At 64.5% G+C, this 221673-nt stretch carries 217 protein-coding genes, 3 tRNA genes, 2 rRNA genes, 7 pseudogenes, 1 riboswitch and 2 other annotated features (2 of these 232 running past the window's edge); of the genes and pseudogenes, 101 read left to right on the top strand and 128 right to left on the bottom strand.

Annotation, left to right across the window (positions count from 1 at the left end; genetic code table 11):
* The 4 genes in view from glgX to AC23D4_RS05510 are tightly spaced (each overlapping or abutting the next) and all read left to right on the top strand, a layout consistent with a single transcriptional unit that may run on beyond the window.
* Positions 1-38, top strand: partial view of a glycogen debranching protein GlgX gene (glgX, locus tag AC23D4_RS05525; RefSeq protein WP_472889046.1) — the final stretch only. The gene continues 2104 nt to the left of window position 1, outside the view; 38 of the gene's 2142 nt are visible here — the last part of the coding sequence; its start codon lies beyond the left edge, outside the window; it ends in the stop codon at positions 36-38.
* Positions 35-1870, top strand: coding sequence for a malto-oligosyltrehalose trehalohydrolase (treZ, locus tag AC23D4_RS05520; protein WP_472889045.1), 1836 nt, complete (start codon positions 35-37; stop codon positions 1868-1870). The genes glgX and treZ overlap by 4 nt, the downstream gene beginning before the upstream one ends.
* Positions 1867-4824 carry a malto-oligosyltrehalose synthase gene (treY, locus tag AC23D4_RS05515; RefSeq protein WP_472889044.1) on the top strand — a complete coding sequence of 986 codons (2958 nt, stop codon included), beginning with the start codon at positions 1867-1869 and terminating at the stop codon, positions 4822-4824. The genes treZ and treY overlap by 4 nt, the downstream gene beginning before the upstream one ends.
* Positions 4808-5986 carry an amylo-alpha-1,6-glucosidase gene (locus tag AC23D4_RS05510; RefSeq protein ID WP_472889043.1) on the top strand — a complete coding sequence of 393 codons (1179 nt, stop codon included), beginning with the start codon at positions 4808-4810 and terminating at the stop codon, positions 5984-5986. The genes treY and AC23D4_RS05510 overlap by 17 nt, the downstream gene beginning before the upstream one ends.
* A 95-nt stretch (positions 5987-6081) precedes the next feature.
* Here the strand turns inward: AC23D4_RS05510 and AC23D4_RS05505 are convergent, their stop codons facing one another.
* Positions 6082-6330: a hypothetical protein gene (locus AC23D4_RS05505; RefSeq protein WP_472889042.1), complete on the bottom strand. Its 249-nt coding sequence runs from the start codon at positions 6328-6330 to the stop codon at positions 6082-6084.
* A gap of 313 nt (positions 6331-6643) precedes the next feature.
* Here AC23D4_RS05505 and AC23D4_RS05500 point away from each other — a divergent pair, with 313 nt between their 5' ends.
* Positions 6644-7960, top strand: a complete 1317-nt coding sequence (locus tag AC23D4_RS05500) for a tyrosine-type recombinase/integrase (protein WP_472889041.1) — start codon at positions 6644-6646, stop codon at positions 7958-7960.
* Positions 7961-8236: 276 nt separating this feature from the next.
* Entirely contained in the window at positions 8237-9037 is an 801-nt protein-coding gene (locus tag AC23D4_RS05495; RefSeq protein ID WP_472889040.1) for a DUF3800 domain-containing protein, read from the top strand.
* A gap of 208 nt (positions 9038-9245) precedes the next feature.
* On the opposite strand, the gene AC23D4_RS05490 is transcribed toward AC23D4_RS05495, so the two are convergent.
* Positions 9246-10475, bottom strand: coding sequence for a hypothetical protein (locus AC23D4_RS05490; RefSeq protein ID WP_487623708.1), 1230 nt, complete (start codon positions 10473-10475; stop codon positions 9246-9248).
* A gap of 395 nt (positions 10476-10870) precedes the next feature.
* On the opposite strand from AC23D4_RS05490, the gene AC23D4_RS05485 reads away from it, so the two are divergent.
* Complete coding sequence (locus tag AC23D4_RS05485; RefSeq protein ID WP_472889038.1) at positions 10871-11407, top strand: JAB domain-containing protein; 537 nt, start codon at positions 10871-10873, stop codon at positions 11405-11407.
* A gap of 36 nt (positions 11408-11443) precedes the next feature.
* Here AC23D4_RS05485 and AC23D4_RS05480 read toward each other — a convergent pair whose 3' ends face one another.
* From AC23D4_RS05480 to AC23D4_RS05425, 12 genes and pseudogenes are all read right to left on the bottom strand, one after another.
* The gene (locus AC23D4_RS05480; RefSeq protein ID WP_472889037.1) at positions 11444-12169 is read right to left on the bottom strand and encodes a DUF1173 family protein; all 726 of its coding nucleotides are present in this window, start codon (positions 12167-12169) and stop codon (positions 11444-11446) included.
* Positions 12170-12179: 10 nt separating this feature from the next.
* Positions 12180-12344 carry a hypothetical protein gene (locus tag AC23D4_RS05475; RefSeq protein ID WP_472889036.1) on the bottom strand — a complete coding sequence of 55 codons (165 nt, stop codon included), beginning with the start codon at positions 12342-12344 and terminating at the stop codon, positions 12180-12182.
* Between the two features lie 345 nt (positions 12345-12689).
* Positions 12690-13286: a TrbG/VirB9 family P-type conjugative transfer protein gene (locus AC23D4_RS05470; protein ID WP_472889035.1), complete on the bottom strand. Its 597-nt coding sequence runs from the start codon at positions 13284-13286 to the stop codon at positions 12690-12692.
* Positions 13205-13636, bottom strand: coding sequence for a VirB8/TrbF family protein (locus AC23D4_RS05465; protein ID WP_472889034.1), 432 nt, complete (start codon positions 13634-13636; stop codon positions 13205-13207). Before AC23D4_RS05465 ends, AC23D4_RS05470 begins: the two co-directional genes overlap by 82 nt.
* A gap of 44 nt (positions 13637-13680) precedes the next feature.
* On the bottom strand, positions 13681-14376 hold the full coding sequence (locus tag AC23D4_RS05460) for a TrbJ/VirB5 family protein (protein WP_472889033.1): 696 nt from the start codon (positions 14374-14376) through the stop codon (positions 13681-13683).
* Between the two features lie 26 nt (positions 14377-14402).
* Positions 14403-15437, bottom strand: a complete 1035-nt coding sequence (locus AC23D4_RS05455) for a TrbL/VirB6 family protein (protein ID WP_472889032.1) — start codon at positions 15435-15437, stop codon at positions 14403-14405.
* 15 nt (positions 15438-15452) lie between these two features.
* The gene (locus tag AC23D4_RS05450) at positions 15453-15860 is read right to left on the bottom strand and encodes a hypothetical protein (protein WP_472889031.1); all 408 of its coding nucleotides are present in this window, start codon (positions 15858-15860) and stop codon (positions 15453-15455) included.
* On the bottom strand, positions 15857-17578 hold the full coding sequence (locus AC23D4_RS05445) for a VirB4 family type IV secretion/conjugal transfer ATPase (protein ID WP_487623707.1): 1722 nt from the start codon (positions 17576-17578) through the stop codon (positions 15857-15859). The genes AC23D4_RS05450 and AC23D4_RS05445 overlap by 4 nt, the downstream gene beginning before the upstream one ends.
* Positions 17514-17705: a transposase gene (locus AC23D4_RS05440; RefSeq protein ID WP_472889029.1), complete on the bottom strand. Its 192-nt coding sequence runs from the start codon at positions 17703-17705 to the stop codon at positions 17514-17516. Before AC23D4_RS05440 ends, AC23D4_RS05445 begins: the two co-directional genes overlap by 65 nt.
* A 906-nt stretch (positions 17706-18611) precedes the next feature.
* Positions 18612-19142, bottom strand: coding sequence for a hypothetical protein (locus tag AC23D4_RS05435; protein WP_300651523.1), 531 nt, complete (start codon positions 19140-19142; stop codon positions 18612-18614).
* 119 nt (positions 19143-19261) lie between these two features.
* Positions 19262-19698 (bottom strand): annotated as a pseudogene (locus tag AC23D4_RS05430) (transposase); the annotation flags it as partial.
* Positions 19301-19417 (bottom strand) — a sequence feature (AL1L pseudoknot). (Overlaps the previous pseudogene by 117 nt.)
* A 104-nt stretch (positions 19699-19802) precedes the next feature.
* Positions 19803-20024, bottom strand: a pseudogene (locus AC23D4_RS05425) (IS21 family transposase); the annotation flags it as partial.
* Positions 20025-20101: 77 nt separating this feature from the next.
* Between AC23D4_RS05425 and AC23D4_RS05420 the strand changes: the two are divergent.
* The 18 genes from AC23D4_RS05420 to bluB (AC23D4_RS05335) all read left to right on the top strand — a co-directional run bounded on the left by AC23D4_RS05420 (position 20102) and on the right by bluB (AC23D4_RS05335) (position 35924).
* Positions 20102-21100, top strand: coding sequence for a hypothetical protein (locus AC23D4_RS05420; RefSeq protein WP_472890443.1), 999 nt, complete (start codon positions 20102-20104; stop codon positions 21098-21100).
* 265 nt (positions 21101-21365) lie between these two features.
* A riboswitch (cobalamin riboswitch) is annotated at positions 21366-21613 on the top strand.
* A 532-nt stretch (positions 21614-22145) separates the two neighbouring features.
* Positions 22146-23480, top strand: a complete 1335-nt coding sequence (locus tag AC23D4_RS05415) for a cobyrinic acid a,c-diamide synthase CobB (protein WP_472890441.1) — start codon at positions 22146-22148, stop codon at positions 23478-23480.
* Positions 23481-23766: 286 nt separating this feature from the next.
* Complete coding sequence (gene cobM / locus AC23D4_RS05410; protein ID WP_300651031.1) at positions 23767-24579, top strand: precorrin-4 C(11)-methyltransferase; 813 nt, start codon at positions 23767-23769, stop codon at positions 24577-24579.
* Positions 24576-25463, top strand: coding sequence for a sirohydrochlorin chelatase (locus AC23D4_RS05405; protein ID WP_370654588.1), 888 nt, complete (start codon positions 24576-24578; stop codon positions 25461-25463). Before cobM ends, AC23D4_RS05405 begins: the two co-directional genes overlap by 4 nt.
* Positions 25464-25501: 38 nt before the next feature.
* Positions 25502-26215 carry a precorrin-8X methylmutase gene (locus tag AC23D4_RS05400; protein WP_487623706.1) on the top strand — a complete coding sequence of 238 codons (714 nt, stop codon included), beginning with the start codon at positions 25502-25504 and terminating at the stop codon, positions 26213-26215.
* On the top strand, positions 26212-27324 hold the full coding sequence (locus AC23D4_RS05395) for a cobalt-precorrin-5B (C(1))-methyltransferase (RefSeq protein ID WP_300651034.1): 1113 nt from the start codon (positions 26212-26214) through the stop codon (positions 27322-27324). Before AC23D4_RS05400 ends, AC23D4_RS05395 begins: the two co-directional genes overlap by 4 nt.
* Before the next feature lies 1 nt (position 27325).
* Positions 27326-28627: a precorrin-6y C5,15-methyltransferase (decarboxylating) subunit CbiE gene (cbiE, locus tag AC23D4_RS05390; protein ID WP_300651037.1), complete on the top strand. Its 1302-nt coding sequence runs from the start codon at positions 27326-27328 to the stop codon at positions 28625-28627.
* Positions 28624-29418, top strand: a complete 795-nt coding sequence (gene cobI / locus AC23D4_RS05385) for a precorrin-2 C(20)-methyltransferase (protein ID WP_300651038.1) — start codon at positions 28624-28626, stop codon at positions 29416-29418. Before cbiE (AC23D4_RS05390) ends, cobI (AC23D4_RS05385) begins: the two co-directional genes overlap by 4 nt.
* Positions 29415-30167, top strand: a complete 753-nt coding sequence (locus AC23D4_RS05380; protein WP_300651041.1) for a cobalamin biosynthesis central domain-containing protein — start codon at positions 29415-29417, stop codon at positions 30165-30167. Before cobI (AC23D4_RS05385) ends, AC23D4_RS05380 begins: the two co-directional genes overlap by 4 nt.
* Complete coding sequence (locus tag AC23D4_RS05375; protein WP_300651043.1) at positions 30164-30616, top strand: cobalamin biosynthesis protein; 453 nt, start codon at positions 30164-30166, stop codon at positions 30614-30616. The genes AC23D4_RS05380 and AC23D4_RS05375 overlap by 4 nt, the downstream gene beginning before the upstream one ends.
* A complete protein-coding gene (locus AC23D4_RS05370; protein ID WP_300651045.1) occupies positions 30613-30804 on the top strand; it encodes a CbtB domain-containing protein in 192 nt (63 codons plus the stop codon). The genes AC23D4_RS05375 and AC23D4_RS05370 overlap by 4 nt, the downstream gene beginning before the upstream one ends.
* A 155-nt stretch (positions 30805-30959) precedes the next feature.
* A complete protein-coding gene (locus tag AC23D4_RS05365; protein WP_472890438.1) occupies positions 30960-31772 on the top strand; it encodes a CbtA family protein in 813 nt (270 codons plus the stop codon).
* The gene (cobJ, locus tag AC23D4_RS05360; RefSeq protein ID WP_300651050.1) at positions 31769-32758 is read left to right on the top strand and encodes a precorrin-3B C(17)-methyltransferase; all 990 of its coding nucleotides are present in this window, start codon (positions 31769-31771) and stop codon (positions 32756-32758) included. The genes AC23D4_RS05365 and cobJ (AC23D4_RS05360) overlap by 4 nt, the downstream gene beginning before the upstream one ends.
* Positions 32759-32835: 77 nt before the next feature.
* On the top strand, positions 32836-33471 hold the full coding sequence (queE, locus tag AC23D4_RS05355; protein ID WP_304784281.1) for a 7-carboxy-7-deazaguanine synthase: 636 nt from the start codon (positions 32836-32838) through the stop codon (positions 33469-33471).
* On the top strand, positions 33468-33854 hold the full coding sequence (locus AC23D4_RS05350) for a 6-carboxytetrahydropterin synthase (protein ID WP_300651055.1): 387 nt from the start codon (positions 33468-33470) through the stop codon (positions 33852-33854). The genes queE (AC23D4_RS05355) and AC23D4_RS05350 overlap by 4 nt, the downstream gene beginning before the upstream one ends.
* Position 33855: 1 nt before the next feature.
* Positions 33856-34206, top strand: a complete 351-nt coding sequence (locus tag AC23D4_RS05345; RefSeq protein WP_300651058.1) for a (2Fe-2S) ferredoxin domain-containing protein — start codon at positions 33856-33858, stop codon at positions 34204-34206.
* The gene (gene cobA, locus AC23D4_RS05340) at positions 34196-34945 is read left to right on the top strand and encodes a uroporphyrinogen-III C-methyltransferase (protein WP_300651059.1); all 750 of its coding nucleotides are present in this window, start codon (positions 34196-34198) and stop codon (positions 34943-34945) included. Before AC23D4_RS05345 ends, cobA (AC23D4_RS05340) begins: the two co-directional genes overlap by 11 nt.
* A gap of 295 nt (positions 34946-35240) precedes the next feature.
* Positions 35241-35924 (top strand): 5,6-dimethylbenzimidazole synthase, encoded by a 684-nt coding sequence (bluB, locus tag AC23D4_RS05335; protein WP_300651061.1) that lies wholly within the window; start codon positions 35241-35243, stop codon positions 35922-35924.
* Positions 35925-36038: 114 nt separating this feature from the next.
* On the opposite strand, the pseudogene AC23D4_RS05330 reads toward bluB (AC23D4_RS05335), so the two are convergent.
* The 5 genes and pseudogenes from AC23D4_RS05330 to AC23D4_RS05310 form a co-directional block, all read right to left on the bottom strand.
* Positions 36039-36230, bottom strand: a pseudogene (locus AC23D4_RS05330) (anti-sigma factor); the annotation flags it as partial.
* Positions 36231-36510: 280 nt separating this feature from the next.
* Positions 36511-37842, bottom strand: a complete 1332-nt coding sequence (locus tag AC23D4_RS05325; protein ID WP_300651063.1) for an ATP-binding protein — start codon at positions 37840-37842, stop codon at positions 36511-36513.
* Positions 37839-38135 (bottom strand): winged helix-turn-helix domain-containing protein, encoded by a 297-nt coding sequence (locus tag AC23D4_RS05320; protein ID WP_472890439.1) that lies wholly within the window; start codon positions 38133-38135, stop codon positions 37839-37841. Before AC23D4_RS05320 ends, AC23D4_RS05325 begins: the two co-directional genes overlap by 4 nt.
* A complete protein-coding gene (locus tag AC23D4_RS05315) occupies positions 38129-38509 on the bottom strand; it encodes a response regulator (RefSeq protein WP_487623705.1) in 381 nt (126 codons plus the stop codon). The genes AC23D4_RS05320 and AC23D4_RS05315 overlap by 7 nt, the downstream gene beginning before the upstream one ends.
* Positions 38510-38535: 26 nt before the next feature.
* Positions 38536-38772: a PepSY domain-containing protein gene (locus tag AC23D4_RS05310; RefSeq protein WP_300651067.1), complete on the bottom strand. Its 237-nt coding sequence runs from the start codon at positions 38770-38772 to the stop codon at positions 38536-38538.
* A gap of 985 nt (positions 38773-39757) precedes the next feature.
* On the opposite strand from AC23D4_RS05310, the gene AC23D4_RS05305 reads away from it, so the two are divergent.
* A complete protein-coding gene (locus AC23D4_RS05305) occupies positions 39758-40021 on the top strand; it encodes a hypothetical protein (protein WP_472890589.1) in 264 nt (87 codons plus the stop codon).
* Here AC23D4_RS05305 and AC23D4_RS05300 read toward each other — a convergent pair.
* The 4 genes and pseudogenes from AC23D4_RS05300 to AC23D4_RS05285 all read right to left on the bottom strand — a co-directional run bounded on the left by AC23D4_RS05300 (position 40018) and on the right by AC23D4_RS05285 (position 43710).
* Positions 40018-40938, bottom strand: a complete 921-nt coding sequence (locus AC23D4_RS05300; protein WP_472890588.1) for an SCO family protein — start codon at positions 40936-40938, stop codon at positions 40018-40020. The genes AC23D4_RS05305 and AC23D4_RS05300 overlap by 4 nt on opposite strands.
* A gap of 266 nt (positions 40939-41204) precedes the next feature.
* Positions 41205-42121: pseudogene (locus AC23D4_RS05295) on the bottom strand (indolepyruvate ferredoxin oxidoreductase); the annotation flags it as partial.
* 199 nt (positions 42122-42320) lie between these two features.
* Positions 42321-42962, bottom strand: a complete 642-nt coding sequence (locus AC23D4_RS05290) for a Crp/Fnr family transcriptional regulator (protein ID WP_472890587.1) — start codon at positions 42960-42962, stop codon at positions 42321-42323.
* A 10-nt stretch (positions 42963-42972) separates the two neighbouring features.
* Complete coding sequence (locus AC23D4_RS05285) at positions 42973-43710, bottom strand: 4Fe-4S dicluster domain-containing protein (protein WP_487623704.1); 738 nt, start codon at positions 43708-43710, stop codon at positions 42973-42975.
* Here AC23D4_RS05285 and AC23D4_RS05280 point away from each other — a divergent pair.
* On the top strand, positions 43612-44061 hold the full coding sequence (locus AC23D4_RS05280; protein ID WP_487623703.1) for a three component ABC system middle component: 450 nt from the start codon (positions 43612-43614) through the stop codon (positions 44059-44061). The genes AC23D4_RS05285 and AC23D4_RS05280 overlap by 99 nt on opposite strands.
* Positions 44058-44405 carry a hypothetical protein gene (locus AC23D4_RS05275; RefSeq protein WP_472890584.1) on the top strand — a complete coding sequence of 116 codons (348 nt, stop codon included), beginning with the start codon at positions 44058-44060 and terminating at the stop codon, positions 44403-44405. The genes AC23D4_RS05280 and AC23D4_RS05275 overlap by 4 nt, the downstream gene beginning before the upstream one ends.
* 1 nt (position 44406) lies before the next feature.
* Here the strand turns inward: AC23D4_RS05275 and AC23D4_RS05270 are convergent.
* A protein-coding gene (locus tag AC23D4_RS05270) for an IS3 family transposase (protein WP_290729592.1) occupies positions 44407-45638 on the bottom strand; the annotation gives its coding sequence in 2 pieces (ribosomal slippage) (positions 44407-45353 and positions 45353-45638; 1233 coding nt in all).
* Positions 45241-45357 (bottom strand) — a sequence feature (AL1L pseudoknot). Its footprint overlaps the gene before it by 117 nt.
* On the opposite strand from AC23D4_RS05270, the gene AC23D4_RS05265 reads away from it, so the two are divergent.
* The 4 genes from AC23D4_RS05265 to AC23D4_RS05250 all read left to right on the top strand — a co-directional run bounded on the left by AC23D4_RS05265 (position 45637) and on the right by AC23D4_RS05250 (position 49864).
* Positions 45637-47358, top strand: a complete 1722-nt coding sequence (locus AC23D4_RS05265; protein ID WP_472890294.1) for a DUF3732 domain-containing protein — start codon at positions 45637-45639, stop codon at positions 47356-47358. The two genes, AC23D4_RS05270 and AC23D4_RS05265, sit on opposite strands and share 2 nt — an antisense overlap.
* A 24-nt stretch (positions 47359-47382) precedes the next feature.
* Positions 47383-48057, top strand: a complete 675-nt coding sequence (locus tag AC23D4_RS05260; protein ID WP_472890293.1) for a TauD/TfdA dioxygenase family protein — start codon at positions 47383-47385, stop codon at positions 48055-48057.
* On the top strand, positions 48054-49046 hold the full coding sequence (locus tag AC23D4_RS05255; RefSeq protein WP_472890292.1) for a hypothetical protein: 993 nt from the start codon (positions 48054-48056) through the stop codon (positions 49044-49046). Before AC23D4_RS05260 ends, AC23D4_RS05255 begins: the two co-directional genes overlap by 4 nt.
* Positions 49047-49097: 51 nt before the next feature.
* A protein-coding gene (locus AC23D4_RS05250) for an IS5 family transposase (RefSeq protein ID WP_472890291.1) occupies positions 49098-49864 on the top strand; the annotation gives its coding sequence in 2 pieces (ribosomal slippage) (positions 49098-49413 and positions 49413-49864; 768 coding nt in all).
* Between the two features lie 211 nt (positions 49865-50075).
* On the opposite strand, the gene AC23D4_RS05245 is transcribed toward AC23D4_RS05250, so the two are convergent.
* The 10 genes from AC23D4_RS05245 to AC23D4_RS05200 all read right to left on the bottom strand — a co-directional run bounded on the left by AC23D4_RS05245 (position 50076) and on the right by AC23D4_RS05200 (position 58498).
* Positions 50076-50222, bottom strand: a complete 147-nt coding sequence (locus tag AC23D4_RS05245; RefSeq protein WP_487623738.1) for a helix-turn-helix transcriptional regulator — start codon at positions 50220-50222, stop codon at positions 50076-50078.
* 390 nt (positions 50223-50612) lie between these two features.
* Positions 50613-50688, bottom strand: a tRNA-Asn gene (locus AC23D4_RS05240).
* Between the two features lie 90 nt (positions 50689-50778).
* Positions 50779-51879, bottom strand: coding sequence for an NAD(P)/FAD-dependent oxidoreductase (locus tag AC23D4_RS05235; protein WP_472890290.1), 1101 nt, complete (start codon positions 51877-51879; stop codon positions 50779-50781).
* 13 nt (positions 51880-51892) lie between these two features.
* Entirely contained in the window at positions 51893-52222 is a 330-nt protein-coding gene (fdxA, locus tag AC23D4_RS05230; RefSeq protein ID WP_472890289.1) for a ferredoxin FdxA, read from the bottom strand.
* Positions 52223-52343: 121 nt separating this feature from the next.
* Positions 52344-53654, bottom strand: a complete 1311-nt coding sequence (locus AC23D4_RS05225) for a sulfate adenylyltransferase subunit 1 (RefSeq protein ID WP_472890288.1) — start codon at positions 53652-53654, stop codon at positions 52344-52346.
* A gap of 114 nt (positions 53655-53768) precedes the next feature.
* On the bottom strand, positions 53769-54728 hold the full coding sequence (gene cysD / locus AC23D4_RS05220; RefSeq protein ID WP_472890287.1) for a sulfate adenylyltransferase subunit CysD: 960 nt from the start codon (positions 54726-54728) through the stop codon (positions 53769-53771).
* A gap of 13 nt (positions 54729-54741) precedes the next feature.
* Complete coding sequence (locus tag AC23D4_RS05215) at positions 54742-55482, bottom strand: phosphoadenylyl-sulfate reductase (protein WP_472890286.1); 741 nt, start codon at positions 55480-55482, stop codon at positions 54742-54744.
* Positions 55483-55495: 13 nt separating this feature from the next.
* On the bottom strand, positions 55496-55882 hold the full coding sequence (locus AC23D4_RS05210) for a DUF934 domain-containing protein (protein WP_472890285.1): 387 nt from the start codon (positions 55880-55882) through the stop codon (positions 55496-55498).
* Positions 55883-55903: 21 nt separating this feature from the next.
* Positions 55904-57685: a nitrite/sulfite reductase gene (locus tag AC23D4_RS05205; protein WP_472890284.1), complete on the bottom strand. Its 1782-nt coding sequence runs from the start codon at positions 57683-57685 to the stop codon at positions 55904-55906.
* 21 nt (positions 57686-57706) lie between these two features.
* Positions 57707-58498: a sulfite exporter TauE/SafE family protein gene (locus tag AC23D4_RS05200; protein ID WP_472890283.1), complete on the bottom strand. Its 792-nt coding sequence runs from the start codon at positions 58496-58498 to the stop codon at positions 57707-57709.
* A gap of 85 nt (positions 58499-58583) precedes the next feature.
* On the opposite strand from AC23D4_RS05200, the gene AC23D4_RS05195 reads away from it, so the two are divergent.
* On the top strand, positions 58584-59483 hold the full coding sequence (locus tag AC23D4_RS05195; protein WP_472890282.1) for a hypothetical protein: 900 nt from the start codon (positions 58584-58586) through the stop codon (positions 59481-59483).
* Positions 59484-59485: 2 nt separating this feature from the next.
* Here AC23D4_RS05195 and AC23D4_RS05190 read toward each other — a convergent pair whose 3' ends face one another.
* On the bottom strand, positions 59486-60646 hold the full coding sequence (locus AC23D4_RS05190; protein WP_472890281.1) for an FAD-dependent oxidoreductase: 1161 nt from the start codon (positions 60644-60646) through the stop codon (positions 59486-59488).
* Between the two features lie 9 nt (positions 60647-60655).
* The gene (locus AC23D4_RS05185; RefSeq protein WP_177134440.1) at positions 60656-60934 is read right to left on the bottom strand and encodes an oxidative damage protection protein; all 279 of its coding nucleotides are present in this window, start codon (positions 60932-60934) and stop codon (positions 60656-60658) included.
* Between the two features lie 337 nt (positions 60935-61271).
* Here AC23D4_RS05185 and AC23D4_RS05180 point away from each other — a divergent pair, with 337 nt between their 5' ends.
* A complete protein-coding gene (locus AC23D4_RS05180) occupies positions 61272-62045 on the top strand; it encodes a ferredoxin--NADP reductase (protein ID WP_290968742.1) in 774 nt (257 codons plus the stop codon).
* A gap of 79 nt (positions 62046-62124) precedes the next feature.
* Positions 62125-62643, top strand: a complete 519-nt coding sequence (locus AC23D4_RS05175) for a disulfide bond formation protein B (protein ID WP_472890280.1) — start codon at positions 62125-62127, stop codon at positions 62641-62643.
* Between the two features lie 71 nt (positions 62644-62714).
* Here the strand turns inward: AC23D4_RS05175 and ppk2 are convergent, their stop codons facing one another.
* Both ppk2 and argA read right to left on the bottom strand, forming a co-directional pair.
* Entirely contained in the window at positions 62715-63983 is a 1269-nt protein-coding gene (ppk2, locus tag AC23D4_RS05170; RefSeq protein ID WP_472890279.1) for a polyphosphate kinase 2, read from the bottom strand.
* Between the two features lie 91 nt (positions 63984-64074).
* Complete coding sequence (gene argA, locus AC23D4_RS05165) at positions 64075-65415, bottom strand: amino-acid N-acetyltransferase (protein WP_472890278.1); 1341 nt, start codon at positions 65413-65415, stop codon at positions 64075-64077.
* A gap of 74 nt (positions 65416-65489) precedes the next feature.
* Here argA and hrpA point away from each other — a divergent pair, with 74 nt between their 5' ends.
* Both hrpA and AC23D4_RS05155 read left to right on the top strand, forming a co-directional pair.
* On the top strand, positions 65490-69383 hold the full coding sequence (gene hrpA / locus AC23D4_RS05160) for an ATP-dependent RNA helicase HrpA (protein WP_472890277.1): 3894 nt from the start codon (positions 65490-65492) through the stop codon (positions 69381-69383).
* A 156-nt stretch (positions 69384-69539) separates the two neighbouring features.
* Complete coding sequence (locus AC23D4_RS05155) at positions 69540-70256, top strand: Rieske (2Fe-2S) protein (RefSeq protein WP_472890276.1); 717 nt, start codon at positions 69540-69542, stop codon at positions 70254-70256.
* A 32-nt stretch (positions 70257-70288) separates the two neighbouring features.
* Here AC23D4_RS05155 and AC23D4_RS05150 read toward each other — a convergent pair whose 3' ends face one another.
* The 5 genes from AC23D4_RS05150 to lptF all read right to left on the bottom strand — a co-directional run bounded on the left by AC23D4_RS05150 (position 70289) and on the right by lptF (position 75162).
* The gene (locus AC23D4_RS05150; protein ID WP_472890275.1) at positions 70289-71470 is read right to left on the bottom strand and encodes a pyridoxal phosphate-dependent aminotransferase; all 1182 of its coding nucleotides are present in this window, start codon (positions 71468-71470) and stop codon (positions 70289-70291) included.
* 141 nt (positions 71471-71611) lie between these two features.
* Positions 71612-72556 carry a CysB family HTH-type transcriptional regulator gene (locus AC23D4_RS05145; RefSeq protein WP_472890274.1) on the bottom strand — a complete coding sequence of 315 codons (945 nt, stop codon included), beginning with the start codon at positions 72554-72556 and terminating at the stop codon, positions 71612-71614.
* Entirely contained in the window at positions 72553-72876 is a 324-nt protein-coding gene (locus AC23D4_RS05140; RefSeq protein ID WP_487623702.1) for a sirohydrochlorin chelatase, read from the bottom strand. The genes AC23D4_RS05145 and AC23D4_RS05140 overlap by 4 nt, the downstream gene beginning before the upstream one ends.
* Before the next feature lie 46 nt (positions 72877-72922).
* Positions 72923-74041 carry an LPS export ABC transporter permease LptG gene (gene lptG, locus AC23D4_RS05135; RefSeq protein WP_472890272.1) on the bottom strand — a complete coding sequence of 373 codons (1119 nt, stop codon included), beginning with the start codon at positions 74039-74041 and terminating at the stop codon, positions 72923-72925.
* Positions 74038-75162, bottom strand: a complete 1125-nt coding sequence (gene lptF / locus AC23D4_RS05130; RefSeq protein WP_472890271.1) for an LPS export ABC transporter permease LptF — start codon at positions 75160-75162, stop codon at positions 74038-74040. Before lptF ends, lptG begins: the two co-directional genes overlap by 4 nt.
* 27 nt (positions 75163-75189) lie before the next feature.
* Here lptF and AC23D4_RS05125 point away from each other — a divergent pair, with 27 nt between their 5' ends.
* From AC23D4_RS05125 to AC23D4_RS05110, 4 genes are all read left to right on the top strand, one after another.
* Entirely contained in the window at positions 75190-76680 is a 1491-nt protein-coding gene (locus AC23D4_RS05125; protein ID WP_472890270.1) for a leucyl aminopeptidase, read from the top strand.
* Between the two features lie 53 nt (positions 76681-76733).
* A complete protein-coding gene (locus AC23D4_RS05120; protein WP_472890269.1) occupies positions 76734-77177 on the top strand; it encodes a DNA polymerase III subunit chi in 444 nt (147 codons plus the stop codon).
* Positions 77178-77365: 188 nt separating this feature from the next.
* The gene (locus tag AC23D4_RS05115) at positions 77366-78553 is read left to right on the top strand and encodes a branched-chain amino acid ABC transporter substrate-binding protein (protein ID WP_472890268.1); all 1188 of its coding nucleotides are present in this window, start codon (positions 77366-77368) and stop codon (positions 78551-78553) included.
* 813 nt (positions 78554-79366) lie between these two features.
* Positions 79367-80593, top strand: a complete 1227-nt coding sequence (locus AC23D4_RS05110) for an IS256 family transposase (RefSeq protein ID WP_472890267.1) — start codon at positions 79367-79369, stop codon at positions 80591-80593.
* A gap of 52 nt (positions 80594-80645) precedes the next feature.
* Here AC23D4_RS05110 and AC23D4_RS05105 read toward each other — a convergent pair whose 3' ends face one another.
* Positions 80646-80834 carry a helix-turn-helix domain-containing protein gene (locus tag AC23D4_RS05105; protein WP_487623701.1) on the bottom strand — a complete coding sequence of 63 codons (189 nt, stop codon included), beginning with the start codon at positions 80832-80834 and terminating at the stop codon, positions 80646-80648.
* Between the two features lie 230 nt (positions 80835-81064).
* On the opposite strand from AC23D4_RS05105, the gene AC23D4_RS05100 reads away from it, so the two are divergent.
* A complete protein-coding gene (locus AC23D4_RS05100) occupies positions 81065-81334 on the top strand; it encodes a hypothetical protein (RefSeq protein WP_472890265.1) in 270 nt (89 codons plus the stop codon).
* 36 nt (positions 81335-81370) lie between these two features.
* On the opposite strand, the gene AC23D4_RS05095 is transcribed toward AC23D4_RS05100, so the two are convergent.
* From AC23D4_RS05095 to istA (AC23D4_RS04970), 26 genes are all read right to left on the bottom strand, one after another.
* Positions 81371-82458, bottom strand: a protein-coding gene (locus AC23D4_RS05095; protein WP_472887725.1) for an IS3 family transposase whose coding sequence is annotated in 2 segments (ribosomal slippage) — positions 81371-82206 and positions 82206-82458 — 1089 coding nt in all. Because the reading frame shifts where the segments join, the coding sequence is not laid out codon by codon here.
* A 932-nt stretch (positions 82459-83390) separates the two neighbouring features.
* Positions 83391-84179, bottom strand: coding sequence for a hypothetical protein (locus tag AC23D4_RS05090; protein WP_472890490.1), 789 nt, complete (start codon positions 84177-84179; stop codon positions 83391-83393).
* Between the two features lie 102 nt (positions 84180-84281).
* Entirely contained in the window at positions 84282-85433 is a 1152-nt protein-coding gene (locus AC23D4_RS05085) for a hypothetical protein (protein ID WP_472890491.1), read from the bottom strand.
* Positions 85434-85450: 17 nt separating this feature from the next.
* Positions 85451-86122 (bottom strand): hypothetical protein, encoded by a 672-nt coding sequence (locus AC23D4_RS05080; protein ID WP_472890492.1) that lies wholly within the window; start codon positions 86120-86122, stop codon positions 85451-85453.
* Positions 86119-86430, bottom strand: a complete 312-nt coding sequence (locus AC23D4_RS05075; RefSeq protein WP_472890493.1) for a hypothetical protein — start codon at positions 86428-86430, stop codon at positions 86119-86121. Before AC23D4_RS05075 ends, AC23D4_RS05080 begins: the two co-directional genes overlap by 4 nt.
* Positions 86427-86987: an RNA polymerase sigma factor gene (locus AC23D4_RS05070; RefSeq protein ID WP_472890494.1), complete on the bottom strand. Its 561-nt coding sequence runs from the start codon at positions 86985-86987 to the stop codon at positions 86427-86429. The genes AC23D4_RS05075 and AC23D4_RS05070 overlap by 4 nt, the downstream gene beginning before the upstream one ends.
* A 76-nt stretch (positions 86988-87063) precedes the next feature.
* Positions 87064-87426, bottom strand: coding sequence for a glycogen-binding domain-containing protein (locus AC23D4_RS05065; protein ID WP_472890495.1), 363 nt, complete (start codon positions 87424-87426; stop codon positions 87064-87066).
* A 112-nt stretch (positions 87427-87538) separates the two neighbouring features.
* On the bottom strand, positions 87539-88429 hold the full coding sequence (locus AC23D4_RS05060) for a hypothetical protein (protein ID WP_472890496.1): 891 nt from the start codon (positions 88427-88429) through the stop codon (positions 87539-87541).
* A gap of 200 nt (positions 88430-88629) precedes the next feature.
* On the bottom strand, positions 88630-89343 hold the full coding sequence (gene bluB, locus AC23D4_RS05055; protein WP_472890497.1) for a 5,6-dimethylbenzimidazole synthase: 714 nt from the start codon (positions 89341-89343) through the stop codon (positions 88630-88632).
* 265 nt (positions 89344-89608) lie between these two features.
* A complete protein-coding gene (gene cobA, locus AC23D4_RS05050; RefSeq protein WP_472890498.1) occupies positions 89609-90373 on the bottom strand; it encodes a uroporphyrinogen-III C-methyltransferase in 765 nt (254 codons plus the stop codon).
* Entirely contained in the window at positions 90363-90716 is a 354-nt protein-coding gene (locus AC23D4_RS05045; protein ID WP_472890499.1) for a (2Fe-2S) ferredoxin domain-containing protein, read from the bottom strand. The genes cobA (AC23D4_RS05050) and AC23D4_RS05045 overlap by 11 nt, the downstream gene beginning before the upstream one ends.
* Positions 90717-90729: 13 nt before the next feature.
* On the bottom strand, positions 90730-91095 hold the full coding sequence (locus tag AC23D4_RS05040; RefSeq protein ID WP_472890500.1) for a 6-carboxytetrahydropterin synthase: 366 nt from the start codon (positions 91093-91095) through the stop codon (positions 90730-90732).
* Entirely contained in the window at positions 91092-91727 is a 636-nt protein-coding gene (queE, locus tag AC23D4_RS05035; protein ID WP_472890501.1) for a 7-carboxy-7-deazaguanine synthase, read from the bottom strand. The genes AC23D4_RS05040 and queE (AC23D4_RS05035) overlap by 4 nt, the downstream gene beginning before the upstream one ends.
* A gap of 78 nt (positions 91728-91805) precedes the next feature.
* Complete coding sequence (gene cobJ / locus AC23D4_RS05030; protein ID WP_472890502.1) at positions 91806-92795, bottom strand: precorrin-3B C(17)-methyltransferase; 990 nt, start codon at positions 92793-92795, stop codon at positions 91806-91808.
* A complete protein-coding gene (locus AC23D4_RS05025) occupies positions 92792-93601 on the bottom strand; it encodes a CbtA family protein (protein ID WP_472890503.1) in 810 nt (269 codons plus the stop codon). Before AC23D4_RS05025 ends, cobJ (AC23D4_RS05030) begins: the two co-directional genes overlap by 4 nt.
* A gap of 155 nt (positions 93602-93756) precedes the next feature.
* Positions 93757-93948 carry a CbtB domain-containing protein gene (locus AC23D4_RS05020; RefSeq protein WP_472890504.1) on the bottom strand — a complete coding sequence of 64 codons (192 nt, stop codon included), beginning with the start codon at positions 93946-93948 and terminating at the stop codon, positions 93757-93759.
* Positions 93945-94397 (bottom strand): cobalamin biosynthesis protein, encoded by a 453-nt coding sequence (locus AC23D4_RS05015; protein ID WP_472890505.1) that lies wholly within the window; start codon positions 94395-94397, stop codon positions 93945-93947. The genes AC23D4_RS05020 and AC23D4_RS05015 overlap by 4 nt, the downstream gene beginning before the upstream one ends.
* Complete coding sequence (locus tag AC23D4_RS05010; protein WP_472890506.1) at positions 94394-95146, bottom strand: cobalamin biosynthesis central domain-containing protein; 753 nt, start codon at positions 95144-95146, stop codon at positions 94394-94396. The genes AC23D4_RS05015 and AC23D4_RS05010 overlap by 4 nt, the downstream gene beginning before the upstream one ends.
* Complete coding sequence (cobI, locus tag AC23D4_RS05005) at positions 95143-95937, bottom strand: precorrin-2 C(20)-methyltransferase (RefSeq protein ID WP_472890507.1); 795 nt, start codon at positions 95935-95937, stop codon at positions 95143-95145. Before cobI (AC23D4_RS05005) ends, AC23D4_RS05010 begins: the two co-directional genes overlap by 4 nt.
* On the bottom strand, positions 95934-97235 hold the full coding sequence (gene cbiE, locus AC23D4_RS05000; protein WP_472890508.1) for a precorrin-6y C5,15-methyltransferase (decarboxylating) subunit CbiE: 1302 nt from the start codon (positions 97233-97235) through the stop codon (positions 95934-95936). The genes cobI (AC23D4_RS05005) and cbiE (AC23D4_RS05000) overlap by 4 nt, the downstream gene beginning before the upstream one ends.
* Positions 97232-98341: a cobalt-precorrin-5B (C(1))-methyltransferase gene (locus tag AC23D4_RS04995; protein ID WP_472890509.1), complete on the bottom strand. Its 1110-nt coding sequence runs from the start codon at positions 98339-98341 to the stop codon at positions 97232-97234. The genes cbiE (AC23D4_RS05000) and AC23D4_RS04995 overlap by 4 nt, the downstream gene beginning before the upstream one ends.
* Positions 98338-99045 carry a precorrin-8X methylmutase gene (locus AC23D4_RS04990; RefSeq protein ID WP_487623700.1) on the bottom strand — a complete coding sequence of 236 codons (708 nt, stop codon included), beginning with the start codon at positions 99043-99045 and terminating at the stop codon, positions 98338-98340. The genes AC23D4_RS04995 and AC23D4_RS04990 overlap by 4 nt, the downstream gene beginning before the upstream one ends.
* On the bottom strand, positions 99008-99943 hold the full coding sequence (locus AC23D4_RS04985; protein WP_472890510.1) for a sirohydrochlorin chelatase: 936 nt from the start codon (positions 99941-99943) through the stop codon (positions 99008-99010). The genes AC23D4_RS04990 and AC23D4_RS04985 overlap by 38 nt, the downstream gene beginning before the upstream one ends.
* Positions 99940-100737, bottom strand: coding sequence for a cobalt-precorrin-4/precorrin-4 C(11)-methyltransferase (locus AC23D4_RS04980; protein ID WP_487623699.1), 798 nt, complete (start codon positions 100735-100737; stop codon positions 99940-99942). Before AC23D4_RS04980 ends, AC23D4_RS04985 begins: the two co-directional genes overlap by 4 nt.
* Positions 100738-100751: 14 nt before the next feature.
* On the bottom strand, positions 100752-101573 hold the full coding sequence (gene istB / locus AC23D4_RS04975) for an IS21-like element ISThsp19 family helper ATPase IstB (RefSeq protein WP_487623626.1): 822 nt from the start codon (positions 101571-101573) through the stop codon (positions 100752-100754).
* Positions 101563-103107, bottom strand: a complete 1545-nt coding sequence (istA, locus tag AC23D4_RS04970) for an IS21 family transposase (protein WP_487623627.1) — start codon at positions 103105-103107, stop codon at positions 101563-101565. The genes istB (AC23D4_RS04975) and istA (AC23D4_RS04970) overlap by 11 nt, the downstream gene beginning before the upstream one ends.
* A 118-nt stretch (positions 103108-103225) precedes the next feature.
* Here istA (AC23D4_RS04970) and AC23D4_RS04965 point away from each other — a divergent pair.
* Positions 103226-103513, top strand: a pseudogene (locus tag AC23D4_RS04965) (ATP-binding protein); the annotation flags it as partial.
* Positions 103514-103869: 356 nt separating this feature from the next.
* Here the strand turns inward: AC23D4_RS04965 and AC23D4_RS04960 are convergent.
* The 8 genes from AC23D4_RS04960 to AC23D4_RS04925 form a co-directional block, all read right to left on the bottom strand.
* Positions 103870-103943 (bottom strand) — tRNA-Arg (locus tag AC23D4_RS04960).
* A 172-nt stretch (positions 103944-104115) separates the two neighbouring features.
* A tRNA-Pro gene (locus AC23D4_RS04955) sits at positions 104116-104192 on the bottom strand.
* Between the two features lie 57 nt (positions 104193-104249).
* Positions 104250-104954, bottom strand: coding sequence for a glutathione binding-like protein (locus AC23D4_RS04950; RefSeq protein ID WP_472890537.1), 705 nt, complete (start codon positions 104952-104954; stop codon positions 104250-104252).
* 367 nt (positions 104955-105321) lie between these two features.
* Positions 105322-106581 carry an acyl-CoA dehydrogenase family protein gene (locus tag AC23D4_RS04945; RefSeq protein ID WP_472890536.1) on the bottom strand — a complete coding sequence of 420 codons (1260 nt, stop codon included), beginning with the start codon at positions 106579-106581 and terminating at the stop codon, positions 105322-105324.
* A gap of 64 nt (positions 106582-106645) precedes the next feature.
* The gene (locus AC23D4_RS04940) at positions 106646-107731 is read right to left on the bottom strand and encodes a phosphotransferase family protein (RefSeq protein ID WP_472890535.1); all 1086 of its coding nucleotides are present in this window, start codon (positions 107729-107731) and stop codon (positions 106646-106648) included.
* 79 nt (positions 107732-107810) lie between these two features.
* A complete protein-coding gene (locus AC23D4_RS04935; RefSeq protein ID WP_472890534.1) occupies positions 107811-108530 on the bottom strand; it encodes a Crp/Fnr family transcriptional regulator in 720 nt (239 codons plus the stop codon).
* Positions 108531-108671: 141 nt separating this feature from the next.
* A complete protein-coding gene (locus AC23D4_RS04930; RefSeq protein WP_472890533.1) occupies positions 108672-109451 on the bottom strand; it encodes an oxepin-CoA hydrolase, alternative type in 780 nt (259 codons plus the stop codon).
* Between the two features lie 34 nt (positions 109452-109485).
* The gene (locus AC23D4_RS04925; RefSeq protein ID WP_472890532.1) at positions 109486-111006 is read right to left on the bottom strand and encodes a 3-hydroxyacyl-CoA dehydrogenase; all 1521 of its coding nucleotides are present in this window, start codon (positions 111004-111006) and stop codon (positions 109486-109488) included.
* Positions 111007-111082: 76 nt separating this feature from the next.
* Here AC23D4_RS04925 and AC23D4_RS04920 point away from each other — a divergent pair, with 76 nt between their 5' ends.
* The 6 genes from AC23D4_RS04920 (at position 111083) to AC23D4_RS04895 (ending at position 117856) form a co-directional block, all read left to right on the top strand.
* Positions 111083-112501, top strand: a complete 1419-nt coding sequence (locus AC23D4_RS04920; RefSeq protein ID WP_472890531.1) for a hypothetical protein — start codon at positions 111083-111085, stop codon at positions 112499-112501.
* Positions 112502-112561: 60 nt separating this feature from the next.
* The gene (gene istA, locus AC23D4_RS04915) at positions 112562-114106 is read left to right on the top strand and encodes an IS21 family transposase (protein ID WP_487623627.1); all 1545 of its coding nucleotides are present in this window, start codon (positions 112562-112564) and stop codon (positions 114104-114106) included.
* Entirely contained in the window at positions 114096-114917 is an 822-nt protein-coding gene (gene istB / locus AC23D4_RS04910) for an IS21-like element ISThsp19 family helper ATPase IstB (RefSeq protein ID WP_487623626.1), read from the top strand. The genes istA (AC23D4_RS04915) and istB (AC23D4_RS04910) overlap by 11 nt, the downstream gene beginning before the upstream one ends.
* A gap of 274 nt (positions 114918-115191) precedes the next feature.
* Complete coding sequence (locus AC23D4_RS04905; protein ID WP_472889325.1) at positions 115192-115956, top strand: hypothetical protein; 765 nt, start codon at positions 115192-115194, stop codon at positions 115954-115956.
* A 59-nt stretch (positions 115957-116015) separates the two neighbouring features.
* Positions 116016-117359: a phosphoglucosamine mutase gene (gene glmM / locus AC23D4_RS04900; protein ID WP_472889324.1), complete on the top strand. Its 1344-nt coding sequence runs from the start codon at positions 116016-116018 to the stop codon at positions 117357-117359.
* Positions 117356-117856, top strand: coding sequence for a GNAT family N-acetyltransferase (locus AC23D4_RS04895; protein ID WP_472889323.1), 501 nt, complete (start codon positions 117356-117358; stop codon positions 117854-117856). The genes glmM and AC23D4_RS04895 overlap by 4 nt, the downstream gene beginning before the upstream one ends.
* Before the next feature lie 43 nt (positions 117857-117899).
* Here AC23D4_RS04895 and AC23D4_RS04890 read toward each other — a convergent pair whose 3' ends face one another.
* The 11 genes and pseudogenes from AC23D4_RS04890 to AC23D4_RS04840 all read right to left on the bottom strand — a co-directional run bounded on the left by AC23D4_RS04890 (position 117900) and on the right by AC23D4_RS04840 (position 127045).
* Positions 117900-119102 carry an exo-beta-N-acetylmuramidase NamZ family protein gene (locus tag AC23D4_RS04890; RefSeq protein WP_472889322.1) on the bottom strand — a complete coding sequence of 401 codons (1203 nt, stop codon included), beginning with the start codon at positions 119100-119102 and terminating at the stop codon, positions 117900-117902.
* An 8-nt stretch (positions 119103-119110) separates the two neighbouring features.
* Positions 119111-119734, bottom strand: a complete 624-nt coding sequence (locus tag AC23D4_RS04885; protein ID WP_472889321.1) for a DOMON-like domain-containing protein — start codon at positions 119732-119734, stop codon at positions 119111-119113.
* 54 nt (positions 119735-119788) lie between these two features.
* Positions 119789-120205, bottom strand: a complete 417-nt coding sequence (locus tag AC23D4_RS04880) for a hypothetical protein (RefSeq protein ID WP_472889320.1) — start codon at positions 120203-120205, stop codon at positions 119789-119791.
* A gap of 135 nt (positions 120206-120340) precedes the next feature.
* The gene (gene arsB / locus AC23D4_RS04875; protein WP_472889319.1) at positions 120341-121369 is read right to left on the bottom strand and encodes an ACR3 family arsenite efflux transporter; all 1029 of its coding nucleotides are present in this window, start codon (positions 121367-121369) and stop codon (positions 120341-120343) included.
* Between the two features lie 17 nt (positions 121370-121386).
* Positions 121387-121890, bottom strand: coding sequence for an arsenate reductase ArsC (locus tag AC23D4_RS04870; protein WP_472889318.1), 504 nt, complete (start codon positions 121888-121890; stop codon positions 121387-121389).
* A gap of 4 nt (positions 121891-121894) precedes the next feature.
* Positions 121895-122422, bottom strand: coding sequence for an arsenate reductase ArsC (locus AC23D4_RS04865; RefSeq protein ID WP_472889317.1), 528 nt, complete (start codon positions 122420-122422; stop codon positions 121895-121897).
* A 32-nt stretch (positions 122423-122454) separates the two neighbouring features.
* Positions 122455-123726 (bottom strand): organoarsenical effux MFS transporter ArsJ, encoded by a 1272-nt coding sequence (arsJ, locus tag AC23D4_RS04860; RefSeq protein WP_472889316.1) that lies wholly within the window; start codon positions 123724-123726, stop codon positions 122455-122457.
* A 57-nt stretch (positions 123727-123783) separates the two neighbouring features.
* Positions 123784-124827, bottom strand: coding sequence for an ArsJ-associated glyceraldehyde-3-phosphate dehydrogenase (locus AC23D4_RS04855; protein ID WP_472889315.1), 1044 nt, complete (start codon positions 124825-124827; stop codon positions 123784-123786).
* Between the two features lie 136 nt (positions 124828-124963).
* Positions 124964-125372 (bottom strand): annotated as a pseudogene (locus tag AC23D4_RS04850) (VOC family protein).
* 12 nt (positions 125373-125384) lie between these two features.
* Positions 125385-126695, bottom strand: a complete 1311-nt coding sequence (locus AC23D4_RS04845; protein ID WP_472889314.1) for a hypothetical protein — start codon at positions 126693-126695, stop codon at positions 125385-125387.
* Complete coding sequence (locus AC23D4_RS04840) at positions 126692-127045, bottom strand: ArsR/SmtB family transcription factor (protein ID WP_226466933.1); 354 nt, start codon at positions 127043-127045, stop codon at positions 126692-126694. Before AC23D4_RS04840 ends, AC23D4_RS04845 begins: the two co-directional genes overlap by 4 nt.
* Before the next feature lie 187 nt (positions 127046-127232).
* Here AC23D4_RS04840 and AC23D4_RS04835 point away from each other — a divergent pair, with 187 nt between their 5' ends.
* The 5 genes from AC23D4_RS04835 to AC23D4_RS04815 all read left to right on the top strand — a co-directional run bounded on the left by AC23D4_RS04835 (position 127233) and on the right by AC23D4_RS04815 (position 132786).
* Positions 127233-128099 (top strand): GNAT family N-acetyltransferase, encoded by an 867-nt coding sequence (locus AC23D4_RS04835; protein ID WP_472889313.1) that lies wholly within the window; start codon positions 127233-127235, stop codon positions 128097-128099.
* 1 nt (position 128100) lies between these two features.
* Complete coding sequence (locus AC23D4_RS04830) at positions 128101-128976, top strand: UDP-2,3-diacylglucosamine diphosphatase (RefSeq protein ID WP_472889312.1); 876 nt, start codon at positions 128101-128103, stop codon at positions 128974-128976.
* Positions 128977-128999: 23 nt separating this feature from the next.
* Complete coding sequence (locus AC23D4_RS04825; protein ID WP_472889311.1) at positions 129000-130124, top strand: glycosyltransferase family 4 protein; 1125 nt, start codon at positions 129000-129002, stop codon at positions 130122-130124.
* A gap of 76 nt (positions 130125-130200) precedes the next feature.
* A complete protein-coding gene (gene ppk1, locus AC23D4_RS04820) occupies positions 130201-132282 on the top strand; it encodes a polyphosphate kinase 1 (protein WP_472889310.1) in 2082 nt (693 codons plus the stop codon).
* Between the two features lie 21 nt (positions 132283-132303).
* Positions 132304-132786: a SixA phosphatase family protein gene (locus tag AC23D4_RS04815; RefSeq protein WP_472889309.1), complete on the top strand. Its 483-nt coding sequence runs from the start codon at positions 132304-132306 to the stop codon at positions 132784-132786.
* 30 nt (positions 132787-132816) lie between these two features.
* Here AC23D4_RS04815 and AC23D4_RS04810 read toward each other — a convergent pair whose 3' ends face one another.
* Positions 132817-133491: a hypothetical protein gene (locus AC23D4_RS04810; protein WP_487623698.1), complete on the bottom strand. Its 675-nt coding sequence runs from the start codon at positions 133489-133491 to the stop codon at positions 132817-132819.
* 90 nt (positions 133492-133581) lie between these two features.
* Positions 133582-135066: a Ppx/GppA phosphatase family protein gene (locus AC23D4_RS04805; RefSeq protein WP_472889307.1), complete on the bottom strand. Its 1485-nt coding sequence runs from the start codon at positions 135064-135066 to the stop codon at positions 133582-133584.
* A gap of 165 nt (positions 135067-135231) precedes the next feature.
* Between AC23D4_RS04805 and AC23D4_RS04800 the strand changes: the two genes are divergently transcribed.
* The 7 genes from AC23D4_RS04800 to AC23D4_RS04770 all read left to right on the top strand — a co-directional run bounded on the left by AC23D4_RS04800 (position 135232) and on the right by AC23D4_RS04770 (position 140384).
* Positions 135232-135834, top strand: coding sequence for a sigma-70 family RNA polymerase sigma factor (locus AC23D4_RS04800; protein ID WP_472889306.1), 603 nt, complete (start codon positions 135232-135234; stop codon positions 135832-135834).
* Positions 135831-136418: a TlpA family protein disulfide reductase gene (locus AC23D4_RS04795; protein WP_472889305.1), complete on the top strand. Its 588-nt coding sequence runs from the start codon at positions 135831-135833 to the stop codon at positions 136416-136418. The genes AC23D4_RS04800 and AC23D4_RS04795 overlap by 4 nt, the downstream gene beginning before the upstream one ends.
* Before the next feature lie 66 nt (positions 136419-136484).
* A complete protein-coding gene (locus tag AC23D4_RS04790) occupies positions 136485-137534 on the top strand; it encodes a permease (RefSeq protein WP_472889304.1) in 1050 nt (349 codons plus the stop codon).
* A 35-nt stretch (positions 137535-137569) separates the two neighbouring features.
* Positions 137570-138511: an MBL fold metallo-hydrolase gene (locus AC23D4_RS04785; protein WP_472889303.1), complete on the top strand. Its 942-nt coding sequence runs from the start codon at positions 137570-137572 to the stop codon at positions 138509-138511.
* A 3-nt stretch (positions 138512-138514) separates the two neighbouring features.
* Entirely contained in the window at positions 138515-138748 is a 234-nt protein-coding gene (locus AC23D4_RS04780) for a thioredoxin family protein (RefSeq protein ID WP_472889302.1), read from the top strand.
* 245 nt (positions 138749-138993) lie between these two features.
* On the top strand, positions 138994-139392 hold the full coding sequence (locus tag AC23D4_RS04775; protein ID WP_472889331.1) for an OsmC family protein: 399 nt from the start codon (positions 138994-138996) through the stop codon (positions 139390-139392).
* Positions 139393-139421: 29 nt separating this feature from the next.
* On the top strand, positions 139422-140384 hold the full coding sequence (locus tag AC23D4_RS04770; protein ID WP_472889301.1) for a cation diffusion facilitator family transporter: 963 nt from the start codon (positions 139422-139424) through the stop codon (positions 140382-140384).
* 21 nt (positions 140385-140405) lie between these two features.
* On the opposite strand, the gene AC23D4_RS04765 is transcribed toward AC23D4_RS04770, so the two are convergent.
* Both AC23D4_RS04765 and AC23D4_RS04760 read right to left on the bottom strand, forming a co-directional pair.
* Positions 140406-140642 (bottom strand): thioredoxin family protein, encoded by a 237-nt coding sequence (locus AC23D4_RS04765; RefSeq protein ID WP_210827456.1) that lies wholly within the window; start codon positions 140640-140642, stop codon positions 140406-140408.
* Between the two features lie 30 nt (positions 140643-140672).
* Positions 140673-142109 carry a permease gene (locus tag AC23D4_RS04760; protein WP_472889330.1) on the bottom strand — a complete coding sequence of 479 codons (1437 nt, stop codon included), beginning with the start codon at positions 142107-142109 and terminating at the stop codon, positions 140673-140675.
* 281 nt (positions 142110-142390) lie between these two features.
* On the opposite strand from AC23D4_RS04760, the gene pstS reads away from it, so the two are divergent.
* The 7 genes from pstS to phoR all read left to right on the top strand — a co-directional run bounded on the left by pstS (position 142391) and on the right by phoR (position 149064).
* Positions 142391-143422, top strand: coding sequence for a phosphate ABC transporter substrate-binding protein PstS (gene pstS, locus AC23D4_RS04755; protein ID WP_472889300.1), 1032 nt, complete (start codon positions 142391-142393; stop codon positions 143420-143422).
* 110 nt (positions 143423-143532) lie between these two features.
* Positions 143533-144513 (top strand): phosphate ABC transporter permease subunit PstC, encoded by a 981-nt coding sequence (gene pstC / locus AC23D4_RS04750; RefSeq protein WP_305723218.1) that lies wholly within the window; start codon positions 143533-143535, stop codon positions 144511-144513.
* A 23-nt stretch (positions 144514-144536) separates the two neighbouring features.
* On the top strand, positions 144537-145391 hold the full coding sequence (pstA, locus tag AC23D4_RS04745) for a phosphate ABC transporter permease PstA (protein WP_472889299.1): 855 nt from the start codon (positions 144537-144539) through the stop codon (positions 145389-145391).
* A gap of 48 nt (positions 145392-145439) precedes the next feature.
* Positions 145440-146216, top strand: a complete 777-nt coding sequence (gene pstB, locus AC23D4_RS04740) for a phosphate ABC transporter ATP-binding protein PstB (RefSeq protein ID WP_472889298.1) — start codon at positions 145440-145442, stop codon at positions 146214-146216.
* 82 nt (positions 146217-146298) lie between these two features.
* On the top strand, positions 146299-147000 hold the full coding sequence (gene phoU, locus AC23D4_RS04735) for a phosphate signaling complex protein PhoU (RefSeq protein ID WP_472889297.1): 702 nt from the start codon (positions 146299-146301) through the stop codon (positions 146998-147000).
* A 16-nt stretch (positions 147001-147016) separates the two neighbouring features.
* A complete protein-coding gene (phoB, locus tag AC23D4_RS04730) occupies positions 147017-147748 on the top strand; it encodes a phosphate regulon transcriptional regulator PhoB (RefSeq protein ID WP_472889296.1) in 732 nt (243 codons plus the stop codon).
* Positions 147745-149064, top strand: a complete 1320-nt coding sequence (phoR, locus tag AC23D4_RS04725; RefSeq protein ID WP_472889295.1) for a phosphate regulon sensor histidine kinase PhoR — start codon at positions 147745-147747, stop codon at positions 149062-149064. The genes phoB and phoR overlap by 4 nt, the downstream gene beginning before the upstream one ends.
* 10 nt (positions 149065-149074) lie before the next feature.
* Here phoR and AC23D4_RS04720 read toward each other — a convergent pair whose 3' ends face one another.
* From AC23D4_RS04720 to trxA, 4 genes are all read right to left on the bottom strand, one after another.
* Entirely contained in the window at positions 149075-150775 is a 1701-nt protein-coding gene (locus AC23D4_RS04720; protein ID WP_472889294.1) for a hypothetical protein, read from the bottom strand.
* Between the two features lie 159 nt (positions 150776-150934).
* A complete protein-coding gene (locus AC23D4_RS04715; protein ID WP_226466904.1) occupies positions 150935-151192 on the bottom strand; it encodes a type B 50S ribosomal protein L31 in 258 nt (85 codons plus the stop codon).
* Between the two features lie 206 nt (positions 151193-151398).
* Entirely contained in the window at positions 151399-152661 is a 1263-nt protein-coding gene (rho, locus tag AC23D4_RS04710; protein WP_177134018.1) for a transcription termination factor Rho, read from the bottom strand.
* A gap of 191 nt (positions 152662-152852) precedes the next feature.
* Complete coding sequence (trxA, locus tag AC23D4_RS04705; RefSeq protein ID WP_177134020.1) at positions 152853-153185, bottom strand: thioredoxin TrxA; 333 nt, start codon at positions 153183-153185, stop codon at positions 152853-152855.
* Positions 153186-153288: 103 nt separating this feature from the next.
* Here trxA and AC23D4_RS04700 point away from each other — a divergent pair, with 103 nt between their 5' ends.
* Genes AC23D4_RS04700 through AC23D4_RS04690 form a run of 3 tightly spaced genes read left to right on the top strand, consistent with a single transcriptional unit; the run spans position 153289 to position 160753 of the window.
* The gene (locus AC23D4_RS04700; RefSeq protein ID WP_472889293.1) at positions 153289-156003 is read left to right on the top strand and encodes a PD-(D/E)XK nuclease family protein; all 2715 of its coding nucleotides are present in this window, start codon (positions 153289-153291) and stop codon (positions 156001-156003) included.
* A complete protein-coding gene (locus tag AC23D4_RS04695) occupies positions 156000-159407 on the top strand; it encodes a UvrD-helicase domain-containing protein (RefSeq protein ID WP_472889292.1) in 3408 nt (1135 codons plus the stop codon). The genes AC23D4_RS04700 and AC23D4_RS04695 overlap by 4 nt, the downstream gene beginning before the upstream one ends.
* On the top strand, positions 159404-160753 hold the full coding sequence (locus tag AC23D4_RS04690; protein ID WP_472889291.1) for a TIGR03862 family flavoprotein: 1350 nt from the start codon (positions 159404-159406) through the stop codon (positions 160751-160753). Before AC23D4_RS04695 ends, AC23D4_RS04690 begins: the two co-directional genes overlap by 4 nt.
* A gap of 45 nt (positions 160754-160798) precedes the next feature.
* On the opposite strand, the gene AC23D4_RS04685 is transcribed toward AC23D4_RS04690, so the two are convergent.
* Both AC23D4_RS04685 and AC23D4_RS04680 read right to left on the bottom strand, forming a co-directional pair.
* The gene (locus tag AC23D4_RS04685) at positions 160799-161143 is read right to left on the bottom strand and encodes a DUF1294 domain-containing protein (RefSeq protein WP_487623737.1); all 345 of its coding nucleotides are present in this window, start codon (positions 161141-161143) and stop codon (positions 160799-160801) included.
* Between the two features lie 213 nt (positions 161144-161356).
* A pseudogene (locus AC23D4_RS04680) lies at positions 161357-161491 on the bottom strand (cold-shock protein); the annotation flags it as partial.
* Between the two features lie 89 nt (positions 161492-161580).
* On the opposite strand from AC23D4_RS04680, the gene AC23D4_RS04675 reads away from it, so the two are divergent.
* Positions 161581-161928 carry a TA system antitoxin ParD family protein gene (locus AC23D4_RS04675; RefSeq protein ID WP_472889290.1) on the top strand — a complete coding sequence of 116 codons (348 nt, stop codon included), beginning with the start codon at positions 161581-161583 and terminating at the stop codon, positions 161926-161928.
* A gap of 22 nt (positions 161929-161950) precedes the next feature.
* Positions 161951-162568, top strand: a complete 618-nt coding sequence (locus tag AC23D4_RS04670; protein WP_472889289.1) for an ATPase — start codon at positions 161951-161953, stop codon at positions 162566-162568.
* Positions 162569-162572: 4 nt separating this feature from the next.
* Here the strand turns inward: AC23D4_RS04670 and AC23D4_RS04665 are convergent, their stop codons facing one another.
* Complete coding sequence (locus AC23D4_RS04665; protein ID WP_472889328.1) at positions 162573-163034, bottom strand: Lrp/AsnC family transcriptional regulator; 462 nt, start codon at positions 163032-163034, stop codon at positions 162573-162575.
* A 127-nt stretch (positions 163035-163161) separates the two neighbouring features.
* Here AC23D4_RS04665 and AC23D4_RS04660 point away from each other — a divergent pair, with 127 nt between their 5' ends.
* Positions 163162-163854 carry an aspartate/glutamate racemase family protein gene (locus AC23D4_RS04660; protein WP_472889288.1) on the top strand — a complete coding sequence of 231 codons (693 nt, stop codon included), beginning with the start codon at positions 163162-163164 and terminating at the stop codon, positions 163852-163854.
* A 6-nt stretch (positions 163855-163860) separates the two neighbouring features.
* On the opposite strand, the gene AC23D4_RS04655 is transcribed toward AC23D4_RS04660, so the two are convergent.
* Positions 163861-164799 carry a CoA transferase gene (locus tag AC23D4_RS04655; protein WP_472889287.1) on the bottom strand — a complete coding sequence of 313 codons (939 nt, stop codon included), beginning with the start codon at positions 164797-164799 and terminating at the stop codon, positions 163861-163863.
* Between the two features lie 113 nt (positions 164800-164912).
* Positions 164913-166085: a 4-hydroxybenzoate 3-monooxygenase gene (gene pobA, locus AC23D4_RS04650; RefSeq protein ID WP_472889286.1), complete on the bottom strand. Its 1173-nt coding sequence runs from the start codon at positions 166083-166085 to the stop codon at positions 164913-164915.
* Between the two features lie 141 nt (positions 166086-166226).
* Here pobA and AC23D4_RS04645 point away from each other — a divergent pair, with 141 nt between their 5' ends.
* Positions 166227-166994 carry an IclR family transcriptional regulator domain-containing protein gene (locus tag AC23D4_RS04645; RefSeq protein ID WP_472889285.1) on the top strand — a complete coding sequence of 256 codons (768 nt, stop codon included), beginning with the start codon at positions 166227-166229 and terminating at the stop codon, positions 166992-166994.
* 3 nt (positions 166995-166997) lie between these two features.
* Here AC23D4_RS04645 and AC23D4_RS04640 read toward each other — a convergent pair whose 3' ends face one another.
* From AC23D4_RS04640 to AC23D4_RS04615, 6 genes are all read right to left on the bottom strand, one after another.
* The gene (locus AC23D4_RS04640) at positions 166998-167711 is read right to left on the bottom strand and encodes an ABC transporter ATP-binding protein (protein WP_472889284.1); all 714 of its coding nucleotides are present in this window, start codon (positions 167709-167711) and stop codon (positions 166998-167000) included.
* A 2-nt stretch (positions 167712-167713) separates the two neighbouring features.
* Positions 167714-168475, bottom strand: coding sequence for an ABC transporter ATP-binding protein (locus AC23D4_RS04635; RefSeq protein WP_472889283.1), 762 nt, complete (start codon positions 168473-168475; stop codon positions 167714-167716).
* Positions 168472-169464, bottom strand: a complete 993-nt coding sequence (locus tag AC23D4_RS04630) for a branched-chain amino acid ABC transporter permease (protein ID WP_472889282.1) — start codon at positions 169462-169464, stop codon at positions 168472-168474. Before AC23D4_RS04630 ends, AC23D4_RS04635 begins: the two co-directional genes overlap by 4 nt.
* 16 nt (positions 169465-169480) lie before the next feature.
* Entirely contained in the window at positions 169481-170344 is an 864-nt protein-coding gene (locus AC23D4_RS04625) for a branched-chain amino acid ABC transporter permease (RefSeq protein ID WP_472889281.1), read from the bottom strand.
* Between the two features lie 75 nt (positions 170345-170419).
* A complete protein-coding gene (locus AC23D4_RS04620) occupies positions 170420-171607 on the bottom strand; it encodes an ABC transporter substrate-binding protein (protein WP_472889280.1) in 1188 nt (395 codons plus the stop codon).
* Positions 171608-171952: 345 nt separating this feature from the next.
* The gene (locus AC23D4_RS04615; protein ID WP_472889279.1) at positions 171953-173926 is read right to left on the bottom strand and encodes a peptidase U32 family protein; all 1974 of its coding nucleotides are present in this window, start codon (positions 173924-173926) and stop codon (positions 171953-171955) included.
* A 69-nt stretch (positions 173927-173995) separates the two neighbouring features.
* On the opposite strand from AC23D4_RS04615, the gene AC23D4_RS04610 reads away from it, so the two are divergent.
* Both AC23D4_RS04610 and AC23D4_RS04605 read left to right on the top strand, forming a co-directional pair.
* Positions 173996-174748, top strand: a complete 753-nt coding sequence (locus AC23D4_RS04610) for an alpha/beta fold hydrolase (protein WP_472889278.1) — start codon at positions 173996-173998, stop codon at positions 174746-174748.
* Between the two features lie 11 nt (positions 174749-174759).
* Positions 174760-175521 (top strand): heparan-alpha-glucosaminide N-acetyltransferase, encoded by a 762-nt coding sequence (locus tag AC23D4_RS04605; protein WP_472889277.1) that lies wholly within the window; start codon positions 174760-174762, stop codon positions 175519-175521.
* Here AC23D4_RS04605 and AC23D4_RS04600 read toward each other — a convergent pair whose 3' ends face one another.
* The 6 genes from AC23D4_RS04600 to AC23D4_RS04575 form a co-directional block, all read right to left on the bottom strand.
* Positions 175522-176169 carry a GntR family transcriptional regulator gene (locus AC23D4_RS04600; protein WP_472889276.1) on the bottom strand — a complete coding sequence of 216 codons (648 nt, stop codon included), beginning with the start codon at positions 176167-176169 and terminating at the stop codon, positions 175522-175524.
* On the bottom strand, positions 176166-177551 hold the full coding sequence (locus AC23D4_RS04595) for an aspartate aminotransferase family protein (protein WP_472889275.1): 1386 nt from the start codon (positions 177549-177551) through the stop codon (positions 176166-176168). The genes AC23D4_RS04600 and AC23D4_RS04595 overlap by 4 nt, the downstream gene beginning before the upstream one ends.
* A 10-nt stretch (positions 177552-177561) precedes the next feature.
* Positions 177562-178908 (bottom strand): glutamine synthetase family protein, encoded by a 1347-nt coding sequence (locus AC23D4_RS04590; RefSeq protein WP_472889274.1) that lies wholly within the window; start codon positions 178906-178908, stop codon positions 177562-177564.
* A 137-nt stretch (positions 178909-179045) separates the two neighbouring features.
* A complete protein-coding gene (locus tag AC23D4_RS04585) occupies positions 179046-179825 on the bottom strand; it encodes a peptidylprolyl isomerase (protein ID WP_472889273.1) in 780 nt (259 codons plus the stop codon).
* A gap of 70 nt (positions 179826-179895) precedes the next feature.
* Positions 179896-180180 (bottom strand): BolA family protein, encoded by a 285-nt coding sequence (locus tag AC23D4_RS04580; RefSeq protein WP_472889272.1) that lies wholly within the window; start codon positions 180178-180180, stop codon positions 179896-179898.
* Positions 180177-180734 carry a septation protein A gene (locus AC23D4_RS04575; RefSeq protein ID WP_472889271.1) on the bottom strand — a complete coding sequence of 186 codons (558 nt, stop codon included), beginning with the start codon at positions 180732-180734 and terminating at the stop codon, positions 180177-180179. Before AC23D4_RS04575 ends, AC23D4_RS04580 begins: the two co-directional genes overlap by 4 nt.
* 133 nt (positions 180735-180867) lie before the next feature.
* On the opposite strand from AC23D4_RS04575, the gene AC23D4_RS04570 reads away from it, so the two are divergent.
* Positions 180868-181851 carry a YcjF family protein gene (locus AC23D4_RS04570; RefSeq protein ID WP_472889270.1) on the top strand — a complete coding sequence of 328 codons (984 nt, stop codon included), beginning with the start codon at positions 180868-180870 and terminating at the stop codon, positions 181849-181851.
* 162 nt (positions 181852-182013) lie between these two features.
* The gene (locus AC23D4_RS04565; RefSeq protein ID WP_472889269.1) at positions 182014-182511 is read left to right on the top strand and encodes a hypothetical protein; all 498 of its coding nucleotides are present in this window, start codon (positions 182014-182016) and stop codon (positions 182509-182511) included.
* Between the two features lie 62 nt (positions 182512-182573).
* On the opposite strand, the gene AC23D4_RS04560 is transcribed toward AC23D4_RS04565, so the two are convergent.
* Positions 182574-182882: a DUF3817 domain-containing protein gene (locus AC23D4_RS04560; protein WP_472889268.1), complete on the bottom strand. Its 309-nt coding sequence runs from the start codon at positions 182880-182882 to the stop codon at positions 182574-182576.
* Between the two features lie 111 nt (positions 182883-182993).
* Positions 182994-184130 carry an iron-containing alcohol dehydrogenase gene (locus AC23D4_RS04555; protein ID WP_472889267.1) on the bottom strand — a complete coding sequence of 379 codons (1137 nt, stop codon included), beginning with the start codon at positions 184128-184130 and terminating at the stop codon, positions 182994-182996.
* Between the two features lie 129 nt (positions 184131-184259).
* On the opposite strand from AC23D4_RS04555, the gene AC23D4_RS04550 reads away from it, so the two are divergent.
* Together AC23D4_RS04550 and AC23D4_RS04545 are read left to right on the top strand one after the other, a co-directional pair.
* Positions 184260-185240 (top strand): alpha/beta hydrolase, encoded by a 981-nt coding sequence (locus tag AC23D4_RS04550; RefSeq protein WP_472889266.1) that lies wholly within the window; start codon positions 184260-184262, stop codon positions 185238-185240.
* A 34-nt stretch (positions 185241-185274) separates the two neighbouring features.
* A complete protein-coding gene (locus tag AC23D4_RS04545) occupies positions 185275-186135 on the top strand; it encodes a YbgC/FadM family acyl-CoA thioesterase (protein WP_472889327.1) in 861 nt (286 codons plus the stop codon).
* Between the two features lies 1 nt (position 186136).
* Here the strand turns inward: AC23D4_RS04545 and AC23D4_RS04540 are convergent, their stop codons facing one another.
* Both AC23D4_RS04540 and ygfZ read right to left on the bottom strand, forming a co-directional pair.
* Complete coding sequence (locus tag AC23D4_RS04540; protein ID WP_472889265.1) at positions 186137-186991, bottom strand: NRDE family protein; 855 nt, start codon at positions 186989-186991, stop codon at positions 186137-186139.
* Between the two features lie 31 nt (positions 186992-187022).
* A complete protein-coding gene (gene ygfZ / locus AC23D4_RS04535; protein ID WP_472889264.1) occupies positions 187023-187958 on the bottom strand; it encodes a CAF17-like 4Fe-4S cluster assembly/insertion protein YgfZ in 936 nt (311 codons plus the stop codon).
* A gap of 109 nt (positions 187959-188067) precedes the next feature.
* Between ygfZ and mltG the strand changes: the two genes are divergently transcribed.
* The 13 genes from mltG to AC23D4_RS04470 all read left to right on the top strand — a co-directional run bounded on the left by mltG (position 188068) and on the right by AC23D4_RS04470 (position 199654).
* Positions 188068-189075 (top strand): endolytic transglycosylase MltG, encoded by a 1008-nt coding sequence (mltG, locus tag AC23D4_RS04530; protein WP_472889263.1) that lies wholly within the window; start codon positions 188068-188070, stop codon positions 189073-189075.
* A gap of 5 nt (positions 189076-189080) precedes the next feature.
* Complete coding sequence (gene tmk, locus AC23D4_RS04525; RefSeq protein ID WP_472889262.1) at positions 189081-189764, top strand: dTMP kinase; 684 nt, start codon at positions 189081-189083, stop codon at positions 189762-189764.
* Between the two features lie 10 nt (positions 189765-189774).
* Complete coding sequence (locus AC23D4_RS04520; protein WP_472889261.1) at positions 189775-190824, top strand: DNA polymerase III subunit delta'; 1050 nt, start codon at positions 189775-189777, stop codon at positions 190822-190824.
* A gap of 11 nt (positions 190825-190835) precedes the next feature.
* Positions 190836-191207 (top strand): PilZ domain-containing protein, encoded by a 372-nt coding sequence (locus tag AC23D4_RS04515; RefSeq protein WP_472889260.1) that lies wholly within the window; start codon positions 190836-190838, stop codon positions 191205-191207.
* A 61-nt stretch (positions 191208-191268) separates the two neighbouring features.
* Positions 191269-192078, top strand: a complete 810-nt coding sequence (locus AC23D4_RS04510) for a TatD family hydrolase (RefSeq protein WP_472889259.1) — start codon at positions 191269-191271, stop codon at positions 192076-192078.
* An 8-nt stretch (positions 192079-192086) separates the two neighbouring features.
* Positions 192087-192764, top strand: coding sequence for an ankyrin repeat domain-containing protein (locus AC23D4_RS04505; protein ID WP_472889258.1), 678 nt, complete (start codon positions 192087-192089; stop codon positions 192762-192764).
* Positions 192765-192918: 154 nt separating this feature from the next.
* Entirely contained in the window at positions 192919-193407 is a 489-nt protein-coding gene (locus AC23D4_RS04500) for a tripartite tricarboxylate transporter TctB family protein (protein WP_472889257.1), read from the top strand.
* A 15-nt stretch (positions 193408-193422) separates the two neighbouring features.
* Positions 193423-194934 carry a tripartite tricarboxylate transporter permease gene (locus AC23D4_RS04495; protein ID WP_472889256.1) on the top strand — a complete coding sequence of 504 codons (1512 nt, stop codon included), beginning with the start codon at positions 193423-193425 and terminating at the stop codon, positions 194932-194934.
* Between the two features lie 426 nt (positions 194935-195360).
* On the top strand, positions 195361-196215 hold the full coding sequence (locus tag AC23D4_RS04490; protein WP_472889254.1) for a transporter substrate-binding domain-containing protein: 855 nt from the start codon (positions 195361-195363) through the stop codon (positions 196213-196215).
* A gap of 27 nt (positions 196216-196242) precedes the next feature.
* Positions 196243-196944, top strand: coding sequence for an ABC transporter permease (locus tag AC23D4_RS04485; protein WP_472889253.1), 702 nt, complete (start codon positions 196243-196245; stop codon positions 196942-196944).
* Entirely contained in the window at positions 196944-197660 is a 717-nt protein-coding gene (locus AC23D4_RS04480) for an ABC transporter permease (RefSeq protein ID WP_472889252.1), read from the top strand. The genes AC23D4_RS04485 and AC23D4_RS04480 overlap by 1 nt, the downstream gene beginning before the upstream one ends.
* Positions 197661-197747: 87 nt before the next feature.
* The gene (locus AC23D4_RS04475; protein WP_472889251.1) at positions 197748-198869 is read left to right on the top strand and encodes a succinylglutamate desuccinylase/aspartoacylase family protein; all 1122 of its coding nucleotides are present in this window, start codon (positions 197748-197750) and stop codon (positions 198867-198869) included.
* A 17-nt stretch (positions 198870-198886) separates the two neighbouring features.
* Positions 198887-199654, top strand: a complete 768-nt coding sequence (locus AC23D4_RS04470) for an ABC transporter ATP-binding protein (RefSeq protein WP_472889250.1) — start codon at positions 198887-198889, stop codon at positions 199652-199654.
* A gap of 108 nt (positions 199655-199762) precedes the next feature.
* Here AC23D4_RS04470 and AC23D4_RS04465 read toward each other — a convergent pair whose 3' ends face one another.
* The 3 genes from AC23D4_RS04465 to AC23D4_RS04455 form a co-directional block, all read right to left on the bottom strand.
* A complete protein-coding gene (locus AC23D4_RS04465) occupies positions 199763-202246 on the bottom strand; it encodes a penicillin acylase family protein (RefSeq protein WP_472889249.1) in 2484 nt (827 codons plus the stop codon).
* Between the two features lie 79 nt (positions 202247-202325).
* A complete protein-coding gene (locus AC23D4_RS04460; RefSeq protein ID WP_472889248.1) occupies positions 202326-203270 on the bottom strand; it encodes an FHA domain-containing protein in 945 nt (314 codons plus the stop codon).
* Positions 203271-203362: 92 nt separating this feature from the next.
* Positions 203363-203596: a hypothetical protein gene (locus AC23D4_RS04455; RefSeq protein WP_472889247.1), complete on the bottom strand. Its 234-nt coding sequence runs from the start codon at positions 203594-203596 to the stop codon at positions 203363-203365.
* Positions 203597-203658: 62 nt separating this feature from the next.
* Between AC23D4_RS04455 and AC23D4_RS04450 the strand changes: the two genes are divergently transcribed.
* Positions 203659-203991, top strand: coding sequence for a hypothetical protein (locus AC23D4_RS04450; RefSeq protein ID WP_472889246.1), 333 nt, complete (start codon positions 203659-203661; stop codon positions 203989-203991).
* 27 nt (positions 203992-204018) lie between these two features.
* Here AC23D4_RS04450 and AC23D4_RS04445 read toward each other — a convergent pair whose 3' ends face one another.
* Positions 204019-204960, bottom strand: coding sequence for an LD-carboxypeptidase (locus AC23D4_RS04445; RefSeq protein WP_472889245.1), 942 nt, complete (start codon positions 204958-204960; stop codon positions 204019-204021).
* A 31-nt stretch (positions 204961-204991) separates the two neighbouring features.
* A complete protein-coding gene (gene tadA, locus AC23D4_RS04440; RefSeq protein ID WP_472889244.1) occupies positions 204992-206383 on the bottom strand; it encodes a tRNA adenosine(34) deaminase TadA in 1392 nt (463 codons plus the stop codon).
* 64 nt (positions 206384-206447) lie between these two features.
* Here tadA and opgC point away from each other — a divergent pair, with 64 nt between their 5' ends.
* Positions 206448-207593 carry an OpgC domain-containing protein gene (opgC, locus tag AC23D4_RS04435; RefSeq protein WP_472889243.1) on the top strand — a complete coding sequence of 382 codons (1146 nt, stop codon included), beginning with the start codon at positions 206448-206450 and terminating at the stop codon, positions 207591-207593.
* On the opposite strand, the gene AC23D4_RS04430 is transcribed toward opgC, so the two are convergent.
* Positions 207573-208244 carry an SGNH/GDSL hydrolase family protein gene (locus tag AC23D4_RS04430; RefSeq protein ID WP_487623697.1) on the bottom strand — a complete coding sequence of 224 codons (672 nt, stop codon included), beginning with the start codon at positions 208242-208244 and terminating at the stop codon, positions 207573-207575. The two genes, opgC and AC23D4_RS04430, sit on opposite strands and share 21 nt — an antisense overlap.
* Before the next feature lie 8 nt (positions 208245-208252).
* Complete coding sequence (locus tag AC23D4_RS04425) at positions 208253-208858, bottom strand: 2'-5' RNA ligase family protein (RefSeq protein ID WP_472889241.1); 606 nt, start codon at positions 208856-208858, stop codon at positions 208253-208255.
* 813 nt (positions 208859-209671) lie between these two features.
* Between AC23D4_RS04425 and AC23D4_RS04420 the strand changes: the two genes are divergently transcribed.
* Together AC23D4_RS04420 and AC23D4_RS04415 are read left to right on the top strand one after the other, a co-directional pair.
* The gene (locus tag AC23D4_RS04420) at positions 209672-209929 is read left to right on the top strand and encodes an AlpA family phage regulatory protein (RefSeq protein WP_472889326.1); all 258 of its coding nucleotides are present in this window, start codon (positions 209672-209674) and stop codon (positions 209927-209929) included.
* 397 nt (positions 209930-210326) lie between these two features.
* Positions 210327-211040 (top strand): response regulator, encoded by a 714-nt coding sequence (locus tag AC23D4_RS04415; protein ID WP_472889240.1) that lies wholly within the window; start codon positions 210327-210329, stop codon positions 211038-211040.
* On the opposite strand, the gene AC23D4_RS04410 is transcribed toward AC23D4_RS04415, so the two are convergent.
* Positions 211010-214003: an ATP-binding protein gene (locus AC23D4_RS04410; RefSeq protein WP_472889239.1), complete on the bottom strand. Its 2994-nt coding sequence runs from the start codon at positions 214001-214003 to the stop codon at positions 211010-211012. The two genes, AC23D4_RS04415 and AC23D4_RS04410, sit on opposite strands and share 31 nt — an antisense overlap.
* An 80-nt stretch (positions 214004-214083) precedes the next feature.
* Here AC23D4_RS04410 and torT point away from each other — a divergent pair, with 80 nt between their 5' ends.
* The 3 genes from torT (at position 214084) to mobB (ending at position 218614) form a co-directional block, all read left to right on the top strand.
* Complete coding sequence (gene torT, locus AC23D4_RS04405) at positions 214084-215178, top strand: TMAO reductase system periplasmic protein TorT (RefSeq protein ID WP_472889238.1); 1095 nt, start codon at positions 214084-214086, stop codon at positions 215176-215178.
* 128 nt (positions 215179-215306) lie between these two features.
* A complete protein-coding gene (locus AC23D4_RS04400) occupies positions 215307-217967 on the top strand; it encodes a molybdopterin-dependent oxidoreductase (protein WP_472889237.1) in 2661 nt (886 codons plus the stop codon).
* Between the two features lie 107 nt (positions 217968-218074).
* The gene (gene mobB, locus AC23D4_RS04395; protein ID WP_487623696.1) at positions 218075-218614 is read left to right on the top strand and encodes a molybdopterin-guanine dinucleotide biosynthesis protein B; all 540 of its coding nucleotides are present in this window, start codon (positions 218075-218077) and stop codon (positions 218612-218614) included.
* Positions 218615-218680: 66 nt separating this feature from the next.
* Here mobB and rrf read toward each other — a convergent pair.
* Together rrf and AC23D4_RS04385 are read right to left on the bottom strand one after the other, a co-directional pair.
* Positions 218681-218793: ribosomal RNA gene (rrf, locus tag AC23D4_RS04390) — 5S ribosomal RNA — on the bottom strand.
* Positions 218794-218953: 160 nt separating this feature from the next.
* A 23S ribosomal RNA gene (locus AC23D4_RS04385) occupies positions 218954-221673 on the bottom strand; it runs 159 nt beyond the window's last position.

Here is a 221673-nt window from a genome sequence, read left to right as displayed (position 1 = left end):
TCGCGCTCGTGCGCTTCAAGAGGAACCCTGCGCCATGAAGCGTCAGCACGAAATGCCTTTTGGGGCGCAGCCGACCGAACGGGGCGGCGCGCGGGTTCGCCTGTGGGCGCCGGCCGCAACGGATGTCGTGCTGGTGCGCAGCGGCGATGGACCGGACCAGGGCAGCTTCCCCATGGCTGCGTTGCAGGGCGGCTGGTTCGAGCTCGAATTGCCGCGAGCCCAGGCCCGCACCGACTACGCGTTCCGCATCGACGACGGCCTGGTGGTGCCCGATCCCGCCTCCCGCAGCAACAGCGACGACGTGCATGGACCCAGCACCTTCGTCGACCCGCGCAACTTCGAGTGGACCGACGGCGCGTGGCGCGGCCGGCCCTGGCACGAAGCGGTGATCTACGAACTTCACGTGGGCTGCTTCACCGCCGAGGGGACGTTCGAGTCTGCGATTGCCCGGCTGGACGCGCTCGTCGCCCTCGGCATCACCGCGATCGAACTGATGCCGGTGGCGGCATTCGCGGGCCGACACGGCTGGGGTTATGACGGCGTGCTGCCGTTTGCACCCAAGGCCGCCTACGGTTCGCCCGATCACTTCAAGCGGCTGGTCTGTGCGGCCCACCAGCGGGGGCTGATGGTGCTGCTGGATGTCGTCTACAACCACTTCGGCCCCGACGGCAACTACCTGAACGCCTACGCACCCGGCTTCTTCAATCCAGACGTTTCCACGCCCTGGGGCGCCGCCATCAACCTCGACGGTGAGGGCAGCCGCGTGGTGCGCGATTTTTTCATTCACAACGCGCTCTACTGGATCGAAGAGTTCCATCTCGACGGCCTGCGCATCGACGCGGTGCACGCGATGCACGACACCGGAACGCCGCACTTCATTGACGAGCTGATCGCGGCTGTGCGCGCAGGCCCCGGCCGCGAGCGGCATGTGCACCTGGTGCTGGAAAACGACCTCAACGACGCGGCGCGCCTGAGCCGCGACGAGACCGGTGGCCCGCTGCTGGCCGACGCGCAATGGAACGACGACGTGCACCACGCCGTGCACGTCATGACCACCGGCGAGACGGACGGCTACTACATCGACTACGCCGCCGAACCGGTGCGACTTTTCGGCCGCGCCCTGGCCGAGGGTTTCGCATTCCAGGGCGATCCGTCGTCCTACCGCGACGGCGAGCTGCGCGGCACGCCCTCGACGCATCTGCCGCCGCTGGCCTTCGTCAACGCGCTGCAGACGCACGACCAGGTGGGCAACCGCGCGTTCGGCGAGCGCATCGCCACGCTCGCCGCAGCGGCGGAACGCAGCGATGCGCTGCGCGCGCTGCTGGCGTGTGTGCTGCTGGCGCCGTCACCGCCGATGCTGTTCATGGGCGAGGAATGGGCGGCCGGCACGCCGTTCCTGTACTTCTGCGACCACCAGGGTGAGCTCGCGCAGGCCGTGACCCGCGGGCGGCGTTCAGAGTTCGGCCGTTTCGCCGGCTTCAACGATCCGAGCGCACGCGACGCCATCCCCGATCCGAACGCACAAAGCACGTTTGCCAGGAGCCAACTCGACTGGCAGGAACGCGAGCGGGCGCCCCACGCCGAATGGCTCGCGCTGTACAGCGACCTGCTGCGACGGCGGCACGCGCACCTCATACCCTGGCTCCAGGGCGCACGCAGCGGCGTCATGACGCTGCCGGCACCCTGCACGCTTCGCATCACCTGGCCGCTGGGTTCAGGGCATCGCTGGCACCTGCTGGCTCAGCTGGCATCGCACGAAAGCCCCGCAGGCCTGGCGACCGAGCTGCCGGGTGCCCTGGTGTATCGCAGCCATCCGGTCACTGCGCGGCTGCCCCCCTGGTCGGTGCAGATCGCGATCGAGGCGCCATGACAACCCATTCACCCCGGCGGCAGGCCATCGTGCCGCATGCCACCTACCGCGTTCAGTTGCACAACGGCTTTCGCTTCGCCGATGCCTTGGCGCTCGTGCCCTACCTGGCAGATCTGGGCATCAGTCACCTCTACATCTCGCCGCCGCTGCGGGCGCGGGCTGGCAGCCAGCACGGCTACGACGTGGTCGACCACGGCATGCTCAATCCCGAGCTGGGCACGCGCGCCGATTTTGATCAGCTTGTCGCGAGCCTGCACGCACGCAGCATGGGGCTGCTGGTCGACATCGTGCCCAACCACATGGGGGTGCTCGGCGGCGACAACGCCTGGTGGCTCGACGTGCTGGAGAACGGCCCGGCGTCGGCGTACGCCGACCACTTCGACATCGCGTGGCGCAACGCCGATCCGGAGCTGTCGGACAAAGTGCTGCTGCCGGTTCTGGGTGACCAATACGGTGCAGAGCTCGAACGGGGTGACATTCGCCTGGCTTTTGATGCGGCTGGCGGGTGCTTCACATTGGCTTATCACGAACACCGTTTGCCGATCGACCCGAGCGGATACGGTGCGTTGCTCCGGCTGGCGCAGCGCGCCTTGTTGCCGGGGGCGATGTCGGGCGTGCGCGTCAACCGGCTTTCAAGCCTCGCCACCCTGTTCGACCGTTTGCCGGCGCGCAACGAAACCGAGGCCGCAGCCCGCGAACGCCGCCAGCTGGACACGACCCGCTTGAAGGCGGCGCTGGCCCAGCATGTGCGTGAGTTTCCCGCACTGGTGTCGGCCATCGATCAAACGGTCACCGTGATGAACGGCCGACCGGGGGACCGCAGCAGCTTCGACGCACTCGACGCACTCATCGACGCGCAGGCTTACCGGCTCGCGCATTGGCGCATCGCGGCCGACGAGATCAACTACCGCCGCTTCTTCGACATCAACGAACTCGCCGCGCTGCGCATGGAGCGACCCGAGGTGTTCGAGGCGACGCACCGCCTGCTGCTCGAGCTGGCGACCAGCGGCGCCATCGATGGCCTGCGGGTGGACCACCCCGACGGCATGGCCGATCCGGCGGGCTATTTCGAACGCCTGCAACGGCGCTATGCACAGATGGCGGGACTGCCAGCACCCACCGGGCGGCGGGGTGACGGGGCGCCCGATCTGCCGCTGTACGTCGTGGTCGAGAAGATCGTCGCTCCGCACGAGGCGGTGCCGAACGACTGGGCGGTCCACGGCACCACCGGCTACCGGTTTGCCAACGTGATCAACGGGCTGATGATCGACGGCGCCGCGAAGACCCGGCTGGACCGGGTGTGGCGCTCGTTCGTGGGCGAGGAGGCCGTGGACTTCGACACCCTGGCCTGGCATTGCCGCCACGTCGTGATGGATGGAACGCTGGCCGGCGAGCTCACCGTGCTCAGCGCCTCGCTGTTGCGCCTGGCCCGCGAGGATCGCCGCACGCGCGACTTCACGCTGAACTCGCTGCGGCTGGCGTTGGCCGAAGTCGTGGCGTCGTTCCCGGTCTACCGCACCTACATGCTGGACAAGCCGAGTGCGCAGGATCGCAAGTTCATCGACTGGGCCATTGGCCGCGCCCGCCGCCGCAGTCTCGTGGCTTCCCCCGGTGTGTTCGACTTCCTGCGGCGCGTCCTGATTGGTCGCCCTTTGAGCGGTGCACCGGTCGGCCTGGGCGTGCGCTACCGGGCGTTTGCGCGCCGGCTGCAGCAATACACCGCGCCGGTGGCGGCCAAGGGCATCGAGGACACGGCGCTGTACCGCCATCACCGGCTGGTTTCGGTGAACGACGTGGGCGGCGACCCCGATGCGTTCGGCATGTCTGTCGATGCCTTCCACGCCGCCAGTCTTGACCGCTCGATCCGATGGCCAGACACCATGCTGGCGACCTCCACCCACGATGCCAAGCGCTCGGAAGATGTGCGCCTGCGCATCGACGTCATCAGCGAGATGCCTGCGGCCTGGCGCTTGACCGTGCGGCGCTGGAGCCGGTTGAACCGCAGCCACAAACGCACCGTGGACGGTGAACGCGCCCCGACGCGCAACGACGAGTACCTGCTCTATCAGCTGCTGTTGGGCAGTCTGCCCGACAGTGAGCTCGATGATGCCGGGCTTGCCGACTACGCGGGGCGGATCGAGCAGGTGATGCTCAAGTCGGCCCGCGAGTCCAAGGCGGTGACCAGCTGGATGAACCCCAGCGTGGCGTATGAAGGCGCGCTGAGCGCGTTCGTGCATGCGGTGCTGGGGCGTCGCGAGCGCAACCTGTTTCTTGAGGACCTGCAGAGCAATGCGGCGGTGGTCGGGTGGCACGGCGCCCTCAATGGCCTGACGATGGCGGTGGTCAAGACCCTGTCTCCGGGCGTGTCGGACTTCTACCAGGGGCACGAAGCGATCCAGCTGTCGCTGGTCGACCCCGACAACCGGCGCCCCGTCGATTTCGACCTGCGCCGGGACATGCTCGCCGAGGCGCGGGCCATCGCAGCCTTGCCCGACCGGTCTGCTGCACTGAGCGAGCTGCTGGCCCATGCGGGCGACGGTCGGGCCAAGTTCTGGGTCACCTGGCAGGCGCTGCAACTTCGGCAGGCCCATGCCGACATGCTGCGGCACGCGGACTACCTGCCGCTGGCGGTGCGCGGCGAGCGCAGCGCCAACGTGATCGCGTTCGCGCGGCGCCGGGGGCGGTCCTGGGTGGTGGTGGTCGGCACGCGCCTGAGCGCCGCATTCGGCCTGCCTGTGGGCATTGCGCCGGTCGGCGAACGCTGGGGCGACACAGAGATCGTCTGGCCTGTAGTCGGGCCGCCGGACCCCTCAGACCCCTGGCTCACCGATGTGGTGAGTGGCGAGCGCCACGGGCCACTGGGGGCGACGCTGCCGCTGGCCGAAGTGCTGCGAGAATTTCCGGTGGCGGCGCTCTTCAGCGCCGACGCCGGAACCCATGACCCAACAGCCTGACGCCACCACCATCCCGCTCATCGAAGCCTGCACCCAGGCCGCACTGAAGCTGCTGCAGGCCAACCTGACACCGCACGGCATCCTGGCCGCCAGCCGGACCGAAGCGGCCGAGGCGCGCCGCTATACCCGCATCTTCGGGCGCGACGCGGCGATCTGCGTCATGGCCATGTGTGGCAGTGGCGTTGACGCTCTGGAGGCGGGGGCGGTGGCCAGCCTGGACGCGCTGGTCGCGCAGCAGGCGCCGAATGGCCAGATTCCCAAGTACGTCGATCCGGAAGGGCAGGATGCCGACTTCTGGTACCTCGGTTGCATCGACGCGACCCTGTGGTGGCTGATCGCGGTGGACCACGTGCGCCGTGCCGGGCCGGTGAACCCTGATCGCTGGCAGGCCGGGGTCGATCGCGCGATCGCCTGGCTGCTGGCGCAGGAGCACCAGCGTTTCAGGCTGCTGCAGCAGAACGAGGCCAGCGACTGGGCCGACATCATGCCGCGATCGGGCTACGTGCTGTACACCAACGCGCTGTGGTACGACGTCAAGCGGCGCTTTGGGCTGGCAGACGCCGAGGCCACGCACCACCACTTCAACCACCTGTTTGACCCCTTTCAGCGCGATCTGCCCGAGTACCACAGGGCGCGGCTGTTGCGCCACTACGCGCGTCGCGGTCGGCGCGATCCGGGCCTGTACCTCAGCTTTGTCAACCTGGCGGTGTCCGGCCACGAAGGTGACGTGTTCGGCAACCTCATGGCCGTCCTGAACGGACTGGCCGACACCGCCAAGTGCCAACAGATCGTTCAGACCATCGACCGGGCGCACGCGGACGATCCCTACCCGGTGCGCGTCGTTCTGCATCCGCTGTCTCGCCAGCACGAGCTCTGGCGGCCTTACATGGGGCGGCATCAGCAGAACAGCGTCCACCAGTACCACAACGGTGGCATCTGGCCGTTCGTGGGGGGCTACTGGGTCATGGCGCTGGCGCGGCTCGGGATGCAGGAGCAGGCGCGGTCTGCACTGACACGACTCGCCCAGGCGAATGCGCTGGATGACTGGCGTTTCACCGAATGGTTTCATGGCCGCACGCTCAAGCCCATGGGCATGGCCGGGCAAAGCTGGAACGCAGCCACCTTCCTGCTCGCCCGTCGCGCGGTCGAGGGTGAGGCCTGATCAGCGCGCTCGGGGTGAGCGCGCCAGCAGCTTCATGCCAAAACCCGCTCAGGCGGTCATTGCATTGATAACCCGGCCTTGGGAATGGGCGCCACTCACGCCGGCGCTGTCGGCGTGGGCGAAAGATCAGCCGGTGGGGCATCGCCTTGCCGGACCAGATCGTGCAAGCTCATGCACGCCAGCGAGGTGGCTGCCGCCTGCTGCAACTGCATGACCAGCCCGTCCACCGCGGTCGACGTCGGCACCGCCGGTGGTGGCAGGAAGCCGTCTTCGTCGGCTGCACGCACAGCCTCCAGCACGTAGGCCCGAAGGGGTTGGCGGGCTTTTTTGCGTTTGATCGCCATCAGCACCAGGTGGTGGAGTACTGGATATTGGAAGCTTTCCAATAAACCATCCAACAAGCAAGAAAAAACCGCCTAGGCCTTGCGACCTAAGCGGTTGATTCTGTTCGATATTTCTGGCTCCCCGACCTGGACTCGAACCAGGGACCTGCGGATTAACAGTCCTTCGGGATGGGATTCTACGGGACTTTCTGATACAACTTGCCATTCCTAAAGCCTTTACAAATCAACAACTTGCGTCCAAAGTGGTTTCAGGCCGTCCCAGGCCATCCCAACCCAAACTGGCACCAGACTGGCACCAGACCAACCGCGGACTATGGCAAAAGATCAACTTTCGGCAGCGGCGGCGGCCATCCAATCGCTCGATGGTAGCGCCTTCGTGACCTTGCACAGCCGCCTGGATCGCGGCGGTGCGCTGCAGGCGCGCAAGCTGGCCAACGGCGCTGTACAGCTTTATTGGCGGTATTCGTATGCAGGCAAAACCAGCCGCGAACCCATCGGGGTCTACGACCCGACGGCACCGCCCAAGAAGCTGCAGCCAACTGTGCGCGGCTACGGCATCGTTGCCGCGCTGGAGAAGTGCAGGGCACTGGCCGAGGTGCATGTTGAACGTGCCGACACGGGTGGGCTGCAGGAGGCGAAGGCCGAGACACGAAAAGCCTTTCTCGCCAAGAAATCGGAAGAGGCCGAGAAATCCACGCGCACCCTTCAGAAGCTGCTCGATACCTATGTGGAGTACCTGAAAGCCCAGGGTCGTCGCAGCCATGTGGATGCACAGGGGATTTTTACGAAGCACATCAAGGACGCGTGGCCTGCGGTGGCCAAGGCGCCTGCGGTGGACCTCACGCCCGACCAGGTGCTCGACATGCTGCGACGGCTCATTGAAAGTGGCAAGGGGCGCACTGCGAACAAATTGCGGTCCTACTTGCGAGCTTCCTATCAATGTGCGCTGGATGTGCGGACACTGGCCGCCATTCCGGTGGCCTTCAAGACATTCGCGGTAACGTTCAATCCCGCAGCGCAGACACGTCGTTCCCCGCAGTTCGACCGTGCCGACAAGCGCCCTTTGTCTCTGGCAGAAATGCAGGCGTACTGGAAGCTGATCATTGACCGTCCAGGCATCGAGTCGGCAGCGCTGAGATTGCACCTGCTGACCGGAGGGCAGCGCATTGAGCAGTTCATCCGACTGAAATGGGCGGATGTTGGCGATGACGCTATCACACTCTTCGACGGAAAAGGTCGGCCCAGTCAGGGCGCGCGCCCGCATCAGGTGCCCTTGGTACCCCTCGCCGCTACCGAACTGAAGCGATTGGAGCGTGAAGGGGAATACGTTTTCTCGACCACAAAGGGGAAAAAGCCCATCAGTGCGCGCACGCTGACGGGGTGGGCGCACGCAATTGTCGGCGCGGAGATCACAGGTTTTCAGCTCAAGCGCATCCGCTCGGGTGTAGAGACCTTACTGGCCAGGGAAGGCATCAGTCGTGAGGTGCGCGGGCATCTGCAATCGCATGGCCTGACAGGGGTTCAGGCGAGACACTACGACGGGCACGACTACATTCCTGAAAAGCGGCAGGCACTTGTGTTGTTGCTTGCATTGCTGGGTGACAGCGCTTCTGTGGCGACTCCAGAATGATCGAAGTACTTTCGGTTGTCCTCGGCCCAGGTGCCGATCATGGGCTCAACCTTGCCATCACGAAGATCGTTGAGGGGAAACCACCGACCCATGTGAACCGGTCATTGTTGTCTTGCCCGAGCGAACGGTCTGAGGTTGCGCCGCTCGGGTGTGGGCAGTACAATCTGCTTGAGCCGGGAGCGCTGTCGATAACGGTGCGTTGGACGATTGTTCCACCTGGCTTTCCTATTCCGACGGGTCGCACATTGCGACCCGTTTTCATTTCCGAGGCAGCTGGTGCATCTCTTGTACCTTGACGAGTCGGGCCATCCGCAAGATCCCGGCACCCAGTTCTTTGTCCTGGCTGGTTTTGCTGTGTTCGAACGTTCGACACACTGGCTGGAATCGAGGATCAATCCCATCGCTGAGCGGTTCAGGCCGCAGGACCCATCGTCGATTGAGTTTCATGGATCGCCGATGTACACCGCCAAGGACGACTGGGCCGGTGTAGCACCGGTGGAACGTGTACAGGCCCTGGTGGACGTGCTGTCCTTGCTGAGCAACCCACAACTGCAACTTCGGGTTTTCGCTTCCGTCATCGAGAAATCCATGGTGCCGCATGATCAGATCCTCGAACGTTCGTTCGAGGCTGTTGCGCATCAGTTCGATCAGTACCTGGCGGACATGTGGACCCGGCGACGCGACGCACAGCGAGGCCTCGTGGTTTGCGACAAGGCTTCGTACGAGCAGAAGCTGCAGGCGCTTTCGTCATTGTTCAAGCATCAAGGCCATGCGCTGGGCCGACTGCGGAATTTTGCAGAGGTTCCGCTCTTCCTGGATTCGAAGGCCTCGCGCCTCATCCAGATGGCCGATCTGATTGCGTACTGGATCTTCCGCTACTACCAGTCAAAGGACGACCGAGGCTTCCGATTGATCGAGCCATCCATACTGCGTCGGGCGCGTCAGCGGATCGGCTTGGTGGCTTCGGTGACGCCCGCCACCGAAGCGGCGCTTGCCGCCATCGCGCCTCACAAGTATCCGTTTCCGGTTCCGACGGTTCTGCCAGCCGTCGTACCGGCTGGCGACGGTCTTTCCTGATCGTTTCGCTGGCTTTGCGCAGAGGTGTACGACCTCGGTGCACAGGCCGAGACCCTGCGGGTTCAGTCCCCGTACACCATCCAGACTTCGGCCGCTCACTAGCAGCCACTGCACCTGGAAAACCTGGTGTCCGCCCGTGTCGAGCCTGTGCTTCTAATCGCCACCGTTCATGTCTGGACAGACGGAACAGCCATGCTGGAGCCGCAGGCTACGGCACCAACCCCAAGGAGCGCTTCATCCAGACGGACATCGGCCTGTCCGGCGTGAAAACTTGCCCGATGGTGGCGTGGGCTTGTTCGTTCTGCTGGGTTATGGAGGCCGCCTCGATGGCCATTCGATGCGCATCCTGCACATCCATGCCGGTTAGCTCGTAGCCGTGGCCCATCGACATCCAGTGCAGGGATGCCAGGGCGCACTGCATGGCGAAGTCTGGTTGCGTCTTCAGGTGGTCGCGTGCGGCGCGGTTCAGGGTCTTGGGGTCGCACGGGGAGGCCCAAGCCAGGCGGGTCGCCTGGTCGAAGAGTTTCAGCGTCTTGGCGGTGGCAAACCACTTGCCGGGTTCACCGGGTGTGGATGCGATCAGGTGGTCCAAGAGCCTTTCCTTGGCCAGCTCGGGGTACTTTTTGGCGAGGCCCCGAAAGGTGGCGATATGGGTGTTGGCCTGATTGGCGAGCAGCGCGTACTGGTTGAACGCTTCGGCGCGGCGACCGGCCTTGAGCAGTTCTACTTCGGCGAAGCGGGCGATGGATGTTTCGCTGGTGGTGCTGCCTGCGCGCTCGCGCAGGTAGGCGATGGCTTCATCGATCTGGCCTCGGGTCGCCAACACTTTGGCGCCCCAGACCAGGTAGGGCCAGATCGGGTGCGAGTCCATGTTCAGCAGCTCCAGGATCTGATCGTGGCGGTCGGCCTTGAACAGGGCGCTGTAGCAGAGGGTGGTGCCAGAGAAGAAAGCGTGGGTGCCGCGCTTTCGTTCTCGCAAGACATTCTTCAGGGTTGGCAGGAGCTGGTCGGCCCAGGCAGAGGCCAGTTCCCTTGTGGCGCACAGATCGCCCCAGTGATCACCGAGGGATTCGATGTAGGGGGGATCATCTTCCTGGATGGCCTCGAACAGGCGATCGAGCCATTGCTGGCGCACCTTGGTGCTGACAGGTGCTTGGCTGATCAGGGGCGCCAGCTCCTGGACCGTGGCGAAGGTGGCGTTGCCCAGGGCGCCCGACGAACTGTCGATCTGGCACAGGGCAGGGGAGAGCTTTTCCAGCAGCAGCACGGCACCTTCGGCCGCACGGGCGGGGTCGTGTCGAGCGACGGTACGGATCTCGGCCAGGGCTTCGTTGAGGCGGCCGATGGCCAGCTGAGTGCCTTTCCAGCCGAACGCGCCCCGGCGGAACCGGGCACGGAAGGCCCAAGATGTTGTGTCGGCTCTGGCGGCGGTGGTCATGGGGTATGCAAATGGGTCTGGGTGACTTGTCTTCGGTGCTGTTGGTGCAGCAGTTGAAGAGTGCCGATTTTGATATAGCGTCCCGGCGTGCCGCCGTCGGGCTCTGCGGGCTGCGCCCCGCGCCCCTGTGGGTCGCGGCCATTCGGCTCCGATCCCTGACGTCTCCGGCCGTCTATAGGCTCCCGGCCTGCGCGCTGCGCTTGCCATCCTCATGCCTGCTTGTGTGGTGGGGCTGGCTTGCTGATCCCTTCATCCTTGCACACCGTTCTCGCTGTCAAGGTCTGCGCGCCCTGTGGGCGCTGGCGGCCGTTCGGCCGTCTTCGAACCTGTGACCGCTGCGCTGCGGCGTGCCGGTTCCGGTCTCGGGCAATCCCGCCCGATCACTGGAGTTGGTCATGCAGCACGATCTGTTTTCTTCCCTCGATTCTTTCCTGTCGGTGCCCGTTGGTTCTGGCGGTTTGCTCATCCGCGACGTGGCTGGTCAGTACCGGCCGGCCGAGGCCGACGAGGTGCTGCTGGCGGCGCAGCGGCTGCTGGCCGCCCAGGTGCGCGGCAGCGACTTGATGGACTCACCCGCTGTGGTCAAGGAATTCCTGCGCTCTCGCCTGGGCCATCTGCCGCACGAGGTGTTTGCGGTGATGCACCTGGACTCACAGAACCGTGTGCTGGACTACGTCGAGATGTTCCGGGGCACGGTGAGCCAGACATCGGTGTACCCGCGTGAGGTGGTGCGCGATGCACTGCTTCGGAACAGCTGCTCTGTGGTCCTGGTGCACAACCATCCCAGTGGTGCTGCCCGTCCATCGCGGGCCGACGAGGCCCTGACGCAGACGATCAAGGCTGCAGCGGCGCTGGTCGATGTGCGGGTGCTCGACCACTTCATCGTGGCGGGCGATTCGGTCAGCTCGATGGCTGAACTGGGCCTCGTGTAGCCCCTGGGGCCTTCGGCCCCAATTTTTTGTTGTTCATCAGCGCGCTGTGCGCGGGCACAGGGGAGGGCGGAACATGCCGACGATGGGATGCCTGCATTTGACCTCTCGGCCGTGGTGGCTAAGACCACTGAGATCGTCGTCCAGCAAACCATCGACATTCCCCGAATCGCGGTGGTGCCGACCGGCGAGGTCACCACGGGCTTCCACCCGTTCAAGCTCGGCACACTGCCGAACTTTCAGCCCGGTCAACGCGAGATCGTCGGCCAGGAACTGCGGACGAATGAACAGTTCACCATGAACCGCGAGGCGGGCATAGTGGAGTAGTGCGCGCAAGCTGAGTTTCAGGCCTTGTGACGTCACGCTACTGTTGGCGCTTGCTACCGCTTGTGGCGAGGAGCGCCCTGGCAGCTTGGCCAAAGGGAAATCGAGCTTTAAGGTTGTTTTGCCAGTTCCCGTGTTTTCGACTATTGCGGTACCGATCAATGCACCTAGTCCCGAGAATTCTGCCGGCTGCTCGTAGGATGGGCAATTGGTAGAGTGGTGGTTCCCTGTGTTGGGCATCCGCTTGACGATGTAGCAGTCCATGAGGCGGGCCACATACATCTCGATGCCTTGGCCGTCTGGATTCCGCCGACAAAGGCAGCGCGGGCGTAAACGTTGCTCGAAGGCCTGTGCGATGGCTTCGGCGAAGCCAGGCGCGTCTTTCACCCAGCGCTGCCCGCCGATGTCGTATGCCGTCGGCGGCACTGTGTCGCTGTGCATGGTTTGATGCTCAGCGCGCGGGCGCCGCCCGCTCGCGGGTGCGCTGTTGCTCTTGCTTGGGCACCACGGCCGGGCGCTGGGACGGGGCATTCTTGTCGTAGACCTTGACCTTGAGCGTGTGGCCATCGCGAATGCGTTGGGCCAGCTTTTCGGTGGCAGCCGCCATGATGGCCATGCGCTGCTTTTCCGGCACCAGTGGGCAGCGTGGCCGACACCCCAGCGGTTGGGGCCGTCATGTCCAGTGCGCGTGTCCCTGCGCTGGCGGCCGAGGGTTTGTCGCGCACCAGCTTGGCGTCTTGGTCTGTTGCTGGGCCGCTGGTGAAATAGCGGTTGATGGCAAAGCCCGCGAACAACACCAGGGTCAGCACCATCATGCAGAGCCCCAGCGCACCCTTGCGCGACCAGTTGGTACTGCGTGCGGCCGTCACCTGGGGGATGCCGGGTTCACCCGGCAGAGGTGTGATGGTGTTGCCGTCCGCAGGATCTGCGGTCGACGGGTTGTGGGCGTTGGTTTGGTCGTTCATGGCCTGACTCCGGTGGGGCGGTTGTCGAGAGACGCGTTGACACCCTTGAGAACTCGCTGCACACCCGGGACGGTGGTCGCTCCTGCCGCCGGTGCGCCATCCAGATCAAAGGCCTCGTTCCAGATGCCCACGACCGCGTTGCCCGCCCGCAGCAACAGTTGTCGGCTGACGCGGTCCACCACCAGAAGGTCGTCTTCCATACGGGCGTTGACCAGGGTTTCACTGCCATCGCCGAGCACATGGAAGACCGCTGGGACTTCGCGGTTACCCGGGAAGCGCAGGTAGGTGAATCGCCCGTCGTCGTAGATCAGCGTAGGCACGATGTCTTGCGAGCCCGCGCCCTCGGCCAGCGAATACTGGGTGTTCATCACCGAGGGACTGGCCTGCAGTCGTTCAGCCACCACCTGTTGGGGAGTCGGCTGGGATGGCAAAGGGGGCAGGGTGGCGAGAGCCGCGAGGTATTTCGCTGACAGACCCGAGGCGGGCTTGGGTTGAGCAGGCGCTTTGACGGTCAAGCGGTAGACCGGCTGCTGTCGGTCACCGTCGGGCAGGACCACGAAACGCAGCGCATGCGTGCGACGGTCCGTGACCACAGCCAGGTTGTTGGGTGCATCCGCGCCAGACTTGGCTTTGACGAACAGGTTTCTTCGCTCAGCCGCTGCTGGATGGTGGTTTCGCCGGTCACTCGGTCCACCACGATGGGAATTTCCACCACGCGGCGCAGCGGTCCCTGCACGAACACGGCAGCGATACCGATCAGTCCCAGAATCAAACCGGCCACCGCCACCCGCCAGGCCCTGCGCTCCGAGCGTTCGAGCATCAGGGCGCGGTCAATTTCCCAGTCGCGATTCGCATTGAATGGTGCCGATGCGCCCTCGTTCGACGGTTCAGGGGGGCGTTTTGGCCATGCGGCGGCTTTACCTGACAACAGGATGGCACTCATGGGGTTCTCCGGTGGGTCTGGGTGGCGGAGGGACTCAGGCGGGGTTACGGCAGAAAGTCCGCCACCTTGCCGGTGCGCCCGAGCATTTCGTACTGCCGTTCGCGCTCACGAGATCGGGCGATGCGCTCTTCGCTGTCGGCCATGCCTTGCAGCATCTGAACCTGCGACACCTCGTGGGCGAGCAGGGCGTTTTCAGCGCCGATGCGGGCCTGGATTTCCTGCACCGACTTCTGATCGGTGGTTGCGTTGATCTGGGTCATCAACGACTGGATTTGCGTGAGGCGGCCCGCCGCGGTCTGCATGGCGTCTTGCAGCAGCCCTTTTTGTTGATAGGGCTGAGCCAGAGCGGCCTGGCACTGGGTGCGTGCGTCGCCGGTGAGGTCCATGCAGTTGTAGATCATGCTCACGTCGCGCAGCACCTTGGCCGTGGCGTTCAGCCCGCTGTAACCCGAGGTGTTGACCGCGTTGAGGTAGGTGAAGGCCTCGGCCGGGATGTAGTTCTTCAGCAGCGGGTTGTTGAACACATCGCCCAGGTTCCGGATGCCGTTGATGCTCTCGATCTGCGTCTGAAGTTGTCGAATCTGCTGAATCTGGTTGTTGATCTTGGTGATGTCATTGATGACCTGCTGGACAGTCTGGACCAGGTTGGCCACATCGATCACGGGGATGCCGGTGGCTCGTGCGTGGGTGGCGCCCAGAGCAATGAGGACGGCAGCGGCAACTTTGAGGCGGGTGTGCATGGTGAACTCCTTGGTGGGTGGGGTGGTCAGGACCGGCCGCGTTGGGCGGCGAGTGTGTAAGCGGCGGAGCGGGCAGCGCCGACGCCTCGGCGGGCTATGGACGCAGCGGTGTGTGGAAGACCGGCGCCTGCGCGGATGACGCCGCCAGCGCTTGCGGTGGCGCTGGCGCTCCGAGCGGACGATGCGGAACGCAGGCCCGAAACCATCATGGCGTTCTGGATCATCTGGATGCCTTGCTGGATGGCGGCACCGCCAGTAAGGGCCGACGCCAAGCTGGGCGCCTGAAAGCAGATGATGGCCATGAGCACCATGACGACGCAGTACTTCAGACTTTCCCCAACGACGTTGAACGTCGAGCCCTGGAAGCCGCCGTTGACCTGGACGGTCTGCACAATCGCATCGCCCATGAACGCGCTGATGCCCAGGGCAAAAAATGCGAACCAGGTCAGTACGACGGCGTTCAGCACCATCGACAACCAGCTGTCGAAAAAGCGTGCGGTGGGGCGCCAGGCCAGGCACAAGACGAAGAGCGGGCCAACCGCGATCACGAACGTCAGGAAGAGCTTGGCCAGTGTGACGACAAAGAGGGCGATGCAGAGAAAGACGACATTGCCGATGGAGCAGACCACGGCAGCGAAGAGCAGGTCCAGACGCATGATTCCCGCGTCCTTCAGCAGATCGAGCACCAATTGGCTGGCGCCGTCGTTGAACCTGTCCAGAAGGGCGTAGGGTGAAGAAATCGTGGTGGGGTCTGCGGCTGCCGGTAGAAACGTGGCGGCTACCCCTGTTGCCAGCGCATTGGCGGTGTCGGCTACGTTCGCGATGTAGAACGCCGATTGCAGGGCAAACGCCAGCACCAGGCCGATCTTGAACACCTTCCAGAGAAAGGTGGGCACCGTCTCTGGAACCTCATTGCGCAGAACGGCCCACCCATACAGCGCCACCCAGATCGTCATCGCCGTCAGTGCGATCGGTGCGATCCCGGTCATGAGCGAACTCACGACGCCGAGCACGTAAGTGCTCAGGACCGCATCGAACTGTGAGCCGACCCAGGCAAACATGTGATTTCTCCTCGGCTATTGAACAGCGCTGACAGGAAGGCTTTTCAGGCTGACGCACTTCCCCGAAATGTCGGGTTGCGCGCATTGCAGCCACTGGCCTTTGACTTTCACGATCCAAGCGCGTGATCGCTTTTCAACGCCGTAGGTCGAGGGCCTGCAGGTCGTGGGTCGCGCAAAGACTTCGGTGCACTCGACCAGACCCGAATCGCTCTCCAGCATCTTCCAGCCACCTCCAGCGCAGCCAGGCTTGGCAGCTGGGCATGGCGAGCCCAAGGCCACCGATGGGAGTGGCGGCACCTGCACCGTTTTTGTGCCATTGGCCAAGACACGGACCGCCTCATTGCCTTTGACGAACTGGGCCGAGGCGGCGCTGGTGGCCAGCGCCAAAGTGATCAGCGCAAACCGTGGAGCGTGGGATTTCATGGGGTTCTCCTGGAAGTACGGGACTTGCGATCCTGAACCTCGCGCAGAAGCTCGGGAAGCCACAGAAACGGATCGTTACCGTGCCGTTCACGAACGGTGTCGAGCAGGGCAACGTTGTCGGTGGTGGCCGAGAGCACAGTGATGAAGTCGTCCATGCCGCTGAGGTCCAACTCGCAGATGGCGCTGCTGTGGCCTTGTTTGACGAGGAAGCGGCGCCCACCTTGCGCGCCGAGGCTGCGCACGATGCCGAATTCGGCCTCGCTGAGGCCAAAACCTTCGACGTATTCCTCGCGCACCGCTTCCGGGTTGGCCAGGAAGATCTTGGTCACGCTTTGTTCGACCATGGTCCGCCCGATGGGGTGGCGCAGCACATCCGACGGGCTCTGTGTGTCGAAGATGCCCAGGCCGTTTTGCTTGCGGATGGTCTTCTGCTTCTGTTTGGCGAAGTCGCTGAAGATCTCGTGGTCCAGCGCCTTCCAGAACTCCGAGATCACATAGATCAGGCGTTCGCCGTTGACCAACTCTTCCATCACCTGAAGCAGGTAGAGCATGACCGGTGTGCGCACCTCGGGCAGGTCCAGAAACTCGGTGGTGTCGAAGGCGATCAACGATGCCGCGTCCAGGTCCGCCAACTGGTCGTTGGCTTGGTCGAACACCCAGCCCAGCGCACCACCTTCACACCAGCGCCCGAGTCGCTCATACAAGCTGTTTTCACCCGATTTCGGCAGGTTCTGTCGAACCGTCGAGAAGCGGCGCAGGGCAGTAGGCATCGTGGCCACCGTCTTGACGGCGTCGGCAATCGCCCGCTCATCGGCCGGCAGCAAAGGCAGAGCAGGCGTGGCGATGCAGATGCGGATCAGCTGTTCCCAGAACTGGATGCGTGCTGGCGTGGGGTCGCGTTGCAGCGGGTTCAGGTGGGTGGGCTTGCCCGCTTCGAGGGTGAAATAGCGGCCGTTCAAGGCCCGAATCGCAATCTCGCAACCCCGGTCCAGGTCGAACAGCACCAGCCTTGGAGCCGGGTTCCACTTGCGGGTGAGCGTGAGCAGGAACATCTCCAGCGTGGTCTTACCGACGCCGGTGGAGCCGATGATGATGGTGTTGCCTGGCAGCTTCTTGTCGGCAGAGTCTTCACCTTCTGGGCTGCTGTGCAGGTTCAAGTAGAAGGGCTGGCCTGATGGGGTGCGCAACAAGGCCAGCGCTTCTCCCCAAGGGTTGCCGTCGCGCTTGCCCCGGGCAAAGTTGTGGCCACTGGCCAGGGCCGCGAAAGCGCGGGACGACAACTTGGCATCGCGTGGGCGCCACTGCCAGTTGCCGGGCATCTGGGCAAACCAGGCGGCATCGGCCACCAGATCGACCGGAGACATCTGCAGGCTGGACGCCTCGCCCACGGCCCCAATCGCCTGCGAAGCCCGTCGCCCGGCATCGGCGAGGCTGTCTTCGCCGGGTTGACCGAACACCACCAGGCTGTAGTGGTACTCGCCCATGCAGAACTGACCGTCGCCCAGCTCGTTGAGCGCTTCGTCCATGTCGGCGATCTGGCTGGCCACCACGTCGTCGCTGGCGATCAGCTGGTCGCGCTGCAGCTCCAGCGCACGCATGGCTTCGCGCCGGGGCAGTATCGAAAAGCTCTGTGTTTCGATGAATTCGCTGTCTTCATACAGCAGCCTGCGGGGCAGGCAGCGCACCACCACTTTGGCTGCGCCACTTGTGAACAACATTGGCGTTGATGCCGTGGGACAGGGCAATGCGGGCCACCGAGGCACCCGGCTCGGCGCACTGAGCGAGGATCTGCTGTTTGAGCTCGGCGCCGTACCGCCGGCGGGTCTTCTTCTTGGCTTCATTCATGGTGTCCACCTATTTCGTTTGGTGGACACCATCGTTGCCGCTTAAGCCAAGATCTTCAAGGGTGGGATGACCGCGCGCTTACGACCAGCACGCTCTCGCTGCTGCTGGTCGAGGGGGGCAGCAGCAGTGCACAGGCGGTCAGTACGGGGATGAGGGGGCGCGTGCAAGCAACCATGACCCACTATAGGCCTCAGATCAAGAAACATGACCCCCATAGGAGGTCAAGCCGGCATACGGCCAGTTTTAGCTCATAAGCGTCAAAGTCACTAAGGATGGCTTACTTTATGCGGGCATTCAGTCGGCCACGCGGAGTCGGCCCCCTCCCGATAGCTCACACGACCGGCTCTCTATGCCTTGGAAAACTTGGGGCAGCTCCTATCCATTGCGACAGCGCGCCCTTGCCGCGCTTTCGCTAATGGCCTGGTCATATGTCATCGTGCCCTCAACCACCGCCGCGGCGTCCGCCAGAAATCGTGGCGTGGGTTCATGGCCCGCAATCCACGTGTTGTAAGAGACTGGGCCATCGCATCGCGGCGCTCCTCCTTCGTGGTCATGGCGACTCCTCAACCCCAAGAGGACGCCAAGCCATCAACTCTGCGCTGTGCAGCTTTGGATCGAACCGATTTAGCAGGTTCTCCAGCGCGTGCCCGGGATGAAACGCCGCGATCCCGCAGCCGCGAAGCGGGGCGAGGCACCTCCTGCCGACTTGCTTTTTGGGTCATGCTAACGATTTTCCTCCTGGAGCGCCCCGCGACGTCAATCAATCTGTCGCATCGACGCTTGCCCACACCCTGGTAGCCCGCATCGGACTGCCCAAGTGCGCGGAACCGCAAGTGGGAACGTGCATGCACAAGCCGTCAACGACCGAGAATCTCTCTCTGCGAATGTAGAGGGGGATGTGAATTTCTAGTCTTGGCTTGAGGGGCTGTTAGACGTTTCTCCCCCCTTCGCAGCGGGCTCACCAAGGAAATGAATCTGGGGCAACCGCTTGGAGTCTTCTCGTGACTGCAGAAAGATCAGTTCAAACTCACGGCTGCTGATCTGGCGCAGCTGAAAAGCATGAATTTCGCACATCTCGACGATCGCGGCGATCTCCTCAGTCTTGGGTTGGCAGTAGCGCCAAGCGCCAGTGACCGTGCAGCGCACACGAATCGACTCCAACGCCTCGAAGGCTGCATCCAATATGGACGTGAGCCCTTTCACCACGCCCATGCGCTCTACCCGTCGAGAGACCACCACCGCCAAGCGTAGATCCTGCCACGACATCGCTGACTTCTCGGGGACAGTCAGGTCGCCACATGACCGCTTCAGCGACTCTGCCAAGCCGGTGAGGGTCGCTGGATCAATCTTGGCCGCTCTTGTCGCGGCGAGTTCGAAAGTGTTGGTGGCGGGTTTCCACCGTGGCACAAATGGCTTGTTTCGCTTCTTACTGACCATGGATCAATGTGTACAACGTGACAAGATGGCTGGCGCCGGCGTCGATGTCAATGTCGCTTCGGCCAGATAAGACCTCATGCGATAGATGTGGGGCAGAGCCATGCGCAGGAGGTTTGGTGGGGATTTCGCTGATGAGCAGCATGGCGCCAATAGCCTGACGGGGCGATCTGCAGCACTTTGCAGATCGACTCGACCCCGTAGGCCTGTCGATGCTGATCGACGAAGTTGTTCAGGACTTCAGACGGCGGTCGAGCTCCGCCTGGGCGAAAAACGCGCTGGCCAGCTTCAGGATCTCGTTGGCTTTGCGCAGCTCTTTGACCTCGCGCTCCAGCGCCTTCATCTGTTCACGTTCGGATGTCGTGATGCCGTCGCGCACGCCGGAATCGATCTGGTCTCGCTTGACCCATTCGTTGAGGGTCTGGGGCACGCAGCCGATCTTGGGGGCGATGGACTCGATGGTGGCCCACAGCGAGGGGTACTCGCCTCTGTGCTCACGCACCATGCGAACAGCACGCTCGCGGACCTCAGGTGAAAACTGGTTCGACTTCTTGCTCATGGCTCAATCCTCTCAGAGAAAAGAGCCTCCTCAAAACCCGGGGCGATTCAATGCCATGCATCTTGAGGCTTTTAAGAAGTGCGACGATGGAGGTCGTTGCCAAATCATGTGCCATGGCGGACCTCCTCATTGACTCGTGCGGTGCGCAAAGTGTCATATCGCAGGACGTTTGCCTGCGGCTCCGTCGATAGCTTCAATGCCTGGGGCGCCTTGACTTCCGCCACAGCCGTCTTTCCGTCTATGAGTCGATGCAAAACATTCAATATGTGGGTTTTGGTGGCCACACTGGCTTCCAGAGCAGTCTCGACTGCTGCCAGAACTGCTTGCCGACCGCGAAGGCCAGGCCTTCCTGCGCCGCTTCTGGCGCAAGACCGACAACCGCACCCCGGCCGAACTGCGCGACATGCTGCTCGACGGGCTGCGCCCTGGCGCCGACCGGCTGACCGCAGTGTTCCGTTACTTGGAGCCCGCCGCATCGCCCGACGCCCTGGGTGTTTATCTATCGGCGCAGCTGGGCGACCAGGCCCCCACTGCGCCCCGTGTGGCCGTGCTGTACAAGCGTTTCGCGCCCGACACCATGGACCTACCGGATCGCGGTTATGTGGCCCGGGTGCACCCGCTGGAACTCTGGCTGGTGGCCTTCCGCCTGCAACACCCCGACGCTACCCTAAGCGAGGCGATCGCCGCCAGTGCCGCCGAGCGCCAAGCGGTCTACCGCTGGCTGTTTCGCACGCGTGCCAAGGACGCCCAGGACGCACGCATTTACACCATGATGGAGGTGGAGGCTTTCCTAGATATCCACCGGCGGTGGGCTCGCCTTGGCTACCCCTTCGGCCATCTGGTGCCTTCGCTGGCCACGGCCCTGGGCAGCTCCGGGGACCGACCCGCCGCGCTGGCCGAGTTGATGGGCATCGTCGTCAACGGTGGTATCCGCCGTCCCACGCACCGCATTTCAGACTTGCATTTTGCGCAGGGCACGCCGTGGGAGACCGCACTGCGGCCCACACCAGTGGTGGGTGAGCGGGTCATGGCGCCCGAGGTGGCTCTGGCGTTGAAAAAAGCTTTGTCGGAAGTGGTGGAGGCGGGCACGGCCCGGCGGCTCGCCGGCAGCTTCCAGTCTGCCTCGGGAGCAGACCTGTCGCCCGGTGGCAAGACCGGCACCGGCGACAACCGCGTGGTGGTGAAAGGGCGCGGCGGCCTGGCCCTGAACCGCACGGCCACCTTCGTTTTTTACCTGGGACCAAGGCACTTCGGCAGCGTGACCGCCTACGTGGTGGGACCGAACGCGGCTGACCACCGCTTCACCTCCGGCCTGCCGGTGCAGATCTTGCGCTCCATGGCGCCTGTGTTGATGCACCACCTCGATGCAGGGTCCGGGAGCGGTTGTCCACGCGAGCCTTGATGCGCCAAGGCACCCTCAAGTCAGCAATCCGTCCCAGCCCGCATGCGCTCCACCGAGCCGTGTAACGCAGCGCAAGTGAATTCCTTCTTGCCAAAACACAAGGGCACGTCAAGAAATCCCGTCTTGAGCGCCGAATTGATCAAGGGCAGTGGACTGCCAGTGGCGGTACCGACAAAGTGCAGTTGCCGCCGAGCAAACGCCGAAACTGGCCCCCGAGCGATTCACGTTGTGGCGGTAGATTGGCCCGCAGGTATTTCGGCAGCCTGCTATACTCTGTTTCGTTGGTGCTCGCGGCGTGGTTCACATGCCGCAGTTCAACGGGAAGCAGGAGGGCGAGTCCACAAGGACGAACCTAACCTGCGCTGCCCCCGCAACGGTAAGCAGACGAGAAGCCTGAATTGTTCAGGCGACTCAGCTTTCATCACGCAGCCACTGGACGACAACCGAGTCGTCTGGGAAGGCGATGGAGGTCGTTCTGTCAGCCCGGATACCGGCCAACAGGGTGGTGGTGCGTCTGGCAACAGGTGTGCTGCCGTGACGCTCAAGCACCGTCGGGGAAGGCGGTGAGAGCCCGTGATCCGGTCTGCTTCCTTCGCATGAAATTTCGCAACCTGCGCGTTCCCCGATGGGACGCCACTGGCTTGATGGCTTGTCTTTCGCACGCCCGGCCTCCGCAATTTTTCTCACTGGCGGGTACTGCGGCGACCGCCACGATGGCGAACCCCTGGTCGAATGCCCTGTCCAGTGGCGTTGTGGCATCCGTATCCAATGCCGCTGACGTTGCGGGGCGTTCGATGGGACAAGTGCTCCGGGGCGCCTTCATGCGTCTTGAGACCGTTGCCTTAGACAACTCAGTTAACGAGCATCCACCGCCGTGTCTTTGGAGTCGGCGGTTATACGTCCGGCGCGCCGTAGAAGGAGATACGCCGAGGGGCCTGTGCCTGAACAGTGTGGGTGGAAAGCTCGACGAAACCACTACCGGCCATAACCTGCCGGGACGAGTGGCTTGCGTGACGCTCAACGCAGAGTCTCAACAGTGATCACCATGTGCCCCGCCATTCTCGTGGCTGCCCCGGCGTCCGGTCAGGGCAAGACCACGGTCACCACCGCGTTGGCGCGTCTTCACGCGCGCGCTGGGCGAAAGGTACGGGCGTTCAAATGCGGACCTGACTTCTTGGATCCGATGTGGCTCGCGCTGGCAACGGGCCACCCGGTGCACAACTTGGATCTGTGGATGACAGGTGAGCTCGACATCCGCGCGCGCCTACACGTCGCTGCGCAAGAGGCCGACTTGATCATCGTTGAGGGGGGCATGGGCCTGTTTGATGGCGAACCGAGTGCGGCGGATCTGGCGCGGCGCTTCGGCCTGCATGTGCTGGCTGTGATCGATGCATCGGCCATGGCGGGCACCTTCGGAGCGCTGGCCTTTGGTCTGCAGCACTTCCGCCCGGGCCTGCCTTGGGCCGGAGTTCTGGCTAACCGCGTGGCCAGCGGACGGCACGCACAGATGTTGCAAGATGCTCTGCCTTCGCAAGACGGAGAGGCGGCTTCGCGTTGGTTGGGTGCGTTGATGCGCAACCCTGCGTTCGCCTTGCCCGAACGCCACCTGGGGCTGACAGTGGCGAGCGAGTTGCTCGATGCAATGGCCCGGCTCGATGCCGCTGCCGACGCCTTGCTTAGCACGCCGCTGGGCAAGCTGGACTCGGCCGATCTTGCGCGTTGGTCGGTCAGCTTTGACGCCCCTACCGAGCGCCCTTCGATAGCGCCCCTGTTGGCCGGAAAGACGGTGGCGGTGGCGCGTGATGCTGCGTTCTGCTTCATCTACGCTGCCAACCTGGACACCTTGCGCGCGTTGGGTGCGCAGGTGGTGTTTTTCTCGCCACTGGCCAACGATCCCGTGCCCACATGCGATGCAATCTGGTTGCCCGGTGGCTACCCCGAGCTGCACGCAGAAACTTTGTCGATCAGCGACACAACCCGCGACAGTCTGGTGGTCCATGTCAACACGGGACGCCCGGTCTGGGCCGAGTGCGGCGGAATGATGGTGCTGTTCGACGCAATAGTGGACTTGGAGGGGCGCAGCCATGTGTCGTGGGGTCTGTTCCCGGGTGTGGTGCGAATGCAGCCACGACTTGCCGCGCTGGGACCACAGAAGCTGGAACTGGCGACAGGCGAACTGCGAGGACACACCTTCCACTATTCAGTCTGCGAAACAGCTCTGGAGCCGGTGCTACATACGGCCTCCGCGCGTGGTGGTGCAAAGTGCGCTGGCGAGGCGGTGTACCAACGAGGTGCCTTGCGAGCCAGTTATTTCCACGCCTGGATGGCGTCCAGTCCAACGGCCGCAGCGGCGCTTTTTCTGCCGGAGGTGTTGGCATGAACCAGGACCAGTTGAGCACCCGCTGTCTGCCGCAAGAGGCCATAGAGTATCCGTGCGCATTGGGCATCAAAGTGGTGGCCCCGGAGCTTAGGTCGCCTGTCCGCGTGCGGAGCACGTTCCGAGAGCTCGGTCACATACCTGTGATGCACGACGCGCAGAACATAAGGAGGTTCTTCGTGGACGGGGCTGGCTCACGCACAGGTTGTCAAAGCGTTCGCAAAGTGCGTACGCAGCACGTATTTGTGATCCTGACAGAGTCGTCGAGGATTCAAACAGGAGATGAAGCATGACGTCGGGCACGGTCTGGTTCGTTGGCGCTGGTCCTGGCGATCCGGAGTTGATCACGGTCAAGGGTCGTGGCTTGATTGAGCGAGCCGGCGCGATCTTGTTTGCGGGTTCGCTCGTCAGCGAAGCCGCCCTGCGCTGGGCCTCAGCAGGCTGCGCGATTGCCGACAGCAAGAACATGACCCTGGAGCAGATGTCTGCTTGGCTCATCGAGCATGCCGCCCGCTGCGATACGGTGGTGCGGCTACAGACCGGCGATCCTGGCCTTTACGGCGCGCTGATTGAGCTGGTGCAGCCGCTGGACGCGGCGGACGTCGCCATCCAGGTGGTACCGGGTGTTTCGTCGGCAATGGCCAGCGCGGCAGCAGCAGTGGAGAGCCTGACCCTGCCCGAAGTCACGCAGACCGTGATCTTCACCCGCGTCGAGGGACGAACCCCCATGCCCGAGGGCGAGTCGCTGCGTGAGCTGGCTGCGCACCACAGCACGCTGTGCATCTTCCTGAGCATCACCTTGCTGGGCAAGGTGTCGGCCGAGTTGCTGGCGGCGGGCTGGTCGCCCGACGCGCCGGTGGTGGTGGTGCACAAGGCCAGCTGGCCGGGCGAGGAAAAGATCGTGCGCGGCACGGTCGCCACTATTCAGGCCCTGTGCCGCGACGCCAGAATCGCCAGCCAGTCCATGGTGATCGCCAGCCCCACGCTGGGCGCGCGCCAATGGACCACCCTGGCGAAATCCAAGCTGTACGACGCCAGTTTCACCCACCGTTTCCGGCGCGCCAGCGTGCCCGCTTCAACCCTCACATCGGACGCTCCATGAACACCGAATCCATTCTGCTGGTGGGCCACGGCTCGCGCGAAGCCTCGGGCAACGACGAGATCTTTTCCTTCGCCGAACAGTGGCGCCAGCGCCAGCCGGGCTGGCGCATCGAGGTCTGCTTCATCGAGTTTTCCGAGATCACCATGAGCGAGGGCCTGAAGCGCGCCGCCACCGGCGCCAGCCGCGTGATGGTGGTGCCACTGATCTTGAACGCGGCGGGCCACGTGAAGATGGACATTCCGCAGGCCATCGATGGCGCCCGCCTCCAGTTCCCGTTGGTGCAGTTCCTGTATGCGCCGCACTTGAGTGCCTGCGACCCGATCCTGGCCATCCTGCGCCGCCGCCTCAAGGGCGCGATGCAGGCGCTCGACATGCCCGACCCCAGCACCACCGGCGTGGTGCTGCTGGGGCGCGGTTCGTCGGACCGGCAGGCCAACGGCGACATGGCCAAGATGGCGCGCTGGTTGCTGGAGGAAACCGACCACGATCTGGTGGACCTCGCCTTCACCGGCATCACTCACCCGCGCTTGGAAAAGACGGTTCAGCGCCAGAGCATGCTCGGCATGAAGCAGGTGGTGGTGCTGCCGTACTACCTGTTCAACGGCACGCTGGTGGAGCGCATCACCCGTCAGGTCGAGCACTTGAAGGCTCAGTACCCGACGCTGCGTTTCGCCTCCACCAAATACTTTGGGTTCGAGAAGGAAATTGTCGAGTTGTTGGAGCAGCGCGTAAACGACATGCGGCGCAACGCGCCGGTTGCGCTGATGCCTTGCGACGGCTGCAAATACCGCAGCTTTGCCGAGGAACACGGCATGGGAGGTCACCACCACGACGACGCGTTGCCGCACAGTCACGACCACACGCACGACCATGCTGACGCATGAACACCCCCACGCACCTGTACACGCGCATGAGTACGACCATGCCCATGGCCACAAGCGCCCCCATGACCATGCCAACGCCTGAGACGGCCAACGTCATCACCGAGCAGCTCACTGCAGCGGGTCGCGCCATCGAGCACGACTCGTTTGCCGTGATCGACCGCGAGGTGCTTTCTCACCCCTACATGCCCGAACAGTGGCCCATCGTGCGCCGCATGATCCACGCCAATGCCGATTTCGACTTCAACGGCCTGACCGATTTCCATCCCCAGGCGGTGGAGCGGGGGGTGACCTCGATCTTGTCTCGCGCAACCCGTGTGGTGGCGGATGTGGAGATGATCTGTGTCGGCCTGTCGGCGCCGCGCCTGGGGCACTTCGGCATGAGCACGCACCAGTTCATCTCCGACCCGGACGTGATCGAGCAGGCCAAGGCCGAAGGCACCACCCGCGCGGTGCAAGCCATGCGCAAGGCACACCGACTGGGCCTGATCGACGGTGCCATCGTCGGCATCGGCAACGCGCCCACGGCGCTGATCGAGATCGTGCGCCTGATCCATGAAGAGGGTGCGCGCCCTGCTCTGGTGGTGGGCATGCCGGTGGGTTTCGTGTCGGCGGCAGAGTCCAAGGATCTGATGGCGCTGGAGACCGATGTGCCATGGATCGTGATCCGTGGCCGCAAGGGCGGCTCCACCCTGGTGGTTGCCGCGATCCACGCGCTGCTGGGCCTGGCCGAAGCCAGGGAACTGGCCACATGATGAAAAAAGACGCGCCCCGCGGCACGCGCACCGGTTTCACGACCGGTGCGTGTTCCGCTGCGGCGGCGCGCGCGGCCGCCATCGGCCTGATCACGGGAGAGGTGCCCGGCGAGGTCGAGTGCCTGCTGCCCAACGGCGACGTGGTGCGCTTCGCCGTGCAGGACGGCCGGGTGGACGGCAGCGGCACCCAATGCACCGCCCACGCCATGGTGATCAAGGACGCGGGCGACGACCCGGACTGCACCGACAAGGCCCACCTCACCGCCGACCTGCACCTGCTGCCCGGGCAGCCGGGTCAGGTCGTGCTGGCGGGCGGTGTCGGCGTCGGCACGGTCACCATGCCCGGCCTCGGCTTGGCGGTGGGCGGCCCGGCCATCAACCCGGTGCCGCGCCGCAACATCGAGGCCAATGTTCGCCTGGTGGGGCAGGGCCTGCTGGACGAGATGGGCCTGGAGGTGCGTATCTCGGTGCCGCAGGGCGAAGAGATGGCCAAGAAGACGCTGAACGCGCGCCTGGGCATCCTGGGCGGCATCTCCATCCTGGGCACCACCGGCATCGTCAAGCCGTATTCCACCGCCGCCTACCGCGCCAGCGTGGTGCAGGGCGTGCAGGTGGCGGGCACGCTGGGCCACGGCGTGGTGGTGCTGACCACCGGCGGGCGCACCGAAAAATTTGTGATGGAAGAAATGCCCGAACTGCCCGAGCCGGCGTTCGTGCAGATGGGCGATTTCTTGCGTTACGCCATGGGCGCGGCGGTGAAGGCCGGGCTAAAGAAGGTAATCATAGGTGGCATGGTCGGCAAGCTGACCAAGATCGCCCAGGGTGAAACCATCACCCACGCGGGCCGCGCCGAGGTGGACACCGGCCTGCTGGCCGATCTGGCCGCTCGCGTGGGAGCGCCTCCCGAGGTGTGCGAGGCCATTCGCGGTAACGAGACGGCGCGCTACGCTGGCGAGCGCATGGACGCGCTGGGCCTTGGCAGCGCGTTCCACACCGCGCTGGCGCAGAAGGTCATCCAGACCCTGCGCACGCGCTACCCCGATCAATTTGAATTGCAGGTGCTGGTCTGCGACTTTGACGGTCGCAAGATTGCGCAGGCGGAAGGCTGACATGGAAGTGGCTCCCGTGATCGACAAATGCCGCATCGTTGGAGTGCTGGACGATGGCGTTGCCAGCCTCGGTACCACGGCGCTGCAGCACCTGCGGGCGGCCCAACTTGTGATCGGCGGCACGCGCACGCTGCAGCTCCTGGCTGCGCACATCTCGCCCGACGCGGTGCAGCACGACCTGAGCGGCGCGCTGTCGCAGGTGCCCGAGTGGATCCGCGCCGCGCAGGCCGAGGGCCGGCGTGTGGTGGTGCTGGCCACCGGCGATCCGCTGTGCCACGGCATCGCAGCCTACCTCGCGTCACGCCTGTGCATCGAGGCCATCGAGGTGATGCCGAACGTGTCCACGCTACAGCTCGCCTGCGCCCGGCTGGGCCTGCCCTGGCAGGACATGAAGTTCTCCTCCGTGCACAGCAAGGACGCGGGCGACTGGGTGCCGGGCTCACCTCCCAATCACGGGCTGTACGCGCTGCTGCGCGATATCCGCCAGCACGACCGCCTGGCTGTGCTGACCAGCCCGGACAACACCCCCGACCGGATCGCTCGCATGCTGATCGCCGAGGGTCTGGCGGACGAGGTCGAGATGGCCGTGGCCGAACGCTTGTGCCAGCCCGAAGAACGCATCGTCAGCGGCATGTCCCTCAGCGCCGCCGCGCAGATGCCCTTTGCCGACCCCAACGTCGTGCTGCTCTGGCGCACCCGCCTGCGCGCGCCGCAGGTGCTGCTGGGTCTGCCGGACGCGAGCTTCGAGCAGCGCCACCCCGAGAAGGGGCTGATCACCAAGCACGAGGTGCGCGCGGTGTCGCTGGCGCGTCTGCAGTTGCGCGCCGACAGCGTGGTCTGGGACATCGGCGCGGGTTCGGGCGCGGTGGGCCTGGAGGCGGCGCGCCTGTGCCGCAACGGCCATGTGTACGCGATCGAAAAGAACGCGGACGACGCGGCCATAGTGCAGCGCAACCGCCTGGCCATGGGCATCAGCAACCACACCCTGCTGCACGGCAAGGCGCCCGAGGGCCTGCAAGCCTGGGCCGACCCGGACGCGGTGTTCGTGGGTGGCTCGGGCGGAGAGTTGGCCGAGCTGATCGCGCTGATCTTGAAACGACTTCAACCGCAGGGCTGGCTGGTGATGAACTTCGTGACGATTGAAAACCTGGGGGTGGCCGTGGCCACGTTGAAGGAGCAGCGTGCGAGCTGGGACGTGCTGCAGTTACAGGGCTCGCGCAGCAAGCCCATCCTGCACATGCACCGCATGGCGGCGGAGAACCCGGTGTGGATCGTCTGCGCGCAGACCGGAGGTGTGGCATGACGCAAACTGGCACGCTGTTTGGCGTCTCCCTCGGTCCCGGCGACCCGGGCCTGATCACCCGCCGCGCCTGGGCACTGCTGGAGCGGCGCGACGCCATCTGGACCTACCCGGTGCGCAGCCTGCGCAAGGACAGCTACGCGCTGGACATCGCGCTGCGCGCCGGGCTGGCGCTGCCCGGGCAGCACCAGTCGCTGCTGTTCCCGATGACACACGACGCCGAGAAGTTGGCGCGCCACTGGTTGAAGGCGGCGGAGACGGTGCGCGAGATGCTGGCCAGCGGGCAGGACGTGCTGTTCCTGGTCGAGGGTGACGCCTCCACCTACGCCAGCTTCTGTTACCTGGCCCGCGTGCTGCGCGAGCTGGACCCGGGGGCCCGCATCGAGATCGTGCCCGGCGTGACCTCGTTCAACGCTGCCTGCGCGCAGCTGCAGGTGCCGCTCTCGGAGCAGGACGACACCATCGCCATCGTGCCCGCCGCCTACGGCATCGCGGCGGTGGAGAAGATGCTCGACGACTTCGACACCCTGGTGCTGATGAAGGTCAAGCCGCTGCTGGACGATCTGATCACCCTGCTGGAGCGGCGCGGCCTGCTGGCGCACAGCCGCTTCATCGAAAAAGCCGGCTCACCGGTTGAGCGCATCGTCACCGACGTGGCCGAACTCAAGGGCACGAAGGTCAACTACCTGTCGCTGCTGCTGGTTAAGAACCCCGGGCGCGAGCGCGGCGACATGCAACGCGGCTGCCGCAAGAAGACCAGTACCGAAATTGAAGAAGAGGAAACCCAGGAATGACCACCCAAGAAACTGCTGTGCGCGTCGTCCTCGTGGCGATCACCAAACACGGCGCCGAGCAGACTGCCGATCTCGCGCGCCAGATGCCCGGAGCCCACGTGTGCGTTGCGACCAAGTTCGCGCCGCTGATGGCGGGTCTGCCCAACTCGGTGCGCTCATACAGCGGAGCCTTTCGCGACGAGATCGCCACGCTGTTCGCCGACTTCGATCAGGTGGTGTTTTTTGTGTCACTGGGCGCCGTGGTTCGCCTGATCGCGCCGCACCTCAAGAGCAAAGACGAAGACCCCGGCGTGCTGGTGGTGGACGACGCGGCCCAGTTCGTGATCCCGGTGCTGTCCGGTCACGTCGGCGGCGCCAACGCCATGGCCGAAACCGTGGCCACCCTGCTCGGCGCCACGCCGGTGCTGACCACGGCGTCGGACGTGGGCAAGACCATTCCGGTGGACATCCTGGGTCGCGAGTTGGGGTGGAAGGTTGAGGCACCCAAGATCAACATCACGCGTGTGTCGGCCCACGTGGTCAACGGCGAGCCGGTGGCCGTGGTGCAGGAAGCGGGCAGCCCGCACTGGTGGACCCGGCCCACGCCGCTTCCGCCCAGTATCCACCGCTTCGAGCGCCTGGCCGACGTGGACCTGGCGCGTTTCAAGGCCGTGCTGTGGATCACCCACGCGCCAGTGACCGCCGCGCACTGGGCCGAACTGCACGAGCGCCTGGTCGTTTACCGCCCGCCGGTGGAGACGCAGGCGTGAACGTGGCTGTGGGCCTGGGTTGCGACCGCGGCACGCCTCTGGCCACGCTGCAGGACGCGTTGCGGGCGGCGCTCGCGCAGGCCGGGGCGTTGGCCCCAGATGTGGTGGCAGCGGCCAGCATCACGCTCAAGGCTGACGAAGCAGGCCTCCTCGCCCTGGCCGCCAAACAAGGCTGGGCCATGACCTTCTTTACCCCTGCCCAGCTCGCCGGGGTGCCGGTGCCCAACCCGTCGGAGACCGTGCGCCGGTACACCGGCACCCCATCGGTCAGCGAGGCCGCGGCCCTGCTGGCAGGCGCCCGAGTCTTCGGCCACGAACAGGCTTTGCCCATGACCGCCTTGCTGGTCGAAAAATTCAAACACCGTGGCGCCGATGGGCGCAACGCCACGGTTTCCATTGCCCGCTGTGACAGTTTTCTTTTTCTCACCCCTGAACGGAGCACGCCATGACTTCATCCACCACCACCCCCATCCCCGACGACCAGCGCGTGAGCGCCACGCGTAGCCTGCTGCTGCAACTGTGCGCTGGTGCCGTGCTGGGCCTGGTCGTACTGTACGGCGTGGCTTTTGCTGAAAGCCCCATCGCGCACAACGCCGCGCACGATGTGCGCCACGTCACGGTCAAGCCTTGTCATTAAGAGAGTCACCCCCGACGCGCTTCGCGCGACCCCCTCAAGGGGGCAACGCGTGTGGCCCGGCAAAGCCGGCTCCACCGCGTTCCCGGTTGGGGCACTTAGGGCGTTTCGGATCGCGCGGCCGACGGGTTGCCACCTATCTGTGTATGGAGAGTTTCATGATTTTTCGACGATTGATCTGGGCGGCGCTGGCCGTGGCCATGCTGGTGGGGGGCTTGCAATCGGGCCTGCAGCAATGGCAAACCATGCCGATCATCCTGGCGGCTGAAGGGCTCGAAAGCCAGAAGGTGGAGACTGCGTTGGCGGTTGCCGACACGCACGCACACGGGGACGGTGCGGCGCACGATCATGGTGACGACGCAGAAACATGGACGCCCGCCGATGGGGTGGAGCGCCAGATCTGGACTTGGGTGGCCAATGTGCTGCACGCGTTCAGCATGGCGCTGCTCGTGCTGGCCGTGATGGCGGTGTGCCAGTGGCGCGGCAGCGCCTTGCGCGCTTTGCCCTTGGCCGCCTGGGTGGCCGCCGCCGGCTGGTTGAGCTTTCACTTCTGGCCTTCGCTGGGCCTGCACGCCGAGATCCCCGGCATGGACGCAGCCCGACTGGGTTCGCGCCAGGGCTGGTGGGTGCTCGCGGCGGGTGGTGCGGCGCTGGCCTGTGCGGCGGTGGCGCTGGTGCGCAGCCCCCTGCGCTGGGCCGTCGCAGCCGGCTGGCTGGCGTTGCCCTTCGTGGTCGGAGCGCCGCACATCATGGCCGACCCGCTGGCCGGTTTCACGCGTGAGGCCCAGGTGGCGCTGCGCCAGCTGGGCAGCCAGTTCATCTGGACCACCGCTTGGCTGTCGCTGTCGTTCTGGCTGAGCATCGGCGTGTTGGCCGGCCTGGCCTTCCAGCGCTGGCTGCGCCCCGCCGTGGCGGCCGTGCTGGAGCGCTCGGATGCGGGCTGTGCCCCAGCCATGAAAGCCCCGCAATGAGCGACGTCAAAGGCAAGATCATGCTGGTGGGCATCGGCCCCGGCAGCCACGATCACATGACCCAGCGCGCGCGAGACGCGATCGCCGAGGCCGATGTGGTGGTGGGCTACGTCACCTACATCAAGCTCGTGGCCGATCTGCTGGAAGGCAAGGAGGTCATCCGCAAGGGCATGACCGAGGAGTTGGACCGCGCAGTCCATGCCCTGGCCAGCGCCCGCGAGGGCAAGAAGGTGGCCCTCATCTCCAGCGGAGACGCCGGGGTGTATGGCATGGCCGGGCCGACCTATGAGGTGCTGTTCCAGGCCGGCTGGACGCCCGAGTCGGGCGTCCAGGTTGAGGTGGTGCCGGGTGCATCGGCCATCAACGCCTGCGCGGCGCTGGTGGGTGCGCCCCTCACGCACGACTTCTGCTCCATCTCGCTGAGCGACCTGCTCACACCCTGGCCCGTAATCGCGCGGCGGCTGGACGCGGTGGCGGCGTCGGACTTCGTGGTGGCGCTCTACAACCCCAAGAGCGGCCGCCGCACCCAGCAGATCGTGCAGGCACAGGCGCTGTTGCTGCGCCATCGCCGGCCCGACACCCCGGTGGCGGTGGTCAAGTCGGCCTACCGGCGGCGCGAGCGCATCGAGTTCACCACGCTGGACAAGATGAGCGAGTGCGACATCGGCATGCTGACCACGGTACTGATCGGCAACAGCCACACCTTCGTGCAGCACGGCCTGATGGTCACGCCGCGCGGCTACGCCAACAAGTACGACCTGGACGACGGTGGCAGCACCCGCACGGGCGAGAAAGCAGGACGCTCGCTTTCCACCGGCTTGCTGGGTTGGATGGAGAACCTGCGTGCCGACCATGCCGATGGCGCGAGCCTGGCCGCACTGGCGCAGCAGCACCGGCTGCCGGTGGACTACGTTGAAGCCGTGCTCAACACACCCGTCGAGGAAGGGGTGGCCCCTTCGGCGGATGCAGAGGATCAGGCCGAATAAGGCGCTCCTGCGCGCGCACTTCGCCCCTGAGCGGACTATGCCAACCACCACCTGATGCCACCCACGAGATCCGTTCCATGAGCTACATGGTCAAAGAAGTTTTTTATACCCTGCAGGGTGAAGGCGGCAACGTCGGCCGTGCGGCAGTGTTCTGCCGGTTCGCCGGTTGCAATCTCTGGTCCGGGCGGGAAGCCGATCGCGCGAGCGCTCAATGCCAGTTCTGTGACACCGATTTTGTCGGCGTGGACGGCACTGGTGGGGGGAAGTTCGATTCGGCCCAGGCACTGGCGGACCAGGTTTCAGTCCAATGGCCAGCATCGGTGGCGGGGCGCAAGCTGGTCGTGCTGACGGGCGGTGAACCGTTGCTGCAGGTCGATTCCGCGTTGATCGACGCATTGCACCGCGGCGGGTTTGAGATTGCGGTGGAGACCAATGGCACGATCGCTGCGCCTGCAGGGGTGGACTGGCTGTGCGTCAGTCCCAAGGTACGCACATTCCTGAAGATACGTGCGGGCCACGAGCTCAAAGTTGTTGTTCCCCAGCCCGGCATCGACCTGGACGCGTTGATCGAACTGAACTTCGAGCGCCATCTGCTGCAGCCCATGGACGGCCCTGCGTTGAAAGAAAACACCCTCTGGGCCATTGATTACTGTCTGCGTGACCCCCGCTGGCGCCTGACCCTGCAAACCCACAAGATGGTCGGAATCCGATGACATACGAAATTTCGCAAAGTTTCTTCTTTGACGCTGCGCACACCCTTCAGCGCGAGATCGAGACCGAAGCCAGCACGCGTATACATGGGCACACCTACCGAGGCGAGGTCGCGGTGATGGGTGTGGTTGACCCCCACACGGGCATGGTGGTCGATTTGGGGCAGCTGCGTTTGCTGGTGACGCAGGTGCGTGCGCAGTTGGACCACCGGCTGCTGGACGAGGTACCCGGCCTGGGCATTCCGACCCTCGAAAACCTCTGCGCTTTCATCGCCCAGTTTGCGGGGTTGACGGAGTTCCGCTTGAGCCGTGTTTCGGTGTGGCGCGACGGTATCGGGGACCGTTGTGATTTGCGCTTCGCGCGCACTCTTCCTTTCCAAGTCTGATATGCACGAACCCATCAAGCCTCACATCGGCGGCTACAAGCGCCACCTGTTGGTCTGCACCGGTCCACGTTGTACGCAGGATGGCGCCTCGCAGGCCCTGTTCGATAGCCTTGGCAACAAGTTCAAGGCCGCTGGTTTGCACGAGGGCGAGTTGCGTGTGAAGCGCAGCCGCGTGAGTTGCTTTGCCGCCTGCAAGGGCGGGCCGGTGATGTGCGTGCAGCCCGACGGCACCTGGTACTACAACGTCACTGAAGCCAACATGGACCGCATCATCGACCAGCACTTGGTCGGCGGACAAGTGGTGCAAGAGCTGGTGTTTCATCAGGGCCCCGGAGGCGTTGATGCCGAATGAGTCGGACATTAGGGGCTTTGTCTCCATCGTCGGCGCCGGTCCCGGACCGGCCGACCTGATGACTCAACGCGCGCTTGATCGCTTGCAAAGGGCCGACGTGGTTGTGTACGACCGTCTGATCTCACCCGAGGTGCTGGCGCTGATTCCGCAAGGAGCGCAGCGCGTGTTCGCGGGCAAGGCCCTGGGAAATCACGCCATTCCACAAGAGGCAATCCACGCCCTGCTGGTGCAGCACGCCAAGGCGGGCCGGCGAGTGGTGCGGCTCAAGGGTGGAGATCCTTATGTGTTCGGACGTGGCGGTGAGGAAGTGCAAGCCATGCAAGCGCAACGTGTACCGTTCGAGGTCGTACCGGGCATTACAGCCGCGAGCGGTTGCTCGGCAGGAGCGGGCATCCCCCTCACTCACCGCGACCTCGCGGCCAGCTGCGTGTTCCTGCCCGGACATCTGGCCGACGACAAAGCCACGCACGATTGGCGGGCGCTGGCGCGCCCCGGACAAACGCGGGTATTTTACATGGGAATACAACGTCTAGCCCACATCGCGGAACGGCTGATCGCCCACGGCCTGAGCCCCAACACCCCAGCGGCCGTCGTACGCGACGGCACGCGCTCCACACAAACCGTGGTGGCCTGCAGCCTGCGCCGCCTGGTTGAACAGGCCCCGGCCTACGGCCCCCATCCCGGTTTGCTGATCATTGGCGAGACAGTGCAACTGAGCCCAGACTTCCATGCGGAGTGAAACGCCAACGGCCGAGAAGTCCTACGACAAGGCCGAGAGAGGGAGTGCCAAGGTATCACCTACGCCCTTGACGGTAGGCGCGAAATTATATGCATCATCGTTCCTGAGCGAGAAAGGCAATGAAGACTGCACGACATCGCGGTGCCTGATAGCTTCTCGTGCGGCGCTTCAGCGAGCATCGCACGATCGAACTGATCAGCAGCTATCAACGAGGGGCTGACCGAATTGACCAACAATAAGCACGCATCCAACGCGAACATCCTGTCGCCGTGCGGCATCGAATACTGAGCCCGCCATGCCCGACAAACCTGCCCTTGATCGGACCTTCTCCCCGGCCGAGCGAGACGCTGTTTACCGCGCCATTTTTGAACGGCGCGATATGCGTCACTTCGCAGGGGGAACGGTTGCGCCGGAGCTGATGCGCCGGCTGCTCACCGCCGCTCACCATGCGCCCAGCGTGGGTTTCATGCAGCCCTGGCGTTTTTTGCGGGTGGCGTCGCCGTTGCTGCGGTGCAAGTTGCAGGCATTGGTGGAGCAAGAACGCGTGCAGACTGCGAGAGCGTTGGGTGAGCGGGAAGAGGCTTTCATGCGCCTCAAGGTCGAGGGTGTCAATGACGCGGCCGAGGTCTGGGTGGTCGCGCTCGCAGATGGACGTGAGCAGCATGTGTTTGGTCGCAGGACACTTCCACAGATGGACCTCGCCTCGACCGCCTGCGCGATCCAGAACCTCTGGCTGGCCGCCCGGGCCGAGGGGCTTGGAATGGGTTGGGTTTCGCTGTTTGACCCAATCGCTGTGGCGTGCCTGCTTGGAATGCCCGACGGGGCCGAGCCGATCGCTTTGTTGTGCATCGGTCCCGTGCATGATTTTTACGAGGAACCGATGCTTCAACGGCAGCGGTGGGCCTCGCGTTGCGCGTTGGACGATGTGCTGTTTGAAGACACTTGGGCGCAGCCTCTTGGATCGAAGTCACCAAGCTAGCTAGCGCCCTAGATGTGGATGTTGGCGCTGTTTTTGAATGCCGAGCCCTCGCACGAAATCTTAGACGGCCGCTTCGCCTGCCACGGGCTGCAAACAACATAGCTTTGCCGACTACAGCGAGCGCGGACCGCTTGAAGGCGGCAGAGCCCTGAGCTGCAGCGACTTCTCGCTCGCTTCCTGGAAGCTACCCACGCGCTGCAGCGTGAGCTTGCCGTTCTTCGGGTCGAAGGTCACCAGCATGGAGGCGCTGGCCTGGTCGTCGTTGAGAACGGCCACGTATTCGATCTGCGGTGTGGCCGAGAGCTTGGCCTGCAGTTCGTTGATCTGCTCTCAAGGGAGTGGGTGCCCTGAGTACGGATTGACCGTGTTGCCAGCTGCCACTGTTCTGCAAAGCCCATTGAACAGGTTGGGGAGACCAGCGCGTCCGCCTTCGAGAAGATTCCAAGCATTGGGACAGCAGGCTTTCTGACTTAGCCTGTAATGGAATGCGGCCCAGATTTGACGCAGGGCAGTGGTCAGCCTGACCGGCCGACGCTCCGCTATCTATAGCAGCCCGCATTGACCTTTTTCTGAGGAGCAGGCCACTTCAAGGCACCGGCAACACGATGTCAACCCGCCCGCCGCCCAATGAGCCACCTGAAAGCTTCAGCTCCCCATGGTGGCTGGCCACCAGGTCGCTCACCACTGCCAGCCCAACGCCGTGCCCGGGCATTCGCTCGTCCCCCCGCACGTGCAGCTGCAGGATGGACTCGGTGTCGCTGAATCCAGGGCCGTCGTCCTCGATGCGAATGCACAAGGATCCCGGCTCACGCCATATCCGCACCAGGACCTGGGTGCGCGCCCACTTGGCCCCGTTGTCCAGCAGGTTCCCAAGCATCTCGAACAAGTCGCCCTCGTCGATGCGCCAGGTCAGGTCGGCTGGGCACTCGACGCTGAAGTCCAATGCCCTTTCGGCATACACCTTGGCCAGCGCGTCGCGAATGCGCTCCAGGATTGGCGCCACCAGAAGTGGCGGCGCAAAACGCGCGGCGCCCCCGGCGATGGCGCGCCCCAGCTGGTGCTGCACGATGTCATCCATGCGGCTCACCTGCTGGGCTACGGTGGCTGGCAGTTGCGCCGGCTCGGCCATGGCGCTGCGCAGAACAGCAAGCGGAGTCTTCAGGCTGTGAGCGAGAAAGCTCAGCGCGTCGCGATGTCGGGCCTGACGCTTGCGCTCCTGCTCAATCAGGTTGTTCAGGTTGTCCGTGAGGCTGGAGATTTCGGTAGGGTAGCGGCCCTCGATGCGCGATTGCCCGCCATCTTCGATACGCCGGATCTCGCTGGCCACGTGCCGCAGCGGCGCCAGGCCCCACCGCAACAGCCACAGCTGCGCCAGCAACAGCAGCACGGCAGCACCCCCCAGCCAGAGCCAAAGGGTGCGGGTGAAGGCACCGACTTCGCGGTCGAAGGCCGCGCGGTCCTCCAGCACCGTGAGCACCAGCGGTGCCTCACGCTCGGAGGCCTTCCAGGTGACGGCATAGCTGACCGACAGGAAGGACTTGCCGGCCCCATCCACCGTCTCGTTGCGCCATTGACCGGGTTGCTGGCTGCGCCGGAACGGTGGCTGCAGGCCCAGGGTCGAGGCCGACTGCCACTGATCCCTGCGCAGCACGTTGTATATGCCCGCGTACAGGCCGGAACCCGGAAGCGACAGGCGCGGCTCCGCAAACTCTGGCGGCATCACCAGCGCTCCGCCAGCATCGAGTTCGGCAGCGGCCAGCAGCAGGTAGATGGTGCTCTGCAGCCGGCCGAAATAGGCCGCCTGCACGCTTTCGGTATTCGCACGCTGCACCGCCAGCCCCGCGCCGGCCATAAATGCCAGCAGTACCACCGCAGCACCCAGAAGCAGGCGGGTACGAATGGAGTAGCCGGCCTTCATTCGAGGGTGAACCGGTAGCCCCGCCCCCGCACGGTCTCGATCGGGCCGACGCTGCCGTCGGGGTCGAGCTTGCGCCGCAGGCGGCCCACCAGCACCTCCAGAACGTTGCTGTCGCGGTCTTCCCCGTGCGGGTACAGGTAGTCCGACAGCGCCTGCCTGGTGACGATGGCCGGGCGCTGGCGCACCAGGTGCTCGAGCAGGCGGTACTCGAACGCTGTGAGCTCCAGCACCGCGCCGCTGAGCCGCACCGCCTGCGCCGACGGGTCGATGCTGAGGGGGCCAAGCGTCAGCATGTCAGTGGGGGCCCCCAGCGAGCGCCGCAGCAAGGCCTTGAGCCGCGCCGCCAGCTCCGGGTATTCGAAAGGCTTGACCAGGTAGTCGTCGGCCCGGCTTCCAGGCCCACCACTTTGTCTTGCCAGCTGCCGCGCGCGGTGAGGATCAGAATGGGCAGGGCGCTTCCGGCTTGCCGCAGGCGCTGCACGATGCTCAGCCCGTTCAGCTTGGGCAACCCCAGGTCAACGATGACAAGATCGACCGGGTACTCGCGCGCCAGAAACAGACCCTCTTCGCCGTCCTTGGCCTGGTCGACCCGGTAGTCATCGGCCTCCAGCTGGCGGGCCAAGGTGAGCCGTAGCGCGGCATCGTCCTCGATCAGTAACAAGCGCATTGGTCTGAAGCTGCAGCAGGTTGGCCTTAGCGGGTCTGGCCAGTGACGACGTCAATCTGGATCACGCGGACCTCACCAGCCGGCGTAACCACCTTGATGCGCCATACCGGCTGGCCCGAAGACTCGAGCTTCTCAACGGACAGCACGCGGCCGCCACTGGCCCGCTGGGCCACTGCAGCCGCGTCGTCGCGGCTCAGATCGGCCCAGGCCAGGTTGGATGCCAGCAGCAGGGTGGCGCAGAGTAGTTTGGCAAATGTGTTCATCGGTTGTAAGTATCAAGGTATTCGCGTCCGCCACGTTCATCACGCCTGCCCTGGTATTGGCGTCCACCCTGGTACTCGCTCTCAATCGGAGTGAATGAAACGCGAATCGGCAAGGTGCGGCCTGGGTTCTCGCGGGTCACCGTGCTGTTGTGAACGGCTGTCAGTTTCCGCGTAAATCTGGTGTCGGGAGCAAGCCAGACGCGTTCACCCGCTTCAGTCAGCTGAATGCCTTGAACTTCCTTTGAGTTGAATGGGGGGTGCCCGTTCTGCAGGGCACTGAGGTGTGCCGGGGGGGGGGCGTGCCTGCTTTGGCCGTGGCATGGCGGGCATGAGTCAGCGCAGGGGTATGGCGCAGCGCTGGTGTTTTGCGTTACATATCGCCTACCCGTGTAAGAAGCAGGCGCGACAGTGACAGTCACTTTCCGGTAAACCCACTGTCGCGCCCCGAGACCCACCGCTTTGGAGGGCGCCGTTGCCGCTGTCAGTATTTCACGAAGCGGGCGTGGCTGTCCATAGCATGGGCTCACGCATGGGAATGGAGCGCCCATGCCCACTGCCCAGCCCGCGCCGTCACCACCGCCCAGACGCTTTGTGTGCGCCCTGTGCCGCTGCCCTGTGCTCATCTGCAGCCACTGCGACCGCGGCCAGCGCTACTGCAGCGCGGCCTGCTCGCACCAGGCCAGAAGTGGCGCCCAGCGCGCAGCCGGCAAACGCTACCAGGACAGCCGCAAGGGCCGTCACGCTCACGCCAGACGCCAGGGGCAATGGAGGGCGCGCCAGCAAACAGTGACGCATCAGGGTAGCCCACCACCGCCCTGCACTGATGTACTCCCACCCGGCGAAACAACCGCTCTGATCCCAGACGCAAGTCAACGCTGCAAGTGCCAGTTTTGCGGCCGTTCGGTCTCGAATTTTGTACGCCTGGACTATTTGCGTTGCCGCTTTCGTCGCCCATCGAAACCATCCGTATGGAGTACCGACTCACATGGCCATTTCACCTGAACTCACGGCGCAGATCCTGCGCTACCACCACGCCGAGCACTGGCCGGTGGGAACGATCTCGTCCCAGCTGGGCGTGCACCGCGAGACCGTCATGCGCGTGCTCACCCAGGCCGGCGCCGCCCCCATAGTGCCCGCACAACGCACCTCGGGCGTGAGCCCCTACCTGCCCTTTATTGAAGAGACCCTGAAGCAGTTCCCCAACCTCACGGCCAGCCGGTTGCACACCATGGTCGCCGAGCGCGGTTAGCCACCACCCCAGTTGTTCTGGTTGGCAAAGTGCTCGGCTGCCAGCGCGCCGACCACGGCACCGAGCGCGGTGGCGGCGTCTCGGCCGCGGCCCTTGCCAACCTGGTTGCCGAGCAAGGCGCCGGCCACACCGCCAACCGCCAGCCCCCCGTAATTGCGCGAAGCCGCCACGGGTTGCTGCTCGGTCACCCACTGGCTGGTGCACTCGTTGCGCGGCACGGAGATGTTCTCGTACCGCGGTTCGACGTTGCGCACGCGGGCAGTGTCGTTGAAGGTCACCTCGGGTTGCAGGAAGGCTGCGCTGTAGATCTCCCGAACTTGGCCCACTTCGTCGATCAGGAAGACTTTGAGCATGTGGGTGCGGGTTCGGGTGGGACGGCCTCGTTCGTCCAGTTCAACTTCCACGTCCTGGCCGAACCCATCGAGTATTGGCTTGAGAAAATCCACCGAGTAGGTCGTCAGGAAGGACCAGGGCAACTCGGTCGACTTGGCGTATCGGCCACCATACACCTGCATGGCCTTGGGAGTGTCGTTGGAGGGGTCGAACGAGAGCGATACAAAGCGGACCCGCTCACGAAGCACGCGGTCCTTGAGCACGCGAGCGCGCACATCAACAAACGTCTCGTACGCCAGCGGGCAACCGATAGGGTCAGTGCAATAGGTGTAGATGAACGAAAGCAGGGTAATGCGTCCGTTCGTGTAGTTGGAGAGGCGCCGTGGTAACCAGTTGCCATCAAACACCCAGCCATTGCTCGCCTTTTGGATGACTGGCAAGCGATAGCTTCCTGCAGCAGGGGCATCAAAACTCTGCTGCGGGCGAGTCACTAGGGTCTTGCCGGGTTCCAGTTGCGCCGCTGCCGCTGGCAGCGCCAGCAGCAGCGCCAGGCAAGCAGAGCCTAAGGCTATGACGGGTGTCATCGACTCAGAAGCGACGCGAGATTGAAAGAGCTCTTCTCGGGTGTTGCAGCAGCGGTCTGGTTGGCGCGGGCTGAGAACTTCATGTGGTGCGCACGCCCGAGCTTCAGCTTGTAGAAGTCAAGGTCGAACACCGGCTTCAGATCCTTGCCATCCCAGTCGTAGGCACGCAGGAACTGGTCGTCGTCAGCGCCTTTTTTATCCCAGTTGCCTAGCAAAGATGAGGTGAGGTACAGTCGGCCTTGCCTGGGGCTTTTAGGTATCCTCTGCTCATCGGGGACCAGCGGGTACACCACATTGAGCACCTGCAGCGGAATGCGGCTGTTGCCGAAGGTTTCCGCCAGACCCAGCTGCTGCAGTGCGCGGATCGTGCCGTTGTATAGACCGCCTGGAATGACCAGTCCCACGTCGGTGCAGTCGCCGCCAAAGCGCTCGTTGAGCTGGTGGTCCTTGATGAAGTTGACCGCAGCAGGCCAACGCGACTCGATCTTCAGTCGCTCGTGGGCGTAGATGGACGGCGGCAGGTTGATGTTCGAGAAGTCGAACTTGGGTTGGTTGATGGTCTCGCGGGTCGATATCTCGGGCGCACGGTTGTCTTTACAGACAAAGGAGCCGTGCACGTGGCAGGCGCGGATGTGCAACTGCAGCATGACCGGCGTGTGGCTGGCTTCGGAGAGCTCAAAGCTCTTCTCAACCGCCTCGACGATGGAGGTCAGGTTGGGCCGGGGGTCCATCAGCCACATCTGCGACTTCATGGCGAACGCGTGGGTGCGCTCCTGGATGATGCTGGAGCCCTCGCCGTAGTCCTCATCCAGGATCACCAGCGCCCCACCTTGAACACCGGCGGAGGCTAGGTTGGACAGGGCGTCCGAGGCGACGTTGGTGCCCACAGTGGACTTCCAGGTGACCGCACCGCGAACCGGGTAGTTGATGGAAGCGCCCAGCATGGCGGCGGCACCGGCTTCGGACGCGCTGTTCTCAAAATAGATGCCCAGCGTGTCCAACAACTCGCGTGCATCGCCGAGCACATCGATCAGGTGCGAAACCGGCACCCCTGGTATCTGCCGATGTAGCTCACACCGGACTGCAGCAGGGCTTTGGTGACGGCGAGGATGCCTTCACCATGAAATTTTTCTCCAGCGCCCAGCGACAGGCGTGAGAACTCTTCAGCGAACGAACGCTCCATGTTTGTCTCCTGTCGGAGGTGTCTAGACACCTCGACTTGTTGTGTTTTCCAGCCGTTCGGTGGCTGGGTTTTGACTGTTAGCGCGAGCTTAGGTGTCTTGTGAAAGTTGTCCTATCAATGCAAACGTTGTTGCATATCGATGGATTAAATTTTTTCTCGAAACCGCGCCGAGCCGACACCACAGGTGTGGGCATGAAGCTCAGGGTTCCGCTTGCAGCAGGCGGTGCACCCGGTGCCAGTCAATGCCCACCTCGTCGTTGCGGGCGGCCCGGAGCAGCACCTTCTCGCGGTACAGGCGGGCGACCACTCGGCTGGCGGTCACGTGGTTGATGTCCAGCGTGTCGGCTATGTCTTGGCGGCTCGGTAGCCAGAGGGGCGTGGCTTCTCTGGGGTGGGCTTTTCTGAGCTGCTCCAGCAGCAACAGCACTCGGCGCCTGGCGCTTGAGCGGTGCAGCTCCACCCGAAAGTTTGTAATGTCCCGTAGCAGGTGTGATACGGCCATACCGGACCCTGACTGGATGCCCGCGTGGCGACCCGGGTCCGACCTGGCCTGGCTGCCGAATGGCTCCAACACGATATCTGTGCAGGCACGGGCATCGAAATACCGTGGCTCGCCCAGACAGGCTTCGTGGCCAATGAGCGCCCCCGGGCCAAGGAAATGAACGATGCAGCGCTCGCCCCTGTGATTGACGCTCTCCAGGCAGGCAATGCCCGATCGGATCACGAACGCGGTCGAGGAAGGTTCGCCCTGCTGATAGATGTAGCTTTTAGCCGGGAATCTGGCCAGCTTCGGGACCAGCTGGATGAGGGGGCGCGGTGTGTTGGATGCGCGCAGGCCCACGCTTCGAAACCTATCGCGGTACGATGAAGGTCGAAGGCTCGCGCACCGGCTCGCGCGACGGGTGGGCCGGATCGCTCACCTCGAAGTGGATGTCGATAATCTCTCCTGCCTTTGAGGCTGCGACCTGGTAGGACATGCGCGCCGTCACCGTGAAGGTGTGGGCCTGCGCGGGTTGTAAGACCACGGTGGAATGGTTGAGCAGGCGCAGCTCGGTGGCCGGTTGCACCGCGATGCTCAACGACTGCACACGGTCAGATGCGTTCATCAGTTGCAGGGTGTACACGTTTTCCACCGCGCCCTGGTCCACTGTGCGCGCCATCACGCTGCGGTCGCGCACGACGTTGAGCCGCACCTCCGAACGCGTCAGGAACGCGTTGGTCATGGCCGCCATGGCTATCAGGAGCAGCGTTCCGTAGACCACGACACGGGGTCGCCAGAACCGCTGCAGGGTCACCCCTGGCGCCGACGTTCTACCACCCAGCTCCCGCAGCGAGGCCATGCGGATCAGGCCCCGAGGTGCCTCGATCTTGTCCATCACCTGGTTGCATGCGTCGATGCACAGCCCACACCCGATGCAGGCCGCCTGCAGCCCCTGGCGGATGTCGATGCCCGTCGGGCAGACCTGAACGCAGAGCGTGCAGTCGATGCAGTGCCCGGCGGATTTGGCGCGGGTGTCGCTGTCGGCACCCGCCCGGCGCGGCTCGCCCCGGCGGTGGTCGTACGCGACATTCAGCGTGCGCTGATCCATCAGCGACCCCTGAAAGCGGCCGTAAGGGCACATGTGCAGGCACACGCTCTCGCGCAGGTATCCGTCCTGCGTGTGTTCGCGCTTCGCCCGGACTTGCTGGTCAACTTCGCTGAGCGGGCACGGTCGCTGGTCCAGTACGCCACAGAGGCCTTCGCACTGCTCGCAAGCAAGGACTGCATCAAGGTAGGTGATGACGGCTGCATCAGCCTCACTCCCAGACGGGTGTCACCTCAGCCGTTGAACACCGACGACGCCGAGAGGTGCCGCGCCGCCGCAATCGTCCTCGGTCGCGATTTCGCCCAGATTAACGACCGCGTGACGGTCTACGCCAGTTTGTCCATCCGCCCATGAAAATTGCTTCGATTCATATCTACAGCCACGACGGTCGTAGGCGCGACCTCACCCTCAATCCCGATGGGCTGAACATCATCACCGGCCTTGCCTCGACGGGTAAGTCGTCCCTCTCGGACATCGTCGAGTACTGCATGGGCGAGGACGTATGCAAGATTGCGGAGGGCTTCATCCGCGAAAAGGTGTCCTGGTTCGCGGTCACCTTCCAGTTTCCACACGAGCAGGTGTTCGTCGCCAAGCCCAACCCCAAGCCGGGTCAGGTTCAGTGCTCGCTTGCAATGGTCATGCGTGGCAGGCAGATCCAGATGAATCGCCCCGGGTTTCGTGGAGGCCGGTTGGTTTAAGTCAGGCCGCCACCATGGAGGACTGACTGGCGAGTTGCCGGTAGTAGTTTGCCTCAGCCTCTGCAGGAGGGATGTATCCGATGGGTCCGAGCAGCCGGTGATGGTTGAACCAGGACACCCATTCCAGCGTTGCCAGCTCCACCGATTCACGGGTTGGCCATGACCGGCGATGAATCACCTCGGCCTTGTACAGACCGTTGATGGTCTCGGCTAAAGCGTTGTCGTAGCTGTCGCCCTTGCTGCCCACCGAGGGCTCGATGCCTGCCTCTGACAGCCGTTCGCTGTAGCGAATGCTGACGTATTGCGACCCCCTGTCGGAATGGTGAATCAATGCGCCATCACGCTCGGGCTGCCGGGCATACAGCGCCTGCTCCAGGGCATCCAGAACGAAGTCCGTGTGCATGGAGGTACTGACCCGCCAGCCCACGATGCGCCGGGCATACACATCGATCACGAAGGCCACGTACAGCCAGCCTTGCCAGGTTGAAACGTAGGTGAAGTCCGAGACCCACAGCTGGTTCGGCCGCTCGGCCTTGAACTGCCGATTGACCCGATCCAGCGGGCAAGGGGCCTTCATGTCGCTGAGGGTGGTGCGCACCACCTTGCCCCGGCGCACGCCCTGCAAGCCCAGTCGCTTCATCAACCGCTCAACCGTGCAGCGGGCAATGACAACTCCCTCCCGGTTCATCTGTTTCCAGACCTTGTCGGCGCCGTAGACCCGCATGTTGGCTTGCCAGACGCGCTCAACGTGCGGCACCAGGGTGTCGTCACGCTGGGCGCGCGGGCAGCGCAGCTGGGGATTTCGCTGATGAGCAGCATGGCGCCAATAGCCTGACGGGGCGATCTGCAGCACTTTGCAGATCGACTCGACCCCGTAGGCCTGTCGATGCTGATCGACGAAGTTGTTCAGGACTTCAGACGGCGGTCGAGCTCCGCCTGGGCGAAAAACGCGCTGGCCAGCTTCAGGATCTCGTTGGCTTTGCGCAGCTCTTTGACCTCGCGCTCCAGCGCCTTCATCTGTTCACGTTCGGATGTCGTGATGCCGTCGCGCACGCCGGAATCGATCTGGTCTCGCTTGACCCATTCGTTGAGGGTCTGGGGCACGCAGCCGATCTTGGGGGCGATGGACTCGATGGTGGCCCACAGCGAGGGGTACTCGCCTCTGTGCTCACGCACCATGCGAACAGCACGCTCGCGGACCTCAGGTGAAAACTGGTTCGACTTCTTGCTCATGGCTCAATCCTCTCAGAGAAAAGAGCCTCCTCAAAACCCGGGGCGATTCAAGACGCCGGATTTCAACGCCCTAAAGCACAACGGTGGCGATGAGCTTGTCCACGAACTGCTTTCATCTTTGCTGGGCATCCCGGAGACCAAGACACCTGTTCCTGAACGCAGCAGTCGCACAGGCTACTCGGTGAACGTCAAGCACACGGCGTTCTATCTCTTCCAGAAGCAAGGCTTGGTGGCCAGCAAGGAGCTACTGTTCTACCGACAGGCAGAGGAACACCTTCCCCAGACCATCCGTGACACCTTTGCTGTCCTCTTCGGCATCTCCAACGTCGGCGACATGGAGACTGAGGCGAACCGACGTGCGACGCAGCGCGAGCTGAAGATTGCTCAGAGAGAACTGAAGCTGGCACAGGAGACTGAGGATGCGCTGGACACGCGCGGCTTGGGCCTACTGGCGGAGGCGCGGGCTGTGGGTATCCCCTTCAGCAACACGCCAGGCCGTGCCGGGCCGAGCACGGACGGAGCCGAGAGCGACCTGGTCGCGTCCCTTCGTGAAGTCCTTAGTTGGCGGCCCGGGCAGGTAGCACTCATGGCCGAGAATGAAATGGCGAAGCTCCAGGCACGCCGTTCAAATTTGCGGACAGAGCGCCGCCAGGTCCTGGACCAGATTGCATCGGCGCAGAGGTACGTCAAAGGCGCGTCCGACTTCCAGACTGAGGCCCAGGAGCAGCGTTCCCGCCTTGAGTCCATCAATGCGCTGCCGCGTTCGTCAACCGGCGTGTGGCAATGGCCGTTCCTGAAAGAGGAAGACGCCCGCATGGATGGCTTCGCCCAATCGCTGATGGCCGAGCTATCGAGCCTGGAAGGCGAGCTTGAGCACGTTGGCGGCGCGCGCCCTCGCCTGGATGAGCACCTGGCGGCGCTCACCGACCGTTCCAGCCAACTGAAGGACGCCATCCGTAAGGTCGAAGTCGACCTCAACGCTGCGGTCCTGACCGATGAGAAGGCAGCAGCGCAAGAGGACGCCAACGCGCGCGCTCTTAAGGTTCAAGGCCGAGTCAGCTTCTACCTCGACAGCTTGAATCCAAGCAATGCCATTAGCGTGCTGAAGCTCAAAGTCGAGCGGCTGCAGGCGAAGCTCGACCAGATTAACCAGAGCGCGGGCGCCGACGACGATGCAGACGCGCGTATGGAATCGGTCATTACCCACATCTCTAGCACCATGACCTCGTTGGTGAAGGAGTTCAAGGCGTTCTTCTCTGAGTTTCCGTTCCGGCTGGATATGCGCAACCTGACCGTGGTGGTGCAGCGTCCCGGCAATCCAGTTCCGATGATTCGCACCGGCGGTGGCGCGAACTGGCTGGCGTATCACATCTCGGCTCTGCTGGCCCTGCACCACTACGCATCGGAAAACCACATCCCTATTCCTCGCTTCCTGATGCTGGACCAGCCGACGCAGGTCTATTTCCCCTCGCAGACCATTTATGAATCGGTGGCGGGGGATACGGAGAAGGTCAAGCGCGTAGACGCCGACCTGGAGGCCGCCAAGAAACTGTTTGAGACGCTGCTGAACTACACGAAAGAGTTGGTCCCGGGCTTCCAGCTCATCGTCACCGAACATGCCAACTTCGCGGAAGATTGGTTCCAGGACGCCCTGGTCGAAAAGCCCTGGATGAATCCGCCGGCGCTGGTGCCGCAAGACTGGCCAAGTTGGAACAAATAAGGCGACGACGTGAGAACTGGTCCGATGGAACAAGTTCTTCCACCCGCCAAGCTGGCAGCTCTGCAAAGCCACGGATGGACCAGCGTAAACAGCGCCGCTGCCGACGCCGAAAGCTTCAAGCGCCACTTACTGACGTTGGCAGCGACGCTCGGCACAGCCACGCGGACACGAAGGCGTAGTGTTGTCGACGAGCTCGTGCCAGTTTCTCAGCGCGAGGCACAACCGCGCTCGCTCAGCCGAACCACTGGAACCGGAGCTCAGCCGTGGCACATGGACATGGCGCACCGTCCGGTCCCTGCCCGGTACCTAGTGCTCGGGATGCTGGAATGTTCCAGCGGCACCGCTGCAACCGAGCTGCTAGGCGCTGACCTGCTTCTGCCCGATGGGCTCAACGAGGCGGCCAGCACGGAGCCGTTTCTCGTGCGGACTGGCGCGAAATCGTTCTACGCAACAATTAAAGGCAAGGGCCAGCCATTCCTTCGCCTTGACCCTGGCTGCATGGAAGGCGCCACGGAGCGAGCAAGGAGATTGATGACCCTGCTTGCTGACCTGTGCGTGCCGCCGACATACGTTCATCGCTGGACGCCTGGCAGCATCCTGGTGCTGGATAACTGGAAGGTCTTTCACCGCCGTGCGGATGCCCGCGACGACCCCACGCGCTCGTTGTTCAGGATTACCATTTTGGGAGATAGCTCATGACGATGGCCAATATGGACCTCTTTAAGGTTGGCAAAGCACAACGCGGTCGCACTGTGCCAACCGCGATTTCGCATCAAGCGCTGCTGGACAAGTCCAAGCTTTTTGCGAAGCGCAGCATTGACGCGAAGGAGACCAGCCTCGAGAGCGAGTGCCAGCTTTGGGCCGCCGGCGCGCTGGAACTTCTGGCCAAAGCGCAGTTGGCAAGCATCCACCCTTGTCTTGTGGTCGAGCCACACAACCCCAACAGCATGCTCGAAGCGTGCGGAGTTTCAACCACGACGAAGGTCCGCACCATCGATGCATCGGTTGCCTATGTTCGTTTGATTCACACGGTTGACAACTTCACGACGCCTGTCATGGAAGGTTGTAGGCAGTTGGCAAGCCGAAGGAATGCAGAACTGCATTCAGGCGATGCTGCATGTGCCGCGATGCCATACGACGGCTGGGAAGGAGATTTCTGGAACGCGGCTGACCTGATTCTCCAAAGCATGGACATGGACCTCCAGGAGTGGCTGGGCGCGGATGCCAAGGCGCCGAAGGCTCTCCTGAAAGCTCATCGCCATGCCGAAGTCCGCGCCGCGAAACAGCGGGTGAAGCACCATGCATCCCAGTTCAAGGAGTCAGAGCACGGGAAACTTGGGCGTGACAAGCTCAAGGCCTTCCTGGCCGCGACACACAACCTACCGATTAACACCGACCTCTTCCGCTACGTGTACTCGGAATACTGGAGGGCCGACTGCCCCGCGTGCAAGAGTTGCGGATTCGTCGCTGGCGACCTGAGCTGGGAGGATAGGGCGGAGGATCAAGACGATGCCGACTACGGCGACGAAATCATCGAGCGTGGATACACAGCAACGGAGTTTCACTGCCCGACCTGCGGCTTGGCATTAATTGGAGACATTGCCATCCATGCTGCCGGCATCGACGAGGAACACGTCAAAGTCAGCGTCGAGGAAATCAGCTACGAGCCAGAGTACGGAAACGACTAGGGCGTGTTAACACTAATTGCAATGAAGGTCATCGGATGTGAAACTGCAGGCATGGAGATCACACCCGAGCAATTCAAACGCATCGAACACTGCTTGCCCGTGCAGCGCGGCAACGTCAGCCTGAGCAACCTGCAAGTGGTCAACGCCATGTTGTATGTTGCCGAACACGGCTGCAAATGGCGCGGTCTACCCAAGCGATTCGGCAATTGGCACACGATCTACACGCGCATGCGTCGCTGGACCAAGGCGGGTGTGCTGGACAAGATGTTCGAGGAGCTGCAGCGCGAGCAGCTGGTGCGCGTGAAGATCGAGGCGGTGTCGCTGGACTCCACGAGCATCAAGGTGCACCCCGATGGAACCGGCGCTCTAAAAAAAACGGTCCTCAGGCCATCGGCAAGTCCCGAGGCGGATGGAACACCAAGATTCATATGGTTGCCGCGGATGCTCGAACGGCCGTGACGTTCTGCCTGTCGCCTGGACAGGCCCACGATGCACCCGAGGGCAGACGCCTGCTGCAAAGCCTGGGGCCTGCGAGCCGCCCAATTCACTTGCTCATGGACCGCGCCTACGAAGGCAGCGAGACGCGCCAGCTGGCCCTTGATCTGGGATTTATCCCGGTCGTGCCCCCGCTGAGGACCCGGATCGAGCCTTGGGAATACGACCGGGCGATGTACAAGCGCCGCAACGAAGTCGAGAGGCTGTTTCGGCGGTTGAAGGGCTACCGTCGAATCTTCTCGCGGTTCGAGAAGCTCGATGCGATGTTCCTTGGCTTTCTCAGCTTCGTGCTGGTGGCTGATGGTCTTCGCGGTTTGTGTTAACAGGCCCTAGCGCGCTCGCCCGAGACTCCGACGCCGGTCAACTAAGGCTTTGAACGACCGCTCGAGGGCTTCGAGTCCTGCAAAGCGAAGGACCGTAACCGCTGCCTAGACGCCACTCAGAATACGGCTTCTCCTGCCGCGGTATGCCATCTTTGGCCTGTCCCTTGGATGGCTGTAAACCCGATGGATTTCAAGGCTGAGCTTGTTCGCATCAGTGCGATGTTGCTGGGCGTGTCTGGCTCCACACATCCAGTTCGCTGCGGCGCCAGGCCACTGCGCGCACACCGAGGCGAACCGGGCAGGGGAACTGTTGTCGGGCCATGAGCCTATAGATCGTGGATCGACCCAAGCCCGTCATTTGCATGACGGATGGCATGCGCAGGAACACGGTCGGTACCTGATCGTGTGTGTCGGATGGTGGGGCGGAGGTCTGTTGCACGGCCATTCTCCCGGTGGAGGCATGTTGGCAACTGTAGGGCACCGCAGGCAGCTTGGTCATGCTGGATTCGCCGTTAAATCTTGTGCACAAGGCTCTCACTGTCAGAACCGTGCGTTTGCCGACGAAGTTTCGACGGTTGGGGCTCTGCGATGGTGTGGGCCGAAGGCTTGATGCAGCTCGCACGCAACACATCGGGCGCGACTCCCTGGTCTACGTTCATCAACCCTGAAACTGGCACCAGACTGGCACCAGCCAAACCCAGAAAGCAAAAAAGTCAGCAGGCGCTAGCCTGCTGACTCTCGTGTTTGTTGGCTCCCCGACCTGGACTCGAACCAGGGACCTGCGGATTAACAGTCCGTCGCTCTACCAACTGAGCTATCAGGGAACAGCCTCGAATTATAGTGTGATTTTCGCCGTTTTTGGAGGGCAGCGCATTTTTGTCAAAAAATGTCGCCGCATCCAGCGATGGTGGTCCTCAGTCGAACACCGGTGACTCCACACCCAGCACCTTGTGCAGCTTGGGGCTGGTGGTGGTGTACTGAAGGAACACTTTCTTCTCGGGAAAGATGATGGGCATGGCGCCAAAGGCGGCCAGGGCGCATTCATGGAAGCCCGAGAGGATGAGCTTTTTCTTGCCCGGGTAGGTGTTGATGTCACCCACCGCGAAGATGCCGGGGATGCTGGTGGAGAATTTTTCGGTGTCCACCACGAGCTGCTTGCGTTCGATCTCCAGCCCCCAATCGGCGATCGGACCGAGTTTGGGAGACAGGCCGAAGAACACCAGCAGGACGTCCAGCGGGACCACGCGCGTGACGGCATCGGAACCGGTCACCTTGATGCCGGTGAGCCGGCCGTTCTTTTCTTCGCAGCCCGTCACCTGGCCGACGATGAATTGCATCTCCAGCTGCTCGCACAGTTCGCGCATCTTCGCCACGTTGGCGGGCGCGGCCTTGAAACCGTCGCGGCGGTGGATCAGGATCACGCTCTCGGCCTTGTTCGGGCCCTCGGCGACGAAGTTCAGCGCCCAGTCGAGTGCGGAGTCGCCGCCGCCCACGATCACCAGATTCTTGCCGGCGAAATCGGCCGGGTTTTTCACCCGGTAAAACAGTTGTGAGCCTTCGAACGGATCCAGGCCTTCGACCTTGAGCGTGCGCGGCTGGAAGGCCCCCACGCCAGCGGCGATGAAGATGGTCTTGGTGAGGAAGCGCGTGCCCTTGGACGTTTCCACGAAGAAGCGGCCGTCGTCCTGTTTCTGGACCGTGGTGACTTCCTGCCCGAGGTGGAAGGTGGCGCCAAAGGGCTCGATCTGCTTGAGCAGGGCGTCGGTGAGCTCCTGACCGGTGCAGACCGGAACCGCCGGGATGTCGTAGATGGGCTTGTCGGGGTACAGCTCCACCGGCTGGCCGCCCGGGTAGGCGAGCGAGTCGATCACGTGGGCCTTGATTTCGAGCAGCCCGAGCTCGAACACCTGGAACAAGCCAACCGGTCCGGCGCCGACGATGACGGCATCGGTTTCAATCGGCCCGTCGTGGGCCACCGCGGTGTCTACCACTTGCCGGTTCAGTTGGGGTTCCATGACGGGCGTTGTTTCACCGGATCAGCTGGGGCAATTTGCCCGTGCGGTCTTTCCACTCTTCGGCGTCGGGCAGCGCGTCCTTGCGCTTGGTGATGCTCTTCCAGCCCGGCAACAGCGCCAGTTCGGCGTTGAGGGCCGTCATGTGCAGCTGGTCTTTGGGCAGGTCTTCTTCGGCGTAGATCGCGCTCACCGGGCATTCCGGAATACACACCGCGCAGTCGATGCACTCGTCGGGGTCGATGGTCAGGAAATTGGGACCTTCGCGGAAGCAGTCCACGGGGCAGACATCAACACAATCGGTGTATTTGCAGCGGATGCAGGATTCGGTGACGACGTGGGTCATGGTAATGGTGAGAAATCGGTAAGACCCCGGATTTTAGGGTTTCCGGAGCGTAAGGCAGGGCCTAGGCCCTTGCCTTGACATAAGTTAACCGGTTGGGCCGGCTGCGAGAGCCGGCCTGGCGTCAGTTCACGAGCAGTGCACCCGAGGTCCGATGGCTGGCCGTGTCGACCAGCACCAGCGAGCCGAGTGCACGCGATTGCGCGAATGGCAACGTGACCAGCGGCTCCTGCAAGGCCAGCTCGATATGGCCGATGGCGTTGGGCTCCAGCTGGGTCGCATCTTCCTCTGCCAGGGTGTTGATGTCCAGCTTGTGCACGATGCGCTTGACCTTGGCCTTGACCCAGCGGTGGCCGTGCAGCGCCCAGTACACGCGGCCGGCGACCAGGGTTTCGTCGTCCATCCAGGCCACGGTGGCGCGGATCTCGCGGCTGGCTTCGAGTACAGCACCATCTCCGTCGGCGGCGAGCAGCCAGTCACCACGCGACACATCGACCTCGCGGTCCAGCACGATACCGGCGCTGTGGCCGGCCTGCACGGCCTTTGGATTGCGTGCATGGTCGAGCACCTGGGCCACGGTCGCGGTCTGACCGCTGGGCATGACCTTGACGGGCTGGCCGGGCTGCACGCCGCCAGTGGCCACGCGGCCCCAGAAAACGCGGCGGCCCTGGCTGGTGTCGGACGATGACGAGAACTTCTCCACCCACTGCACCGGGAACGCGAACGGCAGCGCGGTGTCGGCCGCGGTCACCGGCAGGTGCTCCAGGATGTCCAGCAGCGTGGGGCCGCTGTAGCCGCACCAGGCAGCGTCGGCCGCAGCATCCACCACGTTCCAGCCCTTGAGCGCCGAAACCGGCACGGTGGCGGTGACGGTGATGCCGGCTTCGGCCGCGAAGGCGGCCAGCGCGGCGCTGATGTGGGCAAACGCGAGTGCGCTGTCGGCCACGGCGTCGAGCTTGTTGACCGCGAAGACGATGGACGGTACGCGCAGCAGCTTGAGCAGCAGCGAGTGGCGGCGGGTCTGCACCAGCAGCTTGAGGCCTGCGTCTTGCCAGTCCAGCTTGGTGGCATCGACCAGCACCACGGCTGCGTCGGCGGCGGAGGCAGCGGTCACCATGTTGCGCGTGTACTGCTCATGGCCCGGCGCGTCGCCGATGATGAACTTGCGGGTTTCGGTGTTGAAGTAGCGGTAGGCCACATCGATGGTGATGCCCTGCTCGCGCTCGGCCGACAGGCCGTCGGTCAGCAAGGCGAGGTCGGTTTCACCCTGGCGCTGCACACCGGCCAGGTGGTCCTGCAGCACCGCCTTGCTGTCCACCAGCAGGCGGCCGATCAGCGTGCTCTTGCCGTCATCCACCGAACCGCAGGTGATGAATTTCAGGGCGGGGCGGGTGTCGGAACCCACAGCAGAGGGAGCGGAAATGGTCGTGTTCATAAAAACTCTCGAATCGAAGTGTCTTAACCAAGAACACCGTGGAACCGGCTTTGCCGGGCCGCAGGTGTTGCCCCCCAGTGGGGGTGACGCGCCGCAGGCGCGGCGCGGGGGGCGTCAGAAGTACCCGTCTTTCTTCCGTTTTTCCATGGAGGCATCCGATGTCTTGTCGTCCATGCGCGTCGCACCGCGCTCGCTCACGTCGGCGGCCAGCGTCTCGATGACGATGTCGCCGGCCGTGGCGGCCAGGCTCTCCACCGGGCAGGTGCAGGTGATGTCGCCCACGGTGCGGAAGCGCACGTCGCGCACCTGCACCGTCTCGCCGTCTTTCGGCGGAGTCAGCTCGGTCACGGGCACCAGCAGGCCGCGGCGGTCCACCACCTCGCGCTGGTGCGTGTAGTAGATCGAGGGCAGGGCGATGTTCTCGCGCTCGATGTACTGCCACACGTCCAGCTCGGTCCAGTTGCTGATGGGGAACACGCGGAAGTGTTCGCCCGGTGCCAGGCGCGTGTTGAACAGGGTCCACAGCTCGGGGCGCTGGGCCTTGGGTTGCCACTGGCCGAAGCTGTCGCGGTGCGAAAAGATGCGCTCCTTCGCGCGGGCCTTTTCCTCGTCGCGGCGGGCGCCGCCGATCAGCGCGTCGAAGCGGAATTCTTCGATCGCTTCGAGCAGCGTGACCGACTGGTGCACATTGCGGCTTTCGCCCGGGTGGGCCAGGCGCACGGTGCCGCGCTTCATCGAGTCTTCGACGTTGCGCACGATCAGCTCGGCCTGCAGTTCGGCGGCGCGGCGGTCGCGGAAATCGGTCACTTCGGGGAAGTTGTGACCGGTGTCGATCATCAGCAGCGGGTAGGGGATGCGGCCAGCACCAAAGGCCTTTTCGGCGCAGCGCAGCATGACCAGCGAGTCCTTGCCGCCCGAGAACAGCAGGGTGGGGCGCTCGAAGGCGGCCGCGACCTCGCGCAGGATGAAGATGGTTTCTTCTTCGAGCGCGTCGAGGTGGGCGTTGCTCAGGTGGTGGCCGGCGGCGGCGTGCAGGGCGGTCTGGATCACTTCGGTTTCGATGCGTGCGTTCATGGTGTGTTCTTCTTCAGGCGGGCTGTTTCAGCGGGCTCGATTCGCCAACGGGCTGCACATGCAAGCCGCACTCCTTGGCGCTCTCCTGTTCCCACCACCAGCGACCGGCGCGGAAATCTTCGCCAACGCTGATGGCTCGTGTGCAGGGTTCGCAGCCGATGCTGGGGAAAAACTGGTCGTGCAGGGCGTTGTAGTCGAGCTGGTGCCGGGCAATGAAGTGCCACACGTCGCCCCAGGTCCATTCGACGATGGGACTGATCTTCACGCGGGCCGGCTCCTGCACGATGTCGGCCACTTCGGCGCGGGCGTTCGATTGCTCGCGGCGCAGCCCGGTGATCCAGCCGTCCTTGCCGGCCAGCGCGCGCGCGAGCGGTTCCATCTTGCGGATGTCGCAGCACTGCTTGCGCAGGTCGATGCTCTCGTACATGGCCTTTTCGCCGTGGTGGCGCACGAACTTGATCACCGATTCGTTCTTCGGGCGGTAGATCTCGACGCTGCGGTTGTAGCGCTTCTCGATCAGGCCGATCAGCGCCAGCGTCTCGGCGTGCAGCTTGCCGGTGTCGAGCACGAAGACGCCTGACTGGATGCCGGCGAGTTGGATCAGGTGGGTGATCACGATGTCTTCCGCGCCCAGGCTGGAGGCCTGGGTCAGCTTCGGGTATTCGGCGGCGGCGCGCTGCAGCAGCGCGATGCTGCTAGCCACCTTGGCATCAAAGTCGGCCGAGGGCTTGTTGTAGAGGTCGATGGCGCTCATGTCTTGCTTTCGTTCAGGCCGTGACGGCAAAGTGCGGTTGCGTGTGCACCGCATCGCCCTGGTAGAAGTCGGGGTAGTGGGCCAGCAGCTTGCGGCCGTGGTCCAGGTCCTGATCGGCGCGCAGCACGGCCTGGCTGAAGCCGCTGCGCTGCATCTGCGCCAACTGGTCGATCAGCACGTCGCCCGTGGCGCGAATCTCGCCGGTGAAGCCCAGTCGGCGGCGCAGCAGGAAGGCCTGGCTGAAGGCGCGGCCGTCGGTGAACTTGGGGAACTGCAGCACCACGGTGGTGATGCCGTCCAGATCGGCCTCGCGCGGGTCGGCGTCGTTGGCCAGCGTCAGGGTGCCGGCTTCGTCAGCGACGAAGGTCTGTGCCTTGAAGAATTGGAGCGTGGGTTTCATGCGGGTCTCGGCAACAAGGGCTCAGGCGGCAACGGGCGTGCGGGCGGTGGCCACGCGCACGGCGTTGGCGGCGGTCTTGAACGGGTCAACGCCGACGCGCTTGAGCGTGTCGATGAAGGTCTCGCGACCGTTGCGCTGCTCGCGGTAGGTGTTGATCAGGGCTTCGATCACGTCGGTCATTTCGTCGGCCGCGAAGGACGGGCCGATCACCTTGCCCGGCGTGGCTTCGCCAGAGAGGCGGGAGCCATCCGAGCCCCCCAGGGTCACCTGGTACCACTCCTGGCCGTCCTTGTCGACGCCGAGGATGCCGATGTGGCCGCTGTGGTGGTGGCCGCAGCTGTTGATGCAGCCGCTGATGTGCAGGTCGATCTCGCCCAGGTCGTGCAGCTCGTCGAGGTCCTGGTAACGCGCCAGCAGGGCCTGCGCGATCGGCAGCGAGCGGGCGTTGGCCAGGTCGCAGAAATCGCCGCCGGGGCAGGCGATCATGTCGCTCAGCAGGCCGATGTTGGGCTTGGCCAGGCCGAGGCGGCGCGCTTCGCGCCACAGCTCTGGCAGCTGGTCGCAGCGCACCCAGGGCAGCAACAGGTTCTGTTCGTGCGTCACACGGGCTTCGCCGGCGGAGAAGCGGTCGGCCAGGTCGGCGGCGCGCTCCAGCTGCTCGGCGCTGGCGTCGCCGGGGGCCGAGCCCAGGCGCTTGAACGACAGCGTGACGGCGCGCAGGTCGGGGTTCTGATGCGGCTTCACGTTCTGCGTGAGCCAGCGGCTGAACTCCACGTCGTCTTCGGCCGCGGCCTTGAGGATGTGGGCGATCTTGGCGTCGGCGCTCTTGCGGTCGCAGCGCAGCTCGGGCTGCACGAAGAAGGCGCTCACGCGGTCCAGTTCGGCCTGGGTGATGGTGTGCGGCGCGCCGTCTTGTTCGATGATGTCGGTGTATTCGGCTTCCACCTGGTCGGTGAAGGCCTGACCCTCGGCTTTCACCAGGATCTTGATGCGGGCCTTGTAGATGTTGTCGCGGCGGCCGAAGCGGTTGTAGGCGCGCACCACGGCTTCGAGGTAGTTGAGGATCTGGTTCCAGGGCAGGAACTCGCGGACCACGGTGCCGATGATGGGCGTGCGGCCCATGCCACCACCCACGCGCACCTGGAAGCCCAGGTCGCCGTCCACGTTGCGCAGCAGGCGCAGGCCGACGTCGTGCCAGGGGGTTGCAGCGCGGTCTTCGCGGGCGCCGGTGATGGCGATCTTGAACTTGCGCGGCAGGAAGGCGAACTCGGGGTGCAGCGTGCTCCACTGGCGCATGATTTCGGCGAAGGGTCGCGGGTCGGCCACCTCGTCCACGGCGATGCCGGCGAGCGCGTCGGTGGTGATGTTGCGGATGCAGTTGCCGCTGGTCTGGATGCCGTGCAGGTTGACGCTGGCCAGCAGGTCCATCACGTCGGCCGCACGCGCCAGTGGAATCCAGTTGTACTGCACGTTCTGGCGTGTGCTGAAGTGGCCGCAGCGGTCGGGCAGGCTGGGCACGTCGGCCAGGGCCGCGTTGGCTTTGGACACGTCGTGGTCTTCCTTGTGGTCGTAGTCGCGCGCGATCTGGGCCAGCACACGCAGCTGGGCGCTGTTCAGCTCGCCATACGGCACGGCCACGCGCAGCATCGGAGCAAAGCGCTGGATGTACCAGCCGTTCTGCAGGCGCAACGGTTTGAACTCGTCGCCGCCGAGCGTGCCAGCTTCCGAGCGTTCGAGCTGGTCGCGGAATTGGGCAGCGCGCTGCTGGACAAACTGGCGGTCAAAGTCGGAGTACTGGTACATGGGCTTCGTGGGGAAAAAGAATCAGAAAGCGATCAGCTTGGTACCGGCGTAAGCCAGCAGCAGCGAGAGGACGGAGCGCACCAGACGCTCCGGGGTGTGGCGCATCAGCCGCGTGCCGAGCCAGATGCCGGGCAGCGAGCCGGCCAGCAGGTTGGCCAGCAGTGGCCAGTCCACCGAGCCGAGGCTGGCGTGGCCCAGACCAGCCACCAGCGTCAATGGCACGGCGTAGGCGATGTCGGCCGCCACGATGCGCGGCAGCGGCAGCAGCGGGAACAGGATCAGAAGCACCGACACGCCAATGGCGCCAGCACCCACCGAAGTGAGCGTGACCAGGGTGCCGATGACGGCGCCAAACAGCACCGGCAGGCTCCAGTGGCGGGCGCGGGTCGCGTCCTGCAGCTGGCCTTCGGGCAGGGTGCGCGGCAGCTGTTTGCCGCGGGCGGCCTTGTAGAGCATGGCGGCGGCGGTCAGCAGCAGGGCGATGCCCAGGGTGTGCGTCATGACCGACTGCACCTGGGGGTTGGCCGGGCCGACCCGGTGCAAAACCGCCAGGGTGACCAGTGCCGCCGGGATGCTGCCGGCGCACAACTGGCCGACCACACGCCAGGGCACCAGGCGCTGGCGCGCCAGGCTCACCGTGCCGCCGGCTTTGGTGAAGGCCGCGAACAGCAGGTCGGTGCCGACCGCCAGATAGGGCTTGACGCCGAAGAAGAAGATCAGGATCGGCGTCATCAGCGAGCCGCCACCAACCCCCGTCAGTCCGACGATGAGTCCCACAGCGAAGCCGGCAAAGATGATGGCGAATTCAGGCATGAACGCGACTGTAGTTTTGACCTCATATATTCCAAACGATTTTTTTTCATTCACTTATACGTTTATGGAATAAAGAAATGCTTCTGTGTTCTCGATGACCGCTGGCCATGTCAGGGCAGCCAGCGCAGCGGCGGTTCAACCGACCTGCATCTGCGCGGAACGACGGTGGGGCGGTAACATGACCGCCATGCAAAAACAGCGCATCTATGTCGGCGTTGTGGGTTTTTCGGATGTCGAAAGGCACGCGCTCAACACCATGTTCCGTCTTTCTGAGACGCGCGAACTGTCGTATGCGCCCTGGGTGCCGCTCGTCGCCCCCGGCGCCAAGCCACCCGCCATGAACGCTGAAGTGATGCTGGTGGATGGTGAGAGCGCGGAAGCGGTGCTCTCTCATGCCAAGGGCTTGCCCACCGGGCAACGCCTGATCTGGGTCGGCCCTGGCGCACCGGCTCATGCCTGGCGTGTGCTGGAACGACCTATTCAGTGGGCCAGCGTGCTGAGCGACCTCGACGCTGTGTACGCGGCGCGGCAGGCCCATTTGGGTCTTCTGGATCTGGATGTCACCCGGCCGGCTCCGCTGGATCTTGAGTCCAGCCCCGAGCGCGTGCAGCGGGCCTTGCTCGTCGGGCTCAGTGGGCAGGAGCGGTTGGCTTTGCGATCACGGCTGGCGGCGATGGCCGTGCCGGAGATCGACGAAGTCGACAGCACCGAGGCCACGATGAACCTGATGCGGCGCCATCCCTATTGCTGCGGTGTGTTCAACCTGGACAACCCCCATCTGGATGCCTGGTCGCTGGCCCGGTATTTCGGGCAAGGCAATCCACAGGCCCTGACCATGGGCATCAGCGAACACGCAGGGCCCTTGGCCGCCTGGTGGCGCCGTCGGCGGGTTGTGCGTGACGCCCAGCGGACCGGCATCAAGGCGCTGCTGGGGCGGCCGCTGCAGACGAACGATCTGATGCAGGGCCTGGAGCGCCTGCGCTGAATTCAGGCCGGTTGTCGGCGGGCCTGTTTCCAGGCGAAACGCGCCGGGTCGAGCGCACGCAGCAGATCGGCCTCCAGGTTCGGGTCTTCGCCTTCAATCAGGCGGGCCAACAATTCGCCCATGGCGTGGGCCAGGGTCAGGCCACGGGAACCCAGAGCGCTCAGCATGAAGAGACCGGGCCAGCGTGGCGTGCCGGCCATGGGCACCCTGCCTCGTCGCGCGCCGGCTTGTTGCATCAGCACTTGCAGATCCAGCAGATGGGGCACCGCGCCCACCAGGGGCACGCGGTCCAGCGAGGCGCAGCGCACCTGTGCCCAACCCAGCAAGTCCCCCCGGGCGGCGGTTTCGCGCTGGCGCTGCGCGGCCACAGGACTGATGGTTTCCAGACTGTGGGCGTTGCGCTCGTGCGCCGCACCGTTCACGTGGCTGGTGTTGTCGCCCCGTTCGTAGGTGGAACCCATGGCCCAGATGCGTGCCGGCCACTGGGGTGGCAGGCCAGCGTCTTCATAGACCGGGACGAAAACCCCGTTGTTGCGCTGGGGCCGTTCGGCCAGCGGTTCGCCCTGCAGGGCGGCCAGGCTCATCTGGCCTTTCACCGGGCGCAAGGGCAGGGCTTCGGGTGCCATCGGGCCGTTTTCGTGCGTGAGCAGAGCATGGCTGCCAAACGCGGCGGCAATGACCACCACCGGTGCCTCGGCGAGCACCTGACCTTCGGCATCCAGGGCCTGCCACAGCGGCTGGTCCGGGGTGGACCGGTTGACCAGGCGGTCAACAGGGCTTTGCCAGCGCGTCGCGAGGGTCGTTAGCCGCCGGCATTCGTCGAGCCAGGCGTCCACCAAGGCAGCTGGGCGAACCAGCGCCGCAGGCCATCGCCCGGGGTCGTGCCCCAGGTTGTCGACTTCGCAGGGTTGCCAGCCCCGGCCTGGCGGGCCCAGCCGCTCCAGCTGGGCCCACATGTCGGACACGCCCAGCGCGCACAGTCGGGAGAGCGGTGTGGGCGCGCGGGTGACGTGCGGGCTCAGCATGCCCACCGGCAGCGCCGATGCGCCTTGGGACGGCCCTTCAGCCGCGTCCAGCAAGGTCAGTTGCCAGCCGCGTCGGGCCAGCGCCACACAACTGGCGGCTCCAGCGAGTCCGGCCCCGATCACCAGGGCAGAAGGCATAGGCCGGCCTCAGCTGGCGTCAGCCGGCGGAACATAGCCCGCAGCGGCGTCGGCTCCCTCGCCGAAAAAGTGCTTTTCCATCTGGCGGGCCAGGTACTGGCGCGCGCGCGCATCGGCCAGGTTGAGGCGGTTTTCGTTGAGCAGCATGGTCTGGTGCTTGAGCCAGGCGGCCCAGGCTTCCTTGCTCACGTTTTCATACAGGCGTTTGCCCAGCTCGCCCGGGTAGGGCGGAAAGTCCAGGCCTTCGGCTTCTTTGCCGAGCTTGATGCAGTTGACGGTGCGTGCCATGTGGTTTCCTGTTTAAGATTGAATTCTGTATAACCGAAATGAGAATTTGTTCTTTCCGGTTTTATAAGCTTGTGGGCATCATGCGAAAGCCCGAACGTTTGAGACGCGCCGGGGGCGTTGAGTGCCCGAGTCCCCGACTGTATCAACGAATGAAAGCCCTCGGGACGACATCCGGCGTGGCCGATCCTGTTCCTGACATAACGCAAAAGGGACACTTGGCAAGACTTTTACAATTACGAGCTATCCGTGCGGCGATCGATCAGGGTTTTCCCCCTGTCAGTTTGCCCCGTTTTTTCATTGGCCAGCCATGAGGCGGCCGTTCATCTGACCCAAGACCATGAGTGCATTTCTGGAAGAGCGCGTGTTGAGCGTGCACCACTGGACCGATCGCCTGTTCAGTTTCACCACCACCCGCGACCAGGCGCTGCGTTTCTCCAACGGGCACTTCACCATGATCGGCCTGCGCGTGAACGAGAAGCCGCTGCTGCGCGCCTACAGCATCGCCAGCCCCAACTACGCCGAACACCTGGAGTTCCTGAGCATCAAGGTGCAGGACGGTCCGCTGACTTCGCGCCTGCAGCACATCCAGGTGGGTGACAGCATCGTGGTGGGTCGCAAGCCCACGGGCACGCTGCTGATCGACTACCTGCTGCCGGCCAAGCGCCTGTACCTGCTGGCCACCGGCACCGGTCTGGCACCGTTCCTGTCCATCGTGCGCGACCCGGAGACCTACGAAAAATTCGAACAGGTGGTGCTGATCCACGGTGTGCGCGAGGTCAAGGAACTGGCCTACCGCGAGATGCTGGAACACACGCTCAAGCAGGACGAGTTCCTCGGCGAGATGGTGCAGCAGCAGTTCCTGTATTACCCCACCGTAACACGCGAGCCTTTTGTGCACCAGGGTCGCATTCCCGTGATCCTCGACAACGGTCAGGTGGCCAAGGACCTGGGCCTGCCCGAACTGAACCCGGCCGAAGACCGCGTCATGATCTGCGGCAGCCCCGAGATGCTGCGCGACCTCAAGGCCCTGTGCGAAAAGCGCGGTTTTGCCGAGGGCAACACCACGCGTCCGGGCCAGTTCGTGATCGAACGCGCTTTCGCAGACAGCTGATCCAAGCCGCGTCAAGGTTGGAACTCCGAGGCGCTGGCCGGGTCCACCGGAGCGCCTCGTTTCACATTCAGGACATCTCGTGACATTCGCCACCCCCATTTTTGACCTGTTCAGCCGCCATCCGCGCCGGGTGCTGGCCCTTGTGGCTCTCAGCTGTGCGGGGCTGCTGGCCTTTGGCATCTACCTGCAGCACGTGGTGGGGCTGGAGCCCTGTCCCATGTGCATCGTGCAGCGCTATGCCCTGATCCTGGTGGCGTTTGCGGCGGCGCTGGCCGCGGCGATGAGCGGGCGGGGGTCGAGGGCCGTGGGCATCGGTCTCATGGGGGCGCTGGCCGTGGGCGGCGCCTTTGTGGCCGCGCGGCAGACCTGGTTGCAGTGGAATCCGCCCGAGGTCCTGACCTGCGGACGCGACTTTTACGGAATGATCGAGTCGTTTCCGCTCAAGCGGGCCATTCCCATGATCTTCAAAGGCAGTGGCGATTGTTCGGCGATTGACTGGACCTTCCTGGGCCTGTCCATTGCCAACTGGTCGTTTCTTTGCTTCTCGGCCATTGCCTTGCTGGCCCTGGTGTTGCTGGTGCGCCCTCGGTCTGCCTGATCGAAATCCGGTGTGTCGCACACGAAAAAAAGCCGCCTGAGGGCGGTTTTTTTGTCTGCACCTGAGCAGGCTCAGAGAATCGCGTTGCCCGGGCGCTCGCCACGTTCGTACACCACGTGCGCGCGACCCACGATCAACGAATCCAGCGAACCGATGTTGGCCGCGTCCTTGTTGGTGTAAGGCAGCTTCTGCAGCACGTAGCGCATGGCGTTCAGGCGAGCGCGCTTCTTGCAATCGCTCTTGATCACCGTCCAGGGCGCGTCGGCCGTGTCGGTCTCGAAGAACATGGATTCCTTCGCCTTGGTGTAGTCGTTCCACTTGTCGAGCGAGGCCATATCGATCGGGCTGAGCTTCCACTGCTTGAGCGGGTGGGCCTCGCGCTCCTTGAAGCGGCGGCGCTGCTCTTCACGGCTGACCGAGAACCAGAACTTGATCAGGTGCACGCCGCTGCGCACCAGCTGGCGCTCGAACTGGGGCGCCTGTCGCATGAACTCCTCGTATTCGTCGGTCGAGCAGAAACCCATGACGCGCTCGACCCCGGCGCGGTTGTACCAGCTGCGGTCGAACAGCACGATCTCGCCAGCGGTGGGCAGGTGCTGCACATAGCGCTGGAAATACCACTGGCCGCGTTCGACCTCGCTGGGCTTTTCCAGCGCCACCACGCGCGCGCCGCGCGGGTTCAGGTGTTCCATCATGCGTTTGATGGTGCCGCCTTTGCCGGCCGCATCGCGCCCTTCGAACAGGATCACGATGCGCTGCCCGGTTTCCTTGGCCCAGGCCTGCAGCTTGAGCAGCTCGACCTGAAGCAGGTATTTCTGCGACTCGTACACCTTGCGCGACAGCAGGTTCTTGTAAGGGTAGGCGCCACTGCGCCAGTCGGCCGCCAGCACTTCGTCCGGGTTGGCGACGGTCATGGCTTTGCTGCGCACCACATCGGTTTCCTGGCGCAACAGACGGCGGATGGCCTTGGCGTCGTCCGGGGCGGCGCCTTCGAGGATGGCGCGCAGGGACTCGGCCTTGTGCTTCTTGCTGGTATCGGACTTGCCCAGGATGTCGCGCACGGCGGCGAACTTGGCCTGCTGGCGGGCTTCGGTGACCGCTGCCGTGCTGAGCCTGGCGATCCGCTGGGGTTGCTGGCTGCCGGTGACGTCGCCCAGCTTCGCACGGCGCGGCTTTTCGACAGCCGCAACGCGCGTCTTGAACGTTATTCCGGTCATGGTTTTTGCCGGAGGCTCTTTGGTTTTGGCGGTTTTTCGGGCCGCCGGTTTTGCGGTGGTTTTCTGGTTGGAACCGTTTGCGGACACAGGCGCAGTGGCGGTGGGGGTGCTTCGATCGGCCATGTTTTGGGCTCCTGTCATCAAACATTCCAGTCGGTTGAGATGCTGGAGGGGTTGCTTGATCGTTGTCCGTTGGGATCGCGCATACACAGGGTCAGCCGATTTTTTTCACGAGCACCTGGCTTTTTCGGTCCCAGTTGTATTTCCGCTTGCGCGCCTCGGGCAGCCAGTCGGGGTTGACCTGCACGAACCCGCGCTTGAGGAACCAGTGCATGGTGCGCGTGGTGAGCACGAAGATGCTCTGAAGGCCCTGGGCCTTGGCACGGGTCTCGATGCGCTTGAGCAGGCGCTCGCCGTCGCCCTGGCTCTGCGTGTCGGGCAGCACGGTGAGCGCCGCCATTTCGCCGGTGCGGGCCTCGGGGTAGGGGTAGAGCGCAGCGCAGCCGAAGATCACGCCGTCGTGTTCGATGATGGTGTAGTTGCCGGCGTCGCGTTCGATCTCGGTGCGGTCGCGCTTGACCAGCGTGCCGTCTTTCTCGAACGGCTCGATCAGCGCCACGATGCCGCTCACGTCGTCCATGGTGGCCTCGCGCACGCTCTCCAGCTTTTCGTCCACCACCATGGTGCCGATGCCGTCGTGGGTGTAGATCTCCAGCAGCAGCGCGCCGTCCACCGCGAACGGCAGGATGTGGCTGCGTTCCACGCCGCCTTCGCAGGCGCGGATGCAGTGCTGCAGGTAGAAGGCCGTGTCGGTCGGTTGGGCGGCCGAGGGCAGGGCGGTGAGCATCTTTTTCGCGTCGGCCAGTGGCAGCTCGGTGTCGATCTCGCTGGTCGGGTCGGCCGCGTCCAGGCGGATACCCGGCACCTCGGTCAGGAACATCAGCTTGTCGGCCTGCAGCGCCACGGCGATGGAGGTGGCCACGTCTTCCATGGTGAGGTTGAAGGCCTCGCCCGTGGGTGAAAAACCGAAGGGCGAGAGCAGCACCATGGCGCCCATGTCCAGCGTGCGCTGGATGCCTTCGGTGTCCACCTTGCGCACCAGGCCGGAGTGGATGAAGTCCACGCCGTCGATCAGGCCCACCGGGCGCGCGGTGATGAAGTTGCCCGAGATCACGCGCACGGTCGCACCGGCCATGGGCGTGTTGGGCAGGCCCTGGCTGAATGCGGCCTCGATTTCGTAGCGCAGCTGGCCGGCGGCTTCCTGCGCGCAGTCCAGCGCCACCGAGTCGGTGATGCGCATGCCGTGGGAGTATTTTGCTTCGTGGCCTTTGGCCTGGAGCTGTTCGTTCACCTGCGGGCGAAAGCCGTGCACCAGCACGATCTGCACGCCCATGCTCTGGATCAGCGCGAGGTCTTGCGCGATCAGCGGCAACTTGCCGGCCGCGATGGCCTCCCCGGCAACGCCCACCACCACCGTGCTGCCGCGCAGCTTGTGGATGTAAGGCGCGACCGAGCGGAACCAGGGCACGAAGGTGAAGTTGAAGACGTTGGACATGGGCAGCGGAGCGGTCAGACGTTGGGCAGGGCGCGGATAATTGCCGGTTGCCTGATTTTGACTGAAGTTCCCCCTTGTCCTCCACGCCGCTGCACATTGAATTCCCCGAGTCCCTGCCCGTCTCCGCCCGCCGGGACGAGATCGAGGCCGCCATGCGTGAGCACCAGGTGGTCATCGTCTGCGGCGAAACCGGCTCGGGCAAGACCACGCAACTGCCCAAGATCGCGCTGCAGATGGGCCGCGGCAAGCTCAACGCCAAACCGGGCCAGCGCCCGCAATGGATCGGCCACACGCAGCCGCGGCGCATCGCGGCCTCCAGCGTGGCCAAGCGCATTGCCGAGGAGCTGAAGACGCCGCTGGGCGATGTGGTGGGCTTCAAGGTGCGGTTCCAGGACCGGCTCTCCAAGGACGCCTCGGTCAAGCTCATGACCGACGGCATCCTGCTCGCCGAGACGCAGACCGACCCGGATCTGCGCGCCTACGACACCATCATCATCGACGAGGCGCACGAACGCAGCCTGAACATCGACTTCCTGCTCGGCTACCTGCGCCAGCTGCTGCCGCGCCGGCCCGACCTGAAGGTGGTGGTGACATCGGCGACCATCGACGCGGACCGGTTTGCGCAGTACTTCGCCTCCCAACGCGGTCCAGCGCCGGTCATCCAGGTGTCTGGCCGCACCTTTCCGGTGGAGGTGCGCTACCGGCCATTTGAAGAGAGCCGCGACTACGACCTCAACAACGCGATCGCCGATGGCGTGGACGAGTTGTGGCGCACACCACAGGGCGGCGACATTCTGATCTTTCTGCCCGGTGAGCGCGAAATCCGCGAGGCCGCCGACCACCTGCGCAAGCACCTCAGCCACATCCCCACGCTGCGCAACGCCGAGGTGCTGCCGCTGTTTGCGCGCCTCTCGCAGGCCGAGCAGGACCGCATCTTCCAGGACCACAGCGGCCGGCGCATCGTGCTCTCGACCAACGTGGCCGAGACCTCGCTCACCGTGCCGGGCATCCGCTACGTGATCGATGCCGGCACGGCGCGCGTCAAGCGCTACAGCTTCCGGCAAAAGGTCGAGCAGCTGATGGTCGAGCCCATCAGCCGGGCGGCGGCCAACCAGCGCGCCGGCCGCTGCGGCCGCGTGGCCGACGGCATCTGCATCCGGCTGTACGACGAGGCCGGCTTCAACGGCCGACCGGCCTTCACCGACCCCGAGATCCTGCGCAGCTCGCTCGCGGGTGTGATCCTGCGCATGAAGGCGCTGCGCCTGGGCGCGGTGGAGGACTTCGCCTTCATCGAAGCGCCGCAAAAGCGCGCCATCGTCGACGGCTACCAGCTGCTCTCCGAACTGGGCGCGGTGGACGAAGCCAACGAGCTCACACCCATCGGCCAGACGCTCTCGCGCCTGCCGCTCGATCCCCGCGTGGGCCGCATGATCCTGGAGGCGCAGCAGCGTGGCGCGCTCGACGAAGTGATGGTGATCGCCTCGGCGCTCTCGGTGCAGGACGTGCGCGACCGGCCCATGGACAAGCAGACCCAGGCCGACCAGGCGCACGCCAAGTTCGACGACGAGAAGAGCGAGTTCAGCGGCACGCTCAAGCTCTGGAAGTGGCTGGACGACACGAAAGGCGGCCATGGCAAAGACCATAAATTGAGCCACCGCCAGTACGAAAACCTGCTGCGCGAGAACTTCATCAACGTGCGCCGGGTGCGCGAATGGCGCGACATCCACACCCAGCTGCACACGGTGGTGGCCGAACACAAGTGGCAGCTCAACACCCAGCCCGCTTCCTACGAGCAGTTGCACCTGGCCATGCTCTCGGGCCTGCTGGGCAACATCGGCCAGAAGAACGAAGCCGAAGACTGGTACCTGGGCGCGCGTGGCATCAAGTTCTACCGCCACCCGGGCGCGAACCTGAGCAAGAAGCCCGGGCGCTGGATCGTCTGTGCCGAGCTGGTGGAGACCACCCGCCTGTTTGGCCGCGGCATCGCCAACATCGATCCGACCTGGCTGGAACAGGTGGGCACGCACCTGCTGAAAAAGCAGCTGCTGGACCCGCACTGGGAAAAGAAGGCGGCACGCGTGTCGGCGCTGGAGCGCGCCACGCTCTACGGCCTGGTGGTCTATCACAACCGCCGCACCGACTACGGCCGGGTGGACCCGGCGGGCGCGCGCGAGATCTTCATCCGCGAGGCGCTGGTTGCGGGTGACTGGGAAACCCGCCTGCCGTTCCTCGCCGCCAACCAGAAGCTGGTGAAGCAGGTGGCGGAGCTGGAGCACAAGTCGCGCCGGCAGGATGTGCTGGTGGACGACGAGCTGATCTACGCGTTCTACGACCAGCAGCTGCCCGCCGACGTGTGCAACGGCGCCAGCTTCGAGCGCTGGTACAAAGACGCGCAGCGACTCAACCCCAAGCTCCTGCTGCTGACCAAAGAAGAGCTGATGCGCCACGAAGCGGCCGGCATCACCACGCAAGCCTTCCCGAAGACGCTGCGCCTGGGCGGAGTGGACTGCGCCTGCACCTACCTGCACGAGCCGGGCGACCCGCGCGATGGTTTGAGCGTCGCCGTGCCGATCTTTGCGCTCAACCAGGTGAGCGAAGACCGCTGCGACTGGCTGGTGCCCGGCATGCTGAAAGAGAAGCTGCTGGCGCTGCTGAAGACCCTGCACCAGCGCCCACGCTCGCGCCTGGTGCCGCTGCCCGCCACGGCCGAGCGCTTCGCCACCGCGCTCACCGAGCCCGCGGTGTTCGGCGCCGGCAACCTGATGGATGCGTTGCTGAAACTGGTGCGCGAAGCGACCCAGCTCGACATCGCGCGCAACGACATCAAGGTGGACATGCTGAATGCCCACCACTTCATGCACCTGCGCGTGGTGGACGAACACGGGCGCCAGTTGGGCCAGGGCCGCAGCCTGGCTGCGCTCAAGGCCGAGCTGGGCGGGCAGGCGCGTGGGGCGTTCCAGGCGCTGGCGTCCTTGAAGCTTGAGAGCCTGCGCCCGGCGGCACCTGAGCCCAAGGCCACACCTGCGCCTGCCAGCGCGGGTGGCTCCCGCCGAGTACCGGCAGAAGTGCCCGCAGCGCCTGCCGCCAGCGCCACCCAGCGCCACACCAGCTGGGATTTCGGGGAACTGCCCGAGTTGATGGAGATCCGCAAGGGCGGTCAGACGCTGATCGGCTTTCCGGCACTCATGGACCTGGGCGACGCGGTCGGCATCGAAGTGTTCGACGAACCCGAGGTCGCGATGGCGCGGCACCGGGAAGGCCTGCGCCGCCTGTTCGCGCTGCAGATCCGCGACGCGCTGAAGTACCTGGAAAAAAACCTGCCCGGCCTGATGAGCATGGCCACGGCCTACATGCAGGTGGGCAAGGCGGAGAATGGGTCGGGTGGCGGCACGCTGGAAGAGCTGCGCAACCAGATCATCGAACTGGCGCTGGACCGGGCCTTCCTGGCCGACCCGCTGCCCACCGACGAGGCCGCGTTCAAGAAGCGTGTGGACGAGGGCCGGGGCCGGCTGACGTTGATCTCATCCGAGATCGCGCGCAACGCCGGCCTGATCCTCACCGAATACACGGCCGCCGCTCGCAAGCTCAAGGACAGCCGGCCGCCCGCCGACGTCGCGACCGACATCAGCCAGCAGCTGCAGCGCCTGGTGCCCAAACGTTTTTTGCTGACAACGCCGTATGCGCAGCTGCAGCACTTTCCGCGTTACCTGAAGGCTGTGCAGCTGCGGCTGGACAAGCATCGCGCCGACCCGGCGCGCGACGCCGCCAAGCTGGCCGAGCTGCGCCCGCAGGACCAGCGCTTCTGGCGCATGGTGGCCGAGCGCAAGGGCGTGCAGGACGCACGCCTGCAGGAGCTGCGCTGGCTGCTGGAAGAGCTGCGGGTGAGTTTTTTCGCCCAGGAACTGCGCACGCCACAGCCGGTGAGCGTGAAGCGGCTGGACAAAGCCTGGGCTCAACTGAACACCTGAGTCGATGCGCCCGGACCGGGCGCTGATCCGTTCTCGGTGTCGAATTCCTGGCCCATGCCGTGCCAGGGACAAACTTGACAGCACCTTCCCGGATGCGTTTCACTGCAAGGCGTGCTGGCCCCGGGCAGGGGCCGGGCGTTTCATGGGGGTCTGTTCATGGATCGACGCGAATTCGTGGAAAGTTGTGCGCTGGGGACTGCCGCGTTGTCGGCCTCGTTGGCCAGTGGTGCCTGGGCGGCGAGCGCCGAACCCCGCGCTTACGGACGGGTGCTGCTGGTGGACGAGCTGGGCGACCCGCTCAAGGCCTCCGCACTGAAGGCGCAGACCAACTACGTGTTTCACTACCCGTTCGAAGCCACGCCGGTGTTCCTGCTGGACCTGGGCAAGCCGGCCATGCCCACGAACTTGCGCACGCGTGGCCAGAAGACCTACCGGTGGCCGGGCGGCGTCGGCCCGGTGCGCAGTCTGGTGGCGTTTTCCGCCATCTGCGCCCACAAACTGGTTTATCCGACCAGAGACCTGAGCTTCATCAGTTTCCGCAAGGGCGCCGCACTCAACCCGCAGACGCCGAGCAAGGGCAACGATTTGATCCATTGCTGCGCCGACCACAGCCAGTACGACCCGGCGCGGGGCGCGCAGGTGTTGGGGGGGCCGGCGGAGCAGCCGCTGTGCGCGGTGCTGCTGGAGCACGACGCCAAGGCCGACACGCTGACGGCCACCGGCACGCTGGGCGGCGAGCTGTTCGACGATTTCTTCAGGAAGTACGACATGAAGCTCAGCCTGGAGGTGGGCCCCAAGGCGCGTCAGGCCGTCACTGCCCGCAGCACGGTGCGGGAACTGGACCGCTTCTGTCGCAACGCGGTGCGCTGCTGATCGGTGTTGCCTCTGGACCGCCGCTTTCCGGATCAGAGCCGCGCGAGTCGCTTGAGCGCTTCGCGCAAGGTGTCGTCCTTCTTCGCAAAGCAGAAGCGCACCACCTTCTGGTCGAAGCCGTTGCCGTAGAAGGCGGAGAGCGGGATGGCCGCGACGCCGATCTCGCGCGTTAGCCACTGGCAGAAGTCACCCTCGGGCAGCTCGCGCTCGGGCACCGCCAGGTCGCCGATGCCCACACACTGGAAGTAGGTGCCCTGGCCCGGTAACAGCGTGAAGCGGGTGCCGGCCAGGCCCTCGCGGAACAGGTCGCGCTTGCGCTGGTAGAAGGCCGACAGCTCCAGGTACGGCGCCGGGTCGGCCATGTAGGTCGCCAGCGCGTGCTGCATGGGGGTGTTGACGGTGAACACATTGAACTGGTGCACCTTGCGGAACTCGGCCGTCATGGCGGCGGGGGCCACCACCGTGCCGACTTTCCAGCCCGTGACGTGGTAGGTCTTGCCGAAGCTGCTGATGATGAAGGCGCGCGCCGCCAGGCCCGGGAAACGGGCCGCACTCTGGTGCTGTTGACCGTCGAACACCATGTGCTCGTAGACCTCGTCGCTGATCAGCAGCACGTCGGTGGGGGCCAGCAGGTCCTGCAACTGGAGCATGTCGGCCTGGCTCCAGATCTGGCCGCTGGGGTTGTGCGGGCTGTTGACGATGATGGCGCGGGTGCGTGGCGTGATGGCCGCGGCGATGGCGCCGAAGTCGGGGCGGAAGCTGCCCGGTGTGAGCGGCACGCGCACGGCCACGCCACCGGCGAGCTCGATGTTGGGCACGTAGCTGTCGTAGCAGGGTTCGAGCACGATCACCTCGTCGCCCGGGTGCACCACGGCGAGGATGGCGGTCAGGATCGCCTGCGTGGCGCCAGCGGTGACGGTGATCTCGGTGTTCGGATCACAGGCGAGGCCATACAGGGCCAACATCTTGGCCGCCATGGCCTGGCGCAGCGCCGGCACGCCGGGCATGGGCGGGTACTGGTTGTGGCCCGCCTGCATGGCGCGCGTGACGGCGTTGACCAGCTCCGGGTCGCAGTCGAAGTCCGGGAAACCCTGACCCAGGTTGACCGCACCCGTCTCGGCCGCCAGCGCCGACATGACGGTGAAGATGGTCGTGCCGACTTTGGGCAGGCGGGAGGTGAGGGCGGGGGTGTGAGGCTGTGTCATCGGATTCATGGGGAATGGTCAAGGCCCTGCCAAACCCGCCTGCCGGCGCGACATACCAGCAGGCGCTGCGGAACCGGCTTTGCCGGGCCGCCAGCGCCGCCCCCTTGAGGGGGATGCGGCCACACGAAGTGGGCAAGCAACGGGGGGGCGTCAGAGCTCATAGTCGTCCGGCGTGCCGTTCATGGCACGCAGGATCAGGTCGCGCGAGAGCCGGTCGCTGAGCAGTTCGGCGAACCGCAACACGAAGTGGCGCAGGTAGGTGCCGCGCTTGAAAGCCACGCGCGCCAGGTTGTGACCGAACAGTTGTCCGGCGGGCCGGGACGACAGATCGGGCGTCTGGTTTTCACCCTGCACGGCCATTTCGGCCACGATGCCCACGCCCATGCCGAGCTTGACGTAGGTCTTGATCACGTCCGAGTCGATCGCTTCGAGCACGATCTCGGGCTGCAGATGGCGCAGTGCAAACGCCTGGTCAATGCGGGTGCGGCCGGTGAAGCTGGGGTGGTAGGTGATCAGTGGCAGGTGCGCCAGGTCTTCGAGCGTGATGCGCTCCTGCGTCGCCAGAGGGTGGTCGAACGGGAACACCAGCACATGCTGCCATTCATAGCAGGGCAGGGTGACCAGCTCGGGGTAGTTCACGAGCGACTCGGTCGCCACGCCAATCTCGGCCACTTCTTCCAGCAGCATCTTGGCCACCTGGTCGGGCGAGCCCTGGTGCAGGCTGATCCCGACCTTGGGGTAGGCCTTGCGCAGCTTGGCCACCGAATCGGGCAGCACATAGCGCGCCTGTGTATGTGTGGTGGCGATCGACAGAGTGCCGCTGTCCTGGGCCGAATACTGTTCACCGATGCGCTTGAGGTTGTTGACCTCGCGCAGGATGATTTCGATGCTCTTGAGCACCTGCACGCCGGGTTCGGTGACGCGTTTGATGCGCTTGCCGTGGCGGGCAAAAATCTCGATGCCGAGTTCGTCTTCCAGTTCGATGATGGCCTTGGAAACACCGGGTTGCGACGTGTGCAGCGCCTTGGCGGCCTCGGTCAGGTTCAGGTTGCGGCGCACCGCTTCCTGGACAAACCGGAACTGGTGCAGGTTCATGGGTGGTTTTCCAGCGCGATCCGGGCCAGCAGGGCGGTAAGACGAGGGTCTTCCCCAGCCGCCGCCAGTTGTTCGAACCGCACGTCAGGGTGTTGCGTGGCCAGGTCGATCATCAACTGCGGCAGGTCTTCACGGGCGTGTTTTCCCATGCCAAAAAACAGCGGGAGCACGCGGATGTGGGTGGCTCCCGCCGCAACCAGGCGTTCGGCGGCCGTCGGCAGATCGGGCTCCGAAAGTTCAAGATAAGCGCAGGCCACGGGGGCGGACGGATCGGTCAGGGCGATCTGAGCCGCCACCGCTTCCACCGGCAGGCGCCACAAGGGGTCGCGCGAGCCGTGGGCAAAAACAATCACACCACGCATAACGTCAACGCCTTAAAACCAGCCAGCCGAACGCACCGAGCGATACCAGCGAGTAAATGATCGAGGGGGAAGCCGCAGCGAACCAGGGTTGCCACTGGTTGAGGTTGCCGATGTAGCCGAACACGTTGTTGAGCAGGAAGAAGCTGATCCCGATCATGACCCCTCCGAACACATAGCCGGTGATCCCGCCCGAGCGAAAATGCAGGTAGGCAAAGGGCAACGCCAGCACCACCATCACCAGACAGCTCAAGGGGTAGAACACCTTGCGCCAGAACTCGATCTCGTAACGCTGTGCGGTCTGACCGTTGCTCTCCAGGTGCTGGATGTAGGCGTACAGGTCGGTGGTTCGCATGCGCTCCGGCTTGAGCAGCGCGACCGACACCATTTCGGCAGTGATGGTGCTGGGCCAGCGGAAGGTCTCCAGATCGCTGCGCAGGATGCGTGCCGACATCTGGCCCGCGGTGTCGAACTCGCGGCGCGACACCTGGTGCAGCGTCCACGATTCATCGGGTTCGATCTGGCCGCGCCCGGCTTCCAGTGTCGACACGAGCAGCCCCTGGTTGTCGAACTCGAAGATGCGCACCTCGCCCAGTTCACCCTGGGGGGACAACGAGCCCACGTTCACCGAGAAGTTGCTGTAGAGCTGGCGTTCCTTGAGCCAGGCGCCGGTGTGCCCCAGGCTGATGCGGCCCTGGTACCGGGCTTTGAGCAACTGGGCGGTCTTGTCGGCCAGTGGGGCGACATAGTCGCCCACGGCAAAGGTCGCGAAGACGAAGATCAGGCCCAGGCCCAACAGGGTACGCAAGGCCTTCCAGGGTCCCAGGCCGCTGGTGCGCAGGATCGTGTACTCCGAACTTTGCGCCAGTCGGGCCAGCACCGCGATCGTTCCGATGAGCACTGAGATCGGCAGCAGCTCGTACACGCGGCTGGGCATCAGCAGCGCCACATAGAGCAGCGCGTGCCGGACTTCGTAAATCACGTCCGGCTCCAGCCGGGACGGTTTGCCCAGCGACGAGAGCTCTTCGACGAAATCAAAGAAAAAGAACAGCGAGAGAAACGCCAGCAGCACAAAGCCGGTGGCGAGCAGGATCTCCCCATAGATGAGCCGTCTGATCGTTTTCATGCCGCTTTCCCGATCTGTTCAGCAGTCTCGGTTCGCAGGCGCAGTTGCAGCCAGCCTCTCAGGCTGAAGTTGCGCTGGCGTTTGATCAGCCACACCACACACAGCACAAAGACACTGCCGTGCAACAGCAGCAGCGAGGACAGGGACAGTTGGCCCGACCCCACCCAGCGCTGACCAATGTTGAGAAAGTTGAAGTACAGGATGAACGCAAACAGGGTAAACATCAGGTTGCCGCTGCGTCCGGCGCGCGGATTGCTGACCGTGGTGGCCACGGCCAGCAGCACCAGGTTGAGCGCTGTCAGGATGATGCCGATGCGCCACCCCAGTTCGCCCAGGTTGGCGGCACTGGGTTCGCTCATCAGGGACCAGGTGCTGCGCGCCTTGAGGGCCTGGCCGCCGCCGGTCTGGGCAGCCGTGGCGCCAATCAGTGCACCATATTCTTCGAACTCGCTGACCTTGATCCGACCGGACGACACTTCCGCCTCCAGGCGCTGGCCCTTGCGCAGCATCAGGTAGGCGCGCTCGCCGATCTGTTCGATCTTGCCCGAGGCCGCCGTCGTCACGGTTTCGGTCCCGTCGCGCTCGATGCTGGAGATGAACACGTTCCGGCCTTCGGTGCCGTCGGCGGTGTCCTTGTCAATGAAGAACACACGGCGTCCGCTGGACGACTCCTGGAACTGCCCCGGCGCGATGCGCTGCAGATCGCCGCGGCTGGCAAACCGGTCACGCAGATCGGCGGTTTGCTGGTTGGCCCAGGGCCAGATGAAAAAAACCATGAGGCTGATCACCAGCAACACCGGCCAGGAGAAGCGCATCACCGGACCCAGAAACCCGGCGAGGGAGCGACCGCTGGAAAACCAGATGATCATTTCGCTGTCGCGGTACATGCGCGAGAGCGTGGAGACGATCGAAATGAACAAGGCCAGCGTCAGGATGGTCTGTGTGTAGCCCAGCACCGTGTAGCCCAGCACGAGCATGATTTCTTCCGGGTTGACGCTGCCCTTGGAGGCCAGACCCAGCGTGCGGATCAGCAGCATCGTCAGCACGATGGTGAGCAGGACCACCAGCGTGGCCCCGAAACTGCGTGCCAGCTCGGTGCGTAGGGAAGAATGGAATAACATCGAAAAGATACCCAGGAAACCTCAATTATGGACTTTGAACTCAAATCCCTTTCGCATCAGCAAGCAGCCAGGCTGCCCGTGGACGCCCTGCTGGTTCTGGTGCCCGACGGGGCCGATGTGTCCGGCACGGCCGACGCCGCGCTGCTCAGCCTGATCCGCGAAGCCACCCGCCGGGGTGATCTGGAGCCGGGTGCCGGCAAGGCCTTGAGTTGCTACCGCCCGCAGGATATCAAGGCGCCGTGGTTGGTGCTGGTTCGCTCAGGCGACGGATCGGTGTCTGCGGTGCGCAAGGCGGTGCTCGCGGGCATGGCTCTGCTCAAGCAGCCTGGTGTGAAAAAACTGGGTTTGATGTTGAGCCTGCTGGATCGGGATGCGTTGGCCGTGCGGGTGGCCATGATGGCCTGCGCCGACGCCACCTACTGTTTCACCACCACCAAGCCTTCGGCCAAGGCGCGGACGATCAGCCAGGTCTTCCTGGGTGTGAGCGATGCCACAGCAGCGCGCGCCGAATTTGCCGCCGGCAAAGCTCAGGTGACCGGGGTGGAATTGGCCAAGGAATGGGCCAACCGCCCGGCCAACCACGCCACCCCCAGCATGCTGGCGGACGCCGCACGCAAGCTCGGGCGCAAGCCCGGTATGAAGACCGAAGTGCTGGGACCGAAAGAGGTTGCAGCGCTCGGCATGGGGGCTTTTCTGGCCGTGGCCCAGGGATCGGCCGAGCCTTTGCGCTTCATCGTCATGCATTACAGCGGCGCTGCCAAGACCAGCGCGCCGGTGGTGCTGGTGGGCAAGGGCATCACATTCGATACCGGCGGTATTTCCATCAAGCCTGCGGCTGAAATGGATGAAATGAAGTTCGATATGGGTGGGGCCGCCAGCGTGCTGGGCACCTTTGCCGCGTTGGCCGAGCTGCAGCCCGCCATCAACGTGGTGGGCCTGATTCCGAGCTGCGAGAACATGCCGGATGGCCTGGCGGTCAAGCCCGGTGATGTGGTCACCAGCATGAGTGGTCAGACCATTGAAGTGCTCAACACCGATGCCGAAGGACGCCTCATCCTGTGCGATGCGTTGACCTACGCCGCGCGGTTCAAGCCGCGCAGCGTGATCGACATCGCCACGCTCACCGGTGCCTGCGTGATCGCCCTGGGCGCCGTGCGCTCGGGTCTCTTTTCTGCGCGCGAAGAACTCGCGCAAGCACTCGGCCAGGCCGGTGACCAGTCGCTGGATTTGTGCTGGCGCATGCCACTGGACGACGAGTACGCCGAAGGCCTGAAGTCGAACTTTGCCGACATGGGCAACGTGGCTGGTCGGGCAGGCGGAGCCATTACTGCCGCAAAGTTTCTGCAGAAGTTCACGGCCGACCTGCCCTGGGCTCACCTGGACATCGCCGGGACCGCCTGGAAAAGCGGCACGGCCAAGGGCGCAACCGGTCGGCCCGTGCCCCTGTTGCTGCAATACCTGATCAACGAAGCGGGCGTTGCGACCAAGGCGCCGGTCAAGGCTGCGCGCCAGAAATAGCCAGACGGTATGGATGCACCTGCAACCTGGGCCAACCCATCGAGGTGTCCGGCATGACCGAAGTGGCCTTCCACTTCAATGCACCGGACAAACTGGGTTATGCCTGCCGCCTTCTGCGAAAGGCCTACCTCAAGGGTGCGCGTGTGGTGGTGCTCGGTTCGTCCAGGGACTGTGCGTCACTTGACCAGGCGCTCTGGACCATGACGGCGGGTGAATTTGTGCCGCACTGTCGCGAGAGCGGTGCGGCCTTGTTGTTGAAGGCTTCTCCCATACTCATTGCCAGCGGCCATGCGCCGCCCGCTGATTTCCCCGCAGACGTGCTCCTCAACCTGACCGACGCATATCCCGCCGGGTTTGAACGGTTTGAGCGGGTGATTGAGGTGGTCACGCTCGACGAGGCTGATCGCCAGCGCGCACGCGAACGCTGGAAGCAATACAAGACCGCGGGATGTGAGCCCTTGCGGCACGATTTGAAGATGGCCGGCAGCGCCACCTGATCCACGCGCCATCCGGCGACCTCGCTAATGCCCCATTCGTTGACGTGATGCAGGTCGGGGCAAACCCTCGAAGCGGCCCCTGTTCTATTGGTGCGCATGTAACAACCGGGATTTTTGGAGTATCTTTACGGATGTGGAGAAAAAAGTTCCCTCCGCATTCCAACTTTGTTCCTTATCTGAGGATAGCTATGCAACTGAACATGAAACTGGCCGTTATCGCTGCGGCTGTCGCCCTGGCCGCTTGTGGCAAAAAAGAAGAGGCAGCACCTGCAGCCGCTCCTGCCGCTGCACCTGCAACTGCTGAAGCCCAGGTCATCAAGATCGGTCACGTTGGTCCTACCAGCGGCGGCATTGCCCACCTTGGCAAGGACAACGAAAACGGTGCCAAGATGGCCATCGAGGAGTTGAACGCGGCCGGCCTGACCATTGATGGCAAGCCCGCCACATTCGAACTGTTGGCCGAAGATGATGCAGGGGACCCGAAGCAGGGTACCGCCGCCGCCACCAAGCTGGTGGACGCCAAAGTGGCGGGTGTGATCGGTCACCTGAACTCCGGCACCACGATTCCCGCCTCGCAGATCTACAACGACGCTGGCATTCCCCAGATCTCCCCCTCGGCCACCAACCCCAAGTACACCCGTCAGGGCTACGCTGGCGTGTTCCGCATGGTGGCGGATGACGTGCACCTCGGTGGCACGCTCGGCAAGTACGCTGTGGAAACCCTCAAGGCCAAGAACGTGGCCGTGATCGACGACCGCACGGCCTATGGCCAGGGCGTGGCCGACGAGTTCGAAAAGGGCGTGGTCGCTGCAGGCGGTACCGTTGTGGGACGTGAATTCACCAACGACAAGGCGACCGACTTCAATGCCATCCTGACCACGCTGAAGGCCAAGAAGCCCGACGTCGTGTTCTTCGGAGGCATGGACGCCGTGGCCGGCCCGATGCTCAAGCAGATGAAACAGCTGGGCATCAACGCCAAGTTCATGGGTGGCGACGGCATTTGCTCCAGCGAGCTGCCCAAGCTGGCCGGTGACGGCATGGCCGACGACCAGGTCTACTGCGCGGAAGCCGGTGGCGTTGAAGGCGAACAAAAAGAAGGCATGGACAAATTCCGTGCTGACTTCAAGGCCAAGTACGGTGCCGACGTTCAGGTGTACGCCCCTTACGTGTACGACGCTGTGAAGGTCATGGCCAACGCCATGGTCACCGCCAACTCGTCCGATCCGGCCAAGTACCTGCCTGCCCTGAAGGCCACGGATTACAAGGGTGTGACCGGCAACATCGCTTTCGACGAAAAGGGCGACATCAAGAATGGCGCGCTGACGCTGATGACCTACAAGGCCGGTGTCCGCACCACCTTGGCGGTGATTCGCTGATCTGACGAAGCGGCCCTGCAGGGCCTCCAGCCTCTGCGCCGCAGGCGCTGGACATGTCAAAACAAAACCACCTTCGGGTGGTTTTGTTTTTGGTGCACTTCAGGGTGTTTGCCGCGAGGCTTTGTGAGGGATCTGGGCACGCGCCTTGCTCGGCGGGCACACGGCGGATTTGCAGGCGATGTCGGTCAGCATTTTGGGGGAACAACTCGGCGAAGTGGCCAAAAATCGGGTTTTATTCCCCCGATGGTTCCCCCGTTTTGATCGAGCTGCAACGGGTCTATCCGGAATCTGGCGGGACATAAATTTCAATAAACCGTATTGAAATCAATGTATTGCGAGACAATGTGGAACTTCCTGGGACCTCTTGAGACTTTTCAATGGCCTGCCCGGTGGGACTCGAACTCTTATATGAGGTTAAGGGCTAGTGAAGGCAGAGTATAAGTGAGAAAATTACCTATGAAGTAGCTAGTAGATTTAAATATGCGTCTAGTTGCGTATTTACGTGAGGAGCTGTTCTCTTGTGCATTCGTTCAAAGTGAAGCTCGATGCTGCTTGTATGGGCACACAATCACCTGACGGAAAAGGTGTGCATGTGAGGTTGCGGTGGGATGTCCGCGGTCTTCAGGACTTGTTTGCTTTGCTCGTGAGCCTTGCAACTTGCTTGGCAGCCCCATGGTTCAAAGTGCTACTGAAGTAAGCCTGCAGCCACAAGTACCGTAGCGATTTGGAAGCAAGGGCGTTCCCGAGGGTGTACAGAATTTTGTGTAAACGGACAATCCACCGCCGGCGCAAGCCGGCCTGTCCGTAAGCACAATGAACACCAAGAAACACGACGTACCCGAAGAACTGCTGTCTGGCCTGCTGGCCAACTACAAGAAGCCTGAAGACCTCATCGGCGAGAACGGCCTGCTCAAGCAATTGACCAAGCTGCTGGTCGAGCGAGCCTTGGACGCCGAGCTGACTGAGCACCTGGGCCATGAACGCAACGAAGCGGTGGCCAACCCCGCCGGCAACACCCGAAACGGCAAGAGCAAGAAGACCCTCAAGGGGGAGTTTGGCGAGTTGCCCATCGAGGTGCCACGCGACCGCCATGGCAGCTTCGAGCCCCAGCTCATCCCCAAGCACCAGACCCGCTGGGCCGGCTTCGACGACAAAATCATCTCGCTATACGCCCGTGGCCTGACGGTGCGCGAGATACAGGCCCACTTGCAGGAGATGTACGGCACCGAGATCTCGCCCAGCCTGATTTCCTCGGTGACCGATGCTGTGGCCGATGAGGTCAAGGCTTGGCAGACACGACCGCTGGAGCCCATCTATCCCATCGTCTATCTGGACTGCATCCATGTGAAGGTGCGAGAAGGTGCTGTGCGGGTCAAGGCGGTGTACCTGGCCATTGGCATCACCATGACGGGCGACAAGGAGGTGCTGGGCCTGTGGCTGGCGCAAACCGAGGGCGCCAAGTTCTGGCTGCAGGTCGTCACCGAATTGCGCAACCGGGGCGTGCAGGACATCTTCATTGCCTGTGTGGATGGGCTCAGAGGTTTCCCGCAAGCCATCGAGGCGGTGTTCCCCAAGGCGGTGGTGCAGCTGTGCATCGTGCACATGGTGCGCCACAGCCTGAACTACGTGTCCTGGAAGCGAAGAAAGGAGGTGGCCGCCGACCTGCGCCGCATCTACACGGCCGCCACCGCCGAGGAGGCCGAGCTGATGCTCGGGGAATTCGAGGAGCGCTGGGATGCCGAGTACCTGCCCATTGGCCAGTCCTGGCGCAGGAACTGGAGCCGACTCATCCCGTTCTTTGACTACCCGCCGGAAATCCGCAAGGTCATCTACACCACCAACGCCATCGAGTCGGTGAACATGGGCCTGAGGAAGCTGACCAAGAACCGGGGCTCATTCCCCAGCGATGAGGCGCTGAGCAAGCTGTTCTACCTGGCCCTGCGCAACATCAGCCAGAAGTGGACCATGCCCATCCGGGATTGGAAGGCTGCGCTGACCCGCTTTACTATTCAGTTCGGAGACCGCATCTCCGTCAACTGAAGTCCGAACCGTTTACACAAAAATTCGGACACGCCCGCGTTCCCAGGGGAGCTCAAGTCTGCCGAGACTGCAGGCCAAAATGTTCGCGCTCCACTTCTCTGAAGAACTCGAACACGCTCAGTCCTAGCGTGGTTGCAATCACATCGAGTGCGTTCAGCGTCGGATTGGCAAGCCCACGTTCAACCCGACTGACATATGTCTGATAGAAGCCACACCGCTCTCCAAAGACCACCTGCGACATTCCAGCGTCGATTCGCAGCCTCCGAATGCATTCCCCAACAGAGATACGTAGTGTGTGCTTCACATGGTCGAATATCTCGTTTATGCTCTAATTCGCATAAACACTAATTCATATAATCGCTCCATGGGGATACCTGCCCTGATCGCCGCTATGTTGAAAAATCAGCTCTCATCGATCGCAGTCATCGGTATGCAGGAACGAGAGTTTTTCAACATCAGGAGAGGTACCTAATGCAACTTCAGGCATTGCGTCCGAAGCATGGCGTTGATCTGCTTGAAGCACACAGCCTGATTCGCGGTAGCGGATGGCGAGCGGTGCTACCCGATGCTCTCCCTGAGCCAGTGCTACTGGGATTGGCACACGACTTCAAACTTATCGAGTGCGGGTTGGCTGGTGAACTTAAAGAGCAAGAAGACGACGCATCCTCGCTGGCGACGGCGATATACATCATTACGAAGCTCCTGACCCAGCATTCAGGAAGAGGTGAGGATGCAGGGTAATCCCCCCAATTTCCACAGTCCGCAGAAGTAGAACGGTTATGCAGCCATGGCCAGATGCTGCTTTGGGGTGAATCCGCCCAGGGCCATGTTCGGGCGGTCGTGATTGTAGGACCACATCCATTGCGTGGCGAAGTCCTGAACCTCTTCAAGGCTTGACCAGTGATACTGGGATAACCATTCGTATCGCACCGTCCGGTTGAACCGCTCAACGTAGGCGTTTTGCTGCGGCTTACCAGGCTGGATGTATTCGATCTGGATGCCCCATTCACTGGCCCAGTTCTGAATGGTGCCGCTGATGTTCTCCGGCCCGTTGTCGCAACGAATCACCAGCGGCTTGCCTCGCCAGGCAATGATCTGCTTCAGCGCCCGGATCACCCGCTCACTGGGCAGCGAGAAGTCCACCTCAATGCCAAGCGCCTCACGGTTGAAGTCGTCGATCACGTTGAACAAGCGCAGATTCCTGCCGTCCTCCAGCCTGTCGTGCATGAAGTCCATGGACCAGACCTGATTGATAGCCTGCGGCACGGCCAATGGTTGCGGCTTCTCCCGCATCAGCCGCTTGCGTGGCTTGATGCGCAGGTTGAGCTCCAGCTCGCGGTAAATGCGGTAGACCCGTTTGTGGTTCCAGCCAAAATTCTTCACGTTGCGCAGGTACAGGTAGCACAGGCCGAATCCCCAGTTGCGGTGGTTGTCCGTCAGGCGCATCAGCCAGTTGGCAATCTCCTCGTTCTCGGCGTTTTGTTTGCACTCGTAGCGGTAGCAGGATTCACTGATCGAGAACACCGCACAGGCGACTCGTATGGCGACGGCACGCTGCTGCACGACTTCCTTGGCCATCTCGCGCCGACGAGATGGCCGTGTTACTTTTTTGCGAGGTACTCGTTGGCGATTTCAGCCTTGAGCTTCTCCTCCAGATACATCTTCCTGAGGCGCCGGTTCTCGTCTTCAAGCTCCTTCATGCGGGCCATCATGGAGGTGTCCATACCGCCGAACTTGGCACGCCACTTGTAAAAAGTAGCGGTACTGATCCCCACCTCCCGGCAGATCTCTGGCACCGCCAGACCGGCCTCAACTCGCTTCAAGGCAGCCATGATCTGGCTGTCGGTAAATCTCGACTTCTTCACGTAGAACTTCCTTCTTGGAAAATTCTACTTCTGGGAACTTTGGTTTTTCGGGGGGATTACCCACCACGTCATGGATATCCGACTTGCACGCAACTGGCTGTCAACTACGGTATCGATCGGACTATTACCCTCAAAGGCGAGTCCATGAGAAAGGTCGCCAGGGCCGCTTGACGGACCCCGGCCTGCCACCGGTCCACGCTGATGGCGGACACTTCGGCTACGATTTGCCCGTCACTCAGGACACCCGCGCAGCGTGTCGGCCATCGCCTGGAACGCTGTCCGCGATGGGAATGGAATCACTGTCCGCCATCAGTGGAATGTGCAAACTCCACTTTTTAGGGGCAAGATCAAGGCAAGAAGGGGGTTTTGCGGACCTATCGTTAACGTGTAGCCCCTGAACCAGTGGTGGGTGTTGAAGGACCTGTTAGCGTTGGGCCACCAGCACCGCCCCCGGTGACTGCGCCACCTCCAGCACCAGCACCGCCCCCGGTGACTGTGCCACCTCCAACACCAGCACCGCCCCCGGTGACTGTGCCACCTCCAACACCAGCACCGTTGGGCGGGCCAAAAGAGAGCGGGCCGGAGCCGGGAGATTGCTGTTGATTAAAGCCACCTCCAAAAGATTGGCTGCCAGAGCCGCTCCCGCGGACTTGCGTGCTGAAGCTGCCATCAAGACTGCTGGCGCTGCCCGCGCTACCCCCCACCCCCATGCCGGTACCACTGCTGAAACCGATCATGTTTTCCTCGTTGGCGGGTGCCTGTGCAATCGCCATATTGGCGAAAAGGGCAATGCAGGCTGCTGAAGATACTGCGAGTTTCACATTCATTTCATTCTCCATTTGTTGAGACCAAAGCCTCGTTTGCATGAGACATCATTTCCTTCCTCGTTCTGGGGTGAGAAATGAAAGCCAACACCATTGATTTTCTGGCGATCAATAGCTGTAGTTCAGACCAAGTGAAACGATATGATTTTCATAGGCAGTTCCTGGAATATTGGACTTGTTGTCTTGAAAGGCATAGCCACCATTCACGTACCAGTTCTTTGCTATCCGCTGCGTGACCTCAGCGAACAGTGTTTGTGAATTGGTTCGGAAGGGCGTTGTGGTTTTGAAATCGCGCCTTGTATGGCTGAAGCCGAGGTTGATAAACGTGTTCTGGAGCGGGAGGTATCCCAGATTCACACCATAGGTGGATCCCGAGTAGCTGAAGGAATTGAGGTTGGCCTTGCTTTTGTCGTAATCGGCGATCGCTTTAACCCACACTGTCTTGCTCAATTGATTCTTGACCTCAAACGTTGCGCCTGCGCCGTTGGAGTCGCGTTCGTCTTGTTTGGTTTCTCGGTTGAAGCCACGCCCCGTGACTTGACCGGACCAGTTAGAATTAAACTGTTTATAAAGCCCGGCGCTTGCAATTACCGCTGAATTGTCAAGGCTGTTGTACCTGTTGTATGTTGAAGAGGATGCACCAAACTGGCCAATGAAATAGCTGGTTTTCAACGCATCAAGTGGCGTGTAATACACTGCGGAAGCATTCAGGGTGAGGTGGCTGTCACTCAACCGGCTTGCTTGGGTTGGCGAGCCGTTGACGTTGGCTTCATAGGTGGCTTTGGCACCTGCATTAAAGGTCATATCGGCATGAGCTGGCGCACTGTAAGCGACCACTCCTCCAGCCAAAATTGCAAAAACAAACGCAGCGGACAGGATGTTGGATTTGAGTTGCATAAGGTTCTTTCATTGAGTTGTGAAACAATGATGTTTGAAATCTTCCAGTGAGTAGAATTGCAAGTTGGCTTGGCTGCGGTGTAATGGTTTGAATGCGATGTTTCAGCCGCTCCTTCCTTGAGGAAAGCTGCCCCCTGGCGCACGGGTTGGTCCACCGCCGCCAGGAAAGCTGCCCCCTGGCGCACGGGTTGGTCCACCGCCGCCGGGGAAACTGCCGCCGGGCGCACTGGCCGGTCCACCGCCGCCGGGGAAACTGCCGCCGGGCGCACTGGCCGGCCCACCGCCGCCGGGGAAACTGCCACCGGGCGCACTGGCCGGCCCACCGCCGCCGGGGAAGTTGCCGCCGGGCGCACTGGCCGGCCCACCGCCGCCGGGAAAGCTGCCACCGGGCGCACTGGCCGGCCCACCGCCGCCGGGAAAGCTGCCACCGGGCCCAAAAAGCTGACCTGGGGCAGAGAGTGGTGGGCTTGCGGGCTCGACTCCTTCGGTACGGAGCTCGCGGCGCATGCTGGCAACAATGTCGACAACGGCTACCCCCTGGCGCAACTGGCCCAGTGCGTTTCGCTGCAACGCCTGAATCTGCATGGGTGTATATCCCGCACTCAAACTCGCTCTCGGCATCTCGAGGGCCTGGACAATCGTGGCGTCGTGTAAAAGCATCAGTTCAGCAAGATTGCCGGCAGCGATGAAACTCTCAGCGCTAGACGTCATACGTCCGTATTTCGTGGCAGATTCGGCGAGACTGGACAATACTCCCTTCGCGTCGTAGCGCTGCCGTAGACCGGCGCCCAAGTTGAGAAGTGCCTCGCGCTCTGCGGTCCCGGCATATTTAAGGCCGCGCGCTTCCATGGTCAGCAAGCTTGATTCAGCATCTTTCAATGCGCCGTGCCACTGGGACGCCACCATCAAAATGGTCTCGGCTGGCACCTTCTTCGCCATGCCTTCCAATATCTTGTCGCGCATCAATGCAACCGGCAGGCCATCGCGCCGCACCGTCGCGAGTTGCTGCACAAACGCTGCAGCCTGCCCAGCGGTGTATTGCTGCCGCGCGGCCTGACGCAGCATCGACTGCAAATCAGGCTCGCCCACGCCCACCTTTAAAGCACCTTCCAGATCTGTGGCCAGAGCTTGCTGCTGCGCCGGTACTTTTGCAACGTCGGCCGCCGCTTGCCTCAGCGCCGGGGGGAGCTCGGCGTGCGCCGTCGCTGTCAGCAAAAGGCACAGCAACAGTACAGGCATGCGAGTGTTTTTCATGTTCACGCCTTTTTGTCTTAGATCACGATTGCCACCGCGCTTTGCCTGCCGAAATCGTCCTTCACGCGCAGTTCAGCGCGCGGATCGGTCACCCAGCGCCGGCCGTCGATCAGGAATGCATACTGATACCTTCCCGAAGGGAGTGGAACGGTCACGCTCCATGTGCCGTCACCCAATGGCGCCAACTTGACTTCAGCCGCGCTGCCCCAGCCGTTGAAATCGCCGATCAGCACCACGCTATGGGCTTGTGGCGCATACAGGCTGAATTGCAGACCGTTGGCGCCGGCGCCGGGTGCGTGCGAAGCTGGGCTCAGTGGAGAAGGCGCTTGCGCCAACCCTACGCCTGGAGGCGTCACGGACAGGGGGGCGAGTGCGACGAACAGCACAGACGCCGCCAGTGCCGCCCCGCCAAACTCCCAGCCGAGCGTCGGGCGACTCCTCAGCCAATGGCGAAGGCGCGCGACGGCACTTTGCTTTCTGGGCTTGAGCGTTGCCATCACGTTGCGCGCCAGACTGGCTGGCGCGGCCACGCGCGGCAGGCGTTCTAACGTATCCAGTGCCTTGAGCGTGTCGAACAACTCGGACCGTTCGGTTTCACTCAAACGCCCCAGCAAAGCAACCTCTTCAGATCGGCTCATCTCCCGATCAAGGTAATGCTGCATATCCAGCTCTGTTGGCGATGTGCTCATGATAGTTTTCCGTACTCTTGCTCAAACATTTGGCGAGCGCGAAGCATTCTTTGTTTGATGCTCTCTTGTGTTTCGTCCGCCATTGAGACGATGTCCTGGCCACTGCGCGCTTCTGCCACAGCGTTCCAGGAAAAATCGACAGGAGCCGGCATGCGAGGCGCGCGCGCCAGCGCATCCTGCGCCGTGCGGTCAACAGGCAACTCCGATTTCTCGGACCCGCTCAGTTCGGCCAGCAGGTCGACCTCCTCGGAACGGCTCATTTCGTGATCGACATACCACTGCCAAGCGTCTGATCGCAGTGTGCTCATGCCAGTGCTCCATAAAGTTGCTTGAACATCTGGCGTGCACGGAACGTTCTGACCTTTACGTTCTCCTCTGTATCGTCGAGCATCGTGGCCATTTCCTGGATGCTGTGTCCTTCTAGGTGTTTTAGGATCAGAACTTCCCTGTAGTGCGAAGGCATCCTGTTGAGGATCCCCTGAATTTGGTCGTTCAACTGTCCTTGCTGCATCTGATGATCTGGCCGTGTAGCGTCTGTGGCGACCAAAGTACTGACGTGGTCCTCCAGGTCGTCGCAGAGCGTGTCGGCGCCGTTGCTGCGCAATAAATCGCGCGCCTTGTTAAGCGCGATCTGGCACAGCCAAGTGGAAAACGCGCTTCGTCCACCGAACATGTCAAGCTTCTGGTATGCCATCAGGAAAGCTTCCTGGCTGACGTCCTGACTGACCTCGTAATTGCCAAAGAATCGATACAGCACGTTAAACACCTTTTGTTGATGCCTTCGAACCAAGATTTCGTATGCCTCTGGACTTCCAGCCAAGCAGGCATCGATCAGCGCGTTGTCCGGCAGCTCTCGCATGACCATTTGTGGTTGTTGTTCTTGTCTATTGAGACGAGGAACGGGCCGAAAAAGTTACGCGCCCTCAGAGGACTGCTGGGATTCAGGGCAGAAGAAGGACGTTGTTTTCGCCGGAGAAGCCATCTTTCACAACCGGCTGCAGGGGATCAACGACCCTTGAACCGTCCACCCAGAACACGTATTCGATGCGCCGTGAACCGCCCGGCAACATCAACACCACCCGCCACATGCCTTTGTCGTCTGGGCCAGCCAAAGGAGTTGTCCCGCTTTGCCATTGATTGAAATCGCCGGTGATCTCGACTGTTTTCGCGTGTGGCGCGTGGAGGCTCAACGTGACCGCGCTTGAGCCGGGTTCGTCTGCCCAAACCCAGATCGGGGCAAGCGCAAATGCAAAAGCGAACAGCGACCGGCGCACCACATGAGCAAGCGGAATTTTGGTCATCATCAGCCAAGAGCTTACCCCTTCGACCTCTTGCGGACCACGCATATTTACCCCAACAGACCAGCGCTTGGCTGGCCTGCCGAGGCATGTGCACCTAAACCACCTGTGAAAGGCGTTAGCGGCCCATTGAGCCCGCGCCAGGACCCGAGACGACGGGACCCGCCCCCGGCGTTGCACCCGGGGCGCCCGAGCCCGCGCCAGGACCCGAGACGGCGGGGCTCGACCCGAACGTTGCACCCGGGGCGCCCGGACCCGCGCCAGGACCCGAGACGACGGGGCTAGACCCAAACGTTGCACCCGGGGCGCCCGGGCCTGAAACGACAGGACCAGCCCCAAATGTTGCGCCTGCGGCCCCCATGGGAGCTCCGGCGCTCATGGGATTGCCGCTGCCGAATCCGGCCACTGGATTATTTGTGGTCGCATTGCTACCAGCACCCGTGCCGGTGCCATTTCCGCCGGCATTGCTCCCAGTACCCGTACCAGTACCGGCACCCGTTTGGTCGTTATTGCTGGTACCCGTACCGGTCCCACTGCGAGCGGCCTGACTGCCTTCACCTGCTCCGCTGCCGCCGATACCCGAATTGACATTCACAAAAGCCTGCTCGGCGGGAGTGCCTGAGTTCACTGCGCCCTGGAAAGCGTTCAAAACGCCGACCGCCTGCGCTGCGGAGTAGTTGGCGTTGATGGCGTTTTCCGCGGTTCTGACCACCATGCCTGACGGGATTCCCTGCTGCAACTGTTCGCGCATTTCTGCACCAACACTGCGAAGACCAGCCGGGTCGTAGTCGCGTTTGATCGCATTGGTCACCACGGACAATGCATCGTCCACTGGCATGCCCGCCTGAACCAGATTATTGAGAACTTGCTTGGCAGCGCTTCTGTCATCGAGCGCGGGAATGCGATCCAGTTGAGCCTCGGCCTCCTGCTGCGTTGCAGCCACCGCGACACCGTTAAACAAGGTGACCAGAAGGGCGCTCAACAGCAGTGAAATTTGCTTGGTTTTCATGATTGATTTCCTATGATGTTCAGGTTGAGAGATCAAATTCGCAGGAGTCTCGCCAGTCGTCAATTTCTGACGCCGCACCTCTTAGACGCAGAATTTTGATTCTGGTTACGCAGGGCGTATCCCTCGCTTTCACTTCACACAAACATCTGGGAACGAGCACCCGTTTGTGTTCCCCTCGAACACTTGACTTCAGGATCCTGCTAAGGCGCAAGATCGGTGACGTCGATCCCAGACGTCGATCCCGTCGATCCAAGGGGCTGCTCCCAAGCGTCTTCAAACAGTACATCGTCCAGCGCGCAACGCGAAGCCCAGCGTTGCCGCTGGAGCATCGGCTCCTCGTAAAAATCATCTACGGGACCGATGCACAGCAAAGCGATCGGCTCGGCCCCTTCGGGCATTCCAAGCAGGCAAGCCACAGCGATTGGATCAAACAGCGAGACCCAGCCCATGCCAAGCCCCTCGGCACGGGCAGCCAGCCAGAGGTTCTGGATCGCGCAGGCGGTCGAGGCGAGGTCCATCTGTGGGAGTGTCCTGCGACCAAACACATGCCGCTCCCGTCCATTGGCAAGCGCGACCACCCAGACCTCGGCCGCGTCACTGATGCCCTCGACCTTGAGTCGCATGAAAGCCTCTTCGCGTTCACCCAACGCTCTGGCAGTCTGTACGCGTTCCCGCTCCACCAATGCCTGCAGCTGACAACGCAAGGCTGGAGACGCTACACGCAAAAAACGCCAGGGCTGCATGAAACCCACGCTAGGCGCATGGTGTGCGGCGGTGAGCAGCCGACGCATGAGCTCGGGCGCGACCGTTCCACCCGCGAAGTGCCGCATATCGCGCCGCTCAAAGATGGCGCGGTAAACACCGTCTCGCTCAGCGGGGGAGAAGTTCTGATCGGGAGTCGGTGTGTCGGGCATGTTGGGCTCTGTGTTCGATGTCGCACTGCGACGCGATGTTCGCGTGGTCTGCGTGCGCGTTCTGGGTCAACTCGGTCAGGTCTTGGTTGAACGCTGCCAATCTGTTTGATTGTGCTGCGTTCGCTGAAGCAGTACACGGAAGGTGAAAAGCACCAAGCACCGCGAATTCCTGCTGTTCTTCCGCTGCACTGCCTGTGCAGGAAGACAAAGACAGATGTGATTTTTTCTCTTTCTTCGCTGGCGTTGACGATGCTTTGGCATTCGCTCAGCCGATGGCGCTTCCATCGGCATGGAAGCCTGGGCTCAGTTGTACCGTCTCGCCAATGATCAGCAAACCGGGACGGGGGCCGTAGGCCGGCGCGCGTTCAACCAGGCGGCGAAGGCTGGAGGCCATCACGGTCTGGGTGGGGCGGGTGCCGTCGCGCACGATGGCCGCCGGGGTGTCGGGTGCGAGGCCGTGGCTGAAGAGCCGCTCGGCGATGTGGGCCAGGCGCTGGATGCCCATGTAGAACACCCGCGTCTGCCCGGGGCGCGCCAGGGCCCGCCAGTCGTGCGAGGCCTCGTGGTCGGCCAGGTGGCCGGGAAGGAACACGCAGCTGGCTGCGAGGTCGCGGTGGGTGAGCGGGATGCCCGCTGCCGCCGCACAGCCGCTGGCAGCTGTGACACCGGGTACAACCTCGAAGGCAATGCCTTCGGCCTGCAAGGCCTGAACCTCTTCCCCGCCGCGACCGAACACATAGGGGTCGCCACCTTTGAGCCGCACCACCCGCTGGCCGGCCTTGGCATGCTGCACCAGCAGGGCGTGAATGCTTTCCTGCGGCACAGCGTGGTTCCCCAGTGCCTTGCCTACGTACACGCGCTGTGCAGCGGTAGGAATCAGCGCCAGCACCTCGGGCGAGATCAGCCGGTCGTGCACCACGACTTCCGCGCGCTGCAGTCGGTCCAGCGCGCGCAGGGTCATGAGGTCGGCGGGTCCGGGGCCCGCGCCCACGATGGCGACAAAACCCCGGGTGCCCGTTTCATTGGTCATCGATGCCCCCGGGGCCCTGGTGAAACACCAGATCTTGCACCACCATACCGCCGACCAGATGCTGCTCGACGATGCGGTCCATGTTGGCGTCGGTCACGTTGTAGTACCAGGTGCCGTCGGGCTGCACACACATCACTGGACCGCCCTTGCAGGCAGCAAAACAGCTCACGCGGCTGCGCTTCACGCGCAGCTCCCCTTCGTGCAGACCGGCGGCCTTGAACTTGTCGCCCAGGCTGTCGAACAGGGCTTGCGAGGCGCCATCCTGCGTGCAGCGCGGGCCGGTGCAAACCAGCAGGTGGCGTTTGTAGGAACCGATGTGGGGTTTGATCACTTCTTCTGTCATGTTCAGGGTTTTTTTAGGGCAGGCGCAGGTCGCAGCGGTCGCCGATGCCGTCGCGCCATACCGAGACCCGGCTCAGGCGCACCCCCGACGGGGCCGTAAAACGGGCAATGAAAGCACAGAGGTTTTCGAGCGTCGGGATGCCCAGCCCCGCGACTTCGTCCAGCAGGTGGTGGTCCAGCTGCAAGCGCACCTGCTCCAGCAGCGCCCTGAGCTGGCCCAGATCAACCACCATGCCGGTTTCGGGATCTACGGCACCGGTCATCGCGATCTCGCCGCAGTAAGTGTGGCCGTGCACGCGCGCGCTGCCTTCCGTTTCGATCTCGCGCCGCAGCGTGTGCGCAGCGTCAAAAAAGAAACGCTGGGAAATTTCGTATGTCATCGGATGCCAACCATCTTGTGTGTTTGCAAACTCAACCGCCAGCGCGGGTCGCGCAGGCAGTATTCAATGGCCAAGAGGGTGTTATTTTTCAAGTCGGGTCCATCCATAGGCTGCAGCAGGTGATGCTCGAAGTCCAGTTCGACCAGCGCGTCAAGGTCGATGCCGGGCTGCGGGACCACGACCTTGAGTTCGCGACCAACGCGAAGCTTAAGCTGGGTGTTCGCCTTGGGACTGACGCACAGCCAGTCCACCCCCGCCGGCGCGTCGAGCGTGCCGTTGGTCTCCACCGCAATCTCAAACCCGCTTCGGTGCAGCGCGTCGATCAACTCTGCATCGACCTGCAACAACGGCTCACCACCCGTCAGCACCACCAGTTTCTGACCCTCCACCAACGCGGGCCAATGGACCGTCACGTGGTCGGCCAGCGCCTGTGCGGAATCGAACTTGCCCCCGCCGGTGCCGTCCACACCCACGAAGTCGGTGTCGCAGAACTGGCATTGAGCGCTCGCGCGATCGGCTTCCCGCCCGGACCAGAGATTGCAACCGGCGAACCGGCAGAACACTGCAGCACGGCCGACGTTCCCGCCTTCGCCCTGCAAGGTGTAAAAAACTTCTTTGACCATGTAGCTCATGGAAGGGATCTCGAGGTTGGCATCAGGTTGTGGTTGGCATAGTCTGATTAGGGGCGAAGTGCCGCTAGCGGGAGCACGTTATTCGGCCTGATCCTCTGCATCCGCCGATGCGGCAAGCCCTTCCTCGACTGTTGTGTTCAGCACGGCTTCGACGTAGTCCACTGGCAGCTGATGCTTTTGCGCCAGCGCGGCCAAGCTCGCGCCATCGGCATGGTCGGCACGCAGATTCTCCATCCAGCCCAGCAGGCCGGTGGAGAGCGAGCGTCCTGCTTTCTCGCCCGTGCGGGTGCTGCCGCCGTCGTCCAGGTTGTATTTGTTGGCGTAACCGCGCGGCGTGACCATCAGCCCGTGCTGGACGAAGGTGTGGCTGTTGCCGATCAGCACCGTGGTCAGCATGCCGATGTCGCACTCACTCATCTTGTCCAGCGTGGTGAACTCGATGCGCTGGCGCCGCCGATAGGCCGACTTGACCACTGCCACCGGCGTGTCGTGTCGGCGGTGCCGCAAGAACAGCGTCTGCGCCTGCACGATCTGCTGGGTGCGGCGGCCGCTCTTGGGGTTGTAGAGCGCCACCACGAAGTCCGACGCCGCGACCGCGTCCAGCCGCCGCGCGATCACCGGCCAAGGCGTGAGCAGGTCGCTCAGCGAAATGGAGCAAAAGTCGTGCGTAAGCGGCGCCCCAACCAGCGCCGCGCAGGCGTTGATGGCCGACGCGCCTGGCACGACCTCGACCTGCACGTCCGAATCGGGCGTCCAACCGGCCTGGAACAGCACCTCGTAGGTCGGTCCTGCCATGCCGTACACCCCGGCGTCGCCACTGGAGATGAGGGCCACCTTCTTACCCTCTCGGGCGCTGGCGAGGGCATGGACCGCGCGGTCAAGCTCCTCGGTCATGCCCTTGCGGATGATTTCCTTGCCCTCCAGAAGATCGGCCACGAGCTTGATATAGGTGACGTAACCCACCACCACATCGGCCTCTACAATTGCTTCGCGCGCGCGCTGGGTCATGTGATCGTGGCTGCCGGGACCGATGCCCACCAGCATGATCTTGCCTTTGACGTCGCTCATTGCGGGGCTTTCATAGCGGAGGCATGGCCTGCATCCGAGCGCTCCAGCAAGGCCGCTACGGCGGGGCGCAGCCAGCGCTGGAAGGCCAGACCGGCCAACGCGCCCATGCTCACCCAGAACGACAGCGACAACCAGGTGGTGGCCCAGATGAACTGGCTGCCCAGCTGGCGCAGCGCCACCTGGGCCTCACCCGTGAAACCGGCCAGCGGGTCGGCCATGATGTGCGGCGCGCCGACCACGAAGGGCAGCGCCAGCCAGCCGACTGCTGCGGCCCAGCGCAGGGGGGTGCGCAATAGCGCCACCGACGCGCAGGCCAGCGCCGCGGCTCCCGCCGCGAGCACCCACCAGCCCTGGCGCGAACCCAGCCGGGCGGCGTCCATGCCGGGAATCTCGGCGTGCAGACCTATCGAAGGCCAGAAGTGAAAGCTCAGCCAACCAGCGGCGGCCACCCAAGCGGCCAGTGGCAAGGCGCGCAGGGTGGTGCCGCGCCATTGGCACACTGCCATCACCGCCAACACCAGCAGCGCCATGCTGAACGCGTGCAGCACATGGGCCACCCAACTCCAGAGCTGGCGCTCCACCCCTTCAGCGGGCGCCCATGCTTCGGCGTCTCCATGGTCGTGCGCCGCACCGTCCGCGTGTGCGTGCGTGTCGGCAACGGCCAATGCAGTCTCCACCTTCTGGCTTTCGAACCCCTCAGCCGCCAAGATGATCGGCATGGTCTGCCATTGCTGCAGGCCAGTTTGCAGGCCCCCCACCAGCATGGCCACGGCCAGCGCCGCCCAGATCAATCGTCGAAAAATCATGAAACTCTCCATATACAGATAGGTGGCAACCCGTCGGCCGCGCGATCCGAAACGCCCTAGTTGCCCCAACCGGGAACGCGGTGGAGCCGGCTTTGCCGGGCCACACGCGTTGCCCCCTTGAGGGGGTCGCGCGAAGCGCGGCGGGGGTGACTCTCTTAATGACAGGGTTTGACCGTGACGTGGCGCACATCGTGCGCGGCGTTGTGCGCGATGGGGCTTTCAGCAAAAGCCACGCCGTACAGGACGACCAGGCCCAGCGCGGCACCAGCGGACAGTTGCAGCAGCAGGCTACGCGTGGCGCTCACGCGCTGGGCGGCGGCGATGGGGGCGGTGGTGGATGAATTCATGGCGTGCTCCATTCAGGGTTGAGAAAAAGAAAACTGTCACAGCGGGCAATGGAAACCGTGGCGTGGCGCCCATCGGCGCCACGGTATTTGAATTTTTCGACCAGCAAGGCGGTCATAGGCAAAGCCTGTTCATGGCCCAGCGCTCGGGCGCCTGCCAGCAGGGCCGCGGCCTCGCTGACCGAGGGCGTGCCGGTGTACTGGCGCACGGTCTCCGACGGGTTGGGCACCGGCACCTCGGCGAGCTGGGCAGGGGCGTAGAACGCCATGGCCCAGCCTTGTTCGGCGGCCAGGGCGAGCAGGCCCGCTTCGTCAGCCTTGAGCGTGATGCTGGCCGCTGCCACCACATCCGGGGCCAACGCCCCGGCCTGCGCGAGCGCCGCCCGCAGCGCGTCCTGCAGCGTGACCAGCGGCGTGCCGCGGTCGCAACCCAGGCCCACGGCCACGTTCACGCCTGCGTCTCCACCGGCGGGCGGTAAACGACCAGGCGCTCGTGCAGCTCGGCCCAGTGCGCGTCCGTCACAGGCGCGTGGGTGATCCACAGCACAGCCTTGAAGTGCGCCAGGTCCACGTCGGCCAGGCGCTCGAAGCGGTGGATGCTGGATGGCAGCGGCGTAGGGCGGGTCCACCAGTGCGGGCTGCCCGCTTCCTGCACCACGGCAACAGGCTCTCCGTTGACCACGTGGGCCGACACGCGGGTGATATTGATCTTGGGCGCCTCGACCTTCCAACCCAGTTCGCGGCCCAGGATGTCCACGGGGATGGTCTTGCCCACGTCCGAGGCGGTCGTCACCACGGGTGTGGCGCCGAGCAGGGCGGCCACGGTTTCGGACATGGCGTTTGCACCGCCCACATGGCCCGACAGCACCGGGATCACGAACTGCGCCGCGTCGTCCACCACCAGCACGCCGGGGTCCTCGTCTTTGCTCTTGAGATGGGGCGCGATCAGGCGAACCACGGCACCCAGCGACACAAAGAAAACCACCTGGTCGAAGTCTGCGAACAGTGTGGCGATCTCGTCGCGGAAAGCGCCGCTGTAGGATTTCACCGTATTGGGCAGGCCTGCCATCAGCGGCGAGAACTTGTCCGCCACGCACACGCCGGCGCCGGGCATCTGGCGCGCCAGTTCGGCGGCCTGCTGGGCTCCGTGTTTGGTGATCGCCACGAGGACGACGCGCACAGCGGTTTCGGGGGTGATCATTCCTGGGTTTCCTCTTCTTCGATTTCGGTGCTGGTTTTTTTGCGGCAGCCACGCTGCATTTCGCCGCGCTCGCGTCCGGGGTTCTTCACCAGCAGCAGCGACAGGTAGTTGACCTTCGTGCCTTTGAGCTCGATCACGTCGGTGACGATTCGCTCCAATGGCGAGCCGGCCTTTTCGATGAAGCGGCTGTGCGGCAGCAGGTCGCGCCGCTCCAGCAGGTCGATCAGATCGTCCAGCAGCGGCTTGACCTTCATCAGCACCAGGGTGTCGAAGTCGGCCAGCATCTTCTCCACTGCCGCGATGCCGTAGGCAGCGGGCACGATGGCGATGGTGTCGTCCTGCTCGGAGAGCGGCACCTGCAACCGCGCGCAGGCGGCGTTGAACGAGGTCACACCGGGCACGATCTCGATGCGGGCATCGTCGTCCAGTTCGCGCAGCACGCGGGCCAAGTAACAGAAGCTGGCGTAGGTGGAGGCATCGCCTTCGACCAGAAACAGCACGTCCTGCCCGCTGGCCAGCAGCTCGCGCACCGTCTCGGCCGCCTTCAACCAGTGGCGCGCCAGCTTTTCGGCGTCGTGCGTCATCGGGAACAGCAACGATTGGTGCCGCTCGGGCAAGGACAGGCCGGCGCGGAACGCGATGTCCAGCGCGTAGCTCTCTTTGCGCAGGCTGCGCACCGGGTAGGTCCAGATGGTGTCGCACCGTTCCAGCAACGCCCAGGCGCGGCGGGTGATCAGGCCCGGGTCGCCGGGGCCGAGGGAGACGCCAAACAGCGTGCCAGCTTGCGTCATGCCACACCTCCGGCCTGCGCGCAGACGATCCACACCGGGTTCTCCGCCGCCATGCGGTGCATGTGTAGGATCGGCTTGCTGCGCGAGGCCTGCAGCTGCAGCACGTCCCAGGTCGCGCGCTGCTCTTTCAATGCGGCCACGGCCACCCCCAGGTTTTCAATCGTCACGAAGTTCATCACCAGCCAGCCCTGCGGTTTCAGGCGTTGGAGGACCAGCGTGATCAACTCGGCCAGCTCACCGCCCGAACCGCCCACGAACACCGCGTCCGGGTCGGCCCAGTCCTGCAGGCCCTCGGGCGCTTTGCCATGCAGCAGGGTGTGGTTGCTGATGCCCATGGCCAGGCGGTTGCGCTGTACGATGGCTGCGTCGTCCGCGTTCTTCTCGATCGCGTACACATGGCCGTTTCGGCACAGGCGTGCCGCCTCCAGTCCGACCGAGCCCGAACCCGCACCGATGTCCCAGACCACGCTGTCGGCGCGCAGTTGCAGACGTGCCAGCGATACGGCCCGCACCTCGTGCTTGGTGATCAACCCCTTCTCGGGGTGGCGCTGCTCGAAGCTCGCGTCTGGCAGGCCCAGCAGCACCTGCGGCGCGCGCAGGCGGCTGCGCCACAGCAGCACGACGTTGGGGTCGGCAAAGGGCATCTGCGCAGCCGCGCCGATGGCCATGCCGCTGACGATGCGCTCTGTGGACTGGCAAAGGCGTTCGGCCACCGCCATCTCGAAGTCATCGGCCAGACCCTCGGCCACCAGCATGCGGGCGATGCGGTCTGGCGTGTTGTCCGGGCTGGTCAGGATGGCCAGGCGGTCGTGCTGGCGGATGTCGCGCAGCAGCGCGTACAGGCCGTGACCGGGCGGCGAACCTGGCACCCAGTCGCCTGCGTCCTTGCTGTGCACGGACGAGAACTTCATGTCCTGCCAGGGAAGGCCCAGGCGGGCGCAAGCCAGTTGCAGTGTCGAGACATTGGGAATGACCTCAATTGTCTCGATGCACAGCCGCGACGCCAGGAAGGCAGCGATACCGTGGCACAGCGGATCGCCCGTGGCGAGCACCACCACACGCTGGCCCTGGGTCTGTGCGGCGCGGATCCACTCGGGCACCTGTGACAGCGCACCGGTCAGGTCGCGCTGGACCGCAGCGGGCTCTATGTGCGCCGCGAACATCTGCAGCGTGCGGGCGCCACCAATCACCAGTTGGGCCGCTCTCAGATGCTCCAGCGCCTTGGCGCCAAGGCTGACGATCCCATCGTCCAGCACGCCGAGGATTCGGCATTTTTCAATCACAGGGTCAAGGGTCAAGAAGCCTCCGCTATTTTTTTGCCATCGAAATCGCAGACCAGCACCTGCAGTTCAAATTGGTCGGGGTAGCGCGTGCGCAGGGTCTCGATCACCTTGCGTGCCAGCGCGGTGTGAAACGCGGTGCCCAAGCCCAGCGCATCCATGCGTTCACCGGCGTAGCGCGCCGTTTCGTTGCCGCGAATGGCCTCGCAGACGTCGGGCGGCGCGCCAACGCCGGCAGCCAGATCGGCCAGCAGACCGGTGTCAACCTCGGCGCGCCCCGCGTGGGTGATCGTTTCGCCTTGGGCGATCTTGGTCAGCTTGCCGACCATGCCGCCAATGACGACCTTTTTCAACCCGGCCTTCACCGCCGCGCCCATGGCGTAACGCAAAAAGTCGCCCATCTGCACGAACGCCGGCTCGGGCAGCTCGGGCATTTCTTCCATCACGAACTTCTCGGTGCGCCCGCCGGTAGTCAGCACCACCACGCCGTGGCCCAGGGTGCCCGCCACCTGCACACCTTGCACCACGCTGGCGCGGTAGGCGGCGGTGGAATACGGCTTGACGATGCCGGTGGTGCCCAGAATGGAAATGCCACCCAGGATGCCCAGGCGCGCGTTCAGCGTCTTCTTCGCCATCACCTCGCCCTGCGGCACCGAAATGCGCACCTCCAGGCCCGTCTCGTCCAGCAGGCCCTGCCCCACCAAGCGCACATTGGCCTCGATGTTGCGGCGGGGGACCGGATTGATGGCCGGGCCACCCACCGCCAGGCCGAGGCCGGGCATGGTGACAGTGCCGACGCCGACACCGCCCGCCAGCACCACCTGGCCGGGCTGCTCGGGCAGCAAGCGCAAGTCGGCAGTGAGGTGCGCCTTGTCGGTGCAGTCCGGGTCGTCGCCTGCGTCCTTGATCACCATGGCGTGGGCGGTCCGTTGGGTGCCGCTGCCCTCCACCCGGCCGTCCTGAACGGCGAAGGTCACCCGGTCGCCATTGGGCAGCAGGCACTCGACCTCGCCAGGCACCGCACCCGTGACCAAGCCGATGGCGGCCGCGCGCGCCGCCGCAGCGGAACACGCACCGGTCGTGAAACCGGTGCGGGTGCCGCGGGGCGCGTCTTTTTTCATCATGCGGCCAGCTCCCTGGCTTCGGCCAGGCCCAGCAGCGCGTGGATCGCGGCGACCACCAGGGTGGAGCCGCCCTTGCGGCCACGGATCACGATCCAGGGCACCTCGGTCTCCAGCGCCATCAGATCCTTGGACTCTGCCGCCGACACAAAGCCCACAGGCATACCCACTACCAGCGAAGGGCGCACGCCCTCATCCCGGATCAGGCGCACGATCTCGATCAGCGCCGTGGGCGCGTTGCCGATGCCGACGATGGCACCGTCGATCAGGCCCAGTCGGTGTGCCTTGCGCATGGCCTGCACCGCGCGGGTCGTGCCCTCGGCCTTGGCCTGCTCGATCACGTCCGGGTCTGAGATGAACTGGTGCGTGCCCATGCCGAAGTGGCCCAGGCGCGGCGCCGATAGGCCGACACAGATCATCTCCACGTCGGCCACCACGCGGGTCGCCCGCGACAGGATCGCGGCCAGCCCCTGCTCCACCGCCTGGGGGTGGAAGTCGGTCAGGCCGTTGAAGTCGAAATCGGCGTTCGCGTGGATCATGCGACGCACGATGGGCCACTGCCCGGGCGTGTAGCAGTGCGAGAGCACCTCGCGGTCGATCACGGCAAACGAGTCGTGCTCGATGGCACGGCCAGCGGCGGTGAGCTGCTCGGTGACGACGTTGGCCGTATCAGGCGCGGGCATGGTCATGGGGGTGCTCGTGGTCATGGGCATGCGCGTGTTCAGGTGCGTGGGGGTGCTCATGCGGGTGAGCATGGTCGTGCGCGTCGTCGTGGTGGTGCCCGCCCATGCCGTGTTCTTCGGCAAAGCTGCGGTACTTGCAGCCGTCGCAAGGCATCAGCGCGACCGGCGCGTTGCGCCGCATGTCGTTTACGCGCTGCTCCAGCAACTCGAAAATTTCCTTCTCGAACCCGAAATACTTGGTGGAGGCAAAACGCAACATCGGGTACTGACTCTTGAGGTGTTCTACCTGGCGGGTGATGCGTTCCACCAACGTGCCGTTAAACAGGTAATACGGCAACACCACCACCTGCTTCATCCCCAGCAGGCTCTGGCGCTGCACAGTTTTTTCCAGACGGGGGTGGGTGATGCCGGTGAACGCGAGGTCCACCAGCTCGTGGTCGGTTTCCTCCAGCAGCCAGCGCGCCATCTTGGCCATGTCGCCGTTGGCTTGGCGGTCCGACGAACCGCGCCCCAGCACCACCACGCCGGTAGTGGTGGGGTCAGGCATGTCGAGCGCCTGCATCGCGCCCTTGAGGCGGCGGCGCAGGATGGCGAGGATCGGGTCGCAGGCGCTCAGGTGCGGCGCATACAGGAACTGCACCAGCGGGAACTTGAGGCGGGCGCCGTCGATGGCCTGAGGGATGTCCATCTTCACGTGGCCCGCCGCGTTCAGGATCAGCGGCACCACCATCACGCGGCTGGCACCGGTGGCGGCACGCCTCAGGCCTTCGCTCATGGTGATCTCGGAGAACTCGATGAAGCAGACCTCGATGCGCCAGCCCGGCTGGCGCTGGCGCCACTGCTCGGCGAAGGCAAAGATTTCGTCGTTGCCCGAGGCTTCACGTGAGCCGTGGCCCACCAGCAGAATGGTTTCAGTGTTCATCGAACGTCCGATGTGAGGGTTGAAGCGGGCACGCTGGCGCGCCGGAAACGGTGGGTGAAACTGGCGTCGTACAGCTTGGACTTGGCCAGGGTGGTCCATTGCCTGGCCCCCAGCGTCGGGCTGGCGATCACCATGGACTGGCTGGCGATTTTTGCGTCGCGGCACAGGGCCTGGATGGTGACGACCGTGCCGCGCACGATTTTTTCTTCGCCCGGCCAGCTGGCCTTGTGCACCACCACCACGGGTGCGTCGGGCGACCAGCCCGCCGCCAGCAACTCGGCCGACACCTTGCCCAGCAAGGTGATGCTCAGGAAGATGCACAGCGTGCTGTGGTGCGCCGCCAGTTCGCGCAGCGATTCACCCTCGGGCATGGGCGTGCGGCCCTCGACGCGGGTGAAGATCACGGTCTGCGTCACCTCGGGCAGCGTCAAGCTTTCCACCGCCGCGGCCGCGCTGGCCATGGCCGACGACACGCCCGGCACCACCTGGATGGTGACGCCCGCCGCGTCCAGCGGCTGCACCAGCTCGATCAGCGCGCCGTACAGGCCAGGATCGCCGGTCTGTAGCCGCACGACGGTGTCGCAGCGGGTGGCGTGCTCGATCAGCCAAGCCTGTCGGCGCCGATCCAAATTTGAGCCACCGTGCCGACTGAATATTGAGCCAGGGGTGGAAGCCGACTTTTGTGGGGTCGGCTGTGGATAAGTGTAGGTGCTGTCCTGGTTCGGCGATCTCCTTGTTGTTGTGTTGAAGGCGCTGTGCAAGCCGCGCAGGGCGTAGCCTGTAGCGGCTTGCACAGCACGGCACTTGCTCAGAATGGGTCGGGCTCAGCCTGCGTCGAGGTATTCTTTCGCGCCTGCTCGCGGGCCTTGATACGCTTCTTGGCTGCAGCTGTGCTGCGACTGAAACGGATCGACTCGTTGCCTGTCTCCACGATGTGGCAGTGGTGAGTGAGACGGTCCAGCAGCGCGGTGGTCATCTTCGCGTCGCCGAACACGCTGGACCATTCTGCGAAGTCCAGGTTGGTCGTGATCATCACGCTGGTGTGTTCGTACAGCTTGCTCAGCAGGTGGAACAGCAACGCCCCGCCGGCCTGGCTGAACGGCAGATAGCCCAGCTCGTCCAGAATGACCAGGTCCATGCGCAGCAGGCTGGCTGCGATGCGCCCGGCCTTGCCTTGGGCCTTCTCCTGCTCCAGTGCGTTGACCAGATCGACCGTGGAGTAGAAGCGCACCCGCTTGCCGTGCCGGGTGATGCCCGAGACGCCCATGGCCGTGGCCAGATGGGTCTTGCCTGTGCCCGGCCCGCCCACCAGCACCACGTTGTGCGCCTCGTCGGTGAAGGCCGTGGTGGCCAGAGTCTCCACCAGCTTGCGGTCCACCGGCGAGACCTCGAAGTCAAAGCCCGCCATGTCGCGGTGCACCGGGAACTTCGCCGCGTGCATCTGGTGGCTGACCGAGCGCATCGCGCGGTCCGTGCCCTCGGCCTGCAACAGGTGCTCGATCAGCCAGCGCGAGGACTCGATGCCCACACCGCCTCCCTTACCACCCCCTTGCTCGACCAGATCGGCCCACGCCCCGGCCATGCCGTGCAGGCGCAGTGCCTTGAGTTCGACCAGCACATCAGTCTTCATGGCCGGCTCCTTCGGTGGTCACTCCCACAATGTTGCCCACGGTGTCCGAACGCAGGCTGTCGTAGCGAGCCGTGTTCGCCAGCGGCGGCGTGCTCACCTTCAACAGTGTGGCCGCCGTGGGCGGTATCGGCTGCGCGTTGAGCCGGTTCAGCACGTTGACCACATGCTCCACGCTGACCTTGCCCGGTGGACCGCTCTCCAGTGCCAGCTCGATGGCCACCAGCACCGCGTCCAGACCGGCGCTGAGCACAATGGCCAGCACCTGCGCCATCACCCGGTCGCCACCCGGGTTGCGCAGCAGCCCTCGGCGCAGCCGCTGCAGGGCCTCGGGCATGTCGGCAAAGGGCGCGCCGTTCCTCAGGGCACCGGGCTTCCTCTGCAGCAGCGGGATGTAGTGCTGCCAGTCGTACCGGGTCTCGCCCGCGTTGCTCAGCCGCTCGTGGCGCGCCACGATGGTGTCGTCGGCCACGATGGCCACGCTGCCCGGGTACAGCCGTGTGCTGACCAACTGGCCGACCCGTTCGCACGGCACGGAATATCGGTTGCGCGCCACCGACACCAGGCAGGTGCTGGAGACCCGCGCGGGTTTCTCGACGTAGCCGTCGAACGGCACCGGCATGGGCATGAGGTGCGCGCGCTCGTGTTCGAGCATCTCGGCCACGCTGAACTGGGTGTGCTCGGGGTGGCGCACCTCGTCCCACAGCGCGCGGCAGCGCTGGCCCAGCCAGGCGTTGAGTTCGGTGAAGCTGCCGAACTTGATCTTGGCCGCGTCGATCCAGATGCGCCGACGGCTGTCCTGCACGTTCTTCTCCACCACCCCTTTCTCCCAGCCGCTGGCCACGTTGCAGAAGTCCGGGTCGTACAGGTAGTGCGCGCACATGGTGGCAAAGCGCTCGTTGACGATGCGACCCTTGCCCTTCTTGACCTTGTCTACAGCGGTCTTCATGTTGTCGTAGATGCCGCGTCGGGCCACACCGCCGAGTGCCGCGAACGACCGGGTGTGGGCATCGAACAGCATCTCGTGGCCCTGGCTGGGGTAGGCCACCAGCCAGAAGGCCCGTGAAGCACACAGCTTCATGTGTGAGACCTGCACCCGGTAGTAGATGCCACCGATCACCATGCCTTCCTCGCTCCAGTCGAACTGGAAGGCCTCGCCCAGCTCGAAGGTCAGCGGCACGAAGGCGTTGCCCGCAGACCCCTGACCCTCGCTCTGGCGCCATGCCCGGATGAAGTCGGTCACTCGCGTGTACCCGCCCTCGTAGCCCGCGCGCCTGATCTCGGCGTACAGCGCCTTGGCCGTGCGCCGCTCGTGCTTGGGCCGACGTGCATCGGCCTTCAAGGCCTGCCTGAGTGCGTCATGGAACGCCGTGAGTTTGCTGGGCTGTTCGCCGCGCCGGTACTTCGGCGGGCCGTCCACCTCGCCGTGCAACCACTTCGCCACCGTGTTGCGCGAGAGCCCTGTCATGCGCGATATCTCGCGCTCCGATTTGTTCTTCCGGGCATGCAAATGCCGGATCCTGCCAATCATGTCCATGGTGATCACTCCTTGTCCTCTGCTGCACATAAAAACAGCAGAGTAGGTTGTTCACCTGGCTCAGTTTTGGGTCGGCACTACCCTCAAAAGTGGCTCAGTTTTCGGTCGGCGCCAACACCACCTGATCTCCAAGCTCTACGAGCGCACCAGCATACTGATCACGACCAACCTGAGCTTCGGGGAATGGAGCCAGGTGTTCGGCGACGCGAAGATGACGACGGCGCTGCTGGACCGGCTGACCCACCACTGCCACATCGTGGAGACAGGCAATGAAAGCTGGCGGTTCAAACACTCCAGCGCTGCAGCAAAGACAGGCCCGAGAAAGAAGCCCCGGACGGCCCAGAACGGCACGACTGAGAAAGGAGAAGCCGATGCACCAGCGGTAGACTTATCCACAGACGCGTAGCTCGGCTACACCCCAACAGGTGGGGTCAATATTGGATGGAAAGCCGGGGTCAGGATTGCGTGGAATTCAACATTGACGGTGTTCTTTGGATCGTTGCGGAGCGCATGAGCAAACGCATCGAAGGCCGCAACGGGCTTGCCGTCCGGCCCCAGCAAGACCCAAGTTGGACGGCCTTTTACCGTCCTTTCTCGAAGGCTGACGTTCCTGTACATAACAGTCTAAGCATGCAACTGGAACGAAGATAGCCGTCATCGACCAAATATGCAACCATCTTGCACACTACAAAGACCCCCCAACGCTCGTCTGGAAAGAAGCAAGGAAGAGATCGAGAGTAGCGCTCTCATTGGAGAAAAGTGTGCGGCGTAAGGGAATCGAACCCCTGACCTGCGGTTTAGAAGACCGCTGCTCTATCCAACTGAGCTAACGCCACGCAGAGGTTGATCCGGACATATTGTAATACGCAACTACAAAAACCCGAAATAAGAACCCCCGACCTGCTGCTTAGAAGGCAGCTGCTCTATCCGGTTGAGCTACGGGCAGATGATGCCGGTCTGCTGATACAAAAAAGGCCCACAGAGTGGGCCTTTTTGTTTTTCGATGAATGGTCGGAGCGGCGGGATTCGAACTCGCGACCCTCTGCTCCCAAAGCAGATGCGCTACCAGGCTGCGCTACGCTCCGACTAAGCTGTCGAGTATACCCTGCGAAAAGAGGTGCCCCGGCGGATGCGGCCGGGATTCATCGTTTTTTGTACTGATCTTTTCCAAACAGCGCATCGCGCGCACGGTCGTCGGTGAGGGGTTTGCGGGCGTCGGCCAGCACGGCGACGCCGCGCTGGACGGCGGGCCGCGCTGCGATGCGGTCAAACCAGTTCTTGAGCCTGGGGAAATCGGCCCAGTCGATGCCCTGGTTCTGCCAGCTGCGCAGCCAGGGGAAGATGGCGATGTCGGCCACGGTGTACTGGTTGCCGGCGATGAATTTGCGGCTGCTCAGTTGTTTGTCCATCACACCATACAGACGCTTGGCCTCGTTGGTGTAGCGGTCCACGGCATAGCCGATCTTCTCGGGCGCGTAGATGCGGAAATGGTGCGCCTGGCCGAGCATGGGGCCCACACCACCCATCTGGAACATCAACCACTGCAGGACTTCAAACTTTTGTCGGTCCGTTCGCGGCAGCAGCTTGCCGGTCTTGGCTGCCAGGTACAGCAGGATGGCGCCCGATTCGAACAGGCTGATGGGTTTGCCATCAGGGCCAACGGGATCCACCAGGGCGGGGATCTTGTTGTTGGGGCTGATCCTCAGGAACTCGGACTGGAACTGGTCGCCTTGCCCGATATTGACGGGATGGACCTGCCAGTCGCGACCCAGACGCAGCCCGCATTCCTCCAGCATGATGTGGACTTTGTGCCCGTTGGGTGTGGGCCATGAATAGACATCGATCATTTCAGGTGCTTTCTATTTGGGGGAGCCGACAACTTCTGCACTTTACGGGAGTTCGTTGCGCCATGTTTGAACGACTGAAGAATGCCTTGCGTGCCGGTTCGACCAAGTTGGAACTCGACGGGTTGACTCAGTGGGTCACCGAGCACATGCTGGCCTACCGGGCTCCGGGCTCCGGGCTCCGGGCTCCGGGCTCCGGGCTCCGGGCTCCGGGCCAGGGCCGTGGGGGCAGGGGGTGTGCTGGAAGGTCACCTGCTGGATCGACCGGGCGACAGTCCCTCCGTACGCTATGCACGGGATGTTTTTGAACACCTCAGCGCCCGCGCGCTGCACCTGTTTGCGCAGCTGAGGTTTTGACTGGCGCGAGGGATCAGCAACCGCGCGTGACGGGCATCTCTACGTCGCTCTTGACGACCATGTGTTTGGCCAGTTCCAGCTTGGCGATCGACTGGCGGTGCACCTCGTCCGGGCCATCGGCCAGGCGCAGCGTGCGCTGGTTGGCGTAGCTGTAGGCGAGCGGGAAATCGTCGCTCACGCCACCGCCGCCGTGGGCCTGGATCGCCATGTCGATGATGTCGCAGGCCATGTTGGGTGCCACCACCTTGATCATCGCGATCTCGGCCTTGGCCACCTTGTTGCCCACGGTGTCCATCATGTAGGCCGCCTTGAGCGTGAGCAGGCGCGCCATTTCGATGCGGCAACGCGCATCGGCAATGCGCTCGTGCCACACCGACTGCGCCGACACCGGTTTGCCGAAGGCCACGCGGCTGTTGAGCCGTTTGCACATGAGTTCGAGCGCGCGTTCGGCGGCGCCGATGGAGCGCATGCAGTGGTGGATGCGGCCCGGGCCGAGGCGGCCTTGCGCGATCTCGAAACCGCGGCCTTCACCCAGCAAGAGGTTGTCCACGGGCACGCGCACGTCCTTGAGAAGCACTTCCATGTGGCCGTGTGGAGCGTCGTCGTAGCCGAACACGGAGAGCGGGCGCACCACGGTGATGCCCTTGGCGTTGGACGGCACCACGATCATGGATTGCTGCGAATGGCGCGCAGCGTCGGGGTTGGTCTTGCCCATGACGATGTAGACCGCACAGCGCGGATCGCCCGCGCCCGACGACCACCACTTGAGACCATTGATCACGTACTCGTCGCCGTCGCGAACGATGCTGCACTGGATGTTGGTCGCGTCCGATGAGGCCACCATGGGCTCGGTCATCAGGAAGGCGGAGCGGAATTCACCCTTCAGCAGCGGTTCGAGCCACTGGTCTTTCAACGATTCGCTGGCGTAGCGTTCCAGCGTTTCCATGTTGCCGGTGTCCGGCGCGGAGCAGTTGAACACTTCGGCCGCGAACGGTACGCGGCCCATGATTTCACACAAAGGCGCGTATTCCAGATTGGTCAGGCCCTCAGGTGCCCGCGGGCTGCTCGGCAGGAACAGGTTCCACAGACCGGCCGCCCGGGCCTTGGGCTTGAGTTCTTCAATGATCGTGGTCGGAATCCAGGCGTTGCCCTTGGCCCGGTTGGCAGCGATCTCGGCGAAGAAGCGGCCTTCGTTCGGGTAGATGTGCTCGTCCATGAACGCCAGCAGGCGCTCGCGCATGTCTTTGACTTTGTCGGTGTAATCGAAGTTCATCGGGTGGTCCTTGGATGCAGTCGAAGCTGGTGGGTTGGAAGGGGTGGGTGAAAGCCGTTGTTGGTCAAGCCTGCAACGCGAAGCGCCAGGCCAACTCGGCCAGCGGCCGGGCGCCGGCAGCGGATGAAACGGCCTGTGCGCTGGAGGCGGTGCCGGTTTCGACCCGTTTCGCGATCCCTTGCAGGATGGCGGCGAGGCGGAACAGGTTGTAGGCGAGGTAAAAGTTCCAGTCGGCCTTGAGTTGCGCTGGCGTGGCGAAGCCGGTGCGTTCGCAGTAGAGCGCGATGTAGTCGTCTTCGGTGGGGATGCCCAGGGCCTGCACGTCGAGTCCACCGATGCCGCGGAACGCGCCGGGTGGAATGTGCCAGGCCATGCAGTGGTAGCTGAAGTCGGCCAGCGGATGGCCCAGGGTGGAGAGCTCCCAGTCCAGTACCGCGAGCACGCGCGGCTCGCTGGGGTGGAACATCAGGTTGTCGAGCCGGTAGTCGCCGTGCACCACCGACACCATGGATTCGTCGCGTGCCATGGCCGGGATGTTCCGGGGCAGCCATTCCATCAGCTGGTCCATCTCGGGGATCGGCTGCGTGATCGAGGCCACGTACTGTTTGCTCCAGCGACCGATCTGGCGTTCGAAGTAGTTGCCCGGTTTGCCGTAGCCATCAAGGCCGATGGCCATCGGATCCACCCTGTGCAGCGCGGCCATGACGCGGTTCATCTCGTTGTAGATGGCGCCTCGCTGCTCGCGGCTCATGCCGGGCAGGGACTGGTCCCACATCACCCGGCCTTCGACACACTCCATCACATAAAAGGCGCGGCCGATCACCGTTTCGTCTTCACACAGCGCGTGCATCTGCGCGACCGGCACACCGCTGCCGTGCAGCGCGCTCATGACGCGGAACTCGCGCTCGATCGCATGGGCCGAGGGCAGCAGCTTCGCCACCGGGCCGGGTTTGGCGCGCATGACGTACGCGCGCTTCGGCGTGATCAGCTTGTAGGTCGGGTTGGACTGGCCGCCCTTGAACATCTCCACGGTGAGCGGACCGGTGAAGCCGTCGACGTGGGTCGCGAGCCAATCCTGCAGGGCAGGCACGTCGAAAGCGTGCTGTTCGGACACCGGGCGGGTGCCGGTGAAGTTCTGGGTATCGCTCATGCGAGGGGTCTCACTCGTTGGGGTAGGGCGCGACCCTGCGCGGTGGGGCGCGGTGCGCCCTTCGCCTGAACCCGCTGGTTCAGTTCTCGGCTTCGGCTATGCGCATCAGCATGTCGCGGTTGCGCACCACCAGACCACCCTGTTCGATGCGGATCGCTTCCTCGCGCTCCATCGACTTGAGTTCCTGGTTGACGCGCTGGCGCGATGCGCCCAGCAGCTGGGCCAGTTCTTCCTGTGCCAGCTGCAGGCCGATGCGCATTTCGCTGCCGTCGGACAAGCAAGGCACGCCGTAACTGCGCACGAGGTGCAGCAACTGCTTGGCCAGCCGCGCACGCAAGGGCAGGGTGTTGAGGTCTTCCACCAGACCGAACAGGGTGCGGATGCGCCGCGCCTGCAGCCGCATCAGCGCTTCGTAGAGCTCCACATGGGTGCTCAGGATCTTCTGGAAATCGTTGCGGGCCACGCAGAGCAGTGTGGTCGGTCCGTGTGCATAGGCATCGTGCGTGCGCTGGTCGCCGTCGAACATGGCCACATCGCCGAACCACACACCCGGCTCGACGTAGGTCAGCGTGATCTGCTTGCCCGAGAGCGAGGTCGAGCTCACACGCACCGCGCCCTTGGCAACCGCCGTCCATTCGGTGGGTGGGTCGCCGCGGGCGACGATGAGGTCGCTGTCCTTGAATCGCTTGACGTAGGCGCATCGGAGTATGTCGTGACGCAGGGAAGGAGAAAGGCTGCTGAACCAGCGACCACTGTTGATCGCCTCGCGTTCTTCCATTGTCAGAATCGGTTCGTCCATCGGCTGTCTTATGAGTGACTGAATTGACTGGCATTGTCGCCACTGGGACCCTGCGCCCGCATCAGGGTTTGCGTGACACCTGTCCCGCAGGTGTCCTTTTGTGTCATGGCCCATGGCACTGCTGGCCATGGCCCACGGGTGTCAGCGGTAGTTTGCTGGGCGCTTTTCGAGAAAGGCTGCGATGCCTTCGCCGGCGTTGGCGTGGTGCAGGCAACGCACGAAGTGATCGCGCTCGGCACTCAGCTGCGCGTGCAGTGAAACCGTCAGTGCGTCGTTGGCCAGTTCCTTGATGCTGGCGAGCGCGTTGGGGGCCCGGGAGTTGAGCCGTTCTGCCGCGGCCAGCGCACAGGCCAGCGCTTCGCCGGGCGCACTCACTTGGGTGATCACGCCCAAGGCATGCAGACGGGTGGCATCCATGCGCTCGCCGCCCATCAGGAGCTGCAGTGCGGTGGCGCGAGGCAGGGCACGCATGAGGCTCCAGGTGGCACCACCGTCAGGCGACAGACCCACGTTGCTGTAGGCCATGACAAACACGCTGTTGTGCGCGGCAACGATCAGGTCGCAGGCCAGTGCGAGCGAGAAACCCGCGCCCGCACACGATCCCTCCACGGCGGCGAGCACCGGCTTCGGAAACACGCGGATGCTCTCGATCCAGTTGTGCAGACCTTCGATGCTCTGCGCCTGGACTTCGGGGGGTTGTTGCCGGTTGGCCATCAGGCGCTGCAGGTTGCCACCAGCGCAGAAATGGCTGCCTTCACCTGTGATGACCACGCTGCGCACGTCCGTGTTGTTTTCGGCCACGCTCAGCGCCTCCACACCGGCGGCGTAGATGTCCGGGCCCAGCGCGTTGCGGTGTTCGGGATTGCTGATGGTCAGCACCATGGTCTGGCCATGGCTGTGGCTTTTGAGGCTGGCGGTCATGCGTGTGGTGTGTGTTCGTGTCGGCTGGCAGATTTCAGGCTTCTTCGTGCATCAGGCTCAGGCCCAGTGCGCCACGGCGGCGCAGCCAGGGCGAAGGGCGGTAGCGCGGGTCGCCGTAAACGGTCTGCATGTTGAAGAGGATCTCCAGCACATTGGTCGGGCCGATGCGATCCCCCATGGCCAGCGGCCCCATGGGATAGCCCAGGCCCAGTGTGACCGCCACTTCGAGGTCTTTCGGGCTGCAGACGCCCTGCTGGCACATGTCGGCCGCGATGTTGACGATGGTGGCCACGACACGTTGTGTCACGAAGCCGCCGCTGTCGCGCACCACGCTCACGGCCTTGCCATCGCTGGCGAAGAGGGCGTGGGCGGCATCGCGCATGTCGGGCCGGGTGGCCGGGTTGGTGGCGAGCACGCGCCGCTTGGTGGCGGTGTCGTCGAGCATCATGTCGATGCCGACGGTGCGGCTGGGGTCGAGGCGCTCCACGGCGGCGAGCGTGGTGACATCCAGCCCCAGCGGCGCCACCAGAATCAGGGCGGCGGAAGAGGGTGCCGCGGCGGTCTCGATGCTGGCCCCCAGAGTTTTGAGCAACTGGTAGATCTCGGGGCGGCGTGCCGCCTTGGGCGACACCCACACCGGTGGCAACGAGGACGCACCGGGGACGGGTGGTTCGGCCGGTACCTGCGCCACACCGTTGTCATAGGCGTAGAAGCCCTCGCCCACTTTCTTGCCCACCACACCACCGGCCAGTCGCTGAGCGGTGATCACGCTGGGGCGGTAACGCGGTTCATCGTAGTACTGGCGGTAGATCGACTCCATGACCGGATGCGACACATCCAGCGCGGTCAGGTCCATCAGCTCGAACGGTCCGAGCCTGAAGCCCATCTGGTCCTTGAGGATGCGGTCGATGGTGGCAAAGTCGGCCACGCGTTCCCCGACCACGCGCAACGCCTCGGTGCCATATCCCCGTCCGGCGTGGTTCACGATAAAGCCGGGGGTGTCCTGTGCCGATACCGGGGTGTGACCGAACTGGCGCGCGTAGTCCGTCAGTTGCTGGCACACAACGGGACTGGTTTTCAGCCCGGCGATCACTTCGACCACCCGCATCAAAGGCACAGGATTGAAAAAATGAAAACCGGCGAGCTGGGCGGGGCGCTGCAGTGCCGCCCCGATCGCGGTGACCGACAGCGACGATGTGTTGGTGGCCAGCACCGCTTCTGGCGTGACAACCGCCTCCAGTTCAGCGAACAGCCGCTGCTTCACGTCGAGCTTTTCCACGATGGCCTCGACCACCAGCGCACACGGCGCCATATCCGACGCCGCGCTGGCCAGCGATACGCGTGCCACGTACGCCGCTTGCATGTCGGGCGTGAGCTTGTTTTTGAGCACCAGCTTTTGCCAGGTGTCCGCCAGTGCGGCGCGGGCCGCCTCGGCGGCGCCCGGCTGGAGATCGAATAGCAGAACATGGCTGCCGGCCTGAACAGCCATCTGGGCGATGCCGCGCCCCATGGCTCCAGTGCCCACGATACCAACGGTTGGGAAAATAGGTTGCATATGAAAGTATTCTTTCGAGAGGGATGGCGACAAGCTATGACAAAATGTTCCAACCTAGGAAAGAAGGGATTCTGACGTGCGCCAAATACTGGTGGGCTCCATTTTGCTATCAACTGTCCTGATCAGTCAGGCGGTGACCTTGGGCCGCCACAGTGGCCCGGCCGTGATTGGTCGCGGTCTTGACGTTCGGGTGCAGGCGATGGTAGGGCCGGATGAAGACGCGTCGGCCCTGTGTATCCAGGCCGAGGTGTTCTTCGGTGATGCCCTGGTGTCGCCCGCTTCGGTTCGCACAAGCACGCAGCGCAGCGCGCCGGATGCGCAAGTATCGGTGCGCATTGAGACGTCGCAACCGGTGAACGAGCCTGTGGTGACGATCCTTGTTCGCGCAGGCTGTGACATGCCCTTCTCTCGTCGTTATGTGTTGCTGGCCGACCCCCTGAGTGAGCCTGCGGTCAGTGCTGTCCCGGCATCGGCTGAGACGGGCGGCTCCGCAAGAGCCTCGATCTCGTCTTTGCCGGCTGTTCCCCGCAACGAGGACCTCAGCACCTCCGCGAGATCCGGTGCAAGCGCCAGCGGCACGGGCGTCGAAACCTCGCCCGTCGCGACGCCGAGAGCAGCCATTGCCGCACCTTTGCCGAAGGCCGCTGCTTCCCGGCCCCGACCGGCCAGCGTGGTGCGCAAGCCCGCCGTTGCGGCGCCTCAAGCAGCGGTTCCTCGGCTGCAGCTAGATCCCGTCGATCTGGGCCTGAGCATCGAGCGCGATCCGGTGCTCAAGCTCTCGTTGTCATTGCTGAGCGAACCCACCACGTCTGAAGAAACGCGAGCAGCGGCGGGCTTGCTCTGGAAAGCCATCAACGCCTCGCCCGAAGTGATCCTGCGCGATGCGCAAAAGCTCTCGGTGCTGGAGGCAGAGTCCAAGGGGCTGCGAGAGCAGGAGGCGCGCAACAAAGTTGCGCTGCAGGCGATGGAAGCGCAGCTGGTGAAAGCGCGCTACATGACCTGGCTGGCCTACCTGCTGGGTGCGCTGTTGTTGCTGTCCTTGTTCGCTTTCCTGTTCACCCGCCGCCGGCGCGGGCGCCATGAAGAGGCGCCCGCGAACGCGGCTTGGTGGGCGGATGCCGAGAAAGTTGGCAAGGGCACCGCCGTGACGAAATCCGCCGATTCCAACCGGACCGATCCGTCGGGTGTGGACATTGATTTGACCCTTGGGCGGGAGTCATCCTTTGATGGATACCGTTCCCTGCATGACTCCACCATGGGTATCAACAGACTGCCGGCCGGTACAGAGGGCGACCATCGCGAATACCCGGCCAGCCAGGTCGGGGTATCGCGGTCGGTGGCCACCGAGGAACTGTTTGATGTCCAGCAGCAAGCCGACTTTTTCGTTTCGCTCGGCGAAAACGACAAGGCCATTGGCGTGCTCAAGGAACATCTGGCCTGTTGGCGCCGACCGAAAACTGAGCCACTTTTGAGGGTAGTGCCGACCCAAAACTGAGCCAGGTGAACAACCTACTCTGCTGTTTTTATGTGCAGCAGAGGACAAGGAGTGATCACCATGGACATGATTGGCAGGATCCGGCATTTGCATGCCCGGAAGAACAAATCGGAGCGCGAGATATCGCGCATGACAGGGCTCTCGCGCAACACGGTGGCGAAGTGGTTGCACGGCGAGGTGGACGGCCCGCCGAAGTACCGGCGCGGCGAACAGCCCAGCAAACTCACGGCGTTCCATGACGCACTCAGGCAGGCCTTGAAGGCCGATGCACGTCGGCCCAAGCACGAGCGGCGCACGGCCAAGGCGCTGTACGCCGAGATCAGGCGCGCGGGCTACGAGGGCGGGTACACGCGAGTGACCGACTTCATCCGGGCATGGCGCCAGAGCGAGGGTCAGGGGTCTGCGGGCAACGCCTTCGTGCCGCTGACCTTCGAGCTGGGCGAGGCCTTCCAGTTCGACTGGAGCGAGGAAGGCATGGTGATCGGTGGCATCTACTACCGGGTGCAGGTCTCACACATGAAGCTGTGTGCTTCACGGGCCTTCTGGCTGGTGGCCTACCCCAGCCAGGGCCACGAGATGCTGTTCGATGCCCACACCCGGTCGTTCGCGGCACTCGGCGGTGTGGCCCGACGCGGCATCTACGACAACATGAAGACCGCTGTAGACAAGGTCAAGAAGGGCAAGGGTCGCATCGTCAACGAGCGCTTTGCCACCATGTGCGCGCACTACCTGTACGACCCGGACTTCTGCAACGTGGCCAGCGGCTGGGAGAAAGGGGTGGTGGAGAAGAACGTGCAGGACAGCCGTCGGCGCATCTGGATCGACGCGGCCAAGATCAAGTTCGGCAGCTTCACCGAACTCAACGCCTGGCTGGGCCAGCGCTGCCGCGCGCTGTGGGACGAGGTGCGCCACCCCGAGCACACCCAGTTCAGCGTGGCCGAGATGCTCGAACACGAGCGCGCGCACCTCATGCCCATGCCGGTGCCGTTCGACGGCTACGTCGAGAAACCCGCGCGGGTCTCCAGCACCTGCCTGGTGTCGGTGGCGCGCAACCGATATTCCGTGCCGTGCGAACGGGTCGGCCAGTTGGTCAGCACACGGCTGTACCCGGGCAGCGTGGCCATCGTGGCCGACGACACCATCGTGGCGCGCCACGAGCGGCTGAGCAACGCGGGCGAGACCCGGTACGACTGGCAGCACTACATCCCGCTGCTGCAGAGGAAGCCCGGTGCCCTGAGGAACGGCGCGCCCTTTGCCGACATGCCCGAGGCCCTGCAGCGGCTGCGCCGAGGGCTGCTGCGCAACCCGGGTGGCGACCGGGTGATGGCGCAGGTGCTGGCCATTGTGCTCAGCGCCGGTCTGGACGCGGTGCTGGTGGCCATCGAGCTGGCACTGGAGAGCGGTCCACCGGGCAAGGTCAGCGTGGAGCATGTGGTCAACGTGCTGAACCGGCTCAACGCGCAGCCGATACCGCCCACGGCGGCCACACTGTTGAAGGTGAGCACGCCGCCGCTGGCGAACACGGCTCGCTACGACAGCCTGCGTTCGGACACCGTGGGCAACATTGTGGGAGTGACCACCGAAGGAGCCGGCCATGAAGACTGATGTGCTGGTCGAACTCAAGGCACTGCGCCTGCACGGCATGGCCGGGGCGTGGGCCGATCTGGTCGAGCAAGGGGGTGGTAAGGGAGGCGGTGTGGGCATCGAGTCCTCGCGCTGGCTGATCGAGCACCTGTTGCAGGCCGAGGGCACGGACCGCGCGATGCGCTCGGTCAGCCACCAGATGCACGCGGCGAAGTTCCCGGTGCACCGCGACATGGCGGGCTTTGACTTCGAGGTCTCGCCGGTGGACCGCAAGCTGGTGGAGACTCTGGCCACCACGGCCTTCACCGACGAGGCGCACAACGTGGTGCTGGTGGGCGGGCCGGGCACAGGCAAGACCCATCTGGCCACGGCCATGGGCGTCTCGGGCATCACCCGGCACGGCAAGCGGGTGCGCTTCTACTCCACGGTCGATCTGGTCAACGCACTGGAGCAGGAGAAGGCCCAAGGCAAGGCCGGGCGCATCGCAGCCAGCCTGCTGCGCATGGACCTGGTCATTCTGGACGAGCTGGGCTATCTGCCGTTCAGCCAGGCCGGCGGGGCGTTGCTGTTCCACCTGCTGAGCAAGCTGTACGAACACACCAGCGTGATGATCACGACCAACCTGGACTTCGCAGAATGGTCCAGCGTGTTCGGCGACGCGAAGATGACCACCGCGCTGCTGGACCGTCTCACTCACCACTGCCACATCGTGGAGACAGGCAACGAGTCGATCCGTTTCAGTCGCAGCACAGCTGCAGCCAAGAAGCGTATCAAGGCCCGCGAGCAGGCGCGAAAGAATACCTCGACGCAGGCTGAGCCCGACCCATTCTGAGCAAGTGCCGTGCTGTGCAAGCCGCTACAGGCTACGCCCTGCGCGGCTTGCACAGCGCCTTCAACACAACAACAAGGAGATCGCCGAACCAGGACAGCACCTACACTTATCCACAGCCGACCCCACAAAAGTCGGCTTCCACCCCTGGCTCAATATTCAGTCGGCACGGTGGCTCAAATTTGGATCGGCGCCGACACATGGCGCTTCGAGCGGTCCGGGAAAGGGCTATGACACGGATACCGAGGCGTATCAAAGTCCCCACTACTCCCGTACGATGGAGATCACTGCCGAGCAGTACGCCAAGCTCAAGCAGTTTGGTGATGCTGCCATTAAGGAGGACTGGCGCTACTTTCGTGGCGAGTACAACGGCGCGACCAACAGCTGCGTCGATTTCACGTGGGGTGCACTGAAGCACGCGGGCTTCAACATCCATCGCCCTGAGGTGACCACACACGACGGCACGGTGGTTTCGCCTGAGCACAATGGATCGATCGAGAACCATTTCGAAGGCCGGCTCCAGCCGGCCCGGAACAAGCTGGACATCCAGCAACTGGTCGATCCGGTCTTGGGCAGCCCGCTGAACTCCGAGAAATCGAATCCGCCGCCGGATCGCTCGTTTCTGCAGCACCTCATCAGCGACAACGAAACCGGTTCCCCGGCTCAACGCGAGGCGGCCCGGCAGTTCAAGGCGCAGTTGGGGGCGCGACTGGGACAGCTGGGCATGAACGACGCTCAGGTCAACACTTTGGCCGCCGCAGCGGCCAAAGAACACACACGACACGCGGGTCAAGGGGATGTTCAGTCCTGCTACCTGAGCAAGGACGGCAACACCATTGCCATGCGGCAGGCCTACCCGCCCCTGCGGGAGTTTGATGTCAACGTGGCGTTGGGTCGCAGTGAGCAGAGCCACTGGAGCGAAGCGGCGGCGCTGGACCGTGGCCGGGGCGGCGACGCGGTGGCTTCCCGCGAAGACCCGGTTGCCCGGTACCACGCGGCGCTGTCGCAGCCGATGGAAGCGCCTGCTCTGTCGCGCGGCTGATTTCATGGGCGATGCAGCTCATACAGGACCGTCCCGTGCAGCCCCCTAAAATCGAACCCATGACCCGTAAATACTTTGGCACCGACGGCATCCGCGGCACCGTCGGCCAGGCCCCGATCACGCCCGATTTTGTTCTCAAGCTGGCCCACGCCGTGGGGCGCGTGCTCAAGCGCGACGAGGCGCACCCCACGGTGCTCATCGGCAAGGACACGCGCATCTCGGGCTACATGCTGGAAAGCGCGCTGGAGTCCGGCTTCAACTCCGCCGGGGTGGACGTGGTCTTGCTCGGCCCTGTGCCGACACCGGCCGTGGCCTACCTGACCCGTGCACAGCGCGCGAGCCTGGGAGTGGTGATCTCGGCGAGTCACAACCCGTTTGATGACAACGGCATCAAATTCTTCAGCGCTCAGGGCAACAAGCTCCCGGACGACTGGGAGCACGCCGTCGAGGCCGAGCTGGACAAGGATCCGGTCTGGGCCGACTCGCGCAACCTGGGCAAGGCGCGACGCATGGACGACGCGGCGGGCCGCTACATCGAGTTCTGCAAGAGCACCTTCTCCAACGACCTCACGCTCAAGGGCCTGAAGATTGTGGTCGATGCCGCCCACGGCGCGGCCTACCAGATCGCGCCCGCGGTGTTCCACGAGCTGGGCGCCGAGGTGGTGCGCATCGGCTGCGCCCCTGACGGGCTGAACATCAACCACGAAGTGGGTGCGACCCATCCGCAGGCACTGGTTGATGCCGTGCGGGTGAGCGGAGCCCACTATGGCGTGGCCCTCGACGGCGATGCGGACCGGCTGCAACTGGTGGACGCCAGCGGGCGCCTGTACAACGGCGACGAGCTGCTGTACCTGATCGCGGCCGACCGCATCGCGCGCGACGTGGACGTGCCCGGCGTGGTGGGCACGCTGATGACCAACATGGCGGTCGAGGTGGCGTTCCGGAAACGCGGGGTCAGGTTCGTGCGCGCCAAGGTGGGCGACCGTTACGTGCTCGAAGAGCTGGAACGCCACGGCTGGATCCTCGGCGGTGAAGGCTCGGGGCACTTGCTGGTGCTGGACAAACACACCACCGGCGACGGCCTGGTGTCGGCGCTGCAGGTGTTGCAGGCCTGCGCCGGCAGCGGCAAGACCATGGCGCAGCTGCTGGCCGATGTGACGCTGTTTCCGCAGACCTTGATCAATGTGCGACTGCAGCCAGGGCAGGACTGGAAAACCAACACCCTGCTGGCCGACGAGACGAAAGCGGTTGAGGCCGAGCTGGGGGACACGGGGCGCGTGCTGATCCGCGCCAGCGGCACCGAGCCGCTGCTGAGGGTGATGGTCGAGGCGCGCGATCCCCAGCAGGCGCAAGCCTGCGCCGAGCGGCTGGTGAACGCGGTGAAATCGCAGGTGCCGGCATGAACGCGCCCGGTGTATCCAGCATCAGCGTGCTGCGCGCCGACTACGCCCATCCTGTGCATGCGGCTGCGCTGGTGACCCTGCTCGATGCCTACGCCAGCGATCCAGCGGGCGGCGGTGATGGCCTGAGCGACTTTGCCAAAGCCCACCTGGTCGGCGAACTCGCGGCGCGGCCGCAGGCCTACAGCGTGCTGGCATTCGACGGTGATGCGCCGGTGGGGCTGGTCAACTGCATCGAGGGGTTTTCGACGTTCGCATGCAAGCCACTGGTCAATGTGCACGACGTGACGGTGCTGACCAGCCACCGCGGGCGTGGCATTGCCGAGCAGATGCTGACACTGGCCGAAGTCATCGCCCGCGAGCGCGGCGCGGTGAAGATGACGCTGGAGGTGCTCTCGGGCAATGCCAGCGCGAAGAAAGTCTACGAGCGCATCGGCTACGCCGGTTACCAGCTGGACCCGGCCATGGGCACGGCGCAGTTCATGCAGAAGTGGCTGTGAACTGACCCACCCCGCCGCATCCTGGTAGGCAGTTCCTCGTCGCTCAGTAGAGCAGGTGGGGTGTCCGGGTCTCTATCCAGCCCGCTTCGTCCGGTTTGGTGATCGCATCAAGGTCTTCGGGCTTTGACTTCGGATCGTCCACCCATTCGCGCAGCGCCGGCCCGCCGTTGATCAGGTCGATGGCCAGGCGATCGTGTTCGTACTCGTAGGCGAAGTCGCGCCACAGCGGGTAGTCGGGCGCCTGCAGCCGCAGGGCTTTGAAGGCCAGTGCCTGCAGTCGCCAGGGCTGGAAGGTGGCGTGGTCGTAATGCGTCGGGTCTTCCACGTGGATCTGCACGCCGGCGCACAGATGGCCTGCGTGTTTGTGGAAGGTGGGCTCGAAGAAACACTCGCGCAGCACACAGCCTTTGAGCCACTGCGGCGCGATGCGGCGCATGTCGGCAATCAGGCGACGCGCGTCGATGCCGGGGGCGCCGAACAGCTCCAGCGGGCGCGTGGTGCCGCGGCCTTCGCTGAGCGTCGTGCCTTCGAGCATCACGGTGCCGGCGTAGGCGCGGGCCATCCAGAGGTTGGCGGCGTTGGGGCTGGGGTTGACCCAGGTGCGCTCGGTGGGCCAGCCGAAACCGGGCGCTGCGTCGGGCGCCCAGCCTTCCATGGTGATCACGCGGTATTCGACGGTCAGGCCCAGCGTGGCAATGAACCAGTGGCCGAGCTCGCCCATGGTCATGCCGTGGCGCATGGGCATGGGGCCGGCGCCGACGAAGCTTTCCCAGCCGGGGCGCAATGTCAGGCCTTCCACCGGGCGGCCCGCGGGGTTGGGGCGGTCGAGCACCCAGACGGCCTTGCCGTGTTGCGCGGCGGCTTCGAGCACGTAACGCAGCGTGGTGATGAAGGTGTAGATGCGGCAGCCCAGGTCCTGCAGATCGACCAGCAGCACATCGAACGTGTCCATCATGGCGTCGGTCGGGCGGCGCACCTCGCCGTAGAGGCTGAACACCGGGATGCCGAGGCGCGGGTCGAGGTAGTCGGGCGACTCGACCATGTTGTCCTGCTTGTCGCCGCGCAGGCCGTGCTGCGGGCCGAAGGCGGCCGTGAGATTCACGTCGGGCAGGGCGGCGAGCGCGTCGAGCGAATGGGTGAGGCCGCGGGTGACCGAGGCGGGGTGGGCCAGCAGGGCGATCCGTCGGCCGGCCAGCGGGGCACGCAGGGCGGGGTCTTCCAGAAAACGTTCAATGCCGAATTTCATGCGGGGTGTCAGGCGGGGTTGAGAGGGGCTGTGGGAAACGGTGGCAGGTCGAGCACATGCGCGAAACCGGCGCGGTGGTGAAAGTCGGGGCGTGCGGCGGGGTGGTGCAGGGCCCAGTAGCTGAGCTGGCCGTCGCGGGTCTCCAGGACGGCGCTCAGACCCAGGACCAGGGGCGTGCTGGCCGCGGCTGGCGGCCGTGGCAGCCAGATCTGCAGATCGAGGGACTGCGGTTGTTCCACGAACACCAGCTCGGGCGCGAAGGGCGCTGCGGCCGCTTCGGCGGGCAGATCACGCACCCGTTCGGCGCTGAAGCGGTAGGCCGCCCAATGCCCCGACGGCGAAAAATTGAACTCCTGGTAGGCAGGCTCGCCAGTGCGTGCGACGAAGGCCTCAAAGCAGGTGTGCTGCCACAGGCCATCGGCCGGTCCGGGCGTGTCGGGGGGCGGGATGAGCAGACCCGCGGTGTCGCCCGTGATGCGGTAGTGCAGCAGCCAGCCGGCGCCCGTCTCGGAGCCCGCCGCTGCCAGCGACACGCTCAGCTGCAGGTCGAGCGGGCAGGGCGTGGCGGGGTGGCAGGTCAGCGCCAGCGGCCTCGCGGGCAGTGGCTGGATCGGGGTGGGGGAGGAAGTCACAGCGCCGTATTCTGGCAGGCCGGAGCCGCACCGGCCGTGGTCAGCGCGTCGCGCTCACGGCTGGTAACACCGGCCCGAAGGGTCGTTGTCGATGCGGATCAGCTGGTTGTTGCCACCGCCCCAGACGGTGCCCCCGGTGAAGGTCAGGCAGCCTTCGCCTTTGTAGTGGGTGATGATGCGGCGGGCATCGCTGCCGAGGTAAAACGGGATCCAGCGCTTGCCGGTGTCGTGGGAGTACATCGCATCGGCCTCGCCGATGCGCTTTCGGACCGACTGGGCCTCCATGCCGATCCGGAGCTGGGCAAACCGGCTGCCGGGAGCGGCGGTGCCCGTGACCTCGCCTTCAGACTGGCCGTCGATGGACTTTACCTCGCGCACTGGCGGCTCGGTGGGTTCGAGGGAAATGCTGGAGCAACCCCAGAGGGACAGTGACAGCAAGCTGGTCACCAGCAGGGTGCGCGGTGCGTGCATGGGGTTCTCCTGGTTGGACGGTGATCGCAGCGACCGAAGCAGACGGTCATCACCGAAAGGGGCCGCCGGGGCAGGCGGCCACCGGCAGGTCGTTCAAATTGTAGTGAGGATGCTGGTGCAGCGCGATGCTGCTGCTCAGATCGCCTGGGGCTCGAACCAGTGCCGCGTGCGGTTGATCAGCGCCACCAGCGACAGCATCACCGGCACCTCCACCAGCACGCCGACCACCGTGGCCAGCGCGGCGCCCGAGTGCAGGCCGAAGAGCGAGATCGCGACCGCTACCGCCAGCTCGAAGAAATTCGAGGTGCCGATCAGACAGGCCGGGGCCGCGATGTTGTGTGGCAGCTTGAGCCAGCGCGCGCCCACGTAACCGATGGCAAAGATGCCGTAGGTCTGTATCAGCAGGGGGATGGCGATCAGCCCGATCACCAGCGGCTGGGCCACGATGGTCTCGGCCTGGAAGCCGAACAGCAGCACCACGGTGGCGATCAGGCCCACCACGGACCAGGGCTTGAGCAGTTTCACGAACGCGCTCACGGCCGCCTCGCCACCGCGCGAGCGCAGCCATTGCCGCGTGAGCACGCCGGCCACCAGCGGCAGCACGACATAGAGCACGGTGGACAGCAGCAGCGTCTGCCAGGGTACGGCCAGATCGGTCACGCCGAGCAGGAAAGCGGCAATCGGCGCGAAGGCGAAGACCATGATGAGGTCGTTCACCGACACCTGCACCAGCGTGTAGTTGGGGTCGCCTTTGGTGAGCTGGCTCCAGACGAAGACCATGGCGGTGCAGGGCGCCACGCCCAGCAGGATCATGCCGGCGATGTATTCGTTGGCGGACTGCGGGTCCACGAAGGGCGCGAACAGGTATTTGAAGAACAGCACGCCCAGAGCGGCCATGGTGAAGGGCTTGATGAGCCAGTTGATCACCACCGTGAGGATCAGGCCCTGAGGCTTTTTGCCGACGTCGCGCACGGCCGCGAAGTCGATCTGGATCATCATCGGGTAGATCATGATCCAGATCAGCACGGCGACGATCAGGTTGACGTGCGCGAATTCAATCGCCGCGATCGCGGCGAAGCTGGCTGGCGTGAGCAGGCCCAGGCCGACACCCGCGAGGATGCCCAGGCCGACCCAGACGGTGAGGTAGCGTTCGAAGAGTCCCATGCGGCGATTGTGAGGGCTCAGGCCTGGGCCAGGCGCCGGGCTTCGGTCTCCAGCATCAGGCGGTCAAGCTGGGGCAGGGGCAGGTTCATGAGCAGTTCCAGCCGCTGGTGCAGCGCGTGCAAGACCTGCTTGAAGGCATACAGCTGTTCGTCGTGGCTGCCGGTCAGTAGCGTCGGGTCTTCATAGCTCCAGTGCGCGGTGGCGGGGTGGCCTGGCCAGACCGGGCAGACTTCCGCTGCCGCGTCGTCACACAGCGTGATGATCAGGTCCATGTGTGGCGCTTCGGGCAGCGCGAACTGATCCCAGCCTTTGCTGCCCAGACCATCGGTGCGGATGCCGGCCGCTTGCAACACTTCCAGTGTCAGCGGGTGCGCAGTCCCGTCCGGGCTGGGTTGACAACCGGCCGAGTGGGCGCGAAAGGTGGGCCCATCCATGTGGTTGAGCACGGCTTCGGCCATCAGGCTGCGGGCGGTGTTGTGGTTGCAGAGAAAGAGGACGTGAAGGGGATGCTGGAGGCTCATGGGCTCAGGCGCTGGCGATGGTGGGTTCGGTGGCCGTGACCAGGCCAATGTCGGCCACTTCTTTCTGCAGGGCCAGACGGCTGAGCTTTTCAATCGGCAGGCACATCAGGAGCGAGATGCGGCGCGAGAGCACGCTGAACGCATCGTTGAAGGCGCGCTGGCGCTGCTCTTCGGTGCCGGTGGCGGCGGCCGGGTCGGCCACGCCCCAGTGGGCCGAGATCGGTTGTCCGGGCCAGACCGGGCAGACTTCGGCCGCCGCCTTGTCGCAGACGGTGAACACGAAATCCATCACCGGCGCACCCGGTGCGGCGAACTCGTCCCAGTTCTTGCTGCGCAGGCTGTCGGTCTTGTAGTGGTTGCGCTGCAGCAGATCGATGGTCATGGGGTTGACGCTGCCCACGGCCTGGCTGCCCGCGCTGTGGCCGCGGAATCGGCCCGCCGACTGCGCGTTGAGAATGGCTTCGGCCATGATGCTGCGGGCCGAATTGCCGGTGCAGAGGAACAGCACGTTGTAGACCTTGGGGGTGTTCATGGGGGTGTCCTTCGATGGAGGGAATGCAGGAACTAGGGCGTGGGTGAGGGAGATCCGTGGAGCGCCAGGCGTGTGGGCAAACCCAGTGTCAGCAGCCAGCACACCAGCAGCATCAGCGCCGAGCCCACCAGGGCGTAGAGCAGGCCGCCCCACTGGTAGAGCAGGCCCGACATCAGCGTGCCGAAGAAGCGGCCCAGGGCGTTGGCGGCGTAATAGAAGCCCACGTCCTCGGCAGCCTTCTCGCTGCCGGCGTAGGCCAGGATCAGGTAGGAGTGCACCGAAGAGTTGACGGCGAAGGCGAAGCCGAACAGGCCCAGGCCGCCGACCACCCACCACTGCAAATTCGGCGCTTCCAGCAGCACGGCCGCAGCGATGCCCACCGGGATCAGCGCCAGCGCCAGCGACCACCAGCGTGCTGCCGGCACCTCGGCGCTCAGGCCGTCGGCACTGCGCCTGACGATGTTGGGCGCGAGTGCCTGCACCAGGCCGTAGCCGATGGTCCAGAGCGCAAGGAAGCCGCCGACCATGGTGAAGGTCCAGCCCTGCGAGTACAGGAACACCGGCACGCCGACCACGAACCACACGTCGCGCGCGCCGAACAGCGCCACGCGCGCGGCGGCCAGCGCGTTGATGCCGGCATTTTTCGCGAACAGCTCCTTGGCCGATTTGGACGCCTTGCTCTTGCCCATCAGTGGCGGCACGAAGCCCACCACGCCCGCCAGCACCAGCACCAGCAAGCCCGCCATGGCCCAGAGCGCGTGCTGGAAGCCCAGCGCATCGAGCAGCAGGCCGCCGAGGAAGAAGCCGAAGCCCTTCATGGCGTTCTTGCTGCCGGTGAACCACGCCACCCACTTGAACAACTGGCCGGAGCCCTGGTTCTTCGCCTGGTCGGCGGTGATCTTGATGGCCGACTTGCTCGCGGTCTTGGTCAGGTCCTTGGCCACGCCGCAGATGCCTTGCGCCACCACCACCCAGGCCACCGACATGACCGCCGTCCAGGCCGGGTTCAGCAGCGAGAGCAGGGTGAATCCTGTGATCTGCGTGACCAGGCCCACGGTCAGCATGCGCTGGATGCCGTAGCGCGTGGCCAGCCAGCCGCCGATCAGGTTGGCCAGCACGCCGGCCGCTTCGTAGAGCAGGAACAGGAAGGCCAGCGTGAACGGCGAATAGCCCAGGCGGTAGAAATGCAGCAGCACCAGCATGCGCAACGCGCCGTCGGTGAGCGTGAAGCCCCAGTAGGCGGCGGTGACGATGGCGTAGTTGCGGGTGGCGCTGCTGGCGCCAGACGAGACGGAGGTGCTCATGGTGCGGGCTTCGACAGGCTCAGCCCGAACGGTGTTGATGCTTGGGCCTGCATGGCTTCAGATGCCCTGGGCTTCGAGGTAACAAGCCAGGTCCACCATGCGGGTGGCGTAGCCCATCTCGTTGTCGTACCAGGCATAGACCTTGAGCAAGGTGCCGTCGGTCACCATGGTCGAGAGGCCGTCCACGATGGAGCTGCGCGTGTCGCGCGCGTAATCGGCGCTCACCAGCGGACGGCTTTCGTAACCCAGGATGCCGGCCAGTGGACCCTTGGCGGCGGCTTCAAAAAGGGCGTTGACCTCTTCGGCCGTGGTCGCGCGGTTGAGCTCGAACACGCAGTCGGTCAGCGAGGCGTTGAGCGCGGGCACACGCACCGCGTGGCCGTTGAGCTTGCCCTTGAGTTCGGGGTAGATCAGCGCGATGGCGGTGGCGCTGCCGGTGGTCGTGGGCGCGAGGTTGACCATGGCGCTGCGGGCTCGGCGCAGGTCTTTGTGGGGCGCGTCCACCACCAGGTTGGTGTTGGTCGGGTTGTGCAGCGTGGTGATCTGGCCATGCTTGATGCCGATCGCTTCGTGCACCACCTTCACGACCGGCGCCAGGCAGTTGGTGGTGCAGCTGGCGGCGGTCACGATGCGGTCGCGCGCCGGGTTGTAGAGGTGTTCGTTGACGCCGACCACGATGTTGAGCACGTCGCCCACCTTCACCGGTGCCGCCACGATCACGCGCTTGGCGCCCCGGTCCAGGTGGCCCTGGATCGTTTCGGGGGTGAGGAACTTGCCGCTGCATTCGAGCACCAGGTCCACGCCCAGGTCGCCCCAGGGGATTTCTGCGGCGGTGGCGTGTTCGCTGAACGACAGGCGGTGGTCATTGATGCGGATCGCGTCGCTGCCCTCGGCGGCGATGTCCGCGCGCCATTTGCCTTGCACCGTGTCAAAGGCCAGCAGGTGGGCGGTGGCGGCAGACCCGCCCTTGATTTCGTTCAGGTGCACGACGTCCAGGCGGTTGCCGTTGCGCGGGTCGATGGCTTCGCGTTCGATCGCGCCGAAGGCGGCGCGCAGGGCGAGACGGCCCATACGGCCCATGCCGTTGATACCAACTTTCATGTTGACAGGTCCAGTGAAGGGGAAAAATCGGGAATCGGATCGGGCGTGAACGCTTCAAAAAACGTTGAATTGTCCCGCGTCCATATGACGAATGTGTGACATCGGGTCGGATGTCACACAGCGGCCATACAGGCCATCAGCGCCCGCAGCAGCCGGCGGCTGACGCCGAAGCCGCGGCCGGACTGCAGCAGGCGCTGGCCGAAGAGGCTGCGGGCGCTGGCGAGCAGCACGCTGTGGCCGCAGGTGCCGCGGCTTCGTTGAACACGGGGATGTTGCCCAGCGTGTGGAACTGCTCCCAGGCCACGCCTTGCGGGTCGGTGATCCAGTATTTGTCGCTGCGGGCGTAACAGCAGGTGGTTTCGCCTTCGTCGAGCAGGGCCATGTCGGCCGCCAGCGCCTGGGCCTTGAGCGCACCGAGCTCGTCGGCCGACGAAACTGGCGTAATCGCCTTCGGTGCGGGTGGGCGGCTGGTTGAACAGGGCCGAATAAAAGCCAATGTTCTTGTCCAGGTCGTTGACGTGCAGGTGGACGTGAAAACGTTTCATCGGAATCTCCAGTCAGGCTTGAAAGGGAAGGGTTTCGGGGAGCGTGGTAGCGGCCGGCAGCACCACCACCGGTGAGAAGCCGCCGCCTTCGGTGCGGAAGTTTGTGGTCTGGCCCGACCAGGTGCGCGCGGCCAGCAGCTGCACCTGGCCGCGGTAGGTGTAGGCGCGCAGGTCCAGCTTGAGCAGCGTGGTCTCGCCGTCAACAGACACCAGCCGTTCGCTGGGCGGTACGGTGGTCTGGGCGACGTAGTCCCCCGCGAGGATGTCGCCCCACACGCGCCGGGTGAGCTTGTCGCCGCGGTAGGCGGCGCGGGCGCCGAAGCCGGCAGCGGGTTTGAAGAACAGCGTGCGCCGCCGGCTCCAGAGGTCATCTGCGTTATCGGCCGTGACGGGTTGTGTGGCGGGCACCACCTGGCTCAGCACGGCGCGGTCGCTCTCGCTCACGCCCCAGGATTCGAGCAGTGCGGCATCGGACAGCGCGATCAGGTTGCGTTTGTCGGCGTACAACGCGTGGGTGCGGGGATGCGGCGTGACCACGGCCGCGCCCGCGCGGTAGGCCTGCTGCAGCGCGTCGTGGCTGCTGTCCTGCAGGTAGAAGTCGGTCAGGCGGTTGTAGACCAGGTCCACCGGCATGCCGGCCGGCAGGGCCGGGTGCCAGAGCGCGCCATCGCGCCACTGCAGCTCGCGCGCATCGGCCACCACGGCGATCAGGCCCTTCGCGGCCAACAGCGCGCGCACCATTTCGAATTCAGGCGCCAGGTACTGTTCGCCGGGTGCGTCGTCCACGATCAGCACGTTGCGCAGCGGCGCGTCGCCGCGCTGCGATTGCCACTCGGCGCGGAACATGGCGACGAACACGTCGTCGAGCCGTTGCAGCGCATCCTCCGGGTCAAACAATGGCTCGAAGCCGGTGCAGCAGGCGCGGTGCGCCCGCGCCAGCGCAGCGTTGAGCAGGGCGCCGCCGGCGTTGCTGTTGATCTCGATCAGCTTGGGGCCGTCGGCGGCGAGGTGGAAGTCGTAACCCATGAAGACGCCGGCCGGGCCCCAGTCCAGCGCCGCGATCGGGTTCGCGCGCGCCAGGGCCTGGGCGTGCCAGGCGGGCAGGGCGATCACACGTTCCAGCGTCTGCACGGCCATCACGATCTGCTGCTGCACCCTGGGGTCGAGGAGCACCGCGCTGGCCGAGAACAGGTGCGGGTGGCTCTCGGCCAGCCGCGCGCTGAGACCGCCGAGCGCCGGGCTGGTTTCCAGCTGCTCGCGCAATCGGTTGGGCTGCAAGGTCTGGCAGGCACAGCCGAGGTTGATCGCGTCGGCCAGGTTCATGGCGCCGTCCCGCAACCGGTGCACCCGGCATCCACCGGGATTTCGCAGGGTTCACCGGCGCAGCAGTGTTCGGTGAGGTATCCGAGCAGGGCGTTCATGCGGTCGAAGCTGGCGCGGTAGATCAGGTGGCGGCCCTGCGGCTCGGCACTCACCAGATCGGCGTGAGCCAGTTCCTTGAGGTGGAACGAGAGCGCGCTGGGCGACACCCCCAGCTGCTCGGCCAGGACGCCGGGCGTGAGGCCGTCGGGGCCGGCCACGACCAGCGCACGGAAGGCGCGCAGGCGTTGCACCTGGGCGAGCGCGGCCAGCGCGCTCAGGGCCTGGGATTCCAAGGGTGATGTGATTTCCATATTTCAATATTACTTGAAACGTGGAACCGATGCCTGTTTTTTCCATGCCCACACGGGTCAGGGGTTGTCATCAAAACTTCATGCCGCTGCCACGAACGGGACATGCGTGATGCCAAGAATGCAGGTTCATGACCACGAGCACACCGACCACAGCGCCTGCGACGGGCGCATCCACCAGGAGCCTGCCATGAGAGAACTGCCCACCCCCACACTGAACCTCTCGCCGGTGAGCCGGCCCCGGGGGTTGCTTCATCCGGGCTCACCTGCTCAGTCTCGGCCCCTGGTGGCCAACCCGTTGGCGGAAATTCCCGCGGCCGGCGGTATCGAAGTCTCGTGGGCCCGCCACCTGGACGAGGTTCGTGAAGCGCAACGACTGAGGCACGCGGTGTTTGCCGTCGAGATGGGGGCCATCCTGTCCAAGGCCGTGCCCGGTCACGACGTGGACCTGTTCGATGACTTTTGCGAACACCTGCTGGTTCGCGACAGCGCGACGCGCCAGGTGATCGGCACCTACCGCGTGCTCACGCCGGCCCAGGCCCGGCGCGTGGGCAGCACCTACAGCGACACCGAATTCGACCTGACCCGACTGCGCAATGTGCGCGAGCGCATGGTGGAGCTGGGCCGCAGCTGCGTGCACCGCGACCACCGACACGGCGGCGTGATCATGGCGCTGTGGGGTGCGCTGGCCGAATTCATGGTGCGCAACCAGCTCGACACCATGATCGGTTGCGCCAGCATCCCCATGCAGCACCAGGGTGAACATGGCATGGTGGGAGGTGGCCACGCGGCGGCCAGCATCTGGCGCCAGGTGAAGGAGAAGCACCTCGCCTCCATCGAATTCCACGTGCGCCCGCGCCTGCCGCTGCCGATCGAACAGCTCGACGACACGCTCGACGTGGAGCCGCCCGCGCTGATCAAAGGTTATCTGCGCCTCGGCGCCAAGGTGCTGGGCGCGCCCGCCTGGGATCCCGACTTCAACGCCGCCGACCTGCCGATGATGATGCGCATCGCCGATCTGCCAGCGCGCTACCGCAAGCACTTCCTGGGCGCTTGAGATGCGCACGGCCTTCGAAGCACTGGGCGGTTGGGGGCAGGTGGGGAATCTGTCTGCAGGCTTCGAAACCAACGACGAGCATCCCAACGATGGCGGAGAACGGCCCCGTTACCGGGCCGTTTTCATTTCCGACCTGCACCTGGGCACGGCGGGCTGTCAGGCCGGCGCCTTGCTGGAGTTCCTGAAGCACCATCCCAGCCACACCCTGTATCTGGTGGGCGACATCATCGACGGCTGGCAGCTGCGCCGCAAATGGTTCTGGCCGCAGGCGCACAACGATGTGGTGCAGAAGCTGCTGCGGCGTGCCCGCAAGGGCTGCCGGGTGGTGTTCGTGCCAGGCAACCACGACGAGTTCGCGCGCCAGTTCCATGGCCACAACTTCGGCGGCATCGAGGTCAGCAACGAGGCCGTTCACACCATGGCCGACGGGCAGCGCCTGTGGGTCGTGCACGGTGACCACTTTGACGGCGTGATCCAGTGCGCCAAGTGGCTGGCTTACGTGGGCGACAACCTCTATGAGTTCACGCTGCGGCTGAACCGCCACCTGAACTCGCTGCGCGCGCGCCTGGGCCTGCCGTACTGGTCGCTCTCGCAATACCTCAAGCACAAGGTCAAGAGCGCGCTGAACTACGTGACCGATTTTGAGCGCGCCGTGGCCGCCGAAGCGCGTCACAAGGGCTACCAGGGCGTGGTCTGCGGGCACATCCACCGCCCGGAAATGCGCCACATCGACGGCACGCTCTACTGCAACGATGGCGACTGGGTGGAAAGCCTCTCGGCGCTGGTCGAGCACATGGATGGCCGGCTGGAGCTGGTGCACTGGATTCCTTCCATTGCTGAACGGCCATCAGAGCCGCAGCTGCGCCAGACCGCCTGAAAGAGACACCCAGGGAGACAACAATGAAACTGGTTCTTGTGACAGACACCTGGTTGCCCCAGGTCAACGGCGTGGTGAGCACGCTGATGGAGCTGGTGCGCCAGCTCCAGGCGCGTGGCGACGAAGTGGTGGTGATCCAGCCCGGGCAGTTCCGCACCCGACCGTGCCCGGGGTATCCGGGCATAGCGATGGCGCTGTTCCCCGGCCGGCAACTGGCGCGCATGGTGAATGCGGCCAACCCCGACGCCATCCACATCGCCACCGAAGGCCCGCTGGGCTGGGCGGCGCGAAGCCACTGCCTGCGACGCGGACTGCCTTTCACCACCGCCTTCCACACCAAGTTCCCCGAGATATTGCACACGATGCTGCGCGTGCCGCTGTCCTGGAGCTATGCGTTGTTGCGCCGTTTCCACCGGCCCAGCAGCGGCGTCATGGTGCCGACCCGTGGTGTGCTCGACATGCTGGCGCAGCGCGGTTTTCACAACCTTCGTGAATGGACGCACGGGGTCGACACGCGCCTGTTTGCGCTCGCCCCCGAGGCCACCGAATGCCCACCCCTGGGCCATCTGGCGAGGCCGGTGAGCCTGTTCGTGGGGCGCGTGGCCGCGGAAAAGAACATCGAGGCGTTCCTCTCGCTCGACGTGCCGGGCAGCAAGGTGGTGTGTGGCGTGGGGCCGTTGCTGACCGCGCTGCAGGAGCGCTATCCCAATGTGCACTGGCTCGGCGTGTTGCCGCGCCAGGAACTCGCGCAGGTGTACGCCGCGGCCGACGTGTTCGTGTTTCCCTGCCGCAATGAAACCTTCGGGCAGGTGATGCTCGAAGCCATGGCCTGCGGTGTGCCGGTGGCGGCGTATCCGGTGGACGGGCCTCTGCAGGTGTTGGGAGAGGCCGGTGCCGGCGCGATGCGCGACGATCTGCGCGAGGCCTGGTTCGAGGCGCTGAAGGTCAAGCGCCATGCGGCGCGCGCCCGCGCCCAGCAGTTCGGCTGGGGCCGCGCCACGGCCCTGTTTGTCTCTTTTCTGGTGCTGTTCCCGCCGCGGCAGCGCAAACCCCGGCCGTCGCCGCTGAACGCCGCCGCTGCCGCGCGGTCCTTGCCGGGCATCGATGTCGTCCGACTGTCACACAAACGTCATCCAGCTGTTGAATAATCGTCAAGATCATGTGGCATGGACGCCAGCCAAAACCGGCTGGACCTTGCCGCATCCCCTGATACCCACGGTTTTCATGAGCGCCAGCAACCCCCAGACCCGCCTGACTTTTCTGGACCGAGACCACAGCATCCTGGCTTTCAACGAGCGGGTGATGGACTGGGCGCGCCGGACCGATGTCCCCCTGCTGGAACGCCTGCGCTACCTGAGCATCGTTTCCAGCAACCTCGACGAGTTCTTCGAGGTGCGCATGGCGCCCCAGCTCAACGCGCACAAGACCCATGAGCAGCGCGGCCTGTACACCGTCGAAACCTACGAACAGCTGTCCGCCAAGGTACACGCCCTGGTGGCGCAGCAGTACGCCATCTACAACGACGAACTGCTGCCCTTGCTGGAGAAGAAGGGCATCAAGCTGGTGGCCCACGGTGAGCGCAACCCGCGCCAGCGCCGCTGGGTCAAGGAGTTCTTTCAGCGCGAAGTGCAACCCCTGTTGTTGCCTGTGGGCCTGGACCCGGCGCACCCGTTTCCCCAGGTGGCGAACAAGTCGCTCAATTTCATCGTGCGGCTCACCGGCAAGGACGCCTTTGGCCGCGAGAACGAGATCGCCATCGTCAAGGTGCCGCGCATCCTGCCGCGGTTTTTCCGCATGCCGCCGGTCAAGGGCTCAAAGCAGAGCCACTTTGTCTCCATCTCCAGCCTGATCCGCTCGCACCTGGCCGACCTGTTCCCGGGCCGGCAAGTGACCGAGTTCTCGCAGTTCCGCGTCACGCGCCACTCCGACCTCGCGGTGGACGAGGAAGAGGTGAAAAACCTGCGCACCGCGCTGCGCAAAGGCCTGCAGCAACGTCACTATGGTGAAGCGCTGCGCCTGGAAATATCGGCCGGCTGCTCCGAATACCTCGCCAGTTTTCTGCTGGCGCAGTTCGCCTTGCCGCAGGAGGCGCTGTTCCGGGTGCCTGGCCCGGTGAATCTCGTCCGCCTGAACCAGCTGATCGACCAGGTTGACGCGCCTGCGCTGCGCTTTGAACGCTACAACGCCGGCTGGCCGGCGCAACTGGTGCCGGGCCAGTCGTACTTTGAGCAGCTGCAACAGGGCGATGTGCTGATCCACCAGCCCTACGAGAGTTTTGACGCGGTGCTCGCCTTCCTGCGCGAAGCGGTTGAAGATCCGGACGTGCTGGCGATCAAGCAGACCATCTACCGCACGGGCGCCAAGTCCGAGTTGATGAACCTGCTGCGCGAGGCGGTGCGCCGGGGCAAGGAAGTCACCGCGGTGGTGGAGCTCAAGGCACGCTTTGACGAAGAGGCCAACATCAACTACGCCGAACGCCTCGAATCCGTGGGCGCGCAGGTGGTGTACGGCGTGGTGGGCCTGAAGACCCACGCCAAGATGATGCTCATCACGCGGCGGGAAGACGGCCGGCTCAAGCGCTACGCCCACCTCTCCACCGGCAACTACAACCCCGGCACCGCCAGGCTCTACACCGACCTGAGCTACCTCACCGCCGACGACGCGCTCACCGCCGATCTGGAGCAGGTCTTCCTGCACCTGGCCAGCCAGAACCGGTTGCCCAAGCTGAACAAGGTGCTGATCGCCCCGTTCCACCTGCACAAGTCGATGATCGACAAGGTGGAGGCTGTGGGCGCGGCCGCCAAGGCCGGCAAAGAAGCCCGCATCATCCTGAAGATGAACGCGCTGACCGACGAGCCGCTGGCCCGGGCGCTGGTGCAGGCCTCGCAACTGGGCGCCAGGATCGACCTCATCGTGCGCGGCGCCTGCATCCTGCCCGCACAGGTGCCGGGCGTGACCGACAACGTGCGGGTTCGTTCGGTGATCGGCCGGCTGCTGGAGCATTCGCGGGTGTTCTATTTCCGCACCGACGGGGTCGAAGAACTCTGGCTGTCCAGCGCAGACTGGATGAACCGCAACATGCTGAGGCGGGTGGAGCTGGCCTGGCCCGTGACCGACAGCGCACTGCGCCACCGCGTCATGGACGAGTGCCTCTCGGCCTGCCTGCACGACACCAAAGACGCCTGGCTGCTGCAGCCGGATGGTCGTTACATTCCTGCCATTGCACTCACCGGGGCCAAAGGCCGTGCTGCGGTGCCACTTTCAGCGCAGACCAGCCTGATGACGCGCTACGGCAGCAAGGGTTGAAAGCACAGGAGGGCACAAGGCATGGATCTGATTCTCTGGCGACATGCTGAAGCCCACGAACACCCGGATCTGGTCCATGGCCAGCAGGGAGACAAACTCGATCTCGCTCGCCGCCTGACCCCCAGGGGCGACAAGCAGGCCGCGCGCATGGCCGCCTGGCTTGACCGCCAGCTGCCCGACGGTGCCCGTATCTACTCCAGCCCCGCGGTGCGCGCGGAACAGACCGCGCTTGCGCTGGGGCGCAAGCTCAAACTGCGCAGTGAACTGGCTCCGGACGGCGATCCGCTTGCTTTGCTGGAACTGGTGCAGTGGCCCAGCGGCAAATCGCCGGTGGTGGTGGTGGGTCATCAACCCATGCTGGGCAGCGTGATCGCGCGCCTGCTCGGTTTGCCGGAAGAGTACTGCCCGATGAAAAAAGGGGCGATCTGGTGGCTGCACCACCGCGAGCGCCATGGGACCCTCCAGACGGTCCTGGTCACGGTCCAGACGCCCGAGCTGATCTGAACACTGCGCCTCGACCGAGGCGCAGGCGCATCAGGCGGCGGGAGCGCTGGCCGGCTTGGCCGCAACGGCAGCAGATGGCTGGGCCGGCGAGGCCGTGTTGACCACAGCAGCTGCCTTCGATTTTTGAACCGGGGCCTTGACCGCTGGCTTGCGCGCGGGCGGTGTTGTGGCCTTTTTCGCAGTGGCCTGTTTCGCAGTGGCTTTTTTCGCCGTGGCTTTTTTCACAACCGTTTTGGGCGCAGCCGCTGCAACCGGTGGGCTCTTCGCTGCAGGCTTGGCCATGGGTTTCACCGCGGATTTCGTGGCTGCTTTCACCGGTGCTTTGGCGACCGGTCTGGCTTTGACCAAGGCTTTCACCGGCACGTCAGCCGCCTTGGGCAATGGCGCTTCGGCGCTGGGGCGGCCGGTCTTCAGGGTGGGGACGGCGGCGATGGCGGTCTTGTAGGCCGCATCGCTCATGCCTTTGAGCACCATCAGGCCAGCGCGCAGGAGTTCGCTCTTCTTGACGCTGGTGCCCATGGCAATGGCACGGGTCTTGAGCGCGTCGATGGTGAGGTATTCGGCTTTGGGGATGGTGAAGCTGTCGCGGACCAGTTTGCTGGATTTGCCGGTGTTCTTGGATGCCATGAAATTTCCTTGGAATTGAAACGGTGTATACCGTTTATACCAAAAAAATGACCGATTTTTTTGAGCCCCGGGATCCACCAGCCTCAGCCCGGCGCCAGGTATCCGGCCAGTGCCTGTACGGCACCGGGGGAGACGGAGTGCAGCTGCTCCAGCGCATGGGCCGGTGGATCAGCGGAGATCGGCGCTGAACTTCCAGGCCGTTTTCTGCCAGGCCAGCACCTCTTCGCCCAGCAGCCAGGCCGACTGCGGGTAGCGACGCGACCAGCCCGGGTTGGTCGCCAGCTTGAAGGCGCCCGATTTGTAGCTGAGCTTGACCGACTGGTGCTCCGGCATCTGGCGGGCATGGCACAGCAGCACCGCCAGGCGCAGGCTCATGAGCTGCTTGGCGAACAGCTCGTCTTCCAGCGACTGCTCCAGCTTGCGCAATTTGCCGCGCTGACCGAGCACCAGCTGGCTCATGCGGTGCAGTTCGGGAAAGGAAAAACCCGGTGCGTCCACGTTGTCGAGGATGTAGGCGCCGTGGTGGTACGAGCGGTCGTGCGAGATGTGCGTGCCGATCTCGTGCAGGCGGGCTGCCCAGGCGAGCTTTTGCGAATACCGTTCGTTGGGTGTGTCGGCGGCCGCGATCTGGGCGAACAGGGCCGTGCTCACGGTGCTCACGCGCTGCGCCTGCGCTTCGTCGATCGAGAAACGCTCGGCCAGCCAGCGCACCGTGCGCTCGCGCACGTCGCCCTCGTGGGACTCGCGGTCGATCAGGTCGTAGAGCGCACCCTGGCGCAAGGCGCCTTGCGCGGGCAGCATCTGCTGGATGTCGAAGAGGTCGAAGATCGCGCGCAGCACGCTCACGCCGCCACCGAGCACGGCCCGGCGGTCGTCCTTCATGCCCTCGAGGCGCAGGTTGTCGACGTTGCCGGCCTTGATCAGCTTGTCCACCAGCCAGTCCAGACCGGAACGGGTGATCACGCCCGAAGCCCAGCCGTTGGCCGCCAGGATGTCGGCGACCGAGCCCACGGTGCCCGAGGACCCGTAGGACACCGTCCATTCGGAGGGCGGAAAGGTGTCGAGTGCCTCGTCGAGCACGGCCTTGGCCGCGACTTCGGCGGTCTTGAACGCCACCGCCGTGAGCTGCCCGCGGGGGAAATACTTGGTCGACCAGGCCACGCTGCCCAGCCGGTAGGACTCCATCTTGCGGGCCTCGTAACCCTGACCCAGGATCATCTCGGTCGAGCGCCCGCCGATGTCGACCACCAGGCGTTTTTCTTCGGATTGCGGCAGCAGGCGCGAGACACCCTGGTAAATCAGGCGCGCTTCTTCGTGCCCCGACACCACCTCGATGGCGAAGCCCAGGATGGACTGGGCCTTGCGCATGAACTCGTCGCGGTTTCTCGCCTCGCGCAGGGTCTGCGTGGCGACGGCCCGGACCTGTTGTTTTTTGAAGCCGTGCAAGCGCTCGGCAAAGCGGGCCAGGCAGTCCCAGCCGCGCTGCATGGCGGCTTCGCTCAACACCTTGTTTTCGTCCAGGCCGCTGCCCTGGCGCACGGTTTCCTTGATGTATTCGACGCGTTCAATGTGGCCGGAGTGGAAACGGCCGATTTCCAGCCGGAAGCTGTTGGAGCCGAGATCGATCGCGGCGAGGAGGGTTCCGTTTTGCATGTTGCGTCAGAGCCGCTCAGGTGGCGGGTCTGGAGGTTCGGGTTCTGTAGAGTTGCCGGGATTGTGACGCATACCGGCGCGACCGCCGACGCTATGGCCAGGGCTTCGACCACCGTTTGAACCCCGCGTCCTTTCCCGGTACCCTAGCGGTTTTACAGCGATGCCATGAAACAACTTGTGTCTGTCTGGACCCGCCACGAGCCCGAACTGCGCGGCTGGTTGCGCGCGCGTTCGCCGGTGGCGAGCGAGGTGGAAGACATCCTCCAGGACAGCTTCATCAAGGCCCTGCGCCAGGGCGATCGCCTGCTGACCGTTGAGCAGCCGCGGGCCTGGCTGTTCGAGATCACCCGCAACACCCTGATCGACCGGCTCAGGGCGCACAAGCCGCTGGCACCCTTGCCGCCGGACTGGGAAGACATACCGGACGAGCCGGCGCAGCTGGAGACGGTCGATGCCCTGGTGGCCTGTTTGCCGCGCGTTCTGTCGGAACTCGATGCCAGGGACCGCGAGGCCATTGAACTGTGCGACCTGCAGGGCTTGTCGCAAGCCGAGTTCGCGCGCCTCAAGGGCTTGTCGTTGCCGGCTGCCAAGTCGCGTGTGCAGCGCGCCCGACAGCGCATGCGCGAGCGGATGGCACAGGGCTGTCAGGTATCGTTCGACCCCAGCGGCCGCGTGGACGATTTTGTGCCCCGGGCGCCCTTGATGGGCCCGGTGCCAGTCTCTGCGATCACCGCGTGTGCATCACCCAAACCCTGCGACACCCCATGAAACCTCAAGCCATCGTTCCTTCGACCAGCCCGGTGAACGCGAACAGCCGCTGGACCCGCCGCGATTGGCTGCGCGCCGGTGGCGCCGCCAGCTTGCTCGCCGGCATGAGACTGCCGGCGCTGGCCCAGCCCGTTTCGGCGGCAGCAGAAGAGGCCAAGGCGCCGCCATTGCCCGCGCTGGGGTCGCTTCTGAACCTTCCACGCATCAACCTGCTGGACGGTTCGGTCTATGAACCAGCCGCCAGTGCGGGGAAACCGCTGCTGGTGTACTGGTGGTCCAGCACCTGCCCGTTCTGCGCGCTGCAGAGTCCGAGCATGGACCAGCTCTGGCAGAGCCAGAAGGCCAGGGGGCTGCAGATGGTGGCGCTGTCCATCGACAAAAAACCCGAGGACGCCGTGGCCTATCTGAAGAAAAAAGGTTACAGCTTCCCGGCCGCCTGGGCCAGCCCGGACTGGCGCAAGACCTTCCCCAAACCCCGGGGCCTGCCCATCACCTTGCTGCGCGGGCGCGACGGCAAGCTGATTCTGGCCGAGAAGGGCCAGATGTTTGCCGAAGACGTGGAGGCCATCGCCGCGCTGGTCTGAGCGGTTGCGAAAAATTTTTTCCGCATCGGCCTGCATCTTTTGCGCACCCGCCTCGTCTTCCGAGGCATGAGCACCCTCACAAACAACCTGATCCTCTGGCCGAAGAGGCAGCCGCTGGTTTTCCTGCTGATCGCTGCAGCCCTCTGGTGGGGGCTGTACCAGTTGCTGATCCCGTTTTCCGAGGCCATCGTCGCCGCGCTGCCCGTGGACCGGGCCAGCCACCTGGGCAGTGCCCTGCAGTTCTTCTTCTACGACACGCCCAAGGTGCTGTTGCTGCTGACCGGGGTGGTGTTTGTCATGGGCATGGTGAACACGTATTTCACCCCCGAGCGCACCCGTGCGCTGTTGGCCGGGCGCACGCACGGCGTGGCCAACGGCATGGCGTCTGCGCTGGGCGTGGTCACGCCGTTTTGTTCCTGCTCCTCGGTGCCGCTGTTCATCGGTTTCGTGCAGGCCGGTGTGCCGCTGGGGGTGACGTTTTCCTTCCTGATCACCGCGCCCATGGTGGACACCGTGGCGCTGACCATCCTTTTCTCGCTGTTTGGCTGGAAGGTGGCCTTGCTGTACCTGGGTTTCGGCATGGCGCTGGGCATCGTGGCCGGGCTGATCATGGGCGCCATGAAGCTGGAAAGCCACCTGGAAGACTGGGTGCGCGAGATGCCGCATGTGTCTTCTGACGTGGAGGCCCAGCAACTGAGCCTGAGCGACCGCATGGCCGCGGGCCTGGCCTCGGTGCGCGAGATCGTGGGCAAGGTCTGGCCTTATGTGCTCGGCGGTATCGCGGTGGGGGCGGGCATCCATGGCTTCGTGCCGGCCGAGTTCCTGGCCTCGTTCATGGGCAAGGACGCTTCGTGGTGGTCGGTGCCGCTGGCGGTGGTGATGGGTGTGCCCATGTACGCCAACACCGCCGGCATCCTGCCCGTGATCGAGGCCCTCACCGCCAAAGGTGCCGCCATGGGCACCGCGCTGGCCTTCATGATGAGCGTGGTGGCGCTGTCGCTGCCCGAGATGATCATCCTGCGCAAGGTGCTCAAGCTGCGCCTGATCGCGATCTTTGTGGGCACCGTGTCCACCGGCATCCTGGCCGTGGGCTTCATTTTCAACGCCATCCTGTGAAACTGCTTTCATCAACCCGACGGAGACAAAACGACATGCACCACACCGTATCCCACCACTTCAAGCGCTTGCTGCTGACCGGCCTCGCGGCCACCCTGGCCTGGTCGGCCCATGCGGTCGAGGTGATTTTCAAACCGGTCGCACCGGGCGTGTACGCTCACGTGGGCGACATCGAGGGCCGCACCTACGAAAACGAAGCGCTCAACGCCAACATCGGTCTGGTGGTCACGCCAGCCGGGGCTTTGCTGATCGACAGCGGCGCGAGCTTCCAGAGCGCGAAGCAGATCGCCGAAGCCGCGAAGAAGGTCACGGCGCAGCCCATCCAATGGGTCATCAACACCGGCGGGCAGGACCACCGCTGGCTGGGCAACGGCTACTTCAAGGCGCAGGGCGCGAACATCATGGCGCACGCCGACGCTGAGGCCGACATGAAGGCGCGCGGACCCGAGCACCTGAAGGCCAATGCGCCGGTGCTGAAAGAAAAGATGGACGGCACCGAGCTGGTCCTGCCCACGCGCTGGCTGAAGGACGCCAACACGAAGCTGGAACTCGGTGGGATCACCATTGAAGTCGTGCACCGCAAGGGCGGCCACACGCCGGGCGACAGCATGGTCTGGCTGCCGCAAAGCGGTGTGGTGTTCACCGGCGACGTGGTCTATGTGGACCGCATCCTGGGCCTGCACCCGGTGAGCAAGACCAAAACCTGGGTGGAATCGTTCGAAGCGCTGGAGGCGCTGAACCCGAAGGTGGTGGTGCCGGGCCACGGCAGCGTGACCACGCTGGCCCAGGCGCAGAAGGACACCGGCCACCTGCTCAAGGCCCTGCGGGCCCACATGGGCCAGGCGGTGGAGGCGGGCACCGATATGAGCGCGGCGATCAAGAGCTTCGACGCTGCGCCCTACAAGCACCTCAAGCACGTGGAGGTCTGGTTGCCCCAGATCGCCAACCTCACCTATCTCGAAATGGAACAGGAGTGAATCATGGACATCAAGGTACTCGGAACCGGCTGCGCCAACTGCAGGAACACCATCGCGCTGATCGACCAGGTGGCGAAAGCCAAGGGCGTCGAAGTCCAGCTGGAGAAGGTCGAAGAGCTGCGTGACATCATGGGCTACGGCGTCATGAGCACGCCCGGCGTGGTGATCAACGGCCAGGTGGTGCACGCCGGTGGCGTGCCCAGCCGCGAGAAGATCGAGCAGTGGTTCAGCGCCTGAGGGTGTCGAACCCGCTGGACGAAGCCAGCCGCAGGGGCGCGCGGCGCCTTGCGGGCGAATGCCGGGAGCTTTGCCAGGACTTGTCGCGGTGCTCCCTTGCCAAGCCCACGCGCGGTGGCATTCTTCTGTGGATGCAAAAAGGGTACCCTCTGAAAAGGGCGGCGCTTTGAAGCCAGGTCGTTGTCCGACCCATCCACGGCATTGTGCTCACCAGGAGGCATGACTTGACCGAAACCTCCACCAAGATGACGTTTCACGTGACTTCCCGCCGCGTGGATGCCCACGGCAGCCTTTCGCACTGCAAGAACGCCGAAATTGCACTGGACACCGACATGGCCGGCAATCCGGATGCCTTCAATCCCGCCGAGCTGCTGCTGGCCGCGCTGTCGGCCTGCATGATCAAGGGCATCGAGCGTGTTGTTCCGATCCTCAAGTTCGAGCTGCGCGGCGTGCAGGTGATCGTTGACGGGGTTCGGCAGGACGTGCCGCCCAGGATGGAAAGCATCCGCTATGAAATCGTGGTGGACACCGATGAATCTGACAGGCGCATTGATTTGCTGCATGACAACGTCAAAAAGTTCGGGACGGTGTTCAACACGGTGGCGCCGGGTACCGATCTGAGCGGCGTGATGCGCCGCGCTTGAAAAAACAAAAAACTTGCAAGCAAAACCCCATGAGCGCCGGACACGACCACAGCCACGCCCCCGCCAATTTCAATAAAGCCTTTGCCATCGGCATCGGCCTCAACATCGTCTTTGTGGCGATCGAGGCGTTTTATGGCTGGAAAATCAATTCGCTGGCCTTGCTGGCGGATGCCGGACACAACCTGAGCGATGTCGCCGGGCTGGTGCTGGCCTGGGGCGGTGCGCTGGCCGGCAAGCTGCGACCCAACCCCCGCCACACCTATGGATGGAAGCGCGGCAGCATCCTGGCGGCTTTTGCCAATGCCTTGCTGCTGCTCGTGGCCATGGGCGCGCTGGTCTGGGAAGCTGCGGGGCGCCTGATGTCACCCGACCCGCTGGTCGGCAATCAAGGCGTGACCATCATGGTGGTGGCGGGTGTGGGCATCGTGATCAACACCGCGACGGCCTTGCTGTTCATGCGCGGGCGTGAAAAAGACCTGAACATCCGGGGCGCTTTCCTGCACATGGCGGCCGATGCCCTGGTGTCTGCCGGCGTGGTGGTGGCTGGCGCGCTCACCTTGTGGATGGGCTGGGTGTGGCTCGACCCAGTGGTCAGCCTGCTGATCGCCGCCGTGATTCTCATCGGCACCTGGAATCTGTTCCGGCAATCTTTGCATCTGCTGTTTGACGGCGTGCCGGACAGCGTGGACCCGCAGGCGGTGCACGACTACCTGGCGGCCCTGCCGGGCATCAACCACGTGCACGACCTGCACATCTGGGCCATGGACACCTCGCAGGTGGCCATGACGGCCCATCTGGTGATGCCGCATGGGCATGCCGATGACGGGTTTCTGAAGGAGGCCACGGAGCAGCTGCATGAACGCTTCGAGATCACCCATGCCACCTTGCAGGTGGTGAACGTGCCGTTCACGGAGCCCTGTGGCGACTGGCACGTGGGGTCGGACACGTCCCCTGCGCAGCAGGGACCTGTGAGCCACGTCCACCGTCATTGAGGGGTTGGAGTCACCGCAAAGTCAGGCGGACAACCACTTCTGGACTTCCGCCACCGTGGGAATGCGGCCGCTGCTGACCAGCTTTTCATTGACCACCAGACCCGGCGTGGACAGCAGGTCGTAGGCCATGATCTGCTGCATGTCGGTGACCTTGAGGAACTCGGCCTCGATGTGGCTGGCGGTGGCGGCTTCGCGGGCCACGGCTTCGAGCTTCTTGCAGTTGGCACAGCCGGAACCCAGGATCTTGACGGTCAACATGGTGTTTCTCCTTTGAAAACATGAAAGGGATCAGGCGGCGACAACCATGCGCTGCCGCCGACGCAACCAGCCCAGTGCCACGGCCAGGCCGGCCAGACACGCGCCCATCACGAGCGCCAGTGACGTCCAGGCCGCACCGTCGATCCAGGCGCCAAAGATCAGGCCCGCGCAAACACTGAACAAGGCCACCCAGCCCACGTAGGCCGCTGTCTTGGTCCGCCCGATCACCGCGGCCACCATCAGCATGCTCTGCAGGCTGAGTTCCGGGTCGGCCATCAGGTAGGCCAGCAGCGGGCCGGGGTGCATGCCCAGGTCCAGGAACATGCGGGCCACCGGCACCTCGACCAGCGTGGGGAAGTACATGAAGACGCCGAAACCCACCGCCACCATGTTGGCCATCAGGGTGTTGCTGCCGGCCAGCGATTCGATCCATTCGGGGCGAATGAGCTGCCGCACCATGCCGACCACGAAGACGCCGATCACCAGCACGAGGAAGATTTGCTTGACGAAGCGCCAGGCTTCCCACAACCAGCTGCGCCAGTCGTCGGCGGGCAATTGCCGGGCGTAGAACCACACCGACCAGAGCGTCAGCGCGACGCCCAGGGCGCGGCCGGTGAGGGCGATCTCCAGACCTTCCGGCGTGGGGGTCAGCCGCAGCGCCGCCACCAGCAGGGTGGTGGCGGCCAGGCCCAGCGCGACCCAGGTCCAGTGGTTGGCGCCTTCGATGATGTCTTCCATGCCTTTCCAGGCGGTGGCCGAGATCAGCAGCAGCAAGCCGATCAATACCGAACCCTGGAAGCTCACACCTTCTTCGCCTTTGGCGGCGTCAAAGGGCACCCAGCCGAACAGGGTTTCCTGCCATGGGAGGGCCCAGGGCAGGGGCAAAGTGAAGGTGCCCACAGTGGTGGTCAGCGGCCACAGCTTCAAGGTGCCTGCAATCAGCAGGGCCACCAGCGACAGCAGCACCCCCAGCGCCGCGGGGGCGATGCTGGCCTGGGCCGCAAAGAGCGTGTCGGTCTGTGCGTCGTGGCTCGCATCGTCGCGCCAGAACACCAGCGCCATCAGGATGCCGATGCCGATGCCGAACATCAGGCAGAACACCACACGTGCAACGGCAAACTGGGGCCCGAGGATGCTGCCGGTGTAGGCCAGCGCCATGATGTTGCCGGCCGGCGCAAAGAAGAGAAAGGTCATGGCCGGGCCGATGCCGGCGCCCTTGCGGTAGATGCCCGCGAACAGCGGCACGATGGTGCAGGAGCACACCGCCAGCAACGAGCCAGCCGCTGCAGCAGCGGGGTAGGAAACGTAGGCAGGCGTGCTGCGCCCCAGCCAGCGCGTGATGCTGGCCTTGGGGATCAGGGCTGCCATGGCGCCCGCGATGAAAAACGCGGGCAGCAGGCACAGCAGGACGTGAGCGGCAAGGTAGGCCGCCAGGCTGCCGGCGCCACCGGTCAACAGTTTCAACACGAGTTCCATTGGCTTCTTTCGTGTGGGTTCCCGGTTCATTATCGACATCTGGCACCGCACGGTCACCCGCCATTGAGCCTGGTTTGAGGCGGATCAACGGCTTTGACACCCCCCGTCGTGACGCTGCCCATGCTCGGCTCCGGTCGGGATGGGCCGTTCAGCGGTGGCGTGGCGCGGCAAGGTGCTGTTTCCAAAACGGTTTTGTGACTGTCACAGGCTTGTCACATTGCCCCCCTAGAGTCCCGGTTGTGGATTTTCTTTCCCCAACCCTGAGGACACACATGAACACGAAACGCACCCTTCTCAAGACCGTCGCCGCAGCCGCTCTGGCCACCATGGCCATGGGCAACGCCTTTGCTGCCGACATCACCGGCGCTGGCGCTACGTTCCCGTTCCCGATCTACGCCAAGTGGGCCGAAGCCTACAAGAAAGAAACCGGTACCGGCCTGAACTACCAGTCGATCGGCTCCTCGGGCGGTCTGAAGCAGATCCGCGCCAAGACCGTGACCTTCGGTGCCTCGGATGCACCGGTCAAGGGTGAAGAGCTGGACAAGGACGGCATGATCCAGTTCCCGGCCATCATCGGCGGCACCGTGCCCGTGATCAACCTGGAAGGCTTCAAGCCGGGCGAACTGCGCGTGACCGGCCCCGTGCTGGCCGACATGTTCCTGGGCAACATCACCAAGTGGAACGACGCCAAGCTGGTGGCCCTGAACCCCGGCAAGGCCCTGCCTGACGCCTCCATCACCATCGTCCACCGCGCCGACGGTTCGGGCACCACCTTCAACTGGACCGACTACCTGACCGCTGTCAGCAAGGACTGGGCCGACAAGGTGGGCAAGGGTGCCGCGGTCAAGTGGCCTGCCGCTTCTTCCGTGGGTGGCAAGGGCAACGAAGGCGTGGCCGCCAACGTGAACCGCGTCAAGGGCGCGCTGGGCTATGTGGAATACGCCTACGTGAAGAAGAACAAGATGAACTTCATGCAGCTGCAGAACGCCGATGGCAAGTACGTCAGCCCCGACGAAAATGCCTTTGCCGCCGCCGCTGCCAGCGCCGACTGGTTCAGCGTGCCAGGCATGGGCGTCTCCATGGTGAACGCCAAGGGTGCCGAGAGCTGGCCTGTGTCGACCGCTTCGTTCATCCTGATGTACAAGCAGCCCGCTGACAAGGCGGCTTCGGCCGAAGCGCTCAAGTTCTTTGACTGGGCGTTCAAGAGCGGCAAACAGATGGCTTCCGACCTCGACTACGTGGCACTGCCCGACACCCTGACAGCCCAGATCCGCAGCAAGGTCTGGAGCCAGATCGCCAAGTAAGCGCTTCTGATTCGCTGCATTCGCCGGCTGGCGCTGTGCCCGCCGGCGAATGCTGCATTGAAGGTGTCCAGAGTATCCTGACGGGAGTCAACATGAGCGTGGGAACTACCATGAGTCCGCAACCTGTGTCCCATGAAACGGGCAGTGCCAGCATGGTGTCGATTGCCCGGCGGCAACGGCTCCAGGACGTCTTTTTTCATCGCATCACGCAGTCTTTTTCGCTGCTGGTGCTGATCGCCCTGATGGGCATCATCGTTTCCCTGTTCATCAATGCCTGGCCTGCGTTCCAGAAGTTCGGTGCGAACTTCATCTGGTACGTGGAATGGGACATCATCAACGAAGAATTTGGTGCCGCGATCGCGATCGTCGGCACCCTGGCCAGTGCGGGCATCGCCATGTTGATCGCCGTACCGCTGGCCTTTGGCATTGCCCTGTTTCTGACCGAAACCTGCCCGACCTGGCTGCGCCGCCCACTGGGCACGGCGGTCGAGTTGCTGGCGGCGGTACCGTCCATCATCTACGGCATGTTCGGTCTGTTCGTTTTTGCGCCGCTGTTTGCCGACTACGCCCAGGTGCCCATGCAGCAGGTATTGGGTGGCATGCCCCTGATCGGCTTCCTGTTTGGTGGCAGCACCAACGGCTTCGGCATCCTGGCCGCGGGCATCGTGCTGGCCTTCATGGTGTTGCCCTTCGTGGCCGCGGTCATGCGCGATGTGTTCGAGATCGTGCCACCCATCCTGCGCGAATCGGCCTACGGGCTGGGCTGCACCACCTGGGAAGTGGTGCGCAAGGTGGTGCTGCCGTACACCCAGAAGGGCGTGATCGGTGGCGTCATGCTGGGCCTGGGGCGCGCGCTGGGCGAGACCATGGCCGTCACCTTCGTGATCGGCAACGCCAACCGCATGCCCACCTCGCTGTTCTCACCCGGCACCTCGATCGCCTCGACGCTGGCCAACGAGTTCGGTGAAGCCGCCGATTTCCACATCTCTGCGCTGTTCGCGCTGGGCTTCCTGCTGTTTGTCATCACCTTCATCGTGCTCGGCCTGGCCAAGTGGATGCTGGTGCGGGCCGAGAAGGCCAAGGGCCTCTGAACCCCACACCGAAAGCCAAAACCATGGACTTCAACCAATCCCTGTATCGCCAGCGCCGCTGGTCCAACAACGTGGGCCTCGCCCTTTCGATGGGGTCGATGGCCCTGGGCCTGACGGTGCTGCTGTGGATCCTGTTCGTGCTGTTCAGCAACGGCTTTGCCGCGCTGGACTGGAACATGTTCACCCAGTCCACGCCCGCACCGGGCACCGAAGGTGGCGGTCTGGCCAACGCCATCGTGGGCAGCCTGTTGATGGTGGGTTTCTCGGTGCTGGTCTCCACGCCCATCGGCGTCTTTGCCGGTGTGTACCTGGCCGAATACGGCGACACCAGCAAGACCGCCGAGGTGACCCGCTTCGTGACCGACATTATGCTGTCGGCCCCTTCCATCGTGCTGGGCCTGTTCGTGTACGCCATCGCGGTGGCCACCTTGGGCACCTTTTCGGGCTGGGCGGGCAGCCTCGCGCTGTCGTTGATCGCGGTGCCGGTGGTCGTTCGCACCACCGAGAACATGCTGCGCCTGGTGCCTGGCAGTCTGCGGGAAGCGGCCTTTGCCCTGGGCGCGCCGCGCTGGAAAGTGGCCACATTGGTCACGCTGCGCGCCGCCAAGAGTGGTGTCCTGACCGGCCTGCTGCTGGCTGTGGCCCGCATCAGTGGCGAAACGGCACCGCTGCTGTTCACCGCGCTCAACAACCAGTTCTTCAGCACCGACATGAGCCGGCCCATGGCCAACCTGCCGGTGGTGATCTTCCAGTTCGCCATGAGCCCGTACGACAACTGGATCCGCCTCGCCTGGGGTGGGGCGCTGTTGATCACGCTCTCGGTGCTGCTGCTCAACATCGTGGCGCGCGTCTTCCTGCGGGAAAAGACCCCCACCTGAGGCGCTGCCTCGCCTGACGCCACATTCCATCTATTCCGGATCTGACCCATGACGAACACCGCTTCATCTGCAAAGAATGCGCTCGAACTGCGCAACCTGAACTTCTACTACGGCAAGTTCCATGGCCTCAAGGGGGTCAACATGAACATCGAGGAGCGCAAGGTCACCGCCTTCATCGGTCCCTCGGGCTGCGGCAAGTCCACGCTGCTGCGCACCTTGAACCGCATGTACAGCCTCTACCCCGGCCAGCGCGCCGAGGGCGAGATCAACTTCTACGGCCAGAACATCCTTGACGACAAGCAGGACATCAACCTGCTGCGCGCGCGCATCGGCATGGTGTTCCAGAAGCCCACGCCGTTCCCGATGTCGATCTACGACAACATCGCCTTCGGCGTGAAGCTCTACGAAAATCTCAGCAAGAGCGAGATGGACGACCGCGTCGAATGGGCTCTGTCCAAGGCCGCGCTGTGGGGCGAGGTGAAAGACAAGCTCAACCAGAGCGGCCTGTCGCTCTCCGGCGGGCAGCAGCAGCGCCTGTGCATCGCGCGCAGCGTGGCGGTGAAGCCTTCGGTGCTGCTGCTCGACGAGCCCACCTCGGCACTCGACCCGATCTCGACCGGCAAGGTCGAGGAACTGGTGCACGAACTCAAGCAGGACTACACCATCGCCATCGTGACCCACAACATGCAGCAGGCCGCGCGCTGCAGCGACTACACCGCCTACATGTACCTCGGCGAGCTGATCGAATTCGGATCCACCGAACAGATCTTCTTCAAGCCGACCAAGACCGAGACCGAGGACTACATCACCGGCCGGTTCGGTTGATCAACGTCCCGCTTTTTTTCTCTCATTCATTGCCCCTGCGGGGGTGCAGGCTGGCCGCAAGGCCGCCTTTCCGGAGACCTACATGGGCGACAAACACATCTCCAGCCAGTTCGACGCCGAGCTGAATTCCATCTCCACCCACGTGCTGGAAATGGGCGGTCTGGTCGAGTCCCAGCTGCACCAGGCGGTGTACGCGCTGATCCACATGAGCCTGGAGACGGCCGAGCAGGTGCTCGAAGCCGAAAACCGCATCAACCAGATGGAAGTGAACATCGATCACGAGATCATCTCCACCATCGGTCGACGCCAGCCCACGGCGCGCGACCTGCGTTTCCTGGTGGCGATCTCGCGCACGACGCAGAATCTGGAGCGTGCGGGTGATGAAGTGGCCCGCATCGCGCGCATGGTCAAATTGATCATCGAAAGCGGCTCGCCGCGCTCCCTGCCCGTGTCGGAACTGCGCCTGGCGGCCGATCTTGCCGCCGGCATGCTGCGCAAGACGCTGGACTCTTTCGCCCGTCTGGATACGGCCATGGCCCTGTCCATCATGAAGGACGACAATGCCATCGACCTGGAGTACGACGGCTTTCTGCGCAAACTGATCACCTACATGATGGAAGACCCCCGCACCATCTCACCGAGCCTGAACCTGCTGTTCCTGGCCAAGTCGCTGGAGCGCGTGGGCGACCATGCGAAGAACATCGCCGAACAGATCATCTTCGTTGTCATGGGCGAGGACGTGCGCCACACCCCCATGGACAAAGTGGAGTCGGTGGTCGGATGAACACGAGAGCTTCAGCATGAGAAAACTGCCACGCGTTCTGGTCGTGGAAGACGAACCGGCGATCGCCGAGCTGATCGCCGTCAACCTGCGCCACAACGGTTTTGCGCCCACGGTCGTGTTCGACGGCGCGGCGGCGCAGCGTGAGGTCGACGCCGTGTTGCCCGATGTGATCCTGCTCGACTGGATGCTGCCTGGCGAGAGCGGCGCCACGCTGGCACGCCAGTGGCGCAAGCATGAGCGAACCAAGACGGTCCCGATCCTGATGCTCACCGCGCGCAGCGACGAGTCGGACAAGGTGCAGGGTCTCGACGCGGGCGCGGACGATTACATCACCAAGCCTTTCTCCACGCAGGAACTGCTCGCGCGCATCCGTGCCGTGCTGCGCCGCCGCGCGCCCGAGATCGTCAACGACTCGGTGCAGGTGGGCGAACTCGCGCTGGACGCCGGCACCTACCGCATCACCTTCCGGGGCCAGGAGCTCAAGGTCGGACCGACCGAGTTCAAGCTGTTGCACTACCTCATGAAACACGCGGAACGGGTGCACACGCGTGGTACGCTGCTCGACAAGATATGGGGGGACCATGTCTTTATCGAGGAGCGAACCGTGGACGTGCATGTCAAGCGTTTGAGGGAATCACTGGGTGAGGCCGCCGGCATGGTGGAGACGGTGCGTGGCGCCGGTTACCGCCTCACGGCCATCAACAACACCGGACGTCCGGCGCAAGGCACCTCCATTCCCGCCGCATGATCCGGCGCTCCGTCGAACTGCTGCTCCTGGTGGCGCTGGGGGCGGTCTGGGGCTGGACGCAGGACGCCGCGGGCTGGTCGTTCGTGGGCGCCTTGCTCGGTGCGTTGGGCTGGAGCGTGTTCGATGGCCTGCGTGCACGCCGTCTGCTCAACTGGCTCAACAAGGCCGACGTGGCCCGCACACCGGGCCTCTCGGGCCTCTGGGGCGAATTGCTGGACCGCAACCGCAAACTGATCAAGAAGCTGGAGAAGAAGGCCAGCAACAGCGATGCCCGGCTGGAGGATTTTCTCGCTGCCATCCAGGCATCTCCCAACGGGGTGGTGCTGCTCGATTCAGCGGGGCGCATCGAATGGTCCAACCTCACGGCCGCCAACCACCTCGGCTTCGATCCGCAGCGCGACCTGGGCCAGTATGTGCGCAACATGGTGCGTGCACCGGCCTTCATGTCTTACCTGGCCGAAGGTGATTTCGGCCACGAAATCCAGATCGACGGCCCGGGCCCCCGGCCGTCACAGCCCACCCGGATTTCGCTGCAGATTCACCCCTACGGCAAAAAACGCAAGCTCATGATCACGCGCGATGTGACCGCGGTGCAGCTGGCCGAAGCCATGCGCCGCGACTTTGTGGCCAACGTCTCGCACGAGATCCGCACCCCCCTGACGGTGCTCAGCGGTTTCGTCGAGACCATGCAGAGCCTGTCGCTGGAAGAGTCCGAGCGCATCACCTACCTCGGGCTGATGAGCCAGCAGGCGCACCGCATGCAGACGCTGGTGAGCGATCTGCTGACGCTGTCGCGCCTGGAGGGCAGCCCGGCGCCCGGGCCGGGTGAATGGATCGATGGTGACGAGTTGCTGGGCCACGTGCTGCAGGAAGCGCGTGGGCTGACGGCGGTCATTTCCGACCCACCCCATGAGATCGTTCAGGCAACGGCGACCAATTTGTGGGTGTCTGGCGCCAAGACCGAACTGCTGAGCGCGATGTCCAACCTGCTGAGCAATGCGGTGCGCTACACGCCGGGTGGCGGGCGGATCGAGGCGGGCTGGCGCTTGCGCGAAGATGGCTGGGGCGAGTTCTTTGTGACCGATACCGGCCCCGGCATCGCTGCCGAGCACATCCCGCGCCTGACCGAGCGTTTTTACCGCGTGGACCGCAGCCGCTCGCGCGAGACCGGTGGCACCGGTCTGGGTCTGGCCATCGTGAAACATGTGGCCCAGCGCCACGGCGGGCAGATCGACGTGCACAGTGTTGTGGGCCAGGGCTCCACCTTTGTCATTGCCCTGCCGCCGGTGCGCGTTCGCGAGCACGCGGTCAACTGAACCCACCCGTTCAGTCGGCCACGCGTCGATAGACCAGCAGGCGTTCTTTGCGGTCGTTCAGGCGGCTGACGCTGGCCCTGAACGCCCAATGGGTCAGTTGCACACGCTGGTCCAGCGTGGGTTGGCTCTCCGGCGACACCACCATGCTGCGGCAGCGAGCGGGGCGGCTGCTGTCCTCGGTGCTGCGCACCAGCTGGAGGCCCCCCTGGTACTGCAGCGCGGCGATCTGTGCCTGGGACAGCCCATCCGCCAGCACGCAGCTGCCGGTGGGTACCAGGCGTGCGATGCTGCGCGAAACGGGTCCGTAGCTGCGTGCAAAGTCCAGCAGTGGCAGCCACAGCGACATCAGCAACAACCAGCACAGGGTGGCGCCCGCCGCGGGCAGCACCAGGCTCTTCCAGATCGCCTGCCGGTTTCTGCCGACCCGCCACACCACCAGCCAGACCCACGCCACCGTGGCCAGCAGGCCCGCCAGAAAAAGCAGCAGGGAAAACTCGGGCACGAAGCCGGGCGCGAGACGCGCCACGTTCGCGGCGGGTTTCGCCGGCATGCCGGTTTGCATGGCCAGCCAGATCACCCAGATCGCCAGGGCACAGATGGTGAAGAAGATCAGGGTGAACCAGTCGATCAGCGCTGAAACGCTGCGCCGCAGCGTGGGCAGGGCGAAGGCGGCCAGCGCGGCCATGGCGGGCAGTGCCAGCAGCAAGGCGCGATCAAAATCGGCGTTGATCGCGCTGTTGACCACGCTCACCAGCATCGCCCACAGGGGCAGTGCCACATGCGGACTGAGCAGTTGGCGTCGCCAGCCCCACAGGGTCCACAACACCAGGGGCCATGCCGGCCAGGTGAACCACACCAGCAGGCGTCCCCAGCGGCGCCAGTCGTCGAAACCCACCGGCAGGCCCAGTGCGGGCCAGTTCATCTGGCCTGTGAGCGCCCCCAGCCCGACGGCCATGATCAGCAAAGCCGCAGCCGAGGGCAGCAGCGGGTGAAGGGCTTCGCCGGGTCGGCTGCCCATGACCAGCAAGGCCAGCAGCAAACCAGAACCCAGGCTCAGCGCCACCCAGGGTGCACCGCTGAGCACCAGTGCCAGCGCAGAGAGGCTCCAGAGCAACATGCTGCGCCAGGGGTGACGGTCATCCGCATGGGCCAGCCGCGCAGCGGCCATCAGCAGCGCACTGACCATGGCCAGTCGGGCCAGATCGGGTGTGGTTTCATGGGACATCTGGGCCAGACCCAGACAGGCCACGAGAGCCAGCAAGCCGGCATCGGCCAGTGAGCGGGCATAGTCGACCGGGTTGGCCTCACCCCCGAAGGCAAAGGCAATCGGCTGAGCCGACTTCTGGCGCGCCAGGTGATACACCGCGTACCAGGTGCAGACCAGGGTGAGGGCCAGGAGCAGGGCGAACGGGATGCGGGCTGCGCTGTCGGCGTTCAGGAAGGGCAGGAACCGGATGAACACCGCGCCGAGCCAGTAAGGCAGGGGGCCGGCCACATCGGCGGCCACACCCAGCACCTGAGGTTGCCACCAACTGCTGTTTCCAGAAGCCATCTCCAGCATGGCGCCCAGCGCAGAAACGTCGGCATTTTTCCAGGGCTCACGTCCCAGGAACCCCGGCAGCACATAGGCGAGGCAGAACAGGATGAGTGCGAGCCTGGGCAGACGACGCACGGCCGACTGGGTGACGATGGCAGGGGTTGTTGGATTCACTGCGGGGAATATACAGGGCCGTCAGGGCAGAGGGCTTGTCGCAACAGGGTCACGTATCGAAAGATCCGGGGCAAAAAAAAGCAGCCGGTTCACCGGCTGCTTTTTTTGCAGAATCTGAGGCAGGGGCCGGACACCTTGAGGTCCGGTCCATAGCCAGCTTTACTTGGCAGCGGGCTTGGCGTAACGGTTGCGGAAGCGCTCGACGCGGCCACCCATGTTGTCCACGCTCTTTTGCGTTCCGGTGTAGAAGGGGTGCGACTCGCTGGAGGTATCGAGCTTGAACAGCGGCAGTTCGCGGCCGTCTTCCAGCTTGATCATTTCCTTCGTGTTGGCGCAGGAGCGCGTCACGAACTGGAAGTTGTTGGACAGGTCCACGAAACAGATTTCGCGGTAGTTGGGGTGAATGCCGTCTTTCATGACGTTTCCTTGGGTTCAGGTGCGGCAGCCGCAACGGAACCATTCCGCTGTACTTGTCGCAATTTAATAAAGCCGCTGATTATAGCCTGGAGAATGGACCTGGCCGGAGCGAGATGCCTGAAACCCAGAACACCGCGGAACCGGCTTTGCCGGGCCGCAGGTGTTGCCCCCTGGGGGGTGACGCCGAAGGCGGCGCGGGGGGAGCTTTATCCACCCCGTCGCATCATGTCAAAGAACTCCGAGTTGTTCTTCGTCGCCTTCATGCTCTTCAGGACCATCTCCATGGCCTCGATCTCGTCCATGTTGTACATGAACTGGCGCAGGATGCGGGTCTTCTGCAGGATCTCGGGCGCCAGCAGCAGTTCCTCGCGGCGGGTACCGCTGCGGTTGAGCTGGATCGAGGGGAACACGCGCTTTTCGTACAGGCGGCGGTCCAGGTGGATTTCGCAGTTGCCGGTGCCCTTGAATTCTTCAAAGATCACCTCGTCCATGCGGCTGCCGGTGTCGACCAGCGCAGTGGCGATGATGGTCAGCGAGCCACCTTCTTCGATCTTGCGCGCGGCACCGAAGAAGCGCTTGGGGCGCTGCAGCGCGTTGGAATCCACACCGCCGCTCAGCACCTTGCCGGAGGAGGGCAGCACGTTGTTGTAGGCGCGGGCCAGGCGGGTGATCGAGTCGAGCAGGATCACCACGTCTTTTTTCAGCTCGACCAGGCGCTTGGCGCGTTCGATCACCATCTCGGCCACGTGCACGTGGCGCGCGGCCGGTTCGTCGAACGTCGAAGCGATCACGTCGCCGCGCACCGTGCGCTGCATTTCGGTCACTTCTTCCGGTCGCTCGTCCACCAGCAGCACCAGCAGCTCCACCTCGGGGTGGTTGGCGGTGATGGCGTGGCAGATGTGCTGCATCATCACCGTCTTGCCGCTCTTGGGCGGCGCCACGATCAGCGCGCGCTGGCCGCGGCCGATGGGGGCGATGATGTCGATGACACGGCCGGTGATGTTCTCTTCGGTCTTGATGTCGCGTTCCAGGCGCATCTGTTCCTTGGGGAACAGCGGCGTCAGGTTCTCGAACATGATCTTGTGCTTGTTGTCCTCGGGAGGCAGGCCGTTGATCTTGTCGAGCTTGTTCAGCGCGAAGTAGCGCTCGCCATCCTTGGGGATGCGGACCTCGCCCTCGATCATGTCGCCGGTGTGCAGGTTGAAGCGGCGGATCTGGCTCGGCGAGATGTAGATGTCGTCGGTGGACGCGGTGAAGCTCGTGTCCATGTTGCGCAGGAAGCCGAAGCCGTCGGGCAGGACTTCGAGCACGCCGTCCGCGTTCACCAGTTCGCCGCCCTTGGCGCGCTTCTTGATGATGGCGAACATCAGCTCCTGCTTGCGCATGCGGCCGGTGTTTTCGATCTCAAGCGCTTCGGCCTGCTTGAGGACTTCAGACACATGCAGTGCCTTGAGTTCGTTGAGGTGCATGGAATTCACTCCGGGAGGGAGTCGAGTCAAAAACCGGGGGAGGGGGCGCTGGCGTCCGGATTCGGACTGGCGCTGTCGAGAGGGGCTGGGCTGTGTCGGGCCTGCTGTTGGGCCGGATTATGACAGGAAAAAAAGCCGCTTGAGAACAGGGCCCGGGCGTTGCACCCGGGCCGGTCCTTCCGGCTGACCGATCAGGCGAGTTGCTGGTCGATGAAGGCGGTGAGCTGGGCCTTGCTCATGGCACCGACTTTGGTGGCGGCCAGCTGGCCATCCTTGAACAGCATCAGCGTGGGGATACCACGGATGCCGAACTTGGCGGGCACGTCGCGGTTGTCGTCGACGTTCATCTTGGCGACCTTGAGCTTGCCGTCGTAGGAGCCTGCGACTTCGTCCAGGATCGGGGCGATCATCTTGCAGGGGCCGCACCATTCGGCCCAGAAATCCACCAGCACCGGAGCCTGGGCTTCAAGCACATCGGCCTGGAAAGTTGCGTCAGAAACGTGTTTGATCAGGTCACTGGCCATGGTCCATCCTAAGGAACGTTGAACGGGGGAGTTAAAGTCAAAGCGCTGGCGCACTCGCCGTCAGCTGCAAGCTTTTGATTGTGACAGAAACGCTCCCGACCCGATGCCTTCGAACCGAACACCACCATCAGCGGCTGCCCGGCTGGCGCAAGGGGATCAGCGAGATCCGGGTCCACAGGGGCCCACAGGTGCAGGCGAACACCCGACCCGGCGCCAATGGCGGGTCTGGATCGATGGCATCGATGCCCTGATCCGCCAGACGGGTATCGACCCGTCACGGGCACTCGTCCTGGTGCCCTACGCCCAGCTCATGGACGCGGGGCGGCGCGCCTGGGCCGAGGCCTGTCCCAGTGGTTTTTCGCCGCGCTTTGAATCCACCCGCAACTGGGCCGCGTCGTTGCAACCATTCTTGCCCGGCCCCACCGATCTGAGCCTGGACATGGCCCGCGACAGCCTGGTGGCCGCCGCGTTCATCGACCGGGTGGCGCAGGGACGGCCCGATGCCTCGATGCGAGCCGTGATGGTGGCGCGGCTGGTCGAGGCGGCGCGCCAGCTGGCACCCCTCGCCGCTGCGGTGCCGCCGGACCAGCGCGCGGCCTGGGCCGAACCTTTGCGCGAAGCGCTGGCAACCGGCGTGCAGACGCTGCACTGGGAGTCGATGCTGGGTTCGCTGGCCCTGGTCTGGGCCAGCACCTCCGCTTACGCCACCGACGTGCTGTGGAGCCCGCTGGCCCGCTCGGTGTCGGGTGCGCAGATGTTGATCGTGCTGCAGGGTTTTCAGCAGGACCCACTGGCCTCGGCGCTGGCGCGGCACTGGGGTGCTCAGGGCGCCGAACTGCCATTGCCCCTGGGCGAAGCGGAACCGGCCATGCCGTCCGCGGTCCTGCACGCCTGCGGCGATGCCGAAGACGAAGCCCAGCGCGCGGCCGCCTGCTTGATCGCGCGGGTCAACGCCGCGCAGCGGCCGGTGGCCTTGGTGGCCAACGACCGCCTGCTCACCCGCCGCGTGAGCGCCATGCTCCACCACGCCGGCCTGGGCGTGCGCGACGAAACCGGCTGGAAGCTCTCCACCACGCACGCCGCCGCCCGGCTCATGAGCCTGTTGCGCGCGGCCGATGCCCGGGCCCGCATGGACGACGTGCTCGACCTGCTCAAACAATGTCCGACCTGGCCCGAAGCCCAGGTGCAGGCGCTGGAGCAGCTGGCGCGCGAAGCCGGTGTGTCGCTCTGGCGCTCGGCGCTGCAGTCGCCGCGCCTCTTGCCCGCGCTGCCCGAAGGCCTGCCGGCCTTGTTCGAAGGGCTTCAGCCGGCGCGCCCGCTGGTGGTCTGGCTGGAGAGCCTGGCGTTGGCGCTGGCGCAATGTGGTCTGTGGGACAGCCTCACCAGCGACCCGGCGGGGCAGCAGATGATCCAGGCCTTGCGGCTGGGCGAAGGCGCCGCGCAGGAGCTGCTGCGGGTGACCGATGCGCTGGCCGCCACCGCCACAGATGGCACCCCCCCGGCCCGGACCGCCGCGCGCTCTGGCAGCAAGCTGTCGCTGTCGGGTTTCACCGCCTGGGTGCGCGATGTGCTCGAGGGCGCGAGCTTCATGCCGCGTGGCGAGGGCGAGCCGGATGTGGTCATCCTGCCCATGGCCCAGCTGCTGGGCCGCGCTTTCGCCGCCACCGTCGTGCCCGGTTGCGACGAGGTGCATCTCAACCCCAGTCCGGAGCCGCCTGGCCAGTGGACGGCCGCTCAGCGCGAGGCCCTGGGTCTGCCCACGCGCGAAGTCCTGGCATTGGCCGCCGCACAAGCCTGGCAGGCCACGCTGGCGCTGCCGCAACTCGACCTGATGTGGCGCACGCAGGAGCGCGGCGAAGCCCTGCAGGCCAGCCCCTGGGTGCAGGCGCTGCCCGGCTTCGGGGCGGCTGCCAGCGCCGATCCTCGCCCCCAGCGCACGCTCCAGCCGCTGGCGCAACCACGGCCCCAGCCGGCCGCGGGCGACGTGCTGCCCGAGTCGCTCTCGGCCAGCGCCTACCAGGACTTGCGCGACTGCCCCTACCGCTTCTTCGCGCTGCGCCAGCTGCGGCTGGTGGATGCGCCCGAGCTGGAAACCGAACCCGACCAGCGCGACATGGGCAACTGGCTGCACGCCGTGTTGCGGGCCTTTCACGAACAGCGCGGCGACAGCCGGCCCGGCCGCGAGGCCGACCGCGCCGAACTGAACCGACTGGGCGACGCCACGGCCGATAGCATGGGCCTCAACGCGGGCGAAGGCGGCGCCGGGTTCCTGCCCTACCAGGCGGTCTGGCCAGCGCTGCGCGAGGGATACCTGGACTGGCTGGCCGGCTTTGAAGGAACGCCTGATCGCGCAGGGCCGCGCTTCCAGCAAGCCGAGGCCGCGCTGACCGCCCAGGCCGGGCCCTGGAAGCTGTACGGCAAGCTCGACCGTGTCGATGTGCAGGACAGCCCCGAAGGTGCGATTCCTTTCGTGATCGACTACAAGACCGAGGGCCGCCCCGGCACGCTGGAGCGTGTGAAAGAGCCGCTGGAAGACACGCAGCTCGCTTTTTATGCCGCGCTGCTGCCCGACGAAAACCTGCGCGCCGCCTACCTCAGCATCACCGACAAACGCGGCGACACGGCCAGGGACGCACCCACCGTGCTGATTGAGCAGCCCGAGGTGCTGATGGCGCGCGAGCAGCTGCGCGAAGGCCTGGCGCACGACATGGCGCGCGTGGCCGCCGGCCAGCCCATGCCCGCGCTGGGAGAGGGCCGGGTGTGCGACTTCTGCGCCGCGCGCGGCCTGTGCCGCAAGGACTTCTGGAGCGCTGCATGACCGAAGCCGCCTACCGCATCAACGGCAGCCAGGTGGCGCGCGAGGCCTTCTACGCGCTGGCCTGCGACCCCGCGCGCAGCATCGCGGTGGAAGCCTGTGCCGGCGCCGGCAAGACCTGGATGCTGGTCTCGCGCATCCTGCGCGCGCTGCTCGACGGCTGCGCACCGCAGGACATCCTCGCCATCACCTTCACCAAGAAAGCCGCCGGTGAAATGCGCGACCGGCTCAACGCCGAGCTGCGCCGCTGGAGCCGCCTGCCCGACGGCGAACTGGCGGGCGAACTGCGCGCGCGCGGGCTGTCGGACGCCGAAGCGTTGCGCCGCCTGCCCGAGGCACGGAGCCTGCACGCGCGGATGACGGCGCTGGGCCGGCCGGTGCAGGTGCGCACCTTTCACAGCTGGTTCGCGGCGCTGCTGCGCGGCGCGCCGCTGGCGGTGCTGCAGGAGCTGCAGCTGCCGGCCCAGTACGAGCTGCTGGAAGACGACGCGCCCGCCGTGGCCCTGGTCTGGCCGCGCTTTTACGCCGCGCTGGCCGCCAGCGCCGAGGACAAACAGGACTTCCTCGACGCGGTGGCCGAACACGGTCGTCACCAGACCCTCAAGGCGCTGGAAAAGGCGTTGCAGAAACGTGTGGAGTTCAAGCTGGCGGACGCCGCCGGTGTGGTCGAGGCGTCGGCGCAGCCGTTTGCGGCCCTGTACCCCAGCTGGGCCGGCCTGGCCGTGCCCGAACTGGCCCTGCTGCAGCCCGGCGCCCGCGAGCGCTGGCTGGCGCGTGCGAAGCTGCTCGGCGGCGAGACCAACAAGACGCCCAAGACGGCGGCCAGCGCGGTGGTCGACGCGTTTGAACTCGCCGACGAACCGGCACTGATGGCGCGCCGCCTGGCCTTGCTGCGCAAGGGCTTCTTCGTCGCCAGCGAAGACCGGCTCAACACCAACCTCACCAGGTTCGCCGCCGCCCAGGAGGCCGAGCCCGAGCTGCAGGACCTGTGCAATGCACGCCGCCAGCACTCTGCGTGGTTGCACCATCAGCGCCTGGCGCGCCTGACCCGCGTGCTGCTGGCCTCGTACGCCGATCTCAAGCGCGAGCGTGGCTGGGTCGACATGAACGACGTCGAAGGCGCCGCGCAGTGCCTGCTGGCCGACGCCGAGCTCTCGGGCTGGCTGCAGCAGCGGCTGGACGCCCGCGTGCGCCACGTGCTGATCGACGAATTCCAGGACACCAACCCGCTGCAGTGGCAGGCGCTCTACGGCTGGCTCTCGGCCTACGCCGGCGCCGGGTCGGGTGAGGCGCCCTGCGTGTTCCTGGTCGGCGACCCCAAACAGTCGATCTACCGCTTCCGCCGCGCCGAACCGCAGGTGTTCAAGGCGGCGCAGGCTTTTGTGGTGCAGGGCCTCGCGGGTGCGCTGCTCAGTTGCGATCACACGCGCCGCTGTGCGCAGGGCGTGGTGCAGGCGCTCAACAGCGCCATGCTGTCGGCCGTGCAAGCCGGTGAATACGGCAGCGACTACCGCGCCCACACCACCGAAAGCCACGAGGCGGGCGCCGTGCTGGCGCTGCCCCAGCTGCCACGCAGCCTGCGCGAGCGCGACGCCGCAGGGGGCGACGAGCCGGTCTGGCGCGACAGCCTCACCACGCCGCGTGTCTTGCCCGAAGACACCATGTCCGCGCTGGAAGCGCGCCAGGCGGCCGACTGGGTGGTGGCACAAATCGCATCCGGGAATCTGAAGCCCGAACAGGTGATGGTGCTGTCACGCCGGCGCGAGCGCCTGGCCTGGATGTTCGAGGCGCTGCGCGAGCGCGGCATCGCCAGCGAGCAGCCCGAAAAGCTCGACCTGTGCGAGGCGCCCGCGGTGCAGGACGTGGTGGCGCTGCTGGACGCGCTGGTCTCGCCGCGCCACGACCTGAGCCTGGCGCGCGCCCTCAAGTCACCGCTGTTCGGCTGGAGCGACGACGCGCTGGCCCAGCTGGCGCGTCTGCGCCAGCGCTGGACGCTGCGGGCCGACACCTCCACCGATGCCGCGACCGCGCCGGTGCGCCCCTCGTGGTGGGACGTGCTCCAGCGCCTCGCCGGCCTGCCGTCGGCCGAACAGGTTGATCTGCTGCAGTTGCCCGGGCAGGCGCCCGCGCCGGAACAGGCGGGCCTGCTGCGCGACACCGCCGCGTGCCTGGCGCTGTATCAGGGCTGGGTGCGAAGCCTGCCGCCGCACGACGCGCTCTCGGCCCTCTACGACCACGGCGACGTGTTGGCGCGATTCGCGCAGGCCGCGCCTGCCAGCCAGCGCAGCGGCGTGCTGGCGCAGCTGCGCGATCTGCTCGCGCAGTCGCTGGCGCAGGACGGCGGGCGTTTCCTCACGCCTTACCGCCTGGTGCGCGCGCTCAAGGCCGGCGGCATCAAGGCCACGCCGGTCAATACGAAAGGCGCCGTGCGCCTGCTCACCATCCACGGCGCCAAAGGGCTGGAGGCCCACACCGTGCTCATGCTCGACACCGACGCACCGCCCAGCCGCCCCGAGAGCATGGGCGTGCTGATCGACTGGCCCGGGGAAGCCTCCGCGCCGCGCCGCTTCGTCTTCCTGGCCAGCGAAAAATCGCCGCCCGCCTGTGCCGTGGCCGTGCTGCAGGTGGAGCAACAGGCGCGCGCGCTCGAAGAGCTCAACGCGCTCTACGTGGCACTGACACGGGCCGAGGAGCGCCTGGTGTTGTCCAGCTTCGAGCCGCACCAGCGCGGCAGCAGCGCCAGCTGGTACCAGCGCCTGCAGCCCCTGGCCACGCCCATCGACGCCCCCGAACCGGCCAGCGCCGTGGCCGCGCCCGCCGCTGCGGCCGACTTCGCGCTGGCCCAGCTGCCGGTCTGCACCGCAGCACCCAGCAGTGCGGTGCCGAGCGTCCCGGCAGAGCAACCCGGGTTCGGCGCGGACGACGAGCACACCCGCATTGGCCTCGCGCTGCACCGCCTGCTGCAGTGGTTCCCCACGCCGGCCGACGGCTTCGACTGGACCACGACCCACACCCAAGCCGCCGCGCGCGAGTTCGGCCTGAGCCCGGCCCTGGCCGCCGAAGCGCTGGCCATGGCGCGCCGCATCGTGGCCGGCGCTGCCGCCTGGGCCTGGGACGCCGCCCAGCTCGACCACTGGGGCAACGAGGTCGAGCTGTTCCACCAGGGCGAGCTGCTGCGGCTGGACCGACTGGTGCGCCGGCGCGGCGAGGGCGGTTCGGCCAGCACCTGGTGGGTGCTCGACTTCAAGAGCCACGAACACCCCGAGCGCCAGCCCGAATACCTGGCGCAGATGCAGCGCTACCGCCAGGCCATGGCGCTGGCCCGACCGGGCGAGCCGGTGCGGCTGGCCTTCATCAACCCCTTGGGCCAGCTCATCCCGCTTTCACCCGAACAACTGGCTTCATGACCGATTCCGAACCCTTGAACACTCCCGAGTCTGCGCTGAAGGTGGACGTCGCCGTCATCGGCGGCGGCCCGGCCGGGCTGATGGCCGCCGAGGTGCTGTCAAGCGCCGGTGTGGCGGTGCACCTGTTCGACGCCATGCCCTCGGTGGGCCGCAAGTTCCTGCTGGCCGGCAAGGGCGGCATGAACCTGACCCACGCCGAGCCGCTGGACGCCTTCATCGGCCGCTACGCCGAACGCGCCGACGCACTGCGCCCGCTGCTCGAAGCCTTCGGGCCGAACGCCGTGCGCGAATGGGCGGCTGGCCTGGGGATCGACACCTTCGTCGGCAGCTCCAGCCGGGTCTTCCCGACCGACATGAAGGCCGCGCCGCTGCTGCGCGCCTGGCTGCAGCGCTTGCGGCATCCAGCGGAGGGGGGCGAACCGGTGCGTTTCCACATGCGCCACCGCTGGACGGGCTGGGCCGATGACGGCGATGCGCTGCTGTTTCAGACACCTGAGGGCGGGCAATCCGTGCAGGCCCGGGCGACGGTGCTGGCGCTCGGCGGGGCCAGCTGGGCGCGGCTGGGCTCTGACGGTGCCTGGTGGCCCGTGCTTCAGACCGCAAGCGTGGACCTGGCCCCCTTGCAGCCCAGCAACTGCGGCTTCGACGTGGCCGGCTCGGCGGTTCACGGCGTGAGCGCTGGCTGGAGCCGCTTTTTCAGCGAACGCTTCGCCGGGCAACCCTTCAAGTCCGTGTCGCTGCATTTCGCCGACAGCCGGGGCCACCGCTTCGATCGCCGGGGCGAATTTGTGGCCACCGCCACCGGCGTCGAAGGCAGCCTGATCTACGCCGTGTCCAGCCTGTTGCGCGATCAGATCGCTGCCCAGGGATCGGCCACCTTCACGTTGAACCTGCTGCCCGACCACAGCGCGGCGCAGGTGCTGGCCCAAGTGAGCCACCCGCGGGGTTCGCGCAGCCTCTCCAGCCACCTGAAAAGCCGGCTGGGTCTGGACGGCATCAAGCTCGCCCTGCTCAACGAGCTGCTGCCCCGGGACACCCTCAACCAGCCTGCGCTGCTGGCCGCCGCCATCCAGGCCTTGCCGGTCACGGTCGTGGCGGCGCGGCCGCTGGACGAAGCCATCAGCACGGCGGGCGGCGTGCGCTTCGAAGCGATGGATGCGGCCCTCATGCTGCGCCAACGGCCGGGAGTGTTCTGTGCCGGCGAGATGATCGACTGGGAAGCGCCCACCGGGGGCTATCTGCTCACGGCCTGTCTGTCCAGCGGACGGCTGGCGGGGCAGGGCGCGTTGGCTTGGCTCCAGACGCGGTTGCCCGACACGGGGAGCAGCGACGACGCTCTTGGATGAGTGGTCTCCCGTCAGGTGAACCCCGCCCATGCCAGCGCAGCACATTCATGGGTTCAACGCGGGAATGGGCAGCCAGGGCAAGAAAACCCAGAGGGCCAGGGCGATGACATGGATCGATGCCGTTCCCCAGTAAACCGATCGGAAGGCCTGTTTGACCGACTTGTGGCGAAGGATCTGGTGGGCGAACCAGGCGCCCGGCCAACCGCCCAGCAGGCCGAGCCCATGCAGCATGTCCTCTGCGGTTCGCCATTGGCCTTTGGCCGCAGCGTATTTGTCCTTCCAGTAGGCGTAGAACGTGCCCAGATTGAGAATGAACGCCGCGGGCAAAAACAGCCAGCTCAGGCGGTCCAGCACAATGCCCCCGATCAAAATACCCGCCCAGATCAGCATCAGCAACAAGGCTGGCCACGCGGGAGACGCCTGGCGCGACGGTGCGACGCGGCGTGATGGCGCCATCCGCGGTTGCCGGTGCGGGTTCTGCGCTGGTGGGCGTGCAACGGCTTGGCGCGGTCGAGCCGGAGAGGTAGCGCGATCACTTTCGGGTCGCACATCCATGGCACGAGGACCCTTGCTGCCCACATGGATTTCTTCAAAGCTGACCCGCTGGTTGACAGCGGGGGTGGCGGTCCCGCGCCAGTCGCGAATGTGGAAGAACAACTGGGCGTTGGATTGCGGGCCGTGGATGAAGCCGAATCCTTTGGCTTCGTTCCATCGCACCACGGTGCCTTGCTTTTTCATGACGGGGTGCTCCTCCTGATTTACCGAGGATTATCTGGGTTGTCTCGAAGCCCAAAATGGCGCAAAATGCGCCAAACAGGAGTTTTTCCATGCCCCACGTTGCCAGCCCGTTTTCTTCCGTGAAACTGCCCACCGCTCTGGTGAAGCAGGCCAGGGAAGCGGCCCAACCGCAGCGCCGTTCGGTCGCTGGCCAGATCGAATACTGGGCCACCCTGGGTCGCATTGCCGATGAAACCGGCCTCACGGTGCAAGAAGCCCGCGAGGCCATCGCCCGCTACGACGCGCGCCAGCGTGGCGGGGCTCTGGACGAATCGCTGGACGCCATCGAGGCGCGGTTTGTGGACGCCGAAGCCAGCGGTCGGCTGGTGCAGGCGGTGAGAGGCACCGTGAGCACCAACCGCAAGATGGCCGACGCCGCACTGCCGCGCGCCGCCTGACACGGCAGAAACCATCCGCGGTTTGGCTGCCCCGGTTTTTTATCTGCTGGCTGGCCCCAACGGGGCGGGCAAGTCCACGTTGTACCGGGGCGCGGTGGCGCAGGGCCTGATTCCCGCGGAGGCCGAGTTCGTCAACGCCGACCTGTACGAAGCGGGTCATCTGCACCATGTGAGCGATCTGGCCGAACGCTCGCGCCAGGCACGCCAGTGGGCCGATGCCCGGCGGGCACAGTGTCTGGCCGAAGGGCGCTCATTCGCCAGCGAAACGGTGTTCTCACACACCTCCAAGCTCGACCTGATGTCCGCCGCCCAGCGCACCGGTTTTGCGGTGGTGCTGATGGTGGTTTGCGTGGACGACCCGCAGCAGTTGCTGGGTCGCGTGAGCCAGCGCGTGGAGGAGGGCGGCCATCCGGTGCCACCCGAACGCATCCTTGCGCGCTATCCGCGCACCGTGCACCATCTGGGCGTGGCCGTGCGGCGTGCCGATCTGGCGCTGCTCTACGACACCTCGCTGCCGCCGGAGCAGGTGTTCCAGCCGCCACGGCTGGTGGCGCGCTTGCGCAGTGGTGAGTTGGGCTGGCAGGCCGATCCGCTGCCTGGCTGGGCGCGGCAGGTGATCAACCCCGAGCCCGGGCGCTGAGCGTTCAATCCGCGTAGTCCAGCGGCAAGGCGGTGGTGAATTTCAGCTCTTCCATCGCGAAACTGCTGCTCACGTCCGAGAGATCGACCGAGCGGATCAGCCGCTTGTAGACCAGGTCGTAGGCAGCGATGTCGGGCACAACCACGCGCAACAGGTAGTCCACGTCGCCGCTCATCCGGTAGAACTCGACGATTTCGGGAATGTCACGCACAGCGTCGCGAAAGCTCTCAAACCAGGTCTGGCTGTGTTGGTTGGTGCGCACCGCCACAAACACCGTGACGCCAAGGTTGATCTTCAGTGGATCGACCAGGGCCACGTGGCGGGTGATGAAGCCGTTCTCGCGCAGCCGCTGGATGCGCCGCCAGCAGGGCGTGGTGGACAGGTTCACCGCCTGTGCCATGTCGGCCAGCGGTGTTTCCGCGTCGCGCTGCAGGATCGCAAGAATTTGCCGATCAATCGAATCCAGTTTCTTTTTCATATGAATTCATAGAATATTCTTCTCCATTAAGCCATTTACAAAGCCAAAAACGCAAACCTGTTCTGCGGCCGTCCCCGCACACTCCTTGCATTCACCACGAAGCTTTGGAGCACACATGAAAACCATTGGCCTGATCGGCGGCATGAGCTGGGAGTCGACCACCCTCTATTACCAGTTGATCAACCGCGAGGTTGCCCTGCGACTGGGTGGACTGAGCAGCGCTCGCCTGAACCTGGTGAGCCTGGACTTTCAGGACATTGCCCAGCGCCAGCGCGCGGGCGACTGGGCGGGCATGTCCGCCATCCTGCGCCAGGCCGCGCGCCGCCTGCAGGACACGGGTGCGCAGTGCCTGCTGATCGGCACCAACACCATGCACAAGCTCGCGCCCGAGGTGCAGGCCGATGTGAACGTGCCGCTGATCCACATCGTCGACGTGACGGCAGATGCGATCCTTGCGCAGGGGCTGGATACCGTGGGCCTGACGGGCACGCGCTTCACCATGGAAGAGGCGTTCTATGTGGATCGGCTGCGGGAGCGCGGCATCCGCTGCGTGCTGCCCGACGAAGCCCAACGCACCGAGATCCACCGCATCATCTTTGAGGAGCTGTGCCAGGGCGAAGTCAGCGAGAGCTCGCGCGCCTGGCTGAGCGGCTGCATCACCGACCTGAAGTCGCGCGGCGCGCAGGGCGTGGTGCTGGGTTGCACCGAGCTGCCGCTGATCGTGGGCCCGCAGGACAGTTGCCTGCCCACTTTCGACACCACCGCGCTGCACGCCATGGCGGCGGTGGATTTCGCGCTGGCGGTGTGAAAGCGTTCAGGCTGCCAGCGTGTGCAGCGGGATGTCTTTCTCGATGGCCAGCTTGTCGAGCTGCGGGCGCGTCTTGCCCGCGAGGAAGCGGGCCATGGCGGCGTGGGTGTCCGGCTTGAACATCGTGTCCATGCCCTCGAACACCACGTCACCGGCGGCGCAGAGCGAGGCCGCAAAGTGCGGCTCCAGCGCCGCCACGGCCACGCGACCGCCCTTGCAGGGGTAGACGCGGTAGCCGGCGTGCGCGCCACCGACGGCGCCCTGAGGTTGCGTCAGGCCCCAGGTGCGGGGGAGCGCGAGCCAGGCCGCGGCATCGCTCAGCGCCACTTCCTGGAATGATCCCTTGCCGCTGGTTTTCTGCACCAGCACCGCCTGGAGCACCGCCTCGCTGGCCATCAGGGCGCCGCCCATGTCGGCGAACAGCGTGGCGGGCAGGTCCAGCCCCGTGATCAGCCCCGCGTCGGCCAGGTAGGTGAGATCGTGACCGGGTTCCTCAGCGCGCACGCCGGGTGCGCCGACGATGGCCACCACCGAGAGCTGCGGATACGACTTGTGCAGCGCCTTCCAGCCCAGGCCCAGTTTGACCAGCGCCGAAGGGCGGAACGAGGTGAGCAGCAGGTCGGTGCGGGCCAGTTCCTTGTGCAGCCGCGCCTGACCCTTGTCGGACTTGAGGTCGATGGTGATGACCTTGATGCGGTCGTGCAGCGCGGCGTAGGCGGTCGGGTTGTACTGGCCCATCGGGTCGCCGCTGGTGCCGGCGGGCGCACCCTTGGGTCCGGGCGGCTCGGCCTTGAGGCAGTTGGCGCCCATGGCCTTGAGGCGCATCAGCGCGGCCGGGCCGGGCAGGTTCAGCGCCAGACTGAGCACGCGCACACCGCGCAATGGTTTGAGGGGGGCCGCGGTTGCCGCGGCGAATGAGGTAGCAGTTGCAGGAATCTGGGCCATGGCGTCCATTGGTGGTCAGCGCATCACGGCCAGCGGACGCTGGCCTGGCCCGGTTGTAACCCGGAAGCCGGCCTCTCGGCCAGCCTGCGGGTGACAGCATCGGTCTCCGTGGTTCAGAACGGCAGGCCCACGTAGTTTTCCGCCAGCGAGCCCTGCGCCTTCTCGGACGAGAACAGGTACTCCAGCTCGGTCTGCTGCAGCTTCTGGTCGTAGGCGATGCTGTCCGGGAAGGTGTGCAGCATCGTGGTCATCCACCACGAGAAGCGCTGCGCTTTCCAGACCCGCGCCAGCGCCTTGGCCGAATAGTTCTCCAGGCCAGCATCGTCGCCGTCCTTGTAGTGCGCAACCAGAGCGTGATAGAGGTAATAGATGTCGGACGCCGCGCTGTTCAGGCCGCGCGCACCGGTGGGCGGCACGATGTGGGCCGCGTCACCGGCCAGGAACAGGTTGCCGTATCGCATGGGTTCGGCCACGAACGAACGCAGCGGCGCGATCGACTTTTCGATCGATGGTCCGGTGACCAGCTGTGCGGCCACGTCGGCTGGCAGGCGGCGCTTGAGCTCTTCCCAGAATTTGTCGTCGGACCAGTCCTCGACGGTGTCGGTCAGCGGTACCTGGATGTAGTAGCGGCTGAGCACCTGCGAGCGCAGCGAACACAGCGCAAAACCGCGCTCGTGCTTGGCATAGATCAGCTCCGGCGACACCGGCTTGGTGCGCGAGAGCACGCCCAGCCAGCCGAACGGGTACACCTTTTCGTATTCCTTGAGCACGTCGCGCGGAATCGACTTGCGGCTCACGCCGTGGAAGCCGTCGGCACCGATGACGTAGTCGCAGTCAATGCGCACCACCTCGTCGCCCGCCCGGTAGGTCACGTAGGGCTTGTCACTCTTCAGGTCGTGCGGCTGCACATCCTCGGCGTTGTGGATCACCACGCCGTTTATCTTGTCGCGCGCTTCGTACAGGTCGCGGGTCAGTTCGGTCTGGCCGTACACCACCACGGAACTGCCGCCGCTGTACTTGTGCAGGTCCACGCGGCTCATCTTGCCGTTGTCGGAAATGAGGAAGCCGTCATGGATCTCGCCTTCGCGGTCCATGCGCTCGCCGCACTGGGCCTCGCGCATGAGCGCGGCGAAACCGTGCTCCAGCACACCGGCCCGGATGCGTGAGAGCACGTATTCCCGGCTCTGGCGTTCCAGCACGATGGTGTCGATGCCCTTGAGGTGCAAGAGCTGGGAAAGCATGAGGCCGGAAGGGCCGCCGCCGATGATGGCTACCTGGGTGCGCATGGATGTCTCCAGTGTTGTGGGGAAGGGAAGATGTGCACTGTAGGTTCCCGAGCCGCATATGAACATACCCGTCTATCGACACTGCGCGATCAATGGTTGTGATGTGCGATGATCGCGCAGGACTTTTTCGGGAGCAACTGCATGAGCATCGCCAAAGCCGATTTCATCGAGGGCATGGCCAAAGGCATGGCCGTGCTCGAGAGCTTCGACACCGAGCGCCAGCGCCTGAACGCCACGCAGGCGGCCGAACGCGCGGGCCTCACGCGCGCCGCCGCACGGCGCCACCTGCTCACGCTGGCCCACCTGGGCTACCTCGACAGCGACGGCACTCACTACTGGCTCTCGGCCAAGGTATTGCGCTTCTCGGGCAGCTACCTCGCTTCGGCCCGGCTGCCGCGCCTGCTTCAGCCCACGCTCAACCGGCTGGCGGCGCAGACGCGCGAATCGTTCTCCGCCGTGGTGCTGGACGGTGACGAGGTGGTGATCGTGGCGCGCAGCGCCTCGGTCGGCGGCCAGCGTCTGATGGCCTACGGCCTGCACCTGGGTGCGCGCCTGCCGGTGCACGCCACCTCCACCGGCCGCGTGTTGCTGGCCGCGCTGCCGCGCGCCGAATTCAGCGCCTGGCTCAAGGGCCACGAACTGCCACGCCTGACCCCCAAAACAACCATCGACCACAAGGCCTTCCGCGCCATCGTGGCCCGGGTGCGGGCCGACGACTTCGCGGTTGCCAGCGAGGAACACGAGTTGGGCGTGCACGCGCTGGCCGTGCCGCTGCGAAACATGAAAGGCCAGACCGTGGCGGCGCTCAATGTGGTGGCTTCGCCCGAGCGGCTGGCGCCCGATGTGATGCGCGGTGATCTGCTGCCTCTGCTGCTGGACGCGGCGCGCGAACTGCGGCCGCTGCTCTGAGGTTCAGACCCCGAGGTATTGCTCCAGCAACTCAGGCTTTGAAAGCAGTTCGTCTGAGCTCCCTTCGAACACCACCTCGCCCTTGACGAGGATGACGTTGCGGTCGGTGATCTGGGTCACGTGTTTCCAGTTCTTGTCCACGATCACGCTGCTGATGCCGCTTTCGCGGATCAGGCCGCAGATGCGCCAGATCTCGCGCGCGATCAGCGGCGCCAGGCCTTCGGTGGCTTCGTCGAGGATGAGCACGTCGGGGTTGGTCATCAGCGCGCGGCCGATGGTCAGCATCTGCTGTTCGCCACCGCTGAGCTGCTGGCCGCCGTGGTTCAGGCGCTCGGCCAGGCGCGGGAAGGTTTCCAGCACGCGGTCGTAGGTCCAGTCGCGCTGGCCTTTGGTGCCGGCGCAGGCCGACATGACCAGGTTTTCCTTCACGCTCAGGTTGCCGAAGATACCGCGGCCTTCGGGCACATAAGCAATACCTTGACGCGCGATCTCGAAAGTCGGGGCACCCGTCATGGGCCGGCCCTTGATCAGCACGCCGCCGCCGCTGGGCTTGACGATGCCCATGAGCGACTTGAGCAGGGTGGTCTTGCCCATGCCGTTGCGGCCCATCAGACCGATGGTCTGGCCCTGGCCGACGGTGAAGTCCACGCCGCGCAGGATGTGGCTGGCGCCGTAGTGGGTGTGCAGGCCGGTGGCCCGGATCAACGGTTCGCTCATGATCAGTGTTCCTCGCCCAGATACGCGGCTTGCACCAGCGGATCGCTGCGCACCTCGGCCGGCGTGCCGCTGGCGATCACCTGGCCGTTGACCATCACGGTGAGCTGGTCGGCCAGCGAGAACACGGCGTCCATGTCGTGTTCCACCAGCATCATGGCGTGGTCTTTCTTCAGCTTCTGCAGCAGGGCGATCATGCTTTCGGCCTCGGCCTGGCCCATGCCGGCCAGGGGTTCGTCAAGCAGCAGCACGGTGGGCTCGGTCGCCAGCGTCATGGCGATCTCGAGCTGGCGCTGTTCACCGTGGCTGATGGTGGCGGCCACGGTCTGGCTGCGTTGCGTCAGGCCCGCGAGCTCGATGGCGCGCTCGCAACGCTGGTTCACCTGGGTCATGCCGGCGGCGGCGCTGAGCCAGCGCAGCGGATTCCAGGGCGCATGGCGTTCGCGCGACTGTGCGGCGAGGCGCACGTTGTCCCACACGGTGAAGGGCAGGAAGATGTTGGTCTTCTGGTAGCTGCGGCCCAGCCCCAGGCGGGAGATACTCTCCGGGCTGTGGCCGGCGGTTTCCGCGCCGTTGAGCGTGATGCGGCCCGAGGTCGGGGGCAGGTCGCCCGAGAGCAGGTTGGTCAGGGTGGACTTGCCCGCGCCGTTGGGGCCGATCACGGCGTGGATACGGTCGCGGAACAGGTCCACGGAAACCTCGTTCACGGCGGCGAGGCCGCCAAACCGCTTGACGAGCTTCTGGGCTGAAAGCAGCAACTCGCTCATGCTGCGTCCTTCTTTTTCATGAAGCGCTCACCCAGGCCCAGCAGGCCGCGCGGGGCAAACACCACCACCAGCACGATGAAGCCGCCCATGAGCAGCTGCCAGTGTTTGGTCAGGTCCTTGAAGAAGTGCATCACGTATTCGAAGGCGAAGGCGCCGACGATGGCACCGGCGAAGTTGCCCATGCCGCCGAGGATGACCATCATGATGGCGTGTGCGCTCATGTGAAAGCCCATCAGCTCGGGGTTCACGAAGCCGGTCTGCGCGGCCCAGAGGTAGCCCGCCACGCCGGCCAGCGTGCCGGCCAGGCCGAAGGCCGCGAGCTTGTAGCCGAAGGTGCCGTAGCCGACGGCGCGCATGCGGTGCTCGTTGACGCGGATACCCGCCAGCACACGGCCAAAGGGCGAAAACAGCAGGCGGCGCAGGAAGGCGTAGATGCCCACCAGCATGGCCAGCGTGAAGTAGAAGAAGGTGGTCTTGTTTTCCAGATCGATGCCGGTCCAGCCGAAGAGGCTGGCGTCGGGCCGGAAGTTCACGTACAGACCGTCCGAGCCACCCAGTTCCTTGTTGTCAAAGAACAGGAAGAACACCATCTGCGCGAACGCCATGGTGACCATGATGAAGTAGATGCCATGCGTGCGCACGACAAAGAAGCCGATCACCAGGGCGGCCAGTCCGGCACCCAGCGCCGCCACGGGCAGCGACCACCACAGGCTCACCGGCACGTCGGCCGGCGTCAGGAAGGCGAGGGCGTAACCGGCCAGGCCAAAGTAGGCGGCGTGGCCGAGCGAGACCAGGCCGGTCACGCCCTGCAGCAGGTCCAGGCTCATGGCGAAGATGGCCAGGATCATCATCTGCGAGAGCATCTGCAGGTAGAAGTCCGAGCTGTCGGAGGGGATCAGCGGGAAGGCCGCCAGCGCGATCGCGCCCAGCGCCAGCAGCGCCTGCACGCCTTTGGGCAAGGTTTCCAGAGTGGCTTTGGGGGAGCTCATGCGAAGGTGCCCATGTTCATTGTTTGAACAAGCCTTCCGGCTTGTAGAGCAGCACGCCGGCCATCAGCATGTAGACCGCCATGCCGGCGATCTGCGGCATCAGCACCTTGCCGAAGGTGTCGACCAGGCCCACGAGCAGCGCGGCCACCAGGGCGCCACGCACCGAACCGATGCCGCCGATGACCACCACCACGAAACACATGATCAGCACCGAGCTGCCCATGCCGGGGTAGACGCTGGAGATCGGCGAGGCGATCATGCCGGCGATGGCGGCCAGCGCCACGCCGAGTGCGAACACCACGCCGTGGATCAGGCGGATGTTGATGCCCAGGGCCTCGGTCATTTCGCGGTTGAAGGCACCGGCACGGATCTTCATGCCCAGCCGGGTTTTGGAGATCAGAAAATACAGGCCCAGCGCCAGCGCCACGCACACCGCCGAGATCACCAGCCGGTAGACTGGGTAAGACAGGTTCTCGGTCAGCGGAATGGACCAGTTCACGAGTTCGGGCACCTGCACCGAGTGCACGTCGTCGCCCCAGAGGATGGAGCGCACCTCTTCAAAGATGTAGATCAGCCCGAAGGTGAGCAGCACCTGGTCGAGGTGGTCGCGCTGGTAGAAGTGGCGGAACAGCAGCCATTCCAGCGCCCAGCCCAGCACCACGGCGATCAGCGTGCCGACCACGATGGCCAGCACCAGGCTGTTGAACTGCGAAGCCAGAAACCAGGCCAGGTAAGCGCCCAGCATGTAGAAACTGCCGTGCGCCAGGTTGACCACGCCCATGATGCCGAAGATCAGCGTCAGGCCGGCGGCCAGCATGAACAGCAACAGGCCGTATTGCAGGCTGTTGAGCAACTGGATCAGGAAGTTGGCGAAGTCCATCGGTTCGGGGCGTGGGCGCAAAGAGGGTCCGCGCCCCGAAAGGCGCGGACCGAAGACAGGAACACCGGGCCGGAATCAGCCCATGCGGCAACCGGTGGCGGGGTCGGCCACAGCTTTTTGTGCGATGCCGATGACCTTGTTTTCCTTGTTTTCCACCTTGCGCAGGTACATGTCCTGGATGGGGTTGTGGGCCTTGCTCATGGTCCACTGGCCACGCGGACTGTCGATGGTCGCGCCTTCCATGGCGGCGTACAGCGCCTTCTTGTTGGACAGGTCGCCCTTGACCGCGTTGGCGCCCTTGACCAGCAGCAGACCAGTGTCGTAACCCTGCACGGCGTACACGTCGGGCTGGGTCTTGAAGGTCTTGGCGTAGTCGAGGCGGAATTTTTTGTTGCGCGGCGTGTCCAGCGCATCGCTGTAGTGCATGGTGGTCAACACGCCGTCGGCGGCCGGGCCTGCGGCTTCGAGCACACCTTCGGTCAGGAAGCCCGAACCGTAGAGCTGGATGTTCTTGGAAAGGCCGGCCGCGTGGAAGTCGCGCAGGAACTTGGCGGCGCCGCCACCGGCAAAGAAGCAGGCCACGGCGTCGGGTTTGAGCGAGGCGATTTCGGTCAGCAGGGCTTGGAACTCCACGTTCGGGAAGGGCAGGCCCAGCTTCTTGACGATGGTGCCGCCCGCGGCGGTGTAACTTTGTTCAAAGCCTTCATAGGCTTCTTCGCCGGCCGCGTAGTTCCAGGTGATCCAGACCGCTTTCTTGTGGCCGCGATCCACCATGGCCTTGCCCAGCGCCAGCGTGGGTTGGGAGTTGGTGAACGATGTGCGGAACACATTGGGCGCGCACTGGGCACGGGTGGCCACGTGCACACCGGCGTTGGGGATCAGGCTGAGCACGCCACTGTCGCGTGCCACCTTGTGGATGCCCATCTGCACGCCCGAGTGCACCGTGCCCACCAGCACGTCGACCTTGTCGCGCTGCACCAGACGGTTGGCGTTTTCGATGCCCTTGGCCGGGTTGGACTCATCGTCCACCTTGAAAAATTCCACTTCGCGGCCACCCAGCTTGCCGCCCTGTTCGTCAAGTGCCATGCGGAAGCCGTTTTCGATCGCCACGCCGAGCTGCGCAAACGTGCCCGTGTAAGGCAGCATGAAGCCCACGCGCACCTTGTCGGATTGCGCCAGGGCGATCTGGGGCAACAGCAGGCCGGTGGATGCGGCGCCAATCACGGCGGCGCTGCGGGTGAGGATCAGTCGGCGGGTGGTCATGGTTTGTCTCCTGTGGGTGGTGTGTATGGACCGGCTCAATGTATGCGGGTGCTGCGGCCGTGTGGATAGTGAATTACCCGTACTTGATGTCTAAACTATTTAGTCTTGAAGACTGATGCAGCCGACCTTCACCCTGTGCGGGGCGCCTGCCCCCACCACTCGCAAGGGGTTTGGTGGTAGAGGACTGGAATTAAAGTGCCTAAAAAAGCCGCACTTTCGCGGCTTGTTGACAGGCAATATACTGCACATCGGCAATCCGGTAGCTAGCAGAAACCCTTGGTATTCAAGTGTGACGACACGATGCCAACGCTTGTGGCACTGGGAGTTGAGAGCCAGGGGTGTCGTTCAGACCGGGCTCGCCTGGCCCGGTCGCGTCCGGTAAAACTTCAATGGACTGGTCTGCCCGGCTTTCAGCACCGAGGGCCGCATCTTGCCCACCACGTGCATCTCGCAGGGTTTGCAGTCGAAGCGCAGGGTGAGTTTCTCGTGGCCGTTGATGAGCTGCATGGGCTCGGCCTTCACCGTCCCTTGCACGCCGGTCACGCCCTTGGCCTGTTTGGGACACAGGCTCAGGCTGAAACGCACGCAGTGTTTGGTGATCATCAGGCTCACTTCGCCGGCTTCTTCGTGGCTCTCGTAGGCCGCAGCGATCACCTTCACGCCGTGTTTCGCATAGAAGTCGCGCGCCTTGTGGTTGAACACGTTGGCGAGGTAGGTGAGCGTGTCTTCCGGGTAGGCCACGGGCGGCTCCACAGGTTTCATGCGCGGCAGGCGGGTCCAGGCGGCGGCGCGCGCGGCTTCCAGCGATTCGATGGCTTCGCGGCGCAGCGGGTTGAGCAGCGAGGCGGGCACGAAGCGCGGGCCTGAGAGGTTCAACGCCACATTGATGGGTTCGAAGATGGTCTCACCCAGGCGGGCCAGACCCTCGCGCAGCCTGGCATCGGCCTGGGCCGGGTCTTTGGCGGGCTCCAGTGTGCAGGGCAGGGTGGCGGTGGCGGTGTGGCCGTCTTCGTCGGTGGCGGTGAGGCTCAGGCCTTCGGGTGTTTGATCCAGCTTCAGCCAGGTGCCGATGCGCCGCTCGGCCGATTTTTTCTCCAGCCCACGCACCCAGTCCATGTCGCGGTTGCGGTTGACCTGCACACCCTTGCGCAGGTCCTTGAAGCTGTCCATGGCGTCTTTGGGGAACACGCGCCAGAGGCCCGGTTTGCCAGCCGACTCGGCCCGGTTGATCTGCAAGCCGGTCAGTTCCTTCTGCAGATCCAGGTAACACAGGCCGTCGCCGTTGTGGATCACGGTGGCTGGGTCGTCGGTCTCGAGTTCCACGAAGTTGGGGCCAACCTGGGTCACATAGCCGATCGGGCGGCCCGGGTTCTTGGGCGTGTCGAAGGCGCCGATGTCTTCCTGCCGGCCCTGCACGAAGTAGTCGGTGAACTCGCGGTTGAAGTTCTGGTCCGGGTCGGGCTGGAAGCTGAAAGTGCACTCGCCGCTGGACGCGCGCGCCAGCTCGGGGTGCTCCTCCAGGATCTGATCGAACAGCACGCGGTAGTGCGCGGTGATGTTCTTCACATAGGCCATGTCCTTGTAGCGGCCTTCGATCTTGAAACTGCGCGCACCGGCGTCGATCAGGGCGCGCAGGTTGTCGCTCTGGTTGTTGTCTTTCATCGAGAGCACATGTTTGTCGTGCGCGACGATGCGGCCCTGGCTGTCTTTCACTTCGTAGGGCAGGCGGCAGGCCTGCGAGCAGTCGCCGCGGTTGGCGCTGCGCCCGGTGTGGGCGTGGCTGATGAAACACTGGCCGCTGTAGGCCACGCAGAGGGCGCCGTGGATGAAAAACTCCAGCGTGCAGCGCTCCGGGTCGGTAGCGGCGCGGATGTCGGCGATCTGATGCAACGTGAGTTCGCGTGCCAGCACGATCTGGGAAAGACCCACGTCCTGCAGAAAGCGCGCTTTCTCGGGCGTGCGTATGTCGGTCTGCGTGCTCGCGTGCAGCTGGATCGGCGGCAGGTCGATGGCCAGCAGGCCCATGTCCTGGATGATCAGCGCGTCCACACCCGCGTCGTACAACTGCCAGGCCAGCTTGCGCGCCGGCTCCAGTTCGTCGTCGCGCAGGATGGTGTTCATCGTCGTGAAGATGCGGCTGCCGAAGCGGTGCGCGTATTTCGCCAGGCGGGCGATCTCTTTCACCGAGTTGTCGGCGCTGGTGCGCGCGCCGAACGACGGCCCGCCGATGTAGACCGCGTCGGCCCCGTGGTTGACCGCCTCGATGCCGATGTGTGCGTCGCGCGCGGGGGAAAGCAGTTCGAGTTGGTGGGGCAGCATGGTGAATCGACAAGAAGGCAGTGCAGAATCGGGCGGAAATAGAACCCGATATTGTCCTGGAGAACGACCATGAATGCACCTGCTGCCTCCGCAAGCTCCGCTTTCGTTCTGGTGCATGGCGCCTGGCACGGCGCCTGGTGCTGGCGCCGTGTCCTGCCCCTGCTGCGGGCTGCCGGCGTTGAAGCCCATGCGGTCACGCTCACCGGCGTGGGCGAACGCGCGCACCTCATGGGCCCCGGCATCGACCTCAACACCCACATCCAGGACGTGATCGGACTGATCGAGGCCGAAGAGCTGCAGCGCGTGGTGCTCGTGGGCCACAGCTACGGCGGCATCGTCATCACCGGGGTGGCACACCGGCTGCAGCGCGAGCGCCCCGGTCTGCTCGTGCATCTGGTGTACCTGGACGCCGTGACCCCACACCCCGGCGAGAGCTGGAGCAGCCAGCACACGCCCGAAACGCGGCAGGCGCGCATCGATGCGGCCGCGCCAAGCGGCGGCATCAGCTTTCCGCCGCCCGACGCCAGCGTGTTTGGCCTGACCGGCGCGGACCGCGACTGGGTCAACCGCCGCCAGAGGCCCCAGCCGCTGGCCGTCTACCTGCAGCCGCTGGACTTCGACGCCGCGCGTGTGGCGGCATTGCCGAGGACCTTCATCGATTGCACATCGCCCGCGCTGCCGACGATCGCCGTGATGCGCCAGCGTGTGCGCAGCGAACCGGGCTGGTCGGTGATCGAGATGGCGACCGGACACGATCCGATGGTCAGCGAGCCTGCCGCACTGGCGGCTTTGCTCCGGGGTGTTCAGGGCCAGCCGGTCTGAGCGCGTCGCCGATGGTTTTTCCGCCCACGCTCCCCAGGCGCCTCGACCGCATCGATCTGCTGCGCGCAGCGGCCATGTTGTGGATGACCGCCTACCACTTCTGTTTCGACCTGGACCACTTCGGGCTGATCCACGAGAACTTCGCCCGCGATCCGTTCTGGACCTGGCAGCGCAGCGCCATCGTGAGCGGCTTCCTGTTCACCGCCGGGCTGTCGCAGGCGGTGGCGCTGTCACAGGGCCAGGGCTGGCCGCGCTTCTGGAAACGCTGGGGGCAGGTGGCGGGCGCGGCACTGCTGGTGTCGGCCGGTTCGGCGCTGATGTTCCCCAACACCTTCATCTACTTCGGTGTGCTGCACGGCATCGCGGTGATGCTGATCGTGGTACGGCTCACGGCAGGGTGGGGCGGCTGGCTCTGGCCGGCCGGTGCGTTGGCCATCGCGGCCAAGTTCATCGCGCCGACGGCGATCGCGGCGATGCCGGTGCTGGAATTTCTCAACGCCCCGGGCTGGAACGCCCTGGGTTTCATCAGCCGCCTGCCCGTGACCGAGGACTATGTACCGTTGCTGCCCTGGCTGGGGGTGATGTGGTGGGGCGTGGCGGCGGGGCGCTGGGCGCTGGCGCACAGGCCGCACTGGCTGGGCGCGGACGACGCGCCGGCCTCGGGCGCCAAGCGCGGGCTCGTGCTGCTCGGACGCTGGAGCCTCAGTTATTACCTGCTGCACCAGCCGGTGCTGATGGGCTTGCTGGCGGCTGTGGTCTGGTTGCGGGGCTGATCAGCCGGCACAGAACGGCCGCAGGAACTGCCCGGCCACGAACAGATCCTTCTCGATGGCGCGGCGCACGCCCGCGCTGTCCTTCCGGCGCAGCGCCATCACCGCGTCGCCGTGCGCTTCGTTGATCACGCGCAACGAAGCAGGCACCTCGAACAGTTTGTTGGACAACGGCCCGACCTTGAGCCAGACAGTCTCGATCAGCGAGAGCAGGGTGGGCGAGGCGGCCGCCTGGTAGAGGCGCAGATGGAACAGCTCGTTGGCGTCCAGATAACCCTTGGCGTGATTGACCTTGAGCGCGTCGCGCATCTGCTGCTCCAGGGCCAGCAGCTCGGCCAGGCCGGCGGCATCGAGCCGGTGCGCGCCGCGCTCGGCAGCTTCGCCTTCGAGCAGCAACCGCGTCTGCAGCACGTCGTCGAACTCGGCCAGCGAGAGTCTGGGCACCAGCATGCCGCTGTGCGGCACGTTGACCAGGGCGCCTTCGGCCGCGAGACGCTGCAGCGCGGCGCGCACGGGCATGACACCGACGCCGAGTTGCTCGGCGATGGCGTGGATCTTCAGCCGCTCGCCGGGCAGGAACTGGCCCACCGTGACCCACTGGCGCAGGCGCGCGTAGGTCTGGTCCTGCTGGGTGGGTGGGATGGATTTCATGCCAGTGTGATCTGGCCCAGCACCTCGTCGAGCGCGCCGATCAGTTGCGCGACATCGTTGGTCTTGGTCTGCGGGCAGACCAGCATCATGTTGTGGAAGGGCGTGATCATCACGCCGCGGTTGAGCAGGCCGAGGTGGATCAGGTGCTCCAGCTCGGGGTCGAGCACGCCCTCGGCTTCGCCACCGCTCCTGGGCGGGGCCGGGCAGAACTGGAACTCGGTGCGTGCGCCGACCTGGGTCACGCACCAGGGCAGGCCGTGGCGCGCGATGAGGCCGCGCAGACCGTCCGCCAGCCGTTCGGCCAGCGAGAGCATGTGCGCATAGGCGGCGGGCGTCATCACCTCGGCGAGCGTGGCGCGCATCGCGGCCATGGCCAGCATGTTGCCGGTGAGCGTGGTGCCGATGCCGCTGTGGCCGGGCGGTGCGTCCTGCTTGGCTTTCACGGCACGGGCGGCGAGATCGGCGCTCATGCCGTAGACCGCGCAGGGCACGCCACCGCCCACCGGCTTGCCCAGCACGAGCGCGTCGGCTTGAATGCCGTGGGCGCGGGCGTAGCCGCCGGGGCCGGTGCTGATGGTGTGGGTCTCGTCCATGACCAGCAAGGCGCCGTGCTTTTTGATGAGGGCTTGCGCCTCTCCCCAGAACCCCGGCTCGGGCAGCACCATGCCGATGTTGGTCATCACCGGCTCGGCCAGCACGCAGGCCACGTCGCCCTGCGCCAGTGCCGCCTCCAGACCGGCCAGGTCGTTGAACTCGACCACCACCGTGTGTTGTGTCAGGTCGTGCACCTGGCCGAGCAGGCTGTCACGCTGGGTGGGCTGGCCATTGACCAGATCGACGAACACGTCTTCGATGGTGCCGTGGTAACAGCCGTTGAACACCAGCAGCTTCTGGCGCCCGGTGGCAGCGCGGATCCAGCGCACGATGTAGCGGTTGGCGTCGGTCGCGCTCATGGCGAACTGCCAGAACGGGAGGCCGAAGCGCTCGGCCAGCAGGGCGCCGACGGCGGCGGCGTCGGCCGTGGCGAGCATGGTGGTGTAACCGCGCGTGGCCTGCTTCACCAGAGCGGCGGCGACCGGCGCAGGCGCGTGGCCGAACATGGCGCCCGTATCGCCCAGGCAGAAATCGACCAGGCGGTGGCTGTCCACGTCGGTGACCTCGGCGCCGCTGGCCTGGCAGACGTGCAGGGCGAAGGGTGTGCCCCAGTCGTTCATCCAGTGCAGTGGCACGCCGAACAGCAGGTGTTCGCTGGCCTGGGCGGCCAGGGCGGCTGACGCCGGGTTGCGCTCCGCAAACGACTGGCGCTCGCGGGCGAGGAAGGCGAGGGCGCGGGTCCAGTCGAGGCCATTGCGGCTGGCCCGTTGAAGGGGGTGAGCGTTCATGGGCACCACCTCAAACCAGCAGGAGAAGGTGCTCGCGTTCCCAGGAACTGATCACGCGGTTGTAGGTGGCGTATTCCAGCTCCTTCACCGCCAGGAAGGCGTCGATGAAGGCGCCGCCGAACACGTCGCGCACCGGCTCGCATTCGCGCATGCGGCGGATCGAGTCTTCCATGTGGCTGGGCAGCTCGAAGTCCATGTCCCAGGCGCTGGTTTTCATGGGCTCGCTGGGCAGGCTTTTTTCCACCATGCCGAGGTATCCCGCGCCCAGCGTGGCAGCCATGGCCAGGTAGGGGTTCACGTCCACGCCCGGCACGCGGTTTTCCAGCCGGCGGTTGGCGGCGTCCGACTCGGGCACGCGGATGCCGCAGGTGCGGTTGTCGTAGCCCCACTGCACGTTGATCGGCGCCGACATGAAGCGCGAGAGCCGGCGGTAGGAGTTCACGTAGGGCGCCAGCATGGGCATGATCTGCGGCACGTAGCGCTGCAGGCCGGCGATGTAGTGGTGGAAAGCGGGCGTGGCCGAACCGTCGGGCAGGCTGAAGATGTTCTGCTTCGTCCCGGCGTCGAGGATGCTCTGGTGGATGTGCATCGCGCTGCCGGGCTCGGCTTCCATGGGCTTGGCCATGAAGGTGGCGAAGATGCCGTGGCGCAGCGCGGTCTCGCGCACCGTGCGCTTGAACAGGAACACGCGGTCGGCCAGGTCCATGGGCTCGCCGTGGGTGAAGTTGATCTCCATCTGGCCGGCACCGGCTTCGTGGATCAGCGTTTCCACACCCAGGCGGTGCACTTCGCAGAAACGCGAGAGCTCCAGGAAGAAGGGGTCGAAGTCGTTCACCGCGTCGATGGAATACGACTGCCGGCCAGCCTCCGGCTTGCCGGTGCGGCCCAGCGGCGGCTGCAGCGGTTCGTGCGGGTTCTGGTGGCGCGCCACCAGATAGAACTCCATCTCGGGCGCCACCACCGGCTGCCAGCCCTGCGCTTCGTAGAGCGCCAGCACACGCCTCAGCACGCTGCGGGGCGCGAGCGCCACCGGTGTGCCGTCGAACTCTTCGCAGTCGTGGATGATCACCGCCACCTGCTCGGCCGCCCAGGGTACCATGCGCGCGGTGGCGAGGTCGGGCACACAGACCATGTCCGGGTCGGTGTCGCCGACGAAGGCGGTGTTGTCGGGTTGCTGGCCGTTGACCGTGTTGAGCAAGACGCTCTTGGGCAGGCGCATGTGGCCGGAGTTGAGGAACAGGTCCTTGGGCAGGATCTTTCCGCGGGCGATGCCTGTCATGTCGGGGATGACGCATTCCACTTCGTGGATGCGGTGCTGGGCGAGAAACTCGCGCAAGCTGTCGGTTGAATCGCTCATATGCAGCCTGATTTGATCAAAAGTGACCGCAATTCTGTCACTTATCTGAGTTGCCGAGAATATTTGATCAAATCTGGCGATTGGACGAAAAAAAGCGCGACCCGGAGGTCGCGCCTGGGAGAGCCAGCGTCTGTTGCTTACTCCACCTTGGCCTTTTCCCGCAGGCTGGCCTGGAACGCTGCCACTTTCTGCTGTTTCATCTGCTGGGCGATCTGGTCCTTGATGTCTTCGAGCTTGGGCAGCTGGGCCTGGCGCACATCGTCCACGCGGATGATGTGCCAGCCAAACTGGCTCTTCACCGGTTCCTGTGTCATCTGGCCCTTTTCCAGCTTGACCATGGCTTCGGAGAACTCGGCCACGTAGCTGGACGCGTTGGCCCAGTCGAGGTCGCCGCCGTTGGCACCGGAGCCCGGATCCTTCGACTGCTTCTTGGCGATGTCTTCGAATTTGGCGCCGCCCTTGATGGACGCGATGACCGCTTTGGCTTCGTCTTCCTTCTCCACCAGGATGTGGCGGGCGCGGTATTCCTTGCCACCATTGCTGGCTGCGAACTTGTCGTATTCGGCCTGGATTTCAGCGTCCGTCACCGGGTTCTTCTTTTCATAGTCCGCGAACAGCGCGCGGATCAGGATGGTCTGGCGGGCCAGTTCCATCTGGTCCTTGTATTCGGGCAACGCGGCCACACCGCGTTTTTGTGCTTCCTGCATGAAGATTTCACGCAGCACGACTTCTTCTTTCAGCTGGGCACGCACCTCGTCGGTCACCGGACGGCCCGATGCCTCGATCTGCTTGGCCAGCACCTCAACCCGCGCGGTCGGCACGGCTTTGCCGTTGACAATGGCCACGTTTTGCGCAGCGGCCCAGGGAGCGGCTGCAAGAAGGACGGCCGCGGTCAGGGCCGACAGGGAAAATTTCATGGTGTTCCTCGGGTGAAAAAAACGGGGGGCCAACGGGCAGGGAGGGGTGCGAGGCCCGTGTTCTGGCTGGTCAGGTCTGGATTTCAATCGCCAGCGCGTGCAGGCCCGCGTCGGTGAATTTTTGCAGCGCATCATACACAAGCCGGTGTTGCGCCACGCGGCTTTTGCCAGCGAAGGCCAGCCCGCCGATGCGCACCCGGAAATGCGTGCCGTGGCCCAGGCCGTTGGCGCCCGCATGGCCGGCGTGGGCCGCACTTTCGTCGATCACTTCCAGCACCTCGGGCGCCAGGGCCTCGCGCAGCGTTGCTTCCAGAGCCGGGGCGGTGGTGATCACAGGGGTGGGTGTTGCGTTCATGGTTTCTGGGCTCCGTCGCCGGGGGTGTCGCCGTCTTTCAGGTAGCGCGCGATGTACAGGCCCTGACCGACGATGAAGACAATCGGGAACACATAACCCCAGAGCTTGAAGTTGACCCAGTCTTCGGTGGAGTAGTAGGCCGCCACATAGGCGTTGATGCTGGCCATGAAAAGGAAATAACCGATCCAGATCACGGTGAGCCGCGCCCACACCGCGGTGGGCAGCGTGAGCTGGCTGCCGAGCAATATCTGCAGGAAGTTCTTCTTCCAGACCCAGAGCGCCGCACCCAGCACGATCGCCATGCTCGCGTACAGCACGGTGGGTTTCCACTTGATGAAGCGCTCGTCGTGCAGCGCCAGGGTGAGGATGCCGAACACGATCACCAGCACCAGCGTGACCTTCTGCAGGGTCTGCAGCTTGCGGTCGATGGCGTAAATGAGGCCCGTCTGCACCAGCGTGGCGACCATGAGCACCGCGGTGGCGGTGTAGATGTCGTGCAGCTTGTAGGCTGCTACAAAGAGGCCGATGGGAAAGAAGTCGATGAGAAAACGCATGGTCCGATTATCGGGCTTGTGTGCCGGGTGCCGTGCGACAGGGGTTTCGCCCTGTACCCGGGTCGGTGCCGGAACTTCAAACACCATCGGTGCTCTACAGTGCTCCTTTGGCCACAACGAAGCTTCACCAACCATGCTCGCCACCGAACAACAGTCCATCCTGACCATCACCCTGCTGGCCGCGTTTGCGGACGGCCACAAGGCCGACACCGAACGTGAGGCCATCCGCAGACTGGCCGAGACGCTGGGACACGAAAGCGGCGGCGCCGGGCTGGCCCAGCTGTACCAGGACGTGCTGCTGAAACGGGTCTCGCTGGGCGACGCCGTGGCTGGCCTGGAGGACGCCGGACAACGCCAGCTCGCTTACGAGATGGCCGTGTGTGTCTGTGATGCCGACGGGCGCCAGAGTCTCGCGGAAACGGCCTTCCTGGCCGACCTGAAAGCCCGTTTGCAACTCGACGCGGCAGAGGCCTCGGCGTTCGAACGCGACGAAGCGGTGGTTCTCGATGCAGCCGACAAAGCGGCACCGATGGCCGTGCCAGCGGTCGCAACCGCCTCGACGGCGCCACCTGCGTCACAGAACGCGCCGCGGGATGCCGCCCTTGACGCCCAGCTTGACAAGACCATCCTGAACGCGGCGATGCTCAACGGTGCGCTCGAATTGCTGCCGCAATCCTGGGCCTCGATGGCCATCATTCCGCTGCAGGTGCGCATGGTCTACAACATCGGCAAGTCCCATGGCGTGGAGCTGGACCAGGGGCACATCCGCGAGTTCATCGCAGCGGCGGGCGTGGGTGCGACCTCGCAGTACATCGAGCAATTCGGTCGCAAGCTGCTCGGGGGCCTGCTGGGCAAGGTGGCCGGCCGCGCCGTGGGCGGTCTGGGCCGCGCCGCCACCGGCATGGCGTTTTCGTTTGCCACCACCTACGCCCTGGGTCAGGTGGCCAAACGTTACTACGCGGGCGGCCGGGTGATGAGCACGGCGCTGCTGCAGGAGACTTTCCAGAATCTGCTCACGCCGGCCAAGCAGTTGCAGGCGCAGTACCTGCCGCAGATCCAGGCACAGGCCCAGTCGCTGGACATGGGCAAGGTGCTGGCGATGGTGCGTGGCGGCTGAAGTCAACGGCGGATTTTGTTACAAGCACAGACACGCCGCCCTCCTGATGTCTGGCGGTTTTGCCCCAGAATCGGCAAGGGGTTTCTGTTCGCTTCCGCACGGTGGCCGAGCCACTCCCTTGTTATTGTTCGACGCACCCCATTTCACTTCAGGACACATCCTATGACGACGCACATCCGACGTGGTTTCAAACTGATCGGGCTGAGCCTGGCCATCGCCGCACTCACTGCCTGCGGCGGCAACGACGATCCCTTGCCGGGTGACACCTCGGGCGATCTGGTGGCCAAGTACATCGGCTCCTGGGAAAGCGGGTGTTATGAAGACAGTGGCGCTTCGGCCCATCTGCGCGCCGACTTCACCAAGGCTTCTGCCACCGGCTTCACCGGTGAGGTGGTGGCCTACGCCTACATCGGCACCTCGTGTTCCGGCCCGAGCGTCAAGAATGAGAAGGTGTTCACCAACATGGTCATGTCGCACGACGGCACCAAGGTGGTCGGCGGCGTGACCGCCGACAAGTTCGCCGGCACGGCCGACCAGGGTTCGGCCAAGGTGCTGCTGACCGTGAGCGGCAACACCCTTCGGATCGGCGATCCTGACGCCAGCAAGGACGCTCAGGGCTACCCCAACGCGTTTTACGACAAGTCCATGTCGCGCATCTGATTCGTTTCTGAAGAAGAGGCTTCGGCGCCCGTCACCCACCCGTCAGGTGGGTGACGGGCTTTTCATTTCACGGGCACCAGCTTGCGCCTGAAGATACCGGTCACCATCAGGGCGCCGAAAGGGACGAATGCGGCACCCAGCAGCTGCAGCGTCTCGGTCGCGGTGAGCGAGCCCTTGTTCCGGGCATTCAGCACCAGCAACGAGTACACGATGAACGCCCCGCCGTGGATCGGTCCCATGACCGACACCGCTTCGGGTAGACCAGCCAGGCGTTTGAGCGGCACGGCCACGCCCAGCAGCAGCAAAAGGGTGGCACCCTCGGCGAGGGAGGCCCAGCGCAACTGGCGCAGGCGGGAGACAGCAGGGTTCATGACGTGAAAAAAAAATGGGGCGCCAAAGCACCCCAGAAAATGAGAAACAAGATCAGTGTCGCAAGCATTGCGGCGTTGCACCTTGCTTTCCGTCAAGCGCCAGGACCCGTTTCACATCGCCGCTTCCAGCATGGCGCGGTATTCCTCCGCGCTGGCGATGCGCGGGTTGGTCTTGTGGCAGTGGTCGACCAGCGCGCCCTCGATCACCTTGTGAAACAGGTCGGGTGTCACGCCCATCGCGGCCAGTCCGCTGGGCAGACCCAGGCGGGCGTTCATGTCCTTGATCGCTTCGCCGATGTCGCTGCCGCTGGCCAGACCCATGGCGTGGGCCATGCGCTGCAGGCGGTTTTCTTTCCGGATGGATTCGGCCCCGGCGTTGAATGCGATCACCGCGGGCAGGAACATGGCGTTGAGCGTGCCGTGGTGCAGGCGCGGGTTGACGCCGCCCAGGCTGTGACTGAGTGAATGCACGCATCCCAGGCCTTTCTGGAACGCCATCGCCCCCTGCATGCTGGCACTCATCATGTTGAGCCGCGCCTCGCGGTCGCTGCCGTCTTGGGTGGCGCGCTCGATGTGCGCCCAGCCGCGCATCAATCCGTCCAGAGCAATGCCATCGGCCGGTGGGTTGAAGGCCGGCGCCATGAAGGTTTCCATGCAGTGGGCGATCGCGTCCATGCCGGTGGCCGCGGTCAACATGGGCGGCAGGCCCAGCGTGAGTTCCGGGTCGAGCAGGGCGGTCTTGGGTACCAGGTGCCAGCTGTGGAAACCGAGCTTGCGGCCATCGTCCACGATCACGATGGCGCCGCGCGCCACCTCGCTGCCGGTGCCCGCGGTGGTGGGCACGGCTATCAGCGGCGGCACGCGGTCGGTGATCTTGGGCGAGCCGCCTTCGATGGTGGCGTAGGTCTTTAGCGGGCCTTCGTGCACCGCGGCAATCGCCACGCCCTTGGCGCAGTCGATCGAGCTGCCTCCGCCGAGCGCGATCAGGCCGTCGCAGCCCTCGGCTTTGTAGACCGCCACCGCCGCGCGAACGGCGGCTTCGGTCGGGTTCGACGGCGTCTGGTCAAACACGGCGGGCTTCAGGCCGGGCAGGGCGGCGAGCGCCTTGTCCAGCAGACCCGCGGCCCTCACACCCGCGTCGGTCACGATCAGAGGTCGGTGGATGCCCACCCGTTCGCACTCGGCCTGCAGCTGCGCGAGCGCGCCGAAGTCGATCAGGATGTTGGTCACATAAAGGATCTGGGCCATGTTTGTCTCGTGTGGTTGTGGGAGGCGAAACCAAAACTATACGGCCGCGCTCTTTCGCGGCCAATGCCACCGGGGTGACCGCCGGTCGCGGAAAAGACAGCCACAATCCTGCGCACACCATTTCCACCCATGTCGCACCACCCCAACCCCCGATCCCTGCTCACGACCGCCATGCGCGGCGTGCTCGACCGCATCTCCCGCGCCGGCCACCCGCCCATGCACGCGCTTTCACCCGCGCAGGCCAAGCAGGCCTACGCCGCGGGCGCCGGGGTGCTCGACATTCCCTCGCACAAGCTGGCGCGAGTTGAAGATCTGAAGATCCCCGCGCGTGACGGCTTTGAGCTGCCTGCCCGGCTGTTCGCACCTGCTTCCGAGCACCCGCTGCCGGTGCTGCTGTACTTTCACGGCGGTGGCTTCACCGTCGGCAGCGTGGCCACCCACGAGCCCCTGTGCCGCCACCTGGCCCACCTCTCCCACTGTGCCGTGGTCTCGGTGGACTACCGATTGGCGCCCGAATGGCCATTCCCCACCGCCGTGCACGATGCCTGGGACAGCCTGGCCTGGCTGCGGGACAACGCCGCGGCGCTGCGCCTGCACGGCAGCCGGATCGCGGTGGGCGGCGACAGCGCGGGTGGCACGCTCGCTGCCGTGACGGCCATCGGCGCTCGCGACGCCGGCTGGCCGCTGGCCCTGCAACTGCTGTTCTACCCCGGCACCGCCGGCCACCAGAACACACCCAGCCACAAGACCTTCGCCAAAGGTTTTTTGCTCGAAGAGGCCCACATCACCTACTTCTTCAACCACTACCTGCGCTCGCCGCAAGATAGGGACGACTGGCGCTTCGCCCCGCTGGACGGCGTGGACGCATCCGGCCAGGTGCGCGACCTCGACGGCGTGGCCCCGGTCTGGATCGGCCTGGCCGAATGCGACCCGCTGACGGACGAAGGCGTGCAATACGCCGACCGCCTGCGCATGGCGGGTGTGCCGGTCGACCTGGAGATCTACGCCGGTGTGGTGCATGGCTTCATCCAGTTTGGCCGCGCCATCCCGCAGGCGCTGACGGCGCACAACGACGCTGCCCGTGCACTGCGCCACGCCTTCGGCACCTGATACCCACAACACGGAGACCGCCCACATGCCCCAGATGAAACGCGCCGACTTCCGTTTCTTCCACCGCCTGCGCGTGCGCTGGGCCGAGGTGGACATGCAGAAGATCGTGTTCAACGCGCACTACCTGATGTATTTCGACACCGCTATCGCCGACTACTGGCGCGCGTTGGCGCTGCCTTACGAAGAGTCGATGCACCAGCTCGACGGCGACCTCTATGTGGTCAAGGCCACGGTGGAGTTCCACGCCTCGGCGCGGGTGGACGACCAGATCGAGGTGGCGATGAAATGCAGCCGCATCGGCACTTCTTCCATGGTATTCACCGGCGCCATCTTCCGCGGCGGCGAACACCTGATCTCGTGCGAACTCGTCTACGTATTCGCCGACCCGGCCACGCAGACCTCGCGCCCGGTGCCGCCCGCGTTGCGCGACATCGTGCTCGGCTACGAGGCGGGTGAGGCCATGGTGACGATCAAGGTCGGGCGCTGGAGCGAGCTCGGCGACGATGCACGGCGCATCCGCACCGCGGTGTTTGTGGAGGAGCAGCGCATTCCCAAAGACCTGGAAAGCGACGCGGCCGACCTGACGGCGGTGCACGCCGTGGCCTACAACCGCCTGGGCCGGCCGGTGGCGACCGGGCGCTTCGTGCCACACGAGCCCGGCGTGGTGAAGGTCGGACGCCTGGCGGTGCACCGCGTGCTGCGCGGCGGCCAGCTGGGGCGCCAGGTGTTGCAGGCGCTGATGGACGCAGCCCGCGACGGCGGACAAGCCGAGGTGATGCTGCATGCCCAGCGCAGCGCCGTGGGCTTTTACGAGCGTCTGGGCTACCAGGCCCGGGGAGTGGTGTTCGAGGAGGCGGGCATCGAGCACCAGGAGATGTTCAAGTCGCTCGTCTGAATCACCAGAACAGGGTCTCGCTGCGCCGGTGGTGAGGGTTCCAGCGGTGTTCGCCGCCGGGTGCGGGCACGTGGTTCCATTCGTCCACCGCCACCCGCCAGGCCGCTGGCACCGCGCTGGTTTCGAACCTCTGCACGCTCAGGACCAGGCTGCTGCGGGTGCCATAGCCGCGCTCGGGCATGCTCACAAAGGGGCTGGACAGGCCGTGCTCCATCTCAAGCGGTACACCGGTCTGCGGCAGCTCGTGTGAGGGCATGCGCCGGGCATCGGCCAGCGCCGCGGTGAGGCTGGCGATCGGCAAGGGTGAAGAAGCGGGCTGCGCCAGACAATCACCGAGTGCCTGTTTCAGCCGTTCGCTCTTGGGCCAGGGGGTATCGAGCGCTGCATTGGACAGGCCGTAGACACCCGCCTCCAGGCGGCGGCTGTGCAGGCCGGTGGGGTGTTCGTCGTGCGGACGCTCTGGGTCGCGGTTGCCGGCCCAGGCCCAGAATTTGTTGTGGAAATCACCGACCACCAGATTGAAGCCACCGTACGCGGCCGGATCGAGGTCGTCCAGCAACGCTTGCCAGGACAACCCGCCATTCAGCCAGCGTGTGGCCAGTTCGCCCCGGCTGCGCTGGCCCGGCCCGGCGTGGGCGCTGCGCACGTTGGTGATCATGGCCACGCGGCCGGTGTCGCTGACACCGAGCCAAGTGCCGCCGTCCCGCAGGTCGCGCCCGGCCACCACCCCCGTGCCGTCGGGCAGGGTCCAGCGGTGCAGGGCTTCGGTCGGGCGGTCCAGGAATTCGTCGCGGTTGGCCGCGATCAGCAACGGACAGGCCGGGCTGGCATCGATGGCAAAGGCGATCAGGCACATGGCGGGAGGCGCCAGATGAGCGCTGGACTGCTCAGACGTCTTCGAGCAGCGGGTAGGGCAGGGGCAGCAACTGCAGCGCGGGGCCGCTGACGCTGCCCGCGTGCAGGCTGCCGCTGGTGGCCGCGCTGGTCTGCATGGACACGGTGGCGCTCCAGCCGCCAGCGGGGTTGGCTGCGGCGGCGGCCACGGTGCCGCAGGGCTGTTCGGCGTCGCTGCTGTGGAACACGTCTTGCCCCACGGTCAAGGGTTCACCGGCCTGCACCAGAAACGCACGGCGCTTGAGCGTGCCGCGGAACTGGCTGCGCGCCACCACTTCCTGGCCGGGGTAACACCCCTTCTTGAAGTTCACGCCGCCCACCGATTCGTAGTTCAGCATCTGTGGCACAAAGGCCTCGGCGATCGGCTGGGTGAGGGTGGCAACGCCGGCCATCACATCCAGCCAGGCCCAGTGGGCTTCGGGCAGGGCGTCGCCTGCGGGAGGCGGGTGGCCGGCGGGTGCCACCCACAGTGCGCGGGGCAGGCCTTGCGACGGATACAGCGCGATGGTTTGAGCGGTGCCCGGTTCTCCGGACTTGCTCCAGGGTTGGGCGTCTGCGGGCGCGGCGGACCCGCTGAGCCCCCAGACCTGAAATTCCGCGCTCGCGTCACTCAGCCGGGCCTTGGCCCGCAGCACGAACATGGACAGGCGCTTGAGCGTGGCCGGCAGCAGGTCACGGCTGCAGACCAGGAGCAGGTCGTCGTGCGCGAGCTTGAAGCCCACAAAACTCGCCAGCATGCGGCCCTTGGCCGAACAGAACGCCGCCAGCCGCGCTTCGGACAGGCCGAGCAGTGAAAAATCCTGCGTCAGCTGGCCATGCAGGAACTTCGCCGCGTCTTCACCCTGCACGCGGATGACCCCCAGTTGGGGCAACAGGGTCGCGCCTTGGAGCGCGGGCGGGGAAACGCTGGGCGGGGAGGGCGGGTTCATGGAGCTTCGGGTTGGTGGCGTGGCGGGTGGGGGTGACAGCGGTCGATTATCATCTTTGGCCCGGTTCCCTGCCGGCGACGCCACCCATCTCCTCGCACCATTCCGATTCGTGAAACGCCTACTGTTCCTGCTGTTCTGGCTGCCGCTGCTCGCGCTGGGACTGGTTGTGGGCGCTGGCTGGTGGTGGCTGCACCAGCCGCTGGTCTTGCCGGCCGATGCCAGCGCACAGGCGCCGGTGGAGTTGAACATCCCGCCAGGCAGCACCGCGCGGGACGTGGCGCAGGCCGTCAGCAACGCCGGGGTCGCCGTGCCGCCGAGCCTGCTCTACGCCTGGTTTCGTGCCTCCGGACAGGGCCGGTCGATCAAGGCGGGGGTCTACGAAATCAAACCCGGCGCCACGCCGAGCAGTCTGCTGAGCCAGCTGGTGCGCGGGGAGCAGGCGCTGCGCAGCCTCACCTTGCTGGAGGGCTGGAACGTGCGCGAAGTGCTGGCGACAGTGCGCGCTTCTCCAGATTTGAACCAGGATCTCGAGGGCCTGGACCCGGCCGAGATCATGGCCCGCATCGGCTACGCCGGGCGGCACCCCGAAGGCCGCTTTTTCCCAGACACCTACCGCATGGTCAAACACGCCACCGCGTCCAGCGTGTTGCGCCAGGCGGCCCAGGCCATGGACCAGCGCCTGGCCCAGGCCTGGGCCCAGCGCGCGCCCAGTTCGCCGCTGCGCACACCCGAAGAAGCGCTGATCCTCGCCAGCATTGTCGAAAAGGAAACCGGCACTGAAAGCGACAGGGGCTTGGTCGCCGGCGTGTTCAGCAACCGGCTGCGCATCGGCATGCGCCTGCAGACCGATCCCACCGTGATCTACGGCCTGGGTGAACGGTTCGACGGCAATCTGCGCCGGGTGCACCTTGAGACAGACAATCCCTACAACACCTACACCCGCGCCGGGCTGCCGCCCACACCGATTGCCATGCCCGGCTGGAACTCGTTGCTCGCGGCGGTACAACCGGCGGCCACGCCCGCGATGTATTTCGTGGCGCGCGGCGACGGCAGCAGCCAGTTCAGCAGCACGCTGGACGAACACAATGCCGCGGTGCGCCGTTACCAGATCAAATGACCCCAATGACCGCTCGTTCGTCTGGCCTGTTCATCTCCTTTGAAGGCATCGACGGTGCGGGCAAGTCCACCCATATCGCGGGTCTGGCCGACGCCTTCAGGGGCCAGGGCCTCACCGTGACCCTGACGCGCGAACCCGGCGGCACACCGCTGGCCGAGAAGCTGCGTGCCATGGTGCTCGGCGACGCCATGGACCCGCTCACCGAATCGCTGCTGGTGTTCGCGGCGCGGCGCGACCACCTGCTCACCGTGATCGAACCGGCACTGGCGCGCGGTGAAGTGGTGCTGTGCGACCGCTTCACCGACGCCACCTTTGCCTACCAGGGCGGTGGGCGCGGTTTTGACCCGCAGATCCTGGGCACTCTGGAGCGCTGGGTGCAGGCCACGCCCGCCATGCGGGGCAAAAGCATCCGCCAGCCCGATCTGACCGTCTGGTTCGATCTGCCGGCCGAAACCGCCGCCGCCCGCCTGGCCGACGCCCGCACGCCCGACCGTTTTGAAGCCCAGCCGGTGGCGTTTTTTCGCGCAGTGGCCGCTGGCTATGCGGCGCGTGCAGAAGCCGAGCCGCGGCGCTTTGTGCGCATCAACGCCGACCAGGCGCGCGAGCGGGTCTGGGCGGCGATCGCGGCGGTGTTTGTCCAGCGGGGCTGGTTGCCCGCCCCGGCAGCGTCCAGCCCTTCCGCCTCCTGACAAAGCGCCCATGGCCACCCGCTCAACACCTCCTGACGCAGTCACACAACCCACAGCCACCCGCCCCCTCTGGGTTCAGCGCCAGTTGCAGGCGCTGCTCGCGCAACGGGGTCATGCCTGGCTGCTGCAGGGACCGTCGGGTCTGGGGCAGTACGAGCTCGGTCTGGCGCTGGCGCAGACCTGGCTGTGCGAACAACCCACGGCGTCCGGGCCTTGCGGGGTCTGCGGCAGTTGCCACATGGTGAATACCCACGCCCACCCCGATTTTGTGGTGCTCATGCCCGAGACGGTCATGGTCGAACTCGGCTGGCCCCTGTCCGAGACCGCGCAGAAAGAGATCGACGACAAGAAGCGCAAGCCCAGCAAGGAAATCCGCGTCGAGGCCATGCGCGACACCGTGGCCTTTGCCCAGCGCACCAGTGCACGCGGGCGGGGTCTGGCGGTGCTGGTTTATCCGGCCGAGCGCATGAACCACGTGGCGGCCAACGCCTTGCTCAAGACCCTGGAAGAACCGCCCGGGGACGCCCGCTTCGTGCTCGCCAGCGAGGCCACCCACCAGTTGCTGCCCACCATCCGCAGCCGCTGCCAGACCCACGCCATGGAGTGGCCCCCGGAGCCGGAAGCCTTGCAGTGGCTCCAGGACAATGCGGTTGCCCAGAGCCGTCCCACGCCAGAGCAGGCCCAGGTCTGGCTGCGCGCGGCCGGTGGGCGCCCGGCGGATGCCCTGGCCTGGGCCGGCACCGGCCTGAACGCCAAGGCCTGGGCCGAGCTGCCTGCCGCGCTGGCCCGAGGCGACTGGAGCACGCTGGCCGGCTGGCCCGCCGCGCAGCAGCTCGAGCTGCTGCAGAAGCTCTGCCACGACCTGATGGCGCAGGCGGCCGGCGGCACGCCACGCTTCTTCAGCGCTGCGAACCTGCCGGTGGCGCCGCGCTGGGGTGTGCTGGCCAAGTGGTCGCGCGAACTGCTGGACGCGGCGCGCTCGGTGGAACATCCGTACAACCCCGGCTTGATGCAGGAAGCCTGGGCCGCGCGCACGCGGCAGGCGCTGGTTTCCCGCTAAACTTGTTGCTCATGAGCACCAGCCCCTCCGCATCCAACGCCTCTGCACGTCCGAGCGTGATCCAGCTCTCCATCAAGGAGAAAGCGGCGCTGTACGCAGCCTACATTCCGCTGTTTGCCGACGGGGGCATCTTCATTCCGTCTTCGCGCGAGTACCGCATCGGCGACGACGTCTATGTGCTGCTCAGCCTGCCCGACGACCCCCAGCGCTACCCCGTGGCCGGCAAGGTCGCCTGGGTCACACCCGCCAAGGCGCAGGGTGGGCGCACGCAAGGCGTGGGCATCCGCTTCCCGGCTGACGAAAAATCGCGCCTGCTCAAGCTCAAGATTGAAGAAATCCTGGGCACCAGCCTCGGCTCGGACCGCCCCACCCAGACCCTCTGAAACGAGGCGGTTCAAACCGCTTCCGGCGGGGCGCCCGTCTTCTCGCCGCAACCAGCCCCGTATGTTCACCGACTCCCATTGCCACCTGAATTTTCCGGAACTGCGCGGGAACCTGCCTGCGATCCTGGCCGCCATGAGCCAGGCTCAGGTGGATCGCGCCCTCTGCATCTGCACGACGCTCGACGAGTTTGACGACGTGCACGGGCTGGCGCGTGACCACGCCAACCTCTGGGCCACGGTGGGCGTGCACCCCGACAACGAAGGCGTGCAGGAGCCCACGCTGGACGACCTGCTCCAGCGCGCGGCGCTCCCGCGGGTGGTGGGCGTGGGGGAAACCGGGCTGGACTACTACCGCCTGAACGGCCGCAGCGTGGCCGACATGGCCTGGCAGCGCGATCGCTACCGCACCCACATCCGGGCCGGCCGCCAGACCGACCTGCCCCTGGTGATCCACACCCGGAGCGCGTCGGAAGACACGCTGGCGATCCTGCGCGAAGAGGGCGGCTTTGACAGCACGGCCCCTTCAGAGTGGCCCAGATCGCGGGGGGTTTTTCACTGTTTCACCGAAACCGAGGCGGTGGCCCGCGCCGCGCTGGACCTGGATTTCTACATCTCTTTCTCCGGCATCCTGACCTTTCGCAATGCCGGCGATCTGCGCGAGATCGCTCGGTTCGTGCCGCTTGACCGCATGCTGATCGAAACCGACAGCCCGTATCTGGCACCGGTACCCCACCGCGGCAAAACCAACAACCCGGCCTTCGTGCCCTTTGTGGCTCAGCAGATTGCAGAGGTCAGGGGCATGGCTGTGGAAGCCGTGGCCGACGCCACCAGCCGCAATTTTGAGCAGCTTTTCAATCGCGTTGTGGTCTGAAAATATTCATGAAACACTTTAAGTTCATTGAAAAGTTTATTGTTTTTGCATATTTTTTCGCATTTACTTCAGGAGCTGCCGCGGGCGCCTTCGAAGATTTTTTCAGCGCCGCCAAACTGGACAACGAGCCCGTGATGGTCGGGCTCACCCTGCGTGGGTTTGATCTCAACACCGTTGACCAACGCGGTGAAGGCGCGCTGCTGATCGCCGTGCGCGAGGGTTCGCGCAAGGTGGCGCTGTTCCTGCTGGAACAACCCTCGGTCAAGGTTGAGGCACGCAACCCCAACGGTGAAAGCCCGTTGATGCTGGCGGCTCTGAAGGGCGATCTGGACATGGCCAGACGCCTGATCCAGCGCAAAGCCGAGGTCAACAAACCGGGATGGACGGCCCTGCACTACGCTGCCTCCAACGCCACAGAGGCCAGCGAAGACATGGTTCGCTTGCTGCTGGAGCACCACGCCTACATCGACGCCGAATCGCCCAACCGGAGCACGCCTCTGATGATGGCAGCGCACTACGGCCACCCGGCCGTGGTGAAGCTGTTGCTGGAAGAGGGGGCCGATCCCCTGCTGCGCAACGAACAGGGCCTGACAGCGATTGATTTCGCGCGGCGGGGCGCGCGTCAGGAGGCCGCCGACCTCATCGCGTCCTTTGTGCGCAGGAAACGCCCCGCCGGCACCTGGTGACCTGCATCCCGGCGGAACGCTTCCGCTCCCGGTGAACGGCGGGAACACCTGTCGGGCAAGACTAGGTGTAATCCCTCGGTAGGTGAAACCCACAACGATTTCCTGTTGGCAGTCCTCCAGAATGCCCCACATTCCAAACAAGAGGAGATGCATCGTGGCCCTGGCCAGTCAGAAGGACTTTTTTTCGGGACTCATGTTCACCACGGTGGGTGGGTCGTTTGCCTGGGGCGCCACGGAATACACCGTGGGAGAGGGCGCCCGCATGGGGCCGGGTTACTTCCCGCTCATGCTGGGCATTCTGCTGGCGATTCTCGGCATCATCATCACGTTTCAGTCGTTCACCAAGGGCCATCCCGGCGGTGACAAGATCGGTGCGTTTGCCTGGCGCCCGCTGGGTTTCGTGCTGGGGGCCAACCTGGCCTTCGGTGCCTTGCTGGTGGGTCTGCCGTCAATCGGCTTCCCGGCCATGGGCCTGATCGTGGCGATCTATGCGCTGGTGCTCATCTCCAGCCTGGCGCAACCGGGCGCCAAGCTGAAGCCGACGCTCATTCTGGCGACGATCCTGGCAATTGGCAGCTACGGTGCTTTTGTCAAACTTTTGAGCTTGCAGTTCCCGGTGTGGCCTGCGTTCCTGACGAACTGATCACAAGGCACCACCATGGAATTGTTTGACAACCTCGCGCTGGGTTTTGGCGTCGCCTTCACCTTCCAGAACCTCATATATGCCTTCGTGGGCTGCCTGCTGGGCACGCTCATCGGGGTGTTGCCCGGCATCGGGCCGCTTGCCACCATCGCGATGCTGCTGCCCGCCACCTACGGCTTGCCGCCGGTGGCAGCGCTCATCATGCTGGCCGGCATTTATTACGGCGCGCAATACGGCGGCTCCACCACCGCCATCCTGGTCAATCTGCCGGGCGAAGCATCATCGGTGGTGACGGTCATCGATGGTTACCAGATGGCGCGCAAGGGCAGGGCAGGCCCCGCTCTGGCGGCCGCTGGTCTGGGTTCTTTTTTCGCCGGTTGCGTCGGCACACTGATCCTGGCTGCCTTCGCGCCACCGCTGACCGAGGTGGCGCTCCAGTTCGGACCCGCCGAATACTTCTCGCTCATGATCGTCGGCCTGATCGGCGCCGTGGTGCTGGCATCGGGCTCGCTGATCAAGGCCTTGGCCATGATCGTGCTGGGTCTTCTGCTGGGACTGGTGGGGACCGACGTGAACTCTGGCGTGGCGCGCTACAGCTTCGACATTCCTGAACTCACCGACGGCATCAGCTTCCTGGCCATCGCCATGGGTTTGTTCGGCTACGGCGAGATCATCAGCAACCTGTCGCGCCCCGAAGAACACCGGGAAGTCTTCACCGGCAAGGTCGAAGGCATCATGCCCACCAAGGAAGACTTCAAGAACATGTTGCCCGCCGTGCTGCGCGGCACCGCCCTGGGCTCGGCCCTGGGCATCCTGCCCGGTGGCGGTGCGCTGCTGTCGGCCTTCACGGCCTACACCCTCGAAAAGAAGATCAAGCTCAAGCCCGGTGAAGTGCCCTTTGGACAAGGCAACATCCGCGGCGTGGCAGGGCCCGAAGCGGCCAACAACGCGGGTGCGCAAACCTCGTTCATCCCGCTGCTGACACTGGGCATTCCACCCAACGCCGTGATGGCGCTGATGGTCGGCGCCATGACCATCCACAACATCCAGCCGGGCCCGCAGGTCATGACCAGCAACCCCGAGCTGTTCTGGGGCCTGATCGCCTCGATGTGGATCGGCAACGCGATGCTGATCATCCTGAACCTGCCACTGATTGGCATCTGGATCAAGCTGCTGACCGTGCCCTACCGCTGGCTGTTCCCGGCCATCGTGCTGTTCTGCGCCATCGGCGTGTACTCGACCAACAACAACAGCTTTGACATCTGGATGGTCGCGATCTTCGGTTTCATCGGCTACCTGTTCATCAAGCTCGGCTGCGAACCGGCGCCTCTGCTGCTGGGCCTGATCCTGGGCCCCATGATGGAAGAGTACCTGCGCCGCGCCATGCTGATCTCCCGCGGAGACTGGTCGGTGTTCGTGACCCGGCCGCTGTCCGCCAGCTTGTTGGCCATCGCCGCGATCCTGCTCACGGTGGTGCTGCTGCCTTCGATCAAGAAGAAACGCGAAGAGGCCTTTGTCGAGGACTGAGGTTGATCTATTGACCTGGCGGACACGCCTGGGAAGCCCGATCAGAGACATCTGATCGGGCTTTTTTGTTGGAAACGCAAGTCTTTTTGTGCGCCGATGGCCGCCACGATGAAGCTCACAGCCAGTATCGCGTTGACGTAGACCATGACCAAAAAAACGAGGGAAAATATTGCGACTGTTCCGGGTCTCTGGCGGTGTTGATCCGTCGAGCCTTGATATTCCACGATGTATATTATGTAAAGTTAAAAACACAGAAGAAGCCCCCATCTTTTCGGCCCAGATATTGCATACCGAGCTTCCGGTGTCGCCAATGCGGGGAAACACCTGCCGGCGATGCCCCGAAATTGGACTGCCCAGACCTACAATTGGTGCGCCCGTCAGGAGGCCAATCCTGTCGATCCACACACTTGATGACCAAGGACCTTCATGAAAAACCTGCTTCTTTCCCTGAGCCTGATTGGCGCAGCCACGTTGGTTGGCTGCGGTAAGACCGAAGCGCCAGCGCCTGCTGCGCCGGCACCGGCCGAGCCAGCGGCCGCGGCTCCCGCCCCCACCAGTCAATGGCCCGAGTTGCGCGTCGCCATCGACGCGACCTACAAGCCATTCACCTACAAGACCGAAGCCGGCGAACCTGCCGGTTTTGACGTGGACATCGCCAAGGCCCTGTGCGACGAGCTCAAGAGCAAGTGCGTCTTCGTCGAACAAGCCTGGGACGGCATGATCCCCGGCCTGCAAGCCAAGAAGTACGACGCCATCATCTCCTCGATGTCGATCACCGAGGAACGCAAGCAGGCCGTGGACTTCACCGGCAAGTACTACAACACGCCTTCGTGCGTGGTGGTGAAGTCGGCGCTGAACCTGGGCGCAGAAGCGGCCAACTTCAAGGGCAAGAAGCTCGGCGTGCTCAAGGCGTCCACGCAGGAGAAATACGCCATGGGTGAGCTCCAGCCCGCTGGCGCGACCATCGTGCCGTACGACGCTCAGGATCAGGTCTACCTGGACATCAAGTCCGGCCGCCTGGACGGTACCGTGGCCGATGTGGTTGAAGTCAACGGCGGTTTCCTGTCCACACCCGACGGCAAGGACTATGCCTGTGCCGGTGAGCGCGTCCCGGTCGAGTTTGAGAAGTACTTCGGCGCGGGTGTCGGCGTGGCACTCCGCAAGGAAGACACGGCTCTGCGGGATGCGCTGGACGCCGGCATCAAGGCCATTCGCGACAACGGCAAGTGGAAAGAAATCGCCGAGAAGCACGTCCCTGGCGTGGATCTCTGGGGTTCCTGAACCTGAGCGCCCGAAGGGCCTGATCCGATGACGACCTACTTTCTCAACATCCTTCAAGGACTGTTGGTCACCCTCGGTGTGTCCTTGGGCGCGCTCATCGTGGCCGCCCTGCTGGGTCTGGCCGGTGCGGCAGCCAAGCTGTCGCACCACAAAGGGCTCAACTGGGTGGGCGACATCTATTCCACCGTGATCCGGGGTGTCCCGGATCTGGTGTGGATGCTCTTGCTGTACTACGGCGGACAGATTCTGGTCAACGACATCGCGGAAGCGCTGGGCTTTCGCAGCGGTCCGCAGATCAACCCGTTTGTGGCGGGTGTGCTGACCATCGGTTTTGTGTATGGCGCCTACATGACGGAAACCTTCCGTGGCGCGATCATGAGTGTGCCCAAGGGCCAGTCGGAAGCCGGTTGGGCTTTTGGCATGAGCCGGTTCTACACGTTTCGGCGCATGGTGCTCCCGCAAATGGTGCGCTTTGCCCTGCCCAGCTTCACCAACAACTGGCTGGTGCTGTTGAAAGCCACCGCGCTGGTCTCGGTGATTGGACTGGCCGACATCACCAACCTGGCCAAACAGGCGGGCGCCGCGGCGCGTGGCCAGATCCCGGGCGCCGCCATCATCTTCATGGCCTTTGCCGGCCTGCTCTACCTGTTGATTTCCAGCATCAGCCTGCTGCTGCTGCGCCGGGCAGAAAAACGCTATTCGGTCGGCGTGAAGCGGGGAGATTTCTGATGGACAAGTTCGCCATCATCTTCCAGCCGCAAAACCTGCAGCTCTACTGGACCGGCCTGATTGCTACCATGGAGTTGCTCGGGGTCAGCCTGATCGCGGGCGCCCTGCTGACGCTGCCGCTGACGCTGATGCGCGTGTCGCGCAACCGCTGGGTGTCTTGGCCGGTCTGGCTGTTCACCTACGTGGTGCGCGGCACGCCGCTTCTGATCCAGGTCTATTTCATCTACTACGGCATCGCGCAGCTGGAGTGGGTGCAAGGCCTGTGGGACACCCACTGGCCCTTCACCTGGTTCAAGGACCCCTTCTTCTGCGCCGTGCTGGCGTTCACGCTCAACACCTGTGCCTACACCGTAGAAATGCTGGCCGGAGCCATCAAGGAAACCCCGGCGGGCGAAATCGAGGCGGCCCAGGCGGCGGGCTTCGGCAAATGGAACATGATGTTCCGCCTGATCCTGCCCAGCGCCATGCGCCGCACCCTGCCCGGCTATTCCAACGAAGTGGTCATGATGCTGCACGCGACTTCGCTGGCCAGCGTGGTGCCCGCGTTGTACGACCTGACCAATGCGGCTTACGCCATCTACAAGACCTATTACCTGGCGTTCCAGCCGTTCATCTTCGTCGCTGTCCTGTATTTCATGCTGACCTTCGCGCTGGTGTATGTGTTCCGGCTGCTGGAGCGCCGCTTTCTTGCCTATCTGCGCCCCATTGCCCACTGACACGACCACCCGTCCTGGGATAGTCTTGGCGCTGCTTGGCCATGCCGACACCGTCCCATGGCGGGCAAGCGGTCCTCGAACGTCGATATGCAACAGATCAACCACCCCCTCCTCTCGCCCGCACTGGGCACCCAGCGCCACCTGAGCAGCTGGCATTTCGGGCAGCCGGGCCAAGGTCCCAAGGTTTATGTGCAGGCGAGCCTGCACGCGGATGAACTGCCGGGCATGCTGGTCGCCCACCATTTGCGCGGCCTGCTTGAAGTGGCCGAACAGAGCGGCCAGCTGCTGGGCGAAGTCGTGCTGGTGCCGTTCGCCAACCCGATCGGCCTGGACCAGACCGCCATGCACCACCAGCTCGGGTGCTTTGAGCTGGCCAGCATGGAGAACTTCAACCGCAACTACCCGGATTTTTTTGCGCTGGTGAAGGACGAACTGGGCGACCAACTGGGTTCGAACGACGAGCAGAACAAGCGCCTGATCCGCGATGCCATGCGCCGCGCCCTGGACGCCCAGAAGCCACAAACGGAATTGCAAAGCCTGCGCCAGACATTGATGCAGTTGTCCCACGACGCCGACATCGTGCTCGACCTGCACTGCGATTACGAAGCGGTGCTGCACCTCTACGCGGAGCAGCCCATGCTCGACCAGATTGAACCGCTGGCGCGTTTCCTGGGGGCGCGGGCGTTCCTGTGGGCCAGGGGTTCCGGGCCATCGATCTCGTTTGATGAGGCGCTTTCGGGTCCCTGGTGGCGTCTGCGCGAGCACTTTGCCGACCGGTTTCCAGTGCCTCTGGCCTGCGCCAGCACCACGGTGGAGCTGCGCGGCCAGACCGATGTGTCCGAGCTGCTGGCGCACCAGGACGCGCAGGCGATTTTTCACTACCTGCAACATGTCGGCGTGCTGGGTGGCACCGTACCCGAGCTCCCACCAGCCCTGTGCGACGCCACGCCGCTGGCCGGCACGGAGTCGCTGCATGCGCCTCATCCGGGTGTGATCGCGTTTGTTGCCCAGGTGGGTGCCGTGGTCCAGGTCGGGCAGACGTTGGCCCATGTGATCGACCCGCTCACGCCGCGCACCACACCCATCCAGAGTTCGATCGACGGCGTGGTGTACGCCCGCCACAACCTGCGCTGGGCCACCAGCGGCATGGAAATCTGCCGTGTCGCCGGAGCCACCCCGATCCGTTCCGGCAACCTGCTCAGCCCTTGAATCTTTCCTGTGAACCCATGACCACCAAACTCGAAGCCATCGACATCCGCAAGAGCTACGGCAGCAACGAAGTGCTCAAGGGTGTTTCGGTCACCGCCCACGCGGGCGACGTGATCAGCATCATCGGTTCCTCGGGGTCGGGCAAATCGACCTTCTTGCGCTGCATGAACCTGCTGGAGCGCCCCCAGCACGGCCGGATCATCGTGGCCGGGGAAGAGCTCAAGCTGGTGACGGCCAAAGACGGCATGCTCAAGGCGGCGGACGAAAAGCAGCTGCAGCGCGCCCGGTCCCGGCTCGCCATGGTGTTCCAGCATTTCAACCTCTGGTCGCACCTGACGGTGCTGGAGAACATCACCGAGGCGCCGATGCATGTGCTTGGTCAGAGCAAGGACGAAGCCGTGACCGCGGCCCGCAAGTACCTGGAAAAGGTGGGGCTGCGCGGCGTGGAAGACAAGTACCCGGCGCACATGTCCGGCGGCCAGCAGCAGCGCGTGGCGATTGCCCGGGCGCTGGCGGTGGAGCCCGAGGTGATGCTGTTCGACGAACCCACCAGCGCACTCGACCCCGAACTGGTCGGCGAAGTGCTGCGTGTGATGAAGCTGCTGGCTGAAGAAGGCCGCACCATGCTGGTGGTGACACACGAGATGGGCTTTGCCCGTGAGGTGTCGAACCACCTGATCTTTCTGCACAAAGGCTGCATCGAGGAACAGGGCGTGCCGGCCGAAGTGCTGGCCCGGCCCAAGAGCGAGCGGCTGGCGCAGTTCCTCTCCGGCAACCTCAAATAAGCCAGGCAAGCGACAAAACAGCGGGGGGCTTTCCCCGCTGTTGACCGGCTACCGGCCAGCCACCTCCTTTTGTTGGAACACAGGCCCAGCCCGATCCTGCTACAGCCGTCAGGGCACGAGTTGCAGGCTGCTGACCCAGCGCTCAGGCTCCATCTGCAAGGGGCGGTATTGCACCGCCCCCCAGGTTTCACTCATGTCACGGTAACGGCCTGAGAACACGTTGCCGCTCTGCCCTGTCTGGTAGACGAACACCGACTTGTCCAGATCGGCCAGGTCGTAGACCGCGCGCAGGCTGGCCGCATGGCGGTTGGCAAAGGGTGCGTCGGCCTTGTCCAGGTGGTATTGGCCCACGTTGAGGGTGAACGGATCGCCCCCGGTGGGCGTGCGGACCTCAAACAGCGGCGCCAGGGCGCCCACGTTGCTGAACGGCCGGTGGATCGAGATCGCCGGGTGTGCGGCTCCCCAGCGCCAGGCCGCCACATCCGGCCCCTGCATTGCCGACAGCCGGTCCAGCGCACGACCGAGGGCGGCGCTGCTGGCCGCTGCACAGCCAGCCGCCCCGCACCAGCCGGCATCGTCGCGCTCCAGCAGATCTTCGACCGCGTTGCGAAACAGCCGTTTGCCGTAAATCGCCTCGAAGCGCTCCTTGCCCAGCCGGCCACCAATGACCCCGCGCGTGAATTCATCGATCCACGCGGTGTAGACCAGTGGCGCCGCCCTGTCGGCGCGCATGCCTCCGTCAAAACCTTTCAGGGCGTCCTGCGCCGCAGCGGCCAGCGGGTGGGTGGACGCGGTTTTCTGCAGGAACGGCAGCAGCCGCAAGGTGGCGGCCGATTGCTGGTCGGCGTGCATGGCCTGGAAACTGGCCATGTCGTGCTTCGGTGTCTGCGCCAGCAAGGTCTCGATGCGTTCCTGGCGGTAGGGCGCGGCCCAGTCCTGGGTGAGAAAGTGCGGGTAGTCCGGGCCGTGGATGCGCTGGTTGGCGGTCGCGATCCAGCCCTTGCTGCCATCGTCCTGTGGCGTCTGCTCATAGGGCAGCCAGCCCGCCCAGTCGTAGCGAGCCTCCCAGCCCGGCGCGGGTGCGACGCCTCGGATATCGTTGCCTGGCTGACGCAGGGGAATCTTGCCCACCGCCTTGAAGGCGATGCGTCCGCTGCGATCGGCCACCACGACGTTCTGCATCGGTGCGTGAAAGTCGCGGTAGGCCTCCAGCAGGTCGGCCACGGAACCCGCGCGGTTCGAAGCCAGTGTGGCCTGCACGTTGAGGTTGTCCGCATCGAGCGCGGTCCAGCGCAGCGTCAGGGCGTAGCGCCCGGTGTCGATCAGCGCCTGGGTGCGACCGGGCACATCGCTGATCACTGGGCCGTGGCGCGTGCGGCGCACGGTGTGCAACACGTCGGCCTGACCCTTGACACGGATGGTCTCCACACGGGTCTCAAAATCGGCCCAGGCACTGCCCTGCTCCGCCGGCACGCGGTATTGCGCCGGGTTTCCGGGGTTGATCTGTTCCAGGTACAGGTCCTGCACGTCGGGCCCCGTGTTGGTGAAACCCCAGGCCACCTCGCGCGTGCGGCCCAGCACCACGAAGGGTGTGCCGGGCAGCGTGGCGCCCATGACGTCCATGCCCTTGAGCCCGTTCGCATCGGGTGCCTGCAGCCGCGCGAAATACCAGATGGCCGGCGCGCTCAGGCCGAGATGGGGATCGTTGGCCAGCAGAGGTTGCCCGCTGACGCTGCGCGTTCCAGCCACCACCCAGTTGTTGGAGCCCTTGCCTTCGATGTTGCCGAGTTCGTGGGCCCAGTCGCGCAGGTCCTGCCCGATGCGGGCGGCGAACGTGGTCACGTCGGGTTGTGCCCCGGAGGTCGCCAGTGGCTGGGGCCGGTAGACCCCGAGTTCGCGGTAGAGCCGGGCCAGGTCGGCGCTCGCCGCCGGCGGTTCGCCCGGATAGGGTGGAAACAGTTCCCACAGCTGGGGCGTGTCCAGCACCTGCAAGGCGGTCAGGCGAGCGATTTCGTTGCCCCAGTTGCCCCCCAGGTCCAGCGCCATCATGATCGACCAGGCCACGCTGTCCACCGGCTCCCAGTAGCGACCGGCGGCCGCCTCGTCGCGCGGGTTGACCCCCAGGATCTGGAACTCCGGCGAAAGCGCCTGCTTGCCTTGAGCGTAAAACGCGTTCACCCCGTCGCTGTAGGCCTGCAGGGCCTGGCGGGCCTCGTCGGTCAGACCGGCCAGCTGCGCGCGGGCGGCCGCGTGGATGCCCAGGCTGCGCATGAGTCGGTCGGTGTCCAGCGTGGCGGGGCCAAATGCTTCCGAGAGCGTGCCGCGCATGATGCGGCGGTTGAACTCCATCTGCCAGCCGCGCTCCTGCGCGTGCACGTAGCCCATGGCCATCCAGGCGTCGCGCGGATCGCTGGCCTGAATGTGGGTTACATCGCCGGCATCGCGCTGCACCAGCACACCGGCCCGCAGACCTTTGACGCCGAGCTCACCGCCGGTCTGCGGCAGGCTGCGCTGGGCATAGATGGCCACCGCGATCACCAGCAGCAACAGCAACAGGGCCAAGGCCCAGCATGTTCTTTTCAACCATCGCATGAAAGATGTCTCCTTGTGCGGCAGCATGTTGCCACGAGACCCCCCGCCCCGTTGTCATCGGGACGACGGCACCGGGAGTTCAACTGCGCAGAGGGCCGTGCCCCAGCAGCATGTGCCCGTCCACCAGCTTGAAATTGACGGTGGGTGTGCTGATGTCGGTGAACGGAGCCCCCAGGGCAATCTCACCATCGCTGTGCAGAAGACACTCCTGGCGGCGCAGCGCAATCACGTTGTCGGTTCCGGTAAAACGCACCCAGGTGCCGTAACTGCTGGTGTCTTCGAGCAGGTAGTTGCCCGAACGGATGTCGATGCTGGCGTGCAGGCGAGAGACGCGTGGATCGTTGATCACGAAGTCGGCTTCGGGCACGCGACCGATCTTCACGGGCAGATCGGTCAGGTTGAACGCGTGGCTCGCATCGAGCCAGCTCAGTTCGATGCCCCCGTAGACCGACTCTGTGGATTTTCGCAAGGCATGCAGATCGGCCGGCAGGGTGAGGAATTCCGACAGCATTTCCGACTGCCATTCAATGCGGAACACCTCGCAGGGTTCGACCCGGCCCTTGATGCGCATGGTCCCCAGGCTGCGGCTGCGCACGCCATTGTGTGCGCCCAGTTTGCGGATCACCGAGCTGGTGACCAGGATCTGTTCGGGTCCGGCTAGATCGCTCAATCGCGATGCCACATTGACGGCATCACCAAAACAATCCCCATCGACCTGCACCACCTGACCGCTGGCCATGCCGATCTGCATCATGAGCCTGAGCCGGTTGGGCCACCGGGCCACGCGTTCGGCATGCTCCTGCTGGATCTGGCTCATGCACTCGACGGCCAGCCGGTTGTTGGTGAAAGACAGCAGCACACCGTCGCCCAGCATCTTGACCACCTTGCCGCCGTGCACCAGCCCCACAGAACCGATCCACTGGGTCAGCTTGGTCACGGCTCTGGCCGCACGGTCGTTGCCCAGTGTTTCAAACACGGACACGCTACCGGTGAGGTCGACAAAAGCAATCGTCAGTTCAGCCATGAATGATCAACATCTGTCTGGAATTACAACACACCGCTCTCAGCCACAAACGCCACGGATCCAGCGCGGGCCTCACCAAGGTCGCGTGATATTTATCTCAATACCAACCGCCCAGGGGCCGGACAAGAACCTGGTCCGACCCGCTGCTCCAAGGGCCGATCCGGATAGCGCAAAAAGGACTTGGTTTCAAAGTAAAACCAAGTTGCTGCTGGTGTTTTTCTATCTCCAAGGTACTCATAAAGCGCACCCATCATCTTAAGCACTTCTGCTAAGCCCATGATTTGCCTGTTGTTTTCTTGACTTGGCTCAAGTTGCAGCGGTTGCATTCAAGGTGTTGACTGTCGTATTCTGAGGGCCAATAGAAAAAACCAGTCGTTGAGGTTTCACCATGCGTTGGATCAAACCTGCTTTGAGGAACAGCATTTCAGCCCTGTTGGGCAACGAGGTGCGCAAGCACTCGCCGGAATCGCTGGAACCCGTTCGCCAGGCCATGCTCGCCGCCCTGGGCGAAGACGGTGCACGACTCAATCCTCGCCTCAAACACCGCCTGCAATACCTGCACGACGCCCACGGCCTGTGGTACGCACGTTCGGAAATGGTGGCCGTGCTCAGCAGCCTGCACGGGGAGGCCCATGCGGTCGAGGCCGTCAAGAGTCTGTCACACGTGTTTCACGGCTTGTTGCCCAAGAGCCTGGTGGACGCCTGCCGCATGCGCCGCTGAGCAGCGACACGGCCCGGTTCAACCCTCTCAACCCCAGAAAACCAGGGCGTCCCGGCCCTGCACCAGCAGTTCCACCTTCTGCCCCACGGGCAGCAACACCTTGGTCGGTACATGGCCAAACGGCAGTCCGGTCAGCACCGGCGTTTTTGTCTTGCTGCGCAACCAGTCCACCACCGTCTGCAGCTTGAAGCCGCGGTCGTGCGGACTGGGCTTGTACCGGTTGAAAGCGCCCAGCAGCACAGCTTTCTGCTCTCCCAGAATACCCGCGTGCAGCAGCTGTGTGAGCTGTCGCTCGATGCGGTAGGGATGTTCGTTCACATCTTCCAGAAACAGGATGCCGCCCTTGACTTTGGGCAGCCAAGGCGTGCCGACCAGCGAACACAGCACCGACAGGTTGCCACCCCAAAGCACGGCATTGCGCACTTGAAGTAACGGTGCGTCCTCGCCCGGTTGCTTGGCTCGCACGGCCAGCGCCGGCAGATCGGACTTCGGCAGTTGCCAGCCCGTGCCCTCGCCCTGCCCGCAGACCATGTCGTCGAAGCAGGCTTCCATGATGTCGTCGGGCGTGTCTTCGCAGCCGAAGTCTTCTCCCAGCGCCGGACCGGCCCAGGTGGTGGCGCCCGTCTTGGCCAGCAGCGCGCACTGCAGCGCGGTGAAATCGCTCAGGCCCACGAACTGGGTGCCTTTTTCGACGGCTTTGGTGATCTGCTTGTAGGGCAGCTCGGGCAGGAGGCGCGTGAGTCCGTAGCCACCGCGCGAGGTGAGTGCCACATCGGCACCACTGGCCGCGGCGCGGGTGATGGCCGCCAGACGCGTGGCGTCGTCGCCGGCAAAGCGCATGTGGCTGGTGAGCGCGGCCTCGTCGATCTCGACCTCGTGCCCCAGGGTCTTGAGGCGGGCCACCCCGCGTTTGAACGCCGCTTTGTCGCGCACCGCGCTGGATGGAGAGTAGATGTAGATGTGGCTCATGGGCGATAGGTGAATGGGGCAACAGCGGGCATCATCGCCCAAAAACAGCGACGACCTCACGGGCGATGCGCTCGCCGTGCTCCTGGACAAAATGTCCGGCCTGGGGCAGCAGCAGAGGCTCGGCGCAGTTCCTGATGTCGCGCTGCAGCGCACGCATCACCGGCTCGCCCAGCACCGGGTCCTGCTGGCCGATGGCCATGAAGGTCCGTCCCTGCCAGTCGTGCCGCCAGAACTCGCGAGCCTGGCGCGAGACTTCTGCGCCATCGTCGTCGGGCTGTTCTGGAACCATGGCCGGGAAGGCGCGCAACGCGGCGCGGTGGCCCCGGTCCGGAAAGGGCGCGTTGTAGGCAGCGCATTCTTCGGCGCTCATCTGCGGGTTGCCGCGGGCAAAGAGCCGGGCGACGTCGAATTCGGGGTTCTTGGCGCACATGTCGCGCCAGGCCAGAAAGCCGGGCGAGAGCGGGGCATCACCGGTGGCCAGTGTGGTGTTCATCACCAGCAGGCCACGGTAGCGCCCGGGTGCGGCCATGGGCAGCGTCAGGCCGAGCAGGCCACCCCAGTCCTGCACCACCAGCACCACGTTGCGCAGATCGAGCCGCTCGACCAGCTCCAGCAGCACCTGCCGGTGCCAAGTGAAACCGTGGGACCCCTCTTTTTTGGGTTTGTCGCTCTTGCCGAAACCGATCAGGTCGGGTGCGACCACCCGCGCGCCGCTGGCGGCGAACACGGGGATCATCTTCCGGTACAGGTAGCTCCAGGCCGGGTTGCCGTGCAGGCACAGCCAGGTGGTGCTGGCGTCGCGCGGCCCCAGGTCGAGGTAGTGCAGACGCAGGCCGTTGAGTGACGGCAAGTCGCTGACGTATTGGGGTTCCCAGGGGTAGTCGGGCAAACCGGCGAAGCGCGCGTCGGGCGTGCGAAGGGCGTCGTCCCGCAACGGATGCGCGACGCGGCGCTGGTCTTCGCGCCGCTGCCGGAAAAAATCGCTGAGCAGCGCGCCGCATTCTTCGGCCAGCACCCCGCCCTGCACAGCGGTCTGGTGGTTCAGCTGTGGTTCTGCGAACAGATTGACCACCGAGCCGGCCGCGCCGGTCTTGGGGTCGGCCGCGCCAAACACCACGCGCGGCAGCCGCGCATGCAGCATGGCTCCGCTGCACATGGCGCAGGGTTCCAGCGTGACGTACAGCGTGCAGTCGTCCAGCCGGTAGTTGCCCAGTGCCCGGGCCGCCGCACGCAGCGCGACGATTTCGGCATGGGCGGTGGGGTCGAGGCCGTCGATCGGCGCGTTGCGGCCTGTGGCGATCACCTGCCCATCCTTCACCACGACGGCGCCCACGGGCACCTCGCCCGCCTCGCCCGCGCGCCGCGCCTCGGACAGCGCCAGGCGCATGAATGGGTGGTCGGCGTGGGACTCGGTTGCGGACATGCGGCGAGTGTAGGCGAGGCCTCGCAGGCTCTGGCATGATCATGGGTTCCTCTGGTTTACCCTGATGTCAATCGCCCCTCAACGCCGCTGGGAGCTGGACGCCCTGCGGGGCCTCATGCTCGTCCTGATGACGCTGACCCACATGCCGACGATGTATTCGTTGCCATCGGGCCAGCCGTTCGGCTTTGTGTCGGCCGCCGAGGGTTTCGTGTTCCTGTCGGCTTTCATGGCGGGCCGCGTGTACGGCGGCCGGGCCCGGCGCGATGGTCTGCCCGCCATGCAGGCCGCCTTCCACAGCCGCGCGCTCAAACTTTACCTGTGCCAGCTCGGCCTGCTGCTGCTCGCCTTCACGCTGATCGCCTGGCTCGGCGTGCACAACCGGCAGGGCGGCGTGACCGGCCTGCTCGAGTTTTTCTTCATCGACCGCTCGGCCGCTGTGGTGGGAGCCGCCCTGCTGCTCTACAACCCGCCGCTGCTGGATATCCTGCCGCTGTACATCGCCCTGATGCTGCTGAGCCCCTGGCTGCTGCGCCGAGGCCTGCAGCAGGGTTGGCGCGGCGTGCTCACGGTCAGCGCCCTGCTCTGGCTGGCACAACAATGGGGTCTGGGCCTGGCGCTGTACGGGTGGTTCGTTCAAGGCACCGGTTTTTCAGTGCCCTACAAAGACATGGGCGCCTTCCACTGGTTGGCATGGCAGGCGCTGTGGGTGGCCGGCCTGTGGCTCGGCGCGCGGCAGCAACCGTTGCCGCGTTTCCCGTGGTGGCTGCTGGTGCCGGCAGCGCTGTACGCGCTGGGCATGCTGCTGTGGCGCCACATGGTGGGCCAGGACCCGATGCCCGGCGTGCCTGCGGTTGGTCAGTTGCTCGACAAATGGTCGCTCGGACCGCTGCGGATCCTGAACTTTGCCAGCGTGTTCGTCTTGCTGGTGTCGGCCGGCCCCTGGCTGAAGCGGTTGCTGCCTCGTCCCCGGGCACTGGAACTGCTGGGGCGCAACTCGCTGCCGGTGTTTTGCGCCCACATCGTGATCGCGCTCTTCACGCTCGCCTTCTTTGGGTCCACCCAGGTCATCCGTCCCTGGACCACCGATCTCGCACTGCTGGCCAGCGCGTTCGCCGGCCTGTTCGCCGTCGCGATGGCGGTAGAAGCACATGAGCGCCGAGGCTGGCGCCCGCCGGCGCCGGTATGGCGTTCAGGGGCGCAGATGCGCTGAAACCACCTGGCGCCAGAGGCCATAGCCCTCGGCGCTCAGGTGAAGCTGGTCGCTCAGATACAGCTCGGGTCGAGGCCGTCCGTCGTTGTCCAGCATCGCGGCGTGCACGTCGATGTAGTCGAGATGGTCGTGCGCCAGCACATGGGTCTGGATCAGCAGGTTGGCTTCGCGCATGGCCATCATGTGTGTCAGCCGCGAGGGGCTGGGTTTGATCGAGAGGTAGGCGATCCGGGTATCCGGCAAGGCCATTTGCACCCGCTGTACGAACCTGACGAAATGGGCCAGCAGGTCCTGTGGGCTGGCGCCCTCGGCCAGGTCGTTTTCACCCGCGTAAAGCACCACCAGCCTTGGCCGGTACGGCAGCACGAGGCGGTGCACCAGATCGGCGCAGTCCGACAGGCGCGAGCCGCCAAAACCCCGCCGTATCACCACCGGCTGCTCGGGAAAGGCCGTTTCCAGGCCAGCCCACATCCGGATCGATGAACTGCCCACGAACAGAATGCCACCCACCACCGGTGGTTCCTGCCGGTCGGCCGCGACAAACACGTCCAGCTCTTTTTTCCAGCGCAGTTCAGCGGGTGCATCACTCTGGGCCCGGACCTGGGTCCAGAACATGGCCACCAGGGCCACCACAAATACGCGGCGCTTCATCTGGCCCTTCATGGGTGCAAGGGCCAGGTGCCCAGGCATTCGTAGTGACTATGGCCGACATGGCTGTCGATCAACGCAAATTCGGTGGCCGTCCAGTGCAGGGGGTGGTCGATGACTTGCTCGGCCACGAGCCGGTGGTCGTACAGCAAGGTCATGTGCGGATTGAAGCTTCGGCCTGCCGGCAAGGGAAATCCCGCCCGCTTCATTTCCAGTCCGAGCATCTGCTGCAACAGGTGAAGGCCGTGCAGCGACCTGTGATCCGAGTGGCACAAGACCAGGGGCTGGCTGCGATCCATGCCCCGGTCAAAGCTGAGCACGCGGTCGAACACCACGTCGAAAGGCGCTGAATTCACACGGGCCGCCAGAACCCTTGCCGCTTCAACAACGGGCGGGGATACATCCGGCGCGACGCCCAGCAGGGAGACGTGCAGACGGTCCCGGTCGATCAGCCGGCCCGTCAGCCCGTGCATGCCACGCAGACGCCCAGCCAGCGCCATCACCTGCTCTGCCACCGCAACCGGTGGCATCAACGCGAAGAACAGGTTGTGTTGGCCCGACGGCACCGGCCCGCTGGTCGGTGGGTCAAAACCTGGCAGGTTGAACTGATCGTTCATGGTCCGAAAAGATACCACCGCGCGACGAAGCCAGCCGGCTTCAGGGTGAAATGCCTGACGAGACCCGCGACTCAAACGGGTCGCGCAGCTCCTGTGACGTCACTCCCACTCTATGGTCAACAGTCGGTCACGGCTCAGAGGAAAAGCGCGCTGCGTGCCAGCCGAGGACGGGCCCGATACCGACAGATCTGCCGTCACGTTCGAGAGCCCCTCCCAGGGCTCTTTGCTCTCGATCTCACTCATCGATGGTTCATGACAGCGATTGGAATGCGAGAGTGGCATGTTTTGCAACGCAATGAAGGTAACTGGCACTCGCTCCAGAGGATGAAGACGGTATTCAAGAATGGCTTTGACGGTATCACAACCTTCCTGGGCCGTGACCCGATCGGTTCACGACCATCGTTAGAAACCGCGCTGCCCGGATGCTGGCTGTTAATCCGCAGGTCACTGATTCAAGTCCAGGTCGGGGAGTCAAGTAAATCAAGATTCAGCAGGTTAGCGTCTGCTGACATTTTGCATTCTGGATCAGGCTGGTGCCAGTTTCAGATCTGATGAACACAGGCCAGAGAATCTCGCCCGATCTGTTGCGCAAGCGTCGCATCAAGAAATTGGCAGAGACCACCGCAAGGCAGACACCGCCCAGATTTCCAGATTTCTTGGTTGCTGCTCGGCCTTATTCTGATAGATCGCTGTGAGCAAGATTTGTCTGCGAATCCAGCATGACCAAGATGCCTTGACCGGGAGAATGCCGTGCAGCAGACATCCACCCTACCATCCGATACACACGATCAGGTAACGATCGTGTTCCTGCGCATGCCATCTGTCATGCAGATGACGGACCTCGGTCGACCAACGATCTACAGGCTCATGGCCAATCAGCAGTTTCCCTGCCCGGTTCGACTTGGGCCTGGCGCCGCAGCGAGTTGGATCTATGGAGCCAAACACGCCCAGCGGCATCGCACTGAGCGGACATACTCAGCCCAGCCAGCTGTCGAGCCCACCAGGGACGCGCAGACCTTCACTGCGACGGCCCGACGTCGAGCCACTGCGGCAGTCAAACCTGTGACCTGAGTGGCTTCAATGCAGCTGTCGCTGACGGTGGGTGCTGCCAGGCGTGCTCCCTTTGACTGCCACGAAGCGGCTGTTGGGCACGGCGCCGCGCCACCGACCGTTTCCACATCTCATGGACTGGCTGCACCGACACGTGGTCGTAATTGATAGATCAATCGTGAGAGGCTGCGCTACCGCGGCGCCGGGGCGGCCGCCTGCAACAGCTGCTATGAGAAGCAGGTCTGGGCCAGTGCTTCCTGCCATATGCGGACGGCCACCCGTATCGCGGTACCAGCTGCCGTGGGAAGCACGGCGGCCGTTTCGCCGTCATTCACCTCCGACCAAACTCCGGTTCCATATAATTTTCTGAACCGATGACGCCCTCCGATCCGATCAAAACACGGACAACTCGAACATCTTGTCTGCCACACACAGCCTCCTTGTCGTCGACGACGATCCTTTGACATGTACACGGGTCAAGGCCTACTTTGAGCGGGAAGGCTATTGCGTCCGAGTGGCTGCCAATGGCGATGAAATGTGGGACTGCCTGCACCAGCACCCCACCGATGTGGTGCTGCTGGACATCGGCCTGCCCGGACGTGACGGTCTCGAGCTGGCGCGGGAGCTGCGCGCCCACAACGCCAGCATCGGGCTCATCCTGGTGACCGGCCGCAACGACGACATCGACAAGATCGTGGGCCTGGAGTCCGGTGCCGATGATTACGTCACCAAACCCTTCAACGCGCGCGAATTGCTCGCGCGGGTCAAGATCGTCCTGAGGCGCCTCCGCCCGGTGTCGACAGCGGGCGCGTCCGGGCTACAACGCAAGCTGGGCAAATGGACGCTGGACCTGGCGCAGCGCAAGCTCTCCGCGGCGGATGGGCGCCAGGAGATTCTGACCCGGGGCGAGTTTGACCTGCTGGCCGCCCTGGCCCGGCACCTCGGGACTGCGGTGGAGCGCGAGCGCCTGATGCAACAGGTTTTCCACCGCTCGTGGGACCCGAGCGACCGCACCGTCGATGTGCTGGTGGCCCGCCTGCGCGAGAAGATGGAAAAAGACCCCCGACACCCGGAGCTGATCGTCACCGTCCGGGGCGTCGGTTACCTGCTGGCCGACAACGCCGCATCCTGACGCCCTTCTTCGGAGGGGCCCAGCCAGCGTTCCAGCGCCTCGATTCCTTCGGGAATGGCCTCCAACAGCTGGCTGATCAGCAGCGGAAGCTGCGCCGCCGTCAGCATTCCTTCACCGTCCGCGTCTTCCAGACGTCGGCAGGCCTGCATGACACGCAGAAGCCCCAGGTTGCTCGCTGCGCTGCGCAGCTGGTGGGCGGTCCGTCGGATCTGTTCGGCGTCGGCGGCCTTCGCTGCGTCTTGCAGTGATGTTGCAGACGCATCGGAGGCTTGGCGGAACAGGCTCAGCAACTGCCGCAGGACATCGAGCCCGAGGTCCTCGCTCTCCTGCGCGAGATAGGCCTCGTCCAGCGTTGGGGCATCGCCTGCCGCTGCCACGTCCTTGACCAGTGGGGTGGGTGTTGGGGCACCCGTCGGGGGTGAGGAGGACTGCAGCGCCCGAGCCAGTGCACGCGCAAGTTCGCCGCGCTGAAAAGGTTTGCTGAGAAAGCCCACCATGTTGGCAGAGGCCGGGTGTTCGAGGATGTCAGGCGTGACATGTGCGGACATGCCCAGGATGGGCAGTGCCCGCCACCGGCCGCCGTCGAGGGTGCGCAGCGTCTGGGCGACTTCCAGCCCCGAATCGCCGGGCAGGCTGATGTCCATCAGCACGCAGTCCGTGTGCCCCCCATGGCGCAGCAAGTCGATGGCAATGGGGCCGCTGTCGGCCAGCCGAACCCGATGGCCCAGTGCTTCCAGGTAACGCTGGCAGACGATGCGGTTGATGTCGTCGTCCTCCACCACCAGCACATCCAGCGATGGGATCGGGTCGGCGATATCGGGCAGAGGAGCCAATGAAGCCCCCGCCGCAGCAGGCTCGAACGGCAGTTCGAAGCCGACTTCCGTGCCCTCCCCGACCGTGCTCTTGAGCCACAGGCGCCCCGCCATCAGTTCCACCAGGCGTTGGCAGATGGCCAGGCCAAGCCCGGTTCCGCCGTGCCGACGATGCGCCGTGTCCTCCACCTGGACAAACGGTTTGAAAACAGCCTCCTGCTGATCAGTCGGAATGCCAATACCGGTGTCGAGCACCTGAAACTGCAGCCTCAACGCACCCGTCGGGTCGTCCGCTGCACGCACCACTTTCACCGTGACTTCGCCTTCGTCGGTGAACTTGATGGCGTTGCCGATGGTGTTGAGCAGGATCTGGTTGAGCTTTCGTCGATCGCCCACAAGCCGCTCGGGCACGTCATCGGAAATGTCGCGCACAAGTGCCAGGCCCTTGCTGCGCGCCGCGACGGACTGCAGGGCCAGCATGTCGTCGATGACATCCCGTACCGCGAAGGACTCCCGCATGACTTCCAGCTTGCCTGCCTCCAGGCGGGAAAAACCAAGCATGTCCTCCAGGGTTTCCAGCAGGGTGCCGTTGGCGTACTCGATCATCCGCAGGTACTCGCGTTGACGATCATCCAGCGCGGTGTCGCGCAGCAGGTGCACGCTGCCGCTGACGCCGCTGAGCGGCGTGCGCAGCTCGTGGCTGAGGCTGCCGAGAAACTCGTTCTTCGCGCGGTTGGCCTCCTCGGCCTCGCGCCGTGCCTGCGCGTGCAGCGCGACTTCGCGCTCCAGCAGTTCGTTGCTGCGGCTGAGTGCTGCGGTGCGGTCCTGTACCTGCTGCTCCAGTTGCTGCTGGTGCTGGCGCAGCGACTTCTCCAGGCGTTGCCGCTCGATCGCGTGCTCCCGGAACTGCTCCAGCGCCTGCACCAGCGGCAGCAGCGGATCGTGGCGGGCCACCGGATGGGTGATCGCCACGCTGTGATCGCCGGCCATGAGTGCCCGCATGGCGTTTTCCATGCCTTTGAGCCGACCCAGCAACTCGTAACGCAGGATCAACCAGAGCGTGGCCAGCAAAGTCAGCAAGAGGACGCCGGCGACGGCCAGAAAGCCCACGGCTCCGCGGGCGATCGCGGTACGCGAGCCTGTGCCCACCTGCGCCATGGCCTGCTGACTGGCCTGCAGCAGTGCAGCCCCTTGTTCGTTCAGGCGCAGCGCCAGGGCAGCCCCCGTATCCCGCTCAGCGGCCAACTGTCCGTCGAGCGTCACGCGCCGAGCCAGCAAGGCAAACAGGCCCTGGGACGCCAGTGCCGCCTTCAGCACGTCGACATGTCGCTGCGCGGTGGCCTTGCGGGTCGGGTCCCGGAAGTCCTGCAGCCGATGCGACAGGATGGCCAGGTCGGCCGAAAAATCTCTGCTCAAATCCCGCAAGGCCGGCGATGTGGGGGCACCCTCCACGCGATCGAGCGTGGTCTTGAGCCGGAAGCAAACGAGCTGCAATTCGGACATGCGCTCCATGCGATCGATGTCCACCTCGATCAGGCGGTCCAGCGACTCGAGGATCTCGTCCCGGCTGGCGCCGCGCTCAACCATGGGGTAGAGACTGGACACGGTGGCCGCGGAAAAGGTCGAGGCGTTCGCAGCCAGCGCCTCCGCCAGCAGCATCAGCTCGGCCACTGCCCGGTGCAGCGCCTCCTGGGCCTGGCGAATCTCGCCTTGCACCTGCTGTGATTGCCGCGCCTTGCTGGCCTGCAATCCGAGGTTGGTGTGCATCTCCTGGACCGTCACCGCCAGCGCCTGTTCCAGCTGGGGCTCGAAGTCCTGCTGTTCCAGGCGCTCCAGCAGGTTGCGCACCTGGGCCAGTTGAGCGTCGCCCTGACGCTGAAAGGCATCGACCTCATCGACGGTTTGCGCGCGCCGCAGCTGATCAACCAGCGCCAGGCTGCGGTTGTTGAGCTGGGTCACCGCACCGACCGCTTCCAGTGCCGGCACCGTGTTGTCGATGATGCGGCGCTGCAGCCCGACCACCTGGTTGAAGCTGAGCCAGGCGGTGGCCGCCACCGCCGCTGTCAGCAGCGCGCCCACGGCCAACGCCAGCCCGATCTTGCCGATCAAGCCCAGTCGGCGGTCGAGCCGATTGATCCAGGGGAGCATCATTTCCAATCCAGCGTTCGCGTGCCGACCGAAGTCATCTGTCATGCTATTCTGATCCGGAAACCGGCTTACAGTCCGCGGGCATGACGTCCACCTTTTTTTCCCTTCACCAGTTGCGACGGCCAGCCGCTGCCTTGTGGGGCCTGTGCCTGGCCTGGTCCGTGGTGGTCTTACCGGCTGCAGCCCAACCCATCCTGAGCTGGGAACCGCCATTCAAGGCAGCCGCGCCCGTGCGGGCCGAGCACACGCCGGCCGCGCCCGCCCGCCAGTCCTGGGTGCTCTGCGTGGTGGTGCCGCACATCAAGGATGCGTATTGGCTGGGCGTCAACTACGGCATGGTGGAGGAAGCGCGCCGCCTGCGCGTGGAGGTGCGATTTTCCGAGGCCGGCGGCTATGCCCAGTTGGCGGTCCAGCGCGCCCAGATCCAGACCTGCGCCTCGGACCGCCGCGTGCACGCCCTGATCATCGGTGCGGTCTCCCGTGATGTCATGACCCCGCACCTGCGCCAGCTGACAACGCGCATGCCCGTCATCGGTACCGTCAATGCCATCGACGACGTCGGCATTTCGGGCAAGGTGGGCGTGGACTGGGACGAAATGGGCCGGGCGGCTGGCCGCTTTCTGGTCAGCCAGACGCGGGGTGACGGTCCTCCAGTGCAGGTGGCCTGGTTCCCGGGACCGCGCAGTGTCAGCGAAGGCGTGGACCGCGCCTTTCGCCAGGCCATCGCCGGCAGCCGCGTCGTCATCCGCACGACGGCGTGGGGCGACACCGGCAAGGCCGTGCAGCGCAACCTGCTGCAACAGGTGCTCGACGATCACAAGGACCTGGACTTTGTGGCCGGCAATGCCCTGATGGCGGAGGCCGCCATCAGCGTGCTGCGCGAGCGCGGCCTGCAGGACCGGATCGGCATCGTCTCGACCTACTTCACGCCGGCGGTGCATCGGGGCATCCTGCGGGGCCGCATCCTCGCGGCCCCCACCGATGCACCCGTGCTCCAGGGCCGGATGTCGATCGGCCTGGCGGTCGACCTGCTGGAGCGGCGGCCGACCCGCCGGCACTTTGGCCCGGTGATTCGCACGGTTGAGCAGGGCAATCTGGGCGAGCTCAACATCGACGAGTCGCTGCCACCACCCCTGCTGATGCCCCAGTTCTACCACCGGCCCGACACGGCGAACTGACTCACCGCCCGTTAACGCGGTTAACAAAGGCACGGCACAGCACAACAAATCCGAGCGCGTCATTGATCTGCGATTCCTAGCATCAGGACATACCCCATCGGTCTGTTTTATTTGCAAGGAGATCCATCATGACCATTACCCGACGCGGCCTTTTGAAGGCATCGGTGGCCTCGGCAGTGACTGCCAACGGCCTGACCTGGTTCGCAGCTGACGAAGTGTTTGCCGCCGACACCCAGGTGATTCCCAGTGCCAGCCACTGGGGCCCATTCAAGGCGGTGGTGAAGAACGGCGTTCTGGTCGGCATCCAGCCGCTCAAGGACGTGGACGCCACACCGACCACCATGCTCACGGAAGGCCTGATCGGCCGTGTCTATCACAAGACCCGTGTGAAGTACCCGATGGTGCGCAAGTCCTATCTGGCCAACCCCACGGGTGACACCAAGCCTCACCTGCGCGGCAAGGAACCCTTCGTGCGCGTGAGCTGGGAACAGGCCTTGGCGTTGACCTCCGACGCCATCCTGCGCACGGCTGAGAAGCACGGCAACGAGGCGGTGTTCAGCGCTTCCTATGGCGGCTGGTCGCACGCCGGTCTGCTGCGCCCGCAGGTGCTGCAGGGCCGCCTGTTCGGCCTGATCGGTGGTCATTCGGTCACCACCGGCGACTATTCGGGCGGTGCTTCGCAGGTCAGCCTGCCGCACATCATCGGCGACATGGAGGTGTACTCGCCCCAGACTTCGTGGGAAGTGATGGCCGAGCACACCGAGGTCATGGTCTGGATCGGCTGCGACCCGTTCAAGAACAACCGGATCGAGTTCACGGTCGCCGACCACCAGATGGCCCCGCGCTGGATGAAGATCAAGGAGCGCGGTGTCAAGTTCATCTCGATCAACCCGCAGTACACGCCGACCGACGATGCGGTCGGCTCCGAGTGGGTCAAGATCGTTCCGAACACGGACGTGGCGCTGTTCTCGGCCATGGCCCACCATGTCTACACCACCGGCAAGCACGACAAGGCCTATCTGGCCAAGTACACCGTGGGCTTCGACAAGTACCTGGCCTACCTGCTGGGCAAGGATGGTGACGGCACGCCGCCCAAGACTCCCGAGTGGGCCGCCAAGATCACAGGCATTCCAGCCGCCAAGATCGTCGAGCTCGCTGAGCTGTTTGCCTCCAAGCGCACCCAGTTCGCTGGCGCCTGGTCTCTGCAGCGCGCACAACACGGCGAGATGACACACTGGGCGATCATCAACTTCTCAGCCATGCTCGGCAAGATCGGCAAGCCGGGCGAAGGCGTGGGCTTCAGCTGGCATTACGGTGGTGGTGGCATGGCGCAGTCCAACGCCATCATGCCGGTCGGCTTGTCGCAGGGTCGCAACCCGATCAAGGCGCGCTGCCCGGCCTCGCGCATCAGCGAGATGCTGATGAACCCCGGCAAGGAATACACCCGCGACGGCACTACGCACAAGTATCCGCTTGTCAAGCTGATCTACACCGCTGGCAACAACTTCATGTCGCACCAGCAGAACACCAATGAGTTGCTGCGTGCGATGAATCAGCAGGTCGAAACGGTGATTTGCCAGGACCCCTGGTGGTGTGCCTCCTCGCGCTTCGCCGACATCGTGCTGCCGGCCACATCGGCGCTCGAGCGCGACGACATGAGCACCGGCGGCACCTACAGCAACGACAAGATCTACGCGATGCGCCAGGTCATCAAGCCTTACGGCGAGAGCCTGGACGACTTCGAGATCTTCCGCCGCCTGGCGGCAATGATGGGTGTCGAGTACGGCTTCACCGAAGGTAAGTCGGTCATGGACATCCTCAAGGCCTCGTACGCAGCGACCGGCCAGAAAGTGCCGTTCGACAAGTTCTGGAAAGACGGTATCGTGCGCATCGACGTCCCCGAGAAAATGCGCAAGTGGGTGCGTCACGGCGATTTCTACACCGACCCGGTCAGGCACCCGCTGCATACCAAGTCGGGCAAGATCGAGCTCTTCTGCTCCGAGATTGCGCGTTTCAACGTGTCCGACTGCCCGCCGGTCCCGAAGTATCTGGAGCCGTCCGAGTTCCTGGGCAACGCCAAGCCGGGTCAGGTGCACGTGGTCAGTCCGCACCCCTACAACCGGGTGCACTCGCAGATGGCCAACGCCGACGTGCGTCTGGAGCAGAACGTCAAAGGGCGCCAGCATGTGCTCATCAGCGTCGAAGATGCCGCCGCCAAGGGCATCAAGAGCGGTGATCTGGTCGAGTTGTACAACGATCGTGGCGCACTGATTGCGGGCGCGGTGGTCACCAACAAGATCATGAAGGGTGTGGTCAGCCTCGAAGAGGGCAACTGGATCCAGCTCGATTCCAAGGGTCGCTGCAACAGCGGTGCGATCAACATCATCACGACCAGCGTCGCGTCGAGCGGCCTGAGCCAGGCCACCAGCGCCAACACCTGCATTGCCAACCTCAAGCGTTGCGATGACGCCGAGTCGGTCAACCGCGCTTACGAGCCGCCAGCGATCGAAAGGGTGGAACAACGCAAGCTGGATGTCGATGCGCTCAAGCTCACTGAGCGTGCCGCCATCGTGAAGGGCGCGACCATGGGCGCTATGGTGCCGGGAGAGAAGCTGTTCTACGAGCGCTGCACCGTGTGTCACGTGCCGCGCGAGCCGGGCGACTTCACCAAGAGCCAGTGGCACGGCATCACGCAGAGCATGTTTCCGCGGGCAGGGCTGGACGATCTCCAGCGCAAGGTGGTGCTGGACTTCCTGGAGAAGAACGCCAAGGACGCCATCGTGCCCTGACGCTCAGCGGCGCGTTGCATTGGAAGTGTCGGCGCTGCGCCGCCACTTCCGCTTCACAAAGCGAGCACAAGACCATGAATATATTTGGCATCACAGGTCACTCGGGCATGGGCAAGACCACCCTGCTCGAAAAGCTGATTCCCGAGCTTAGCTCCCGCGGGCTCACGGTCTCTCTGATCAAGCACAGCCACAAAGACATCGAGGTGGATCGTCCCGGCAAAGACTCCTACCGGCTGCGGGAGTCCGGGTGTACGGAGGTCATGCTGCTGGGGCACAACCGCTGGGCACTGATGCACGAGTTGTGCGGCGCCATCGAACCACCACTGGAGTACCTGCTGGCACGTCTTCAAACGTGTGACGTGGTGCTGCTGGAAGGTTTCAAGAGTGGCGATTTCCCGAAGCTGGAGGTCTGGCGAGCCGCGTTGAACAAGCCGCCGCTGGGCAGGGACTGGCCGGGAATTGTCGCGACTGCCGGTGACGCATTGCATCTGCTACCGCCCGATACATTCAAGCTGGAACTCTCCGATACCAAAGCGATAGCGGACCTGGTGTTGAGGAAAGGCCGGCCCGTTGCTGAATTCTTGGAAACAGATCTTGCAACCGCAATCTCCGAACCTGAAGCGCGTGTGATGCAGCAAAACAATTGATATAGCCCCTAGGAAAGCCAAAACCCCCAGGTACGCGCGGTACGAGGGGGTTGTGGGGGAGTAAGAGCCTGACGATGACCTACTTTCACACGGGAATCCGCACTATCATCGGCGCAAAGTCGTTTCACTGTCCTGTTCGGGATGGGAAGGAGTGGTACCAACTTGCTATGGTCGTCAGGCATAACGGGTTGTCCTTGCTGTGCTGATGCACAACAGGGACGAATTCATAGAGTTTCGAATCAGCTCATTTTGATTGCTGCCAACGATGTAGGCCAACGAGGGTTGTCCTACGGGGCATAACAATAACATTTGCACTTGGACGATTATCGTCAAAGTTATAGGGTCAAGCCTCACGAGCAATTAGTATCAGTTAGCTTAACGCATTACTGCGCTTCCACATCTGACCTATCAACGTCCTGGTCTTGAACGACTCTTTAGGGGGCTCAAGGCCCCGGCAGATCTCATCTTGGAACGAGTTTCCCGCTTAGATGCTTTCAGCGGTTATCTCTTCCGCACTTAGCTACCCGGCAATGCCACTGGCGTGACAACCGGTACACCAGAGGTGCGTCCACTCCGGTCCTCTCGTACTAGGAGCAGGCTTCCTCAAATCTGCAGCGCCCACGGAAGATAGGGACCAAACTGTCTCACGACGTTTTAAACCCAGCTCACGTACCTCTTTAAATGGCGAACAGCCATACCCTTGGGACCGGCTACAGCCCCAGGATGAGATGAGCCGACATCGAGGTGCCAAACACCGCCGTCGATATGAACTCTTGGGCGGTATCAGCCTGTTATCCCCAGAGTACCTTTTATCCGTTGAGCGATGGCCCTTCCATACAGAACCACCGGATCACTATGTCCTGCTTTCGCATCTGCTCGACTTGTCAGTCTCGCAGTTAAGCACGCTTATGCCATTGCACTATTAGCACGATGTCCGACCGTACCTAGCGTACCTTCGAACTCCTCCGTTACACTTTGGGAGGAGACCGCCCCAGTCAAACTGCCTACCATGCACTGTCCCCGATCCCGATAAGGGACCTAGGTTAGAACCTCAAACACACCAGGGTGGTATTTCAACGTTGGCTCCACAAGATCTAGCGACCCTGCTTCAAAGCCTCCCACCTATCCTACACAGATCTGTTCAAAATTCAATACAAAGCTACAGTAAAGGTTCATGGGGTCTTTCCGTCTTTCCGCGGGGAGATTGCATCATCACAAACATTTCAACTTCGCTGAGTCTCTGGAGGAGACAGTGTGGCCATCGTTACGCCATTCGTGCAGGTCGGAACTTACCCGACAAGGAATTTCGCTACCTTAGGACCGTTATAGTTACGGCCGCCGTTTACTGGGACTTCGATCAAGAGCTTGCACCCCATCAATTAATCTTCCAGCACCGGGCAGGCGTCACACCCTATACGTCCACTTTCGTGTTTGCAGAGTGCTGTGTTTTTAATAAACAGTCGCAGCCACCAATTTTTTGCAACCCGTTCGTGCTCAGATGTTCTCATCACACTACAAGGGCACACCTTCTTCCGAAGTTACGGTGTCAATTTGCCGAGTTCCTTCTCCAGAGTTCTCTCAAGCGCCTTAGAATACTCATCTCGCGCACCAGTGTCGGTTTGCGGTACGGTCAATTACAAGCTGAAGCTTAGTGGCTTTTCCTGGGACCTCGTTCAGTTACTTCGCGAGCAAGCTCGCTCGATCAACAGCCTCGGTATATGACACGCGGATTTGCCTACGTGTCGCCTACATCTGTCTAAACCGGCACATCCAACCGCCGGATAACCTATTAAGATCCGTCCCCACATCGCACTTGTAATCGGTACAGGAATATTGACCTGTTTCCCATCAGTTACGCATCTCTGCCTCACCTTAGGGGCCGACTCACCCTACGCCGATGAACGTTGCGTAGGAAACCTTGCGCTTACGGCGAGGGGGCTTTTCACCCCCTTTAACGCTACTCATGTCAGCATTCGCACTTCTGATACCTCCAGCATCCTTTACAAGACACCTTCACAGGCTTACAGAACGCTCTCCTACCACTTGCAATAAATTGCAAATCCGCAGCTTCGGTAACTGGCTTAGCCCCGTTACATCTTCCGCGCAGGACGACTCGATCAGTGAGCTATTACGCTTTCTTTAAATGATGGCTGCTTCTAAGCCAACATCCTGACTGTTTTAGCCTTCCCACTTCGTTTCCCACTTAGCCAATTTTAGGGACCTTAGCTGGCGGTCTGGGTTGTTTCCCTCTTGAGTCCGGACGTTAGCACCCGGTGCTCTGTCTCCCAAGCTGTACTCGTCGGTATTCGGAGTTTGCCTTGGTTTGGTAAGTCGCCATGACCCCCTAGCCAAAACAGTGCTCTACCCCCGACGGTAATACTTGAGGCACTACCTAAATAGTTTTCGGAGAGAACCAGCTATTTCCAAGTTTGTTTAGCCTTTCACCCCTATCCACAGCTCATCCGCTAATTTTGCAACATTAGTCGGTTCGGACCTCCAGTACCTGTTACGGCACCTTCATCCTGGCCATGGATAGATCACTTGGTTTCGGGTCTACACCCAGCGACTGAATCGCCCTATTCGGACTCGGTTTCCCTACGCCTTCCCTACTCGGTTAAGCTTGCCACTGAATGTAAGTCGCTGACCCATTATACAAAAGGTACGCAGTCACCCCTTTCGAGGCTCCTACTTTTTGTAAGCATGCGGTTTCAGGATCTATTTCACTCCCCTCCCGGGGTTCTTTTCGCCTTTCCCTCACGGTACTTGTTCACTATCGGTCGATGATGAGTATTTAGCCTTGGAGGATGGTCCCCCCATATTCAGACAGGATTTCTCGTGTCCCGCCCTACTTTTCGTTAGCTCAGTATCACACAGGTCTTTTCACGTACGGGGCTATCACCCACTATGGCCGTCCTTTCCAGAACGTTCCGTTAAGTCTTGTGCTATCACTAACAGGCTCTTCCAATTTCGCTCGCCACTACTTTCGGAATCTCGGTTGATGTCTTTTCCTCGAGCTACTGAGATGTTTCAGTTCACCCGGTTCGCCTCGCATGACTATG

The organism is Hydrogenophaga sp. L76, assembly GCF_057654755.1.
Note: the sequence above shows the minus strand (reverse complement) of the source record. Positions and strands in the feature narration are given on the sequence as shown.

Excerpts from the sequence above, each read along its gene's own strand:
- treZ (WP_472889045.1), top strand. The coding sequence starts at position 35 with ATGAAGCGTCAGCACGAAATGCCTTTTGGGGCGCAGCCGACCGAACGG.
- treY (WP_472889044.1), top strand. The coding sequence starts at position 1,867 with ATGACAACCCATTCACCCCGGCGGCAGGCCATCGTGCCGCATGCCACC.
- AC23D4_RS05510 (WP_472889043.1), top strand. The coding sequence starts at position 4,808 with ATGACCCAACAGCCTGACGCCACCACCATCCCGCTCATCGAAGCCTGC.
- AC23D4_RS05505 (WP_472889042.1), bottom strand. The coding sequence starts at position 6,330 with ATGGCGATCAAACGCAAAAAAGCCCGCCAACCCCTTCGGGCCTACGTG.
- AC23D4_RS05500 (WP_472889041.1), top strand. The coding sequence starts at position 6,644 with ATGGCAAAAGATCAACTTTCGGCAGCGGCGGCGGCCATCCAATCGCTC.
- AC23D4_RS05490 (WP_487623708.1), bottom strand. The coding sequence starts at position 10,475 with ATGACCACCGCCGCCAGAGCCGACACAACATCTTGGGCCTTCCGTGCC.
- AC23D4_RS05485 (WP_472889038.1), top strand. The coding sequence starts at position 10,871 with ATGCAGCACGATCTGTTTTCTTCCCTCGATTCTTTCCTGTCGGTGCCC.
- AC23D4_RS05480 (WP_472889037.1), bottom strand. The coding sequence starts at position 12,169 with ATGCACAGCGACACAGTGCCGCCGACGGCATACGACATCGGCGGGCAG.
- AC23D4_RS05475 (WP_472889036.1), bottom strand. The coding sequence starts at position 12,344 with ATGGCCATCATGGCGGCTGCCACCGAAAAGCTGGCCCAACGCATTCGC.
- AC23D4_RS05465 (WP_472889034.1), bottom strand. The coding sequence starts at position 13,636 with ATGAGTGCCATCCTGTTGTCAGGTAAAGCCGCCGCATGGCCAAAACGC.
- AC23D4_RS05460 (WP_472889033.1), bottom strand. The coding sequence starts at position 14,376 with ATGCACACCCGCCTCAAAGTTGCCGCTGCCGTCCTCATTGCTCTGGGC.
- AC23D4_RS05455 (WP_472889032.1), bottom strand. The coding sequence starts at position 15,437 with ATGTTTGCCTGGGTCGGCTCACAGTTCGATGCGGTCCTGAGCACTTAC.
- AC23D4_RS05450 (WP_472889031.1), bottom strand. The coding sequence starts at position 15,860 with ATGAAATCCCACGCTCCACGGTTTGCGCTGATCACTTTGGCGCTGGCC.
- AC23D4_RS05445 (WP_487623707.1), bottom strand. The coding sequence starts at position 17,578 with ATGTTGTTCACAAGTGGCGCAGCCAAAGTGGTGGTGCGCTGCCTGCCC.
- AC23D4_RS05440 (WP_472889029.1), bottom strand. The coding sequence starts at position 17,705 with ATGAATGAAGCCAAGAAGAAGACCCGCCGGCGGTACGGCGCCGAGCTC.
- AC23D4_RS05435 (WP_300651523.1), bottom strand. The coding sequence starts at position 19,142 with ATGGTCAGTAAGAAGCGAAACAAGCCATTTGTGCCACGGTGGAAACCC.
- AC23D4_RS05420 (WP_472890443.1), top strand. The coding sequence starts at position 20,102 with ATGCTGCTCGACGGGCTGCGCCCTGGCGCCGACCGGCTGACCGCAGTG.
- AC23D4_RS05415 (WP_472890441.1), top strand. The coding sequence starts at position 22,146 with ATGTGCCCCGCCATTCTCGTGGCTGCCCCGGCGTCCGGTCAGGGCAAG.
- cobM (WP_300651031.1), top strand. The coding sequence starts at position 23,767 with ATGACGTCGGGCACGGTCTGGTTCGTTGGCGCTGGTCCTGGCGATCCG.
- AC23D4_RS05405 (WP_370654588.1), top strand. The coding sequence starts at position 24,576 with ATGAACACCGAATCCATTCTGCTGGTGGGCCACGGCTCGCGCGAAGCC.
- AC23D4_RS05400 (WP_487623706.1), top strand. The coding sequence starts at position 25,502 with ATGCCCATGGCCACAAGCGCCCCCATGACCATGCCAACGCCTGAGACG.
- AC23D4_RS05395 (WP_300651034.1), top strand. The coding sequence starts at position 26,212 with ATGATGAAAAAAGACGCGCCCCGCGGCACGCGCACCGGTTTCACGACC.
- cbiE (WP_300651037.1), top strand. The coding sequence starts at position 27,326 with ATGGAAGTGGCTCCCGTGATCGACAAATGCCGCATCGTTGGAGTGCTG.
- cobI (WP_300651038.1), top strand. The coding sequence starts at position 28,624 with ATGACGCAAACTGGCACGCTGTTTGGCGTCTCCCTCGGTCCCGGCGAC.
- AC23D4_RS05380 (WP_300651041.1), top strand. The coding sequence starts at position 29,415 with ATGACCACCCAAGAAACTGCTGTGCGCGTCGTCCTCGTGGCGATCACC.
- AC23D4_RS05370 (WP_300651045.1), top strand. The coding sequence starts at position 30,613 with ATGACTTCATCCACCACCACCCCCATCCCCGACGACCAGCGCGTGAGC.
- AC23D4_RS05365 (WP_472890438.1), top strand. The coding sequence starts at position 30,960 with ATGATTTTTCGACGATTGATCTGGGCGGCGCTGGCCGTGGCCATGCTG.
- cobJ (WP_300651050.1), top strand. The coding sequence starts at position 31,769 with ATGAGCGACGTCAAAGGCAAGATCATGCTGGTGGGCATCGGCCCCGGC.
- queE (WP_304784281.1), top strand. The coding sequence starts at position 32,836 with ATGAGCTACATGGTCAAAGAAGTTTTTTATACCCTGCAGGGTGAAGGC.
- AC23D4_RS05350 (WP_300651055.1), top strand. The coding sequence starts at position 33,468 with ATGACATACGAAATTTCGCAAAGTTTCTTCTTTGACGCTGCGCACACC.
- AC23D4_RS05345 (WP_300651058.1), top strand. The coding sequence starts at position 33,856 with ATGCACGAACCCATCAAGCCTCACATCGGCGGCTACAAGCGCCACCTG.
- cobA (WP_300651059.1), top strand. The coding sequence starts at position 34,196 with ATGCCGAATGAGTCGGACATTAGGGGCTTTGTCTCCATCGTCGGCGCC.
- bluB (WP_300651061.1), top strand. The coding sequence starts at position 35,241 with ATGCCCGACAAACCTGCCCTTGATCGGACCTTCTCCCCGGCCGAGCGA.
- AC23D4_RS05325 (WP_300651063.1), bottom strand. The coding sequence starts at position 37,842 with ATGAAGGCCGGCTACTCCATTCGTACCCGCCTGCTTCTGGGTGCTGCG.
- AC23D4_RS05320 (WP_472890439.1), bottom strand. The coding sequence starts at position 38,135 with ATGCTGACGCTTGGCCCCCTCAGCATCGACCCGTCGGCGCAGGCGGTG.
- AC23D4_RS05315 (WP_487623705.1), bottom strand. The coding sequence starts at position 38,509 with ATGCGCTTGTTACTGATCGAGGACGATGCCGCGCTACGGCTCACCTTG.
- AC23D4_RS05310 (WP_300651067.1), bottom strand. The coding sequence starts at position 38,772 with ATGAACACATTTGCCAAACTACTCTGCGCCACCCTGCTGCTGGCATCC.
- AC23D4_RS05305 (WP_472890589.1), top strand. The coding sequence starts at position 39,758 with ATGGCCATTTCACCTGAACTCACGGCGCAGATCCTGCGCTACCACCAC.
- AC23D4_RS05300 (WP_472890588.1), bottom strand. The coding sequence starts at position 40,938 with ATGACACCCGTCATAGCCTTAGGCTCTGCTTGCCTGGCGCTGCTGCTG.
- AC23D4_RS05285 (WP_487623704.1), bottom strand. The coding sequence starts at position 43,710 with ATGGATCAGCGCACGCTGAATGTCGCGTACGACCACCGCCGGGGCGAG.
- AC23D4_RS05275 (WP_472890584.1), top strand. The coding sequence starts at position 44,058 with ATGAAAATTGCTTCGATTCATATCTACAGCCACGACGGTCGTAGGCGC.
- AC23D4_RS05265 (WP_472890294.1), top strand. The coding sequence starts at position 45,637 with ATGGCTCAATCCTCTCAGAGAAAAGAGCCTCCTCAAAACCCGGGGCGA.
- AC23D4_RS05260 (WP_472890293.1), top strand. The coding sequence starts at position 47,383 with ATGGAACAAGTTCTTCCACCCGCCAAGCTGGCAGCTCTGCAAAGCCAC.
- AC23D4_RS05255 (WP_472890292.1), top strand. The coding sequence starts at position 48,054 with ATGACGATGGCCAATATGGACCTCTTTAAGGTTGGCAAAGCACAACGC.
- AC23D4_RS05245 (WP_487623738.1), bottom strand. The coding sequence starts at position 50,222 with ATGACGGGCTTGGGTCGATCCACGATCTATAGGCTCATGGCCCGACAA.
- AC23D4_RS05235 (WP_472890290.1), bottom strand. The coding sequence starts at position 51,879 with ATGGAACCCCAACTGAACCGGCAAGTGGTAGACACCGCGGTGGCCCAC.
- fdxA (WP_472890289.1), bottom strand. The coding sequence starts at position 52,222 with ATGACCCACGTCGTCACCGAATCCTGCATCCGCTGCAAATACACCGAT.
- AC23D4_RS05225 (WP_472890288.1), bottom strand. The coding sequence starts at position 53,654 with ATGAACACGACCATTTCCGCTCCCTCTGCTGTGGGTTCCGACACCCGC.
- cysD (WP_472890287.1), bottom strand. The coding sequence starts at position 54,728 with ATGAACGCACGCATCGAAACCGAAGTGATCCAGACCGCCCTGCACGCC.
- AC23D4_RS05215 (WP_472890286.1), bottom strand. The coding sequence starts at position 55,482 with ATGAGCGCCATCGACCTCTACAACAAGCCCTCGGCCGACTTTGATGCC.
- AC23D4_RS05210 (WP_472890285.1), bottom strand. The coding sequence starts at position 55,882 with ATGAAACCCACGCTCCAATTCTTCAAGGCACAGACCTTCGTCGCTGAC.
- AC23D4_RS05205 (WP_472890284.1), bottom strand. The coding sequence starts at position 57,685 with ATGTACCAGTACTCCGACTTTGACCGCCAGTTTGTCCAGCAGCGCGCT.
- AC23D4_RS05200 (WP_472890283.1), bottom strand. The coding sequence starts at position 58,498 with ATGCCTGAATTCGCCATCATCTTTGCCGGCTTCGCTGTGGGACTCATC.
- AC23D4_RS05190 (WP_472890281.1), bottom strand. The coding sequence starts at position 60,646 with ATGCCTTCTGCCCTGGTGATCGGGGCCGGACTCGCTGGAGCCGCCAGT.
- AC23D4_RS05185 (WP_177134440.1), bottom strand. The coding sequence starts at position 60,934 with ATGGCACGCACCGTCAACTGCATCAAGCTCGGCAAAGAAGCCGAAGGC.
- AC23D4_RS05180 (WP_290968742.1), top strand. The coding sequence starts at position 61,272 with ATGAGTGCATTTCTGGAAGAGCGCGTGTTGAGCGTGCACCACTGGACC.
- ppk2 (WP_472890279.1), bottom strand. The coding sequence starts at position 63,983 with ATGGCCGATCGAAGCACCCCCACCGCCACTGCGCCTGTGTCCGCAAAC.
- argA (WP_472890278.1), bottom strand. The coding sequence starts at position 65,415 with ATGTCCAACGTCTTCAACTTCACCTTCGTGCCCTGGTTCCGCTCGGTC.
- AC23D4_RS05155 (WP_472890276.1), top strand. The coding sequence starts at position 69,540 with ATGGATCGACGCGAATTCGTGGAAAGTTGTGCGCTGGGGACTGCCGCG.
- AC23D4_RS05150 (WP_472890275.1), bottom strand. The coding sequence starts at position 71,470 with ATGAATCCGATGACACAGCCTCACACCCCCGCCCTCACCTCCCGCCTG.
- AC23D4_RS05145 (WP_472890274.1), bottom strand. The coding sequence starts at position 72,556 with ATGAACCTGCACCAGTTCCGGTTTGTCCAGGAAGCGGTGCGCCGCAAC.
- lptG (WP_472890272.1), bottom strand. The coding sequence starts at position 74,041 with ATGAAAACGATCAGACGGCTCATCTATGGGGAGATCCTGCTCGCCACC.
- lptF (WP_472890271.1), bottom strand. The coding sequence starts at position 75,162 with ATGTTATTCCATTCTTCCCTACGCACCGAGCTGGCACGCAGTTTCGGG.
- AC23D4_RS05125 (WP_472890270.1), top strand. The coding sequence starts at position 75,190 with ATGGACTTTGAACTCAAATCCCTTTCGCATCAGCAAGCAGCCAGGCTG.
- AC23D4_RS05120 (WP_472890269.1), top strand. The coding sequence starts at position 76,734 with ATGACCGAAGTGGCCTTCCACTTCAATGCACCGGACAAACTGGGTTAT.
- AC23D4_RS05115 (WP_472890268.1), top strand. The coding sequence starts at position 77,366 with ATGCAACTGAACATGAAACTGGCCGTTATCGCTGCGGCTGTCGCCCTG.
- AC23D4_RS05110 (WP_472890267.1), top strand. The coding sequence starts at position 79,367 with ATGAACACCAAGAAACACGACGTACCCGAAGAACTGCTGTCTGGCCTG.
- AC23D4_RS05105 (WP_487623701.1), bottom strand. The coding sequence starts at position 80,834 with ATGTCGCAGGTGGTCTTTGGAGAGCGGTGTGGCTTCTATCAGACATAT.
- AC23D4_RS05100 (WP_472890265.1), top strand. The coding sequence starts at position 81,065 with ATGCAACTTCAGGCATTGCGTCCGAAGCATGGCGTTGATCTGCTTGAA.
- AC23D4_RS05090 (WP_472890490.1), bottom strand. The coding sequence starts at position 84,179 with ATGCAACTCAAATCCAACATCCTGTCCGCTGCGTTTGTTTTTGCAATT.
- AC23D4_RS05085 (WP_472890491.1), bottom strand. The coding sequence starts at position 85,433 with ATGAAAAACACTCGCATGCCTGTACTGTTGCTGTGCCTTTTGCTGACA.
- AC23D4_RS05080 (WP_472890492.1), bottom strand. The coding sequence starts at position 86,122 with ATGAGCACATCGCCAACAGAGCTGGATATGCAGCATTACCTTGATCGG.
- AC23D4_RS05075 (WP_472890493.1), bottom strand. The coding sequence starts at position 86,430 with ATGAGCACACTGCGATCAGACGCTTGGCAGTGGTATGTCGATCACGAA.
- AC23D4_RS05070 (WP_472890494.1), bottom strand. The coding sequence starts at position 86,987 with ATGGTCATGCGAGAGCTGCCGGACAACGCGCTGATCGATGCCTGCTTG.
- AC23D4_RS05065 (WP_472890495.1), bottom strand. The coding sequence starts at position 87,426 with ATGATGACCAAAATTCCGCTTGCTCATGTGGTGCGCCGGTCGCTGTTC.
- AC23D4_RS05060 (WP_472890496.1), bottom strand. The coding sequence starts at position 88,429 with ATGAAAACCAAGCAAATTTCACTGCTGTTGAGCGCCCTTCTGGTCACC.
- bluB (WP_472890497.1), bottom strand. The coding sequence starts at position 89,343 with ATGCCCGACACACCGACTCCCGATCAGAACTTCTCCCCCGCTGAGCGA.
- cobA (WP_472890498.1), bottom strand. The coding sequence starts at position 90,373 with ATGACCAATGAAACGGGCACCCGGGGTTTTGTCGCCATCGTGGGCGCG.
- AC23D4_RS05045 (WP_472890499.1), bottom strand. The coding sequence starts at position 90,716 with ATGACAGAAGAAGTGATCAAACCCCACATCGGTTCCTACAAACGCCAC.
- AC23D4_RS05040 (WP_472890500.1), bottom strand. The coding sequence starts at position 91,095 with ATGACATACGAAATTTCCCAGCGTTTCTTTTTTGACGCTGCGCACACG.
- queE (WP_472890501.1), bottom strand. The coding sequence starts at position 91,727 with ATGAGCTACATGGTCAAAGAAGTTTTTTACACCTTGCAGGGCGAAGGC.
- cobJ (WP_472890502.1), bottom strand. The coding sequence starts at position 92,795 with ATGAGCGACGTCAAAGGCAAGATCATGCTGGTGGGCATCGGTCCCGGC.
- AC23D4_RS05025 (WP_472890503.1), bottom strand. The coding sequence starts at position 93,601 with ATGATTTTTCGACGATTGATCTGGGCGGCGCTGGCCGTGGCCATGCTG.
- AC23D4_RS05020 (WP_472890504.1), bottom strand. The coding sequence starts at position 93,948 with ATGAATTCATCCACCACCGCCCCCATCGCCGCCGCCCAGCGCGTGAGC.
- AC23D4_RS05010 (WP_472890506.1), bottom strand. The coding sequence starts at position 95,146 with ATGATCACCCCCGAAACCGCTGTGCGCGTCGTCCTCGTGGCGATCACC.
- cobI (WP_472890507.1), bottom strand. The coding sequence starts at position 95,937 with ATGACGCAAGCTGGCACGCTGTTTGGCGTCTCCCTCGGCCCCGGCGAC.
- AC23D4_RS04995 (WP_472890509.1), bottom strand. The coding sequence starts at position 98,341 with ATGATGAAAAAAGACGCGCCCCGCGGCACCCGCACCGGTTTCACGACC.
- AC23D4_RS04990 (WP_487623700.1), bottom strand. The coding sequence starts at position 99,045 with ATGACCACGAGCACCCCCATGACCATGCCCGCGCCTGATACGGCCAAC.
- AC23D4_RS04985 (WP_472890510.1), bottom strand. The coding sequence starts at position 99,943 with ATGAACACTGAAACCATTCTGCTGGTGGGCCACGGCTCACGTGAAGCC.
- istB (WP_487623626.1), bottom strand. The coding sequence starts at position 101,573 with ATGAAGACTGATGTGCTGGTCGAACTCAAGGCACTGCGCCTGCACGGC.
- istA (WP_487623627.1), bottom strand. The coding sequence starts at position 103,107 with ATGGACATGATTGGCAGGATCCGGCATTTGCATGCCCGGAAGAACAAA.
- AC23D4_RS04950 (WP_472890537.1), bottom strand. The coding sequence starts at position 104,954 with ATGATCGATGTCTATTCATGGCCCACACCCAACGGGCACAAAGTCCAC.
- AC23D4_RS04945 (WP_472890536.1), bottom strand. The coding sequence starts at position 106,581 with ATGAACTTCGATTACACCGACAAAGTCAAAGACATGCGCGAGCGCCTG.
- AC23D4_RS04940 (WP_472890535.1), bottom strand. The coding sequence starts at position 107,731 with ATGAGCGATACCCAGAACTTCACCGGCACCCGCCCGGTGTCCGAACAG.
- AC23D4_RS04935 (WP_472890534.1), bottom strand. The coding sequence starts at position 108,530 with ATGGACGAACCGATTCTGACAATGGAAGAACGCGAGGCGATCAACAGT.
- AC23D4_RS04930 (WP_472890533.1), bottom strand. The coding sequence starts at position 109,451 with ATGACCGCCAGCCTCAAAAGCCACAGCCATGGCCAGACCATGGTGCTG.
- AC23D4_RS04925 (WP_472890532.1), bottom strand. The coding sequence starts at position 111,006 with ATGCAACCTATTTTCCCAACCGTTGGTATCGTGGGCACTGGAGCCATG.
- istA (WP_487623627.1), top strand. The coding sequence starts at position 112,562 with ATGGACATGATTGGCAGGATCCGGCATTTGCATGCCCGGAAGAACAAA.
- istB (WP_487623626.1), top strand. The coding sequence starts at position 114,096 with ATGAAGACTGATGTGCTGGTCGAACTCAAGGCACTGCGCCTGCACGGC.
- AC23D4_RS04905 (WP_472889325.1), top strand. The coding sequence starts at position 115,192 with ATGGAGATCACTGCCGAGCAGTACGCCAAGCTCAAGCAGTTTGGTGAT.
- glmM (WP_472889324.1), top strand. The coding sequence starts at position 116,016 with ATGACCCGTAAATACTTTGGCACCGACGGCATCCGCGGCACCGTCGGC.
- AC23D4_RS04895 (WP_472889323.1), top strand. The coding sequence starts at position 117,356 with ATGAACGCGCCCGGTGTATCCAGCATCAGCGTGCTGCGCGCCGACTAC.
- AC23D4_RS04890 (WP_472889322.1), bottom strand. The coding sequence starts at position 119,102 with ATGAAATTCGGCATTGAACGTTTTCTGGAAGACCCCGCCCTGCGTGCC.
- AC23D4_RS04880 (WP_472889320.1), bottom strand. The coding sequence starts at position 120,205 with ATGCACGCACCGCGCACCCTGCTGGTGACCAGCTTGCTGTCACTGTCC.
- arsB (WP_472889319.1), bottom strand. The coding sequence starts at position 121,369 with ATGGGACTCTTCGAACGCTACCTCACCGTCTGGGTCGGCCTGGGCATC.
- AC23D4_RS04870 (WP_472889318.1), bottom strand. The coding sequence starts at position 121,890 with ATGAGCCTCCAGCATCCCCTTCACGTCCTCTTTCTCTGCAACCACAAC.
- AC23D4_RS04865 (WP_472889317.1), bottom strand. The coding sequence starts at position 122,422 with ATGAACACCCCCAAGGTCTACAACGTGCTGTTCCTCTGCACCGGCAAT.
- arsJ (WP_472889316.1), bottom strand. The coding sequence starts at position 123,726 with ATGAGCACCTCCGTCTCGTCTGGCGCCAGCAGCGCCACCCGCAACTAC.
- AC23D4_RS04855 (WP_472889315.1), bottom strand. The coding sequence starts at position 124,827 with ATGAAAGTTGGTATCAACGGCATGGGCCGTATGGGCCGTCTCGCCCTG.
- AC23D4_RS04845 (WP_472889314.1), bottom strand. The coding sequence starts at position 126,695 with ATGAACCTGGCCGACGCGATCAACCTCGGCTGTGCCTGCCAGACCTTG.
- AC23D4_RS04840 (WP_226466933.1), bottom strand. The coding sequence starts at position 127,045 with ATGGAAATCACATCACCCTTGGAATCCCAGGCCCTGAGCGCGCTGGCC.
- AC23D4_RS04835 (WP_472889313.1), top strand. The coding sequence starts at position 127,233 with ATGAGAGAACTGCCCACCCCCACACTGAACCTCTCGCCGGTGAGCCGG.
- AC23D4_RS04830 (WP_472889312.1), top strand. The coding sequence starts at position 128,101 with ATGCGCACGGCCTTCGAAGCACTGGGCGGTTGGGGGCAGGTGGGGAAT.
- AC23D4_RS04825 (WP_472889311.1), top strand. The coding sequence starts at position 129,000 with ATGAAACTGGTTCTTGTGACAGACACCTGGTTGCCCCAGGTCAACGGC.
- ppk1 (WP_472889310.1), top strand. The coding sequence starts at position 130,201 with ATGAGCGCCAGCAACCCCCAGACCCGCCTGACTTTTCTGGACCGAGAC.
- AC23D4_RS04815 (WP_472889309.1), top strand. The coding sequence starts at position 132,304 with ATGGATCTGATTCTCTGGCGACATGCTGAAGCCCACGAACACCCGGAT.
- AC23D4_RS04805 (WP_472889307.1), bottom strand. The coding sequence starts at position 135,066 with ATGCAAAACGGAACCCTCCTCGCCGCGATCGATCTCGGCTCCAACAGC.
- AC23D4_RS04800 (WP_472889306.1), top strand. The coding sequence starts at position 135,232 with ATGAAACAACTTGTGTCTGTCTGGACCCGCCACGAGCCCGAACTGCGC.
- AC23D4_RS04795 (WP_472889305.1), top strand. The coding sequence starts at position 135,831 with ATGAAACCTCAAGCCATCGTTCCTTCGACCAGCCCGGTGAACGCGAAC.
- AC23D4_RS04790 (WP_472889304.1), top strand. The coding sequence starts at position 136,485 with ATGAGCACCCTCACAAACAACCTGATCCTCTGGCCGAAGAGGCAGCCG.
- AC23D4_RS04785 (WP_472889303.1), top strand. The coding sequence starts at position 137,570 with ATGCACCACACCGTATCCCACCACTTCAAGCGCTTGCTGCTGACCGGC.
- AC23D4_RS04780 (WP_472889302.1), top strand. The coding sequence starts at position 138,515 with ATGGACATCAAGGTACTCGGAACCGGCTGCGCCAACTGCAGGAACACC.
- AC23D4_RS04775 (WP_472889331.1), top strand. The coding sequence starts at position 138,994 with ATGACGTTTCACGTGACTTCCCGCCGCGTGGATGCCCACGGCAGCCTT.
- AC23D4_RS04770 (WP_472889301.1), top strand. The coding sequence starts at position 139,422 with ATGAGCGCCGGACACGACCACAGCCACGCCCCCGCCAATTTCAATAAA.
- AC23D4_RS04765 (WP_210827456.1), bottom strand. The coding sequence starts at position 140,642 with ATGTTGACCGTCAAGATCCTGGGTTCCGGCTGTGCCAACTGCAAGAAG.
- pstS (WP_472889300.1), top strand. The coding sequence starts at position 142,391 with ATGAACACGAAACGCACCCTTCTCAAGACCGTCGCCGCAGCCGCTCTG.
- pstC (WP_305723218.1), top strand. The coding sequence starts at position 143,533 with ATGAGTCCGCAACCTGTGTCCCATGAAACGGGCAGTGCCAGCATGGTG.
- pstA (WP_472889299.1), top strand. The coding sequence starts at position 144,537 with ATGGACTTCAACCAATCCCTGTATCGCCAGCGCCGCTGGTCCAACAAC.
- pstB (WP_472889298.1), top strand. The coding sequence starts at position 145,440 with ATGACGAACACCGCTTCATCTGCAAAGAATGCGCTCGAACTGCGCAAC.
- phoU (WP_472889297.1), top strand. The coding sequence starts at position 146,299 with ATGGGCGACAAACACATCTCCAGCCAGTTCGACGCCGAGCTGAATTCC.
- phoB (WP_472889296.1), top strand. The coding sequence starts at position 147,017 with ATGAGAAAACTGCCACGCGTTCTGGTCGTGGAAGACGAACCGGCGATC.
- phoR (WP_472889295.1), top strand. The coding sequence starts at position 147,745 with ATGATCCGGCGCTCCGTCGAACTGCTGCTCCTGGTGGCGCTGGGGGCG.
- AC23D4_RS04715 (WP_226466904.1), bottom strand. The coding sequence starts at position 151,192 with ATGAAAGACGGCATTCACCCCAACTACCGCGAAATCTGTTTCGTGGAC.
- rho (WP_177134018.1), bottom strand. The coding sequence starts at position 152,661 with ATGCACCTCAACGAACTCAAGGCACTGCATGTGTCTGAAGTCCTCAAG.
- trxA (WP_177134020.1), bottom strand. The coding sequence starts at position 153,185 with ATGGCCAGTGACCTGATCAAACACGTTTCTGACGCAACTTTCCAGGCC.
- AC23D4_RS04700 (WP_472889293.1), top strand. The coding sequence starts at position 153,289 with ATGCCTTCGAACCGAACACCACCATCAGCGGCTGCCCGGCTGGCGCAA.
- AC23D4_RS04695 (WP_472889292.1), top strand. The coding sequence starts at position 156,000 with ATGACCGAAGCCGCCTACCGCATCAACGGCAGCCAGGTGGCGCGCGAG.
- AC23D4_RS04690 (WP_472889291.1), top strand. The coding sequence starts at position 159,404 with ATGACCGATTCCGAACCCTTGAACACTCCCGAGTCTGCGCTGAAGGTG.
- AC23D4_RS04685 (WP_487623737.1), bottom strand. The coding sequence starts at position 161,143 with ATGCTGATCTGGGCGGGTATTTTGATCGGGGGCATTGTGCTGGACCGC.
- AC23D4_RS04675 (WP_472889290.1), top strand. The coding sequence starts at position 161,581 with ATGCCCCACGTTGCCAGCCCGTTTTCTTCCGTGAAACTGCCCACCGCT.
- AC23D4_RS04660 (WP_472889288.1), top strand. The coding sequence starts at position 163,162 with ATGAAAACCATTGGCCTGATCGGCGGCATGAGCTGGGAGTCGACCACC.
- AC23D4_RS04655 (WP_472889287.1), bottom strand. The coding sequence starts at position 164,799 with ATGGCCCAGATTCCTGCAACTGCTACCTCATTCGCCGCGGCAACCGCG.
- pobA (WP_472889286.1), bottom strand. The coding sequence starts at position 166,085 with ATGCGCACCCAGGTAGCCATCATCGGCGGCGGCCCTTCCGGCCTCATG.
- AC23D4_RS04645 (WP_472889285.1), top strand. The coding sequence starts at position 166,227 with ATGAGCATCGCCAAAGCCGATTTCATCGAGGGCATGGCCAAAGGCATG.
- AC23D4_RS04640 (WP_472889284.1), bottom strand. The coding sequence starts at position 167,711 with ATGAGCGAACCGTTGATCCGGGCCACCGGCCTGCACACCCACTACGGC.
- AC23D4_RS04635 (WP_472889283.1), bottom strand. The coding sequence starts at position 168,475 with ATGAGCGAGTTGCTGCTTTCAGCCCAGAAGCTCGTCAAGCGGTTTGGC.
- AC23D4_RS04630 (WP_472889282.1), bottom strand. The coding sequence starts at position 169,464 with ATGAGCTCCCCCAAAGCCACTCTGGAAACCTTGCCCAAAGGCGTGCAG.
- AC23D4_RS04625 (WP_472889281.1), bottom strand. The coding sequence starts at position 170,344 with ATGGACTTCGCCAACTTCCTGATCCAGTTGCTCAACAGCCTGCAATAC.
- AC23D4_RS04620 (WP_472889280.1), bottom strand. The coding sequence starts at position 171,607 with ATGACCACCCGCCGACTGATCCTCACCCGCAGCGCCGCCGTGATTGGC.
- AC23D4_RS04615 (WP_472889279.1), bottom strand. The coding sequence starts at position 173,926 with ATGCTGCCCCACCAACTCGAACTGCTTTCCCCCGCGCGCGACGCACAC.
- AC23D4_RS04610 (WP_472889278.1), top strand. The coding sequence starts at position 173,996 with ATGAATGCACCTGCTGCCTCCGCAAGCTCCGCTTTCGTTCTGGTGCAT.
- AC23D4_RS04605 (WP_472889277.1), top strand. The coding sequence starts at position 174,760 with ATGGTTTTTCCGCCCACGCTCCCCAGGCGCCTCGACCGCATCGATCTG.
- AC23D4_RS04600 (WP_472889276.1), bottom strand. The coding sequence starts at position 176,169 with ATGAAATCCATCCCACCCACCCAGCAGGACCAGACCTACGCGCGCCTG.
- AC23D4_RS04595 (WP_472889275.1), bottom strand. The coding sequence starts at position 177,551 with ATGAACGCTCACCCCCTTCAACGGGCCAGCCGCAATGGCCTCGACTGG.
- AC23D4_RS04590 (WP_472889274.1), bottom strand. The coding sequence starts at position 178,908 with ATGAGCGATTCAACCGACAGCTTGCGCGAGTTTCTCGCCCAGCACCGC.
- AC23D4_RS04585 (WP_472889273.1), bottom strand. The coding sequence starts at position 179,825 with ATGAAATTTTCCCTGTCGGCCCTGACCGCGGCCGTCCTTCTTGCAGCC.
- AC23D4_RS04580 (WP_472889272.1), bottom strand. The coding sequence starts at position 180,180 with ATGAACGCAACACCCACCCCTGTGATCACCACCGCCCCGGCTCTGGAA.
- AC23D4_RS04575 (WP_472889271.1), bottom strand. The coding sequence starts at position 180,734 with ATGCGTTTTCTCATCGACTTCTTTCCCATCGGCCTCTTTGTAGCAGCC.
- AC23D4_RS04570 (WP_472889270.1), top strand. The coding sequence starts at position 180,868 with ATGCTCGCCACCGAACAACAGTCCATCCTGACCATCACCCTGCTGGCC.
- AC23D4_RS04565 (WP_472889269.1), top strand. The coding sequence starts at position 182,014 with ATGACGACGCACATCCGACGTGGTTTCAAACTGATCGGGCTGAGCCTG.
- AC23D4_RS04560 (WP_472889268.1), bottom strand. The coding sequence starts at position 182,882 with ATGAACCCTGCTGTCTCCCGCCTGCGCCAGTTGCGCTGGGCCTCCCTC.
- AC23D4_RS04555 (WP_472889267.1), bottom strand. The coding sequence starts at position 184,130 with ATGGCCCAGATCCTTTATGTGACCAACATCCTGATCGACTTCGGCGCG.
- AC23D4_RS04550 (WP_472889266.1), top strand. The coding sequence starts at position 184,260 with ATGTCGCACCACCCCAACCCCCGATCCCTGCTCACGACCGCCATGCGC.
- AC23D4_RS04545 (WP_472889327.1), top strand. The coding sequence starts at position 185,275 with ATGAAACGCGCCGACTTCCGTTTCTTCCACCGCCTGCGCGTGCGCTGG.
- AC23D4_RS04540 (WP_472889265.1), bottom strand. The coding sequence starts at position 186,991 with ATGTGCCTGATCGCCTTTGCCATCGATGCCAGCCCGGCCTGTCCGTTG.
- ygfZ (WP_472889264.1), bottom strand. The coding sequence starts at position 187,958 with ATGAACCCGCCCTCCCCGCCCAGCGTTTCCCCGCCCGCGCTCCAAGGC.
- tmk (WP_472889262.1), top strand. The coding sequence starts at position 189,081 with ATGACCGCTCGTTCGTCTGGCCTGTTCATCTCCTTTGAAGGCATCGAC.
- AC23D4_RS04520 (WP_472889261.1), top strand. The coding sequence starts at position 189,775 with ATGGCCACCCGCTCAACACCTCCTGACGCAGTCACACAACCCACAGCC.
- AC23D4_RS04515 (WP_472889260.1), top strand. The coding sequence starts at position 190,836 with ATGAGCACCAGCCCCTCCGCATCCAACGCCTCTGCACGTCCGAGCGTG.
- AC23D4_RS04510 (WP_472889259.1), top strand. The coding sequence starts at position 191,269 with ATGTTCACCGACTCCCATTGCCACCTGAATTTTCCGGAACTGCGCGGG.
- AC23D4_RS04505 (WP_472889258.1), top strand. The coding sequence starts at position 192,087 with ATGAAACACTTTAAGTTCATTGAAAAGTTTATTGTTTTTGCATATTTT.
- AC23D4_RS04495 (WP_472889256.1), top strand. The coding sequence starts at position 193,423 with ATGGAATTGTTTGACAACCTCGCGCTGGGTTTTGGCGTCGCCTTCACC.
- AC23D4_RS04490 (WP_472889254.1), top strand. The coding sequence starts at position 195,361 with ATGAAAAACCTGCTTCTTTCCCTGAGCCTGATTGGCGCAGCCACGTTG.
- AC23D4_RS04485 (WP_472889253.1), top strand. The coding sequence starts at position 196,243 with ATGACGACCTACTTTCTCAACATCCTTCAAGGACTGTTGGTCACCCTC.
- AC23D4_RS04480 (WP_472889252.1), top strand. The coding sequence starts at position 196,944 with ATGGACAAGTTCGCCATCATCTTCCAGCCGCAAAACCTGCAGCTCTAC.
- AC23D4_RS04475 (WP_472889251.1), top strand. The coding sequence starts at position 197,748 with ATGCAACAGATCAACCACCCCCTCCTCTCGCCCGCACTGGGCACCCAG.
- AC23D4_RS04470 (WP_472889250.1), top strand. The coding sequence starts at position 198,887 with ATGACCACCAAACTCGAAGCCATCGACATCCGCAAGAGCTACGGCAGC.
- AC23D4_RS04465 (WP_472889249.1), bottom strand. The coding sequence starts at position 202,246 with ATGCGATGGTTGAAAAGAACATGCTGGGCCTTGGCCCTGTTGCTGTTG.
- AC23D4_RS04460 (WP_472889248.1), bottom strand. The coding sequence starts at position 203,270 with ATGGCTGAACTGACGATTGCTTTTGTCGACCTCACCGGTAGCGTGTCC.
- AC23D4_RS04455 (WP_472889247.1), bottom strand. The coding sequence starts at position 203,596 with ATGCAACCGCTGCAACTTGAGCCAAGTCAAGAAAACAACAGGCAAATC.
- AC23D4_RS04450 (WP_472889246.1), top strand. The coding sequence starts at position 203,659 with ATGCGTTGGATCAAACCTGCTTTGAGGAACAGCATTTCAGCCCTGTTG.
- AC23D4_RS04445 (WP_472889245.1), bottom strand. The coding sequence starts at position 204,960 with ATGAGCCACATCTACATCTACTCTCCATCCAGCGCGGTGCGCGACAAA.
- tadA (WP_472889244.1), bottom strand. The coding sequence starts at position 206,383 with ATGTCCGCAACCGAGTCCCACGCCGACCACCCATTCATGCGCCTGGCG.
- opgC (WP_472889243.1), top strand. The coding sequence starts at position 206,448 with ATGTCAATCGCCCCTCAACGCCGCTGGGAGCTGGACGCCCTGCGGGGC.
- AC23D4_RS04430 (WP_487623697.1), bottom strand. The coding sequence starts at position 208,244 with ATGAAGCGCCGCGTATTTGTGGTGGCCCTGGTGGCCATGTTCTGGACC.
- AC23D4_RS04425 (WP_472889241.1), bottom strand. The coding sequence starts at position 208,858 with ATGAACGATCAGTTCAACCTGCCAGGTTTTGACCCACCGACCAGCGGG.
- AC23D4_RS04420 (WP_472889326.1), top strand. The coding sequence starts at position 209,672 with ATGCCATCTGTCATGCAGATGACGGACCTCGGTCGACCAACGATCTAC.
- AC23D4_RS04410 (WP_472889239.1), bottom strand. The coding sequence starts at position 214,003 with ATGATGCTCCCCTGGATCAATCGGCTCGACCGCCGACTGGGCTTGATC.
- torT (WP_472889238.1), top strand. The coding sequence starts at position 214,084 with ATGACGTCCACCTTTTTTTCCCTTCACCAGTTGCGACGGCCAGCCGCT.
- AC23D4_RS04400 (WP_472889237.1), top strand. The coding sequence starts at position 215,307 with ATGACCATTACCCGACGCGGCCTTTTGAAGGCATCGGTGGCCTCGGCA.
- mobB (WP_487623696.1), top strand. The coding sequence starts at position 218,075 with ATGGGCAAGACCACCCTGCTCGAAAAGCTGATTCCCGAGCTTAGCTCC.